This window comes from Chromobacterium sp. Panama, assembly GCF_003052555.1.
In the GTDB taxonomy this organism is placed as follows: Bacteria; Pseudomonadota; Gammaproteobacteria; order Burkholderiales; family Chromobacteriaceae; genus Chromobacterium.
Genome location: NZ_QARX01000001.1, coordinates 878,985 through 1,107,477, shown reverse-complemented (window position 1 = coordinate 1,107,477; position 228,493 = coordinate 878,985). Strand labels below are relative to the sequence as shown.

The following is a 228,493-nucleotide window of genomic DNA, read 5'->3' as shown; positions in this document are numbered from 1 at the left end:
CGCCGATCAGCGCTTCGGCGTCGAGCGGACCGCTCAGGCCCAGATAAGCCCCCTGGCTGAACTGTTGCCAGTCCGTGCCCGGCCAATCCAGATACCAGGCCTGGATCGGGCCGGGCCTCACTTCGCCCCTCACCTCGCCCTGCTCCGCCGGCGCGCCGGTCTCTTCCGCCGCGCCGCTTTCCGCCGCCAGTTCGGCGATGGTCGGATAGCGGAACACTTGCTGCGGGCTGATGCGCAAGCCCCGCTCCGCCGCCCGCGACGCCATCTGTATGCTCAGGATGGAGTCGCCGCCCAGCGCGAAGAAGTTGTCTCTCACCCCCACGCGTTCCAGCCCCAACAGGCCTTGCCAGATCTCCACCAGCGCCGCCTCGGCCGCGTTCTCCGCCGCCGCCGCGCCCGCCTCGATCTGCGGCTCCGGCAGACGCTTGCGGTCCACCTTGCCGTTGGCGCTCAGCGGCACGCTGTCCAGCGCCATGATCGACGCCGGCAGCATGTATGGCGGCAGCCGCCGCGCCAGCGTGTCGCGAATCGCGGCGGAATCCAGGCTCGCGCCCGGCAGCAACAGCACATAGCCGGCGATGATCCGCCGCCCGTCGCGCTCGACCACCGAGGCCACGCCGCGCTCCACGCCCGGCGCCGCCGCCAGCGCGGCCTCGATTTCGCCGATCTCGATCCGGAAGCCGCCGATCTTGACCTGATCGTCCACTCGGCCCAGGAATTCCAGATTGCCGTCGGCAAGCGCGCGCGCGCGGTCGCCGGTCCGGTACATCCGTTCGCCCGGCACAAAGGGATTGTCGACAAAGCGGTAAGCAGTGAGATCCGGCTGGCCCAGATAACCCAGCGCCACGCCCGCGCCGGCGATCCACAGATCGCCCGGCACGCCCACCGGCACCGCCTGCAGCGAGGAAGACAGCACATAGAGCCGCTGCCCCGGCAGATGGCGGCCATAGGGCACGAAGGCGGCGTCGGCCGCCAGTCCCCGCGTGTCGTACCAGCACGACCAGATGGCCGCCTCGGTGGCGCCGCCCAGCGCCAGCACCTCTGGATCGGACGTCGCCGCCGCGCGGATCTGCGCGGGCAGCCCCACCGGCACGCGGTCGCCGCTCAACATCGCCAGCTTCAGCGAGGGCGGCAGCGCGCGCCCGCTCTGCCGGCATTCCAGCAACAGCAGCTCCATCACCGCCGGCACGGACTCCCAAACCGTCGCCCCCTCGCGCGCCATCAGATCCAGCCACGCCGCCGGCGCGATCGTCGACGACTCCGGCGCCAGCAAGACGGCGGCGCCCGCCGCGAACGCGCCGAAGAAATCGAATACCGACAGGTCGAAGCCCGCCGCCGACACGCACATCAAGCGGTCGGACGCGCCGATCTCATAACGGCGCAGGAAGACTTCCATCGTCAGCGCGGCCGCGCGGTGGCTGATCATCACGCCCTTGGGCTTGCCGGTGGAGCCCGAGGTGAACATCACATAGGCCAGATCGTCGGGCGCCGCCTCCGGCAGCGCGACCTCGGCCGGCGGCGTTTCGTCGATCAGGATCGCGCGCGCCGCGACGCCGTCCAGCAGCGGCAGATGCTCACGCGTCGTCAGCACATGGCCGACCGTGGCCAGCAGATCGCGCAAGCGTCCCGGCGGCATCGCCGGATCGGCCGGCACATAGGCGCAGCCGGCGCGCATCACGCCCGAGTAGGCGGCGACCGCGCGCGCGCTCCTCGGCAGCAGCACCGCCACCGGTTCGCGCCGCGCGCCCGCCGCCGCCACCGCCCTGGCGACGCGCAGCGTCTCGTCGGCCAGTTCGCGGTAGTTCATCGCCTCGTCCACGCCTATGATCGCCGGCGCCAGCGGCGTCAGCTCGGCGTGCCGCTCTATGCCGGCGTGCAGCAGATAGCCGTCGCCGACCGGCGGCGTCGCGTTCCAGTCGTGAATCAGCCGGCGCGCCTCGTCGTCGTCGACCAGGCTCAGATCGCCCAGCCGCGCGTCCGGCTGCGCGGCGAGCTGGGCCAGCAGATGCAGGAAGCTCGCGCCCAGCCGGCCTATGCCCTCCTCGTCGTAGCGCGAGGCGTCGAAATCGACATAGAGCACGGTCTCCTCGCCCGGGATCAGTTGACCGACCAGCGGATAATTGGTGCGCGTCTCGGCCGCCGCGAACTCGCTGACGTCGAAACCGGCGTCGCCTCGGGCCAGTTGGCGGTCCACCGGATAGTTTTCCACCACGAACAGGCTGCTCAAGAGCTCGCCGCCCTCATAGCCCGCCCAGCGCCGGATGTCGGTCAGCGAGGCGGCGCCCAGTCTGGCCCGTTCGCTCTGCTGTCCATGCAGTTGCTGCAGCCATTGCGACACGCGCGCGTCGTCGTCGATGCCGACGCGCACCGGCACCGTGTTGATGAACAGCCCCACCATCCGCTCGACGCCCGGCAGCGTCGCCGGCCGGCCGGACAGCGTGGTGCCGAACACCACCTCGCGCCCGCCGCCGGCGTAGCCCAGGGTCAGCGCCCAGGCGCCGGTCAGCAGGCTGGCGCGGGTGACGCCGGCCCGCCGCGCGGCGCGGTCGACCTGCTCGTTCAGCCCCGCGTCGAACACGAAGGCGCGCCGGCCCTGGCCCCGCGCTTGCGCGCCGCGCGCCGGCGCGGCGAAGCCTATCGGCGTGGGCTCTTCTATGCCGGCCAGCACCTGTTGCCAGTACGCGGCCTGCTCGCTCTCGTCCCGCGCCGCCAGCCAATTGACGAAGGGCAGAAAACGGCTGCCCGGCAGCGGAGCGGCGTCGCCGGCGCCCAGCTCGGCGTAGCGGCCGATCACCTGCTTCAGGATCAAGGGCACCGACCAGCCGTCGACCACCGCGTGGTGGTAGCTCCACAGGAAACGCCAGGCGTCGCCGGGTTCGCGGATCAGGGTGCCGCGCAGCAAGGGCCCGCGTTCCAGATCGAAGCCGCGTTGACGGTCCAGTTCGCGCAGCGCGTCGAAGCGGCTGACGCAGGCCTCGGCGGACAGCGCGCGCCAATCCAGCGTGTCCCAGTCCGGGTCCAGACGGGGATGGACGATTTGGACCGGGCTCTGCAACTGCCTCCAGCGGAAGGTGGTGCGCAGCGCGGCGTGCGCCGCCGCGACGTCGAACCAGGCTTGACGGAAGCGTTCCGCGTCGAAGACGCCGCTCATTTTCCAGTGCAGTTGTTCTATATAGAGCGGCGCGTCCTCGTCCGCGATGGAGTGAAACAGAATGCCCTGCTGCAACGGCGTGACGCCGTACAAGGCCTCCAGCCCGGGATGCTCGCGCTCGATCGCGTCGATATCGCTCTGCTCCAGTTGAGCGAGCGGCAGGTCCGACGGCGTCAAGCCGCCCGACTGCGGCGACAGGCAGTGCGTCAGCACCGCGTCCAGCTCGGCGCGGAAGTGCTCCTCCAGCGCCGTCATCGCGTCCGGCGCCGCGTTGTACAGCCAGTCCACCCGCAGCCGTCCTTCGTGCACCTGCGCCACCACGTCCAGCGCGTAGCGCCGCCTCATCCCGCCCGAGCGCGCGCCGCCCGGCGGCTCGCCCAGCCAAGCCGCCCCCGGCGCGCCGCCTTCTTCCAGCCGCCATTGGCCCAGGTAGTTGAAGCACACCGTGCGCGCATGGCCGCCCAGCTCCGATCCACGGCCGCCGTAACGCAGCGCCTGGTAGGCGATGCCGCTGTCCGGCACGCCGCGCATCCGCTCCTTCACCGACTTCAGGTCCCGCGGCAAGTCGCCGCTCAGCGGCAGCCGCAGCGGATACAAGCTGGTGAACCAGCCCACGGTGCGCGACACGTCCACGCCCGCCAGCCCGTCGCGGCCGTGGCCTTCCAGGTCCAGCACGCATTCCTCCGCGCCCGTCCATTGGCGCAAGGCCCGCGCCAGCGCGGCCAGCAGCAATTCCTCCGGACGCATCCGGTAGGCCTCGCCCGCCTGCCGCAGCCAGCGTTCGGTCGTCGCCGCGTCCCACTGCAGCGACACCCGCGATTCCGCCGCCACCGTGTCTTCGCCCGCGCCGACGCCGGGCAGGGTCATGCCCGGCGCGTCCATCTCCCGCCAGTAGTCCAGCGTCGATTCCGGCAAGCTGTCCGCCCAGGCCCACAGCCGCTGCGACCACGCCTGGTACGACACCGTCTTGGCCGGCCACGACATCGCCTCGCCCCGGCTCAGCGCCGCATAGGCCCTCCACAGGTCTTCCAGCAGAATCCGCCACGACACCCCGTCCACCGAGGCGTGATGCGCCAGCCACAGCAGGCGCCAGCCTTGCTCCAGCCGGTACAGCCGCGCCGCCCACAGGCTGGCGCCGTCCAGGCGCAGACCGGTTTGCAGTTCGGCCGCGTCGCGCTCCAGCGCGGCCTCGGCGTCGGCCAGGCCGCGCAGGTCCGCTATCTTCACTTCCGCCGGCGCGCCGGCGCCGCTTTCCTGAATCCAGCGCTCGCCGTCCCGCCGCCAGCCTATCCGCAGCGCGTCGTGCCGCTGCGCCACCGCCTGCAGCGCGCCGATCAGCGCTTCGGCGTCGAGCGGACCGCTCAGGCCCAGATAAGCCCCCTGGCTGAACTGTTGCCAGTCCGTGCCCGGCCAATCCAGATACCAGGCCTGGATCGGGCCGGGCCTCACTTCGCCCCTCACCTCGCCCTGCTCCGCCGGCGCGCCGGTCTCTTCCGCCGCGCCGCTTTCCGCCGCCAGTTCGGCGATGGTCGGATAGCGGAACACTTGCTGCGGGCTGATGCGCAAGCCCCGCTCCGCCGCCCGCGACGCCATCTGTATGCTCAGAATGGAGTCGCCGCCCAGCGCGAAGAAGTTGTCTCTCACCCCCACGCGCTCCAGCCCCAGCAGGCCTTGCCAGATCTCCACCAGCGCCGCCTCGGCCGCATTCTCCGCCGCCGCCGCGCCCGCCTCGATCTGCGGCTCCGGCAGGCGCTTGCGGTCCACCTTGCCGTTGGCGGACTGCGGCAAGGCGTCCAGCCACACCCAGGCGCGCGGCACCATATAGCCCGGCAGCCGCGTCTCCAGCCATGCCTGCACCGCCGCCGCGTCCGCGGCTTCGGCCGAATCTTGCCGCGCCACCAGATAGCCGACCAATTGCTTCTCGTCCGCGGCGCTGCGCCGCAGCGCGACGGCGCAGCCGCTCAAGCCGGGGTGATGGCCCAGCGTCGCCTCGATCTCGCCCAGCTCGATCCGGTAGCCGCGCAGCTTGATCTGCTCATCCACTCGGCCCAGGAACTCCAGCGTCCCGTCGCGCCGCCAGCGCACGCGGTCGCCGGTGCGATACCAGCGCCCGCCGTCCGGCGGCGGCGCTGCGACGAAGCGTTCCGCCGTCAAGTCGGCGCGCCCCAGATAGCCGAGCGCGAGTCCGTCGCCGCCCGCCCACAATTCGCCGGGCACGCCGACCGGCACCAGCCGGCCGCCGGCGTCGACCACGCGCACCTCGGTATTGCCTATCGGCCGCCCAATCGGAATCGAGCCGCGTTTCACATCGCCGGCCGTCACCCGATGGCTGCAGGTGAAGGTGGTGTTTTCCGTCGGGCCGTAACCGTTGATCAGCGCGACGCCCGGGCAGGCCTCGAGAAAGGCGCGGCAGCTCGCCACCGGCAGCGCGTCGCCGCCGGTCAGCAGTTCGCGCAGGCCGCCGAGCGCGGCCGGCTCCTCTTCCACCATCATGCGGAACAGGTCGGCGGTCAGCCACATCGTGGTGACGCCGTCGCGCGACGCCGCGTCCAGGAAGGGCATGCCGGGCTCGGCCAGCACCAGCCGCCCGCCGTTCAGCCAGCAGCCCCAGATTTCGAAGGTCGAGGCGTCGAAGCCCAGCGGCGATTGCTGCAGCATCACCGTCGACGCGTCCAAGCGCGCGTAGCCGCCGCCGACGGCGAGCCGGACCACCGCGCGATGCGGCACCGCCACGCCCTTGGGCCGGCCGGTGGAGCCCGAGGTGTACATCACATAAGCCAGGTCCTCCGCGCGCCGCGCCGCGGACGACACGGGCCGCGCGTCGCCGGCCTCGCAGTCGGCCAGGCTCAGCACCGGTCCGGCGTAATCGCCGAGCCAGCCGGCGTCCAGACCGTCGGCGACGATCATCAAGGCCGGCGCGGCGTCGGTCGTCATCGTGCTCAGGCGCGCGGCCGGATAAGTCGGATCCAGCGGCAGATAGGCGGCGCCGGCCTTCAGCGCCGCGAGGAAGGCGGCCAGCAGCCGCGGCGAGCGCTCGCCCGCGACGCCCACCACCGCGCCCGCCTCGACGCCGGCCGCGCGCAGCGCGCCGGCCGCGCGGTCCGACCACTGATCGAGCTCCGCGTAAGTCCAGCGCTCGCCGCCCTGTTCCAGCGCGACGCGTCCGGGATGGGCGGCCGCGCATTCGCGGAACAACGCGTCGATCGCGGCGTCCGCCCGATACGGGCGCTCATGCCGCCCCCATCCGCGCAGGCGCGCTTCTTCGGCCTCGGATAGGATGGGCAAGCCGCGCGCGTCCGCGTCCGGCGCGGCCAGCGCCGCGCGCAGCAACGCCAGATAATGTTCGCCCAGCTGACGGATGGTGGCCGCGTCGTACAGATCGGTGTTGTACTGCCACACCGCGAAAGTGCCGCGCTCGTCGCCCTCGATCGACAGATAAAGATCGAAGCGCGCGAACGGGCTGTCCAGATCGAAGGGCACGGCCGCGCCGCTCGCGGTGCGCACCGCCGGCAGGCGGACGTTCTGGAAGGCGAACACGGTCTGCGCCAGTTGCTCGTGCCGTGGGCCGCCGCGCGCGCGCAGCCGCTCCACGATGGCGTCCAGCGGCACGCCCTGGCGCGCGAAGGCCTGCGCGCTGGCGTCGCGGACCCGGTCCACCAGCGCGCCGAAGCTGTCGCCCTCGCCCACCTCGGTGGCCAGCGCCACCAGGTTGACGAAGTAGCCGGCGATGTCCTCCGCCGCCTGGAAGGGCCGGTTGGCCGCCGGCGTCAGCGTCAGCCCGCGCGCTTCGCCGGTGTAACGCTGCTGCAGCAGCGCGAAGGCGCTGAACAAGGTGGTGAACAGCGTGGTGTTATGGCCGCGGGAGAACGCGGCCGCCGCGTCCATGCACGCGGCCGGAATCTCGAAGCGCTCGGTGCCGCCGCGCCCGCTCAGCGCCGGCGGACGCGCGCGGTCGCCGCGTATCGCCGGCACCTCGTCCACCTCCGCCAGCGCCTCCGTCCAGGCGTCCAGTTGCGCGGCGTAGTCCGGCGACGCCATCCAGCGGCGCTGCCAGGCGGCATAGTCTCGATAACTGAGGCGGGGCGCCGAGGGCTCGGCCGCGTCCGGCGACGCGAGATAGGCGCTGAAATCGCGGATCAGCACGCTCATCGACCAGCGGTCGAAGATGGCGTGATGGATGGTCAGCACCAGCACCGCGGCGCGCTCGGGCGTCGAGAACAGATCGACGCGCCACATCGGCGCGCCGGCGGCGAAGGGCTGTCGCGCCAGTTCCGCGGCGCGCGCGCGCAAGGCGTCGTCGCCGTCCACCGCCCACGCTTGCAAGGCGACGAGCGGCTCGGGCAGCACCCGCTGCAGTTCCGGCTCGCCGTCGCTGAAGACGGTGCGCAGGATGTCGTGCCGGCGCGCGAGCGCCGCGAAGGCGCGGGCGACGGCCTCCTCGTCGACTGCGTCCGCGAGTTCGATCGCCGCCTGTTCGTTGTACATCGCCGGATCGCCCAGCCGCGTCGCCGCGACCAGACGGGCCTGCCCCGGCGACAGCGCCGCCGCGTCGCCGGCCTCGCCCGGCAGCGCCGGCGCCAGCGGCGCGGCGCGCGCGCCTTCGTCGTCGAGCACGCTCAGCAGCGCCTCCTTGGCCTCGCGCAGCCGCGCGACCAGCGCGGCGTCGAGCGCGCCCTGCGGCGCCTGTACCTGAAGCTGGTCGCCGCGACGATGCAGCGTGACGCCCGCGTCGGCAAGATCGGTCATGAGCCGTGCCATGGTCATAGCGTGATTTCCTCCGTGTCGGCGCCCGCGGCCGAATGTTGTTCCGTCACCAGCTTGCGCTCCAGTTGCGCCATCACCTGGTCGATCAGCTCGTCCAGCGAGGAGCCGTCGATCAGGTGCGAGATCGCGACGGACACCCCCAGCGCGCGCTCAAGCGCGTTGCGCAGTTCCGCGCCGGTCAGCGAGTCCACGCCCAGATCCAGCAGCGAAGTCTGACGCGGCAAGGCGGCCGGGCTGGACAGCACCGCGCGCAGTTCCGCGTCCAGATAATCGGCGACCCGCGCGCGGCGCTCGCCGGCGGGACGGCCGCGCAGTTGGTCGAAAGACAGGGTCCGCGCATTCGCCGCCGGCGCGCGGCCGACCAGGCCTTCGATCAGCGGCGGCAGATCGGGCTGCGCCGCGATCCGCGCAAGATCGATCGCGGCCACCACCAGATGCGGCTCGCCGGTGAACGCCCGCTCCAGCGCGGCGAAGGCCTCGCCCTCGCTCAGCGGGTTCAGGCCGCCGGCGCGAATCCGTTCCGCCGTCTTCGCGTCGGCCGCGCCCATGCCGGCCGCCCACGATCCCCAGCCTATGGACAGCGCCGGCCGCGCGCGCAAGCGCCGCCGCTGCGCCAGCGCGTCGAGATAGCCGTTGGCGGCGGCGTAGGCGGCCTGGCCGTGACGGCCGACCGCCGCGGAGATGGACGAATACAACAGGAAGAAGTCCAGCGGCTCGGCCTCGGTCAGCCGGTCCAGCAAGACCGCGCCGCCCACCTTGGCGCGCAGGGTCTCGGCGAAGGCCGCGGCGTCCAGCGCGTCCAGCGTCGCGTCGCGCACAATGCCCGCGCAGTGCGCGACGCCGCGTATCGGCCGGCCGGCCGCGGCGAGCGCCCCGCGCAAGGCAGCCTCGTCGGCGACGTCGGCGGCCGCCACGCGGACCTCGACGCCGTCGCCGCGCAGACGGGCGCAAGCGGCCTGCGCCGCGGCGCCAGCACGGTGGCGCCGCGCACCGCCAATTGCTCCTCGGCGGCTTCATCGGCGAGCAAGGCCGCCAGCGCGTCGAAGGACGCCGGCGAGCCGTCGATATCTATCGTGCCGCGCCAGCTCCGGCCCTGTTCCCGCCGCGCGACGCGCACGGCCGCGCTCAAGGCGGCGAGGACGGGATCGAGCTCCTCCGCCGGCCCGGTGGCCGCCCCGCCGCGCGTGACAACCGTGATCGGCGCCGCCGACGGCGTCGCGGCGCGCTCTCGCGCCAGCGCGCTCAACAAGGCGCCGCGGCGCGCGACGGCCGCCAGCGCGTCCTCGTCTCCGGCCGCGCGGTCGAAGGCGAGCACCAGGCCGGCGTCGCCCGCGCGGCGGACGGCGTCGATCTCGGCGGGCGCAATCGCGCAGCGTTCGCCGGCGGCTTCCAGCGCGCGCGCCACTTCCGGCGCGCCACTTCCGCGCACAAGGCCGGATCGCCGGCGACGATGCGCTCGCCCGAGCGGCGCGCGCCGGCCGGGGCCGGCAGCGGCTGCCAGGCGATGCGGTACAGCGGCGACTCCGCCTGCGCCCGCCCTTCGTCCACCCAGTAAGGCTGGCGGTCAAATGCGTAGCTCGGCAGCCGCGCGACGCGGCGCCCGGCGCCGGCCGGCGCCGGCCAGTCGACCGGCAGGCCCGCCACATAGCGCCGCGCCAAGGCGTCCAGCCGCTCGGCCGGTTCGCGTCCCGCGTCCGCCGTCTCCGGCGACGCGTCGCGGCTGGGCGGCATCCCGCCGCACACGCCGCTGTGAACGGCGGCGTCCTCGCCGCGCGCGAAGCGGCTCAGCTCGCGCGCCATCTCTTCCGCGCTGACGGCCGTCAGCGCGAGCCGATGCGGGAAATGCGAGCGCGCCGCCCGCGAAGCGTGGCAGGCGGCCGCCCACGCCGCGGCGTCGAGCCCGGCCAGATGGGCGGCCAGCCGCGCCGCGTTGCCGCGCAGCGAGGCGTCGGATTTCGCGGAAACGACCAGCAATTGCGCGCCTTCGTCCGCGCCGGCCGCCGTTTCGCCGGCGGCCGCGCGCGGCGGCGCGAGCAGCACCGCGTGCGCATTGGTGCCGCTGAAGCCGAAGGAGCTGACCCCGGCGACGCAGGGCGCGCCGCCGGCGTCTATGCGTTCCGCGCCGAGCGCGAGGCGCAGCGGCAGCGTGTCCCAGTCGATGCCGCGGTTGGGCGTGCGCACATGCAGGGTGGCGGGCACCACGCCATGGCGCACCGTCAGCGCCGCCTTGATCAGCCCGGCAATCCCCGCCGCGCCTTCCAGATGGCCGAAATTGCTCTTGATCGAGCCCAGCAGCACGCGCTCCTCGCGGCCGCGGCCGGCGAACACGGAGGCCAGCGCCGCCGCCTCTATCGGATCGCCCAGCGCGGTGCCGGTGCCGTGCGCCTCGATATAATTCACCTGCGACGCGTCGATGCGCGCGGCGCGCAAGGCCGCCCGCACCAGCTCGCGCTGCGCGTGCTCGTTAGGCACCGTCAGGCCCGCGCTGCGGCCATCGTGATTGACCGCCGAGCCGGCGATCAGCGCGTCTATGGTGCGCCCGGCGGCTTCGGCGTCGGCGAGCCGCTGCAGCACCACCACGCCGCAGCCCTCGCCGCGCACAAAGCCGTCCGCGCCGTCGTCGAAGGAGCGGCAGCGGCCGCTGGGCGACAACATGTGCGCCCGGCATTCGGCGGCGGTGGACAGCGGCGACAGCACCACATTGACGCCGCCGACGATGGCGATGTCGCACTCGCCGGCGCGCAGCGCGTTGCACGCCAGGTGCACGGCGACCAGCGACGACGAGCACGCGGTGTCTATCGTCAGCGTCGGCCCGTGCAGACCGAGCGCGTGCGACACGCGGCCCGCCAGCACGCTGGGCGCGTTGCCCGAGGCGGTGTAGAGGTCGACCTCCTCCGCCCGGCGGAAACGGTGCGCGTAGTCCTGATGCATGACGCCGGCGAACACCCCGGTGGCCGAGCCCTTCAGTTCCGCCGCCGTCATGCCGGCGCGCTCCACCGCCTCCCAAGCCACCTCGAGCAGCATGCGCTGCTGCGGATCCAGCATCGCCGCCTCGCGCGCCGAAATGCCGAAGAAGCCGGCGTCGAAGGAGGCGATGTCGTCCAAAAAGCTGCCGGTGCGGCAGTAGATGCGGCCGCTCGCGTCCGGGTCGGCGTCGAAGTAGCGCTCGACGTCCCAACGCTCGGCCGGCACCTCGCTCACGCCGTCCGCGCCGTCGAGCAGCCGCTGCCACAGCGCCTCCGGCGAGTCGACGCCGGCGAAACGGCAGCCCATGCCGACCACGGCGATGGGCGCGTGCCGGCGCTGTTCGGCGCCGTCCAATTCGCGTTGCAGGCGTTCGATCTCGCGCAGCGCGTTCCGCATCAGCGCGGTCGTGTCGATCTGGCTCATCGCGCGTCCTTTCTATTCAGTTCCTTCAGTTTCGCGGACAGCATTTCCACGATCTCCTCCTGCGACATCGCGGCGTCCGCCGGCGCGTCGGGCTCGGCGGCGGGCGCGGCGGGCGTCGCCTCCGCCTCGGCCATGCCGAACACCGTCCGCGCCAGATGGTCCGCCAAGGCGGCTATGGTCGGATTCGAGAAAATCACCGTGGTCGGTATCGCGCGGCCGAAACGCTTTTCCAGCAGCACGCGCAGATCGGTGATCAGCAAGGAGTCCAGGTCGTAGTCGAACAGCGAGCGCTCGGGGTCCAGCGAGGCCAGCGGCGTGCCGGTCACCAGCGCGGCGTCCTCGGCCAGCAATTGGAACAGACGATGTCGTCTTTCCTCCGCCGGCAGCGCCAGCAGCTCGCTGACCGAGGAGGTGGAACCCGCGCCCGGCTGGGCGGTGGCGATGCCGGCGAAGCGGCTGGCCGGCACATGCGGCGGCCATTGCTCGATCAAGCGCCCCCAATCGATGGGCAGCAGCACGAGGTGGGCCGGCAGGTCCGCCCCCAGCGCGATCTCGAAAGTGGCGCGGCCGCATTCGGCCTCGATCTGGCCGATGCCCAGCTGCGCGAGCCGCCGCTTGGCGTTGGCGCTGGAGCGGGCCAGCATGCCCACGTCCTGCCACGGCCCCCAGGCGATGGACAGCGCGGGCAAGCCTTGCGCGCGGCGGCGCGCGGCCAGCGCGTCGAGGTAGGCGTTGGCCATGGCGTAGGTCGATTGCCCCGGCGCGCCGAAGGCGGCGGCGGCGGAGGAAAACAGCACGAAGTGTTCCAGCGGGTAAGCCAGGGTGCGCTCATGCAGCAGCCAGGCGCCGCGGGCCTTGCCGGCCAGGGTGGCGGCCAGCGAGGCCGGCGTGACGTCGCCGACCAGGCAGTCCTCCACCACGCCCGCCAGATGGCAGACGCCGCGCAGCGGCGGCATGGTCGCGTCGATTTCGGCCAGCAGCGCGTCGACGTCCGCCTCCGCCGCCACGTCGGCCTGCCACACCTTCACCTCCACGCCGTCGCGGCGCAGCGCGGCCAGCGCCGCCTCGGCCGCGGCGTCGGCCGGCCGGCGGCCGGTCAGCACCAAGGCGCGCGCGCCCAGCGCGGCGAGCCAGCCCGCGACGCGCAGGCCGAGTTCGCCCAGCCCGCCCGTGATCAGCCAAGTGGCGTCCGCCGAGAGCGCGAGGTCCGCTCTGAGCGGCAGCGCGCGCTCGTCGAAGCGCGGCGCGGCGACCGCCTCGCCCTTGACCGCGACTTCGGTCTCGCGCTCGAAGTAATCCAGGCCGCGGCGGATCGCCCGCGCGTCGCCCGCGTGCAGCGCCAGCGTCTGCAGATGCGGCGTTTCCATCGCCACCGCGCGCGACAGCGCCTGCAGCGGCGCCGAGGCCGGCGCGTCCGGCGCCAGCGCCAAGGCGATGCGGCAAGGCCGCTCGCGCCGCGCGGCCGTGGCGAACAGTTCCAGCGCCCCGGCGTAAACCACCGGCGCCGGCGCGTCGCCGCGCGCCTCCAGCCCGCGGCAATCGACGATCAGGCCCGCCTTGTCGAAGGGAATATCGTTCACCGCCGCCACCACGACGGCCTCCTTGCCTTCGTCGCGCAGCATCGCCGCCAGCCCGGCCGCCGCCTGCCCCGCGTCGCTCAGGATGGCGATGGTCGCCGGCAGCGCGGCGGCGTCGCCGCCCGCCGCGTCGCGCCATTCCACCGCATAGCCCTCGCGCAGCGGTTCGACGCGCAGCAATTCATTGCGGGTCACCTCGCGCGACTCCAGGCCGGTCATTTCGAGCAGCACCTTGCCGGCGTCGAACAGGCTGGCCTGCCCCCGCTCGGCCGACGCGTGACAGCGCATCCCGGCGCCGGTCCGCCCGTGCAGCGCCAGCCGCGCGATGCGCGTCGGCACAAAAGCCTTGCTGCCCTCGGGCCGCGCGGCGGCGGCCACCAGTTGCAGCACCGAATCCAGCACCCCGGGGTGCAGCAACCAGCCGGCGTCGTCGGCGTCGTCCCGCATATCGCAAGACGCGTCGCCGTCCCCGACCACGATGTCCGACAAACGCCGGAAGGTCGGTCCCATCACCACGCTGCGCGCGCGCAGCCAGCTATCCAGCAGCTCGGTGGAGATCGCTTCTCCGCGCACCGGCTCCGACGGCGCGGCGCCCGGCGCCTCGCCGGCGTCCACCCTGGCCGTCGCGTGGACGTCGGCGGACTCCAGCGTCAACACCGTGGCTTCGAAACCGTCGCCGTCGCGCACCAATTGCAGCTGGACCTTGCGCGCCGCGCCCGACGGAATCACCAGCGCGGCCGGGAAACGCAGATCGCTCAGCACGCAGCCGTCCGAGCCGGTGAGCGCGCGCGCGCCGTCGGCCATCATCACCGCGAGCGCCGCGCCGGACACCACCACCTTGTCGTAAATCACGTGATCCTGCAGGAAGGGCAAGACGGCCACGCTCCATTCGGCGTCGAAGAAGGTCGCGCCCAAGGCCGGCGCGTCGGTGCGCCGTCCAAGGAAGGGCGTCGCGCCCGCCGCCAGGAAGCGCGGCGCGCGGTCTATCCAGTGACGCTGGCGCTGGAAGGGATAGGTCGGCAGCGCCACCCGGTTGCCGTCGCGGTAATGCTGGGACAGCTCCAGCGTCAGGCCCGCGGTCCACAGCCGCGCCAGCGCGTCCGGCGAGGCCGGATCGAGCGAAACCATGCCGGCAGCGCCCGCGCCCAGCGCCGTGTCGCCGAAGTCCAGCACCCATTCCGCACCGGCCGCTTCCAGCGCCTCGGCGGCGTCCGCCGCGCCTGGCGCCGTGCCCGCGCCGGCCAGTTCCTCGCGCACCGCCTCCGCGCTGTCCAGCGGCAGGCCCGAGGCCGCGCTGATCCACAATAGCGACGGCGCGACGGCGCGCTCCGCGCGGCGCTGCCGCGCATCCTCAAGACTCAGCGCGCCCGCTGCGAAGGCCGCGGCGAACACCCCGCTCCCCGTCGCGCACACGCTGGCCGGCACGACGCCGCTCGCCAGCCACAACTGCACACGGGTCAATACCGCGTCCAGATCCTCGGCGCCGCCGAAGGCGAAGCTCAGCTCCGGCGCGCGCGCCGGCACTTCCGCCGCGATCGTCTCCGCACTCGGCTCGCCGGCGACGAAGGCGCGCAGCGCGGCGATCAAGGCCTCGCGGGATTCGGCGCGGAACGCCGCGCGCTGCTCCCAATGCCGCCGCCCCAGCGCCGCCGTCAGGCAAACGTCTTCTATCCTCAGTTCGGGATGACCGTCGAGAAAGTCCGCGTAGTCCGCACACAGCGCGGGCAAGGCTTCGCCGCGCGCCGACAGCAGCAAGAGCGGCGCGACGTCCGGCGTGCGCGGCGCGCGCGGCGGCGCCGCTTCTATGATCACGTGGGCGTTGGTGCCGCCGATGCCGAAGGAGCTGACCCCGGCGCGCCGCTGCGGCGCGTCCCAAGGCGCGGTTTCCGTCGGCAGGTAGAAGCCGGCGTCGCCGCGCAGCGCGTCTATCGCGCGTTCCGCGCCGACGGCGGCCGGAATCCGCCCATGCTCCACCGCCAGCGCGGCCTTGATCAGCCCGCAAGCGCCCGCCGCCGCGTTCAGATGGCCGACGTTCGCCTTCAGCGTGCCCAGCGCGCAGCGCGCGTCGGCGCCGGAACGCTGGCCCAGGGCCGCGCCCAGCGCCGCCAGTTCCACCTCGTCGCCGATCGCCGTGCCGGTGCCGTGCGTCTCCACATAGCCTATCGACGCGCCGTCCACCTCGCTGAGCGCCAGCGCCTGGCGGATCACGTCCTGCTGCCCGCGCCCGCCGGGCGCGGTGAAGCCCACCTTGGCCGCGCCGTCGTTGTTGACCGCGCCGCCGCGAATCACCGCCATGATGGGGTCGCCGTCGGCCAGCGCGTCCTCCAGGCGGCGCAGCACCACCACGCCCGCGCCGTTGCCGAAGACGGTGCCGCTGCTGTCCGTGGTGAACGGACGGCAGGCGCCGTCCGCGGACAGAATGCTGCCCTCCTCGTACACATGGCCCTGCCGCTGCGGCAAGGCGACGCTGACGCCTCCCGCCACCGCGAAGTCGCACTGGAAGCTCAGCAGTCCCTGCATCGCCTGAACCACGGCGACAAGGGAAGTCGAGCACGCGGTCTGCAAGCTGATGGCCGGGCCGCCGAAATCGAGCCGGTAGGCGACCTGGGTGGCCAGATAGTCCTTGTCCACGCCCACCCATTGCTGCAGATAGCGGTTGGGCGACGCGCGGTCCAGCCGGTCGCGCACGTGGTCGACGAGATAATCGACGCTGGCCGAGCCGGCCCAGACGCCGACGCGCGCGCCGCGCGCCGCGCCGTGACCGGCGCGCTCCAGCGCCTCGTGCACGCATTCAAGGAAAATCCGCTGCTGCGGGTCCATCGCCGCCGCCTGCGACGGCGGAATGCCGAAATAGGCCGCGTCGAATTGATCGACGCCGTCCAGCGGACCGCCGGCGCCGACGAAGCCGGGCTGGGCCAGCACCGTTTCCGGCACGCCTTCGCGGCGCGCCGCGTCCGCGCCGAAGCGTTCGATCGCGACCCGGCCGTCGGCTATCATCGACCAGAACTGTTCCAGGGTGCTGACGCCGGGCAGGCGGCAGCTCGCGCCGATGATCGCTACGGCGTCTACGGGTGTTGCATCAGTCATTACAAAGCCTCCTTGCGTGCGCGTACGCGCTGTCGATAGGCGCGCGCGCCGTCGACGTCCATCATTGGGGAAAGGTCCGCCTCGCCCGTATCGGCGCGCTCGGCGAGCGCCCGTATCGTGGCCAGCGAAAAGAAATCGACCAGCGGGGGCACCGCGACGCCGCGCGACGCCAGCAGCGCGCGCAGCCTCACGATGTGCATCGAGGTGGCGCCCGCGTCGAAGAAGCCCTGCCGCGGGTCTATCTCGACGCCGACCACTTCGGCGAAGGCGGCCAGCATCGTGGCCTCCAGCGAAGCGTCGCGCCGCGCCGCCGCGGCCGGCGTCGCCGGCGCGGGAGCCGGGGCCGCCAGCTCGGCGAGACGCGCGCGGTCCACCTTGCCGTTCGCCGTCAGCGGCAAGGCGTCCAGCACCATCACGTGATGCGGCTGCATATAGGCGGGCAGATGCAGCACCAGCTGGGTGCGCACGGCCGCGACCACATCGCCTTGATGATCCGGCAGCGCCACCACGTGCAGCTGGATCACCGTCGCGTCCTTGCGCCGGGCCACCGAGGCCACGGCGCGCGCCAGGCAGCCGGCGCGCATCGCGGCCGCCTCGATCTCGCCCAGCTCGATCCGATAGCCCTGCACCTTGACCTGCCCATCCATCCGTCCCAGCAGTTCAAGCTCGCCGTCCGGCTGCCAGCGCGCGAGATCGCCGGTGCGGTAGAGCCGCCGGCCCTCGGCGTCGATGAAGAAGCGGCGCTCGGTTTCCGCCTCGTTGCCCAGATAGGCGAGCGCGAGGCCGCGGCCGCCCAGCAGCAATTCGCCCACCACGCCGTCCGGCCGCTCCCGGCCGTCGGGCGCGCGCACGAAACATTGCTGGTTGGACAGCGGCCGGCCGTAGGGAATCGACGCCAGCACGGCGTCCTCGGGCGCGATCGGATGCACCACCGACCAGATCGACACCTCGGTCGCCCCGCCCAGGCTGATCGGCCGCAGCGCCGGAAACGCGTCGCGCAGCCGCCCGGCCAGGCCGGGCGCGATCCAGTCGCCGCTCATCAGCGCCAGGCGCAGATGCGGCGAACGCGGCGCGGACACTTCCAGCATCAGTTCCAGCACGGCCGGCACGGAATTCCAGATGGTGACCCCGCCGTCGCTGAGCGCCTGGGCCATCGCGTCCGGATCGCGCGAGCGGGCCGGGAACACCACCTCGCCGCCGACCGCGAGCAGGCCGAAGATGTCGTAGACCGACAAATCAAAGGCCAGCGAGGACACGCACAGCGCGCGATCGGCCGGGCCGACCGCGAAGCGTTGGTTGATGTCGTCTATGGTGTTCGCCGCGGCCTCGTGCGCGATCAGCACGCCCTTCGGCCGCCCGGTGGAACCTGAGGTGAAGATCACATAGGCCGCGTCGCCGGCCTCGAGGTCCGCGGCCGGACCCGCGTCGCCGCGCGGCAGCGGCTGGTCCAGACGCAGCGCGGGCACCGGCAGCGCCGGGCCTGCCGCGCTCAGCAGCGCGAGACGGGCGCCGGCCTCGCCGAGCAGTTCTTCTATGCGCGCGGCCGGCCAAGACGGCTCTATCGGCAGATAGACCGCGCCCGCCATCACAATGCCCAGCAGCGCCGCCACCGCGCGCGGCCCCGGCGCGACAATGGCCGCCACCACCTCGCCGCGCGCCACGCCGCTTTGCCGCAGCGCACCGGCGATGTCTTCCGCCTCGCGCAGCAGCGCGCCGTAGCTCAGCGTCGTCTCGCCCTGCCTGACCGCCACCGCCTCCGGCGCGATCCGCGCCTGTTGGACGATGGGGGTTTCCAGCCTGCGCGGCGCGCGCTCCGCCGCGGTGGCGTTGACCGCCGCGCGCCGCGCCGCCTGCTGCGGCGCGAGCCGGGCCAGCGTCGGCCGCTCCACGGCCGCGGCGTCCGTCGCCATCGTTTCCAGCGCGCCGAGGAAGACCTCGAACATCGCGTCCACCATGCCGTCGGGGAACAGCTGCGCGACGGACTCCCACATCAGCACCAGCCTGTCGCCGCGCCGGCCCAGGATGGCGTGCAGCGACACCTGGGGCGTGGGATTGGCCATGTCGACCACGCGGCCGACGCCGTCCAGCAGGGCCAGATCGTCCGCCGGGTCGCCGGACAGCAGACTGGTCAGCACCACCGGCATCAGCACGGGCGCGCCGTTGCGCCGGCTCAGCTCGCGCAGAATCGACACGCCGGAGCACCAGGGCGCGTCCAGATCGGCCCACACTTGCCGCTGCACCGCTTGGGCGAAGGCGGCGAACGAGGGGTGACGCTCGCTCAGCGACAGCAAGGTGTTGCTGGTGTAATCGCCTATCGCCAGCCCCGCCTGCTCCGCCCGCGTGTTGCAAGTCACGTTGAGCGTGAAGGCGTGCGCCGCCGTCCACAGCCGCAGCGTGTCGGCGAAGGCGGCGATGCACAGCGAAGTCAGCGTGACCCCGAGCGCCTGCGCCCGCGCCGTCAGCGCCGCGGACAAGGCGGCGGGCAGCTCCCGGCGGCGGTTGGCGAAGCGCGGCTCGGCCACCTCGGCCAGCGCCATCTTCATCGGCAACTCCGGCGCCGGCGCGATGGCTTCGACCCGGCGCAGCCAGGCCTCGCGCTGCGCCTCGGTCGCCGCCGGCGGCGTCATCGGCGTGATGCATTGCGCGGGGGCCTCGTCGGCCGCGTCGCGCGCCAGCTCGGCCATCAGTTGCAGGAAGCTGCGCAGATCGCCGGCCAGCAGGCTGAGCCGCAGGTGCAGGATAGCCGTGCTCTCGGTCAGACGGGAGACGACGGCGAGCACGGGCGGGCCGTCGCGCTCGGCCAGGCTCTCGCGCGTCGCCTCCAGCCGTTCCGCCGCCTCCGCCGCGTCCAGCCCGCGCAAATCCTGCGGCGGCAGCAAGGGATCGTAGGCCAGCGCGTCGAACGCGCCGCGTCCGTCCGCGCCCACCGTCATCCGCAAGGACGGGTGGCGGGCGACCAGCCGCGCGAGGCGCCGGCCCAGTTCCGGCGCGCGCGCGGCGTCTATCTCGAAATCCACGCGGATATGCGGGGACACGCTGCCCAGCGGCACCCCGCCCTGCTGGCCTATCCAGTAAGCCTGCTGCATCTCGGACAGTTCGAACGCCTCCCCCGCCGCATAGCGGCGAGCCGCGGCCGGCGCCGCGGCGTCCAGGCGCGGGGCGTCGACGATCTCGCGCCGCAGTTGCCGGGCGGAGAGCGCGAACAGCGCCGCGAACGACAACTCCACGCCATGACGCGCGCGCGCGGCGGCGGCAAGCCGCGCGGCCGACAGCGAATCCAGCCCCAGATCGATCAGCCTGGCGTCGGGCGACGCGGCCGCGCCGGGCACGAAGCGCGCGATCTCGGCCAGAATCGCGTCGTCGGCCGCCTCGGCCGCGTCGTCGGCGACGATGCGCAGTTCGCCGCGCAGCAGCGCGTCGCGGGTGGCGCCGCGCCGGGTCTTGCCGCTGGAGGTGCGCAGGATGCTGCCGCGCCACAGCAGCGCGATGCGCACCGGCGCCACGCCGTGCTCCCGCGCCAGCGCCGCGCGAATCACCGGCAGGATGTCACGGGCCTCCGCCTCCCCGCAGCCGCCGCGCACCTCGGCGCCGATCAGAATCCCTTCGCCGTCCTCGCCGTCGACGGCGGCGGCGAAGGCGCGCCCCTTCCGAATCGACGGATGGCAGGCCGACACGGTGTCTTCCAGATCGTGGCTGTAGACATTCCGGCCGCCGACGATGATCAAATCCTTCAAGCGGCTGGTGACGAACAGATCGCCCTCGTGCAGAAAGCCCAGATCGCCGGTTCTCAACCATGTGCTGTCGCCGTCGGCCAGCCGCGCGCCGAAGATCTCGCGCGACTCCTCCGGGCGGCGCCAATAACTGTCGGCGACCGTGCTCCCGGTCACCCATATTTCGCCGACGGCGTCCGGCGCGCACGGCGCGCGCGTGTCCGGGTCCACGATGCGGACGCGCGTATCGATCAGGCTGACGCCGCAGGCCGCCAATTCGACGCCGTCCGTCTGCGGCGACACGCGGCCGCGCGCCAGCGCCTCCCGCGCGAAGCGCACGCCGCGCGTGCCCTCGCCGCAACGGCCGGCGGTCACCTTCAAGGTCGCCTCGGCCAGGCCGTAGCCCGGCACCACCACCGAAGAACGCAGCCCAAACGGCGCGAAGGCCGCCTCGAAGCGGCGCACCGTGTCGCAGCGCACCGGCTCCGCGCCGTTCAGCGCATAACGCAAGGACGACAAATCGGTGCCCGGCGCGAGATCGCCCGCGCGGTCCGCGCACAAGGCGTAGGCGAAATTCGGCGCGGCGGTGTGGGTGCCGCGCCGCGCGGCTATCGCGCGCAGCCAGGACATGGGCTGGGCGACGAATTTCTCCGGCGCCATCAGATAGGCGGGAAAGCCGCATTGCAAGGGGGTGAGAATGCCGTACACCAGGCCCATGTCGTGGAAGTACGGCAGCCAGCTGATCATCGCGCTGTCCGCGTCGTGCATCGCGCCGCGGTCAAGATCGTCTATCGTCGCCCACAGCCCGGTTTGCGTGACCACCACGCCCTGCGGCGTGCGCGTCGAACCCGAGGTGTACTGCAGCAGCGCCGGACTGGCGTCCTTCGCCGCCCGCAAAAAGGGCGCGGCGCGCTCGGCCTCGTCGGTGCGCATCCAGCGCAGGCCCGGCAAGGCGTCCCGCGCCTCCGCGCTCAGCGCGATGGCGGCGCCGCAGTCCTGAGCGATCGCCGCCATCGTGTCGCGGCCGTGACGCGGCGCCACCGGCACCGGGATCACGCCGGCCAGGCAGCAGCCGAAGAAGGCCGGAAGGAAATCGAGCGGTTCCTGATAGACCAGCATCACGCGCTCGCCGGCCTCGGTCGCTTGCGCCAGACGCGCGGCGATGCCGGACGCGCGTTCGCACAGCGCCGCATAGCTTAGCGCGAGCGCTTTCTCCGGATCGGCCGACGCGTAGGCGAGACGCTCGGGACTCGCCTCCGCCCGCCACAGCAACTGCCGGGCGATGCTAGGCGCTTCGCGATGCGAAAAAGCTTGATGAGGGCCGAACTTGTCGGCGGCGGGCGTCCGCCGAGATGCGACATCGGATGAGGAATACATTGCATGACCTCCATGTATCGACAACTGCTCCGGGTATGCCGGGCGCGCGCCCATCGAATCCACCCATATGGCATGGCTCGAGTCGTCGCGTCGCCCTAATCGGGCCGGCTTGCGCCGTCGCCCTGTCACGCGCTCAGCCGCGACGGAATGCCGCGACGATCGCGAGAACCTTAAATACAGGCCGGGCCGTAGCCCGCCCCATTCAAGAAGCAGCCATGCTGTTTTTGATATATTCCGCCCTATCGAAACCGTTTCTTCGACAGGTTGGCGAGGATCATCCCTTCGTTTTCACGTAAGGATGCGTGACGCGTGCGCGGCGGTTTGCCTAAGCAGCGTTTGAATCAAGAGAATAGAATTGCCAATGTGTCTCATGCGCCGTAATCGGACTTTCTTTTGAGATGATTCGATATCATTTCAGCGATCAAACCATTGCGAATCAGCATTGCTTTACGCTTTGCATTCCTATTTCCCCGTGTCGTCCAAAACCAGGAAAACGCAATGAATATTGACGCTCAAATTGTTTTCGTATAGATTTATTTGATCGCGTTAATTCTAAAAATCCCGCACGGGAAGAATTAAGCGTCAGCACTATACTGAAAGACCTCTAGGAAAAGCATCCCCCGAACTGCCAGTTACAACTTCAGCCGATTTACGGCTTATATTTTTTGAAACACGAATTTTCGCGGCAATATCAAAGATTTAAGCGCCGCGAACTGGCCTATAAAAAGAGCGCCGAGGCCGATCAATTAAATTTCAATCGACCTGACAATTACGGCATAAACAACAGGCAATTGTTCAATTAATTGATCCAATACCGGAAAATCTTTTATTAAAGAAAATAAATATAAGGATGACGTTCGGTAACGAAACATCCGGCGCAGGTAGCATTGTCATAATGTTCGGACATCAACCAATGCTTATGACATATTAAATTTTCTTAATAATGCGATCTGGGCGGACAGACGGAAGGATAGAGGGGGAAAGCGAACCGGGGCCGGATGGCGGGAAGAGAGTGTGAAGCGCCGCCTCAAGGACGAGGCGGCGCGGTTCCGCTTAAGGCGCGGACTGCGCGGAGACCTGGAGCGGCGGCTTACTCCGCGGCGGCGGTATCCCGCAGCAAGGCCGCCAGTCTGGCGATGCCGATCTCGATCCGCTCCGGCGAGGCATGGCTGAAATTCAGGCGCAGATAGCCCAGGTTCTGTTCCGGCTCGGGGAAGAAGGCCTCGCCCGGCATGAAGGCGACGTTCTGCTTCAAGGCCAGCGGCAGCAAGGCGCGGGTATCTCTCGCCCGCTTCAGCTTGAGCCAGAAAAACAGCCCGCCCCGCGGCAACTGCCAATCGGCCAGATCGCCGAAATGCCGCTGCAGCGAATCCTGCATCGCGTCGCGGCCGGCGCGATACACCTCGCGCAAGTCCAACATCCGTTGCTCATGGCCGGGGTCGCTCAGCTGGCGGGCGATGAACCACTGCGCCGGGCGGTTGGTGTGCAGATCGGTCGCCTGCTTCAGCCGCATCAGATAGGGATACAGCTCCGGCGAGGCGATCAGGAAGCCGACGCGCAGCCCAGGCGCCAGGGTTTTGGAAAAGGAGCCGGAGTAAATCCACGGCGCGCGCTTCAAATGGCTGACCAGCGGCGCCGGCGCTTCGCCGTCGTAGCTGAGCGCGCGATAAGGATCGTCCTCGATCAAGGGCACGCCGGCGGCGTCGATGACGGCCGCCAGCGCCTGCCGGTCTTCGGCGCTGTAACAGCTGCCCGCCGGATTTTGAAAGCTGGGAATCAGATAAGAGCAGCGCGCCTGAGACTCGCTCAAGGCGGCGGCCAGCGCCTGCGGCTCCAGCCTGCCGTCCCGTTGCGCCACTGCGTGAACGCGGGCGCCGAACAACTTGAAAGCCTGCAAGGCCGCTAGATAAGTCGGCCCTTCGGTCACCACCGGCGTGCCGGGATCGATGAACAGCTTGGCGCATAAATCGATGCTCTGCTGCGAGCCGGACAGCACCAACACCTGCTCCGCCTCGCAAGCGATGCCCATGCGCCGCGCCTGCTCCGCGATCAAGCCGCGCAATTCCGGCTCGCCTTCGCTGGCGCCGTATTGCGCCAGGCCCGCCGGCATATCGGTGAAATCGAGCTGCGGCAAGCATTGGCCGGCCGGCAGGCCGCCGGCGAAGGAAATCATCTGCGGCTGTTGCGCCGCCGCCAGGATTTCCCGGATCAGCGACCCGCTGAGCCGTTCGATGCGCTCAGAAAACATGGTACTCTGCATAAGCTTGTCCGCAACTTTCTTACTAATGTCAATAATATTGACTCAATCTACCGACCACAGCAGGTTCCGTCAACATGGCTGACCTATCTCCGTCCGACGACATGCGCGCCGCCATGGAAGCCTTCTTCCATGCCTACAAGGCTTTCACCGATAAACCGGATGAAATGCTGGCCAAACGCGGCCTGGCGCGCGTGCACCACCGCATCCTGTTCTTCGTCGCCCGCTACCCCGGCCTGTCGGTCAAGGACCTGCTGGCCGCGCTGGGCGTGACCAAGCAGGCCATCAATATGCCGCTGCGCCAACTGCTGGAAATGGCGCTGGTGCAAAGCGTGGCCGCGCAGCACGACAAACGGGTCAAACAGCTGACGCTGACTTCGGAGGGACGCAAGCTGGAGGAAGCCCTGCACCGCGAGCAGCTGAAACTGCTGCAGACGGCGTTTGAGCAGACGGGGAAGCCGGCCACCGCCGGCTGGATGCAGATCAACCGCAGCCTGGCCTCGCACTCGCGCCCCGACGACGCGCCCTCGCGCGGCAAAGCTTGACCCTGTAGCCGCTTCATGGTTTGCAATGCGCTGGCGAGGTCCGTCCATCGCATTTTCCCGACCTACCGCGCCAGTCCGGCGCGCCGAGGAGCACGCCATGAATTGTCCCAGTTGCCAAGTCACCCTGCTGATGGGCGAACGTTTGTCCGTCGCCATCGATTACTGTCCGCAATGCCGCGGCGTCTGGCTGGCGCCCGGCCAGCTGGAGCGCCTGCTGCAAACCCAGGCTCCGGCGGCCCCCGCCGCCGCTTACGCGCCGTCCGCGCACGGTCGCGGCCATGACGACGAACACCGTCGGGACAGCCGCCACGGAGGCCATCACGGCGGCAAGCATGGCTGGCTGCGCAAGCTGCTGGACTGATCCGTCCCCGGATACAAAAACGGCCCGGACTCATGTCCGGGCCGTCTTCCCCTGCTCTTGCTCGAAGATTCAGTCTATGCGTTCGTAACGCACTTCCAGCACCTCGATGTCTTCGTCGCCGTCCGGCCCGCGAAACAGCACCGAATCGCCCTCGCGCGCCTTCAACAGCGTCCGCGCGATAGGCGAGATCCAGCTGATGCGGCCGCGCGCCAGATCGATCTCGTCCACGCCGACGATGCGCAGCAATTGCTCGCTGCCGTCGCCGCGCTCTATCAACACGGTGGCGGAGAAGAACACCTGATCGGTCGCTTCCCGGGTTTCCGGGTCCACCACCTCGGCGATTTCCAAGCGCTTGGTCAGGAAACGGATGCGGCGGTCGATCTCGCGCAAGCGGCGCTTGCCGTACAGATAGTCGCCGTTCTCGGAGCGGTCGCCGTTGCTGGCCGCCCAGTTCACGACCTGCACCATTTCCGGCCGCTCGCGGTTGACCAGATGATAAAGCTCGTCCTTCAGCCGCTGCCAGCCGCCGGGCGTGATGTAGTTCTTGGTGGAAGCGGGCAGACGCCGCTCAACCGGAAGATCCTCTTCCGCCTCGTCGTTTTCCCTGGTAAACGCTTTGCTCATCTTCGTCCATCCATCCATGAAAAACGCCAGCCTCAACGGCCGGCGGCGGGTTCCAACAAGGCCAGGCAATGCGGCAGCAGCCCCTTGGGCTTCAGCTTGATCCGCTGCAACTGCTCGCGATCCAGCCATTCCAGCGCGTAATGATTGTCCGGCCCCATCTTGGCCAGCTCCGGCCCGCCCAGCCTGAGTTCACCGGCGTGGCTGGCAGCCAGGAACACGTGTTCGACCCTGTCCTTGGCGTCCAGCACGCACAGGCTGCCGCCCAGACGGACGTTGAGCCCGGTTTCCTCGCGCGTCTCGCGCACGCAGGCGATGGCCGCCGTCTCGCGCCGCTTGATGCCGCCGCCCGGCAACACATAATAGTCCTTGCCGGGTTTGAGGCGATGCATCAGCAGGATGCGCCCGCCGTCGACGATGGCGATGGAAGCGCGCTCGCGTTTGCCGCTCGCAAGCGGAGCCGGCGCGGAGACCGGCGCCTCGCCGCGCAAGCGCGTCCAGGCGCGGGCGGCCAGGCCCCACAATAGGGCGCGCACGCTCAGCGGTGCGCCTTGGCCGAAGCCTTCTTGACCGGAGGCGCCTTCTTGCCGCCGGTAACGGTCAGATTGGACCACTTCATCACCGCGGCCACTTCAGCGGAGTTCAGTTCGTAGAACTGACCGCGCTTCAAGCGCGGAGGCAGGCCGATATTGCCGAAGCGCACGCGGATCAGCCGGCTGACGGTCAGGCCGAAGTGCTCGAACATGCGGCGCACTTCGCGGTTGCGGCCTTCCTTGATCACCACGTTGAACCATTGATTGGCCGCCTCTTCCGGGCCGCCTTTCTGGAAGATGCGGTCAAAGCGCGCGTCGCCGTCTTCCAGCTCCACGCCGGCCACCATTTCCTTCATGATTTCCGGCGTCAGCTCGCCCAGCACCCGCACCGAGTACTCGCGCTCCACTTCGAAGCTGGGGTGCATCATGCGGTTGGCCAGTTCGCCGCTGGTGGTGATCAGCAGCAGGCCCGAGGTATTGACGTCCAGGCGGCCTATCGCCACCCAGCGGCTGGATTTGGCCTGCGGCAGGCGGTCGAACACGGTGACGCGGCCTTCCGGATCGTCGCGGCTGACGATTTCGCCTTCTTCCTTGTGATACATGATCACGCGCGGCAGGCGGTCCGGCCATTTCAGTTTGATCTGGTCGCCTTTGACCATCACGCGGTCGCGCGGGCCGACGCGGTCGCCCAGGCTGGCTTTCTTGCCGTTGACCGTGACCTGGCCGGCCTCGATCCACTCTTCCATTTCACGGCGCGAGCCGACGCCGGACGCCGCCAGCGCTTTTTGCAGCCGCACCGGCTCGATGTCGTCCAGGTCCACGCGGACTTCGCGCAGGCGCTTGGCCTTGTCCTTGATGTCCTGATTGGGGCTGCGCAAGCGCAGCTTCTTGGCCTTCTGCACCAATTGCGGCCTGCCGCCCTCCGGCTTGCCCTGACGCGGCTGAGCGCCGCCCTTGCCCGCGGCCGGCTGACCCGCCGGCGCGGCGGCGTTCTTGTTGCCGAAGCGGCGCTCGTGATCCAGGGCCACGTTGCCGTTGACGTCGCCGTTGCTGTCGCGCTGGTAGGTCGGCTTGTTGCGGCCTTGCGCCTGCTGCATCTGCTGCTGTTCCTGCTCGCGGCGGCTCAGCTTGAACAGCGGCGTGCCTTCGTGCATCAGCGGGTTGCCGTAGGCGTCGCGCGCGGCGCGGCCGTTCTGCGGCGCGCGGCCCTTGCCGCCGTTGGCGCGGGCTTGGCCTTGCCGGGCGTTGGCCTCGGCCGGCTGGCCGTTGCGATTTTTGATCATGCCGCCCTGGGTCTTGCCGCGCGGCTGAACGCCGCCGGTGCCCGGCTGGCGCGCTTGGGATGTTTCGCGACCTTTGACACGCGCCACCGGCTGGCGGGCGTGATTGCGTTGTCCTTTAGACATATGTGCTTTGCTCTTTCCGTGCGAGCAACCGGCAGAATGTCGATGTTATTCTGCGATGGGCTCGAAATTATCCGCCTCATCGTCGAGGGGGATGTCGTCTGTGGCCGCTGCCGGGCCTTGATCCCTAGGCATCGCCTCGGGCACTACCAGGCTTCCCAGCTCCGCCAACGGCGGCAGATCCTTGAGCGAGACAAAGCCCAGATCGTCCAGGAATTTTCGGGTAGTGGCATACAAGCCCGGCCTGCCGGGTACGTCCTTGTGGCCGATGACTTCGATCCAGCCGCGTTCCAGCAGAGTCTGCATCACGCCGGTGGACACCGATACGCCGCGTATCGCTTCGATATCGCCACGGGTCACAGGTTGTTTGTAGGCGATGATCGCCAAGGTTTCCATTACCGCGCGCGAGTATCGCGGCGGCTTTTCCGGGTTCAAGCGGTTCAAGTATGGCGTGAACTCCGCTCGGGCGCGAAAGCGCCATCCCGACGCCAATTTGACCAGTTCAACGCCCTTGCCCCTCCAGTCGCTCTGGATATCGTCAAGGATGTCGTTGATCAGCGCGGCTTTCACCTCTTCGGTGAACAGCTTTTTGAGCATGGCAACCGACAGAGGTTCCTGCGCGGTCAGTAACGCCGTCTCCAGCACGATCTTCAGATATTTTAGGTCGGTGATGGTGGACATTGAGCCGTGAAGCCGAAACACGTTTGCGCAGGAAACCGGACATTCTACATGAACTCTCCGTCCGGAGCTAAATTAATCCTTCCGCCATGTCGTCCCAGGCCGCCAGCGCGGTCAGGCTGTAACGTCGGAACGCCCGCCCGCCGTGCTCCATCGTTTCCAGCAACTGGCCGCCGCAGGCCTCCACCGTGCGCACCGCCGCCGGCCGGTCTGCCGGACAGACCAGCACCCAGTTGCCGTGCGCCGGCTTCTCGCCCAGCGTCTGCACGTATTGCAGCAGCACCCGGCCGTAGCCGTGGCCGCGCCAGGCCGGCAGCACTTCGAAGGCGATGTGGCCGATGCGCTCCACGATCAGCGCGCTGTCGGCCAAGCGCTGGCGGATCGCGCCTATGATCTCGGTGCGGCCGTTGATCAGGAACCAGGTGCGGCACGGCACCCAGCCCTCGGGCAGCGCCCGCCCTTCGGCGTGTTCCAGCAATTGCCCAAGCCAGGCGTCGGGGTCCGCGCCGGCGCGGCGGTAATAGTCCAGCCCTTCCTCGTGGCAGGCCTGAAAAAAAGGCCGATAGGCTGGCAGATGTTTCTGGTCGGCCGCTTCGATGTGCATGGCATGCTCTCGCAATGGATACCTGTATCCTAATCGCTGCCGCGCCAACATCAAGTGCAAATCGGCGCGCGCCCGCCTCAGACCAGCGCAATCCTGACATAAATGGGCTGGTACGGCGCCTCCTGGCTGACCTTGACCATCCCCTCCTTCACCAGTTCCAGCACCGCGATGAAGTTGACCACCAGATGGGCGACGCCCTTGTCCGCGTCGAACAGCTCTTCGAAAGGCACGTACTCGCGGCCGTCCAGATAGCGCAGAATCCAGCTCATCTGCTCGCGCACCGACAGTTCGTCCTTCTCCACCTTGTGGTGGCGATGGTGGCGCGCGCGCGACAGAATCGCCATCCACGCCTGGCGCAGATCCACCGGGCTGACGTCGGGCAGCCGCTGCTCGGCGGACTGCTCGATCAAGACCGCCAGCCAGGCGAAGTCGCGGTCGGCCTGCGGCAGCTTGTCCAGCTCCAGCCCCGCCAGCTTCATCTGCTCGTATTCCAGCAGGCGGCGCACCAGCTCGGCCCGCGGATCGTCCGGCTCGCCCTCCTCGTCCAGCTGCGGCCTGGGCAGCAGCAAACGCGACTTGATCTCGATCAGCAGCGCCGCCATCAGCAGGTATTCGGCGGCCAGTTCCAGACGCCCGTCGCGCATCGCGTCGATATAGGCCATGTACTGGACGGTGATGTCCGCCATCGGGATGTTCAGCACGTCCAGATTCTGTTTGCGGATCAGATAAAGCAGCAGGTCCAGCGGGCCTTCGAAGCTGTCCAGAATCACTTGCAACGCGTCCGGCGGGATGAACAAATCCTGCGGCACTTCCAGCACCGGCTGGCCGAACACGTGCGCGATCGGCACGCTGGGCGGCAATTCCGGCGCGGTCAGCTGAAAATCGTCGGCCGAAGACCGGGCCTCGGGAAGGGGGGCGTTGCTCATGGCGGCAAGGATACCAGCACTGGCAGGCGCCGTGGCGGAACTTGTCCGCCGCCGGGCCCGCCGCTCAAACGGCCGCGTCGGCGGGCAGCAGCTCGTCTATCTTGATTTCCACGAATTGATAATGCGCGGTTTGCTGCAATAAGCGCAGCGCGCGCACCCGGCACTCGCCGTCTGCGCCGCGCAGATGAAACGGCCGCATGGCCTGATACAGGCGGCCCGGCAACACCAGGATGCCGGAATGGCGGAAATGGCGCTCGGCCTGCATGCGCAGCGCCGGCTCGAAACCGCCGGCCGCGTGGCTGGTGACGGCGGCGACTTCGACCGCCTGCGGCCGCTTGCCGATGAACTCTATCCCGCACTCGGTCTGCATGTCCTCGCCGCCGAAGCTGACCCAGCGAACCAGGCCCAGCTGCCAGCCGAAGCCCCGGCGGCGCAGCATCACCACCTCGCCGGCGCGCAAGGGCTGCCGCAAGGATTCGCCCTGCAGCAACAGGCCGGAAGCGCTGAGATTGCTGATCTGCAAACGGCAGGGCTCCAATTCGCCGTCGGCCGGCTCGCCGGCGGCCAGCCGCCAGCAGCGCGGCAGCAGGCTTACCAGCTCTACGGTTTCGACGCTGAGCCGGCGCAGCCGGACATGGCGCCGGCGCGGCGGCGCGCCCCACTCCTGGCGCAGACGCGCCAGCAGCCAGGCTTCGTGGCCGTCGTCCAGGCCCTGTCGCTGGCGCTGACGGCCCAATTCGTCCAGGCGCTCCAGCAAGCGGCCGGCGTCCAGCCGCCACCACACGCCGTCGCCGTCCAGGTCCAGTTCGGCGCAGAAGCGCGCCGGCCGGTCGGCGTCGGCGCGGAAGGCCAGCGCGCCGTCCTCGCCCAGCGGCTGATCCAGCTGCTCCACGCGCAGCAGGCCGGCGTGCTGCTCCAGCCATTGCAGCAGCAGAGCGATCTTGGCCGCCTCCAGCCGGTTGCTGGCGGTCATGCCCAACAACATCAGCCGGCGGTAGCTGAGCCCCGGCGCCGCCGCGCCGCCCTGCGCCTGCCGGCCCTCCCAGCCCTGGGCCAGCGCGTAGGCGTACAGACGGTGGCAATCGCGCCAGAAGCCCTTGTGCAGCGGCGCGTAGCTGCGCGCGTGCAGCGCCAGCAAATCGTAGCCGCTGGCCAGCGCCAGTTGCAGAGCCTCCAGCCGCGGGCGCGAGCTGGAAAAACGGCCGGTCTCCTGCGCGCTGAACGTCTGGGCCAGCAGCTTGCACTGCTCATGCCATTGCCGCAGCACATGGCGGGCCGACTGCAAGGCCGCGCGCGCCTCCGGGGTGCAGGACAGATCCTGCCGCGCCGCGCCGCGCTCCAGCCGCGCCGCCAGCGCGGCCAACGGCGCTCTCAACGCCTGCAGCAGTTGCAGGCGTTCCGCCGGCGCCAAGGCCGAACGCCGCCATTGCGCCAGCCACTGGCCGGCCTTGTCCGCGGCGAGGGCGGCCGGCTGCGCCGCCAGCGCCTCCAGTTGCGCCTGGACCGCCTTGAGGTCCAGTGCCAGCCAAGGGCCATCCGGCAGGGCGTGAATCAGCGACAGTTCCATCATGACTAGGTCATAGCGAGGGAGAAGCCGCCGATGATACGCCCCGCCATGATTTTTGGCGCGGCATTATTGCCAGCGCAAAAAAAATGCCCCGCGCTCGGCGGGGCATTGCCGCGGAAGCGGCGTCCGGCTTAAGCCGACAGCTCCAGCATCAGCTTGTTGATGCGCTTGACGAAGGCGGCCGGGTCTTCCAGCTTGCCGCCCTCCGCCAGCAGGGCCTGGTCGTACAGCACCTGGGCCAGATCGCCGGCGCGCGCCTCGTCGGCCTCCTCGGCCAGTCGTTTCACCAGCACGTGCTCGGGGTTGATCTCCAGCGTGGGCTTGCTGGCTTCCACCGGCTGGCCCGCCGCTTTCAGCATGCGCTCCAGATGGGCGCTCATATCGTGCTCGCCGGCCACCAGGCAGGCCGGGCTCTCGGTCAGGCGGGCGGTGGCGCGCACTTCCTTGACGCGGTCGGCCAGGGCTTTCTGCACTTTCTCCACCACCGGCTTGGCACTTTCCTCCACCTGCTTTTGCGCTTCCTTGTCGGCTTCGTCTTCCAGCGCGCCCAGATCCAGCGCGCCCTTGGCCACGGACTGCAGCGCCTTGCCGTCGAATTCGAACAGCGAACCCGCCACCCATTCGTCGACGCGGTCGATCAGCAGCAGCACCTCGACGCCCTTCTTCTTGAACACTTCCAGATGCGGGCTGTTCTTGGCCGCGGCCAGGGTGTCGGCGGTGATGTAGTAGATCTTGTCCTGGCCTTCCTTCATCCGGCCGACATAGTCGCCCAGCGTTACCGCCGGTTCGGCGCCTTCGGACACGGTGGAGACGAAGCGCAGCAGCTTGGCAATGCGCTCCTTATTGGCCATGTCCTCGCCGACGCCCTCTTTCAGCACCTGGCCGAACTCTTGCCAGAACTCGGTGTATTTTTCCGGCTGATTGGCGGCGAGGTCTTCCAGCAGGCCCAGCACTTTCTTGACGCAGCCGTTGCGGATGGCGTCGATGTCCTTGCTTTCCTGCAGGATCTCGCGCGATACGTTCAGCGGCAGGTCGTTGCTGTCTATCACCCCGCGCACGAAGCGCAGGTAGTGCGGCATCAGCTTCTCGGTGTCTTCCATGATGAAGACGCGGCGCACATAGAGTTTGACGCCCTGCTTGCGCTCGCGGTCGAACAGATCGAAGGGCGCGCGCGACGGGATGTAGAGCAGTTCGGTGTATTCCTGGCGGCCCTCGACGCGAGCGTGGCTCCAGGCCAGCGGGTCGGTGAAATCGTGGGCGACGTGTTTGTAGAATTCCTTGTACTGCTCTTCGCTGATCTCGCTCTTGCCGCGGGTCCACAGCGCGGAGGCGGAGTTGACCGCTTCCATTTCGTCGCTGACGATGACTTCGCCGTTTTCGCCGTAGCTATTGCCCTTTTTCATCTCGATCGGGATCGAGATGTGGTCGGAGTACTTGCGGACGATGCCTTTGAGCTTCCAGTCGTTCAGCAGCTCGTCCTCGCCCTCTTTCAGGTGCAGCACGATCTCGGTGCCGCGGCCGGCCTTCTCCACCTGTTCCAGCGTGTATTCGCCGGCGCCCTGGGATTCCCAGCGCGTGGCGGCGGCGTCGCCGGCGCGGCGGGTGGTCAGCGTGACCTTGTCCGCCACGATGAAGGCGGAGTAGAAGCCGACGCCGAACTGGCCGATCAGATTGGCGTCCCTTTTGGCGTCGCCGGACAGCTGCTCGAAAAAGGCCTTGGTGCCGGACTTGGCGATGGTGCCGATATTGGCGATGACTTCGTCGCGGCTCATGCCGATGCCGTTGTCGGCGATGGTCAGCGTGCGCGCCTCGGCGTCGTAGCCGATGGTGATCTTCAGCTCCGGCTCGTTTTCAAACAGCTCGGGCTTGGCCAGGCCTTCGAAGCGCAGCTTGTCGGCGGCATCCGAGGCGTTGGAAATCAGTTCACGCAGGAAGATTTCCTTGTTGGAGTACAAGGAGTGGATCATCAGCTGCAGCAGCTGCTTGACTTCGGTCTGAAAACCCAGGGTTTCTTTCAATGCGCTCATGGTGACTTAAACAAGAGTTGGTCAACGATGCGCATCAGATAAGGGCTGTCCCGGGGTTTTCAATACCCCTGCCCGCAACCCAGGATCGTCGCCGCGCGAACATGAAAAAGCCCCGCGACGAAATCGCGGGGCGGTTTGGCCTTTGGACCCGCCGGGCGGGCTCAGGCGCGCTTGTCTTCGCGCAGGGCCGGCGGCAGCGCGAACACGGTGTTTTCCTCCACGCCGTCCAGTTCGCTGACGCTGTCCGCGCCGAAAGCCTTGATCTGGTCTATCACCGCCTGCACCAGCACTTCCGGCGCGCTGGCGCCGGCGGTGACGCCGACGCGCCGCTTGCCGACGAACCAGGCTTCCACCAGTTGGCCGGCGTTGTCCACCATATAGGCGTCCACGCCCTTGAGCGCGGCCACTTCGCGCAAGCGGTTGGAGTTGGAGCTGTTGGGCGATCCCACCACCACCACGATGTCGCACTCGTCGGCCAGCACCTTCACCGCGTCCTGCCGGTTTTGCGTGGCGTAGCAGATATCGTCTTTTTTCGGGCTGGAGATCTCGGGGAAGCGCGCTTTCAGCGCGGCGATGATGTCTCGGGTCTCGTCCACCGACAGCGTGGTCTGGCTGACGTAGGACAGCGCCGCCGGGTTGCGCACTTGCAGCTTGGCGACGTCGGCGACGTTTTCCACCAGATACATGCCGCCGTCCACCTGGCCCATGGTGCCCTCCACCTCGGGGTGGCCGGCGTGGCCTATCATGACGATCTCCATGCCTGCCTTGTTCATGCGCTTGACTTCGACATGCACTTTGGTGACCAGCGGACAGGTGGCGTCGAACACCTGCAGGCCCAGCAGCGCCGCCTCTTCGCGCACCGACAGCGGCACGCCGTGAGCGGAGTACACCAGGGTGCTGCCGCTGGGCACGTCTTTCAATTCTTCGATGAACACCGCGCCCTTGGCGCGCAGGTTCTCCACGACGAAGCGGTTATGCACCACTTCGTGGCGCACGTAGATCGGCGCGCCGTAGAGTTCGATCGCCCGCTCGACGATGGCGATGGCCCGGTCCACCCCGGCGCAGAAGCCGCGCGGGTTGGCCAGCATGATGGTCTTCGTCATCACTCAATCCTTGCTCAAGCCGCGGCGCTCAGGCGCGCGGCTTTCTGAAACTGTCCAGCACCATCAAGGCGGCTCCCACGCAGATGAAGGAGTCAGCCAGATTGAAGGCCGGGTACGACCAGCTGCTGTAGTAATGCACCTGGATGAAATCGATCACATGGCCATGGACGATGCGGTCTATCACATTGCCGAGCGCGCCGCCCATGATGAAGGCCGCGGCCAGGTTCATCAGTCCGCTGAAGCGGTTCTTGAAGATATTCCAGCCCAGCCAGCCGGACACGGCGAAAGCCAGACCGGAAAACAGATACTTCTGCCAGCCGCCGGCGTCGTGCAGGAAGCTGAACGCCGCGCCCGGATTGTACAGCAAGGTAAACCCGAAAAAGCCGGGAATGATTTCCCGGACTTCGCCGTACTGGTAATTGCCGTTGAAATAGATCTTGGTCAATTGATCCAGCAGCACGATCACCGCGGCCAGCGCAAACCACTTCGGCCATTGCTTGGCCTTGGGCATAGTCATTGCAGATTCCATCAGACCTTTCCACGACGCGAAGCGGAACTCCGCGCACTCTATATCAAAGCGCCGGAAGCCCGGAACGCTGAGCGTTCCCATGCTTCCGGCCCGGCCGTGCCGCCGCGTCGTCGACGCGGATCAGGCGAAGCGGCGCGTCTCGCCCTTGCCGTCGATATTGTCCACGCAACGGCCGCACACCGCGCCGTGGCCGGCGTGGCTGCCGACGTCGGCGCGATAGTGCCAGCAGCGCTCGCACTTCTGCTCTGCGGACGACGCCACGCTGACGCGGGTTTGCTCGCCTGGCTTGACGCTGGCTTTAGAGACAATCAGCACGAACTTGAGTTCATCGCCCAAGGCGTTCAGCCACTGCGACAGCTCGCCGTCGGCCTCGATTTCGATCTCCGCCTGCAGCGAGGAGCCCAGCTGATCGGCGCTGCGCAGCGCTTCGATCTGCTTGTTGACCTGGGCGCGCAGCTCGCGGATGGCCTGCCACTTGGCGGACAAGGCCGCTTCGCGCTCGGCGGACTGGGCCGGGAACTCATGCCAAACGTGATACAGCGGCGATTCTTCCTCGCTGTCCACCAGCACGTTCCACGCCTCGTCGGCGGTGAAGCACAGGATGGGCGCCACCAGCAAAAGCAGGCTACGGGTGATGTGGTACAGCGCGGTTTGAGCGCTGCGGCGCGCGTGGCTGTCCGCCTTGGTGGTGTACAAACGGTCCTTGATCACGTCCAGGTAGAAGGCGCCCAGATCCTCGGAGCAATAACCCACCACCTCCTGCACCACATGGTGGAAGGCGTAGCGCGAGTACAGTTCGCCCGCCGCCTTTTCCTGCACTTCGCGCGCGCGCAGCAGCGCGTACTGGTCCAGTTCCACCATATTGGCCAGCGGCACCGCGTGCTCCAGCGGATCGAAATCCGACAGATTGGACAGCAGGAAGCGGATGGTGTTGCGCAGGCGGCGATAGCTTTCCGTCGTGCGCTTCAGGATTTCCTGCGACAGCGACATATCGCCGGAGTAGTCGGCGCTGGCCACCCAGAGGCGCAGGATGTCGGCGCCCAGGGTGCCGCAGATCTCTTCCGGCGCAATGCCGTTGCCGCGCGACTTGGACATCTTGTAGCCCTTGTCGTCCACGGTGAAGCCGTGGGTCAGCAACTGCTTGTACGGCGCGCGGCCTATGGTGGCGCAACCGGTTTTCAGCGAGGACTGGAACCAGCCGCGATGCTGGTCGGAACCCTCCAGGTACAGGTCCGCCGGCCAGGCCAGTTCGGCGCGCTGCTTGAGCACGGCGAAATGGGTGGAGCCGGAATCGAACCACACGTCCAGGGTGTCGGACAGCTTGCGGTACTGCTCGGCCTCTTCGCCCAGCAACTCCTTGGCGTCCAGGCTGAACCAGGCTTCAATGCCCTGCTGCTCGATGCGCAACGCCACTTCTTCCAGCAATTGCGCCGTGCGCGGGTGCAGCTCGCCGCTTTCCTTGTGGATGAAGAAGGTCATCGGCACGCCCCAATTGCGCTGGCGCGACACGCACCAGTCAGGGCTATTCTTGATCATCGCGTCCAGGCGCGCGCGGCCCCAGGCCGGGAAGAACTCGGTGGCGTCCACCGCGCGCTGGCTGATGGAGCGCAGGGTCTCGCCGCCGTGGCCGGCCTTGTCCATGCCGATGAACCACTGCGGCGTGGCGCGGAAAATGATGGGGGTCTTGTGACGCCAGCAATGCGGGTAGCTGTGCTCCAGCTTGGCCTTGTGCACCAGCGCGCCGTGCTCTTCCAGCGTTTCGATGATGCGCGGATTGGCGTCCCAGACCAGCAGACCGGCGAACAGCTCGGTGCCCGTCTTGTAACGGCCATTGTCCGCCACCGGGTTGGCCACCGGCAGCTTGTAATGCAGGCCGGCCTGGAAGTCTTCCAGACCGTGGGCCGGCGCGGTGTGCACCAGGCCGGTGCCGGCGTCGGTGGTCACGTGATCGCCCAGGATCACCGGCACTTGGCGCGCGTAGAACGGGTGTTGCAGCTGCAAGAGCTCCAGCGCCCGGCCCTTGGCCTCGCCCAACACCTGGCAGCTCTCGACGCCGTAGCGCTTCAAGGCCGCCTCGGCCAGCTCCTTGGCCAGGATCAGCTTGCCCTTGGGCGTGTCCAGCAATTGATAAACCAGTTCGGCGCCGGCGGCGACCGCCTGGTTGGCGGGCAAGGTCCACGGCGTGGTGGTCCAGATCACCGCCATCGCGCCGGAAGCGTCGGCGCCGAAGGCTTCACCCGCCTTGTCCGCGTCCACTACCTTGAAGCCGACGTCGATCGCCGGCGACAGCTTGTCCTCATACTCGACTTCGGCCTCGGCCAGCGAGGAGCCGCACTCGATGCACCAGTGCACCGGCTTCTCGCCCTTGGTCAGATAGCCGTTCTCGAAGATCTTGCCGAGGGTGCGCACAATGTCGGCCTCGGTCTTGAAATCCATGGTCAGATAGGGATTGTCCCAATCGCCCAGCACGCCCAGGCGGATGAAGCCCTTCTTCTGGCGCGCCACTTGCTCTTTCGCGTATTCGCGGCACAGCTCGCGGAATTTGGCGGCGGGAATGTCCTTGCCGTGCAGCTTCTCCACCATCAGTTCGATGGGCAGGCCGTGACAGTCCCAGCCCGGCACATAGGGCGCGTCGAAACCGGCCAGCGTCTTGGAGCGGACGATGATGTCCTTCAGCACCTTGTTGACCGCGTGGCCCAGGTGGATGTCGTTGTTGGCGTACGGAGGGCCGTCGTGCAGGATGAACTTGGGACGGCCGGCGGAGAGCTTGCGCAGCTTCTCGTAGCGCTTCTCCTCCTGCCAGCGCTTGACCCAGGCCGGTTCGCGTTTGGCCAGATCCCCGCGCATGGCGAAGGGGGTATCCAGCAGGTTTACGGTTTTTCGATAATCGATGCTCATGCCTGCTCTCGCTGCAAACTTGTCAAATAGGTCTTGGCGCTGGCCGCGTCTTTTTCGATCTGAGCGATCAGCGCCGATAAATCATCATACCGCGCCTCGTCGCGCAGTTTCTTCAGGAATCGCACCGTCAGCCGCTGGCCGTAGAGATCGCCGGCGAAATCGAACAGATGCACTTCCAGTTTGTAGTCCGGGGTATCGCTGACCGTCGGGTTCAAGCCCAGACTGGCCACGCCGCCCAGCACGCCGGCGTCGGTCTCCGCCTGCACCACGAACACGCCCTGCAAGGCCGGACGCAAATGCGGCAGATGGATGTTGGCCGTGGGGAAACCTATGGTACGGCCCAGTTTCTTGCCGTGCACCACGCGGCCGGAAATCTGGTACTCGCGCCCCAGCAGGCTTTCCGCACCGCTCAAGTCGCCGGCGGCCAGCCGCTCGCGCACCAGGCTGCTGGACGCTCGCTCGCCCATGGCCAGCACCGTCGGCATCGCCTCGGTGACGAAATGGGGACAGGAGCTCAACATCTCAAAGTGGCCCTGCCGCTTGGCGCCGAACTGGAAGTCGTCGCCGATCAGCAAATACTTGGTCTGCAGGCCCTGCACCAGGACTTTGTCGATGAAGTCCTGCGCTGACATGCCGGCGAAACCGTGGTTGAAGCGATAGACGAACACATAGTCGACCAGGCCCAGCCGCTGCAAGAAAGCCAGTTTGTCGCGCAGCGTGGACAGGCGGCCGGGCGGCTTGTCGCGCGCGAAGAACTCCCGCGGATGGGGCTCAAAGGTCAACAGAGCCGTCGGCAAGCCGCGCGCGTCGGCTTCCAGCCGCAGGCGCTGCAGCATTTTCTGATGGCCAAGGTGCACGCCGTCGAAATTGCCGATGGTCAAGGCGCAGGCTGGCAGCTGATAACGCCGCGGATCTCCAAAAAATACCTGCATGTGCTGGTCTTATTGCGTCCTGAAAACCTTCGATTGTATCTGCCAGCCACGGATAGCGTCCAGACATGAAACGCAATTGGGGCGCCGACGGCGAAAGGAGCCCGCCCTCCGCCGTCCAATGCAAAAAGCCCCGCAAGATTGCGGGGCTTTTTGAACAGAGCGACTAATCGAGATTACTTCTTCTCAACCAGGGACTCTTTAACCGCGTCGATGGTCAGCTCAACGCGACGATCAGACTCGATGCATTCCTTGATAGCCAGGTTCTGCTTGGAACCTTTCTTCTGGTATTTCGGGAATTTGGCCTTGCACTCGGCGGTCATCTTGGCTTCAGCGGAGCCGCGACCTACGGAGGTCACTTTTTCAGCCGGAACGCCAGCAGCGATGAAGTAGCCTTTAACAGCGTCGGCGCGCTCTTGCGACAGACGGTTGTTGTAAGCGGCGGAACCCATGAAGTCGGTGTAGCCAGCAACTTCAACGGACTTCAGGTAGCCTTTGCCGGCGTTGGCTTTCAGCTTTTCAACCAGCGGGTCCAGTTCGTTCTTGGCGTCGGCGCGCAGCTTGGCCTTGTCGAAGTCGAACAGCACTTTAGCGGACAGGGTGACTTTTTCTTTTTCGGAAACCAGCACCGGCTTCGGAGCTTCGGCTACCGGCTTGGCAGCTTCACGGTCGCCACATTCAACCAGGCCGTCCTTGGCCTTGTCGAAGAAGTTGGTTCTCCAGCACTCGCCGTAGTTGTTGCGAGTCACGGATTCGGTGGACTGGTCAACGGCATAGCCAGGTTTAGCAGCAAAAGCGCTAGCGGAAACCAACAGAGCAGCAACCAGGGCGCTCAGTTTCAGCTGTTTAGTCATGTTATTCCCTCTTTAATCTATAAAATGGGTAGCAATGCGGGCTGACGCAAAGACCACACGAACAATTTTACTGCAAACAACAGGGTGATCTGCAAACTGTGTTTATGCAGTTAACCCGCACTATAGAAACGCTGCAATCCCATGTCAACTTGAGGCGCCACAGATTGCGAGCAATCCGTTGCAAAAAAACGTCAAAAAAAGCGTTTTTTTTCAGCCTCTGTCTCGCATAAGCCACACATTACACCGATGTGACGCGCCTACGAAACAGTGGCAGCGGGTTCAGCACGGTAGCCTGATAGTTTTCGCTAAAAGTATTGAAACCATCCAGCGAAGATTCCAGTGTCTTGCCGTCCTTGATGGCAAATGCATCAAAACCAACTTGCGCCATGGAATGCAGCAAGTCTTGCCAGACATCCCCGATCGCCCGCAGTTCCCCGCGATAGCCGTAACGCTCGCGCAGCAAGCGCGCATGGCTGTAGCCGCGCCCGTCGGTGAAGGCCGGAAAATCGACGGCGATCAGCTCCAGCTCTGGCAAATCGACCAGTAGCCGCGCCGGATCGTCCTCCGGTCCCAGCCAGACGCCCACCCGCGCCGCATGGCTGCGCCAGAACGCGCGTCGTTCCAGCCAATCGGACAGCGGCACGATCACATTGCCGCCCGCGGCGGTTTCCGGCAACTGGCCGTTTTCATCCTGGCGCAGCAGATTCCAATCGTCGGGCCGGACTTGTCCCTGTTTAATGATGTTTGGCATACACCCGCTCCTTGAAGGGTTCGATGCCGATGCGGCGCACGGTTTCGATGAAGCGCTCGCCCGGACCGCGTTGCTCCAGATAGACGCTCATGATGGTGGTGAAAGCCTTGGGCACGTCGGCCTGGGCGAACGAGGGCCCGATCACCTTGCCTATGCTGGTGGCGCTGCCCTGGCTGCCGCCCAGCGTGATCTGGTACCACTCTTCCCCGTTTTTATCCACGCCCAGAATGCCGATATTGCCGATGTGATGGTGGCCGCAGGCATTCATGCAACCGGAGAAATTGCAGTCGATGTCGCCGAGGTCGTAGAGATAGTCCATGTCCTCGAAGGTTTGCTGGATGGCCTCGGCCACCGGAATCGAGCGCGCGTTGGCCAGCGAGCAGAAGTCGCCGCCCGGACAGCAGATGATGTCGGTGAGCAGGCCGATATTGGGAGTGGCGAAGCCATGCTGGCGCGCCAGCTGCCACAAGGCGTGCAAATCCTTTTCCGGCACGTCCGGCAGCACCAGGTTCTGTTCATGGGCGACGCGCAGTTCGCCGAATCCGAAGCGCTCGGACAATTCCGCCGCCGCGTCCATCTGTTCCGCGCTGATGTCGCCGGGCGGCACGCCGGCGCGTTTCAGCGACAGCACGACCGAGCGATAACCCGGCCGCTTGTGAGCGCGGGTATTGCGCTCCGCCCACCGGGCGAAGCCCTTGTCTTCTTCCAGCCAGGTCCGCAGCTCGGGCGGATTGGCCGGCAGCGTCTGATACGGCGGATCGGTGAAAAAGCTGGCGTAGTGCGCGACGTCCTCGTCGCGCAGCGTGGCCGGGCCGCCCTTGATATGCAGCCATTCGTCCTCCACCTTGGCGGCGAAGCCCTCCACCGTCATCGCCTTGACCAGGATCTTGATGCGCGCCTTGTATTTGTTGTCGCGGCGGCCGAAGCGGTTATAGACCCGCAGCACCGCGTCCAGATAGGTCAGCAGATGCGGGGTGGGCAGAAAATCCTTGACCACGTCGCCGACGATGGGCGTGCGCCCCAGTCCGCCGCCCACCATCACGCGGAAACCGACTTCGCCGGCCTCGTTGCGCACCACGTGCAGGCCGATGTCGTGCACGCGCGTGGCCGCGCGGTCTTCCACGCTGCCGGACACCGCGATCTTGAATTTGCGCGGCAGGAAGGTGAACTCGGGGTGCAGCGTACTCCACTGACGGATGATCTCGCACCAGGGGCGCGGATCCAGCTGCTCGTCGCCAGCCACGCCGGCGAAGGCGTCCGTGGTGGTGTTGCGCACGCAGTTGCCGGAAGTCTGGATCGCGTGCATTTCCACCGTGGAAAGCTCTTCCAGGATATCCGGCACCCGCGCCAGCTCCGGCCAGTTGAACTGGATGTTCTGGCGGGTGGTGAAATGGCCGTAGCCCTTGTCGTAGCGGCGGGCGATGTCGGCCAGCTTGCGCAGCTGGCCGCTGCGCAGATGGCCGTAGGGAATGGCGACGCGCAACATGGGCGCGTGGCGCTGCACGTACAGGCCGTTCATCAGCCGCAGCGGGCGAAACTCGTCCTCGCTCAGTTCGCCGGCCAGATAGCGCCGGGTCTGATCTCGAAACTGAACCACGCGCTCGCGCACGATGCGGTGATCGACTTCATCATATTGATACATGGTGCTCTTTCAGGCGGCGCTATGCCGGGCGTTTCAACGGGCTGGCCTTGACGTGCAGGCCGCATTCCTTGGAATCGGGGTTTTCCCACCACCAGCGTCCGGCGCGGACGTCCTCGCCCACCGAAATGGCCCGGGTACAGGGCGCGCAGCCGATGGAGGGGTAATGGCGGTCGTGCAGGGCGTTGTAGGGCACTTCGTGCGCGCGCAGATAGTCCCAGACCTCGCCCTCGCTCCAGTCCAGCAGCGGACTGAACTTTTGCAGGCCGTTGTCGGCGTCGTATTCGCTGACCTGCAGATCCTGGCGCGTCGGCGACTGTTCGCGCCGCAGCCCGGTGATCCAGGCCGAACGCCCTGCCAGCGCGCGCCTTAGCGGCTCCAGCTTGCGCAGCTGGCAACAGGACTTGCGCGCGTCCACGCTGCGGTAAAAGCCGTTGATGCCGTGGAGGGCCACATACTGCTCCACCGCGGCGGACTGCGGAAAATACACGGCGACGGGGTGGCTGGGATAACGCTCTTCCACCCGCTGCATCAGGTCGTAGGTTTCCGCCGGCAGGCGGCCGGTGTCCAGGCTGAAGGCCGCGATGCCCAGGCCCAGGCGGGCGATCAGATCGGTCAGCACCATGTCCTCGGCGCCATAGCTGTTGGCCAGCACGGCGTCCGGATGCTCGGCCGCGATCGTCCTGAGGCAGGCGACGGTGGCGTCCAGTTTTGCTTCCAGGCTCATCAAAGGCTCCAGGCAGGAAATTTCATGACAATCCTACCCAAGCCGCTTATAAACCGAAAAGAATATTGTGTTAGTATTTAATTACTACAGGTTTTATAGAGGATGGCGTCGCATGAAGCTGCAACAACTGCGTTACTTGGTCGAGGTGGCCAAGCAAGGGCTGAACGTCTCGGAGGCCGCGGAAAAGCTGCACACCTCGCAACCGGGCATTTCCAAGCAAATCCGGCTGCTGGAGGACGAGCTGGGCATCCAGGTTTTCATCCGCAACGGCAAGCGGGTGGTCTCGGTGTCCGAGCCGGGCAAGGAGGTGCTGCGCATTTCCGAACGCATTCTGCGCGAAGCGCAGAATCTGAAACGGGTGGGCGACGAATTCTCCAAGGAGGCGGAAGGCGCGCTGACCATCGCCACCACGCACACTCAGGCGCGCTACGCGCTGCCGCCGGCCATCGCCGAGTTCGTTCGACGTTACCCCAAGGTGAGGCTGTCGATCAAGCAGGGCAGCCCCACCCAGATCTGCGAAATGGTGGTGTCCGGCGAAGCCGACCTCGCCATCGCCACCGAAGGCATCGCCTTGTATAAGGAATTGGCGATGCTGCCCTGCTATGAATGGAACCGCTCCATCGTGGTGCCGGAAGGGCACGAGCTGACCAAGCTGGATCGCCCGCTGACGCTGGCGGACATCGCACGCTACCCCATCGTCACCTACGACTTCGCCTTCGCCGGCCGCTCCAAGATCAACAAGGCCTTCGCCGATCAGGGCCTGGCGCCCAATGTGGTGCTGACCGCGATAGACACCGACGTGATCAAGACCTATGTCAGCCTGGGGCTGGGCATCGGCATCATCGCCAGCATGGCCTACGAGCCGGAGCGCGATATCAATCTGCAGCTGCTGGACGCCGGCCATCTGTTCGAGCCGTCCACCACCAAGATCGGCATCCGCAAGGACGCCTATCTGCGCGGCTTCGCCTACACCTTCATCGAACTGTTCGCGCCCCATCTGCACCGGCGCGAAGTCGAAGCCGCGCTGCTGGCGCGCGACCCGGACAGCGAGGATTGAGCCGCTTCCGGCCAGACAAAACAAAACGCCCCGATATCGGGGCGTTTTCGCGTACAGGGGCGCAGGATCAGAGCGTCAGGCCGCCTGTCACCTCGATGGCCGCGCCATTGATGTAGCTGGCCTCGTCGGACGCCAGGAAGGCGTAGACGTTGGCGATCTCGGTCGGGTCGGCCATGCGCCGCATCGGCACTTTGTCTTCCATCGCCTGGATCACTTTTTCCGGCATCGATTGCAGGATGGGAGTGGCGACAAAGCCCGGACACACCGCATTGGCGCGGATGCCCTTCTTGCCGAGCTCCTTGGCCCAGGTCTTGACGAAGCCGATGACGCCGAACTTGGACGCCGCGTAGTTGGTCTGGCCGAAGTTGCCATAGACGCCCACCACCGAGGACGCGTTCAGGATCACGCCGCCGCCCTGCTCCACCATGGTGTCGATCACCGCGCGGGCACAGTTGTAAACGCCTTTCAGATTGATGTCGATCACCTTGTCGAACTGGTCTTCGGTCATTTTCATCAACTGGGCGTCCATGACGATGCCGGCGTTGTTGACCAGCACGTCGATGCGGCCGCGGCGGTTTTTCAGGTCGGCGACCATGTCGGCGATCTGGCCCTTATTGGTCACGTCCACCTTATAGCCTATGGCTTCGCCGCCGGCCTGCTGCAACTCCTCGACCACCGCGTTGACCGCGTCCAGATTAAGGTCGCAAACGGCGACGACTGCGCCTTCTTTGACGAATTTCTCGGCGGTCGCCTTGCCGATGCCGCTGGCGGCCCCGGTGATGATGGAGACTTTACCTTTCAAGCGCATGGATTTTCCTTACTGACTTTGTAGATGACAGGCAATCCGCCCGGAGGCCGGACTTACAACTCCACCATCGACCACCTATGGCCAAACACCTGTTTTTATTGGTTATTTTCTAAAGCAAAAAAGAAAAGCGGGAGTTTGTGCGCTGCAGCCATTGCAGCGCACAAGACGCACTGCAATATAGCGCACTGACTCCCGCCGGTAAAGCAACTGCTCTACAGGTCAGTTACCGCGTGTAACCGACCAAGAGCCGAGGCTTACTCCAGGCCCTTACTGGCCAGATAGTCTTCGTAGTTGCCGGTGTAGTAGTCGTAACCGCCCTTGCCGTCCAGTTCCAGCACGTGCGTCGCCAGCGAGCTGACGAACTGACGATCGTGGGAAACGAAGACCAGGGTGCCCTTGTACTTCTCCAGCGCCATGTTCAGGGACTCGATCGATTCCATATCCATATGGTTGGTCGGTTCGTCCATGATCATCACATTGGGCTTTTGCAGAATCAGCTTGCCGTACAGCATGCGTCCCTTCTCGCCGCCGGACAGCACGCGCACCGGTTTGCCCACTTCGTCGCCGCCGAACAACAGACGGCCCAGCGTGCCGCGGATCACCTGCTCGTCGTCGCCTTCCTGGCCCCATTCGCGCATCCATTCGGTCAGCGTCATATCGCTGTCGAAATCGGCTTCATGGTCCTGGGCGAAATAGCCGACCTGGGCTTTTTCTGCCCATTTGATCGAACCGCGGTCGGCGCTCAGGCCTTCGGCGAACGGCGCGTTGAAGGCGCCGGCCAGCAGCTTGACCAGCGAGGTCTTGCCCGCGCCGTTGGGGCCGATGACGGCCAGACGGGCGCCGGCTTCCAGGATCAGGCTCAGATCCTTGAACAGCACCTTGGCGTCGTAAGCCTTGTTCAGGTGATCCACCTCCACCGCCTGACGGTGAAGCTTGAACTTGTCGTCCATTTCAAAACGGATGAACGGGTTCTGACGGCTGGACGGCTTCACTTCCACCATCTCGGACTTCAGCTTGTCCACCTGCTTCAGTCGGCTGGTCGCCTGACGCGCCTTGGATTTGTTGGCGGAGAAGCGGGCCACGAACTCCTGCAGTTCCTGGATGCGTTCCTTGGCCTTGCTGTTGGACGACAGCTGACGCTCTCTTGCCTGAGCCGACGCGATCATATAGTCGTCGTAGTTGCCCGGGTAGATGCGGATGGTGTTGTAGTCCAAGTCCGCCATATGGGTGCACACCGAGTTCAGGAAGTGACGGTCGTGCGAAATGATGATCATGGTGGCGTTGCGCTCGTTGAGCACGTGCTCCAGCCAGCGGATGGTGTTGATGTCCAGGTTGTTGGTCGGTTCGTCCAGCAACAGGATGTCCGGATTGGAGAACAGGGCTTGCGCCAGCAAGACGCGCAGCTTCCAGCCCGGCGCCACTTCGCTCATCGGGCCGGCGTGCTGTTCCACCGGAATGCCCACGCCCATCAGCAGCTCGCCCGCGCGCGCCTCGGCGGTGTAGCCGTCGTATTCGGCGAACTTGGCTTCCAGTTCGGCCGCGTGCATATAGTCGTCTTCGCTGGCCTCCGGGTTGGCGTAGATGGCGTCGCGTTCGCTCATCGCAGCCCACATCTCGGTGTGGCCCATCATCACCACGTCGATGACGCGCTGATCTTCATAGGCGAACTGATCCTGACGCAGCTTACCCAGGCGCAGACCGTTCTCGATGGCCACCTCGCCGCTGGTCTGCTCCAGGTCGCCACCCAGAATCTTCATAAAAGTGGATTTGCCGGAACCGTTGGCGCCGATCAGGCCGTAACGGTTGCCTTCGCCAAATTTGACGGAAACCTTTTCGAACAAAGGTTTGACGCCAAACTGCATGGTAATGTTGCTTGTGGTAATCACGCTTAGGGATCCTTCAGCCAAATAGCCGTAAGTATCGGAAAAACGTGGGATTCTAGCACAGTGCCGACGTTTTCCCGAGCCGTCCGTCACGGAAACGCCGCCTACCTTTTGCCAGCATCTGGAATTCCGCTACAATCGTAAGCCTTGTTTTCTATTCCCTGAGATAGGCTGAACTATGCTTACCGGCAGCTTGGTCGCCCTGGTCACCCCGATGTCCGCAGACGGCTCGGTGGACTACGAGGCACTGCGACGACTCGTCGATTTCCATATTGAGAATGGCACCGACGGCATTGTCGCGGTTGGCACCACGGGCGAATCCGCCACATTGAACGTGACCGAGCATATCGCCGTGGTCAAGGCGGTTGTCGAATACGCTGAAGGCCGCGTCAAAGTCGTCGCCGGCGCCGGCGGCAACTCCACGGCCGAAGCGATCGAGCTGAGCCACCTGTCCCAGGAGGTTGGCGCCGATTACGTGCTGTCCGTCGTGCCTTATTACAACAAGCCCACTCAGGAAGGTCTGTACCAGCATTTCAAAGCGATCGCCGACGCCAGCAAGCTGCCGGTCATTCTTTATAATGTGCCCGGCCGCACCGTTGCCGACATGAGCAACGACACCGCGCTGCGCCTGGCCGCCCACCCCAACATCGTCGGCCTGAAAGACGCCACCGGCGACATCGGCCGCGCCTGCGATCTGGTCATGCGCGTTCCGGATGGCTTCACCCTTTATTCCGGCGATGACGCCACCGGCATGGCCTTCATGCTGTGCGGCGGCCACGGCGTGATCTCGGTCACCGCCAACATCGCCCCCAAATCCATGAGCGAGCTGTGCAAAGCCGCCACCAGCGGCAACGCCAAGCTGGCTCGCGAGATCAACGACAAGCTGCAAGGCCTGCACAAGCAGCTGTTTATCGAACCCAACCCGATTCCGGCCAAGTGGGCGCTGACGCGGATGAACCGGATTCCCTCCGGCATCCGCCTGCCGCTGACTCCGCTCTCCCCCGACGCGCAAGCGGCCGTGGAAGCGGCGATGAAACAAGCCGACGTCCTTTAACCCTTCCCCTGCCGAAACGATGGGAGACCGCATGAAACGAACCGCGCCCGCCGCGATTCTGCTGGCAACTGGCATTATCGCCGGTTGCAGCTCGCAACAGCCGCTGACCAAAAAGCTGGACTACCAGTCCGACAAGCCCAAAACCGTCAACACTCTGGAAGTGCCGCCGGATCTGACCGCGCCGCAAGTCCAGAACAAATACACCATCCCAGGCGCCGCCAGCGCCGCCGCCCAGGGCGCCAAGACCGACGCGCCGGCGCAACAGCCGGCGGCCGGCAGCTCGGTCGCGCTGAACCAGCTGGACAACGTCAAGATGGAACGCGCCGGCACCCAGCGCTGGCTGGTTGTATCCGGCAAGAGCCCGGAACAGCTGTGGCCCGCGCTGAAAGCCTTCTGGCAGGACAACGGCTTCGTGATCAAGAGCGAAGACCCGGCTGTGGGCGTGATGGAAACGGACTGGGCGGAAAACCGCGCCAAACTGCCCAACGACGGCCTGCGCAAGCTGCTGGAAACCGTCGGCCTCGGCAGCGTCTACTCCACCGGCGAGCGCGACAAGTTCCGCATTCGTCTGGAAAAGACCGCCAACGGCACGGAAGTTTACTTCTCCCACCGCGGCATGGAAGAAGTCTATGCCGACACCACCAAGACCAATACCATCTGGCAGCCGCGCGCCACCGACCCGGGCCTGGAAGCCGAGTTGCTGGGCCGCTTCATGATGAATCTGGGCATGGCGGAAGATAAAGCCCGCGAACAGGTCAAGCAGACGCTGAGCGCGCCGGCCAAGCCGCAAACCCCCATCGTAGACGGCCAGTTGCTGCTCAGCGACGAGTTCGACCGCGCATGGCGCCGCGTCGGCCTGGCGCTGGACCGCGTCGGCCTGGTGGTCAGCGACCGCGACCGTTCCCAGGGCGTTTACTTCGTCAAACCGGCCAAGAGCGAAACCGACAAGAACGAGTCCGGCGGTTTCTGGTCCGGCCTCGCCTTCTGGAAGAGCGACGACGGCAAATCCGCCAAACCCACGGAGCAGGAATACCGCGTGCAGATCAAGGAAACCGCGCCCGGCTCCAGCACGGTGTCCATCCAGGACAAACAAGGCAAGCCGCTGTCGGACGCCTTCAGCAAGGCCGCGCTGTCCAAGCTGCAAACCGAGCTGCAATAAAACGCGAAATCAACGCGTCCCAAAAGATAAAGCCCGCTATCGCGGGCTTTTCTTTGCGCCTTGTTTTCCCAATGGCCGGTCAATGAATCCGGCCATCCGTTATCAGGCGAAATGTAACGCTTTGTAGCGAACAGACAATTGTGTTGTTTTCATGTTGCAACACCCCTTGTTCCATTTGCTACAGATACAAAAAAACCGGCCATAGCCGGTTTTTTTGTCGCAGGCCAAGAATTACTTGGCAGCGGAAGCCTCAGCAGCCGGAGCGGAAGCAGCAGCCGGAGCGGAAGCTTCAGCAGCCGGAGCGGATGCCGGAGCGGCAGCCGGAGCGGATGCTTCAACAGCAGGAGCGGAAGCTTCAGCCGGAGCTTCAGCTTTCTTACCGCAAGCGGACAGGGCTACAGCCAGCAGGGCAGCAACGAGGAGCGACTGTTTCATTTTTTCATTACCTTTGAGGATAAGTTGAACAAGACGTCAGTTATCGCACGGTCTTCGAAATAAGCCGGGCGACTGAAAATCCATCAGTGCGCAAATTGTATCACGAAAAAAAAGGCTGTATAGGGGGCAAAATTCCAAAAAAACACCTTTGCCCATAATCCTCTTCCGCAAAGCAGCATAGCCACAAAAACGGGCGTTTACCCCTGTCGTTGAGGCCAGAATTTGTCGATATCACTTGCGCATCCGAACAATTTCTGTGGTTATTTTGCTACATTCGTCGCCAAATGCCAATAGCCTGCCAGGTATCCCTCGTACAAACATTCCTGCATGCCAGGCCCAAGCGCCGCGCCGGCAATGCTCCTGGCATTGGCGAAGGCGCGCCAAGCGGCGAAATCCTCTTCCGCGGCCTCCAGTTTCTCGCCGTTGCAATAGAAACTATCGCCACAGAACAGGATCTGGCTCTTGCGGTCCAGTTCCAGTCCGCGCAATGTCGCTTCGCTCTCGAATTCGGCCTCATCCAACTCCTCTTCCGGCGCGTCGTAAAATACATGCGCCTTGGGTTCGGTCAGATAGTGGCCCAGGAAGTCCCCCACCGCGGCCTTGTCCCAACGGATCTGCTCCAGCAGACGGCTGACCTGCTCCACCATCTCGTCGCCGATCCGCGCCGGGTCCTGCTGCAGCTTGAGCCCGGGATCGGCGTACACGCCTTCCGCGCAGATGCGGTCCTGCAGATGCACCAGGAATTGCGTCGCCAGTTCCTGCGCCGGCGGCGCGCGGAAGCCGATCGAATAAGTCATGCCCGGGTCCAGCGCCACGCCGTGATGCGCGCACTTGGGCGGCAGATAGAGCATGTCGCCGTGCTCCAGCACGAACTCCTGCTCGCAACGGAAGTCCTTCAGCACCCGGATCGGCGCGTCTTCGATAAAGTCGTCGTCGTGCTGGGTGGAGATCTGCCAGCGCTTGCGCCCGCCCACTTGCAAGAGGAACACGTCGTAGGCGTCGAAATGCGGCCCCACGGTGCCGCCCGGCGGCGCGTAGCTGATCATCAGATCGTCCAGCCGCGCGTAGGGAATGAAGTTGAAGCGCCACAGCAGCTCGTCGATATGCGGCAGATGCTGGTTAACGCCCTGCACCAGCAAGGTCCAGTCCGTCTCCGGCAGCCGGCGGAAACGCGCCGGGCGGAACGGACCGCGCTCCAGGCTCCAGCGGCCGTTGCGGCATTCAATCAGACGCGACTCCGCGTCTTCGCGGGTCGCCAGTTGCGACAGCACCGAAAAATCCGCCAGCGGCCCCACCTCGGTCAGGGCGCCGCGGATCAGCAAAGGCTTCTTATGCCAGTACTCGGCGAGGAACTGTTCGGGCGACATCCCGCCCAGCAAAGTTGTTGTGTTCATGGCAGTTTCACGGGCTGAAACGCCCGGCAATGGTTTACAATATGGGATGCGCGCAATTGGCGGCGCATCTGAAAATCGTTTTCGATGGCCGGCTTGCGCCGCCATCCGCTTTATTTACCTTCCTTCACGGATCCGCACTCATGCAAATCTCCAAAAACACCGTCGTGACCCTCCACTACGAGATGTTCGACGCTGACAACAACCTCCTCGACAAGACCGAAGAGCCGATCAGCTATCTGCACGGTGGCTACGACGGCATCTTCCCGCTGGTGGAAGAAGCTTTGGAAGGCAAGGCCGTTGGCGACGCCATCGACGTCAAGATGACGCCGGACGACGCTTTCGGCGACCCGGAAGAAGAACTGATCCGCTTGGAAGACCTGGACGTGTTCCCGGCTGACGTCGAAGTCGGCATGATGTTCGAAGCCGACGATCCGGAAACCGGCGACGTGCTGCTGTTCCGCGTCACCGACATCGCCGACGGCAAGGCCGTGGTCGACGCCAACCACCCGCTGGCCGGCCAGAGCATCCGCTTCACCGCCAAAGTAGTGGAAATCCGCGCCGCCAGCGCCGATGAAGTCAGCCATGGTCACGCCCACGGCGAGCACGGCCACCACCATTGATCAGGCATCCGGCCCTGCCGGCACCGGCGTCATTGTAATGCTTTTGCCGGCGCGCCGGCCTGATTTCGACAAAGGCGGCCCATTGGGCCGCCTTTGTCATGCCTGAGCGCGAACGCTCCGGCGCTATCCCAAGCGCGTGCGCCGCCAGCGCCAACAACCCGCGGCCAGCACCAGCGCGCACACCGCCAGCCTCAGGCCGTACTCCTCATGGCTGCCCGGCTTGTACAACAGCCACAGCAGCTGCAGCGCCAAGGCCGGCAGCATCAGCGACTGCAGCCGCGCGCTCAAGCCCGCCGGCCATCCCCGAGGCCAGGCCCAGCGGCAAGCGGTGCTCATGGACGCCCATCCCAGCAAGGCGCCCACCGTCACATCCAGCGGCCAGTGCACGCCTATCGCCAAGCGCGACAGCATCACCAAGGCCACGGCCGCCGTCAGCAAGGCTCCGCGGCGCAAGACGCCTGAATAATAAAGAAAGCTCGCCAGCGTGGCGGATGCCATCGCATGGCCGGAGGGGAAAGAGCCGTTGCCGGGTAAATCGTCCAGCAATTGCACCGAGCCCGACGGCAGCGCCAACGGCGGTCGCGGCACGGCGAAGCCCGCCTTGAGCACGATGGCCAGAAACACGCCGACGCCGCAGCCCGCCAACAAGGCCGGCAGCTTGTCCGGCCGCCGCCAGCTCAAGGCCAGCAGCAGGGCCAGCACCGTGGGCCAGTCGCCCAGCACGCTCAACAGACGCCAGAACGCGCCGGGCGCGACGCGGCCGGCTTCATGCAAAATCAGGAATAAATCGCGATTGAAGACCGGAGACGCCGCCAGCGGAATCGCCAGCGGCAATAACAACAACGCCGGCCACAGCCGGCGCAGACAGGACAACTTAAACCACATCAGTCAGCTTTCATCGTTGCGAGGGTGATTCGATCCAGACCCGCCAGATCGACAATGGTTTCCACTTGCAGCAAACCCGCGTCGGCGAAAAGCCCGCGCACCGCCTCGCCCTGGTCGTAGCCGTGCTCGACGATCAAGCCGCCGCCCGGCGCCAGCCGTCGCGGCGCGTCGGCGGCGATGGCGCGCAGACAGTCCAGCCCATCGGCCTCGTCGGTCAGCGCCATCCGCGGCTCGAAACGCACATCCCCCTGCCCCAGGTGTTCGTCGTCGCGCTGTATATACGGCGGATTGGACACGATGAGATCGAAGACCGCGTCCTCGGGCAAGGCTTGATACCAGCTGCCCTGATAAAAATCGACGCGCGCGCCCAGGCGTTCCGCGTTGCCGCGCGCGATGGCCAGCGCCTCCGGCGACAGATCGACGGCGCAGACCCGCCATGCCGGCGCCTCCAGCGCCAGCGTCGCGGCGATGGCGCCGCTGCCGGTGCCCAGGTCGACAACGCGGGCGGCGCGGTCGCCAAACCTCTGCAAAGCCGCCTCGATCAAGTGCTCGGTTTCCGGCCGGGGGATCAATACCTGCGGGCCCACGGTGAAATCGCGGCCGTAGAATTCTCGCCGGCCGATCAGATAGGCCACCGGCTCGCCAGCGGCGCGCCGGGCGGCCAGCCCGCGGAAACACGCCTCCTGTTCCGCGCTCAGCGTCTGTTCCGGGTAGGCCGCGATGCGGGCGTGAGTCAGCTCCGGCGCCGCCTGCTGCAATAGCATGCGGGCTTCCAGGCGGGGCAAGGGGTATAGGCGCAGCGCCTCGGCTATCGTCAGCATGGTCTTCACAACAGGAACAGGGTGGCGAGACCCAGGAAAATGAAAAAGCCGCCGGAGTCGGTGCAGGCGGTGATCAGCACGCTGGAGCCCAGCGCCGGGTCGCGGCCGGAGCGCTGCATCAGGCAGGGAATCAACACGCCCATGGTGGCGGCCAGCATCAGATTGAGCAGCATCGCGCCCAGCATCACCAGACCCAACGAAAAGCTGCCGTACAACAGCCAGGCCACGCTGCCTATCACCCCGCCCCACAGCACGCCGTTGATCATGCTGACTCGCAACTCCTTGCGCCACAAGCGCCAGGCCTGGCTCAGCTGCATCTGCCCCATGGCCAGCGCGCGCACGATCATGGTGATGGTTTGATTGCCGGAGTTGCCGCCGATGCCGGCGACGATGGGCATCAGCGCGGCCAGGGCCACCAATTGGGAAATGGAGTGTTCGAACACGCCGATCACCCGCGAGGCGATGAAGGCGGTGCACAGATTGATCGCCAGCCAGGCCCAGCGGTTCTTCACCGAATCGATCACCGGCGCGAACAGGTCTTCTTCCTCTTTCAAGCCGGCCAGATTCAGCACTTCGCTGTCGGATTCCTCCCGGATCACGTCCACCATCTCGTCCACGGTCAGCCGGCCGATCAGCTTGCCGGCCTCGTCCACCACCGGCGCGGTGATCAAGTCGTAGCGTTCGAAGGCCAGCGCCGCGTCGGCGGCGTCCTCGTCCGGGCTGAAGCTGACCAGCTCGGTGGCCATCACTTCGGCCACCAAGGCGTCGGGGTCGGACACCAGCAGTTTGCGGATGGACAGCACGCCCTTGAGCAGGCCCAAGTCGTCGATGACGAAGATTTTGTCGGTATGCGCCGGCAGTTCGTCGAAACGGCGCAGATAGCGCAGCACCACTTCGCAGCTGACGTCGGCGCGAATCTTGACCAGGTCGAAGTCCATCAGCGCGCCGACCTTGTCCTCATCGTAGGACAGCGCGGATTGCAGCTGGGCGCGCTCTTCCTCGTCCAGGCCGCCCATCACTTCGTACACCACCTGGCGCGGCATGTCCGGCGCCAGTTCGGCCAGTTCGTCGGCGTCCAGTTGCTCGGCGGCGTTGACCAGCTCGCCGTGCTCCATCACTTCGATCAGCGATTCCCTGACCGCGTCGGACACTTCCAGCAGGATGGCGCCGTCGCGCGCGCCGCCCACCTGGTCCCAGACCAGCAGGCGGTCTTCCAGCGGCAAGGCTTCCAGGATATGGGCGACGTCGGCCGGGTGCAGCTGCTCCAGCTTCAGCCGCAGCGCTTCCAGATTGTAATGCGGGGCCAGCGGGTCCGTCGGCGGCTCGGACGCCTCCTGACGGGATACAAGATCTTCCAACTGCCGCTGGCGCTCGATCAGGCGCTGCACCAGGGCCAGGCTTTCTTGCAGACGATCGGCGGATTGTTGCTTGAAGGCAACCGTCATGCACGTCTCCTTCCGCCCAGATGGCGCGCGCGGCGCGGGCGGTCTGAGGCGGGCGTTATTCTCTAACGGTAAATCGGGATTGGATTACGGGGTAACTGGGTAAGTCCATTGCGTAGCCGCCATGCCTCGCGCATGGCGCACTCAAAGAAAGTCGCGATTGTAACATGCCGCCTGCGCCGCTCCAATCCGGCCCCCGGGCGCTCACGGCAGTTCCACATAGCCCATACGCCGCTGGATGATGCGGGTCTTGCGCGCCAGGCCCGGCGCGCCGCGATGGCTGTCGTAATAGCGCGGATTGGGCACCATCGCCGCCAGCTTGGCCGCCTGCGACGAAGACAGCCGCGCCGCGCTGGAGCGGTAGTAATAGCGCGAGGCCGCCTCCGCGCCGAAAACCCCGTTGCCCCACTCGATCACGTTCAGGTAAATCTCGAAAATGCGCCGCTTGTCCAACACCGTTTCCAGCATCACCGTGATCAAGGCTTCCTCCACCTTGCGCCACGGCGTCTTGCTGCTGGACAGGAACAAATTCTTGGCCAGCTGCTGGCTGATGGTGGAGCCGCCGGCGACGATCTTGCCCTTCTTCAGATTTTTTTCGAAAGCGGCCTCGATGCCGTCCCAATCGAAACCTTCGTGATCGACGAACTTGGCGTCTTCCGACGCGATCAGCGCGCGCTTCAGATTGGGCGAGATCTGCTCGTAACTCACCCATTTGTGGCGCAGCTCCGCCTCGGGGTCGTCCTGCTGCAGCTTGGCCAGCTGTTCGTTCATGAAGGCGCTGGCCGACGGATTGTGGCCGCGCCAATAAACGATATGGCCGAAGATCCACAGGTTATACAGCAGAAAGGCGGCCATCAGGGCCGCCAGTACTTTCAGGAAGAGACGCATCATCTGACTCGCGAAGCGAGCCCCCTCGCAGGGCAAGGGGGATTGGGATTCAAACCGCGGGAGGGAAAAGCGACGCCTTGTTGATGGGTCCGGACCCGCCGGACCCGGCGAGCGTCAGGCCAGCACTTCCCGCAGCATATTGGTCACCTTGCGGGTGGCCGGCTCCACGCCGCGCCAGATGGCGAAGGACTCCGCCGCCTGCTCCACCAGCATGCCCAGGCCGTCGGCCAGCATGCCGGCGTTTTCCGCCTGCGCGCGTTGCAAGAAAGGCGTCAGGCCCTTGCTGTACACCATGTCGTAAGCCAGGGTGCGCGCGGTGAACAGGCCGTAGGGGATGGGCGGCAATTCATTGCTGAGGCTGGTCGAGGTGGCGTTGATCACGATGTCGAAGCTGCGGCCCTTCAATTGCTCGTAGCCTATGGCCTCCACCTTGCCCCAGGGCGCGAAGTGATGCGCCAGCGCCTCGGCCTTGATCAGCGTGCGGTTGGCGATGGTCAAGGAGGCCGGCTTTTGCGCCAGGATGGGTTCCAGCACGCCGCGCACCGCGCCGCCCGCGCCCAGAATCAGCACCTTGGCGCCGGCGATCGGGTAGTCCAGATTATCGACGATGTCGCGCACCAGGCCCACGCCGTCGGTGTTGTCGCCGTAGATCTTGCCGTCGCGGAAGCACAGGGTATTGACCGCCTCCGCCGCGCGGGCGCGCTCGGTCAGCTCATTGGCGAAACGGTAGGCGTCGCCCTTGAACGGCAGCGTGATATTGAGGCCCTTGCCGCCGGCGGAGACGAACTCGGCCACCACCTCGTTGAAACGCCCCAGTTCGGCGAACAACTTGTCGTAAGCGATATCCTGGCCGGTGGCCGTCGCGAATTCGTTATGGATGAACGGCGACTGGCTGTGCGAAACAGGGTTGCCGATAACGGCGTAACGGTCGGTCATGAGTCAGCTTTCCAAGATTTGGCTATGTTTTCGGTATTCGGATAGAGAGTGGCTAACAAAACCCCGGCGCCTCGTCGCGCTTGGCTTTGTTGGCGGCTCTCGTCGCGTCCGCGCCGCCCTGCCGGCGGCGCTATGACACTTTGCCGTGGAATACGCCAAACTTCAACCACGACGTCGCCGCGCCGGCCCCGGCTCAGCCTTGTTGCCAGGGCAGGCCGCGCGCTTTCCAGCCGCCCACGGTGTTGCGGTGGCCGTCGGCGTCCTTGTCGCCCTCAAACCCCTCCAGCACGTTGTAGGCTTCGGTGTAACCGGCGGCGGCGGCCATGCGCGCCGCTTCGTCCGAGCGCACGCCGGAACGGCACATCAGCATCAGCACGCCGTCCTTGGGCAGCATGTCCTGCAATTGCTCGATGAAACGCGGATTGGGCTGCATGCCGGGAAAGCTCCGCCACTCCAGCCGCTGGGCATAGGGCACCACGCCGACGAACTGCCATTCCGCCGCGCTGCGCACGTCCAGCAGCACTGCTTCCGGCATCGCCTGCTTCAGCTGGTGCGCTTCCTGCGGCGTCAAGGCGCCGCGATAGGGCAAGCCCTGTTCTTCCGCCCGGCGCCGCGCCTGTTGCAATAGCCGCGTCATCTGATCCATGCAAGCTCTCCCCGCGGCCCGGCCGCCTTGTCGAACCGCCGACACCCCTTGACGCTGCGCCGGCCGGCCTCAGCGTCTTAGCGGGGTTTTGTCAGCCGCTCTCGTTACCTTATATACGGAATATACGGATTATCCATATCGACGAAGACGGCTGCAATGCCGTCAACGCCCTATTTTGGTGCATAAGCCGAATCCAGGCACCACCCTGGTTCATTCAACTCCGCTAGCGCCCGGTTTTGGGCTATGACACAATGGAATCTCAGCGATTTCATAGCTGGCACGCTTAATGCTTAAGAGCCTGCCATCCACTCATTCGCACATGATGCATGTAGCCTTTCAGGAGAAAACCATGGCGGTTGCAGACGTAGTCAAGCTGATTACCGAAAATGATGTCAAGTTCATCGACCTGCGCTTTACCGATACCCGCGGCAAAGAACAACACGTGTCGATTCCGGCCCATGTGCTGCTGGACGATCCGGACGCATGGTTCGAACACGGCCACGCTTTCGACGGTTCCTCGATCGCGGGCTGGAAAGGCATCCAGGCATCCGACATGCTGTTGATGGCCGACCCGGCCACCGCCCGCATCGACCCGTTCTACGACGAACCCACCGTCTTCCTGCACTGCGATGTGATCGATCCGGCCGACGGCAAGGGCTACGACCGCGACCCGCGCTCCATCGCCAAACGCGCCGAAGCCTATCTTAAGGCTTCCGGCCTGGGCGACACCGCCTATTTCGGCCCGGAACCGGAATTCTTCATCTTCGACAGCGTGACCTGGGGCACAGACATGTCCGGCTGCTTCGTCAAGATCAAGGCCGAAGAAGCCGCCTGGGCGTCCGCCGAAGAGTTCGAAGGCGGCAATATGGGCCACCGCCCGGGCATCAAGGGCGGTTACTTCCCGGTGCCGCCGGTGGATTCCTCGCAGGACATCCGCTCCGCCATGGTGCTGCTGCTCGAAGAGCTGGGCATCCCGGTGGAAGTGCACCACCACGAAGTGGCCACCGCCGGCCAGAACGAGATCGGCACCAGGTTCAGCACCCTGACCCAGCGCGCGGACTGGACCCAGATCCTGAAATACGTGGTGCACAACGTGGCCCACAGCTACGGCAAGACCGCCACCTTCATGCCCAAGCCCATCGTCGGCGACAACGGCTCCGGCATGCACGTGCACCAGTCCATCTGGAAGGACGGCAAGAACCTGTTCGCCGGCGACGGCTACGCCGGCCTGTCCGAAACCGCGCTCTACTACATCGGCGGCATCATCAAGCACGCCAAGGCGCTGAACGCGATCACCAACCCGGGCACCAACTCTTACAAACGCCTGGTGCCGCACTATGAAGCGCCGGTGAAGCTGGCCTACTCCGCCAAGAACCGCTCCGCGTCCATCCGCATTCCGCATGTGGCCAGCCCCAAAGGCCGCCGCATCGAAGCGCGCTTCCCGGACCCCTTGGCCAACCCCTATCTGTGCTTCTCCGCTCTGCTGATGGCCGGCCTGGACGGCATCCAGAACAAGATCCACCCGGGCGACGCCGCGGACAAGAACCTGTACGATTTGCCGCCGGAAGAAGACAAGCTGATCCCGACCGTGTGCGCCAGCCTGGACGAGGCGCTGGCCGCTCTGGACAAGGACCGCGAGTTCCTGACCCGCGGCGGCGTGTTCTCCAATGACTGGATCGACGCCTACATCGAGCTGAAGATGCAGGAGGTCAACCTGACCCGCATGACCACCCATCCGGTGGAATTCGCGATGTATTACTCGCTGTAATACCGGCGCATGGAAAAACGGCAGCCTCCGGGCTGCCGTTTTCATATATGACTTGTCCGGCGGATTTGCATATCATTGCAGAGCTGAAACCCGGAACTCGACACGCCGCCCATGAAAACTCTATCGCTTTGTCTCTTGCTGTTGCTGAGCGCCTCCGCTCACGCCACCGTTTACAAGTACGTGGACAAAGACGGCAACGTCACTTTCACCAATGTGCCGATACGCGGCGCGCAGGCGATCCGGCTCAACCCGCTCTCCTCCTATCCCAGCCAGCACAAGAAAAGCGCCTCCCCCGCCAATAGCAGCGGCGGCAACGGAGACGCCAAGCCCTCCGGCAGCTACCCCAGCGTCGATCCCGGCACCCAGAAGCAGCGCGACAACGGCCGCCGCAAGATCCTGGAACAGGAGCTGGCCAATGAGCAAAAAGCGCTGAGCGAGGCGGAAAAAGCGCTGACCGACGGCAAGGCCACGCGCAACGGCGACGAAACCCGCAATTACCAGAAATACCTGAACCGGGTGCAGAAGCTGCAGGACGAAGTCACCGACCGCCAGAAAAACGTGGAAGCCTTGCGTCGCGAGCTGGGGCAGAACTAGTTTGACGCACCATCATGGTGCATACTGAAAAGAAATGGGCCATTCCCGGGCGCGCGGGCATGGCCCGAATTTTGCTCAGCCTGCGCAAGCCCTCCGCCTCAGCCTACAGGACACACCGCACCATGCCGCCGACCAGCTTTGCCGGACTAGAACTGCTGGACACCCCCGTGCTGATCGTCGACGCCGACGGCGCGCTGCATTTCGTCAATCCCGCATGCGAGAACCTGCTGGCGCTGGGCAGCCGCGAGCTGCGCCGCCACAGCCTGTTCGATCTGTTCCAGCCCTGCCCGGCGCTGCGCCAGGCGCTGTCCACCGCGCTGCGCCACAACGCCAGCTTCATCGAGCACGATCTGGAACTGATCCCGCAGCACAGCGAGCAGGCGCTGCACATCGCGCTGTCGGTGGCGCCGGTGGACGCGGACGGCGGACTCGCGCTGATCGAATTGCGGCCGCTGGATCAGCAGTTGAAGATCGCCAACGAGGAACGGCTGCTGCTGCAACACCAGGCCAATCGGGAGCTGATCCGCAACCTGGCGCATGAGATCAAGAACCCGCTGGGCGGCATCCGCGGCGCGGCGCAATTGCTGGAGCACGAGTTGCTGGACCGCCCGGAGCTGAAGGAATACACCGCGGTGATCAAGGAGGAGGCGCTGCGGCTGCAATCGCTGGTCGACCGGCTGCTGGCGCCGCACCGCAGCCATGTGCGCGGCGAGATCAATATCCACGAAGTGCTGGAACGCGTGCGCAGCATCGCGCTGGCCGAATATCCGCAGGGCCTGCAGATTCGCCGCGACTACGACACCAGCCTGCCCCAGCTGGTGGCCGACAAGGAACAGCTGATCCAGGTGGCGCTCAACATCGTCAAGAACGCCGTTCAGGCGATGAAGGGCCGCGGCCAATTGATTCTGCGCACCCGGGTGGCGCGCCAGGTGACGCTGGCGCGCAAGCGCCACACCCTGGCATTGAAATTGCAGATCATCGACGACGGTCCCGGCATCCCCGACGAGATCAAGGACCATATTTTCTACCCGCTGGTCACCGGCCGCGCCGAAGGCACCGGCCTGGGACTGACCCTGGCCCAGGCCTTCGTCCACCAGCACGGCGGCAATATCGAATTCGACTCCCGGCCGGGACAGACCTGCTTCACCGTGACCTTGCCTTTCGCCACGGATTGAGCGGCCCCGTCCACCCCAAACACATTGCCGCCGCCCGCTCACGCCGGCGGCGCCGAGCACAAGGATTTCGCGATGAACCAAGCGGTATGGATTATTGACGACGACAAGGCGATACGCTGGGTGCTGGAAAAGGCGCTGGGGCGCGCCGGCATCGGCTTCGACAGCTTCGCCAGCGCCGACGACGCGCTGAACGCGCTCTACGACCGCGCCCCGCAAGTCATCATTTCGGACATCCGCATGCCGGGCACCGACGGGCTGAAATTCCTGTCCAAGGTCAAGTCCGAGCACCCGACGCTGCCCGTCATCATCATGACCGCGCACTCCGACCTGGATTCCGCGGTGGCGGCCTTCCAGGGCGGCGCCTTCGAATACCTGCCCAAACCCTTCGACGTCGATCAGGCGGTGCTGCTGATCGAGCGCGCGCTGGCGGAAAGCCGGCCGGACATCGCGGTCAGCGATCATCCGGAAGCGATGCCGGTGCTGCTGGGCCAGGCGCCGGCGATGCAGGACGTGTTCCGCGCCATCGGCCGGCTGTCCCAGTCCAACGTCACCGTGCTGATCACCGGCGAATCCGGCACCGGCAAGGAGCGCGTGGCCGAGGCCCTGCACCGCCACTCGGTGCGCGCGGGCAAACCCTTCATCGCGCTGAACACCGCCGCCATTCCCAAGGACTTGCTGGAGTCGGAACTGTTCGGCCATGAAAAAGGCGCGTTCACCGGCGCGCAAGCCACCCGTCGCGGCCGCTTCGAGGAGGCCGAGGGCGGCACCCTGTTCCTGGACGAGATCGGCGACATGCCCACCGAGCTGCAAACCCGGCTGCTGCGCGTGCTGTCCGACGGGCACTTCTACCGCGTCGGCGGCCACACCCCGATCAAGGCCAATGTCCGCGTCATCGCCGCCACGCATCAAAACCTGGAACAGCGCGTGCGCGACGGCCAGTTCCGCGAAGACCTCTACCACCGCCTGAACGTAATCCGCCTGCGGCTGCCGCCGCTGCGCGAACGGCGCGAGGACATCCCGCTGCTGGCCCGCCACTTCCTGGCCAAGAGCGCCACCCAGCTGGGCGTGGAACCCAAGCGGCTCAGCGACGCCGCCATGGACGTGGTCAAGCACAGCCTGTTCTCCGGCAATGTCCGCGAACTGGAAAACCTGTGCCAGTGGATCAGCGTGATGGCGCCCGGCCAGACCGTGGAAGTGGCCGATCTGCCGCAGGAACTGCGCGACCCGGCCGCCGGCGCGCGCCATGCCGGCGGCGCGGAAGCGGGACAGCTTGACTGGCCGCAGCTGCTGGCCGAAGAGGTCAGCCGCCGCCTGCGCGCCGGTGAGGCCGGCATCATCGACGAGCTGACCCGGCGCTTCGAAACCAGCTGCATCCGCAGCGGCCTGACCCATACCGGCGGCCGCAAAGTGGAGGCCGCCCACCTTCTGGGCTGGGGCCGCAACACCCTGACCCGCAAGATCCAGGAACTGGGTTTGGAAGCCCATGCCGATGAAAGCCATGACAAGGCCGATCTCGGACTCATAAAATGAATCCATGATCATTCCGCAAGGACCCGCCCATGTCCAAATCCGCGCTGGCGCTGCTCACCCTGCTGGCCGGCGGGTGGGTCCACGCCGCTCCCGTCCTGCGCATCGTCGTCGGCAGCGCCGAACCGGCGCCCTTCATCCAACAGACCTCCTCGCAACTGTCCGGCCCCGTCATCGACCTCGCCCGGCAAGCGGCGGAACACTGCGGCCTGCACGCCCAGTTCCAACAGCTGCCGGCGCGACGCCTGCTGCGCAGCCTGGCGCTGAACCAGGCCGACGCCGCCGCCATGCTCTCCTTCCAGACTGACCGCGCCAAGCAGATGCTCTATCCGATGCGCGGCGAGCTGGCGGACAGCCGGCTGAGGCTGACCGCGCTGTCCTACGTGCTCTACGTTCCGCAAACTTCAACACTGCGTTGGGACGGCCACCGGCTGGACCTGCCCGAGGACGACAGCGTCGGCGTCAATCGCGGCTGGTCGGTCATCCGCGTATTGAAAGCCCGCCGGATTCCCACCGAGGCCGGCGCCGATCTGGAAGAAAATTTCGCCAAGCTGCAGGCGGGCCGCATCGCCGCCTTCGCCATGCACGAACCCGGCGGCGACGCTTACCTGGCGCAACACCCGCAGCTGCGCATGAAAAAGCTGCTGCCGCCGCTGAAGACCGAAAACAGCTATCTGGTGTTCGGCAAGGCTTACGGCCAGGCGCATCCGGAACGCATGCGCTGCGTCTGGAATCAATTGCCGTCGCTGCGCCGGCAATTGGACCTGCCCTAAGAGCCGGTTCACAGTCTCGTGAGCAAGGGCGAGACCAGCGGAGAAAGCGGAATCTACTCGTGGCGCATGAGCATGTCGCAGACGGCGCGCAGCCGATCGTAAACCGCTTCCCAGTCAGGCGGCCGCGCCCAGCGGCGTCAGCCCCGGCAAGGTGGCGAAGCTCTGCTCTCTCACCGTGACCAGAAAATCCTGCATATAGGCGAGGCCGCCGTCGTCGCTGCGCACCGCCGCGTACAACTCGCTGCTCAAACCGCTCTCGCCTATCGGCCGCGCCACCACGTAGCCGCGCTCCAGATAGGGTTTGACCGCCCAGTAGGGCAAGGCCGCCACCCCGCGGCGGCTGGCCACCAGCTGGATGATGGCGATGGTCAGCTCGCTGCTGCGCCGCGCCGGGTTGACGCCCGCCGGACGCAAAACCTTGCGCACCAGATCCAGCATCTCGTCCGGCACCGGGTAATGGATCAGCGTTTCCCCGGCGAAGTCCTCCGCCAGCCAGCAGCGCTTGTTCGCCAGCGGGTGATCCCGCGCCACGATGCCCACCATCTCATAAGCGAACAGCGGCTGGTAATCGACGCCTGCCTGCGGCTCCGCCTCCGACACGATGGCCAGATCGGCGCGATGGCTCAGCAGCAGGCTGACCGGATCGGTGTGGAAGCCGGACACGATGTCCAGTTCAACGCCCGGCCAATGCTGGCGGAATGCGTCCATCGCCGGCATCAGCCAGTCGAAGCAGGTATGGCACTCCACCGCCACCCGCAACTCGCCGGCCTCCCCCTGGCGCAGCCGCGCCAGATCGCGCTCCGCCGACGCCACCCGGGCGTTCAGGTCGTGCGCCAGCGCCAGCAGCCGCTCGCCGGCGGCGGTGAAGCGCAGCGGCTGGGTCTTGCGCTCGAACAAGCTCATGCCATAGCCCTGCTCCAATTGTTTCAACTGGTGCGAGAGCGCGGACTGGGTCAGGAACAGGCGGCTGGCCGCCAAAGACACGCTGCCGGTTTCGGCCAGCGCCAGCAGGGTGCGCAGATGTCGGATCTCCAAAAAGCTCATCATGAATTCATTTCATGTTAACTGGCAAAATAATGAGTTTGTATCATACAACAGCTTGCGCAATGCTAGGGACATCACGAACCAAGGAGTCCGCCATGACCACCCTGCACCTGCTCGGCTTTCCCCACATCGGCGCCAAGCGCGAACTGAAGACCCTGCTGGAAAACTACTGGAAAAACGAAATCGACGAAGCCGCGCTGCTGAGCGGCGCGCGCGAACTGCGCCAGCGCCACTGGCTGCTGCAAAAAGGCGCCGGCGTGGAACTGTCCCCGGTCGGCGACTTCTCCCTGTACGACCACGTGCTGGACGCGCAGCTGCTGGTGGGAGCTATTCCGCCGCGCTTCGGCTTCGACGCCGCCCGGCTGAGCACCGAGCAATATTTCCAACTGGCGCGCGGCAACGCCGGCCAGCCGGCGCTGGAAATGACCAAATGGTTCGACACCAACTACCACTACCTGGTGCCGGAATGGCATGAGGACACCGCCTTCCAGGCGCAGCCGGAGCGCCTGCTGGCGCAAGTGCGCGAAGCCCAGGCCCTGGGCCTGCGCGCCAAGCCGGTGCTGCTGGGACCGCTGTCGCTGCTGTGGCTGGGCAAGGCCAAGCACGCCGGCCTGGACAGGCTGTCCTTGCTGCCCGCCCTGCTGCAGGCTTATCGCGACGTGCTGGCCGCGCTGGCGGCGGCCAAGGTGGAATGGGTGCAGATCGACGAGCCCATCCTGGCGCTGGACCTGCCGCCGGAATGGCTGGCCGCCTTCGAGCCCGCCTACCGGCAATTGCAGGACGGTTCCTTGAACCTGCTGCTGGCGACTTACTACGGCAGCGTCGCCGAACACGCCGAGCTGCTGCAACGCTTGCCGGTGGCCGGCCTGCACCTGGACCTGGTGCGCGCGCCGCTGCAACTGGCGGCCTTCGCCGACGGCTGGCCGCAGGACAAGGTGCTGTCCGCCGGCGTCATCGACGGACGCAATATCTGGCGCGCCGATCTGTCCCGCGTGCTGGCCAGCCTGCAACCCTTGGCCGCCGATCTGGGCGAGCGTCTGTGGATCGCCCCCAGCTGCTCGCTGCTGCACGCGCCCTTCGACCTGGCCGCGGAAACCCAGCTCGACGTCGACGTCAAAACCTGGCTCGCCTTCGCGGTGCAAAAACTCAATGAGCTGAAAGTGCTGAAACGCGGCGTGGAGCAAGGCCGCGAAGCCATCGCCAATGAATTGGCCGGCAGCGACTACGCCCGTCAGCAGCGCGCCGCCAGCCCGCTGATCCACCGCCCCGAAGTCCAACAGCGCCTGGCCACGCTGCCGGCCGACGCCGACCGCCGCCACAGCGCCTATCCGGCGCGCGCCGCCGCGCAGCAAGCCTGGCTGAAGCTGCCGCTGCTGCCCACCACCACCATAGGGTCCTTCCCGCAGACGGCCTCCATCCGCGGCGCTCGCGCCGCCTTCAAACGCGGCGAGCTGTCCGCCGACGCCTACCGCCAGGCGATGCAGCAGGAAATCGAGCTGGCGATCCGCCGTCAGGAGGCTTTGGACATCGACGTGCTGGTGCACGGCGAGGCCGAGCGCAACGATATGGTGGAGTACTTCGGCGAGCAATTGTCCGGCTTCGTGTTCACCGCGGGCGGCTGGGTGCAAAGCTACGGCAGCCGCTGCGTGAAGCCGCCCATTTTGTTCGGCGACGTGGCGCGGCCGCAAGCAATGACCGTGGAATGGGCGGAGTACGCGCAAAGCCTGACCCCGCGTCCGGTCAAGGGCATGCTGACCGGCCCGGTCACCATCCTGCAATGGAGCTTTGTCCGCGACGACCTGCCGCGCGGCGAAGTCTGCCGCCAGATCGCCCTGGCGCTGAACGACGAGGTGCGCGACCTGGAGACCGCCGGCATCCGCGTGATCCAGATCGACGAACCGGCCATCCGCGAAGGCCTGCCGCTGAAGCGCGCCGATCGCGCCGCCTATCTGGATTGGGCCGGCGAGGCCTTCCGGCTGTCTTGCCACGGCGTGGCCGACGCCACCCAGATCCACACCCATATGTGCTATTCGGAGTTCGGCGACATCCTGCCGGCCATCGCCGCGCTGGACGCCGATGTGATCACCATCGAAACCTCGCGTTCGGACATGGAGTTGTTGCAGGACTTCGGCCACTTCCGCTATCCCAACGCCATCGGCCCCGGCGTCTACGACATCCACAGCCCGCGGGTGCCGCCGGAAGCCGAAATCCAGCAGCTGCTGGAAAAGGCGCTACAGGTGATCGAGCCGGAAAAACTGTGGGTCAACCCCGACTGCGGCCTGAAAACCCGTGGCTGGCCCGAGGTGGAAGCCGCGCTCTCCAGCATGGTCAAGGTCAGCAAGACGCTGCGCCGGCGTCTGGCGCAGGAGGCCGACGCCGTCGTTTGAAGCGTTCAATCTGCCGGCACAATAGAAAAGGCCCCTCGATCGAGGGGCCTTTTTTCGTTCCGACTCAAGGCTGCAACATGCCCGGCGTCATCATCGCCTTCAAACGCGTCTGCTCTATGCCGTGGCGCTCGCGGTGGCTCAACCACCAGATCGAGCCCTTCTTCACGCTCCACAACTGCTGCTGCTCGGACAACAGGCTGGACGCCAGCCAGCCGATATAGGGCTGATGGCCGACCAGCACCACGGTGCGGTCCGTCTCCGGCCAGCCTATCGCCTCCAGCACCTCCTCCGGCGACGCCGTCGGGTTCAGCGCCGGCAAGGTCTGAAAGCTTTTCGCCAGCAAGGCCGCCGTCTGCTGCGAACGCTTGGCCTCCGAGGCCAGCAGCAGATAATCGCGCGGCAGGCGCACCCGCAGCCAGGACGCCATCTGGCTGGCCTGCTGCTGTCCGCGCCGCGTCAGCGCGCGAGCCAGATCATCGGAGCCGTCCTCGGCCTCGGCGTGGCGCCACAAAATCAAATCCATACACACCCCTCGTCAAATATTTTTAATTCGGCGCAAGCGAGCCAAGTCGGGCACCCGCCCAGGGCGGGATGCGCGGCTTGGCGCGACTGCGAAATGAAAACCGCCGGCGCGCTACAACGGGAACAGCGCCAGCAGCAAGGGCACCAGCAAGGCGGTGAGCACCCCGTTCAAGCCCATCGCCAGGCCGGCGAAGGCGCCCGCAGTCTCCGACAGCTGAAACACCCGCGCCGTTCCAATCCCGTGCGCGGAAATGCCGGTGGCTACGCCCAGCGCCATATCGTCGCGCAGGCGCAGACCGTTGAACAAGGGCCGCGCCGCCACCGCGCCGAAAACGCCGGACAGGATCACGCACATCGCCGCCAACTCCGGCACCCCGCCTATGCTTTGCGACACGCTCATCGCGATCGGCGTGGTCGCCGCCCGCGTGCTCAGCGACAGCAAAACCTCGCGCGGCAAGCCGAACAGCCAGCCCAGGCCCACGGCGCTGACGACGCCGGTGACGCCGCCCAAGGCGATGCTCAGCGCCAGCGGCCCGGCCGCGCGCTTGAGCCGGCTCAGATTGCCGTACAAGGGCACCGCCAAAGCCACCGTCGCCGGCCCCAGCAACATCTGTATCCACTGCGCGCCCTGCATGTACTGCCGGTAATCGGTGCGCGTCAGCAATAGCCAGCCCAGCACCAGCAACACCCCGATCAAGACCGGGTTGGACAGCGGATGGCCGCGGCAACGGCGATTAAACCCCAAGGCCAGCCGGTAAGCCAGCAGCGTGATGAACACCCCGGTCAGCGGCGACTCCCTCAACGCGGACAATACGCCGAAGCTAGTCATGCCCGCCTCCTCGCCGCCGCGCCAGCATCCAATGCAAGGCCAGCCCCGGCACCAGCAAGGTGATCAAGGTCGACAAGACCAGCACCGCCGCCAGGCGCGCGCCGTAATCGGCCAGCAAGGCTTGATACGCCAGCACCGCGCCGCCGGCCGGGATGAACAGCAAGGACATATGCGCCAGAAAACGCGGCGCATGGGTCTGCAGCGTCGCCGGCACCCCGCGGCGGGCGCACAAGGTGACGAACAGCAGCAGCATGCCCAGAACCGGTCCCGGCACCGGCACGCCCAAACCGCGCGACAAGACCTCCCCCGCCAATTGATAGCCCAGCAGCCACAGCGCAGTCTCCATCATGCGATCATTCCTCCTTCCCCTTGATGACGCCATGATAATCCGCCGGCTTGCGCTTGGGGATAGACAGATGGGCGCGCGTCGCGTCGCAGAAGGGGCGGGACAAGCCCCCGCCGGCTTTGGCATAATGCGCGCCATGCCCAATCCCCCAATCTGGCTGCCGGAACCGCCGGCGCTGTCCGCCGCCGCGCAATCCTGTCTCACCGAAGCCGGCTCGCTGACCGAACGGCTGCAAAGCACCGGCCGCCGCTTCGCCGTGCGCGTGCTGCGGCAAGGCCCCGACGCCTGCCTGGAAGACGAGGCGCAGCCGCTCGGCCTGGCCGCCGGCGCGCCGCTGCAGGCCCGCGAAGTGGCGCTGACCCTGGACGACACCCCGGTGGTGTTCGCCCGCAGTGTCACCCGTCTGGACTGCGCGGCCTGGCAGCCCATTCTAGACCGCGGCAGCCGCTCGCTGGGTCTGACATTGTTCGGCGGTCTGCCCGATTTGCTCCGCGACCCGCTGCGCTACCGCCTCATCGCCGCCGATCATCCGCTGTTCGCGCCGGCGGCCCGACTCAGCCCGCACGCCAGCTACCCGGCGCGGCGCTGCCGCTTTCTGCTGCGGCAGGCGCCCTTGCTGGTTTGCGAACTCTTTTTGCCGGAGCTGGAGAATTTCCTGCGATGAACGCCACCCGCCTCAATGAACGTTTGACGGTTTACATGCAACTGATGCGCATGGACAAGCCCATCGGCACTTTCCTGCTGCTGTGGCCTACGCTGTGGGCGCTGCTGATCGCCGGCCAGGGCCGGCCCGACCCGCTGATCGTGCTGATCTTCGTCGTCGGCACCTTTCTGATGCGCTCGGCCGGCTGCGTGATCAACGACTACGCGGATCGCGACTTCGACGGCCACGTGGCGCGCACCCGGCAACGGCCGTTCGCCCGCGGCGCGGTCGGCAAGAAGGAGGCCTTGCTGCTGGCCGCCGGCCTGGCCTTGCTGTCGCTGCTGCTGATCCTGCCGCTGAACGGCCTGACCCTGCTCTTGAGCGTGCCGGCGCTGTTCATCGCCGCCAGCTATCCGTTCACCAAGCGCTTCTTCCCGGTGCCGCAAGCCTATCTGGGCCTGGCCTTCTCCTTCGGCATCCCGATGGCCTTCGCCGCCCAGACCGGCGAGGTGCCGGCGCTGGCCTGGCTGCTCTTGCTGGCCAACGCCAGCTGGACGCTGGCTTACGACACCGCCTACGCGATCAGCGACAAGCCGGACGATCTCAAGATCGGCATCAAGACCTCGGCGATCACCTTCGGCGACTACGATGTGCTGGCCATCATGCTGTTCCACGCCGTCTTCCTCGCGCTGATGACCGGCATCGGCCTGCATCTGGCGCTGGCCTGGCCTTTTTATCTGTCCTTGCTCGTGGCCGTCGTCTTGATGGCCAAGCAATATCAGGACATCCGGGAACGCGACCGCGCCGCCTGCTTCAAAGCCTTTCTCGACAATAATCGCGTAGGCGCGGCCATCCTCGTCGGCGTAGCGCTCAGCTACTGGCTGCCGTAAAACCCAATGTCATCATTTTGCGGCGCAGCGATACTTTGTGAATTCCTGTGAACTTTTCGAGAAGGGTTCAATCCCAGAGAAGGCATATTCCACCCACTTGGAATTGCAGCCGACATGCACCACCGGCTTCACACAAGAAAGGACATATCATGAAACTGATTTCCGCTCTGATCGCCGCTGCTTTCGCCACTAGCGCCCTGGCCGCCTCCCCGGCGTCCGCGCCCGCCGCCGAAAAGAAAATGGAGCATAAGGCCGAACACAAGCAGGCCGGCAAAAAGCACCACAAGAAACATGCTTCGGGCGCCGCGCACCACAAGAAATCCGGCCACAAGCATTCGGGAAAGAAAGCTGAACACAAAGCGGCTTCCGCCGCCAAGTAATTGATCGCCGGGCCGAGGGCCCGACGCAAAAACGCCGCGGCTCGCCATGCGCCGCGGCGTTTTCATATCCGGGTACGATCAAAGGCCGGCCGGAGGCCGGCGGCGGGCGTCAGCCGGGCGGAGAATTATTCGCCGAAGCCACAGAACACCTCGCGCATCATCTTCAAGACTTCCAGCGTGCGGATGTCGCCGACGCGGTAATAAACGCGGTTGGCGTCCTTACGCGTGCGCAACACGCCCTTGTCGCGCATAATGGCCAAATGCTGAGAAATATTGCTCTGCGACGTGCCCACCTGCTCGACTATATCCTGCACGCTCACTTCCTGGTCTTCCAGCACCGATATGATCTTCAAACGCAGCGGGTGCGACATGGCCTTCATCGCCCTCGAGGTCTGCTCGATCTGGTCATCGTTGAACAGCAAGGCTTCTCTCCCTGTAGAGTCATTTTATTTAGTCTGACTGCGGTACAATACTACACTAAATCCAATACCATCAAGATTTTCTAATATTCAGAATGTGAATGCCATGAAATCCATCAAACCGGTGTTGTTGTTGATTCTCGACGGTTTTGGCCATCGCACTGAAGGCGATGACAACGCAATTCTTCATGCCTCGATGCCTAATTGGAACCGTCTGCGCCAGACCTTCCCCTACGGCACCATCAACGCCTCGGAAAACTTCGTCGGCCTGCCCTCCGGCCAGTTCGGCAATTCCGAAGTGGGCCACCTCAACATCGGCGCCGGCCGCGTGGTGCAACAGGACATCAGCCGCATAGACTGCGACATCGAAGACGGCCGCTTCGCCGCCAATCCCGCTCTGGTCTCCGGCATCGCCAAAGCCAAGGACGCGACGCTGCACATCATGGGCCTGCTGTCCGACGGCGGCGTTCACAGCCATGAAAACCACATTCACTCGCTGATCCGCGCGGCCCAGGCCGCCGGCGTCGCGCGCATCCACGTGCACGCCTTCCTGGACGGCCGCGACACCCCGCCGCGCAGCGCCAAGACCTATCTGGAACGGCTGGACGCGGTGCTGGCGGAATGCCCGGCCGCGCGCCTGGCGTCCGTGACCGGCCGCTACTGGGCGATGGACCGCGACAAACGCTGGGAACGCCTGGAGCCGGCTTACCGGCTGCTGGTGGAAGGCGAAGGCCTGTTCCACGCCCGCAACGGCCTGGAAGCGCTGGAAGCGGCCTACGCCCGCGACGAGAACGACGAGTTCGTCAAGGCCACCGCCATCGGCGAGAGCGCCCGGATGCGCGACGGCGACGTCGTGGTGTTCATGAATTTCCGCGCCGACCGCGCGCGCCAATTGGTCAGCGCGCTGACCGACCCGGCCTTCGACGGCTTCAAGGCGCGCCAGCCCAAGTTCGCCGACTTCGTCACCCTGACCTCCTACGGCGAAGCCTACAGCCGCCTGTCCATCGCCTATCCGCCGCAGAAAATCAGCAACGGCTTCGGCGAATACCTGGCCAGCCAAGGCCTGAAACAGCTGCGCATCGCCGAAACCGAGAAATACCCGCACGTCACCTACTTCTTCAACGGCGGCGAGGAGCAGGTCTATCCCGGCGAAGACCGCATCCTGGTGCCATCGCCCAAGGTGGCCACTTACGACCTGCAGCCGGAAATGAACGCAGGCGAAGTCACGGACAAAATCGTCGCCGCCATCGCCTCCGGCCAATATCAGGCCATCATCTGCAATTACGCCAACGGCGACATGGTGGGCCACAGCGGCATCTTCGACGCCGCGGTCAAGGCGGTGGAAGCGCTGGACGGCTGCGTCGGCCGCTGCGTGGAGGCGATGCGCGCCGCCGGCGGCGAGGTGCTGATCACCGCCGACCACGGCAATTGCGAACAGATGTACGACGCCGAACACCACCAGCCGCACACCCAGCACACGCTGAGCCCGGTGCCCTTTCTCTACGTCGGCCGTCCGGCCCGGATTCGCGCCGGCGGCTCGCTGCGCGACATCGCGCCGTCGCTGCTGGCGATGATGGGCCTGGAACAACCAGCGGAGATGACCGGTCAATCGCTGATCGAACTCCAATAAGACCCGCCGCCGCCGGCCCCGCCGGCGTCAAGGAGCCGGACCCCTCGCTCGAGGACGGGGCGTCCGGCCCGCGGCCCAAGCAGAAAGCATACTCCCGGCCATGAAACCCTATGTCCTGATGGCGGCCTTGATCGCCGGAAGCAGCCACGCCGCGCCTCCGGCCTCCGCCGCGCTGTCCACCGCCCCGCACCAGCAAGATCTCAAATCGGTGCGCAAGGAAATCGACACCCTGAAAAAAGACATCGCCCAGAAACAGGCGGTGCAAAAAGAAGCCCAATCGGCGATCAAGGAATCGGAACAAGCCATTAGCCAGACCAGCCAGGCGCTGGTGAAGCTGGAAAAGAAACAAAGCAGCTCGGAACAGCAGCTCGAAGCGCTGCGCGCCCAGATCAACGCCAGCCGCAACAGCCTGGCCGCGGTGCGCCAGCGCGTGGCCCTGATGCTGGCGCGCCAGTACAAGAGCGGCCAGCACGACGCGATGAAGCTGATGATGAACGCGAACGACCCCAATCAGAGCGCGCGCGACCTCGCCTACTATCAGCACATCGCCCGCGCCCAGCAGCAATTGGTGGCCCAGCTGATCACCCATCAGCACGAGTTGGAAGCGCTGTCCTTCCAGCTGGAGCAGGAACTGGCGCGGCTCAACTCGCTGTCGGACCGCAAGAGCCAGGAAAAGAGCTCGCTGCAGCAGGACAAGGCCAGCCAGCAGCAAGAACTCAACAAGGTCACCGGCGAGATCAAGACGGGACAGAGCAAACTCAGCCAGTTGCAGGAAAACGAAAAACGCCTGACCGGCCTGATCGCCCAGATCAACAAGGAAATCCAGCGTCGCCGCGCCGAGATCGCGCGCAAGGCGGCGGAAGAACGCAAGGCCAGGCTGGCCGCCGCCCGCGAAGCCGCGCGCAAGGAAAACGAACGCCGCCGCAAGCTGGCGGAAAACGCCAAGAAACAAGGCAAGCCGGTGCCGGAGGAAGCCAAGCAGACGGTCACGGTGAAAGAGGAAGCCATCACCGACGTGGCCGACGACAGCGCCGCCGGCCGCGCCTTCGTCAGCCTGCAGGGGCGGATGAAAATGCCGGTGGCCGGACAATTGGTCGGCCGCTTCGGCAAGCCGCGTCAGCAAGGCGTCAGCTGGAAAGGCCTGTTCATCCAGACCGCCAACGGCACCCCGGTGCGCAGCGTGGCCGACGGCACCGTGGTGTTCGCCGATCAACTGCGCGGTTTCGGCAACGCCGTTCTGGTCGATCACGGCGGCAATTACATGACGGTCTATACCGGACTATCGGTGATAGGCAAATCCGTGGGCAGCAGCGTCAAGGCCGGCGACACGATCGGCAACACAGGAACACTGGACAGCGGCGAATCCGGCCTGTACTTTGAAATCCGACACATGGGACGACCCCTAAACCCGCAAGCCTGGGCGCGCTAAGCCAGGCAACGGAGACAGATAACAAACATGAGCAGCCAAAGAATGAAGAAGATTGCCTGGCTAGTGGCCGGCGCCATGGCCGGCGGCGTGCTGACGCTGAGCATGCAAGCCTTTGCCGACAAGGGCGAATCCCCTCTGCCGCTGAGCGAGCTGCGCACCTTCGCCGAAGTGTTTGGCCGCATCAAGCAGGACTACGTCGACCCGGTGGAAGACAAGAAGCTGATCACCGCCGCCATCAAGGGCATGCTGACCGGTCTGGACCCGCACTCCGACTACATGGACCCGGAGGCCTTCAAGGAACTCAAGGAAGGCACCCAGGGCGAATTCGGCGGCCTGGGCATCGAGATCGGCGCCGAGGACGGCCTGGTCAAGGTGGTGTCCCCTATCGAGGACACGCCGGCGCAGAAGGCGGGCATCAAGAGCGGCGACCTGATCATCAAGATCGACGACACCCCGGTGCGCGGCCTGTCCCTGACCGACGCGGTGAAGAAAATGCGCGGCAAGCCGGGCACCAAGGTCACGCTGACCATCGCCCGCAAGACCGAGACCAAACCGCTGGTGTTCACGCTGGCGCGCGCAGTGATCAAGACCAAGAGCGTCAAATACAAGCTGTTGGAGCCGGACTTCGGCTATGTGCGCATCACCCAGTTCCAGGAGCACACCTCCGAGGACCTGGCCGCCGGCGTGCAGGCGCTTTACAAGGAAAACAAGCAGGGGCTGAAAGGCCTGGTGCTGGACCTGCGCGACGATCCGGGCGGACTGCTCAACGGCGCGGTCGGCGTATCCGCCGCCTTCCTCGCCAAGAACCAGCTGGTGGTCTACACCGAAGGCCGCACGCCCGACGCCAAGATGCGCTTGACCGCCAATCTGCAGAACTACGCGCGTCCGAACGGCAGCGACCCGCTGGCCCGCCTGCCGGTGGAAGCCCGCAACGTGCCGCTGGTGGTGCTGGTCAACGGCGGCTCCGCCTCGGCGTCGGAAATCGTCGCCGGCGCGCTGCAAGACCACAAGCGCGCGGTGCTGGTGGGCACCCAGACCTTCGGCAAGGGCTCGGTGCAATCCATCATGCCGCTGGGCAACGCCGGCGGTATCAAGCTGACCACCGCCCGCTACTTCACGCCCAACGGCCGCTCGATCCAGGCCAAGGGCATCGTGCCCGACGTGGTGGTGGAGGACGGCACGCTGACAGCGGCGGAACAAGCCATCCGCGTGCGCGAAGCCGATCTGGAAAACCACTTGGCCAACCCCAACGGCGAGGACAAGCCGGCGTCCAAGAGCAGCGTCAAGCCGGCTCCCGCTCCGGCCCCCCAGCCGGCCCCGGCCAAGCCGGATGACGGCAAGGACAAGGCCAAGCCGGAAGAAAAGAGCCAGTTCGGTCCGCGCGATCCCAACCCCAAGAACGACAACCAGCTGTCGCAGGCGCTGAACATTCTCAAGGTGCAGCAAATCCTGCAGAAAAAAGGCAGCTGATCCCGCGACGGCAGCCATCGCGCGCCCCTGGTTTTTCCAGGGGCGTTTTTCATGCGCGCCCGCTATTGTCCTCCTGCAAAACACCGTCATTCCTGCTACGCTATCCGGCTCAACCCTAGTTTTCCGGCCGGAGCCGCTGACCCCATGCTTACCCGCGAATTCGTGCTTTCCTTTCGCGAAGCCGCCCCCTATATCAACGCCTACCGCGGCAAGACCTTCGTGCTGGCCGTCAGCGGAGAAACCCTGCAGGACGGCGAATTCGCCAGCCTGGCCCAGGACATCAACCTCTTGGTCAGCCTGGGCGTGCGCATCGTGCTGGTGCACGGCATCCGCCCGCAGATCGAGGGCCTGCTGAAACGACACGGCATCGCCCGCCTGTTCCACCGCGACCGCCGCGTCACCGACGCCGCCACCATGGATGTGGTCAAGCAGGCGGCCGGCGCCACCCGCTGCGACATCGAAGCGCTGCTGTCCATGGGCATGCCCAATTCGCCGATGCACGGCGCCCACCTGCGCGTGGCCGGCGGCAACTTCGTCACCGCCCAGCCGCTGGGCGTGCTGGACGGCGTGGACATGCAATACACCGGCCAGGTGCGCCGCGCCGACGGCGCCGCCATCCGCGCCCGCCTAGACCACGGCGAGCTGGTGCTGCTGTCGCCCATCGGCTACTCGCTGACCGGCGAGGCCTTCAACCTGACCATGGAAGAACTGGCCACCCATGTCGCCATCACCTTGAAGGCGGAAAAGCTGATCTTCGTGATCGAGCAACGCGGCGTGATGCTGGACGAGGAACTGATCAGCACGCTGACCGCGCAGCAGGCCGAGGATCTGCTGGCCTCCGGCCGGCTGCAGGAAGACGTCAGCGCCTACCTGCCCTACGCCATCCGCGCCACCCGCGAAGGCATCCCGCGCGCCCACTTGATCAGCCGCCACGCCGACGGCGCCTTGCTGGTGGAACACTTCACCCGCGGCGGCAACGGCACCATGATCGCCCGCGATCCGCTGGTGAGGGTGCGCAACGCCAGCATCGAAGACATCGGCGACATCATCGGCCTGATCCAGCCGCTGGAAGAACAAGGCGTGCTGGTCAAGCGCAGCCGCGAACACCTGGAAGTGGAGATCGGCGAATACTCGGTGCTGGAACACGACGGCAAGATCTACGGCTGCGTGGCCATGCACTCCTTCCCCGACTCCGGCACCGCCGAACTGGCCTGCCTGGCGGTGGCTCAGGACAAGCGCGACGGCGGCTTCGGCGAGATGCTGCTCAAACATGTGGAATACCAGGCGCGCACCCAGGGCCTGCAATCGCTGTTCGTGCTCACCACCCAGACCGCGCACTGGTTTGTCGAGCGCGGCTTCGCCGAGGCGGACAAGAGCGCGTTGCCGCTGGCGCGGCAGCAGTTCTACAACTATCAGCGCCGCTCCAAGGTTTTCGTCAAGGTCTTGTAAGCCTAGGGCCGCGTCGAGGTTGGAAGCGTTTCATCTCTGTGACACAATATTGAATTAACCTTTTTCCGATATTTTAAGGATTGCGCCATGAGCAGAACCGTCAATTGCGTCAAGCTGGGCCGCGAAGCCGAGGCCCTCGACTTCCCACCGCTGCCGGGCGAACTGGGCAAGCGAGTGTTTGAGAACGTGTCCAAGGAAGCCTGGCAAGGCTGGCTGCGCTATCAGACCATGCTGATCAACGAAAACCGCCTGAGCCTGGCCGACGCCCGCGCCCGCCAGTATCTGGCCGCGCAGCTGGAAGCCTATTTCTTCGGCGACGGCGCCGACGCTCCCGCCGGCTATACTCCGCCGCAGAACTAATCGCCATGCCCAGCCCTCCAAGCGAGGGCTTTGTTTTTCCCTGAACTCTCCACTGTTGGCTTGAACCCCGTATGTCACACACGCAAGACCTGCTGATCAACCGCGAACTTGGCCTGCTCGAATTCAACCGCCGCGTGCTGGCCCAGGCGGAAGACGCCAACCTGCCGCTGCTGGAACGGCTGAAATTCCTGTGCATCGTGTCCTCCAACATGGACGAGTTCTTCGAAGTGCGCGTGGCCTGGCTGCAGGAAACCGCCGAGGCCACCCCGGAGCGCATCCTGGCCGACGGCTCCACGCCGGAACAGGCGCTGGCCAAGGTGGCCACCGCCGCCCACCAATTGGTGCGCGACCAGTACGCGGTGATGAGCGAAGTGCTGTTCCCGGCGCTGCGCGAGGAAAACATCATCTTCCTGCGCCGCAATGAATGGAGTCCGGCTCAGCAGCAATGGGTGCGGGATTTCTTCTTCCGCGAACTGATGCCCATCCTGACCCCGATAGGTCTGGACCCGTCCCACCCCTTCCCCAAGGTGCTGAACAAATCCTTGAACTTCGCGGTGGAGCTGGAAGGCCGCGACGCCTTCGGCCGCGCCTCCGGCATCGCCATCGTCCAGGCGCCGCGCATCCTGCCGCGGGTGATCAAGCTGCCGGCGGACGTCAGCGACGGCCACCGCCACACCTTCGTCTTCCTGTCCTCCATCCTGCACTCGCACGTGCACGAGCTGTTCAGCGGCATGGCGGTCAAGGGCTGCTACCAATTCCGCGTCACCCGCGACAGCGAGCTGACGGTGGAAGACGAGGAAGTGAAAAACCTGCGCACCGCCTTGCAAGGCGAGTTGCGCCAGCGCCAGTTCGGCGACGCGGTGCGGCTGGAGATCGCCGACACCTGCCCGGCGCACATGGAAGAATTCCTGCTGACCCAGTTCAACCTCAAGCCGCGCGACGTCTACCGCGTCAACGGCCCGGTCAATCTGGTGCGGCTGATGCAGGTGCCGGACCTGGTGGACCGGCCGGATCTGAAGTTCACGCCCTTCATCCCCACGCTGCCGGAAATGCTGCGCAAGAAAACGCCGCTGTTCGACGCCATCCGCAAAGGCGACATCCTGCTGCATCACCCCTTCCAGAGCTTCCAGCCGGTGATAGACATGCTGACGCTGGCCGCGTCCGATCCGCACGTGGTGGCCATCAAGATGACGGTGTACCGCACCGGCACCGACTCGGTGCTGATGGAATCGCTGATCGCCGCCGCCCGCGCCGGCAAACAGGTGACCGTGGTGGTGGAATTGATGGCCCGCTTCGACGAGGAAGCCAATATCGGCTGGGCCAGCCGGCTGGAAGACGCCGGCGCCCACGTGGTCTACGGCGTGATCGGCTACAAAGTGCACGCCAAGATGCTGATGGTGGTGCGCCGCGAGGAACACGGCCTGCGCCGCTACGTGCATCTGGGCACCGGCAACTACCACCCGCGCACCGCCCGCCTCTACACCGACTTCGGCCTGCTGACCTGCAATGAGCAGATCGCCAGCGACGTCAACGACATCTTCGTGCAGCTGACCGGCCTGGGCCGCGCCAGCCAGCTCAAGCTGCTGTTCCAGAGCCCGTTCACCCTGCACAGCATGGTGATGGAGGCGATAGACCGCGAAATCGCCCACGCCCAGGCCGGCAAGCCGGCGCAGATCATCGCCAAGATGAACGCCCTGCTGGAAAGCCAGGTGATTCACGCGCTGTACCGCGCCAGCCAGGCCGGGGTCAAGATCCAGCTGATCGTGCGCGGCGTGTGCGCGCTGCGACCCGGCGTGCCGGGGCTGTCCGACAACATCGTCGTGCGCTCCATCGTCGGCCGCTTCCTGGAACACCCGCGCGTGTTCTACTTCCACAACGACCGCAAGGAAGACCTGCTGATCGCCAGCGCCGACTGGATGGGCCGCAACTTCTTCCGCCGCATCGAAACCTGCGTGCCCATCGTCGACGTCAAACTCAAGCGCCGGGTGATCAAGGAAGCGCTGCGTCTCTATCTGGACGACAACGTCAACGCCTGGGACATGCTGCCGGACGGCAGCTACAAACGCCGCACCTCCCGCGGCAAGCCGCACTGCGCGCAACTGCAATTGCTGGAAGAGTACACCCGCTGACACCCGGCCCGCGGCCAGGCCGCGGGCGCGTTCTCCCGCAAGGACCCCCATGGAAATCGCCGGCTACAGTCTTGCCGCCCTGCTCATCGTCGCCGGCCTGGCCGGCACCATGCTGCCCATCATCCCCGGCCTGCCGCTGATGTTCGGCGGCCTGCTGCTGGCCGCCTGGCTGGACAACTTCAACCATCTGGGCGCGATCAGCCTGATCATCATGGCCCTGCTCACCGCGCTGGGCCTGGTGATTGACTTCTTCGCCGGCCTGCTGGGCGCCAAGGCCAGCGGCGCCAGCAGCCAGGCGCTGTGGGGCGCCTTCATCGGCGGCATCGTCGGCATGTTCTTCGGACTGGCCGGCGTGCTGCTCGGCCCGCTGGTCGGCGCCGTCATCGGCGAGTTCATCGCCCGCAAGGACGCCTTCCAGGCCGGCAAGGTCGGCATCGGCACCTTTATCGGCTTCATCGTCGGCGCGGTGGCCAAGGTGGCCTGCGCCTTCGCCATGCTGGCGACGGCGGCGCTGGCGCTACTGTTCTAGCGGCCGCGCGACTGACCTAAGAACCTATTCAAAGTCTACTGCGCTTCGGCGATACGGCGTTGAAACCGGCTTCAGAATGCTCATGTACCGTATGTACATTCCGCTTCTTCCCCCGTTTTCGCCTTGTCTCGCCCTTGCTCGCGAGACTTTGAACAGGCTCTACACCGGGGGATTTGGTAGAATCCCGGTTTATCCCCTTCAATCCAGCGTGAATACCGATGGCACAATATGTAATGTCCATGCTCCGCGTGAGCAAGATCGTTCCGCCCAAGCGCCAGATCATCAAGGACATCTCCCTGTCCTTCTTCCCCGGCGCCAAGATCGGCCTGCTGGGCCTGAACGGCGCCGGTAAATCCACCGTGCTGCGCATCATGGCCGGCGCGGACAAGGAATACGAAGGCGAGGTGCAGCACCTGGCCGGAGTCAAGATCGGCTACCTGCCGCAGGAACCGCAGCTGGACCCTGAAAAAACCGTGCGCGAGGAAGTGGAAAGCGGCATGGGCGACGTGATGGGCGCGCAAAAGCGCCTGGAAGAGGTCTACGCCGCCTACGCCGACCCGGACGCCGACTTCGACGCGCTGGCCGAAGAACAGGCCAAGCTGGAAGCCATCATCGCCGCCGGCGCCAACGACAACGTAGAACACCAGCTGGAAATCGCCGCCGACGCGCTGCGCCTGCCGCCGTGGGACGCCAAGATCGCCCCGCTGTCCGGCGGCGAGAAGCGCCGCGTGGCGCTGTGCAAGCTGCTGCTGTCCAAGCCCGACATGCTGCTGCTGGACGAACCCACCAACCACCTGGACGCGGAATCGGTGGAATGGCTGGAGCAATTCCTGGTGCGCTTCCCCGGCACCGTGGTGGCCGTCACCCACGACCGCTACTTCCTGGACAACGCCGCCGAATGGATTCTGGAACTGGACCGCGGCGAAGGCATCCCGTGGAAAGGCAATTACTCCAGCTGGCTGGAGCAGAAGGAAGCCCGCCTGGCGCAGGAATCCAAGAGCGAAGGCGCGCGCATGAAGGCGATGAAGCAGGAACTGGAATGGGTGCGCCAGAACCCGAAAGGCCGCCAGGCCAAATCCAAGGCGCGTCTGGCCCGCTTCGAGGAACTGTCCAGCTACGAAACCCAGAAGCGCAACGAAACCCAGGAAATCTTCATCCCGGTGGCCGAGCGCCTGGGCAATGAGGTGATCGAGTTCAACGGCGTGTCCAAGGGCTTCGGCGACCGCCTGCTGATCGACAATCTCAGCTTCAAGGCCCCGCCGGGCGCCATCGTCGGCATCATCGGCCCCAACGGCGCCGGTAAATCGACGCTGTTCAAGATGATTGCCGGCAAGGAACAGCCGGACAGCGGCGAGGTCAAGATCGGCCAGACCGTGCAGATGGCCTTTGTCGAGCAGACCCGCGAGGGCCTGGACGGCGACAAGACCGTGTTCGAGGACGTGGCCGCCGGCGCCGACATCCTCACCGTGGGCAAGTTCGAGATGTCCAGCCGCGCCTACCTCGGCCGCTTCAACTTCAAGGGCGCCGATCAGCAGAAAAAGGTGGGCATGCTCTCCGGCGGCGAACGCGGCCGCCTGCACCTGGCCAAAACCCTGCTCCAGGGCGGCAATGTGCTGCTGCTGGACGAACCGTCCAACGACCTGGACGTGGAAACCTTGCGCGCGCTGGAAGACGCCTTGCTGGAATACGCCGGCACCGTGTTCGTGATCTCCCACGACCGCTGGTTCCTGGACCGTATCGCCACCCACATCCTGGCGGCGGAAGGCGAATCGCAATGGACCTTCTTCGACGGCAACTATCAGGAATACGAGGCCGACAAGAAGAAACGCCTGGGCGAGGAAGCCGCCAAGCCCAAGCGCATCCGCTACAAGCCGATCAGCCGCTAAAACAAAGCCCGGGTTCTCCGGGCTTTTTTCATGCGCTCACAGCGTCTTCAGCCGCCCGCGGAACTCATCCAGCCGCTGGTAGCCCTTGGCCTGCATGATGGCGGCCAGCTCCGCCTCGATGCGATCGAAGGCGCTGACGCCCTCCTCGTGCAGGCAGGTGCCCACCTGCACCGCGGCGGCTCCGGCCAGGATGTGCATGAAGGCCTCCGCCCCGCTCTTCACCCCGCCGCAGCCTATCACATGCTTGTCGGCCAGCAGCAGGGCGAACTCGCGCACATTGGCCAGCGCCGTCGGCAACACGTAGTCGCCGCCCAAGCCGCCCAGCCCGCCCTTGGGCTTGATCACCGCGGACTCGCTGTCCAGATCGATCACCAGGCCGTTGCCCACCGAGTTGATGCAGGTGACGAAGCGCAGCAGCGGGAAGGCGTTCAACACCGCGGCCATGGCGGCGAAGTGCGCCGGATCGAAATACGGCGGCAGCTTGACGCCGAACGGCCGCGCGTACACCCGGCTGATCGCCGCCAGAGCCTCGGCGCTGGCGGCGAAGTCATAGCCCAGCTGCGGCTTGCCCGGCAGATTGGGGCAGGACAGGTTCACCTCCGGCAGGCAGGGCAGCTTCAGCGCCGCCAGTTCGGTCAGGATGGTCAGGGTGTCGTCCAGCGTCATGCCGGACACGGACAGAAACAGCGGCTTGGCGTCGTCGTAAGCCTGGGCGTAGTCCAGGTAATAGCGGTAGCCCTCGTTGGGCAGGCCCATGGAATTGATGCTGCCCAGCGCGGTGCGCCGGTAGCGCGGCTCGGGATTGCCGGCGCGCGGCTCCAGCGTGCAGCTCTTGGTCACCACCGCGCCGGCGGCGGAGCGGCGCAGCTGCTCCAGTTCCTCCCTGGTGCGGCAATGGACGCCGGAAGCGTTGAACAGGGGGCTGGCCATCTGCATGCCCAGCCAGGAAACGGATAGATCCAGCGTCATCGCGCCCTCCGGCGAATTCATCTGCCGGCGATGATAGACGCAAGCCGCGCCGGCCATGCTGCGCCAAGTCAAAACCGGCGCGGCCGCCGCAAAACAAACGGCCGCCCGGAAGGCGGCCGTTTCAAGACAGAAATATTCGGGGCTTACATTTGCGACTGAATATAGTTCTGCTCGCCCACCATATCGATCAGGCGCAGCTGCTGCTCCAGCCAGTGCGCATGGTCGTTCTCGGTCTCTTCCAGCAGCACCATCAGTTCCTGGCGCGTCACGTAGTCCTGCACGCTCTCACAGTGGGCCACCACTTTTTTCAGCAGATTGCCGACGCGGTATTCCACTTCCAGATCGCTGGCCAGCATCGCCCGCACGTTCTCGCCCACCACGATGGGCACGCGCTTGGCCACGTTCGGCTTGCCTTGCAGGAACAGAGTGCGGGCGATCAGCACCCGCGCGTGCGACAGCTCGTCCTCGCGCTCGTGATCGATGCGTTCGAACAGCTTGTGCAGGCCGAAATCCTTGTACATCTCGGCATGGATGAAATACTGGTCCGCGGCGGACAATTCTTCCGCCAGCAGTTCGTTCAGCAACTCGATGGTTTTGGGATCACCTTGCATAAACCGACCTCTTGTTGTTGTAGTTCAATGACGCCGGCGGGCGTCCCGCCGGCGCGAACGGAATTCGCGAACCATTCATTCTAAGCCCTCAGGGCCACAGTTGCACGCCGGCTTGATAAAACGCGAACGACAACAACCAGGCCAGTCCCACCGACCACGCCACCGACATCGCGGTGTAGGCCTTGCTGCGCGACTCGCGGTACATCGCCGCCACCGTGGACAGGCAGGGCACGTAGATCAAGGTGAAGATCAGGAAGCTCATCGCCGAGCGCCAATCCAGATGTTGCAGCAAGGCCGCGCCCAGGCCGGCCTCCGGCACCCCGTAGATCACCGCCAGGCTGCCCAGCAGGATTTCCTTGGCGATGAAGCCGAACAGCAAGGCCGCCGCCAGTTCGTGGCGGATGCCTATCGGGTCCAGCACCGGGGCCAGCAGGCTGCCCAGAGCGTCGGCCAGGGTCTTGCCCTCGCCGGCCGGCACATGGGTCAGCAGCCAGACCAGCACCACGCCCAACAGGATGAAACTGGAGGCCAGTTGCAGAAAGGCGCGCACCTCCCCCACCGCCCGGCTCAGCAAATGGCTCAAGCCGGGCAGCCGGTACGGCGGCACTTCCAGCAAGAAGGCCTCGCCGCCGGCGTAACGGCGCTTGAACACCCAGGCGGTGAACACCGCGACGGCGAAGCTCATCAGATAAAGCCCCATCAACACCCACGGCGCCTGCGTCGGCGTGAACAACAGCCCGGCGAAGAACACCACCACCTGCAAACGCGCCGAACACAACGAAAACGGGATTACCAGCATGGTCAGCAGCCGCTGCTTGCGCTCGCGCATCACCCGAGTGCCCATGATGGCCGGCACATTGCAGCCAAAGCCCATCAGCTGCATCACGAAGCCGCGGCCGTCCAGCCCCAGCCGCGCCATGAAGGCGTCGGTCAGATAGGCGGCGCGCGCCAGGTAGCCGGAATCCTCCACCATCGCCATCAATACGAAAAACACCAGCAAAATGGGCGCGAAGGTCAGCACCGTCGACACCCCCTGCCAGATGCCGTCCAGCGCCAGGCTCTGCACAATCTCGGGCAAGGGCGCGAGCAAGGGCGTCAGCGCCTGCTCCTTGATCCAGTCCAGACCGGCGCCGGCCAGCTCCTGCAATGGGGTGCCGATCTGATACGTCAGATTGAACAGCAGCGCCATCAGCGCGAAGAACAGCGGCAGACCCAGCCATGGATGCATCAGCCAATGGTCCATCTTCTCCGTCAGCCCCGCCGGCAGCACGGGCGGCAAGGCCCAGCAGCCCGCCAGCCGCCGCTTGGCCTCCGCCATCGCCTCCCGGGTGTCCGGCACCGCGTCCAGCCTGGCGCGCGTCGCCGGGCCGCCGTCGTTGGCCAGCCGGTTCAAGCCCGCCATCAGCGGCGGCCAGCCCTGCATATGCCGGGCCGAGGCCAGAAACACCGGCGCGCCCAGGCGCTCCGACAAGCGCTCCACATCCAGGCTCACGCCCAGGGCCTTGGCCTCGTCGGCCATATTCAGCACCACCAGGCAGTTGAGGCCGCTGGCCAGCACCTGCAAGGCCAGCGGCAGTTGCCGGTCCAGCTGGCTGGCGTTGAGCACCAGGACGGCGCCGTCGAAGGCGCTGGCCAGCAGCACGTCGCGAACCACCGCCTCGTCGTCGGAATAGCCGGTCAAATCATTGACGCCGGGCAAATCCACCAACTCCACCATGTGGCCGCCCAGCAACAGGCGCGCGCTGCTCAACTCTATGGTCAGGCCCGGCCAGTTGCCGACGCGCTGCGACATGCCGGTCAGACGGTTGAACAAGGTGGACTTGCCGGTATTGGGCAGGCCGATCAGGGCGAAACGCTTCATACCGCCACCCTCGCCACGATGAGGCGCGCTAGGCTGCGGCGCAGCAGGAAGCGCGTGGCGCCGACGTCCAGCAATAATGGCCCGCCCAAGGGCGCCGCCCGACGCAGATAAAACCGGCAGCCCGGCTCCAGGCCAAAGGCGGCGACGCGGCGCATGGCCTCTTCGGCCAGCTCCAGGCTGTCGACCACGCCGTGGCGTCCGGCGGGGAATGCATCCAAAGTCAACATGATGATCCGATCAAGAACGAGAATGGTTTGCATTAGTATATCCAGCCGAACCCCGTCGAATATCGGCAAACCGCGGCAATTCCCGCCCTGCTTGACCTGCATCAATAGCATTGTCCTATCCGGATCGACGATGGATTATCGATAGCCGGCCACTGCGCTTGCGGTTAAAATCGCGGACAATCAATCGACAAGCTACGGGCCCAAGACAATGAGCATCAAATCGGACAAGTGGATTCGCCGGATGGCGGACGAGTACAAAATGATCGAACCCTTCGAGCCCAACCAGATCAAGATGGTGGACGGCCAGAAGGTGATCTCCTACGGCACGTCCAGCTACGGCTACGATATCCGCTGCGCCGACGAATTCAAGGTGTTCACCAATATCAACAGCACCATCGTCGACCCGAAAAACTTCGACCCCAATTCCTTCGTGGAAGTCTCCGGCAAGGGCTATTGCATCATCCCGCCCAATAGCTTCGCGCTGGCCCGCACCGTGGAATACTTCCGCATCCCGCGCTCGGTGCTGACCGTCTGCCTGGGCAAATCCACTTACGCCCGCTGCGGCATCATCGTCAACGTCACCCCGTTCGAACCGGAATGGGAAGGCTATGTGACGCTGGAGTTCTCCAACACCACGCCGCTGCCGGCCAAGATCTACGCCAACGAGGGCGTGGCCCAGGTCTTGTTCTTCGAATCCGATGAAATTTGCGACGTGTCCTACAGCGACCGCGCCGGCAAATACATGGGCCAGGTGGGCGTGACCCTTCCGCGCCCCTGAAACGCTTCCCGCCAGCAAAAAAGGGATGGCTTAGCCATCCCTTTGTCATTTAAATCCCGCCAAATCCGTCCTCGCAATTTCACCTTAATGTTCTAGGATAAACAGAGGGTTAGCTGACTTTCCCGGTTGGTCGGCCCTTGTACAGCAATTGATTTCTTCTTGGGGCGTAGCGGTTCCCCCTTGCCGTTGCGCCCCTTTTTTTATCCGCCGATCCCATTGCCCTGCCTCCGGTTTCTTGCCATGATCTTCGCTTTGGCGAAAGGCGGAAATATGCCGGACATATATGATTTTTCCATTGAGTCTTTAAACGGGCAGACCCTGCCGCTGGCGAGCTATCGCGGCAAAGTGCTATTGCTGGTCAACACCGCCAGCGAGTGCGGCTTCACCGCGCAATTGGGCGGCCTGGAACAGCTGTACCAGCGCTACCGCGAGCAAGGCCTGGAGATCATCGGCTTCCCCTGCAATCAGTTCGGCGGCCAGGAGCCTGGGGACGCCGCCGCCATCGGCCAGTTCTGTCAGAAGAATTTCGGGGTCAGCTTCCCGCTATCCGCCAAGATCGACGTCAACGGCGCCGACGCGCATCCGCTCTGGCGTCATCTCGTCGCCGCCAAGCCCGGCTTGCTGGGCAGCCGGCGCATCAAATGGAATTTCACCAAATTCCTGGTGGACGGCGAAGGGCGCATCCGCAAGCGTTTCGCCCCCTACGTCAAGCCGGCGGCGCTGGAGCGCGCCATCGAAACCCTGCTGCGAACGCAGAAGCACCAGATTCTCTAGCGACAGCTCAGCTCAGTTCGCCGGACAGATAGAACCAGCGGTCGTCCTCGCGCAGGAAGCGGCTGCGTTCTCGCATGCGTTCGGCCTTGCCGCCCACCTTGTAGCGCGCGGAGAACTCCACCACGCCCTCGGCGTCGGCCGCGCCGCCGGCCTCGGTCGCCAACACCTCCAGGCCCAGCCATTTGACCACACCGGCGTCCGCGGCCAGATCCAGCGCCTGCGGCCGGGTGCTGGGATGCCAGCTCGCCAGCAGATACGCCTCGTCGCCGCGCGCGTAAGCGGTGTAGCGCGAGCGCATCAAGGCTTCCGCCGTGGGTGCGGGCGCGCCGTCCGCCCCCAGGTAACGGCCGCAACAGGCCGCGTAAGCGCCGCCCAGCCCGCAGGGACAGCCGGCCGCGTCCGGCTTGGCTTTCTTGCCCATGCTCAAGCCCCCAGGGCCGGCAAGCCGTACAGCTTGAGCAGGAAGTTGGTGAAGGCAGGCTCGGCCGGTTTCGGATTCATCTTGGGCCAGCGTCGCATCCATTCGCGCAGACGCTCGTCCATCTTGGCGCGAAACGTTTCCTGGTCGATGCGGCCCGCCTCGCGCTCCACCGTCAGATAGCGGTACATGGCGAAGGTGTTGTCGTCGATGGGATTGGAGCCCACCGCCTTGAGCCGGAACGCGCCCAGTTGATCCGCGGCGGCCAGCCGGGTCAACTCGCCGCTCTTGACCTTGTCGGCCAGACGGTTGGCTTCCCGCAGCAAGGCGTCCGATTTGGCGCTGGGCGCCGGCGCCGTCTGCGGCCGGCCCTTGGCCGGCGAGGAAGGATGCGAGCTGATGGGCGCGCCCAATTGCTGCAGCGCGCTGCAGGCGGACAAGCTCAGGGCCATCGCGGCCCACAAGAAATAACGTTTCATGCCGGGAATTCTACTCCTGTCCTGATTCGGCGCCGCCGCGCGGCGCGTTCTGCTGCGACCGCCCCGCCCACGCCAATGTTCCGTCCCGCCAATGCAAAACAGCCTGACAAACGGGTCTGTCAGGCTGTTTTACGTTCATGCCACGCGGCCGCGGCACGCTTATTCCGCCGCGTCGCCTGCGGGTTCGGCCGGAGCCGGGGCAGGGGCCGCCGCGGCCGGCTTGGGCGCGGACATCTGTTCCGCCGCCTTTTTCTCCTCGGCGCTGACTTCGCCCACCGGCTTGTTGGCCAGATCGAACCGCTTGCCGCCGCGCGCCAGAGACTTCACGTAGCGCGGCTTGCGACAGTGATTGGCCACCACGCGGGAGATCAGCGTAGAGTCGAACTGCGGCAAAGCCGCGATCAGGCTCTCATGGATGCCCAAGGCCAGCGGACGAAACTGGCGGAAAACGTCGAACTTGCTGTAGACATGATCCGCGATCATCTCGGTCTGCTTTTTCTTGGACAGACTTTGTACAGCGGACTTAAGTGCAGCACCGAGTGCCGTTTCAGTATTTGGCTTCATGAACTTCTATCTAGATCCATTGATGCAAAAGCAGCGCATGCTGCCCAATCAAGCGAAGCGCCGCAACCCGCCGCCCGGCCAGCTTGACAGCCGGTGAAAAAATGACGACATCGTAATGCGGTTTGACCAAGGCGCTCCGACAAGACGCCGGCGCGCCGTAAAAAATCGCCGAACATGGCGAAGGCCTGGAACCGGGCCCAAGCGGCGCGGCCGGTCCGAAGACCAGGCGCCCGCCCCCATCGACCGCCGCTGTTTGTCGGCGGAGGAGCCGACTTGGCGGTCATGGGCGAAAACACCAGACGGAACGCCCCGGGCGTTCCCTCGCTCGGGCTGGCGCTTACGAGGGAGGGAGAGTACTAAGTAATGCCCCTTGATGTCCAGCATTAGACGCCGATTGCGCCCTTTCCGCCCTTATCCCGTCTTTCTTTTGCCACTTTCTCAAGCGTGAGCCGGCGGCTTACAGGCAGGCGACGGGAAAGCGGCGATTCAAGCTGTCCCAGTCCGTCGCCGCGTCAGGGCCGGCGCTAGCCACCACGCAGGCCGCCAGCCGATTGCCCAGATCCACCGCGTAATGCAGCGGCCAGCCGCTGGACAGGCCGGCCAACAAGCCGGCGCAATGCGCGTCGCCGGCGCCGATGGTGTCCACCACCGAAACCTGGTAGCCGGGCAGGTGCCACGGCGCGTCGGTGCCCGGGCACACCCAGGCGCCGTCCTGCCCCAGCCGGCAGATCAGCGTCAGCCGGTAATCCTTGGCGAAACGCTGCGCCGCCGCCACCGGATCGCCGTCGCCGCACAACAGGGCGATCTCGTCCCGGTTCAGCGTCAGCAAGGTCTCGGTACCGCTCAGAGCGGACAGAAACGCCAGCTCCAGCAAGACGACGCGCGGACCGGGGTCTATCACCCGCAACTGTTCCGCCGGCAAGGCCAGCAGCCAGGCGCGCAACGCCCTTCCGCCCTCTCCGGCCAGCTCATAGCCGTTGGCGTACACCAGGCCGTCTGCGGGCAAGGGCAGCGCGTCCAACTGCTCGCGCGTCCATTCCGTCTCGCAACCGGAGATCGAAATGAAGCTGCGCTCGCCGCTGGGCTCCACCATGGCCACGCACCAGCCGTTGTCGCGATCCGCGTTGCGCAGCAGCACCGGCAAGCCCAGCTCCCGCATGGCCGCGTCTATCGCCGCGCCCCAAGGGCCGTTGCCCACCGGCATGCCGTTGATCACGGGAGCGTTCAACTGGCGCAACGCTCGCGCCACATTGAAGGCGCAGCCGCCGATCTCGCGTTCCTGCTGCAACGCCTCCACGTCGGCGCCGCTGCGCGGCAATGCCGGGAGGGTCAACACCACGTCGCCCACGGCGCCGCCCAAAGCCAGGATGGCTCTGGTCGGATGATAGTTTGGACACGGAATGGTCATGCGCGTCGCTCCTTCAGCAACAAATACAATCCATAAGCCAGCAAACTGGTCCCAAAGGATACAAACAGCCCCAGGCTGGAATCTGCGAAAACGCCCACAGCCAGCGGGCCGTCGATGAAGCCGGTCTTGCTCACCAGCAGGCCGCAAGCGGCGCCCAGCAGCCAGCACAGCAGCGGACCGCCGCGGAAGGCCTGCCGCCCGTCGCCGGACAGGGCCGCGGCCTCATAGCCTTGGCGGTGACGCAACAAGAGGTAATCCAGCACGAACACCGCCTCCCAGGCCGCCAGAAACACGCCGCAAAACAATAGAAACGCGATGAAGGGCCCCAGGAAGTCGCTGGACACGAACAAGACGTAAGCGGCGATGGCCAGCACGATCAGCGCATTGATGGACACCGCCTGCGCCTGTCTGACCTTGACGCCTATGGTCAGCAGATTGAGGCTGGCCGAATACAGGCTAAGCACGGCCATGGTGACGATGCCGGCCGTCGCGGTCAGCAGATAGGGCACTGCCATCCAGGCCGGCAGCACCGCGCCGATCTTGGCGATGGGATTGGCCGCGCTGGCCAGATCCGGGATCTGCGCCGACAACAGCACCCCAGTGAAGATCAGCAGCATCAGCGGCAGCGACGCCCCCACCATCACCGCGCCGAAAATGCTGCCGCCGGACGCTCCGCTCCGCTGGTAACGGCTGTAATCGGCGCCGGCGATGGCCCAGCTGATGCCGGTGCCCGCGGCGATCACCGATACCGCCGGCCAGAAACCGGTCAGCCAGTCGCCGTCCGGCCGCGCCAAGATGGCGCCCCAGTTCGCGGTCGTCGCCACGTACAGAATCACCACCAGGGTCATGCTGCCGAAGATCCGGCTCAGCCAGCTTTGCATCCAGACCACGGTGGCCTGGCCCAGCAGGCTGACCACGATGGTCAGACCGATGAACAGGAACAAGCAGACCGCGGTCAGCGGACGGCTTTCCGCCATGCCCAGCGACTGGCACAAGGCCGCCAGCGTCAAGGCGCCGGTCACCACATTGACCGCCTCCCAGCCCATCAGGTTGAACCAGCTGAAGGCGGTGGGCGCGGCGTTGCCGCGCAGGCCGAAAATGGCCCGCGACAAGGTCAGCGTGGAAGTGCGGCCGCGCTGGCCGGCAATGCTGGTCAAACCCACCAGCGCGAAACTGGCCACTCCGACCGCCGCGGCCAGCAAGGACTGGTAGAACGACAGCCCGAAGCTGGTGACGATGCCGCCGTACACCACGCCCAGGATGCCGATATTGGCGGCCAGCCATACCCAGAACAACTCCACCGGCCGGCCCTTGCACTCATGCTCCGGCACCAGATCTATGCCCGCGCTCTCCAACCGCCAGCCGTCTACCGCTTGTACATCGCTCATCCCCTTACCCCCTAAACCGCAATGCGCACAAAGCCCGCGCGTAAGATTCGAAATCAACGCCATTCACGTCCCGGATGCGTTCCCGCCATGCGGCCGGCAAGGCGTCCGCCCCCTGCAAGGCGCCGCACACCGCAGTCGCCATCGCGCCTATGGTGTCGGTGTCTCCGCCCAGATTCGCCGCCAAGACCGCGCAGCGGCGCGGATCGCCTTGCGCGCAGTCCACCAGGGCCAAGGCGGCGGGCACCGACTCTATGGTGTCCATGCCGGCGCCCAAGGTCTGGTACAGCTCGGCCACCAAGGCAGCATCGTCTTGGCCCCGCAAGCCTTCCGCCAGCTCGAAGCCCCAGGCCAGGCGCCGGCTCAGCAAGGGGCTGAACGTCGTCACCCGCTCCAGCTGCGCCAGATCGGCAACGGCGGGCAGCTCGGCCTTGATGTCGGACCAGGCCGCGCCCTCCACCGCCCGCGACACCGCCCAGGCGATGGCCGCCGCGCCGGCCACCGCGATATCGGACTGATGCGTGGGGCTGCAACTCAGCCTCACCGCCTGCACGAAAGCCGCGCGGTCCTGGCTGGACAGCAGGCAACCCAGCGGCGCCACCCGCATCGCCGCGCCGTTGGTCACGCCGTTGGCGCCCAGAGAATCAATGGACTGGCCGGACAAAATAGCCCTGAGCGCGGCCTTAGAACTGGGCCCCAGAATATTCTTGTTGAAGGCGTCGATGCGCTCGGCCCAGGCAATGATGTTGTCCGCGATACGCTCCGGCTCCACCGCGCCGTCCGCGGCGATCAACGCGTCCATCAAGGCGATGGCCTGCTGGGTGTCGTCGGTAAACTCTCCGGCGGCGAACTCGGAAGCGGCGAAATTCTCGGCCGGGCCCGGCAGAAAATCGTCTATCCAGCCAAAAAACGCCCGTACCTGCCGCTGCGGCCACAGCTCCGAAGGCATGCCCATGGCATCTCCCGCCGCCTGCCCGTACAGGGCCCCGAGAATGGACTGGTAGCCCTTGCTGATCATCGTCAAACTGCCTCTCCGCCAGGATGCCCATCGACCGCCAGAACCCGTTTACGATCCGCCACGCGTCAAGGAAACAAGGAGCCGCCCGCGAAACGCCCATGCCTCGCAGGCGCATTCCGCTTTCCCGGCTGTTTCGCCTTGCCCCGCCTTCGCGCAACGCGAGCGGAAACAGGAACCATGGACTTCGATTGGCATCGTATGATAAGTCCAATACAAATCCAATAGTACATAACCATACTATTGATCAGGAAAGCATGCCACAGCGCTCAGCCCACCCCATTGCCATCGGCATTGATTTAGACTGAAGCCCGCACGCACAGGAGCTTTCACACGATATGAGCGAGATTCTGGAATGCCTGTCCGCCAGCCTGCGACAGCCCGGCGCAACGCCGCGCTATCTGCTGATCGCCGACGCGCTGGAACAGGCCATCCGCCAGCACCAGTTGCCCGAAGGGGCGTTCCTGCCGACCGAGCGGCAGATGGCGGAAAAACTGGGACTGTCGCGCGTCACCATCAGCAAGGCGATGGCGGAACTGGAACGCAAGCGGCTGATCACCCGTCAGCAAGGCCAGGGCACTCGCATCGCCCAAGCCTTTCGCTATTCGCTCAACGACAGCGGAGGTTTCACCGAGCAGGTGCTGCGCAGCGGCGGCAGCGTGGCCAATCAGTGGCTGTTGCGGCGGCGGGAAAGCGCGCCGGCCGCCATCGCCAGCCTGCTGCGCCTGCCTGTCGGCGCGGACATCGCCAAGCTGCGCCGCCTGCGGCTGATGGACGGCACGCCGGCGGCGCTGGAAACCACCTATATCCCGCTGGCCTACCTGCCCGAACCGGAGCGTCTGGAACACTCGCTATACCAGTGGTGGGAACGCCATGGCGTCGAGATCGGCCGCAAGACCTTCCGTCTGGCCTCCTGTGCGGCGGATCAGGACAGCGCCGCCCTATTGCATGTGCAGGCCGGCACACCGCTGCTGCGCATCCGGCAGACAAGCTTGAACGCGGCGGAACAGGTATTGGAGTTCAGCGAAGTTTTGTGCCGCAGCGATCTCTATGAATTCGAGGCGCAGCTTTAAGAGAAGCCGATAAAAAAACCCGCCCAGCGCCAGGCTGTGCGGGTTGTTTTCGTCTCGTGGACGGTTTTGCCGTAGTGGTGCCCCGGGCCGGAATCGAACCGGCACGACCGAAGTCGAGGGATTTTAAGTCCCTTGTGTCTACCAATTTCACCACCGGGGCGGGCAAAGAGACGGCGATTCTATCCCAGAGCCGGGCCGCTGGCAAACAGGGATGGCGATCAAGGCCATGGCCCGCCGCCGCGGGTGACTGCGGGCTTGATCCCGATCCGGGATAAAGAGGAGAAACCACGCTGAGCTTGGCGATTGCGGGCGCGGGCCGAACAAAGCAAAAGCCCCGCAAGTCTTTGACTTACGGGGCTTTAACTGGAGGCGGGGGTCGGAATCGAACCGGCGTAGACGGATTTGCAATCCGCTGCATAACCACTTTGCTACCCCGCCGTTGCCGGCGAACCACCAGCCATGGCTGATGATTTTAATTTGGAGCGGGAAACGAGGCTCGAACTCGCGACCTCAACCTTGGCAAGGTTGCGCTCTACCAACTGAGCTATTCCCGCAGGGGTGATGCAACAACAAGCATGTGGGCGCTGGAGCGGGAAACGAGGCTCGAACTCGCGACCTCAACCTTGGCAAGGTTGCGCTCTACCAACTGAGCTATTCCCGCGTCGCACAATGCTATTGCAGAAGTTTTGGAGCGGGAAACGAGGCTCGAACTCGCGACCTCAACCTTGGCAAGGTTGCGCTCTACCAACTGAGCTATTCCCGCGTCGCATAACGCTATTGCAGAGGATTTGGAGCGGGAAACGAGGCTCGAACTCGCGACCTCAACCTTGGCAAGGTTGCGCTCTACCAACTGAGCTATTCCCGCATTCAAAACTGCTGCAATACTTCTGCTTTCTCTTCGCTGCTGCTTGAGCAGCGCTTGAGAGATGCGAATTATAAGGATTTATCAGTCACTGTCAACACTTCAAACATCAATTTTTTTCCCGGAAAACTCCTTGGCGGCCATCCTCAGGTAATAAACCATTGACCACAAAGTCAAAATCACCGCCACCACCATGAAGGCATTGCCCAAAATTAATGTCGAAACCCCCGGCAGCAGCGGGCCGGCATACAGCAACAGCAGAATCGCCACCATTTGCGCCGCGGTTTTCAACTTGCCGATATAGGCCACCGCCACGCTTTTGCGGGTGCCCATCTCCGCCATCCATTCCCGCAGCGCGGAGATGGCGATCTCCCGGCCGATGATGATCATCGCCATCCAGCCCTCGGTGCGCCCCATCTGCACCAGCAGGATCAAGGCCGCGGCGACGATCAGCTTGTCCGCCACCGGATCCAGGAAAGCGCCGAAGGCCGAGGTCTGACCCAACTTGCGCGCCAGATAGCCGTCCAGCCAATCGGTGATGGCCGCCAAGGCGAAGATGGCGGCGCCTACCTGGTTGCGGCTTTCCAGCAGCAGCACGGAATCCGGCAAAAAGAAGACCGCTACGCAGATGGGGATCAGGGCAACCCTGAGCCAGGTTAGGAATATCGGCAAATTGAAGGGCATCGGTGTCAGTAATCTTATTGTTTGCGGCTCGGTCAAAAACTGCGCGTCCGCCCCAAGCCACAACGGGACGCACGGCAATGGTTACAGTGTATAAACGATGGCGCGCCGGCAATCAATGCAGCGCGTTGTAAATCTTCTCCGCCAGGGTGCGGCTGATGCCGTCCACCTGGGCCAGGTCGTCCATGCTGGCGGCGGTCACGCCGCGCAGGCCGCCGAAGCGCATCAGCAGCTGTTGCCGGCGCTTGGCGCCCACGCCCGGAATCTCCTCCAGCGTGGACGCGGTGCGCGCCTTGGCGCGCCGCGCGCGGTGGCCGGTGATGGCGAAGCGGTGGGCTTCGTCCCGCACCGTCTGGATCAGATGCAGCGCAGGATGGTCCTGCCGCAGCTGCAGGCTCTTGTCCAGATAAGGCAGGATCAAGGTCTCCAGGCCCGGCTTGCGTTCCTCGCCCTTGGCGATGCCGACGATGGGCAGGTTCAGGCCGATTTCGGCGAACACTTCCAAAGCCACGCCCACCTGCCCCTTGCCGCCGTCGATGAACACCGCGTCCGGCAATTTGCCGTCGCCCGCCGCCAGCTTGCCGTAGCGACGTGACAACACTTCGCGCATCGCCGCGTAATCGTCGCCGGGCTTGGCGGTTTCGATATTGTAGCGCCGGTATTCGCCGGGCTGCATCGCGCCCTTGTCGTAGATCACACAGGACGCCACCGTGGCCTCCCCCATGGTGTGACTGATGTCGAAGCACTCGAAACGGCCGGCGCCCTCCAGTTCCAGCACCTCGTTGAGCTGGGCCAGCCGCTGGTTTTGGGTGGCCTTGCTGCTAGCCCGCTGCATGATGGCCAGCGCTGCGTTCTTCTCCGCCATTTCCAGCCACACCCGCCGCTCGCCGATGGGATTGCTGGCGATGGCCAGCTTGCGCTCGGCCTGCCGCTCCAGATGCTGGCGCAGGGTCTCGGAAATCTCGCCGTTGATGATGATGGCCGGCGGCAAGGGCGCCCCCAGATAATGCTGGGCCAGGAAGGCTTCCAGGCTGTCCGCCAGTTCCCCCTCCTCCCCGCTGACAGGGAAAAAGCTCTTGTCTCCCAGATGCCGGCCGCCGCGTATCATCACCAGATTGACGCAAAGCATGCCCTCCTGCTGCACCGCGGCCACCACGTCGCAATCCTGCTGGCTGGAGTTGCTGGACACGAACTGCTTCTCCTGCACCCGCGCCAGCGCCTGGATCTGGTCGCGCAGTTCCGCCGCCTGTTCGAACTCCATCGCCTCGGCCGCCGTCATCATGCGCTGGGTCAGGCCGTCGATCAGCTCGCTCTGACGGCCTTGCAGGAAGGCCACCGCGCTGGCCACGTCGCGCGCGTAATCGTCCTTGGAGATATGGTCGACGCAGGGGCCGGAACAACGCTTGATCTGATACAGCAGACAGGGACGGGAGCGATTGGCGAACACCGCGTCCTCGCAAGTGCGCAGCCGGAACACCTTTTGCAGGATCTGGATGCTCTCGCGCACCGCGTAGCCGTTGGGATAGGGGCCGAAATACTGGTGCGGCCGCTTGGGGTCGCCGCGGTAATAGGCCATTTGCGGGAAGGCGTGACCGCTCAGCATCAGATAGGGATAGGACTTGTCGTCGCGGAACAGGATGTTGTAACGCGGCGTCAGCGCCTTGATCAGGTTGTTTTCCAGAATCAGCGCTTCCGCCTCGGAACGCGTGACCGTGGTCTCGATGCTGGCGATCTGGCGCACCATCAGCTGGATGCGCGGCGACTGGTCGTTTTTCTGAAAGTAGGAACTGACCCGCCGTTTCAGGTCTATCGCTTTGCCGACATAAAGCACGCTGCCCGACGCGTCGAGCATTCGATACACGCCGGGCAGATTGGGCAGGGAAGCCAGTACCGCCTTGTAGTCAAAAACCGGTTTCGTCACTTATTTTCCGCACCAGGTTTGCACATTGGCCTGCGCCTGGGTAATCAGCTCGTTGCGCTGGGCGTCGGTGGCCAGCGCATTGGAACCCGGCATGCGGATGCGGCTATTGGTCTGCACCGAGGCCAGCTGATTGCGCGCGTTCTGGCAATTCTGCTCGCGGATCTTGGCGTTGGCCTCCACGATCTTGGCGTTTTCCGCCGCGATCTTGGCGTTTTCCCCGCCGGCGTCCTTGCCCGACGCTTTCTTGCTTTCCTTGGCCGGAGCCGATGCCGGCGCCGGCGCGCGCGTATTCATGCGGCGGGCGTTGACGCTGGCCGGCGGCTGGTCCGAATACACGGTTTTTCCGGCCTCGTCCTTCCATACATAGACTTCCGCGCTGGCGGCGGAGGAGCCCAGCAAAGCCAGCAAAAAGGTCCATACTAAGGTTGACTTCATCATCGACTCCCTGACCCGAATGCGCTGCAGATACTCAAATTGTAAGGCCTGCGCGGCCTGCGAGCAAAAAGGTAACAGGGTTGCGGGCGGAAAGCCCCTTTTTTTGCAATAGCGACAATGCCTCGGTATAATGCCGCTTTGCCGCAAAGGAAACGCCAAGATGCGTATCATCGAGAAAGCCTATACTTTCGACGACGTTCTCCTCGTCCCGGCCCATTCTGAAGTTCTGCCGCGCGACGTAGTTCTCTCCACCAAGCTTACCCGCAACATCACCCTGAACCTGCCCCTGGTGTCCGCCGCCATGGACACGGTGACCGAAGCCCGTCTCGCCATCGCCATGGCTCAAGAAGGCGGCATCGGCATCGTGCACAAAAACATGGACCCCGCGAAACAGGCCAGCGAAGTATCCAAGGTGAAACGCCATGAAAGCGGCGTGGTCAAGGATCCCATCACCATCGCCCCGGACATGCTGGTGCGCGATCTGGTGCTGCTGACCCGCCATCACAAGATTTCCGGTCTGCCGGTGATCGAAGACGGCAAAGTGGTCGGCATCGTCACCAACCGCGACCTGCGCTTCGAGACCCGTCTGGACCAGAGCGTCGGCTCCATCATGACCCCGCGCGAGCGCCTGATCACCGTCAAGGAAGGCGCCAGCATCGACGAAGCCCGCGAGCTGATGCACACCCACCGCCTGGAGCGCGTGCTGGTGATCAACGACGCCTGGGAGTTGAAGGGTCTGATCACCGTCAAAGACATCATCAAGACCAGCGAACACCCCAACGCCAATAAGGACAACCAGGGCCGTCTGCGCGTAGGCGCCGCGGTCGGCACCGGCGGCGACACCGAAGAGCGCGTGATCGCGCTGGTGAAGGCCGGCGTGGACGTGATCGTGGTCGACACCGCCCACGGCCACAGCCAGGGCGTGATCGAGCGCGTGCGCTGGGTCAAGAAGAATTTCCCGGAAGTGGACGTAATCGGCGGCAACATCGCCACCGCTGCCGCCGCAATGGCGCTGGTTGACGCCGGCGCCGACGGCGTCAAGGTCGGCATCGGCCCCGGCTCCATCTGCACCACCCGCATCGTAGCCGGCGTGGGTGTGCCGCAGCTGACCGCCATCCACAATGTGTCCGAAGCGCTGAAGGGCACCGGCGTGCCGATGATCGCCGACGGCGGCATCCGTTTCTCCGGCGACATTTCCAAGGCGCTGGCCGCCGGCGGCAATTGCGTGATGCTGGGCGGCATGTTCGCCGGCACCGAGGAAGCCCCGGGCGAAGTCGAGCTGTTCCAGGGCCGCTCCTACAAGTCCTACCGCGGCATGGGCAGCCTGGGCGCGATGAGCCAGGGCTCGTCCGACCGCTACTTCCAGGACAACGAAGGCAATGTGGAAAAACTGGTGCCGGAAGGCATCGAAGGCCGCGTGCCGTACAAGGGCTCCATCGGCCAGGTGATCCACCAGTTGGTGGGCGGCCTGCGTTCTTCGATGGGCTACCTCGGTTGCGCCACCATCGCCGACATGCACGCCAAAGCGGAGTTCGTGGAAATCACTTCCGCCGGCATTCAGGAATCCCACGTCCACGACGTGCAGATCACCAAGGAAGCGCCGAACTACCACGTATCCCGTTAAGACCCGACGTCGTCAGGCATCCTTTACGGCAAAACCCGCGCCAAACGGCGCGGGTTTTTTCATGGCTGAACCACCAGCGCGCTCAGAACGTGTTTACAATCTCGCGAGCTAAGGCGAGACAAGGCGAAAACGAGCGAAAAAGCGGAATGTACTCGTGGTACATGAGCATTTTGAGCTCGGTTTCAACGCCGTATTGCCGACGCGCAGCAGATCGTAAACAGGTTCTCAGACCAGCGACAACATCAGCCGAGTGCGCAAGGCGGTGGGCGGATTGTCGTAAGGCGAATTCAAATACTCTTCCACGCACGGCACCTCGCCGAGCGCGCGCCCGCTGCCGGGCAGCCAGTGCCGGTACAGCCAGGACCAGGCCGTGGACAGTTCCGCGTACGGTCCCAGATGCGTCACGCAAGCGTACTCTCCAGCGGGAATCTCCCCCCATTCAAACCCATCCGGCAGCGTCCGGTCCTGCCAGGAGTCCGGCACCGTCACGCAGGCGATGGAGCGCAGCTTGGCCTCCTCCGTCTGTTCCGTATCATCCAGATACATCCCGAATGTGCGACCTGGCGCGTCGCCGGCCGCGCAAGCCGGGCTGATGGCCTGTAAAGCGCCGAAGGCTTGGCCGATCTCCATATAACTGCCGATATGGCGGCGCATCAGCACCTTCAGCCCCTTATCCTGCTTGAGCAATGTCACTTCATGCATAACGGTCTCCCAGTCTTGCCTAGAAATGAACGCTCTGCGCTGGCGATAGCGGCCCGGACTCTCGCCGTAAGCCCTGGCGAAGGCCCGGACGAAGGCCGCGGTGCCGCCGTAGCCGGCGCGCGTCGCCACCCTAGACAAAGGCAGCGAGCCGCCGTCCAACTGCCCGGCCGCGCGATGCAGCAACAGCCGCTGCCGGGTCTCTCCCACCGTTTCGGCCATCAGGCCGCGATACACGCGGTGAAAGTGAAAGGGCGACAAGCAGGCCTCCTCCGCCAATCTTTCCAGCGGCACCGGCCCATCCAGATGGCGCCACAGGTAGTCCAGCACCCGCAGCATCCGCCACAAATACGGCGAATCCGGGCCGCCGTTGCGATAGAGCGTTCTCATGAAGTGAGCTTATCCCGCATCGATTGATTCGTTTTGCTGAGTTGGCTGTTGCAGCAGCAACCATTGCATGCGCTGGCACAGCTCCACCACGTAGTCCCACACCACGCGGTAGCGCAGCGTGCGGCGGATGTCGCTGCGGCCGCTGATCCAGTAAGAGCGGATGATGCGCAGTTCCGGCAACAACTGGCGCAGCCGCGCGTCGTCGTAGGTCAGATAATACGGCAATACCGCGATGCCGCCGTCGGCCAGCGCCGCCTGCTGCTGGCCCACCACGCTGGTGCAGCGCAGAGGGATCAAGGGGTTGCGGCACAGGCCGCGATGGAACATCAGTTCGCGCGAGAACAGCAGATCGTCGACATAGCCGACGATGGGATGCCCGGCCAGGTCCTCGCGCTCGCGGATGGGCGCATGCGCGTCCAGATAGGCCGGCGTCGCGTACAGGCCCAGGCAGTAATCGGTCAGCTTGCGCGTCACCACCATATTGGCCTGCGGCCGCTCCAGCGCGATGGCGATGTCCACCTCGCGGTTGGTGATGCTGACAAAGCGCGGCACCGACACCAGATCGATCTCCAGCGCCGGGTAACGCTCCGTCAGCCGCGGCAGGTGCCGCGCCAGAAACAGCGAGCCCAAGCCCTCCGGCGCGCCCAGCCGCACCAGGCCGGCCACCTCCACATGGCCCACCCGCGCCTCGTCCTGCATCCGCGACGCGGTGTTTTCCAATTGCTCGGCCAAGGGCAGCAACTGCCGGCCGGCCGCGGTCAGTTGATAACCGTCCGGCTGCTGCACGAACAGCGGCTGGCCCAGCTGCCGCTCCAACTGTTCGATATGCCGGGCCACCGTCGCATGCGTGGTGCGCAGCTGCCGGGCCGCCGCCAGCAGCTTGCCGCTGCGCTGCAAGGCCAGAAAATAACGGATGTCGTTCCAGTCGAACATCAAGCCCTCCCCGTGTTTATGGTGCGCTTGCACACAAATATGACAGGCTTCAATTGCGCGGCTGTTAGAAAACTAACAGCTGTTGTTCCACTCTGGCTATTCCCAGGCCGGCCCGGCTTGATCTTATATGGTGGCGATACAGACGTCATAGGAAAGCGCGGCATGCAGGCATTGGCGGACACATTCGACTACATCATCGTCGGCGCGGGCAGCGCCGGCTGCCTGCTGGCCAACCGCCTGTCGGCCAATCCGCGACACCGCGTGCTGTTGCTGGAAGCCGGCGGCGAGGACAACTATCCGTGGATACACATCCCGGTCGGCTATCTCTACTGCATTGGCAATCCGCGCACCGACTGGTGCCTGCGCACCGCGCCCGAGGCAGGCCTGGGCGGACGCAGCCTCAACTACCCGCGCGGCAAGGTGCTGGGCGGCTGCTCCTCGATCAACGGCATGATCTATATGCGCGGCCAGGCCGCGGACTACGACGGCTGGGCGGCGCAGGGCTGCTCCGGCTGGAGCTGGGACGAGGTGCTGCCGGACTTCCTGCGCATGGAGGACCACTTCGACAGCGCCCGCGCCCAGCACGGCCACGGCGGCGAATGGCGGGTGGAACGGCAGCGGCTGTCCTGGGCGATCCTGGACGCCTTCCGCGACGCCGCGGAGCAGAGCGGCATCGCCCCAGTGGACGATTTCAACGGCGGCGACAACGCTGGCTGCGGCTATTTCGAAGTCAATCAGCGCGGCGGCCTGCGCTGGAACACCGCCAAGGCTTTTTTGCGCCCGGTGCGCCAGCGCCCCAACCTCACCGTGCTGACCCATGCCGAGGCGGAAACCCTGCTGCTGGAGGACGGCCGCGCCACCGGTATTGCATTCCTGCAACAGCGGCAACGCTGGCAGGCGCGCTGCCGCGGCGAAATCATCCTGGCCGCCGGCGCCGTCGGCTCCCCGCTTTTGTTGCAGCGCAGCGGCATCGGCCCCGCCGCGCTGCTGCAAGAGCACGGCGTCGCCGTGCGTCACGCGCTGCCCGGCGTCGGCGCCAATCTGCAAGACCATCTACAACTGCGCATGGTATTCAAGGTCAGCGACGCGCGCACGTTGAACCAACTGGCCAATAGCTGGAGCGGCAAGCTGGCCATGGGCTGGGAATACCTGTGGCGGCGCAGCGGCCCGCTGGCGATGGCGCCCAGCCAGCTAGGCGCGTTTGCCGCATCCGGCCCGGAACAGACGCGCGCCAATCTGGAATACCATGTGCAGCCGCTATCGCTGGAACGCTTCGGCGAGCCGCTGCACCCCTTCCCCGCCTTCACCGCCTCGGTGTGCGACCTGCGTCCGCTCAGCCGCGGCCGGGTCGCCATTGGCGGCGCCGGCCTGGACGCCGCGCCGCTGATCCAACCCAACTACCTCAGCCACCCGCGGGACCGCGCCGTCGCGGTGGCCGCGCTGCGGCTGACCCGGCGCATCGTCGCCGCGCCGGCGCTAGCGCGCTACCGGCCGGAAGAATACCTGCCCGGCCTCGCCGCCCAGAGCGATGCGGAGCTGGCCGCCGCCGCCGGCCGCATCGGCACCACCATCTTTCATCCGGTCGGCACCTGCAAAATGGGACAGGATACCGAGGCGGTGGTCGATGCCAGACTGCGCGTTCACGGACTATCCGGACTAAGAGTGGCGGACGCCTCCATCATGCCCGCCATCACCTCGGGCAACACCAACTCGCCCACGCTGATGATCGCGGAAAAAGCCGCCCGCATGATTTTGCAAGACCGCGCCGCGCAGGACTGAGCGCCGCGCGACATCGGAATCCATCCAAACAGAGGAAGCCCACTTCCCGCCCCACAACTTGTCGCAAAGCCACACCAAGAGGAGACAGCACCATGAGCAGCACCCTGACGCCCGCCGCCACGGCGGGACACGCGATCAGCGGCTCCGAGCGCAAAGTGATCTTCGCCTCGTCGCTGGGCACCGTTTTCGAGTGGTACGATTTTTTCCTGTACGGCGCGCTGGCGGCGGTGATCAGCAAGCAGTTCTTCGCCGGCGTCAATGAAACCACCGCCTTCATCTTCGCCTTGATGACCTTCGCCGCCGGCTTCCTGGTACGCCCCTTCGGCGCGCTGCTGTTCGGCCGGCTGGGCGATATGATAGGCCGCAAATACACCTTCCTCGCCACCATCCTGATCATGGGCGTGTCCACCTTCCTGGTGGGCCTGCTGCCCGGCTACGCCAGCATAGGCATCGCCGCGCCCATCCTGCTGGTGGTGCTGCGCATGCTGCAGGGCCTGGCGATAGGCGGCGAATACGGCGGCGCGGCCATCTACGTGGCCGAACACGCGCCGGATCACAAACGCGGCGCCTACACCAGCTGGATCCAGGTCACCGCCACCGCCGGCCTGCTGCTGTCCCTGCTGGTGATCCTGGCCTGCCGCAAACTCACCGGCCCGGCTTTCGACGACTGGGGCTGGCGCCTGCCCTTCCTGCTGTCGCTGGCGCTGCTGGCCATCTCCACCTGGATCCGGCTGTCCATGCACGAATCGCCGGCCTTCCTGAAAATGAAGGCCGAGGGCAAGCATTCCAAAGCACCGCTGACCGAATCCTTCACCAATTGGAAGAACCTGCGCATCGTGCTCACCGCGCTGTTCGGCATCAACGGCGGCCAGGCGGTCACCTTCTATTGCGCGCAGTTCTACTCGCTGTTCTTCCTCACCCAGATCCTCAAGGTCGATTCACAGATCGCCACCCAGCTGCTGGTGATGTCGCTGCTGATCGCCGCGCCGCTATTCCTGTACTTCGGCTATCTGTCCGACCGCATCGGCCGCAAGCCGGTGATGCTGACCGGCCTGCTGCTGGCGGCCTTGCTGACCTTTCCCGCCTTCAAATGGCTGACCGCCTATGCCAGCCCGGACATTGCCAACGCCGCGCGCCAGGCGCCGGTGGTGGTGGTGGCGGACCCGGCCAGCTGCCGCTTCCAGTTCGATCCGGTGGGCAAGGCCAAGCTCAGCAGCAGCTGCGACCAGGCCAAGGCCCTGCTGGCCAAGAACGGCGTGCCCTATCAGCGCCAGGCGGCGCCCGCCGGCGGCGAAACCCAGATCAAGGTGGGCGAACAGACGCTGACCGGCTTCGACAAGGCCGCGTTGCTGGCCGCACTGAAGCAGGCCGGCTATCCGGACAAGGCCGACCCGGACAAGATCAACTACCCGATGGTGGTGGCCGTGCTGGTGCTGCTCAGCCTGATCGCCGCCATGGTCTACGGCCCGCTGGCCGCCACCATGGTGGAATTGTTCCCCACCCGCATCCGCTACACCTCGATGTCGCTGCCCTACCACATCGGCAACGGCTGGATAGGCGGCCTGTTCCCCACCGTGGCCTTCTCGCTGGTGGTCTACACCGGCGACATCCTCTACGGCCTGTGGTATCCGGTCATCGTCTACAGCGTCAGCTTCATCGTCTGCCTGTTGGGCTTGAAGGAGACTCATAAGGCCGACATCCATCAATAAGACTCGCTAACAAAACCCCTGACCCTGCGTTGCGCCTCCTTGTCGTACTATTTGTACTGCCTGTGTCGGCGCGCCTTGGCTCAGGTACGCTGCGCGGTTTTGTTAGCGACTCTAAGCGCCCTTCCCATCCGCACGGCGAACCTCCCGGTTCGCCGTGTTTCTGGGTAGACTGGGGCTTTCATCCCACCGCTCGCGCCGCCATGCCGATTCAACGCCTCAGCCAGTCCGAAACCCTGACCCTCAACCGCCACCGCCATCATCTGCGTCGTTGGGGCCCGCGCGACGCGCCGCTCTTGGTGCTGCTGCACGGCTGGATGGACAGTTCGGCCACCTTCCAATTCCTGGTGGATGCGCTGCCGGACAGCTGGCAAGTGGCGGCGCCGGACTGGCGCGGCTTTGGCGACAGCGACTGGAACGACGGCAGCTACTACTTCCCCGACTACCTGGCCGATCTCGACGCGCTGCTGGACGCGCTGTCGCCGCAACAGCCGGTCAAGCTGCTGGGCCACAGCATGGGCGCTATGATTGCCGGCATCTACGCCGGCATCCGCCCCGAACGCATAGAAAAGCTGGTGCTGGCCGAAGGCTTCGGCCTGGCCGCCACCAAGCCGGCGGAAGCGCCGGGCCGCTATGCGCGCTGGCTGCGCGAAACCCGCGCCGCGCCGGAGTTCGGCGATTTGCAGTCGCTGGACGCCGTGGCCGCCAAACTACTGGAGCGCAACCCCAGGCTGACGCCGGAGCGCGCCCAATGGCTGGCGCGCGAACTGACCCGCCAGCGCGACAACGGCCTCTACTACCGCGCCGATCCGCGCCACAAAATGGTCAACCCGGTGCTGTACCGACTGGAAGAAGCGATGGCTTGCTGGCAGCGCATCAGCGCGCCGGTGCTGTGGGCGCTGGGCGGCGACACCGACGACCACCCGCTGGCCAAGAGCGTGGCCGCCAGCATGACGCAGCGGCGCGCCTGTTTCGCCCAACTCCAGGAAACCGTGATTGCCGACGCCGGCCACATGCTGCAATGGGAGCAGCCGGAAGCGCTAGCGGCGGCGATCCACGCGTTTTTCAGTCAGCCCCAATAAGAGCCGCTAAGAACCTGTTTACGCTCCGCTGCGCGTCGGCAATACGGCGTTGAAACCCGCTTCGAAATGCTCATGTACCACGAGTACATTCCGCTTTCTCAGCCGTTTTCGCCTTGTCTCGCCTTAGCTCGCGAGATCGTAAACACGTTCTAAGAAAACCTCGCAGAGAACCTGAGCCAAGGCGCGCCGACGCAGGCAGTACAAGTGGTACGACAAAGAGGCGCAACGCAGGATCAGGAGTTTGGTTAGCGGATCAAAAAAAAGCGCGGCCAAGCCGCGCTTTTCATCTGCCTTCCACAAACTCAAACACCTAGATAACGCCGCTCCAGGTGCGCCTTGAAATGCGCCGGATTCAGCGTCTCGCCGGTGGCGCGCCGCACCAGTTCGTCCGTGCTCCAGCGGCTGCCCTGGCTCCAGATATGGGTGTTCAGCCAATTGAAGATGGGCTCCAGATTGCCGGCCGCCACCTGCGCGTCCAGCTCCGGCTCGGCGCGGCGCAGGCTGGCGAAATACTGCGCCGCGTACATCGCGCCCAGCGTGTAGCTGGGGAAATAGCCGAAGCCGCCGTCGGTCCAGTGGATGTCCTGCATGCAGCCGTTGGTGTAATTACCGCGGGTGTCCACGCCCAGATAGGCCATCATCTTCTCGTCCCACAGCGCCGGGATGTCCTCGGCCTCGATCTCGCCGTCCATCAGCGCGCGCTCGATTTCGAAACGCAGGATCACATGCGCCGGATAGCACAACTCGTCGGCGTCCACGCGGATGTAACCCGGCTGCACCCGGCTATACAGGCCTTGCAGATTTTCCAGTGTAAACGCCGGCTGCTCGCCGAAATGGCTGCGGATCAGCGGCGCGATCAACTGCAGGAAGGCCGGGCTGCGGCCCAGCTGCATCTCGAAGGACAGACTCTGGCTCTCATGAATGCCCATGGAGCGCGCGCGGCCCAGCGGCTGTTCCAGCCAGTCCTTGGGCAGGTTCTGCTCGTAACGGGCGTGGCCGGTTTCGTGAACAATGCCCATCAGGCTCTGGACGAAGTCATCGTCGCGGTAGCGGGTGGTGATGCGCACGTCTTCCGGCACCCCGCCGCAGAAGGGATGGCTGCTGACATCCAGCCGGCCGCCGTCGAAGTCGAAGCGCAGCAGCTTCATCGCCTCCACGCCCAAGGCGCGCTGCTGCGCCACCGCGAACGGCCCCACCGGCTCGATCACCGTTTCCGACGCCTGCTTGGCGCGCGCGCGTTCGATCAGGCCCGGCAGCCAGGACTTCACCTCGGTGAAAATGCGCTCGATCTCCGCGCTCTTCATCCCCGGCTCGTACTTGTCCATCAACGCGTCGTAACGGCTGCCGCCGCTGGCCTCCGCCAGCAAGCGGCCCTCCTCGCGCGACAGTTTGACCACCTCGCGCAGGTTTTCCAGAAAGCCCTTCCAGTCATTGGCCGGGCGCTGGCTGCGCCAGGCGTGCTCGCAGCGCGCGCCGGCCAGGGTTTTGGCCTCCACCAGCTCCGCCGGCAGCAGATTGGCCTGCGCCCATTCGCGGCGCATCTCGCGCAGATTGGCGCGTTGCAGCTCGTCCAGGTTTTCCTGTTCCGCCGCGTCCAGCTGCTCCTTCAGCTGCGGCGCGGTGATGATGCCGTGAGTCAGCACCCCCAGCTCCGCCAGCGCGGCGGCGCGGGCGTCGTTGCCCTTGCTCGGCATCATCGCCGCCTGGTCCCAGCCGGCGATGGCGCCGAGGTGGTTAAAGCGGTGCAGGCGGGCGAAAGTGTGGGTTAAAGCCTGGTAGGCGGATGTGTGCGTCATCTTGTCTCCTCTCTATAAAGAACCGATTTACGATCTGCTGCGCGTCGGCGATACGGTGTTGAGAACCGCTGTAGAATGCTCATGTAGCGCTACTCCTTCCGCTTTCTCAGCCGCAACGCCTGGTCTCGCCCCAGCTCGCGAGATCGTAAACACGCTCCACTTGTCAAAGCATGATGCCATCAGACTATTTGATCTGACAACTTCCGCCCCAAAATCCGCCAAAGCCGCGTATTGACAAGGATTTTGATTTTGTACATTATCAATATTCTATGACTCGCATGAGGTAAAATCATGCCATCCATCGCCGCCCAACTCTTTCTCGCCTACCAGGACCGCGACTGGGAGCGCGCGCGCCGCCTGCTGCGCGACGACGCCGTGATGCTGTGGCACTGCAGCGGCGAGTGCTTCCGCGGCGCGGACGCCATCGTCCACGTCAACCGCGTTTATCCGGAGGGCTGGAGCATACGCCTGCTGCAGGACAATCTACTGGCCGACGGCCGCTGGCACGTGGTGGCGCAGGTGGACCACGGCGAGGCGCGCTTCTTCGCCAATTCCCTGTTCACGCTGGAACACGGGCTGATCAGCCAGATCGAGGAATACTGGGCCAGCGCCGAAGCGCCGCCGGCCTGGCGCGCGGGCTTGCCGGGCCGGGCCAGGCTGGAAGCCGCGCAGCCGGCTTGAGGCCGCGGGAACGGAAGCGTTGGGGGATGAAATAGCGGGCCCGTCGGTTCGCCTCAAGCCGCCGGCTGGCCGGCGTTGCGCGCCTGGGCTTGCGGGAATTGGTGCCAGTAATAGAAGTACTCGCGCACCAGCAGCAAAAAGGTGTTTTTCAGCTCCGCCTCGCGCAGATGCAATAACACCGCGTCCACCATCATGCGGAAGCTGTCGCCCTGGATGGGCTGGCCGTCCAATAGATAGAGCAGGGATTTGAGCAGGCGCTCGCGCAGATGGATGTCCGGCTCGGACATGCCGTCCTCGAACAGCTTGCCCAGGTAGAGGCCCAGCGACGGCGGGAAGCGGGAGAAGCCGTCGCGCTCCATCCGCGTCAGCAGCCCTTCCCAATCCGTCTCCAGCCACACCCGCACATTGCGCACCGAAAAACCGCTGCGCGCGGTGATCTCCACCACTTTCTTGGTATCGCCCAGCCAGAAGTAATAGAACTCGCGGGTACAGGTCAGCGCCAGCACCTGCTCGTCCGGCGAGCAGGCCTGCAGCAGGCGTTCACAAGGACCGCGGAAGCCTTCCGCGTTGCGCTCGACGCCGTCCAGCCAGGGCAGCAGCAGTTCCAGAATGCGACGCCTCTCGTCGATCACCTGAGCCGGCGCGCCCTGACGCGCCAACAATCGCATATAAGCTTCCAGCGCCGCCTTCAAATCGCTCATGCCCTTTCCCCAGCCCTCCCGGATGCCGCGACTGCCCCGAATGCGAAAGCGAGCCGTTCTTGGCGGCCCGTCCTGAGCGTGCGTTCGCGCCCACCGTCACGCGTCATGCGCACAGCGGGCGAACTGCTCTTATTTTCGGACAGAAATGTTGCAGACTCCAGACGGGATTCGCGGCGACGCGGTCATTTTCCCAAGCGTGGAGGCCATCCTCGCCTTGTCTCGCCCTAGTTCGCGGGACCTTGAGCAGCCGCCAAGACCGGCGTCAGGCTCAGGCGCAAATCCGCGCCCACCATGCGCGCGTCGCGTATGCTCAGCCGCTGCTTGTCGGCCAGGTCTTCCAGCGGCGGCCAGGCGAACAGGCCGCGCGCGGCGTCGCCGGCCAGCGACGGCGCCAGGTAGAGCACGATCTCGTCCACCAGCCCGGCGCGCAACAGCGCGCCGTTGAGGCCGGCGCCGGCTTCCACCATCAGCATATTGACGCCGCGTTGCGCCAAGGCCGCCAGCAAAGCCGGCAGATCGGCATGGCCGTCGGCCAGCCCCGGCAGGGTCAGAAGCTCCGCGCCAGCGCGGTAGGGCTCCAAACGCGCGGCCAGGTGATCGCAGGTGGCCAGCAAGGTGGCGCCGTCCTGATAGATGCGCTGTTCCGGCCGCGTGCGCAGATCGCTGTCCAGCACCACCCGCAGCGGCTGGCGCTCGCAGGGGACTTCGCGCACCGTCAGTTGCGGATCGTCGGCCAGCACGGTGCCGCTGCCGGTGAGCACCGCGCAGTGTTCGGCGCGCAGGCGATGCACATCCCGCCGCGCCTCCGGGCCGGTGATCCATTGGCTGCGGCCGTTGAGCAAGGCGGTCTTGCCGTCCAGCGTGGCGGCGGCCTTGAGCGTGACCCAGGGGCGGCCGCGCTCGACGCGCGACAGAAAACCGCGATGCACTTGCCGCGCCTCGGCTTCCATCAGCCCGGCGTCGGCGGCGATGCCGGCGGCGCGCAGCATGGCCAGGCCGCGGCCGGCCACTTCATGGTAGGGGTCCACCATCGCCGCGGCCACCCGGGCCACGCCCTCGTCGATCAGACGCCGCGCGCACGGCGGGGTGCGGCCGTGGTGGCTGCACGGCTCCAGCGTGACATAGGCGGTGGCGCCGCGCGGGGACAGGCCGCGCGCCAGACAGTCCTTGATCGCCTGGATTTCCGCGTGATCGCCGCCCACTTCCAGGGTGGCGCCCTCGCCGATCACCGCGCCGTCGCGCACCAGCACGCAGCCCACGCCCGGATTGGGCGCGGCGCGGCGGGTGGCCGCGGCGGCCAGCCGCAACGCGCGCTGCATGTGACGATGGTCATCGGCGGAATAATTCATGATTCATTGCTTCCATTCTTGAGCCAGCAGGCTGTACTGCCTGGCGTCGCAATAGCGGCCCTGCAACAACAAGTACTCGCGCAGCACGCCTTCGTAGCGGAAGCCCAGCCGCTCCGCCACCGCGCAACTGCGATGATTGTCCGCCGCCGCGTCTATCGCCACCCGGTGCAGACCCAAGGGGCCGAAGGCTTCGGCCAGCAACAGGCGCAGCGCCGCCTGCATCACGCCCTGCCCCACCTGGCGGCGGTCCAGCCAATAGCCGACGAAGGCGTGGCGGTTCAAATCGTCGATGGCGTGCAGATCGCAAACGCCGGCCAGCGCGCCGTCGCGCAATACCAGCCAAGTATAGGCCTTGCCGATCTGACGGCCGACGGCGGCGGATTCCAGAAAAGCGCGGGAGTCCGCCTCGGAGCGGGTCAGGGGCTCCCACGGCATCCACGGCCGCAGCGCATCGCGGTTGGCGTTGATCAGCGCGAACAGCGCCGGCGCGTCGGACAACTCCGGCGCGCGCAGCGAAACATTGGAAGGCAGGGGTTCTACCATGGAGGGCACCCGCGATGACGGAAGAATAGAGCAGTCTACTCCAGCCGCCCGCCGGTCGGTCAATGCGAAGACTTCTGGATTTCCTTGATGGCGTCGGAAAACTCGGACACATCCTGAAAGCTGCGGTACACCGAGGCGAAACGCACATAAGCCACTTTGTCCAGGCGCGCCAGTTCGTTCATCACCATTTCGCCGATCTCGCGGCTGGAGACTTCGCGCTCGCCCAATTGCAGCAGCTTGTGACAGATGCGGTCTATCGCTTCGTCCACCAAGGCGGTGGGCACCGGGCGCTTGTGCAGCGCGCGCAGGAAGCTGGTGCGCACTTTCTCGATGTCGAATTCCGAACGGTGGCCGGCGGTTTTCACCACCTGCGGCATGCGCACGTCGGCGGTTTCAAAGGTCGTGAAACGCTTCTCGCACACCGGGCAGCGCCGCCGCCGCCGGATGCTGCTGCCGTCCTCACTGACGCGGGAGTCGATTACCTGAGTATCGGCATTGCCGCAGAACGCGCATTTCATGACTTAATCCTAAGGGTTCCAATGTAGGGATGTTATCAGCAATGCGCAGTCAAGTTAATGCCGCTATCGCCCGCCCATGAAAAAGACGCCCCTGGGGGCGTCTTTCAGCGGCCGAGACCAGCTTGGCTTATTTGGAGTACACCGGGAAACGATGGCACAGCGCGGTGGCTTGCTCGGCCACGCGGGCGATCAGCGCGTCGTCGTTCGGGTTGTCCAGCACGTCCGCCACCAGATTGGCCACCTGGATGGCTTCGGCTTCCTTGAAGCCGCGGGTGGTGATGGCCGGGGAGCCTATGCGGATGCCGGAGGTCACGAACGGGGTTTCCGGGTCGTTCGGAATCGCGTTCTTGTTCACGGTGATGTGGGCGCGGCCCAGCAGCGCGTCGGCCGCCTTGCCGGTCAGGCCCTTGGCGCGCAGGTCCACCAGGAACACATGGCTCTCGGTGCGGCCGGATACGATGCGCACGCCGCGCTCGCCCAGGGTCTTGGCCATGATGGCGGCGTTCTTCAGCACTTGTTCCTGATACACCTTGAACTCGGGCAGCAGCGCTTCCTTGAAGGCCACGGCCTTGGCGGCGATCACGTGCTCCAGCGGGCCGCCTTGCAGGGTCGGGAACACATTGCTGTTGATGCTCTTCTCGAACTCGGCCTTGGCCAGGATGATGCCGCCGCGCGGACCGCGCAGGGTCTTGTGGGTGGTCGAGGTCACGAAGTCGGCGAACGGCACCGGGTTCGGGTAAACGCCGGCGGCGATCAGACCGGCGTAATGCGCCATGTCCACCATGAAGTAAGCGCCGCATTTCTTGGCGATCTGACCCATGCGCTCGAAGTCGAAACGCAGCGCATAAGCGGAAGCGCCGCCGATGATCAGCTTGGGCTTGGTTTCCATCGCTACGCGCTCCATGTCGTCGTAGTCGATTTCTTCCTTGTCGTTCAGACCGTAGGCGACGATGTTGAACATCTTGCCGGACAGGTTGGCCGGGGAGCCGTGGGTCAGGTGGCCGCCGTGGCCCAGGTTCATGCCCATCACGGTGTCGCCCGGCTTCAGGATGGAGAAGTACACCGCCTGGTTGGCCTGGCTGCCGGAGTGCGGCTGCACGTTGGCGTATTCCGCGCCGAACAGCTGCTTGACGCGGTCGATGGCGAGCTGTTCCACCACGTCCACGTGTTCGCAACCGCCGTAGAAGCGCTTGCCCGGGTAGCCTTCGGCGTACTTATTGGTCAGTTGGGAGCCCTGGGCTTCCATCACCGCGGGGCTGGTGTAGTTTTCCGAGGCGATCAACTCGATGTGATCTTCCTGGCGTTGACACTCGGCCGCAATGGCGGCGGCGAGTTCGGGGTCGAATTTGGCAATCGTCTGGTCAGCAGCGAACATCTTTGACTCATCCATCAAAGGGTTAACGATGCGGGCATTCTACACGAAATGCCGGAGCGAAATCCTTAACGTGAAGCAATTGCGAGAGGCAACGACAAGCCCCTGCGCGCCACTTCCATCGCCCCCACACCCCACCAGTAAGGAGACAAAGCCACAGCGATTTGCAGCCCAGCATTGGATAAAGCAACAATGCCAAGCGCCCATGGATCGCTTTGCAAGGGCTACGACCTTGCTTGCATCTCACTCTTGTGGCAAGCGCCCTCTTCCAATGGTTCGTCTCAGTGGAGAAAGATGAATGTTTTGGCTGGAGCAAAACCAAGCCATGCCCACGGAGTGGTTCGCAGGTGCGCCCACGCCGGATCAGCGCTCCGCGTGGGTGGGGAATATCTACCGTGTCCCCTTAGCCCATCATGCCGATGGCTTCTTCGAAGTCGTGCCATTTGTTTTTAGCGCCTACCGCTACCTAATGTATTTTGCCAGCCTGGCGGGAGAAGTGCCTGGAGACGATGAGCAGGAGGTACGTGACTTTATCCGGACTTGGGCGCATGACTTTGAACCCGATATGCGCACAAGCCGGTTGGTAAAGTTCATGCGAGCCGACGCTATCAGCCGCGACCATATCTACGAGCCGGCCTCATGGCGCCTGGACAACCCCCGCCAAATTTTCAGTTTTGGGCAACATTTACTTGAAATTGTTGTCTACCATAGTCGGCTTGTATCTGAAACAAGGCAGTACTTTTACAAGCCGGCTCCGGGGCTTGGCAGGTTCTATGATAGAGTTTGTCACTGTAATCACCTGCTCATACAAGAACTGGGTTTTAGCGCCATCCACAACGCGGGGCTTGAGGATACGGGGTATATCGGCTATGAAAAACAGCGTTAAATCACCCAATGCCAAGAAGCGGGTCTATGTGTCCCAGAGCACCGCCCACAGCTTGGCTAAGCTAAGCCATGATCTCGGTGAGGCTTGTTCCAAAGGAACTGTAGTCAAGGTGGAATCCAACCCACCATCATCGAAGAAACCGCCAACGCGCAAACTGCGCGTGGTTTGAAAAAAGCGCCGGACACCCGGCGCTTTGTCTTTCATTCCCTCACTCTCGGCTATCCACCAGAATCAGCTCGGCGTCTTCGCTGGCGACGATGCGCAACAGCGCTTCATCCTTAATCGCCGCGCCGTCGCGGGCTTGCAGCGCCACGCCGTTGACTTCCGCCCGGCCGCGGGCCAGCACCAGATAGCCGCGGCGCTCCGCGCCCAGCGGATAGTCCGCGCTTTCGCCGGCTTTAAGGGTGGCGCCCAGCACGCGGGCGTCGGCGCGGATGGGCAAGGCCTGATCGTCGCCGTCCATGCCGCTGGCCAGCGCGACGAAGGCGCCGGAGCGGTCCGCCTTGGGAAAGGGCTTGCTACCCCAGGACGGGTCCCCGCCGCGTCGCTCCGGCATGATCCAGATCTGGAAGATGCGGGTGTCGACGGCTTCCAGATTGTATTCGGAATGCACGATGCCGCGGCCGGCGCTCATCACTTGCACGTCGCCGGCCTCGGTGCGGCCCTGGTTGCCCAGATTGTCGCGGTGGCTGATCGCGCCTTCGCGGACATAGGTGACAATTTCCATGTCCGCGTGCGGATGCGGCGGGAAGCCGGCGCCCGGCGCGATGACGTCGTCGTTCCAGACCCGCAGCGCGCCCCAGTGCATGCGCGCCGGGTCGTGGTATTCGGCAAAGGAGAAATGGTGCTTGGCGTCCAGCCAGCCATGATGGGCGCCGCCCAAGGCGGCGAAGGGACGATGCTCGATCATATGGTCCTCCGATATTGTGGCGAGGCGCCGCCTGCGCGGCGACGCGTCCGATGCAGCCACTATACGCAGCGGGCCAGGGGCTGATAAGCCGAGGGATCGAATAGCATTCTTTCCATTTTTGATGCAATCAATGCGATATAGCGCTTTTTAAACGCTAAAATTGGAATCCATCCACTCAGCCCCTGCTCTAGCCATGAAACGACTGCCCGATCTGGAAGCCTGGGCGATTTTCGCCAAGGTGGCGGAATGCGGCTCCTTCGCGCGCGCCGCCGCGGAACTGACGCTGTCCCAGGCCACGGTGTCCAAGGCGATTTCCCGCCTGGAAGCCCGGATGAAAACCATGCTGTTGCACCGCAGCTCGCGGCGGCTGTCCTTGACCGAGGCCGGCCACGCCGCGCTGGAGCGGGCCAGCCGCATCCTGGCGGAAGGCGAGGCGGTGGAGGCCGACATCGCCGAGCAATCCTCCAGCTTGCGCGGGCTGGTGCGGGTGACTGCGCCGATGTCCTTCGGGCTGTCTCATCTGGCGCCGCTGCTGCCGGAGTTCATGGCGCGGCATCCGGAAGTGGAGCTGGATTTCCATTTCAGCGACGAGCAGGTGGACCTGGTGGCCAAGCGCCTGGACCTGGCGCTGCGCATCGCCTCGCTGGCCGATTCCAGCCTGCTGGCGCGTCGCCTGTGCTCAGTGCGCATTCTGTTGGTGGGCTCGCCGGCGTATTTCGCACGCCACGGCCGGCCCAGCCATCCCCGCGAGCTGTCCGCGCATCGCGCGCTGTTGTACAGCAACGCGCCCGGCGGCGAGTTCTGGCGCTTCCGCCACGCGGAGCAAGGCGAATTCGCGCTGGAAATGCCTACGTCGCTGCGGGTCAACAACGCCGAGGCGCTGACGCCGGCGCTGCGCGCCGGCCTGGGCCTGGCCTTGCAGCCGGAGTTTCTGGCCTGGCGGGACTTGCAGGCCGGCGAGCTGGAAACCGTGATGATGGATTGGCAGGTGGACCCGATCGCGCTCTACATCCTGACGCCGCCGGGCCGCAGCCGACCGGCGCGGGTGCAGGCCTTGATCGACTACCTGGCGGCGCGGCTGGCCGTCGCGCCGTGGGCGGATTGCCGTTAGCGGCTAACGATAAGCGCAATGACAAAGCCCCGCTCGAGGCGGGGCGTGATCACCGGACAAGGCGGGACAAGGCTTACAAATCGTCGGCGGTGAAGAACAGCGGCACGCCGTCCTTGCTGTCCGGATGCAGCTCGGCCAGCACATGCACTTCGCGCACATGGCATTCCGCCATCAGTTCGCGGAAGCTTTCCTCGATCAGCGGCACAGTGTCCAGCGCCGCCAGCGGCCAGACGAAGGCTTCCCAGTTGCGCTCGTCGCCTTCGGCGGACAGGGTGATGTGCAGTTCGCCGTTGTCGTGGGCGGACAGGATGGCCACCGGCTCCTTGTTCAGTTCGCGCAGTCTGCGGATCTGGCTGCTGGCGAACACCTGCATCGCCACCTCGAAGCGAGCGTAGTTGCCGGCCACCATCGCCTGCATCGCCGGCATCGGCGGGCGGGCGATGGGGAAGAGCGTCACGCCGTCGGCCTTCAATTGCTCGCCCAGGAATTTCATCAGCGGCATGCCCCAAGCGCCCACCGCGCCGCCCAGGCGCAGCGGCGGCTCCGCGCCTTCCGGCTGGATCGCGACGCCCAGCAGGTAGCGCAGGAACACGCCCTCTTCCTTCACCGTGACCGGCGCCGGCTGTTGCGGCAGCAGCGCGCGCGCATGGGCCGGATCGCGGTTCAGCTTATAGAGCTGGGCGGAGTCCAGCCCCACCACGCTGTCCGGATGCAATAACGCGCCGCCCAGAGCGACGTCGGCGTCGGCGGCGAACACGCCGTGCTCGCGCAGCAATTGATTCAGGCCGGCCGCGTCGGCGATCTCGCCCGGCAGCGTGGTCTGGTTCTTGCTGCCGGCCACCAGCACCAGCGGCATGGCGAAGACGATGGCGCGGCCGCCGCCGGTGTTTTCCACCGCGTCGCGCAGCGCGTCCCACACTAGTTGATAGCATTGCTGAGACGGCACCATGGCCAGCGCCACCGAGATGGACAGCAGTTCGCCGCGCGCCAGCATCTCGGCCATCGCGTCGCGCACCGCGGAGAACCACATTTCCCGATCGGACTCGGTCTTGGCGTTCAACGCCGACTGGGCGTTGTGAATCAGCATATTGGTCAGCGCCACTTGCGGGTGGTACTGGCGAGGATCGGGAAGGGTGTGGCGTACGGCGTCCATGAAGGGGAATCCTGCGGCAATCGGAAAACCGCTATTTTGGCACAGCTGCGACAGCCATGGTGCGCCGCGACAGCGGCGGCCTCGGCCGCGATGTACCAGATGCGCGACAGAAAATTATAATTTCACACATTTGCGAAAAACAACATGTTGACACTCGATACCGCAATCTGGATAATTCGTTCTCGTTGAGATGCAGCAATTGCTTCTTGATAGTTTCTCCTCTATTTCTCCTTTGTAGACTTGGCGCGGACCTAACGGTACCGCGCATTTTTTTTGCCTTTTTCCGGCGACGCCCCATGCTAAGCAAACGCTAAGCTTCTGTTAAATCAATAGAATTATTAAAATCCGTGTAACTAGGGAACTTGCCTGCCGGCGCCGATCAGCGTCTCCGTTTTCTTCTTCACCCCCATCTCGCCCCTGCCCCGCCCCAGCCGAATCTTAGTCTCAAACAATGCCATTTAGATTTAAACAGACCAAGCATATGATTAATGGCATTAGAACGGATTTCGTTTGTGAAAATTTAGGAAAACAAGCGGGAAGGAACTGTTGGATTCGAAAACAAATGAACAAGACTAAGACGCCGCCGAAAACCGGGAGGCTGGGGAGAGACGGGGCCGCGCCAGTGGAAAGCGGCGGCGGACGAATGAGGAGCAGATGGTTGCTGCGCCCCAAAAAACAATGGGCCGCGCGGCAAAAAACCGCACGGCCCGAATCCTATCCGGAAACCGGTTAAGGAAATATGACAAATATCAACGGCGTTCGACTTGCGTCACGTCGCGCACCGCGCCGGTGTCGGCGCTGGTGGTCATCGCCGCGTAGGCGCGCAAGGCCGGGCTGACCACGCGGTCGCGGCCCAGCGGTTTCCAGGCGTCGCGGCCCTTGGCTTCCATCGCCGCGCGCCGCGCCGCCAGCGTTTCATCGCTGACCGCCAGACGGATGGAGCGGCCGGGGATGTCGATCTCGATGCGGTCGCCCTCTTCCACCAGGCCGATGGCGCCGCCCTCGGCCGCTTCCGGCGACACATGGCCGATGGACAGACCGGAAGTGCCGCCGGAGAAGCGGCCGTCGGTCAGCAAGGCGCAGTCCTTGCCCAGGCCCTTGGATTTCAGATAGCTGGTGGGATAGAGCATTTCCTGCATGCCGGGACCGCCCTTGGGGCCTTCGTAGCGGATCACCACCACGTCGCCGGCCACGATGCGGTCGGCCAGGATGGCCTCCACCGCCGCGTCCTGGCTTTCGAAGATGCGGGCTCGGCCGTTGAATTTGAGGATGGAGTCGTCAACGCCGGCGGTTTTGACGATGCAGCCGCGCTCGGCGATATTACCGGACAGCACGGCCAGGCCGCCGTCCTGGGAATAAGCGTGCTCGCGGTCGCGGATGCAGCCCTCGGCGCGGTCGTCGTCCACCGTCGGGTAACGCATGGACTGCGAGAAGGCGATGGTGGTGGGCACGCCGCCCGGCGCCGCGCGGTAGAAGCGCCGCGCTTCGCTGTCTTCGCCGTGGCGGCAGATGTCCCAGGCTTCCAGCGCTTCGCCCAGCGTGGCGCTGTGCACGGTGGGCACTTCGCGGCGGATCAGGCCGGCGCGGTCCAGCTCGGCCAGGATGGCCACCACGCCGCCGGCGCGGTGCACGTCTTCCATATGGTATTTCTGGGTGGCCGGCGCCACCTTGGCCAAACACGGCACCGAGCGCGAAATGCGGTCGATGTCCGCCATCTTGAAGTCCACGCCGGCTTCCTGCGCCGCCGCCAGCAGGTGCAGCACGGTATTGGTGGAGCCGCCCATGGCCACGTCCAGGCTCATCGCGTTCTCGAACGCGGCCTTGGAGGCGATGGCTCGCGGCAGCAAGCTGGCGTCGTCCTGTTCGTAATGGCGCTTGGTGATATCCACGATCAGGCGGCCGGCGCGCAGGAACAATTCCTTGCGGTCCGCGTGCGTGGCCACCAGGCTGCCGTTGCCGGGCAGGGACAGACCCAAGGCCTCGGTCAGGCAGTTCATGGAGTTGGCGGTGAACATGCCGGAGCAGGAGCCGCAGGTGGGACAGGCGGAGCGCTCCACGCGCTCGACGTCCTCGTTGGACACCGCGCTGTTGGCGGCTTCCACCATCGCGTCCACCAGGTCCAGCTTGCGGATGTCGTTGCCCCATTGCACCTTGCCCGCTTCCATCGGGCCGCCGGAGACGAACACCACCGGGATGTTCAGACGCATCGCGGCCATCAACATGCCGGGGGTGATTTTGTCGCAGTTGGAGATGCACACCAGCGCGTCCGCGCAGTGGGCGTTGACCATGTATTCCACGCTGTCCGCGATCAGGTCCCGGCTGGGCAGGCTATAGAGCATGCCGCCGTGGCCCATGGCGATGCCGTCGTCGATGGCGATGGTGTTGAATTCCTTGGCCACGCCGCCGGCGCGTTCGATTTCCCGCGCCACCAGTTGACCCATATTGTGCAGGTGCACGTGCCCGGGCACGAACTGGGTGAAGCTGTTGGCGATGGCGATGATGGGTTTGCCGAAGTCGTCGTCCTTCATGCCGGTGGCGCGCCATAGGGCGCGGGCACCCGCCATATTGCGGCCGGCGGTGGAAGTGCGGGAGCGGTATTGGGGCATTGCTGATTCCTTAATTTCTACATGAGGGGAAAGGCGCTCCGGGCCTGGCCTGCTTTAAGGCCGGGCCGCCTGGCTCCGGGTGCCGGGGAGCTCAAGGCAAAAATGCGTCGGGCGGCGGGTGGGCCGCGCGACGCGTGGGAACGCTTTCCCATATAATCCGTCCACATTCTTTTACCGCAAACGCACACGGCTGACAAATGATCATTCATCCGCAGTTCGACCCCGTGGCCATCCAGCTGGGCCCGTTGGCCATTCATTGGTACGGCCTGATGTACTTGCTGGGCTTCGCCAGCTTCCTGATCCTGGGCAACTACCGCATCAAGCGCGGCCACGCTTTCCTCACCTCCAAGCTGCTGGACGATCTGCTGATGTACGGCGCCGTCGGCGTGGTGCTGGGCGGCCGCCTGGGCGAGGTGCTGTTCTACCAGCCCGGCTATTATTTTAGTCATCCGCTGGAGATTCTGATGGTGTGGAAAGGCGGCATGTCCTTCCACGGCGGTTTCATCGGCGTGCTGATCGGCGTGGCGCTGTTTGCGCGCAAGCACGGCCGCAGCTTCTGGGAAGTCACCGACTTCATCGCGCCGCTGGTGCCGCTGGGCCTGGCCGCCGGCCGCATCGGCAACTTCATCAACGGCGAGCTGTGGGGCCGGGTGGCCGATCCCCAACTGCCGTGGGCGATGCTGTTTCCGCAGGCCAAGATGGACGATCTGATCCAGGCGCAGCAATCGTCCGACCTGATGGTGACCCTGCTGAAATACGGCGGCCTGCCGCGCCACCCGTCGCAGCTGTACGAGTTCGCGCTGGAAGGCCTGGCGCTGTTCGCGCTGCTGTGGTGCTTCAGCGCCAAGACCCGCGCGCGCGGCCAGGTGTCTGCGCTGTTCCTGATGGGCTACGGCCTGGCGCGCTTCGGCAGCGAATACTTCCGCACTCCGGACGCCGGCATCTTCGGCCAGTCCGACGTGATCAGCATGGGCCAGTGGCTGAGCCTGCCGATGATCGTGATCGGCCTGGCGCTGTTCTACCTGTTCGGCAAGCGCAAGGCGGCCTAAGCCGGGCTAGGCTAGAATGCTTGCTATACGCGGCGGTTTTTAGTCCGCCGCTTCAAGGCCAGTCTTAATGACTGGCCTTTTTGAATCGCCGGCCCGCCGGCGCCAGCCCTTGCGGCTTTTCGTCCGCAATAGAGGAAAACACTGCCATGACCGCCATCAAACTGACGCTGGCCGGCGCGCTGCTGGCCGCCGCCGCCCTGGCCCACGCCGCCCCGACCGTGCTCAAGGTCTCCGCCATCCCGGACGAGTCCCCCACCGAGCTGCAGCGCAAGTTCGCGCCGCTGGGCCAATACCTGGAAAAAGAGCTGGGCATCCCGGTGCAGTTCGTGCCGGTGTCGGACTACGCCGGCGTGGTCACCGCGCTGACCTCGGACAAGCTGGACATGGCCTGGCTGGGCGGCTTCACCTATGTGCAGGCCAGCCAGCGCGGCAAGGTGGTGCCGCTGGTGCAGCGCGAGGAGGACAGCAAGTTCACCTCCACCTTCATCACCAGCGGCCCGGCCAAGAGCCTGAAGGAGCTCAAGGGCGACAGCTTCGCCTTCGGTTCCGCCTCCTCCACCTCCGGCCACCTGATGCCGCGCTATTTCATGCAGAAGGACGGCCTCAAGCCGGAAAGCTTCTTCAAGAACGTCGCCTATTCCGGCGCTCACGACGCCACCGTGGCCTGGGTGGCCGCCGGCAAGGTGGAGGCCGGCGTGTTGAACAGCTCGGTGTGGCAGAAGCTGGTGGAAAGCAAGAAGGTGGATACCGCCAAGGTGCGCGTGATCGCCACCACCCCGGCCTACTACGACTACAACTGGACGGTGCGCGGCAGCATGGACAAGGGCTTGCAGGACAAGATCCGCCAGGCCTTCCTCAAGCTGGACGCCAAGAACCCGGATCAGAAAGCCGTGCTGGATCTGCAACGCGCCAGCCGCTTCATCCCCACCAAGCCGGACAACTATAAGGGCATAGAAGCCGCCGCCGCGGCCGCCGGGCTGCTGAAATGAGCCTGGAGCTGCGCGGCGTCGGCCTGAGCCTGGACGGCGCCGTCATCCTGCGCGGCATCGATCTGCAACTTGCCGCCGGCGAACAGGCGGCCCTGATCGGCCCGTCCGGCGCCGGCAAAAGCACCCTGCTCTTGCTGGCCAACACCGGCCTGCGCCCGGACTGCGGCGCGGTCCGGCTGCTGGACGCCGATCCCTGGCGCTTGCCGCGCCGCGCCTTGCGCGCGCTGCGCGCGCGCATAGGCAGCGTCTACCAGACGCCGCCGCTGCCGCCGCGCCAGCGCGTGATCCACGCGGTGGCCGCCGGCCGGCTGGGCCAGGGCGGCGAACTGGCGGCCTTGCGCCGCCTGCTGTGGCCGGACGACGCCGCCGGCGTCGCCGCCGAGCTGGAACGGCTGGGTCTGGCCGACAAACTATGGCAGCGCTGCGATCAGCTGTCCGGCGGACAGCGTCAGCGCGTCGGCATCGCCCGCGCGCTGTACCAGCGGCCAGACCTGATGCTGGCCGACGAGCCGGTGTCGGCGCTGGACCCCAGGCTGGCCGACGACAGCATACGCCTATTGTGCGAGGACGCCCGCGCCCGCCGCGCCACCCTGTTGGCCAGCCTGCACTCGGTACAGCTGGCGCTGGCGCACTTCCCGCGCATCATCGGCCTGCGCGACGGCGCCGTCGTCTTCGATCTGCCGCGCGAGCAAGTCCATACCCAGCTGCTGGCCGAGCTCTACGCCGGCGAGATGCCCGAGACCGCGGTGGAGCCGGCCGCGCCCGCCGCGCTCAGAGGCTTGCAATGCTGAGACCCGCGCCGCGCGACCCGGCCGCCCGCGCGCGGCTGGGCTGGCTGCTGCTGACCCTGGCCTTGCTGCTGCCGACGCTGCCACTGACCCAGTTCACGCTGAGCACTCTGTTCAACGGCGACACCTGGCTCAGCCTGGCGCGTTTCGCCGCCGGCTTTCTGCCGCCGGCCCACGACGGCGACTTTCTGAAAGAAGTGGCCAAGGAAACCGCCACCACGCTGGCGGTGGCCAGCGCCGGCCTGTGCCTGGCCATGCTGCTGGGCGCGCCGCTGGCCTTCGCCACCAGCCGCGCGCTGGACGATCACCAGCTCACCGCGATCCGGCCGCGCCGCACCGTCCTGGCCGCGCAAAGCCTGCTGCGCGGGCTGATGGTGTGGCTGCGCGGCGTGCCGGACATTGTCTGGGCGCTGCTCTTCGTCCGCGCCGCCGGCCTGGGCAGCCTGCCGGCGGTGCTGGCCTTGGGCCTGGCCTACGGCGGCATGCTGGGCAAGGTTTACGCGGAGATCCTGGAATCCCAGCCGCGCGCGCCGGCCCAAGCGCTGGCGGCGGCCGGGGCCAGCCGCTGGCAACGGCTGTGCTGGGCGCTGTGGCCTCAGGCCCTGCCGGAATTGATCAGCTACAGCGTTTACCGCTGGGAATGCGCGATCCGCGCATCGGCGGTGATGGGCTTCGTCGGCGCCGGCGGCATCGGCCAATTGCTGGACAGCAGCCTGAAAATGCTCAACGGCGGCGAGGTCGGCGCCCTGCTCCTGGTCTTCCTGCTGCTGGTGGGCTTGAGCGAAGGCGTCAGCCGCTGGTCGCGGCGCGCGCTGGAGCGCGACGGCGGCGGACGCCGCCTATTGCTGGCCGGCGGCGCGCTGACCGCGTTCAGCCTGTGCTGGCTGTGGCCGGATTGGCGCGCCAACGGCTTTGATTGGCGCGGCCTGCCGCGCTTCGCCATGGAATTCCTGCCGCCGGACCTCTCCGCCCCAAACTTGCGGCCATTGGGACAAGGCGTGGTGGAAACCTTGGCGATGTCGGCGCTGGGCACGGTGCTGGCCGCCTTGCTGGCCATGCCGCTGGCGCTGCCCGCCGCCGGCCGGCTGGGCGCAGCCGCCAAGCGCGCGACGCGGCTGTTGCTGAATATGCTGCGCGGCATTCCGGATCTGCTGTGGGCGGCGCTGGCGGTATTGGCGTTAGGCCTGGGGCCGGCCGCCGGGGTGCTGGCGCTGGCAATGCACACCGCCGGCGTGCTAGGCCGTCTGTTCGCGGAAACGCTGGAAAACGCGCCGCCGCAAGCGGAACAGGCGCTGCTCAACGCCGGCGCGGGCCGCATCGCCGCCTTCTGCTACGGGCCGCTGCCCATGGTCGCCAGCCAATGGCTGGCCTATACGCTGTACCGCTGGGAAAACAATATCCGCATCGCCACCGTGCTCGGCATCGTCGGCGCCGGCGGCCTGGGCCAGCAGCTGTATCTGGCGCTGTCGCTGTTCCAACAACAAGCCGCCGCGGCCGTCATCCTGGCGATGGTGGCGCTGTCCTGGGGCGTGGAACAGTTGAGCCGCGCGCTGCGCCGGCGCATGGGCTGAAACGAGGACGGGGCGGCAAGCCTAAGCCTGCCGCCCCGTCGTCTAGCGCCTTCATCCCACGTCTATCGAGCTTCCCTGCACGCGGCCAGGCCACAGAGAAACATCGCCAGCGCGGCGAAAGCCAGCCCCTTGGCCAAGACGAACGGCCACGCCGCCGAACCGGCGTCCGCCAACGCCATGCCCAGCAAAGCCACCGCGCAAGCGGCCGCGGCCATGCACAAGGAGCCGAGATACCATCCTTTCTTGCTCATCACGTTTCTCCTCTTCCCACACATCGAATCTTCTTATTGTTCCAGCCTGCCTCGCCAGGCGACGTCCACGAACGTCGCCCGTTCAGATTGCCAGCCATGGCCGGCTGCCGCAATAGGGCATCTCCCCCAAGCCCGCCAAGGGGCGGACGGCGGCGTCTCAGCCCTCCTGCTCCCCCGGCGCGGCGGGCAGCGTTTTTTGCTTCAAGTACAACAAGGCTTCGCGGATACGGTCGCGGAAAGCGGCTTTCTCTTCCAGCCACTGTAACGGCCGACCAACGGCGATGTCGACGAAGAAGGGCACCGGCAGCCATTGACCGCGCCCCATCGCCCGGCCCAGGCCGTGCAGATAGACCGGCACCACCGGCACCTCGGGGAAATCCCGGCTCAGATACCAGATGCCGGACTTGATCTCGGACAGCACCTCGGGCTCGCCGCGCGAGCCTTCCGGAAACAGGATCAGGATGCGGCCCTGGCGCAGCGCCTCGCGGCAGCCCTCCAGCGGGTCCAGACCCTTGGCCACGCCCCCGCGCACCACCGGAATGATGCCCACCACCTGGGTGGCGAACCAGGCGAACAGGCGGTTCTTCAGGAAGTAGTCCGCCGCCGCCGCCGGCTGCACCTCGGGGATGCGGCCCAGCGGAAACAGGCTGTACAGCGCCAGGATGTCCAGGTGGCTGTTGTGGTTGGCCACCACGATGGCCGGGCCGCGCAAGGGCAGCCGCTCCTGGTGGCGCACCGTCACCCCCAACCACAGACGCACCACCGGCCGGGCCAGCAGCAGTACGAACAGAATGCGCAGCAATCGGCTCATCATCGGCTCAGAAGTACAAGTAATGGACATAGTGGAAGAACAGCGGCGCGGTATAGGTCAGCGAATCCAGCCGGTCCAGCACCCCGCCGTGGCCGGGCAGCAGGCGGCCGGAGTCCTTGACCCCGATGTCGCGCTTCACCGCGGAAATCACGATGTCGCCGATAAAGCCCATCACCCCGATCAGCAGGCCGGCCAGCGCCGCGTGTAGCGGCGAGAACGGCGTCAGCAGCGGCCCCAGCAACCAGCCCAGCAGGCAGGTGGTCAGCGCGCCGCCGAGGAAACCCTCCAGCGTCTTGTTGGGCGACACCTTGGGCGCCACCTTGCGCCGGCCGAAGGCCTTGCCCCACAGGTATTGCGCCACGTCGTTGAGCTGGGTCAGCGCCACCAGGTAGAACAGCAGCATCGCGCCCTGGGCCGGTTCGCCGATATGGGTCAGCTGGGGCAGGGTCAGCACCGCGGCCATATGGCTCAGGCAGAACACGCAAATCATCAAGCCCCATTGCAGCGAGGCGGCGGCCTTGAGAAAGCCCTGGGTCTCGCCGATCAGCACCATACGCATCGGCAGGAACAGGAAGATGTAGACCGGGATGAAAATGATGAACATGCCGTACCAGTGAACGCCCAGCCAGTAATACTGCAGCGGGATGCTCAGATAGGCCCAGAACAGCACCACGTGATCGGCGGTGCGGGTGGCGCACAGCGTCAGGTATTCCTTCAGCGCCAGGAAGCTGATCAGCGCGAACACCACCAGCGCCAGCGGCACATTGCCCAGCAAGGTCAGCGAGAAGCAGGCGACGATCCACCACCAGGTGCGGATGCGCAGCTTCAATTCCAGCCAGTTCTTCTGCGGCGAGCGGCTCTCCAGCACGCGGATGGCGACGCTGGCGATCACCAGCAGCGCGAATACGGCGCCCAGCGCCCAGATCAATGCTTGCGGCAACAGCGGTTTAAACATCTTCGCCCTCTTTCAAAATGGCCCGCGCCCGGTTGACGCAGGTCAGCGCCATCAAGGCGGCGCTCAATCCAAACACCCAGCCGCCCCAGACCGCCGCCTGCGGCCACAGGCCCAGCAGCAGCGCGAAGGCGCCGTAAACAAAGGCGCGGTCGCTCTTGCCCATCGGCCCGTCGTAGCGCCGGCTCGCGCCAAGGCTAGGGCCCAGCACGCCGACGAACTCGGTCAGCAGCGCCAACGACACCGCCAGCACCGCCCAGGCAGGCTGGGCCAGCAGCAGGGCGAAGGGCAGATAGAGCGCCGCGTCGGACACCACGTCGCCCACCTCGTTGAGAATGCCGCCCAGCCGCGACTTCTGGCCGTGCTCGCGCGCCAGCATGCCGTCGATGGCGTTCAAGGCCATGCGCAGGAACAGGAAGACGGGCAGCAGCAGCCAGGGCAAGGCCTGATCCGGCCGGCAGGCCAGCCAGCCGCCGTAGGCGATAGAGGCCAGCATGGCGCCGAGCGTGACGTGGTTGGCGGTGACGCCAAGGGAAACCAGGCCGCGCAGCAAGGGGCGCAGCAGGTCCTGAAAACGGGATTTGAGTTGATAGATGCTGGGCATTTCGGCTTCGGCTCGTCTGCTTCGTCCCGACGCGCTTTCGCGCCAGTCATCACAGTCGTCAAGAAAAGTTGCAAATCCGTCGACGCGTCCGCCAATGGGGAACGCACGGAAAACGCGATTATGCCGATTGCAGAAAAGCGCGGCAAAGGAAATTGTTTGGCAATCCTACCTCGAACAAAAATACCGGCCCGCCGCCGCCACGGCCTCAATGCGGACAAGGCATTGTTCCAATGAGAAAAATCACACAATCAAAACAAATTAATATATAAGACTAATTTTTAATAATTTCCAAGAATTTGCAAGATGCCTTAGCATCAGCTCATCGCATGTCATGGGTTTATCCATGGCAGGAAATTTCTCAGAATCACGATGCGCCGGCATCTTCTGAAACCGCGCCGCCAACAGGCGCGATCGAAACCCGCGGCGCGTCTTCAGACTAGGGGCATCATCATGAAACACGCCATCGCATTGGCCATCGCCTTGAGCGCCACCGCCACCGCCGCCTGGGCCGACCGTCTGGACGACATCAAGAAAGCCGGCGTGCTGCGCGTCGCCGCCTTCGACAGCAACCCGCCCTTCGGCTTCCTCGACGCCAAGACCCGTCAGATTTCCGGCCTGGACGTGGACGTGGCCCAACACATCGCCAAGAAACTGGGCGTAAAACTCAGCCTGATCCCCACCAATCCGGCCAACCGCGTGCCGCTCTTGGTGTCCGGCAAGGCCGATCTGGTGGCCGCCAACTTCACCGTCACCGACGAGCGCAAAAAGCAAGTGGCGTTCAGCCTGCCCTACTTCGCCTCCGGCCAGCAGTTCATCGCCCGCAAGGGGTCGCTGCAAAAGCCGGAACAACTGGCCGGCCTGCGCGTGGGCGTGGACAAGGGCACCACCCAGGAAGTGAATCTGCGCGACAAATACCCGAAAACCACCGTGGTGGCTTACGACGACACCCCGCTGGCCTTCACCGCGCTGCGCAACGGCAACGTCCAGGCCATCAGCCAGGACGGCTCCAAGCTGGCCGCCTTGCTGGCCAATGCGCCGGACAAGGCCAAGTTCGAACTGGCGCCGTTCACCCTGACCCGCGAATACCAGGCCATCGGCCTGCCCAAGGGCGAGGCGCGTCTGCTGAAAGCGGTGAACGACAGCCTGCTGGAACTGGAAAAATCCGGCCAGGCCGCCAAGATCTACAATCAGTGGTTCGGCCCGGCCACCAAGGCGCCGCTGCCTAGGGACTTCAAGATCGGCGAAGCCAGCTAAGACCCGCTAACAAAACCCCTGATCCTGCGTTGCGCCTCCTTGTCGTACCACTTGTACTGCCTGCGTCGGCGCGCCTTGGCTCAGGTTCTCTGCGAGGTTTTGTTAGCGGCTCTAAGAACCTATTTACGATCTGCTGCGCGTCGGCGATACGGCGTTGAAAATGCTTTCAGAATGCTCATGTACCACCTGGGCATTCCGCTTCTTCAACCGTTTTCACGTGCTCTCGCCTTAGCTCGCGAGATCGTAAACACGTTCCAAGACCCGCGTTTTCCCATCCGTATCCCCAGCCGCCGGGCACGCCCGGCGGTTTCGCCATTTCAGACGCCGCCGGCGCTGAAAGGCGGAGCGCAATCGCAATACAGGACAGCAAGCAATGAATCCCCCCTCCTGGCTCGGCCACCACTGGCTGGAGCCCCACTACCTGGGCTGGCTGCTCAAGGGCGCGCTGCTCACCGGCTGGCTGGCCCTGCTGGTCTGCGCCGCCGCCACCGCGCTCGGCATGCTGCTGACCGCGGCGCTGGAGTCGCGCTGGCGCGCGCTCGGCCGCGGCGTCGGCCTCTGGGTCAGCTTGCACCGCAACACTCCCCTGATGGTGCAATTGCTGCTGTGGTATTTCGGCGTGGCCGGCCTGCTGCCTGAAGCCGCCATGCTGTGGCTGAACACCCCGCGCAGCCTGCCCTTGCCGGGCGGTCTGACCTTGCCGTGGCCGTCCTTCGAATTCCTGGCCGCGCTGGTGGGCCTGACCCTGTACAGCGCCAGCTTCATCTGCGGCGAACTGCAAGCCGGGCTGCGCGGCGTCGCCGCCGGCCAGCACCAGGCCGCGCGCGCGCTGGGCATGAACGGCTGGCAGGAATTCCGCTGGGTGGTGCTGCCGCAGGCCTGGGCGCTGGCGCGCCGGCCCTTGGTCGGCCAATACACCGCGGTGGTGAAGAACACCTCCTTGGCGATGGCCATAGGCGTGACCGAGCTGTCCTACACCTCGCGTCAGGTGGAAACCGAAACCCTGCTCGCCTTCCAGGCCTTCGCCGTCGCCACCGCCGCCTATCTGCTGCTGGTGTTGCTGACCCAGGCGCTGAGCCAGCGCGGCGAGCCGGCATGGAGGGCGCCGCGATGATGCCGCCGGTGATTCAGGACAATCTCGATTATCTGCTGTGGGGCAATCTGGCCAACGGCGAGCCCGGCGGCCTGCTGCTGACCCTGGCCATCAGCGCCGCCGCCGGCGTGCTGGCCAGCCTGCTGGGCCTGGCCGGCGGCATCGCCCTGGTGATGGGCGGGCCCGGCCCGCGCCGCGCGCTGGGCGCGCTGGTGGCGCTGCTGCGCGCCATCCCGGTGCTGATGCTGATCTTCTGGTGCTATTTCCTGCTGCCCATCCTGTTTGGCGTGGACATCCCCGGCGTGCTCACCGTGGTGCTGGCGCTGGCGCTGATCAACGCCGCCTATCTAAGCCAGTCGGTGCAGGCCGGCATCGCCGCCATCGGCCCCGGCCAATGGGCGGCCGGACTGTCTCTGGGGCTGGACCGCTGGCAGACGCTGCGCCTGATCGTGCTGCCGCAGGCGCTGCGCATGATGCTGCCCTCCTTCGTCAATCAGTGGATCACCCTGATCAAGGACAGCTCGCTGGCCTATGTGGTGGGCGTGGCCGAATTCACCTTCGTCGCCACCCAGGTCAACAACCGCGAGCAGGTCTACCCGCTGGAGATTTTCGCCTTCATCGCGCTGGCTTATTTCCTGGTCTGCGGCGGCCTGCAGTTGCTGGGCCGCTGGAGCGACAAGCGCTGGAGCCTGCCGGCCCGGGCCTGAGCCCGGGGAAAACCGCCCCGGCGCTGGAGCCGACCTCATCGAGCAGAACAGCGTAGGAGCCGGAGTCCTGTAGCGCGGGGCTCCGGCTTTTGGATTTGAACTGGATGCGCTCCGGCGGGAAACGCGGCGAGCAAGCGCTTGATCCGCGTCAAGCCGCCTCTCAACAGCCCGTGCGTCCGCCGGGCCGCCGGGCGTAGCCTATTTCGGTCTCGGACAATCAGGATCATCATCATGCACTTGCCGCTACGCTTCGCCATCGTTTCCGCCTTCGCCGCCCTGCACCTCAGCCCGCCCGCGCACGCCATGCCGGCCGCGCCGGACTATGTAGACGACAGCCAATACCTGTCCGCCGCGCGCCAGCGGGTGTTGCCGCCGGACATCCCCTGGCAGGGCGACAGCCAGCGCTTCGCCGCCAAGGCGGACGACGCCTGGGCCACTCCGCTGGAAGCCAGCGGCTTCAAGCACACGCCGGCCTATCCGGAAACCATCGCCTACCTGCAAAAGCTGGCCGCCGCCAAGCCGGCGCTGCTCAAGCTCAGCCCGATGGCGGAGAAAACCGACCAGGGCCGCGACATGATGATGGCGGTGGTGTCCGCTGCCGCCGATAAATCGCCGCAGGGCCTGCGCGCCAGCGGCAAGCCGCTGATCTATGTGCAAGCCGGCATCCACCCCGGCGAAGCCAACGGCAAGGACGCCGGACTGATGCTGATCCGCGACCTGCTGATCCGCGACGACGCGCTGCTGTCCAAGGTCAACCTGCTCTTCGTCCCCACCGTCAACGTGGACGGCGACATGCGCTACGGAAAATACGGCCGCATCAACCAGAACGGGCCGGAACAGACCGGCTGGCGCGTCAACGGCCGCAATCTCAATCTGAACCGCGATTTCACCAAGCTGGACAGCCCGGAAATCCGCAATGTGGCGCGCGCGCTCAACGACTACCAGCCGGACTTCTTCATCGACACCCACAGCACCGACGGCGTCAACTACCAGTACGACGTCACTTATTGCAATAACGGCCAGGGCTGGTCGCCCGCGTCCAGCCGCTGGATGGACCAGGTGATGACGCCCGAGGTCTACCGCGAACTGCGCCGCTACGGCCACGAGCCCAATGTCTGCATCTCGATGAACGACAACGAGAACCCCGACAAGGGCTATTACCCGTATTACAGCGATCTGGCGCGCTTCTCCAACCAATACGCGGACGCGCGCGGCATCCCCGCCATCCTGGTGGAACTGCACGCGCTCAAGCCCTACAAGCAGCAAGTGCTGGGCAACTACGTGCTCTACCGCGCCATCTTCGACAGCGTGTCCCGCCATTACGACGGCCTGCGCGCCGCCATCGCCAAGGACCGCGCCGCGCGGCCGGACCCGGTGACGCTGACCTGGAAGGAGGCCGAGGGCAAGCCCAAGCTGGTGGACTTCAAGGGCGTCAAATTCGACAAAGTGCCCTCCCCCGTCACCGGCGACAAAATCATGCGCTGGAGCAATCAGCCGCGCGACTACCGCCTGCCCATCACCCCGCTGACCGTGCCGGACCTGATCGCCGCGCGGCCCAAGGCCTATGTGGTGCCGGCGCAATGGCATGAGGTGATCGCCCGCCTGCGCGCCCACGGCATCCAGCTACGCGAACTGAGCCGGCCGGAAACCCTGGACGTCACCGTCTACCGGCTGGACGACATCAAGCTGGGCACCCCGTTCGAGCCCGATCGCGAATCCGCCGACAAGATCCCCGGCTATGAAGGCCGCTTGCTGATAGACGGCAAGCCCAGCCCGCTGCAGCGCAAAGTCACCTATCCGGCCGGCTCCGTGGTGGTGGACCCGCAACAGCCGCTGGGCACGCTGGCGATGCTGCTGCTGGAGCCCGCCAGCCCGGATTCCTTCCTGCACTGGGGCTTCTTCAACGCCAATCTCACCTCGGCGGAAGCGCCGGAAGCCTATGTGATGGAGCCGATGGCGCGGCGCATGCTGGCGGAAAGCCCGGCCCTGCGCCAGGCCTTCCAGGCCAGGCTCAAGGACCCCAAGTTCGCCAAGGACCGCAACGCCCGGCTTAACTGGTTCTATGAGCAGACCCCGTTCGCCGACAGCAACCGCTTCCTCTACCCGGTAGGCATCGTGCGCTGACCCCGTCCCGCGCAAGCGTCCGCCGGCTTGTCTACAATGAATAGATTAAAGCCGGCCGGATCTCACGGCGCAGGCGCCCACTCAAGGCGGGGCGGGCAGCGGATCGTTTCCATGTTTGCAGCGGCGGACCGGCCAGGCCGGTCAACGGCCGCAACCAGGAGAAACCCATGCACATCAAGATTCTCGGCGCCGCCGCCTGCATCGGCCATCCCGGCCACACCACCAGTTTCCTGATCGACGAGGACACCCTGATAGACTGCGGCACCGGCGTCACCAGCCTGCGCCCGGACGAAATGCTGTCCATCCGTCAGGTGCTGCTCACCCACAGCCACGCCGATCACTGCGGCTGCCTGCCGCTGCTGGCCGACGTCCACGCCAGCCGCCGCGGGCCCGGCCTCACCGTTTACAGCCAGCAGGAAACCCTGGACGCGCTGCGCGCCCACCTGTTCAACGGCGAGCTGTGGCCGGACTACACCCGCCAACCCAGCGTCGAGCAGCCCTGGCTGCGGCTGCAGGCGGTGGAACCCGGCTACGCGCTGCCGCTGGGCGAAGGCCTGGCCACCGCGCTGCCGGCCAATCACAGCGTGCCGGCGCTGGGCTGGCTGATAGAAGGCAGTTGGCGCGCGCTGGCCTTCAGCGGCGACAGCGGCCCCTGCCCGGCTTTCTGGCAATGGGTGTCCAATGTGCCCTCGCTGACCGACGTGATCTGCGAACTGACCTACACCGACGAACGCCAGGGCGAGGCCGCGCGCCAAGGCCATATGACGCCCTTGCTGCTGCTGCCCTTCCTGCCGCAGCTGCCGGCCAACACCCATCTGTGGATCAGCCACATCGACCCCGGCTGCCGCGAGCACCTGCTGGAACAGCTGCGCTCCGAATACCCCAACGGCCTGCGCGTCTGCCCGCTGCGCGAAGGCATGGTGATCGAACTGTAGCCGCCAGGAGGCCCGCGCCATGCAAGGCTATCAACTCTCTTTCTTCACTCAGCAGGGCCACAGCCACGACGGCCTGCCCTTGGCGGAATGGATACTGCAACAGGCGCGGCGGATGGGCGTCCGCGGCGCCACGCTGTTTGCCGCCAGCGAAGGTTACGGCCGCCACCGCCGGCTGCATTCCGCTCACTTCTTCGAACTGGCGGACCAGCCCGAGGAAGTCACGCTGGCGCTCAGCGCCGACGAGGCTGAACGGCTGCTGGCCGCGCTCGCCGCCGCCGGTATCAAGGTGTTTTACGTGAAGACGCCGGTGGAGTTCGGCGTGCTGGGGGAGGAGGAATAAGAACCTGCCCCGTCTCAGCAGAAAGGAAGACGGTTCGAATCGATCAACCGCGGATGAGCACCTCGGCGGGAATATGCAAGCCTTCATGCAAGCGGCGGATCATCGCGAGGCTGAGCGGCCGCTTGCGATTCAACACTTCATAGACGCGGTTGCGCTTGCCCAGATAAACCTGCATGTCCGCCACCGTCAAACCGCCCTGCTCCATACGGAATTTGATCGCCTCGATCGGGTCCGGCAAATCGATGGGAAAGTGCTTGGCCTCATAGGACTGGGCCAGCGTGGCCAGAATGTCCAGACGCTCGCCTTCCGGCGAATCCAGCGCCGGGTCCATCTCCACCAGTACGGATATTTCCTTGAGCGCGGCCTGATAGTCGGCTTCGCTGCGGATAGGACGGATATTCATGGAGACTCCATTTCCACGGTGGCGGCATCGACGGCATCGTACTGAGCGTGAGTGCCGATGAACTTGATGTAGACGATGCCCACCCGGTAAGCAACGGCAACGATCAAGCGGTAGTCATTGCCCTTGATATTGAACACCACCCGATTGGCCCTGACGAAGCTGGCGCTGCGGTAACGGTCCTTGATGTCTTGCGGACAGGTCCAGCACGCCTGGCTCGCCTCATCCACCCACGCTTTCAGCGCTTGCTCGGCAGGGGGATGCAGCGCCCAAAAAGTCTTCAAGGCGCGCGTGGCGATGATCTTCATGGCTGCATGATAGTCCCGATACGGGACCATAACAAGCCAAGCAGAAGACTGGCCGCATCCTTTGGCCACATGCTGGCGCCCAAAGAAACAGGGCACGGCCCGCAAGCCATGCCCTGTTTCGCTACGTCGCCGTTTAAGGCTCAGCGCGTCACGTCGAAACCCGCGTCCTCCACCGCCGCCGCCAACTCCTCCGGCGACACGATCTCCGCGTCGTACACCACCTTGGCCTGCTTGGCCTCCAGGCTGACCTCGGCCTCGCTGACGCCGGCCATGCCGCTGAGCACGCCGCTGACGCTTTTCACGCAACCCTGGCAGGTCATGCCATCCACTTTCATGATCAATTCTGGCATTGCTTTCTCCTGAAAAAATTCAAACCGTCCCTCAGAACCTGTTTACGATCTGCTGCGCGTTGGCGATACGGCGTTGAAAACGTCTTCGAAATGCTCATGTACCGTGTGTACACTCCGCTTTCTCAGCCGTTTTCGCCTTGTCTCGCCTTAGCTCGCGAGATCGTAAACACGTTCTCACACCGATGCCGCCTTATTTCCAGCGCCGCAGCAACAGCGAATTACTCACCACCGATACCGAACTCATCGCCATCGCCGCGCCGGCGATCACCGGGTTCAACATGCCCAGCGCCGCCAGCGGTATCCCCATCACGTTGTAGATGAAGGCGAACAGCAGATTCTGCCGGATTTTGCGCAGGCTGGCGCGCGACAGCCGGATCGCGTCCACCGCGTGCATCAGGTCGCCGTGCATCAGCGTGATGTCGGCGGCCTCGATCGCCACGTCCGAGCCGGCGCCCATCGCCAGACTGACGTCGGCGGCGGCCAGCGCCGGCGCGTCGTTGACGCCGTCGCCCATCATCGCCACCTTGAAACCCTGCGCCTGCCAGCGCCGCACCTCTGCCGCCTTGTCCTGCGGCTTCACCTCGGCGCGATAATCGCGAATGCCGGCCTCCGCGGCGATGCCGGCGGCGGTGGCCGGGTTGTCGCCGGTCAGCATCGCCACCCGTATGCCCATGGCCTGCAACTGCGCCACCGCCTGGGCCGAGCTGGGGCGGATGCGGTCGGCGATGGCCAACAGGCCCAGCAGCTCCTCGCCGCGCGCCACCGCCACCACAGTGTTGCCCGCCTGCTGCAGGGGCAAGGCGGCGGACAGCGCCTGCTCGCCCAGCCAGCCGGGCACGCCGGCGCGCACCAGGCCGTGGCCGGCCACCTCCGCCTGCACCCCCTGCCCCACCTGGGCGGCGAAGCCGCTGACCGGCAGCAAGGGCAGGCCCTGCTGCTGCGCCTGCTGCAGAATGGCGCGCGCCAGCGGGTGTTCCGAACCGGCCTCCACGCTGGCGGCCAGTTGCAGCACCAGGTCCGCGTCCGCCGCCAAGGGCAGCACTTGTTTCACTTGCGGCTTGCCCTCGGTCAGCGTGCCGGTCTTGTCCACCAGCAACACCCCCACCTGGCTGGCCAGTTCCAGCGCGGTGGCGTTGCGGAACAGAATGCCGCGCCGCGCGCCGTTGCCCACGCCCACCATCACCGCCGTCGGCGTGGCCAGGCCCAAGGCGCACGGGCAGGCGATCACCAGCACCGCCACCGCGTGGATCAGCGCCGCCGACCAGTCCTGCAGCCACAGGCCGGTGACGACGAAGGTCAGCAGGCTGATGCCCACCACCACCGGCACGAACACGCCGGAAATCACATCCGCCAATTGCTGGATCGGCGCCTTGGAGCCCTGGGCCGCGCTGACCAGACGCACGATCTCGGCCAGTTGGGTGTCGCCGCCCACGCCGGTGGCGCGCACTTTAAGCATGCCGTCCTGATTGCGGGTGGCGGCGTAGACGCTGTCGCCCACCCGCTTGGCCACCGGCAGGCTTTCACCGGTGAGCATGCTTTCGTCCAGCGCCGCCGCGCCGTCCACCACCTCGCCGTCCACCGGCAGGGTTTCGCCGTGGCGCACCACCACCACATCGCCCTGGCGCAGCGCGGTGACCGCCACCTCTTCCACCCGGCCGTCCTCGCGCTCAACGCGAGCGGTCTTGGGCGCCAGCCGGATCAACTCCTCGATCGCCGCCGAAGTCTTGCCCTTGGCGCGCGCCTCCAGCAGCTTGCCCAGCAGCACCAGGGTGATCACCGAGGCGCTGGCTTCAAAATAAACATGCTGGTCCTCCAGGCCCAACAACGTCACCGCCGCCGACAACAGCCAGGCCATGCTGGTGCCCAGAGCCACCAGCACGTCCATATTGGCGCCGCCGCCGCGCAGCGCCGCCCAGGCGCCCCTGTAGAAACGCCAGCCAACCACGAACTGCACCGGCGTGGCCAAGGCCAGCTGCCAGTAACGCGGCAGCCAGCCATGGTGGCCGCCGCTGAACATCGCCGCCATTTCAATGACGAAGGGCAGCGTCAACAGAGCGGAAAACGCGAACCACAGCCGCTCGCGCCGGTAGCGACGCGCATGCTCGGCGGCCAGGGTGTCGTCGCCCAGCCCGGCTTTGGGCGCGGCCTGGTAGCCGGCGCGGCTCACCGCGGCGATCAGCGCCGCCTCGTCGGCCAGCCCGGCCACGTAATCGACGCGCGCGCTCTCGCTGGCGAAGCTGACCTGGGCGGACACGCCCGGCAACCGGTTCAGCACCTTCTCGATGCGGCCGGCGCAGGCGGCGCAGGTCATGCCCTGGATGTCCAGTTCCGCCTGCCGGCGCGGCACGGCGAAACCGGTCTTGGCGATGGTGTCCACCAAGGTTTGCGGCGGGGTTTTGACCGGGTCGAACGAGACCTTGGCCGATTCGCTGGCGAAGTTGACCGCCGCCTCCACCCCGTCCAGCCGGTTCAACTGTTTTTCAATCCTGGCGGCGCAGGCCGCGCAACTCATGCCCTCAATCGGCAAATCCACGGTGCTTGCTGTCATGATGACCTCCTGAGCCGAATTATATACCCCCACAGGGTATTTGTGGCAAACCCTTTTTTCACTCTTGTCACCGTGGCGGGCTTTACCACGCCGGCGGCCGCGTGGTAACAAGATAGGCTGAGAACCCTTGCAGGAAAACGCTATGCCCCTGAAACGCTACGGCGACGATTGCGCCTTGATCGTGGTGGACGTGCAAAACAGTTTTTGTCCCGGCGGCGAACTGGCGGTGGCCGACGGCGATCAGGTCGTGCCGCTGATCAACCACATGATGCAGTTCTTCAACCGGGTGATCCTGACCCAAGACTGGCACCCGGCCAAACATGTGTCCTTCGCCAGCCAGCATGCCGGCAAGCAGCCTTTCGACAGCATCCAGCTGCCGTATGGCGAGCAGACGCTGTGGCCGGATCACTGCGTGGCCGGCAGCCATGGCGCGGCATTCCACCCGGAGCTGGACACCAGCCAGGCCCAACTGATCATCCGCAAGGGCTGCAACCCGGCTCTGGACAGCTATTCCGCCTTTGTCGAAGCGGATCGCCAAACCCCCACCGGCCTGGCCGGCTACCTGGCCGAGCGCGGCGTCAAGCGGGTATGGCTGGCCGGGCTCGCCACCGACTACTGCGTGGCCTGGAGCGCGCTGGACGCGCGCGCAGCCGGCCTGGAAACCACGGTGGTGGACGACGCCTGCCGCGGCATCAATCTGAACGGCTCGCTGAGTAGCGCCTGGGCGCAGATGCTGGCCGCCGGCGTGCAGAGGCTGCGCTCGGACGAGGTGTAAGAAGCTGTTTACGATCTGCTGCGCGTCGGCGGGATTGCTTAGACAAGGGCGTTGAAACCGCCTTCAGAATGCTCATGTACCGTATGTACATTCCGCTTCTTCAGCCGCAACGCCTTGTCTCGCTCTGGCTCGCGAGATCGTGGACAGATGCTAAGCAAGCCCGGCGCTGGCAGGCGCCTGGAAACAAAAACACTTAGGAGAAAAAGAATGAAGCTATTCCAACACGCCCGCCTCTGGCTGGCCGCCGGCCTGCTGCTGGCCGGGCTGGCGCGCGCGGACGCGCCGCTGGTGCTGATGACGGACTTCGGCCTCAAGGACGGCGCGGTGTCGGCGATGCGCGGCGTCGCCTACTCGGTGGACCCCAAGCTGACGCTGTCCGACCTGACCCACGAGATCCCCGATTACGATATCTGGAGCGGCGCCTACCGGCTGTACCAGACCGCCAACTACTGGCCCAAGGGCACGGTGTTCGTGTCGGTGGTGGACCCGGGCGTCGGCACCGAGCGCCAGTCCGTGGTGCTGAAAACACGGGACGGCCGCTACTTCGTCAATCCCAACAACGGCCTGCTGACCTTGATCGCCGAACGCGACGGCGTGGCCGAACTGCGCCGCATAGACGAGAAAACCAACCGCTTGCAGGGTTCGGCCGACTCCTACACCTTCCATGGCCGCGACGTCTACGCCTACACCGGCGCGCGGCTGGCCGCCGGCAAGATCCGTTTCGAGGACGTGGGCCCGCCGCTGCCGGCCGCCGCCGTGGTCAAGCTGTCCTATCAGCGCGCGGAAGCCGCCGACGGACGGCTCAAGGGCATGATCCCGGTGCTGGACCCGCAATACGGCAATGTGTGGACCAATATCCCCAAAACCTTGTTCGAAGCCCAGGGCTTCCACCCCGGCGACACGGTGAAAGTGCGCATCTTCAAGCAGGGCAAGCCGGTGGACGAGGTGGTGGCGCCTTATCGCCGCACCTTCGGCGAAGTAGCCAGCGGCCAGCCTCTGGTCTATCTGAACAGCCTGCTGGACGTGTCGCTGGCGCTGAATATGGACAACTACGCCGCCAAGCGCGGCATCGGCTCCGGACCGGAGTGGTCGGTGGAGCTGAGCCGGCCCTGAACGCCGCCGCTACTCGAAATCGAATTTCAAAGTGGCGCTGCCCTGGAACCCGCCCGGCGTCGGGTTCTCCACCATCTTCACCGGCCAGGCGGTCAAGCCGAACAAGGCGCGCAGATTGTCGTAATCCAGCGCGATCGGAATCAATTGCCCGCCGGCCGGCGTCCCGCCAGGCAAGCTGGGCGGCACCAGCTTGCCGGCGCTCTCCATCGCCACCGCCACGTTCTGATGCGTAGTTTCCAGATAGCGCGCGTCCCGGCCGTGCGGCCGTCCTTCCAGCGCCAGATTGATCTTGACCCCGGCGGAGATATTGGTGCATTGAATCTGGAAAGTGCGGCTCACCGCGCTTTGCCTGGCCGCACCGGAACGGGCCAATTGCCCGGCGATCAAGGGGCCGAAATCGATAGTGGTTTGCTGCCCCGCGGCCAGCTTGCAGTTCTGCGGCACCGTCACGCCCATGCTCATGAACAGGCTGACCATGGGAACGCTGCCCGGCGCAGTGGCGTAACCTTGCACCCCGAACACATCCAGCACTTTGAATTCAGGCACATTCAAGGTGCCGACAAAGGGGCGGCTGATCAGCAAATGCACTCGCCCCCGGCTGCCGGTCTCAAAGGGCCGCGAGTCGATTGACTCGCCGTTTCTACAGCGCCGCTGACCAGTCATCTCATTGCTCAAACTGTCCCACGGCACCGCTTTATACTGTCGAACCTCCCCGGCGAGAAAGACCTCCACCCCCACTTGCAGATTGCGGTTCAAGACATAGAACTGCAACGGCACGCCATTGACCGTTCTGCGCTCCCCCTTGGGCAGCTCGGTCCTGGTGGTGTAGAACACCTTGAAAGGTGTCTCCGCCCCGGCACAAGCGCAGCGCGCCACATAAGTATCGCCCAACTCCCATCTATGGGCGTTCGGGTACAAGGCCCCCGCCGCATTGTCATCCGGCGAGGTAAAAGTCCGGTTAAACGCGAAACTGAACCGGGGAACCGAGCCTGTAGGCTCGCAAGGCCCCGCATTGGCCATGCCTCCAAGCAGGAAGCTCAGCAGCATGACGCCGATGCTCCGCCGGATTTTGATGTGCTTCATTCGCTGATGCTCCACTCGATCATATTGCAAAGTCGGCCCGCTCCCGCAAACTAGCCGCAGTTCAGCGTCCGCCGCTGGTAATAGCGGCCGGCCTTGGCCGGCGGCAGCCGGTAATCGGCCGTACACTGGCCTCCCCGCCATTTCACCGTCAGCCGGCCGGTCTCCCGCTTCAGCAAGGCCAGCACCTTGCCCCTGGGGTCGACGATGCCCAGCGGTTTGCCGTCGGCGTCCTCCACGCTGGCGCCAAACGGAGCCGGAGCACCGTCCTGCCGCAGCAGGGTGAACTGGGCGCGCTGGCCGCTTCTGGCCTTGAACACGCCCTTGACCACGGCGCCGCGCCGCGGCACCACCAGCTTGACCGTGTCGTCCAGTTCCACGTCGGCCCCCAGCTGCCGGGTGTCCAGGCTCAGGGTGTTGACGCGGTAGGGCTGCGCGTAGGGTTGCACCGCGTAGCCGTTGCGCCCCAGTTCGCCGCCGTTGCCGGTGCGCAGCGCCGGTCCGGTCACGCCGTCCACTTGCAAGAGCGCGAAAGTGTCGCCCACCGGACGACTCAGGTTGACGCCGCCGCCATGGGCGACAATGGCGCCGGACAGGCCGACGCTGGCGGACTGGTAATGACGCGCCGCGTTGTAGGCCGCGCTCAATTGCACGAAATCGGCGTTGTGGTTGACGCTGAGCCCGCCCGAGGTGCTGCCGTTGCGCCCGGCATGGCCAAGCTGCACGGAATAGCTGGTGTTCTCGCCCAGATGGCCGCTGACCCCGGATTGCAGCGTGGAGCCGTTGCCGGAGGTGTGGCTCAGGTTGGCGTACATCCGCGGCGAGCGCGGCTTGGGCCCCAGCGGCACGGTAAAGGTCAGCATCACCTGGTTGCTGCTGACGCCGCCGGGCCGGCTGTCGCGGCTCCGGCTCAAGGTGAAGTTGTAGCCCAGCAGTTTCCAGTTGTTGCCGTAGCCCAGGCCCACGCTGCCGCTGCTGCCGTTCTGTCCCCAGTAGCTTTGCTGGCTCAGATTCAGATACAGGCTGCCGAAACGCCGCTCGCGGCCCAGGTCCTGCTGGGTGCTCAGATCGATACGCGAGCGGCTGCGGCCGAACTGTCCCTGGCTATTGCCGGCGAGATCGTTGGCGTGGTCGTTGAAACTGCGATAGCCGGAGGTCGAATAGCGATACGCGGCCAGCGTCAGGTTGGTCAGGGTGCGGGTAAAGGTTTTGGCGTAAAGCAGTCTCAAGCTCTGCCCTTGCCGCCGCGCGCCCCTGACCCGGCTGTTGGACTGGGTGAAGTCCAAGGACAGCGCGCCCAGCGGGGTGTTGGCGCCCACGCCCAGGTTGACGGCCTGAAAATTCGATGTGAGCTGGAAGCCCGCCGCCACCGTGCTGTCGTCGCCCGCGCCGTAGACCAGCGTGCCGGCGGCGAAACTGGGATGCACGTCCTGGCTGCCCTGATACTCGCCGAAGGCGGCGCTGTAGCGCCAACGGCCCTTGCGCAGCATCAGGGGCAGGCTGGAGAAGGACTGCTGCGTCACCCGCTTGCTGCCGTCGGCCTCGGTGACGGTGATTTCCAGATCGCCGTTGGAGCCGGACGGGAAAATATCGCTCAGCTCGAACGGCCCCGGCGGCACATTGGCGCGGTACAGCGTATAGCCGTTCTGGCGGACTTCCACCACCGCGTTGCTCTGCGCCTGGCCGCGCACCACCGGCGCGTAGCCGCGCTCGCCGTCCGGCAGCATCGCGTCGTCGCTGGCCAGCTGCGCGCCTCGGAAGCGCACGCTGTCGAACAAGGTGGAGTCTGCGTATTGCTCGCCCAGCGCCAGCTGGCTTTTCCAGCCAATCAAGTCGCGCTGCAACACGCTGCGGTTGCTGCGCGCGCTCATGGACTGGCCGTCGGCCCAGTTGAAGGTGCTGTCGTTGCGCAAACGCCAAGCGCCCAGATTGACGCCGTTTTGCAGGCCGAGGAAGGCGTTGCGGCGGTTGACCCCGCCCGGCTCGCTGCTGCGGCTCTCATTGCCGTTGAACTGGTAGTTGACGTAGGCGGCGGCCACGCCGGCGTCCCAGAGCGCCGGGTCGATATAACCGCGCGCGCCGCGGCTGAGAAAGGCCTGGGGAATGCTCAAGCTCAGTTGCAGCCGATTGGCGTCGTAGTCCGCCGCCGCCAGGTCCATCAGCGCCGGCAGGTCCAGGCAGGCCGGATCGTCCGCGGACAAGGGCGGCGTCAGGCTTTGCAGCTGCACGCCGGCCGCCTGCAGCAAACCGGCGTCGATGCAGGCTTCCACCTTGCCGCTGGCCGCCTGGCGAAACAGCACGTCGCGGCGGCCGGTCAGATTGCCGTTGACCAGCACGTCCACGCGATAGTTGCCGGGCAGCAAGGCGTTGCCGGCGCTGAGCACCGCGCTCAAATCCGGCATCCGGCCGGAGCCGTTGATGAAGTTGGTGTTGAAGGCCAGCAAGACGGGCGCGGACTGCGCCTCTCCTTCCGCCGCCTCCGCCCGGGCCAGTTCCGCCAGCGCCATCAACAGGGCCAGGCAGCCGGGCTTCAGCGCGGAACGGCGTCGGATCGAGGTTTTATTCCAGGGCTGGCGATTTGGACGTATGCGCATGATTGGGCTTTATACGGAGGGGATCCGGCAGATGGCCGAGGAAGATGGAAGCGACATGGTCAAGGTTCCTGGGGGCGCTGCTGAGGGCGGCCTTCCCGGCCGGCTTCGAGCGCGACCTCGTACTCCACGAGCCCGCCGAAGTCGTTGATGATGCCGTAGCGCAGTTGCGCGCTGCCGGCGGCGGACGGTTTCAGCGGCCATTGCCCGCTGCCGCCCGGCGCCACCATATAGGCGCTCGCCAGCTCCTGCGCTCCGGCGCCGGCCTTGAGTGTCAAATCCACCACCGTCACGTGATAGCGGCTGGGGTTGTCCACGCGCAAGGCCGGCCTGCCGTCGGCCTGGAGCAGGCTCCAGCGCAAGCCTTCCGGCGCTTGCAAGGCGGCGTCGCTGCCCAGCCCCTGAGGCCGGAAGAACACCTTGACGCGCTGGCGCACCGCCAGTTGCAGCACATTGTCTCCGCGCGCCGCCTGGGGGATTTCCTGCACGTTCAGCCAAAATACCGACTCCCGGTCGGGCGCCGCTCCGGCGCCCTCGTACAACACCCGCAGCAACTGCTGCTGCTTAAGCGGCAAGCGCGCCAGCGGAGGCGTCACCGCGAACGGCAGTTCGTCCGGCTGGCCTTCCGCCGACTCCAGCCAGGACTGGACCAGGATCTCCTCGCCCAGATTGCTGACGATGATGGAGGCCTCCTTGTCATTGCCGTCAAAGATGACGCGGGTGCCGTTAAGCGCGATGCCGGCCCAAACCGGACTGATGAGCAAGGCCAGGGAGAGGAACAGAATGATTTTCATGAGTGAGGCCACGAGATATCCAACAATGGTCCCAAGGCGGCTGACGCGGCCGGGAACGCGATGAGGAAAGGGAGGACGGCGCGCCGTCGTCCTGGCAGAGCCTGTTCAGGGGGCCCGCGGCGCGGCCAGTCCCGCGCCGCGGGCATGGCGCGGACGCCTGACGACGCCGCGCCGGCGCTTTAGTCGTAAGTCAGGGTAAACGGCAGGCTGGCATTGGCGATGCCCGGCGACATGGCCCCGCCGGAGCCGACATAGGCGGCGGCGAAGCTGACGCGACGGATATCATCGGGCTGACCCGGCTGGTCCTCCTGCAAAAGAACGCCGCTGGTCAGGTTGTAAGCGGAGGGGTTGGCCACCGCGGCGCTGTCGAACACCGCGATGCCGACGCCCCGGGCAAAGCCCGGAGACGAGGTGCCGTTGTTGACGCGCAGGATGTTGTTGCCGCTCATCACTTCCGGCGCCGCGCCGGCCAGCTTCATTGTCACTTTGCTGGCGGTTTTGCAAATGATGTTGAAGTTCACCTGCCGGCTGCCGGCGCCGGTGAACTTGGGATTGGCCAGCGTGCCGATGTCCTCCACCGACACCGTGCCCATGTCCACCTTGATGCTGTTGGCGTCGCCATTGGGCGAGCTGAGCCGGCAAGAATCGGAAATCACTCGGCCGGTAAAGTCGATCTGGCCGGAAAGGGTATCGGCAAAGACCGGACTGACGGCAAAGGCGGCCAGCGCCGCCAAAACGAATTTCCCTTGCTTGCTGTTTAACAATTTCATGCAAAACCTCCCTCAGATTGAAAAAGCCGCAGACCAAAGCCTGCGACGTTCGAATGGCGAAAACACGCCAATGCCAAGATTGTCAAACAATCTGAAGAGGATTTTAGGTTTTCAAATACTTATGAAATATAGGATTTATCCTATTTTATTGTCATATGGTTATATGAAACACTAACCATTAGGTAATCATCTTAAAATCGCATAATATTAATATGCGAAATTAATGGATTTTTATTGGGAAACTCCATACAAAAATAAATCCCCCCCAGGAGAGGGAGAAAAACCCAAGGCAAGCTGGGCCGAAAGAGGGCTCGCCGCGCTTTTCAAGCGCGCAACGCGCGGGCGGAAAAAAAAACGGCAGCCGCCGTACAGGCGTCTGCCATTTCTCAGGGAATACGCTGGCCTGGTCCGGCCTAGGCGGGACCGCGCCTCAGAGCCAGCGCCGCTTCCAGAACAACCACCCCAGCCCGCCGGCGATGCCCAGCATCGCCACCAGCACCAGGTGATAGCCGTAATGCCATTTCAGCTCCGGCATGTATTCGAAGTTCATGCCGTAGATGCCGGCGATCAGCGTCAGCGGCATGAAGATCATGGTCAAGACGGTGAGCACCCGCATTTGCAGGTTGAGCCGATGGGACTGGGTGGACAGGTAGAGGTCCAGCATGTCGCCCACCATCTCGCGCGACATCTCCAGCGATTCGATCACATGCATGGTGTGATCGTAAGCGTCGCGCAGATAGACCAAGGTCTCCGGCTTGAAAAAGCCATGCTCGCCGCGGTTCAGCGAAATCAGCATTTCCCGCATCGGCATCAACGCGCGGCGCAGCTTCAGGCAATCGCGCTTCAGCCTCTGGATCTGCAGCAAAACGCCCTGATCGCGTCCGCGCAGCAGCATGGTGTCCATGCGCTCCACTTTTTCGTTGAACTCGGTGAGCACGCCGAAGTAGTCGTCTATCATCGCGTCCAGCAAGGAATAGCCCAGGTAGTCGGCGTCCTTGTGGCGCAGCAGGCCGCGTCCGCGGCGCAGCCGTTCCCGCACCTCCTCGAACACGCCGGTGGGCCGCTCCTGAAAGCTCAGCACGAAACGGCGGCCGATGACCAGATAGATCTGATCGGACAACAAGCGCCCGGCGCCGTTTTCACTGTGCTGGTGGTAGTCGAACACCCGGCTGGCGACGAACAAATAATCGCCGTAGTCCTCCACCTTGGGCCGCTGGCGCGCGTTCATGATGTCTTCCAGCACCAGGGAATGCAGGCCAAAGCGCTGGCCGATGGCGCGCATCACCTCGGGCTGGTGCAGGCCGTAGACGTTGAGCCACAAGACGCCGCCGCCGGGCTGGTGGGCCAGGCCCTCGGCCACGGTCTGGAACACGGTTTCCTGCAATTGCTCCGGGCCGTATTCGAACAGCGAGATCGAGGCTTCCGGCAATTTCGCCTCGCCCACCGACAGCAGGGTGCCGGGCGCCTCGCCCAGCGTGGGAATGCGTTTTTTCAGCGTGGCGTGGCGCATGGGCGGATCACACTTGCACGATGTCGAGCACGAAGCCGACATTCTTCCACTGGCCGATCTCCTGCTTGAAGCCGCTCGCCGTCAGCGGGCTGCCCTTCAGCCAGACCTTGTTCAGCGTCAGCGCGAAGCCGGTGGCGTGCTGGCGCAGGTCCAGCATTTCCGGCAGCGCGATGCTGTTGCGGCTGCGGTGGAACAAGACCGCCAGCCGCAGCGACACCACCGCCTGCCACAGGCTGGAGTCTTCCATGTATTGCCGCATCTTGCCCATGTCGCCGCGGTGGCCCAGCACGATGGCGGCCAGCGTGGCCTGTTCGCGCTTGGAGAAGCCGGGCATGTCGGCGTGCTGCAGGATGTAGGAAGAGTGCTTGTGATAGGCGGTGTGCGAGATGGTCAGCCCGATCTCGTGCAGCTTGGCCGCCCACAGCAGGCGCTTGAGCATGGCCTGGTCCACGTCCTCGCCGGCCACCATCCGGTACAGGCGCTCGGCCAGCGCGGTGACGCGCTCGGCTTGGGCAGTGTCCACATGGTAGCGGCGCTTGAACTGGGTGACGGTGGTATCGCGCATGTCCTTTTCACGCTGGCGGCCCAATAGATCGTATAGCACGCCGTCGCGCAAAGCGCCTTCGGCCACCGTCATCTTGTCGATGGCCAGTTCCTGGAACACCGCGATCATGATGGCGAGGCCGCCGGCCAGCACCGGCGCGCGGTCGGCCTTGAGGCCATTGACGTCGATGGCGGCGATGCCACCCTGGCGGATCAGCAGCGCCTTGAGCTTTTCCATGCCGGACAAGGTGATGTCGGCCGTGCTCCAGTCGTTGATTTCCAGCACGTCGCGCAGGGAACGCGCGGTGCCGGAGGTGCCCACCGCCAGCTGCCATTCTTCGCGCTGGTATTGGTGGGCGATGCGCTGAATCTCGTTGCGCGCGGCCAGGATGGCATCCCGGAAATTGGCCTGGGTCAGCTTGCCGTCGCCGAAATAGCGCAATGTGTAGCTGACGCAACCCAAGGGCAGGCTTTCGGTGACCAGGGCTTTGTAATGGCTGCCGATGATGAACTCGGTGGAGCCGCCGCCGATGTCCACCACCATGCGCCGTTCCTTGGTGTCCGGCAGCGAATGGGCGGCGCCCAGATAGATCAGCCGCGCCTCTTCGCGGCCGGCGATCACCTCGATGGGAAAGCCCAGCAAGGGCTCGGCCTTGGCGATGAAGTCCGCCGCGTTCTTGGCCACGCGCAGGGTATTGGTGCCCACCGCGCGCACTTGCGCCGGGGTGAAGCCGCGCAGGCGCTCGCCAAAGCGAGCGAGACAGGCCAGGGCCTTGTCCTGGGTTTCCTGGTCCAGTTGTTTGTCGGCGGTCAGGCCCGCGCCCAGGCGCACGGTCTCCTTCATCACGTCCAGCGCGTACAGCTGGTCGTCCACCACCCGCGACACTTGCAGGCGGAAGCTGTTGGAGCCCATATCGATGGTGGCGAGCACGTTGTTTGGGGGCGTGGTCAGTGTCAAAGACACCCCTTCTCTCTTTATCAAGGCCCGCGCCCGCGCGGCGGCGCCGGCGGAAACGGGGGGATTCATCATCAGGTTGGATCGCCGGGGGACTGGCACGGACGCCGGACGCAACAATGGCGGTAACACCGAATGTTACCGCCATTTTAGGCAAACCGTCATGTCAAGTCGCCGTGGCCGGCGCGGGCCGGCTCAGCCCAGGGTTTCGCGCTTCTTGGTTTCCAGCGTGGTGTGGCGGATGTCCTTGCCCTTGACCAGGTAAACCACGTATTCGGAAATATTGGTGGCGTGATCGCCGATGCGCTCTATCGCCTTGGAGATGAACAAGGTGTCGATGGACATGCTGATGGTGCGCGGGTCTTCCATCATGAAGGTGATCAGCTGACGCAGTTCGGCGGCGAAGTCTTCGTCCAGCTCCTGGTCGGCTTCGGCCAGTTCCAGCGCGGCGCTGGTGTCCAGGCGGGCGAAGGCGTCCAGCGCGCGGCGCAGCATGCCCAGCGCCGCGTCCGCCATTTTCTCGATCTCGCGGAAGCGCGGCACCTGATAGCGTTCGGACTGGTAGATGGTCTTGCCCATGCGCGCGATCTTCTTGGCTTCGTCGCCGATGCGCTCCAGATCGGTGATCACCTTGATCACGGTGAACACGATGCGCAAGTCGCTGGCCGCCGGCTGGCGGCGGGCGATGATGTGCAGGCAGTCATCGTCGATGGTGACTTCCATCGCATTGACCAGCGCATCCTCGGCGATCACCTTGTCCAGCTTGTCAATATCGCCGGCCAGCAGGGCTTCCACCGCGGACAAAATCTGCTGCTCCACCAGTCCGCCCATCTGCAGGACGCGGGTGCGGATGGTTTCCAGCTCCATATCGAACTGTTTGGAAATATGCTCTGCCATGTCTGCCCCAAACCAAAACCAGTCAAAAAACGCTATGTTAATGCGGGCAGATGACGCCGATGTGACAATTCATCTGCCCGCCTGCGGGCGGCCTGCTCGAAGGCGGACGGCCCTTAACGGATTTCTTCCACGCCGCTTTGCCGCCCCAACACCAGCACGTCGGCGCGACGGCGCGCGAACAGGCCGCAGGTGACCACGCCGGCCAGGTGGTTGATGATTTCTTCCAGTTCCACCGGCTTCTGAATCTTCAAGCCGTGCACGTCCAGGATCACATTGCCGTTGTCGGTGCTCACGCCCTGGCGCAGTTCCGGGTGCCCCCCCAACTTGACCAGTTCGCGCGCCACATAGCTGCGCGCCATCGGAATGACCTCGATGGGCAGCGGGAAGCCGCCCAGCATGGCGACGTATTTGCTTTCGTCGGCGATGCAGATGAATTGATCGGCCACGCTGGCGACGATTTTCTCGCGGGTCAGCGCGGCGCCGCCGCCCTTGATCATGTGCAGGTGGTGGTTGATTTCATCGGCGCCGTCGATATACACCGGCAGCGCGTCCACTTCGTTCAGGTCGAACACCGGAATGTGGTGAGCCTTGAGGCGGGCGGTGGAGGCGTCCGAGCTGGACACCGCGCCGCGGATGCGGCCCTTGATGGCGGCCAGCTCTTCAATGAACAGATTGACGGTGCTGCCGGTGCCGACGCCGACGATGCTGTCGTCCGGCACGAATTCGATGGCCTTCTTGGCCACGGCAAGCTTCAGTTGGTCCTGAGTCAACATGGTAATGCCTCCTGTGTTGGGATGGTATTGCGCCGGGCGGATTATGGCACGGGGCGGGCCGCCGGACACCTGTCATCAATCTCGAACGGCGAATCTCGGCGCGGTTTTACACGGGCATCAGCAGGCAGGCGGCTTGCGCCTCTATCGCCTCGCAGCGGCCCAGATAGCCCAGCTTTTCATTGGTCTTGCCCTTGACGTTGACCGCGCCGATCTCCAGGCCCAGGTCTTCGGCGATGGCCGCGCGCATCGCGTCGATGTACGGAGCCAGCTTGGGCTGCTGCGCGATCAGCGTGCTGTCCACGTTCACCGGGCGCCAGCCGGCGGCGCGCACGCGCTTGGCCGCTTCGCGCAGCAGCGCGCGGCTGTCCGCGCCTTTGAATTCGGGATCGGTGTCCGGAAAATGGCGACCGATGTCGCCCAGCGCCGCCGCGCCCAGCAAGGCGTCGGTAATCGCGTGCAGCAAGGCGTCGGCGTCGGAGTGGCCCAACAGGCCCTTATCGTGCGGAATGCGCACGCCGCCCAGGATCAACGGCCGGCCGGCCACCATCTGATGCACGTCGTAGCCCTGTCCAACTCGAAACATATCAATCCTTTCTTGCCGCCAGCACCGCGCGCGCCAAGGCCAGATCGCGCGGATAAGTCACTTTGAAATTCTGGGCGTCGCCCTCCACCAGCCGCGGCTTGCCGCCGCAGCGCTCAATGGCGGAGGCTTCATCGGTCACATCCGCCAGATCGCCGCCTTGCAACGCTTCCCGCAATTTGCCGCGGCGGAACATCTGCGGAGTTTGCGCCAGCCACAGGCCGGCGCGGGAAACGGTGACCGCCACGCGCTGTTCGGCGTCGGCGCGCTTGACGGTGTCCGGCACCGGCAGGGCCAGCAGGCCGCCCACCGGATCGTCGCCCACCTCGGCCAGCAGCCGCTCCACCGCGTCCGCGGTCAGACAGCAGCGCGCGGCGTCGTGCACCAGCACCCAGTCGTCGTCGGCGCAGTCCAGCGCCTCCAGGCCGTTGCGCACGCTCTCGGCGCGGCTGACGCCGCCCGCGCGCAGCACTTGCAGCTTGGGGATGTCCCAGTCGAAATCGTCGAACCACTCGTCACAAGGAGAGATCACCACCGCCACCGTCTCCACGGCGGGCACCGCGGCCAGCGCCTGCAGGGTGTGCCACATCAGCGGCCTGCCGTTCAATTGCAGGTATTGCTTGGGGCTGGGCGCGCCGAAGCGGCTGCCATGGCCGGCGGCCGGCACCAAGGCCAGATAGCGGCTCACGCGCCCTCTCCGGCCGGCGTCTCCAGGCTGCGCCACAGGCAGCTGCCCTTCACCGACTTGTCCAGATCGTTCAAATAACTTTGATGATCGGCCAGCTCCCGCTCGTTGGCGCGCTTGACGATCAGCGGCTTGCGCTCGAAATCCATCGCGCCATGCTGGCCGCCGGGCAGATCGACGTCGATGTCCATCACCAGGCTTTCCTGGCCGCGGGTCATCCACAGATAGACTTCGGACAGCAGCTCGCAGTCCACCAGCGCGCCGTGCAAGGTGCGGTTGGAGCGGTCGATCTCGAAGCGGTCGCACAAGGCGTCCAGGCTGTTGCGCTTGCCGGGGAACTGGTCGCGCGCCTCGCGCAGGGTGTCAATCACATTGGCGCACAGGTTCTTGATCGACGGCAGGCCCACTCTTTCGAATTCGGCGTTGAGGAAGCCGACGTCAAACGGCGCATTGTGGATGATCAGTTCCGCGTCGCGCAGGAAGTCGGCCATTTCCTCGGCCACCTCGCGGAACTTGGGCTTGCCTTCCAGGAACTCCAGCGAGATGCCGTGCACGCGCTGGGCGTCCGGATCGATGTCTCGCTCCGGGTGGATGTAAATATGCAGATGCTTGCCGGTCAGCTTGCGGTTGATCATTTCCAGGCCGGCGAATTCGATGATGCGATGGCCTTGGGCGTGTTCGAGACCGGTGGTTTCGGTATCGAGAATGATTTGTCTCATGCGCTATCCTGGCGACGGCCGCCGGCGGCGGCGTCGCTCTGACTCCAGAAGAAGGGCGGGCGCGGCCGGCTCAGGCCAGCTCTACGCCGCGGTTGGCCAGCTGATCGGCCCTTTCGTTAAACTCATGGCCGGCGTGGCCTTTGACCCAGCGCCACTCCACATGCAGATGGCGGTTGCGTTCGGCGTCCAGTTGCTGCCACAGATCGGCGTTCTTCACCGGCTCCTTGGCCGCGGTCTTCCAGCCGCGCGCCTTCCAGCCGTGGATCCATTCGGAAATGCCTTTTTGCACGTATTGGGAGTCGGTGTACACCACCACCTGACACGGCCGGTTCAAGGTGGCCAGGCCCTTGATCACCGCCAGCAACTCCATGCGGTTATTGGTGGTGTTGGCCTCGCCGCCGCACACTTCCTTTTCCTTGCCCTTGAAGCGCAGCAAAGCGCCCCAGCCGCCCGGTCCCGGATTGCCCTTGCAGGCGCCGTCGGTATACATCTCTACCTTGTCTTCAGTCGTCATGCTGTCTCGTCATTGCCGGGGCTCGCGCCCCGCTTGCTGTGTTGTTTCATGGTTCCCGGTGGCTGTGATGGCGCTCGTTGCCGGCGGCCACCGCCAGGCCGGCCTTGGCCTTGCCCTGCTTCCAATTGGGCAGGATCAAGCGCATGCCGCGCTGGCGCTTGATCGCCTCGATGCCGTACACGCCGGCGGCCAGCGGCCACCAGCGGTCCCCGGCCCGCTCCATGAAGCGGAAACGCTGCACCCAGTCGCAGCGGGAGAACGGCGGCGCGTAGCCCATGAAGCCTCCGCTCGCGGGCTCCAGCTCCAGCAGGGTCAGCCAGTCCTTGATGCGCACCAGCGACAGGAAGTTGCCGCTCCACGGCGCGTTCTCGCGCCCTTGGACCAGTCGGCGCACGCCCCACAGCGACACCGGATTGAAGCCGGTGAGGATCAGGCGGCCCTCCGGCATCAGCACGCGCTCGGCTTCGCGCAGTACCTGATGCGGCACGGTGGTAAAATCCAGCACATGCGGCATCACCAGCAGGTCCAGGCTGCGGCTTTCGAACGGCAGTTGCTCCGGAGCGCACAGAATCTGCGCCGGTCCGGAATCCGAAACGCGGCACTGCCAGGGAATGCGGTTGGCGCGCAGGAAATCGACTTCCGGCAAACCCAGCTGCACCGCATGAAAGCCGAACACGTCGGCGACGGCGCGGTCGAAATAAGCCTGCTCGCGCTCCAGCAGATAACAGCCCAATTCGCTGGAGCTCAGCCAGTCGCTAAACGAATTCTTCATCGAGAGAAGCCTTATGCCAGCCAAATACACCGTCAGCCCGGTAGGGGCCTTCAGTGACAATTATATCTGGGTTTTGCATCACAGCGGCCGCGCTGTCGTGGTCGACCCGGGCGAAGCCGCGCCGGTGGCCGCCTTCCTGGAACGGGAAGAACTGCAACTGGAAGCCATCCTGATCACCCATCACCACGCCGACCACATCGGCGGCGTGGCCGAGCTGTCCGCGCGCTGGCCGGACGCCGCCGTCTACGGCCCGGCCGACATCGCCTCGGTCTCCCGCCCGGTGATGGACGGCGCCCGCGTCGAGCTCTCCTTCGGCGCGGCCGCGGTGCTGGAAGTTCCGGGCCACACGCTGAACCACCTGGCCTATGTAATCGACGACGCGCTGTTTTGCGGCGACACCCTGTTCGGCGCCGGCTGTGGCCGGCTGTTCGAAGGCACGCCGCGGCAAATGCACGATTCGCTGGCCAAGCTGGCCGCGCTGCCGGACGCCACCAAGGTCTATCCGGCCCATGAATACACCTTGGCCAATCTGCGCTTCGCGCTGACGGTGGAGCCGGGCAACCCGGTGCTGGCCATCCGCATGAGCCGAGACCTGAAGCTGCGCGAGCAGAACCTGCCCACCCTGCCCTCCACCATCAGCCTGGAACGCGCCAGCAATCCCTTTCTGCGCGCGCATGAACCGGCGGTGCGCCAGTCCGCCGCGCACTGGAGCGGCCAGCCGCTTAATGATGTTGTCGAGGTCTTTTCCGCGCTGCGCGAGTGGAAAAATCGCTTCTGAGGGATTTGTTCACAATCTTGCGAGCCAAGGCGAAACACGGCGAAAACGGCAGGGAAAACGACGGGAAAAACGGAAGGCGCGTCGCGGTCCATTCGTATTTCAAAACGGTTTTCAAGGCCGTATCGCCTACGCGCGGCCTACCGCGAACGGCCCCTCAAACCATGACAAGGAACTGAATCCTGAGCGCCACTGTTAAAAATAACTGGCGCAGGACAGTCTGCATGGCCTATATGTCAGCAAAGCACATGAAGTTATTTGGTTTTTTGGTTGACACCCCTATGTTGGCTGTTTAGCATCAGCCGAAATCAGAATTCCGGGCCCGCCAAATGAATCGCTTCACCCCGTTGGCACTTTCGCTGTCATTTGCTTTTTTATTTGCCTCCGCCGCGCACGCGGACGGGGCGTTTCGCCAATCCGTCGGCGTGGACGAGGGCCTGGCCTCCGGCCTGGACATGATGCTGCTGAACTCCAGCCTGCTTCGCAACGGCGACAATGTCTGGGAGCGCGCGCGCGAAGGCTTCCAGCTGCCGGAAGTGAACGCCGACATCGTACGCCGCCAGGAACGCTTTTATGCCAGCAAGCCGGAATACTTCCGCCGCACGCTGGACCGCAGTAGAAAATATCTGTTTCACATCATGAACGAGGTGGAGCGCCGCGGCATGCCCACCGAACTGGCGCTGCTGCCGCTGGTGGAAAGCGCCTTCGTTCCCACCGCGAAATCCCATGTCGGCGCCTCCGGCCTGTGGCAATTCATGCCGGCCACCGGCCGCCACTACGGTCTGGAACAGACTTGGTGGTACGACGGCCGCCGCGACGTGATGGAAGCCACCCGCGCCGCGCTGGACTACCTGGAAAACCTGTACGGACAGTTTGGCGACTGGAATATCGCCTTGGCCGCCTATAACTGGGGCGAGGGCAACGTCTCCCGCGCCATCGCCCGGCTGCAGGCCAGCGGTCAGGAAGTGACGTACGAAAACATCCGCATGCCCAACGAAACGCGCAACTACGCGCCCAAGTTGCTGGCGGTGCGCAACATCCTCAACGATCCGGCCAAGTTCGGCGTGCGCCTGGACAAATTTCCCAACAAGCCTTATTTCGTCGCGGTTTCCACCGGCAAGCACATGAATATCGACATTGCCGCCAAGCTGGCCGGTGTGTCCATCGGGGAATTCAAAGAACTGAACCCGGCTTTCAACCTGCCGGTATACGCGCACAAAAACGGCCGCCAGATGCTGATCCCGGCGGCCAAGGCCGACAAGTTCCAGGCCAATCTGGCCAAGTGGGACAAGCCGCTGCTCACTTGGGAAGTCTACACTCCGCCCGCGGACGCCAACGTCAGCCTGATCGCCAGCGAGCACGGGATGAGCACCGGCCAATTGATGAGCGCCAACAATCTGAGCAGCAGCTCGCTCAAGGCCGGCCAGCCGGTGCTGGTGGCGATGAGCAAGGATCAGCGCGATATCCGTCCGCTGGACGCCACCGACACCGCCTTGCCGGAAAGCGGCGACAGCGCCACCCTGTTGGCGCACGCGGAAACGCCGCGCGCCGCGCCGGCGGTGATGGTCGCCTCGGCCCAAGCCGTCCCGCAAGCCATCCCCGTCGCTCAGGTTCAGACGCCGCCGGTCGCCGTCCAGCCCGCTCCCGCCCTGGCGGCAGCACCGGAAGCCCCGCCGGCCCCGGCCAAAACCGTCCTCGTGGCGGCCGCGCCCGCAACAACGGCCACGGCCACGGCCGACGCCGACGGCAATTACACCGTGGCTGCGGGCGACACCCTGTACAGCGTCGCCCGTCGCTTCAACCTTAGTCTGGACGATTTGAAAACGGCCAATCAGCTGGATTCCAACACCGTTCTGGTCGGCCAGGTGCTCAACGTCAATAAAACCCTGGACAAGGGCGTGACCCTGCTGGCGGACAGCCGCGCCAGCCAGGCTCAGCAAGACGCCTTGCTGAAAGTCAGCGGCCTGCAGATCAACCAGCGCGCCACCGGCAGCGTGCCGGCGGAATACGTGGTGCAGCGCGGCGACACCCTGTTCAGCATCGCCCGCCGCTTCGGCGTCAATCACAACGACATCCAGCGCTGGAACGATTCCCGCCAGTTGACCCGGCTGCAGCCGGGCCAGAAAGTGCGCATCCAGGGCCTGTAAGGACTTGGGCCGCAAGAAAAAGCCAGGGCGAGCCCTGGCTTTTTTCATGTCCGCCGCTAACGGCTGCGCCCCTGGCTAGCGCTGCTCAGCCAGTGCCACACCATCAGCAGCACCCCGCGGCTGGGCGGCGGCACCTGCATCAGGCTGGGCAGCAGCAGCGCCAAATCCTCGCGCAAATGCTCGGCGACCAGATTGAACTCCGCGGTCAGCCAGTGGCAATACGAGGGCTTGTCCAGCGCCAGCGGACTGACCGCCTCGCTCAGCACCTCCGCCAGCATCGCCGGCTGATTGAAGCGCATGCCGTGAGCGGCGCGCATCAGCGTACGCACGATGGCGCGGCGCTGCTCGGCGCCGTCGCTCAGGGCCGGCGTGTTCTGGGCCACCTCGCCCATCCGGTCCAGCAAGCTGCACAGCGCGCGCTGACGCCGCTGGATGGCGTCGAAACCCGCCGCGGGCAGGCCGGACTCCTGCACCGCCGCCGCCACCAAGGCCCGCATCCGGATCAAGCGGCTGTTGAAACGCTCCAGCGCCAAGCCGGCGTCCACCTCGCGCCGCCGCGCGATCTTGCTGTACAGGGTGGCCGCTTCGCGCAAATTGTCCGCCAGCAAAAAACGCCAGCTGTCTATCGCCCGCAAAGGAAACAGGCCGGCGGCCACCAAGCCCAGCAGGGAACCGGCCAGCACATTGAAGCCGCGCCACAGCGCGGCCTCCACCGGCTCGTTGCCCAGGCCGGCGACAATCACCATGGTCAGCCCCACCAGCAGCGCCAGATACTCGCCCTTGCCCAGCGCGAACCAGGCGCTGAGCATCACCAGCGCCGTCATCCACAGATAGCAGGACAGCGGCGAATGGCGGTACAAGGCCATGGCCACCAGGCCGGCCGCCGCCCCCAGCAAAGAGCCGCCCATGCGCTGCAAGGCCTTGCGCCTCACCCCGCCCCAGTGCGGCACGCTGCCCAGCACGATCAGAATGGTCACCAGCATCCAGCTGCCATGCGGTATCTCGAACAGCAGGTTCAAGGCCAAACCCACCAAAAACGCCGCGGCCACCCGCAGCACATGCGCCTGCCGGGCGTACAGGTTCAGATAATACGGCGTCAGCAGAATGCGCCAGGAGCGCCAGCGGCTGCCTTCCATCTCTTACTCCATCGTCTTGCTGTCCAGCCAGATCGTCACCGGACCATCGTTGACCAGCGCCACCTGCATGTCCGCGCCAAACACCCCGGTGGGCACCGGCTTGCCCAAGGTCTGCGCCATCGAGGCGACAAATTGATCGAACAGGGGGCTGGAGCGCTCCGGCCGCGCCGCGCGCGAATACGACGGTCGATTGCCCTTCTTGGTGCTGGCGAACAGGGTGAACTGGCTGACCGCCAACACCTCGCCGCCGCAATCCAGCACCGAGCGGTTCATCACGCCAGCCTCGTCGTTGAAGATCCGCAGTTGGCTGAGCTTGCGCGTCAGCCAGGCGATATCCTCCGCCCCGTCTTCCTCCTCAATGCCCACCAGCAACAGCAGGCCGGGACCGATCTCCCCGGTCACGCGCCCTTCCACCGTCACCGACGCCTGCCTCGCCCTTTGCACCAATACCCGCATGTCCTCTCCTTGCCAGACCATCATAGATTCAAATCCCGGCCTGCATTCTAGAGCCAAGCGCGCCGCCGGTCACGACGACGGGCCAAGCCCGGCGCAGTCCAGTACAATGACGGTTGCTCAATAAGGATTCGCCTCATGCTGATGGTCATCTCCCCAGCCAAGACGCTGGACTTCGACACCCCCGCCGCCACCGATCACTACACCCAGCCGGACTTTCTGCATCACAGCGCCGAACTGATTCAGGTGCTGCGCGCCAAGAGCCCGCTGGAAATCGGCAAGCTGATGAGCATCAGCGACGCGCTGGCGCAATTGAACGTGGGCCGCTACCACGACTGGCAAGCGCCGTTCAGCCCGGCCAACGCCAAACAGGCGGTGCTGGCCTTCAAGGGCGACGTCTACGAAGGCCTGAACGCCGCCAGCCTGGAGCCGGGGCAGATGAGCTATCTGCAAAACCATTTGCGCATCCTGTCCGGCCTCTACGGCGCGCTGCGGCCGCTGGACCTGATGCAGCCCTACCGGCTGGAGATGGGCACCCGCCTGAGCAACCCGCGCGGCAAAAACCTGTACGAGTTCTGGGGCGACACCGTCACCCACGCGCTGAACGCGGTGCTGGAGCAAAGAAAAGACCCGGTGCTGGTGAACTTGGCCTCGGAGGAATACTTCAAGGCGGTGAAGCCGGCCAAGCTCAACGGCAGCCTGATCACCCCGGTGTTTCAGGACCGCAAGAACGGCCAGTACAAAATCATCAGCTTCTACGCCAAGCGCGCGCGCGGCATGATGGCGCGCTGGGCCGCGCTGCATCAGGTCAGCCAGCCGGAGCAGCTCAAGCACTTCGACAGCGCCGGCTACGCCTTCGATGCGGCGGCCTCCAGCGAGCTCAACTGGGTGTTCCGCCGCGACCTGCCCTAAGAACCTCTAAAGTCTGCTGCGCTTCAGCGATACGGCGTTGAAAACCCCTTCGAAATGCTCATGTACCCCCGTACATTCCGCTTTCTCAGCCTCAACGCCTTGTCTCGCTCTGGCTCGCGAAATCGTAAACAGACGCTAAGACCCGCTAACAGCATCCCTGACCCTGCGTTGCGCCTTCTTGTCGTAGGACTTACTGCCTGCGTCGGCGCGCCTTGGCTCAGCTTCTCTGCGCAGTTTTCTTAGCAGCCCCAACTAGGCGGAGACGGCGTTGACCAGCGCCTCTCCCCGCTCGAAAGCGCCGGCATTGCCCAAGGTGGTGTCGGCGATATTCATCAGCGCCTCGCGCGTCAGAAAGCCTTGGTGCGAAGTCACCAGCACATTGGGAAAAGTCAGCAGCCGCGCCAGCTGATCGTCCTGCAGCCCGCTTTCCGACAGGTTCTCGAAAAACACGCCCTCTTCCATCTCGTACACATCCAGGCCCACGCCGGACAAGCGCCCGGCCTTCAAGGCCTCCAGCAAGGCTGCGGTATCGATCAGGCCGCCGCGGCTGGTATTGATCAAGACCGCGCCCGGCTTCATCCGCGCCAGCGTCTCGCGATTGACCACATGCCGGCTCTCCGCCGTCAGCGGCAGATGCAGGCTGATCACGTCCGCCTGCCGCCAGACCTCCTCCAAGGACACGAACTCGCAGCCCAGGCTCGCCGCCAGCTCGGCGTTGGGATACAGATCGTAAGCCAGCACCCGCATGCCGAAGCCGCGTGCGATGGACATCGTGGCCTGGCCGATGCGGCCGGCGCCCAACACGCCCATGGTCTTGCCGTACAAATCGAAACCCACCAGTCCGTCCAAGGAAAAATCCATCTCCCGCACCCGGGTATAGGACTTGTGGATGCGGCGCACCACCGCCAGCAGCAAGGCGAAGGCGTGCTCAGCCACCGCGTGCGGCGAATAGGCCGGCACCCGGGTCACCGCGATGCCGTGCCGGCGGCAGGCCGCCAGATCCACGCCGTTGTAGCCGGCGCAGCGCAAGGTCACCAGCTTCACCCCCGCCGCCGCCAGCTTGGCCACCACCGCCGCGTCCAGCCTGTCGTTGACGAAGGGACAGACCGCGTCCACGTCCTGAACCAGGCCCACGGTGTCCAGATTCAGACGCGGTTCGAAAAACTGCAATTGATGATGGTGGCTTTGATTGGCGGCCTCCAGCGCGTGGCGGTCGTAATTCTTGGCGTCGAAAACGGCAATGCGCATGCTGCGGCTCCTGAATGCGGATGGATGAGACCACTATAAAGCAGCTCTTCTCCCAACTAAAAGCCTAGCGTGCAAGCAACTCCGGCCCTCACGGGCGGGAACGGAAATGCAAAAAACCCGAAGCCGTTTGGCTTCAGGTTTTTTAACTTGGTTGCGGGGGCGCAGTACCCTACCCATAGTAGCAATCGCATTCAGCTAGACTAGGCCCTGTTAACACAAGCACCGCAATCGGTCTGCGACAAGGATAAAGTTCAGGGGAGCAGCTTTCTCCCCTCCTGCACATCGTGTCATGTCGAGCAGCCAACTGGACTATCCGAACCCACACCTGCCGACTTGTGGGGTTCTCGCGAGATGTCTGGAGGCATCCGGCACAGGTGAGTGTGTAACTTCTCAGCTGACGGTACAGCGAGTATTTCGGCTAGTTGCGGCATTAAGGTAGGTTCAACAGAACTTGCCTTTCGTCTACATTTTCGATGACCAGCTGCAAATTTCTGCCAGCTAGTCTTACCACCAAGCATAGGCCGCAGCATTTCATGGTCATCAGTAAAAACTTGTAACGGGTTCAAGACAGCTTCTTAATTTGCACTCCTTGTGCCCCATCCTCTACGATATAACCAAGTTTGATGATGCGACTACGCAAATCATCAGATACTTGCCAATTTTTTTCCTGACGGGCAACTTGCCTGGCTTTGGCAAGCTCCATGACTTCTGATGGAATCATCGTATCCGATGGTTGCCAGCCATCAAGTGCCAAGCCTAGAACTTGGTCACAATGACGTAGAGTGGCTTTTTTATCTGCATCTGACAATGAGCTCTTAACGAGCCCCCAAACCAGAGCCAGCGCACGCGGGGTATTCAAGTCCTGATTGATTTCATGCAGGAAGGAACTGGCAAAAACCTGATCGACGCCCCCTCCCTCCGGCCATGCAGCATAGCTGACTCGTAGGCGATCCAGTGCCTGTTGAGCACCATCCAAAGCATTCCAACTGAAGTTCAGTTGCTTGCGATAGTGTGCAGTCAAGTTCAGATAACGATAGGCCAATGGATCATAACCTAGATCAACCAGGCTTTGAAGGCGCAGAAAGTCATTTGTAGACTTGGACATTTTGGCATTGTCAAGCTGTAAGAAGTGCCCATGCATCCAGAAGTTGGCGGCACGGGTACCATCGCAGGCTTGACTTTGTGCAATCTCATTAGTGTGATGCACTCCAATGTGATCTTCGCCTCCACAATGAATGTCAAACCAGGGCGAGAGGTACTTCCTCGACATCGCTGAGCACTCAATATGCCATCCTGGAAAACCTATCCCCCATGGGCTATCCCATTCCATCTGACGCTGACTATCTTGGGGACTGAACTTCCATAAGGCAAAATCAGTTAGATTCCGCTTCTGCCCCATATCTACTCGCACCCCAGCTTTCAATCCAGAGAGATCTAACCGAGCTAGATAGCCATAGTTGTCTTGTTTACTGGAATCAAAATAAATACCGTCAGTAGTACGATAGGTAAAACCTTTAGATTCTAATGTAGCAATAAAGTCGATCTGCTCTGAAATATGTTCGGTTGCGCGACACCATAGGGTTGGTTCCAAGTTGTTCAGTGCATGCATGTCCTTCTGAAATGCTTTGGTATAGAGCTCGGCTATCACCCAGGCCGATTCACCACCTGCCCGACGGCTGCCTTTCTCCATTTTGTCCTCGCCCTCGTCTCCATCTGACACAAGGTGGCCAACATCAGTAATATTAACCACGTGACGCACTGAGTGACCATTAAACTCGAGGACACGTCGCAAAGTGTCCTCGAACATATAGGTACGGAGATTGCCAATATGAGCATAGTCATAAACCGTCGGGCCACAGCAATACAGGCCTACTTCCCCCAAATTCAGAGGCTCAAAAGTACGGATTTTACGTTGCCAAGTGTCATACAAATAGAGTTTCATACTTCTCACGAAAGTGAAGCCAAGTCGCGTGGCTGACAATTTTGAAAGGAAAACGGCAGCAGTAGAATAAGTCAGAATTCTTTTTATTTTCCGCCATGCCCAGAGTCATAAGTCAAGTTGCAATACAAGCAGAAGGCCGGCCACTAACAGATTCGGTCTTGAAGGGAGGCGAGAGTTCCTTACGAGGGACCTCTCCTTGCAGAGTAAAGCGAACCCATACATCCACCACACTAAGTTAAGTAGACACCATGTTCTCAATAAATAGGCTTCGACCAAGATAGGTTGGCTGGATACTTATGATTTTGCAACTCTCTTAAGTACGCAAGTAACAATGTTCGGACTTGGCTGCTCTGTAGACATCACTCTCCCGTGGCATCGAACAACAGTTGCACCGAGGGTCTCTGTCGAGCTTCAATCGTGCAAAATCCATACCTTTTAGGTCGAAACTCGCCATGGCACCGGTAAGACCGCCTTCAATGCCGCATAGCAGCTTTATCACCTCGCAAGCCATAGCCGCCCCAACGATACCGGTAACCGCACCAAGTACACCGCCTTCCGCACAGTTCGGTGCCATCTCACCGTCCGGCGCTTCCGGGAAGACACATTCGTAGCAGGGTCCCTCGCCGCCGAAGACTGCTACCTGGCCCTGCCATTGGTAGACAGAACCGTGCACACAGTACTTATTGAAACGATGACACACATGGTTCACAAGATATCGAGTTGTGAAGTTATCTGTTCCATCAACAACAACGTCATGATCCGGCACAATTTCTTGAGCTAATGAAAAGTCGAAACGGCGTTGCAACCGTCCAACGTTCACTTCTGGGTTGAGTGCACGTAAGGTGATCCAAGCGGACTCCACCTTCGCGAGGCCAATACGATCAGACGTATGCAGGATCTGGCGCTGCAGATTGCTTTTATCCACGGTATCGTGGTCCACCAGCGTGAGCGTCCCAACACCGGCTGCTGCTAGATATAGAGCAACTGGAGAGCCAAGCCCGCCAGCACCAATAATCAGGACTCGCGCTCGCTTCAGGCGGGCTTGCCCAGCCTCACCAAGGTCCGGCAGTTTTAACTGGCTGAGGTAACGCTCCCGATCAAATTGTGTGTCTTCATGTATGTGTGAAAGCGTCCCCCCTGAAGCCTTCCAGGCCTCGATACCACCAGCCAGGCTTGTAACCTGAGCGTATCCCATTTCATGTAGTGTCTTGGCTGCTAGTAAACTGCGAACTCCAGAAGCACAATAAATAATGATTGGCTGTCCTTTGTCTGCTACTAGTCGTTCAACCTTCGACTCTAGCAATCCACGGGGAATGCACAGAGCACCAGGGATTACACCGGAGCTCGACTCCTCCGGTTCGCGGCAATCTATGATGACACAGGAGGAGTTAACGTTAACCGTATCAGCTTCAACCTCGCACACCGTGCGACGTGCTTGTCCGAGCAATTTGGCTAGATGGCTCATTTTTATTTAGTGCCTCCGGGCAGTTCCTCTGCTCCCCATCCACGGCGCAGCCACAACGATGGGTCGTGTTTTGCTGCACCATAAAGCATCGTAAGGTTGGTGCGGCGGTTCTCATAGCCCTCCTTGAAACTGAATTCGTCAGTTTCGTGGAAGTATTGTGAATCGAAGATCACCATTCGGTTCTCTCGGTATGGAACACGAACTGGCTCAACACCCGCAGCCTCAATGAACGCCAAAATCTCTCGACGGCGCTCAAGGTTGTTATAGCGATCAAACCCCCAGTCCATCGGGGGGGCGATAGGATAGATAATCAACCCACCTCGATCAGGAGCTAAGTTCGCATAATCTGGAGTGATCCAAAGATTTGCATTGATGGCGGCAGCGTCCGCATGGACGGCAATACCCTGACCAGCATGCTCATAGCGGTAGGCCCATATTTCTTCGAGCCGATGAGCGCCGAAGATACCAGGCATAGCATGCCGAAGCTCGAAGGCGAGCTGGTATACTAGCTCGCACGATAGACCGCGATCCAAGTAAGCACCAACATATCCACGCGGCTTAGCATCAAACCAAATTGTTGATTCGAGTAGCTCGGAACGAAGAGCTTGCAACGCTCCTTGGTGCAAAACACCGTCGATAACTAAAACCCCCTTGTCACGGGCATAGCGCAATTCAGCCTCAGAAAAGTCAACTTGGGGCGAGAATACTTTCTCAACGCCCCCCCTCTGTGGCAGATGTAAAGGGCGGTAAATGGTCTCGCCTAGGGCGTGAAGAATCTTAGGTGTCAAATAGTAGAGTTTGTCACCGCTTCCTTCTTCTTCTAGCAGTGCGAGGAGGTCGTGGTAACCACCATAAAGCATCTCGGTTTCAGGTGTAACGCGACCCTTGTGCATTAGGTAGTCGAGTTGGTCAAGGTCGTGCCTCAGTTTACCGCGCGATACCTTGAACAATTTCTCATGCTGCCCGGCTGCCAGTAATGAATTTAATGGCTGGTCATACTCAATAGCAAATGCTCTACGCGCATGGAAATCTGCTTGTTTAACATCCTCAAGATAACGCCCCATACGCGCCAGAGCCCTGTGGGCCAGAGACCAGTTTGGAATCCCACTCACCGCCTGCAGATAGCAATCACGCGCGGCCTTCCAATCTCCACGAAGCTCGTAGCCTCGGCCTTCCAGCACCTTGTTCGCATATGAGATCAGCGGTGAGGTCATGTCAACTCCATGTGTAGTCATCTACCCCCCCGCCAGTGCAGTCAACAGGCGAATTTCCGAATCAGAACGAATTGGTACTTCACCCGGATCAACAACACACAGGTTGCCATCCACGAAAATCCGCAAATAACGGTTAACCACGGTTGCATTCGCATAGATCAGTGTTTTGAGTGCAGGAACGCGACTTACGGCGGCTTCAAGTACCGTCGCTACACTATCACCCTCCAGCAAGAGCTTCGGTTCGCAATTTGCACGTTGGTACATCTGAGGTGGAAGAATAAGAGTGACCATGTCTTAGACCTTGCTTATGTAACTGGAGAGTGGAGTTGAGGTGTGCTACCTGCAAGATGTCGTCATGGATGCGATGCAGTAGCCCCCAACCGTCGCACGCCTTCTGGTTTATGATGTTGGACGTGACGATATCCATGGCGTGTATTAGATGTGGAGCATTCATGATAGCGGGAAGCTTCCCCAGCCGAGCTAGGCTGCGCTCCGAAAAATGTAAACTAGCGTACTGTATGTACAGTTGTTCAGCGCTTACTTCATCCAGAGAGCCAGCCTTTGTCAATGCCTCAAGGGTTGCCGAAAAATCGATCATCGGTAATGAAACGTGTGGACTAGTAGCATCCTCGAAGGTCACACCGAGATAATCGTCGAGAAAGTATGGGGTGTCGCGAATGTGTTCGAATATCCGACCGCAGCCCACCATTCCAAACTCATGTAGTTCAGCTGCGCGGAGCGCGCCAATACTGCCCGCCCCATAAACAGCCATGCCGGTCCGCAGGGCATCAAGCACCTCTGAAGGTGTCACGGCCATACTCTGAAAGAACTCACCATCGATAATACCTACCACATTCACACCTTCTTCAATATCACGTGAAAGGTCGCCCCGTCGGATTGGTGGTAGGCAAACGGCATCGGGCAGCACGGAATGTATCTTTGCTGGCGTAAGGCTCAGGCCGCTATAAATCTTGATCTTCATGCAGAACCTCTCTCTGGACGACTGTTGACGCGGAACTGCCGGTAGAAAGGCCCTCCCTCGTCTTTTTCGAAAGACGTTATGTTTTTGAACTCATTTGGAACATCCAGACTTGGAATAAGTACCTTGACCACCGGCACATCTATACCCCGTCGCGTCAGGTTGGCGATGAGTATATTGTCGTGCCCAATTTCGGATAACCACGAGAGCACGAACTGGAATTCTTCACCAAGGGTGCTGAAGCAATAATCGTGCACTCGATGGCGAAAGTTTTCTATGTGTAGCGTCCGTTCCTCTGGTTGTTCGCAAAGACCAAAGACGTCATCCTCGGGAGCGGTATCCATCGAGGCACACGTGTGTATCTTCATGTCCTCTCGACTACCACTGATGTGGGTAGCGCGGCATTGCAGTACCTCAGAAATTGCACGTGAGATTGCAATATCCACCGTTGCAGCACATCCCCATCCAGAATAGAAAGTGTCTCCGCTGATCAGGCAGGCGCGCACCATGGGTAAGTTCTTTATGCCTGGTAGGAAAAAAGCATACAATTGAATGCAGTAGTCCGAGGATTCTTGCGCCAACACAGATCGCAATGAAGGATCCTCGATTTCACCCTCATATAAGGCTTCGACGTTTAGATCGCCGCAATCCATGCTACTGACATAGAAACGTTCAATCAGTTCGTACAGCGCGTGAATCGTTGCCTCAAGGTAGGTGGCACCAGAAGCTAAACCGTTGGAACCATCGATGAATCCGGCATTCGTATCATAGTAAGATGGGATAAATGGAAAGTAGACCGTCTCAGCCGGAACATACACCTCGCGCTGCAGACGCACGGAGTATACTGGGGTCCACATTAACTGTTTGTCAGCACTCAAGGACGACCCTGTACGCTGAATAAACTTGTCGGGGTGTACTGCTAGCCGTTGCTTGTGGAGATAGTCCCAACTAGCACGTAGTAGTTGTGGAACTCGCGGCTCCACGCAGTAACTCTCGATCGCCTCCATCAGGCATGAGATGCGGGCTTGGGTTTGCGTCACTCCTTTGCCCTGTGCGCCCGAATTCTGTCCGTAGTCGGCACTAAGGTAAAGATGTGGCCGGCAACTTTGATAGACAGGGAAGGGGGTGGGACTTAGCCGCGAGATGTCAGCAACCCTTGTGATACCAACCAGCGGGGCTACTTGCTCAATCTGGGCAAGAAATGCTTTCCCTGAAGAAGCCCGGTTACCGTTCGCAGAATACACAATTGGCTCAAAACGTGCCAATTCCTCACAGAGAGTCAGCGCAGGATATTGACTGGTTAGCTCTCTACTCATGCCAACTCCTTTTTGGTTGCAGGAGCTACGCAGTGAGACTCCTGTCGGTCGAAGGCCATTGGGGAGACTTTAGCGTACCACCCCTCAGCCGCAGCATGATCCAAGGCCAACAGTACCTTCATCCCGGGTAGTAATGAGATAGTTAGTGCTAGCAGTGCTCCACAAAGCGCAAACCCCACGTAGACCGTTTCCACTGGGGCCTGAGTCAAGGCCAATCCTGCTAGTGCAGGACTCACCACTGAGGCAAAGTCGCCACTCATGCTTACAATTGCAGCCATGCGGGATCTCATATGTATGGGGCGGGCAAGCGTGCGATGTGTGATGCCAACCAAACCAACCGTTGTCTGAGCAAACCCTGCAAAGAAGAACGCAACCAAGAGTAGAAAAGGACTATTACTTGCGCCGAAAGCCGACAAACTGAGGGCAAGCAAGACTCCGGCAGCGAGCCGCGCACGGTAACGCCCGAGCCTGCGTACAGCTATTTCCGTACCCTTTAGCGCACTCAACAACATTCCCAGCGACAACATCGCTTCGCACAAACCGAACCACTTACCTGAAAGCTGTAACGACTGCACCTTTAGCGGCACAAGCATGTTTAGTACCGGAAAAAGGAAAAGGCTGGCCAAGAAACTAACCAGGGTCCAATTGCGTTCTAGGGGCACACTCCATGATGCGCGTAACCCCTCGCGTATGTCGGAGGTCCAAGAATGCTTCTCCTTCGCTTTCACAGCAGCCTTATGCCATGGTGCCGCGGCGGCCAACAGTGCAGCGGCACTTAGCACCACCGCTTGAATTAGAAGAGCGTTGGCGGCACTGGATGTAGAAAGTAGTAATCCAGCCACCCCAGGACCAGCAAGACGGCCCACCGACTGTGCGGACTTTTGGTAAGCGAAGGCCCTGGACAAACGGCTCGCATCCACCAATTCAGTTAACTGTGCTGACGACACTGCAGAGAAAATTGTATTAGCCCCTAGGGCAATGGCCTCCAGTGCGATAAGTGCAGGCAGACTATAGACCCCATTTTTTGCGAGCAAGCCCATTGACAGTGCTGCGGCGGCGAACAATGTGATCGCAAGCACTCGCATCGTACGCTTGGGAAATCTGTCTCCAAGCGGAGAGAGCCAGGGCGTAATTGTCAGGGAGATCACTGCGATGACGACACCAAAGATCGCCAGGTCTGTTACCCCACCGGCCTGTGTCACCCACCACATTACCGTGATATGCCCCATTAAGAGGCCCAACCAAGTCAAAGCCTCACTTACAAGAATTTGTGGCAAACCCAGCCCTAATTGGCGAGCTTTGAAAAAAAATCTCATCCCTTCTTCCCTACTCGAAAATGAATGCTAATTCGCGAAACTTGCCTTGAGCCGGCATGATTGAGTCCAGCGGAACAGACCATTGAGATCTGATAGGGTCGAGATGGAAGAACTGAACGAGTTGGGCTACCAGATCCTCTCGTGCACCACTCACACCAGACTGTAAGGCCTCGAAGGTACCGAGTAATCGGCTACCTAGGGTCATCGCCTCAATCGTCGAGGCAGAGTTCTGTCCAGGCGTAGCTCCGGCAACAACCTTATTTAGGTAGACGCCAATGGCATGATGGACTAGCTTCCTCAATATTGATTCAGATGCCTCTGCGAATGTGCTGGAGAATCCTAGGTTTAGGGCCTGCCCTGCGCGGAGTGAATCAGTTGTTGGTCCGAGAATCAGTGTACGCGAAGCTACCCATAGATCTAGGTGCTGAATACGCCTACGCACTTCAACTTCGTAATATCTGTCAGCGTCAACCACCATATTTTCTGCGATGTCTGGCGTACAACTTTCCACTAATGCCTTCATCGCCTCCTCTAAGCGATCCAGATACGAGGCCACAATAGGTTTCAGGATGGAGCAAGTATCACTCGCTACTACCCCATCTTTGTTTGAAAGCTTCCCGTCGCGCAGCAGGCTCAGCAACTGCATTGCGTGATAGGCTCGTGTTTGGATGCTACGGCGCGTTCGAACACATGCAAGCTGACTATTGGGTAAGCGTGAAAGGGACGGCATGCCAATCGTAGCCACCCAGCGGAGGTACTCAAAAGTGTTAGCTCCCGGATCGAAAGGAGTGCTCAGGAGTTTTGGTATTCCAGGGTGAGAGCAGAAACGTTTGTGGAATTCTCGAAAGGTACCAGCCCGGCTTAGCTCGCGATAAACCGCTGCAAGTGATCTTGTATGTGTAACGTAGAGCTTGATCGTCCGCCGCACGAGGTTACGAACAAATAGATCGTCACTATCGTGTAGTGGCGTGCGATACCCAGAGAATGCCGCAAGATAGAAGTCCAGTGCAGTCAAATCATCGGTGACACCAGCCGCCTTGAATGCCCGATACGGATGGAAATGACTCTGGGAAACGCAGTTACGCTGGTAAACAAGTTCATTGTCCGGTGTCATCGCACGGATATTGCGCGTCAATATGATATCGGAATGCCAGAAGCAGAAGCCTTCGAACGCGAGCGAGAGATCGGTAAACTGCTTGCGAGTTGGCCGAAAAGAGCCTGAAAAGAAAGGTTCCCACAAGAGGCAATGGACAAGTTCATGCGCCGTACTGATGTAGTGGCGCACGCCGCGAGCCTGGCTTTCGAAATCTTGATCGAGCGCATCTGTGGCCAATTCATGTTGGTATTCGGGGACTACAGGGCGCTGCGAGAATGGATTCCACTCTTCAATACGCACCATATTGTTGCGTTGGACAGGGGAAAAATCTCCGAAACTACTTAGCAAACGGAGGAGTTGTCGGTGGACACCTGAGGTTGACAGCTGCTTTGGATTGGTCGCCCCATGACGAGATAGCTTGCACTCAAGTTCCTGCAGAAACTCGACATAGATGGTAGTGGCGAGAGGAGCAGGTTGTAGATTTTCTATTTTCATGTCAGCGCATAAATCGTCAATCGTTCCAAGATGCCATCACCGTAGTGACAGCACCCCGTAAGCAGAGCGGCTAGGTCGCTTATGCTTTGACGTCAGTACCATGGGTATTGACCGCCGACGGACCTTCAACGAGATCCTTCTTGGACAGTTTCACCAACGGCTGGGTCATTACTTGCTGTTTGACTTGCTCCGATTTAGCGGCAATTACTTTCGTCATTACTATCTCCTTTGTTAGTCCATGTTGAGTTAGCTCAAAACTTGTTTCGAGCACCCACAAAATATCTAATGATCATTATGTATGCAAGAAAAATTTTTCCGGGACCAAAAAAATGTCATACCTATTACTATAGCTACCTCTGTCATGCCATCCACAGATAATTACCCGAATATCATAAATTCAACAGCACATCGCAACCGTACAAACCACCCAATACGCTCCATGTCAGACTAACTCTGGAATCGAAATGTACTAATTGCATCGATGCCTGCGAGAACTTGAAGAGGAGCAAAGAGCGGGTTTCGGACAGGGAGAAGGGAGCACCAGTAGAGCCATCTAGAACTTGGTTGACTGATTAGCCAGGCGCCGTCAAAACGGGAGACTGTCAGATCAAGTCAGAACTTCTACCTGTAAAGCTAAAAAGCCCGCAGTTATGCGGGCTTTTATGCGCTTATGCGAAATTCATTTCACGCCGTCAAAGTTTCTGCAACCGCCCGTGCCACCAACCATTTTTTTACCTGATATACCTGCAACTCGGCAAGATTGGAGATAAAAAACAGCTCCACCACAACCCCTCCCGCGCTGACAAATCCCAGCTTGCCGCGTGCAGACTGACTTTGATCTATCCATCCCCTCTCCCCTCGCAAACGGCTGCCCAACACCATCCCCACGGCGGCACTCAACCGCTGGCTCACATCCTTCAACGGAGGAAGAGAAATGCTCTCAACCCCGTTCGCCGTGGGATTCGTGGCGGCATTGCAGTGAAACTCGATCGCGAGGTCCGTTCCAGGAATCAACTTAATTGCTTGCGCCAGAGGCTGGTTCTCCTTTCCCTTCCCATCTGTCACCACCTCATGCCCCGCCGCGCGCAGATAGTGCGCAACCATGTTACGAAATCCGCAACGATCTCCGCCTCGGTAAGTCCATGTGACCCTCCCCTCCAGCCATACCAGCGATAAGGAGAGAAGTCCTAGGTTTGCATGGTAGTGGTACTGCTTGATAGTTCGGTGGTCCGCTGCTGGCGATTGCGTGCCGCAAACACTGCTGGTGGTATGCGGCCAATCGAACCGTGGGGGCGCACCTGGTTGTAGTCGTCTCGCCAAGCCGCAATGATCTGCCGCGCTTCTGCCAACGAATCGAAGACATGTTCATTCAGGCACTCATCGCGGAATCTGGCGTTGAAACTTTCAACGTAACCATTCTGCATCGGTCGACCCGGCTGAATCAGAATGTGCCGGATACCATGCGTTCGCGCCCACCCCAAAAACACACGACTGGTGAACTCTGGCCCATTATCCGTCCTGACTGCCAACGGATAGCCGCGAAATTGCGCCACCTGATCCAGCATGCGCGTGACGTATTGGCCAGACATTGAGAAATCTACCGCAACCTGCACCGCCTCGTGGCTGAAGTCATCAGCTACCGTCAGGCATTTCAAGCGTCGACCACAGGCTAACTGGTCGCTGACAAAATCCATGCTCCATACCTCGTTCAACTGCGTGGCCGCCTGCAGTGGCGTACGCACGCCAGTGAGCTTGCGCCGGCGGTTGCGTCGCCTGACGGCCAGGCCCTGCTCGCGGTACAAGCGGTAAACCCGTTTGTGATTGAGGCCAGGGAATTCGTGACGCAGCAGATCATGCACCCGCCGGTAGCCAAAACGGCGGCGTGTCTGCGCGATCTCGACGATGCGAGCCGTCAGCTGACACGTCAGCGCATCCGCCTGTGGCGGATGCCGCCAGGTATCTCGGGAGAGCCCCACAAGCCGGCAGGCACGGCGCTCTGAGAGCGCTAATCCACTGCTCAACATCACGCTAATGGCCTGCCGCTTGGCCTGCGGGGCTAACGCTTTACCCCGAAGGCGACCTTGAGGGCTTCGATGTCGAGATGGGCCTCGGCCAGCAACTTCTTGAGACGGGCGTTCTCGGACTCCAGATCTCGGGCGCGCTGAAGCTCGGCGACATTCATGCCGCCGTATTTACTGCGCCACTTATAGAAGGTGGCCTCGGAGAAACCGCCCTGCCGGCAGACCTCTTTGATGGCCATGCCCAGTTCGGCCTGCTTGAGAAAGCCAATGATCTGTTCTTCGGTGAATCGGCTCTTCTTCATGTCCGTCATTCTCCTTCAGTGACGGACTTCTCTCTACTTTTGATTGGTAAGGCCTAAGGGGAGCAGATCAGCCAAGAACGCGCCGATCACATTCGGGGTGCGCAGATCACGTTGCAGCAACTTACTAACGACAACGTCTAGCAAGGAAGATGCATAGCTCGCGGCCAAGACACCGATGATGATGGAAGGAATGAGATACACCAGCCGTAGGGGAACGCTAGCCTCTTTCGCGCTCAACACAAACACGGTAGCGCCGGAAAACGCGGCATAGAGCACGCCATCGTTCAAATAAGGTAAAAGCCCAGCTAGACCCACAGCAGCCGTTGCGGTCGCACTGGAGACAGATTCAGACATGAAACAGCCTTCAAACTCGGGCGGGACTCTTGCCCCAGTTTGGCTAACAATTTTACCATCCATCCAAGTGTAGATACAGAGAGAACCCGGTCTGTACAAAAAGTACATTGTACTAGACGGTAATTTCCCACTGATATAGCCTACTCAGCATACTGCACCACGATAATCTTAACCTATTGGATCGCTACAACAATGATTGAATTCATCTCTCGAAATTTAGACGCAATCATATTGGGCACTATATTTTTATTTTTAGGTTATGCCCTAAGCCTAATTTCATCAAGATCAAAAAACAACCAAGCCCCCCCAAATCACCAATTACACTCATTCAAGTCACCAAGACAAATATATATAAAAACACCACACCTACCGGCAGATCAAACACACAAGACGATAGTTCCATTGCTTTATTCATAATTCTAGCTTGCTGCCTTGGCTACATATTTTGGCGACAAGAAATACTATTAACTCTATCTCTCATTTCTTTATTTTCAATTGGCCTATTTATCGGATCAACCGTATACGCTTACAACAACAATGCAATCGAAGGAACTGGCTGGGCCACATACCTACTATTCTCATGCGCCACCACCATATTCTTATTTATTTTGATTGCTTCCGCATCCTCACCAAATCACGCCCCTGAGAATTTTAGCAACTATCAAACCATACTAAGACAAGAAAAACTTTACGGCCTGATTAAGGCGATGAAAGAGCTAAATACTTTCACATGGCTGGTCACACATGTTTTTGGAGTAATAATTTTATTTTACGTACAAGTACGTCTTACTCTCTCCACTGGGTACTATCTTTCCCTCATCAATATAAACTCCACAGAGCAGCCTGCCCGACTTATCATTTGGTACATTAACAAAGCCGACCGATATCGAAACCCCATTACAAACATTACCATTTTAGCAATCGCCTGCTTGCTGTCTTATGTTCTAATAAATGGTTACGCCTACATCTGGTACAATCAATTTATTACCTCCTCCCTATCATAACTCAAGATAGCAACGGAGCTTTCCTTGTGATACCCGACACAGCCATTGGCGCGATTATCGCCGCAATCATCGCAGCCACAATTTCAATTGTCAGCCTAATAATAAGCAAAGAAAATAAAACATCTGAATTTCGTCAAGACTGGATCAACAACTTTAGAAAAGATATTGCAACGATAGTTACAAACAGCCATATATTAGAAGCCTACACGACCTCAAAAGATGAAAACACCCCTGACCACAGCGCTATCACCTGGGAAAAAACACGACACATCTTTGCGGAAACAAACTCTGCCATAACGCGCATAGACCTTATGCTAAACCTTAACGAACCCGACCACAAATCAATACACAATACTTTACGCACTCTTGAAGAACTAGTAGCAACCCACCCTGATATACACACTGTCCATACACTGGAAAAAACAGCAGACCAACTTGTTAGTCTATCTCGAAAAACTCTAAAAGATGAGTGGACCAGAGTAAAACGAGGCGAAAAAACATTTCACATAGCAAAAATAGTAAGTCTTCTTTTAATTTCTATCACAGTCATTTTTGGTATCTTTATTTTCGCCAGACAGCTAATCCCCTTCGACACACCCACCACCTCCCACTCCAAAGCAGTTACTGAATCACCTGTCGAATCAAAAAACATATACATAATCCAATAAAAACCAGTAGCGGGGGGCATTAGCCCCCTCTAAATTCTTCTTAATCACTACGTCACAAACACCTCCGACAGCGACTCCCCCCGTTGCCGATACGACTTGCGCAGCTTAATACCCTCGCTCACGCCCCCCCTCCTTCACCAATCGCTTGGTGGTCCCCTGGTTCTTTTTCTCAATTGAATTGATGATAGGCCGGCTTGCGGGCATTCCAAACCTTAATCTCCTCGCGTAGCTATTTCAGCTTCTCCTGTGCCTCGGCCTGCTCCTGTTCTACCCCCGAACGACTGCTGAAGCAAATCGGCACCCAACTGACCACCCTACGCCACATGTTGGGCCGGGCTATGGCCAAATCCTTGCTGACCCTACTCAATGAATTGGTCTTGAATGCCGATATGCGCACTCAAACTAGATCAACAGGACGAACAGTCCCAGACAAGTTTACCGGGGTGACTGTTTTGAGAGGGAACAGGGGGGACGGGGGGAACAGAACCGCCAAAACCCTCCACTGGCAGGAGTTTCAGCGGTTCCTCCCTTTTATGTTCCCACTTGTATTTGTTCCCCCTTTACAAGCCGAATTCGACATGCCGCCTAAAAAAAAGCCCGGCGCCTTCTCTCGCGCAGGGCTGTCATTGGAGCCAGAGAAATTGTACGGGTTTGGTCGGGATAAGATGGGGGCTGTATACAATTGTCTATTTTTCTACACCAACTCCTCCACAATGCAGCCTATTGCGATGTTGAAAAGAGAATGGCAAACAGGCGCTACATTTCAGCCTTCGCCAAGTCACTTCTACTCCGACATCCGCGCACCCAATAGCGCTTAGTGGGCAGTGACCACATTGCTGAAGCCTGCCGTCGATAACAAAATCGACGCTGGTGTCGTGGATGGTCCATTCAGCCGACGCCTATACCCTGCGGATTACGGCTCTGGCTTCTCCAACCGGCCTACTTAATTCGTGCCAGTGGTAAAAACCACCCAGAACCTGTTTGGCCTCATGCTTGATGACGGTGCTGTTGGCCGAGCGCGGGGTAGTCATCCGCTAGAAAAATGGCCCCGATACGCACTTCATAGGCAATGATCAAGCGTCAAGCACACTTGAGAGCATCGGTGTGCTGAGTCCGCAGCTTAATCATGACTAAGGCTCTCCCAAACAGGGATTTCACAGCAAACAATCAATCTGACTCAGCCCTCGTTGCAAACGCTGTTGCACAAGTTCAAGCAGTGAGGCCGCCTCCTCGCTGCTGAACAACAGTGGTTCGTCTCGGCGTTGCAGCAGGGTCAACATGGCTTGCAGACTGACGTTGGCGGCATGGATGTCCACTAACGCTTGCAGCAGAACTTCGTCAATTTCCGCACATTGCTGGGCCAACTGCTGACTGATCGGTGAGAGGTGAGATTGATGTTGTGTGGCCTCCTGCATGTGCTGGTTCAGCCGCCGCAATTGCTCTAAGGCGGAGCAGGATGGGATGTGTGTATTCATGCGCAGACCCCTTTTCATGACTAAGTAACACAGCTATAAGTACTGCCAAATACTGTTAGATGGTTTCCCGCGCCAAGGACGAGGATGGGCGCCCTTTTATCGTTAAGGTGAGCAAAGCAGCCATCAAGGCGCAACCGGAGATTTGTGTGATGCCTGCCAGGCTCCACTCAAATTGGGTTTTCAACAGACCCAGTAGATAGCCGGCGAACGCCGCCGGGATATACAGGCTAGCGACGAATAACCCAGAAGCCTGAGCCGCCAAATTCGGCGGCAGCGATTTGATGATTCCGGCGGACAGATTGGCGTAGACCATGCCGCTGATGGCCGCGCCGAAAGCGAATGACAGTCCCGCGTGCAGGGGCAATGAGCGGTTGAGCTCCGTGAATAGCAAGCCGCCAAACAAGGCTGAGGCCAGCAGCGAGCCCGTTAGAAGCTTATGAAAGTCAAAGCGATCCCCCAACCAACCTCCTAGCAAGGAAAGCAGCGCGCCCAAACCGTAGCAACTGACTGCCATGGCCGCTTGTTGCGGACTAAAGCCCAGAGCTTCACGCAAATAGGTGGGATAAAGCCCCAAATAGCCATAGATCGATAAACCAGAGAAGGCAGTGGCCATAGCCAGTAATAAGGGGGTTCTGCTCCACAGACGGTTTCCCGTAATAGAAGCCATCTCGGTGGTGACGAGAAGAGGAGCCGCCTCGGTAAACCAGGGTTTAACGCAAGAGACGATCAGCACCAAGGCAAGCAAACCAGACAGTCCGAACAGGATGAAAGGCATTTGCCAATGGCTGGCCCCCAGGATGGCCGCGCCGAGGTTGGGACCGATAATCGCGCCGATGCCAAAGGTGAAGTTGAGTGAGCTAGCGGCGATAGCGCGGTGTTGGTAGAAATAGCTGGTGCCGATGGCCAGCAGCGCGGTCAACTGCATAGCCTCACCTAGTCCGGAGACGAAACGGTACAACAACAGATCCGGAAATCCTTGTGCGTAGGCGGTGAGGTAGGTGGCGGCGGAGAAGATGACCAGGCCAAGCAGAGCCACGTTTTTGCGCGAGACCCGGCTCAGCAGGTAGCCGGTGGGCAGGCCGGCCAACCCCATGCCCAGGGTGAACACGGTGGATGCCAACCCGACCTGGGGCAGGGTCAGGTCGAGTGCGACGCGAACATCGCTGGCCAGTACGGAAAACAGTTGGCGATCAATCGCGTTGATGACATAGGAAAACAGCAGGATGGCGAACATCCCAAACGCGGCTCGACGTGTTGTCATGGCAGTCTCCTTAGGCAGGATGCAAGGCGTATGAGGGCGGCGGCGTCAACCGTCAGGCAGGCGGCCTTGACTACGGAGAGCGAATTCAGCAGGCAATTCGGATGCGGGAACACCACCAGCGAGCAGTAGGCGCAGCAACATGCAGGCTTTGAGCGCGCCCAACGCGCCGCCGGGAATGGCCCCCCTGCCAATCAGATCGGTTTCCGAACCTGGAAAAGCATAGCTGGCAGAGAGCACGGGACCGGCGACCACCCGAGTGGACAACACCACCGGCATATGGGCACATAGATCGCCAATCAACGGCGCGATATGGGCCGGCACATGCCCTGCGCCCATCGCCGCGATGACCACCCCCTGATAGCCCAAGGCGGGCAAGGTCGGCAGCAAGCGTCCATCATCGCCCAAGGCGATGGTAAGCAAGGCAATGGCCGTTTCAGCGGGTTTCGGCAGAGCAAGCGCGGGCAGTTTTTCAATACGGGCAAACCAACGCAACTGCCCTTCAACAAGACCGCCGAGTGGGCCACATATTGGCGAGCTGAAGGCGGAAGGTTGCGCTGTGTGGGCTTTCTGGACATAGCGCGCGGCATGGATCTGATCGCCCATAACGATCAGCGCGCCAAGGCTCTTGGCTCCGTCCGAGGCGGCAACCGTGACGGCCGCCAGGATGTTGGCGGCCCCATCCGCACCCGGCGCTTGAGCGCCACGCATGGCGCCAGTGACTACCACGGGACGCGGAGAGCGCACCAGCAACTCCAGTGCGAAAGCGGTCTCCTCAATGGTGTCGGTCCCCTGAATGACCACGGCTCCAGAGCAGCCTTGGGTAAAACCAACCTCGATTAGGGCTGCGATGGCGGCCAAGTCCGTCAAACTCAGCGAAGCGCCGGGCTTGTTGGAATAGGTCTGCACCAAAGGAGCGGCAATAAGCTCCAATTCCGGTACGACACGTATCAGCTCCTCTCCGGTCAGCGAAGGGGAAATGCCGCCGTCGGCATTAGGGGTCATGGCGATGGTGCCGCCGGTGGTAATGATTAAAACACGTGGCAGTGTCATGAGTTCTCCTGGGGGCGCGCTATTTGGATTGGGCAAGGTAGACGTCGAGAATCTGTTCGCCGGTACACATCAACACGTCCGGATAGGACAGAATGTAGTCATACAACTCGGCCAGATAACGGATGCGGTGCGCCGCGCCGGTCAGATAGGGATGAACAGAAATCGCCATCACGCGCGGAATATCCGCGCCCTCCCGGTAAAGTTGATCGAACTGATCACGCCCGCGGCGCAACAATTCATCCGACGCATGCTGCTGCACCGCCGAGATCACCACATCGTTCAACTCCACGGTATAGGGCACAGAGACAACGGAGCCCGCGCGGGTACGAATGGACACAGGCTGATCGTCCAACACCCAGTCGGCCACGTATTCGATACCAGCTTCAGCCAGTAGATCGATGGTGTTCCCATCTTCGGTCAGGCCGGGACTTTCCCAGCCACGCGGCGGCTTACCAGTGAACTGAGTGATAGCGGCGATGGTGGCGCGAATGGTCGCCGACTGATCGACGACCTGATGCATCGGCTGTTGTACCAAGCCGTGGCCCATGAATTCCCAACCGGCCTCCAGCGCCGCCTGACAAGCCGGCGTGTATTCCTGGATGGCGGAGCCATTGACCGCCAGCGTGGCCGGCAACGCGCGTTGCCTCAACACCTCCAGCAACCGCCAGAAACCAACCCGCATCCCGTATTCGTGCCAGCACCAGTTTGGCAGGTCGGGGAGCAAGGGCTGGCCCATCGGCGGCGGCAACACCGCTCGTGGCATGGGCTGTTGCGGCAACCAGTTTTCCACATTGACGATGGTCCAGACTGCCACCCGGGCTTGCTTGGGCAAAAGGAATGGTGGCCGTTGAGTGATAGGCGTGTAGGACACGCGCTCACGATGGGAGAGAGAACGAGGCGGGTGTTGCATGGCAATGACCTCCCTGAAGATTAGCGTTGGCGTACGGCCACTCATTCAGTTCCATTAGTTGGAACCCAAGTGCCACCACGCCGTAAAATCACTTTGCATACAGATGCCATCAGATGGCGAAAAATTCTGGATTTTGGTGATTTTTCCTGCACTTAATGCCAATAACATTAGCATTGCGCAGATGCTAGCCTTGGAACGAATCTCAGGGCAATGAAATGGCGTTTTATTCCACTATATGGACGATTAAGATGATGGAACGTCGTGAAGCGGTAGCCGGTGCGCAAACCGTCGCGCGGGCGGTGAATCTACTCAAACACTTGGCCAGGGCTGGAGACCAAGGGTTGCGGCTAGTGGATTTGGCGGACGAAACGCAGTTGGCTCGGCCAACCTTGCATCGTCTACTGAAGGCTTTGTGCATACAAGGGCTGGTCACTCAGGAACGTCAGTCGCGCCGTTATCGCTTGGGGGCGCTGGTATTCGAGCTGGGCCTGGCAGCAGCACATCGTTTCAATCTGCGCGAATTAAGCATACCAGTGCTGGAGACGCTGTCGCGGCGGAGCGGAGATACCAGTTTCTTGTTTGTGCGTAGCGGTGACGATGTAGTGTGCATCAATCGGGTGCAGGGCGATTTTCCCATCCAGACCCCTGCCTTGCCGCTAGGTAGTCGTCAACCTTTGGGAGTCAATGCCGGCGGATTAGCCTTGCTCTCCCATCTACCCACCCAGGAACAGGAACAATTAATCAAAGAACTGGCCCCACGCCTTGAAGCGTATGGGGAAATGAGCATCAATGAATTACGCCAATATTGCCGCAACACCCGCGAACGCGGCTACGCTTGGATTGCCAACCGGGCCGTGCCCGGCATCGCCGCTGTCGGCCTACCCATATTCAGCGCCAATGGCATAGCTATCGCAGCCGTAACGGTCGCCAGTACCCAGAGTCGCATGACCGAGGCACGCTCCACGACGATCTTGCCATTTTTGCGGATGGCCTCAACGGAGATCAGTGGCTTACTACGACAATAAGAGGCCATAGGTGTCATTTCGTGGCGGGGAAAAACCACGAACATATCTTTATGCTGCCATTCTGAAACCACTTGGCCTTACCATCACGCATCTCATCTGATCGCTATTTAGCTGTCTACAATTGTCTAGCGTTCTGCATGTTCCCGTAGCGGGGAAACGCTCCCCCTACTCCAAGCCATGCCTCCTATTTCATCATAAGCCGCCACGACTCGTTCGCAGCGGAATGGACATCAAGCATCTAGACAGGAACCATGATTTAGTCGAACGAGGATATCGCGAAACACTTTTTAACATTTTCATTAATACGGGAGAAATGAAGGAGGAATCACCAAGAACTCATAGGCTATTGCATGAGGACACTTGTTACATCACCTATAACAACAAACTCTTTCAACCATATAATTCTCTTTTTATTCTTAAACTTACCCTTCTTTACAGAACGTCAAAATCCGTAGGTTCATATTGAGTAACCCTGTAGGCAACCTCTTTTATATTTTCCATTAAAATCAAACACATTACACTCAACCAACCATTGCAGCCTAAGGTATTTCTTGCCAACCACCCCGCAACAAAATTAAAAATCTCAACAATGGCATAGCAAATTAAATATCCAGCTGACCAATAAAATCCAGCAGCCCAAATCAGGTGGCACCCGTCAATTATTTACGGCAAGATGCGATCAAATTCCAACCCAAACCGGAGAACATTGATCATGTCGCAGCACTTTCAATCCGTACCCACTATTCTACGTCGCAAGCTGGTAGAACAGCGCACCGGTCTGGCACGTTCCACCATTTACGACAAGATGAGTGAAAAATCGCCTCGATATGATCCCAGCTTCCCCACGCCGATTAACTTGGGTCCCAACTCCATCGGCTGGATCGAAGCGGAAGTCAATGCCTGGATCGAATCTCGCATGCAAGCCCGCTGTCAGGGAGAGCAATAAGCCATGTCATTTCCCATCACTGCTCAAATCGTGCTGACTCGCTACGCCGACGGCAACCTGTCCCTGGAACACCACGGCGATACGGTCCGAATGGTGGCCGACTTGCAGGCTGAAATTGAACGGCAGCAGGCCATGCAGGTGTCCCGCCTGCGTTAATTCCCTTTTCCACAATCCAGACACGGGGCGGCCCTGACCACCGCACGGACACGTTTCCGGGCGCGGGCCTTCCCACGTCCGAAAGACAGGTAATGAGTAAGAATATCGAGCACATTCGCCAGGCGCTCCAGCACCTAGACGCCCACGAGCGCGAGGGTTGGGTCTTGATGGCCATGGCGGTCAAGTCCGAACTGGGCGAAGCCGGTTTTCAGGTCTGGGATGACTGGAGCCAGAGCGCCGGCAACTATCAGGCCAAGGCCGCGAAGGCTGTCTGGAAGTCGATCAAGCCCGCAGGCCGCGTCACCATCGCCAGCCTGTTTTCCGAGGCAATCCAGCAGGGCTACCGACCGGAGCGGCCCTATCAGCCGCCAAGCGCGGAGGCACGAGCCAAATTGGAAGCGGAGCGCGCCGCCGCCCTGGCCGAGACAGAGTCATTGACCGAGCAGCAGCGTCAAGAGGCCAAGCTCAAGGCCGCCTACCTTTGGAGCAAGGGACACGATATCAGCACCGCACACCCTTACCTGAGCAGCAAGGGCATGGAGCCGGCCGGCGCAACGCAATTGCGAGATCTGCTAATGATCCCGCTGCGCGTCGGCGACGAGTTGGTCAATCTGCAAGTCATCGGCGCAGACGGCAGCAAGCGCTTTCTGAGCGGCGGCCAAGTCAAGGGCACGTCGCTGGTGTTGGGACGGCTCAAGGAGACAGACACGGTACTAATGTGCGAGGGCTGGGCTACCGGGTGCAGTCTGCGTCAAGCGACGGGCTTGCCGGTGGTGGTAACGTTCAACGCCCACAATCTGGTGGTGGTGGCGCAACGGTTGGCCAGTACCCTACCGCAGACGATACAAGTCATCGTCTGCGGAGATAACGACAGCAATCAAACCGGACAACAGGCCGCCGGCAAGGCTGCCGAGGTATTGCAGCCGCGCGCACAATCGGTGGTGCCAGCCTTCACTCCCGAGCAGGTGGAACCTTTCCTGTGCCAACACGGCCAGCCGCCATCCGACTTCAACGACCTGCATCAACTGGCCGGACTGGAAGCCGTCGCCAAGAGCGTTTTCACGAGTGACGCCAAAATGATGGGGGCGATCTCACTCTCCTCCCTTCCAGATAAGCCCCCTAACTTCCCCTCCTCCCAGGGCGAGTTTCAAGCCAAGCGGCCTGAAACACCTTCTCCATTCTTTCTGGTGGAAGGCACTCCCGGTCAACGCGATGGCGTGTACTGGCTGTCTCCGGACGAGGATGGCAAAGACCCAGCCACACCCTGCTGGTTGGCTTCCCCCTTGCATGTGTTGGCCGAAACCCGCGATGCCCAGCAATCCAATTGGGGCCGCTTGCTGGAGTGGCGCGATAACGATAGCCACATCCACCGTTGGGCCTGCCCGGTGGAGATGCTGGCCGCCAGCGATACCGCCGACTTCCGCCGCGAGCTGGCGCGGGGCGGGCTGACGCTATCCACCAGCGCCAAGGCGCGGCAAAAGCTGGTGGACTATGTATTGGGCTATCGGCCGATGTCGGCGACCCGCTTGCGATGCGTGTCGCGTATCGGCTGGCATGGCTCGCGCTATGTCTTACCGGATCAGGTCTACGGTGCGCAAGCGGGGGAAGGCGTAATTTACCAAGGTGCGGACAGCGGCGATTTTAATCAGGCGGGCACATTGCAAGACTGGCAACAGCATATCGCGGCACTGGCCAGCGGCAACAGCCGCATCATTTTCGCCATTTCGGTGGCCTTTGCCGGCGTGCTAGCCGAGATGGCCGGCGAGTCCGGCGGTGGCTTCCATTTCGTCGGCACCACCAGCAAGGGCAAGACCAGCACCCTGCTAGACCCAGCCGCCAGCATCTGGGGCCATCCTGACCGCTTCGCCAAGAAATGGCGCACCACCCAGAACGGCCTTGAGACGCTATGTCTGAGTCGTAACGACGGCTTACTGATCCTTGATGAACTGGCACAGATCGCCGCAACGGATGCGGGCGGCGCAGCCTACCTGATCGCCAACGGCCAAGCCAAGACTCGCATGAGCAGGGAAGGCGGCAATCGGCCGGCGCAGACCTGGCGAGTGATGCTGTTATCGGCAGGCGAGATCGACTTGGCCCAGCACATGGCCGAAGCAGGCAAGAATGCCAAGGGCGGCCAGATGGCGCGCTTGCCGGCCATCCCAGCGGATGGCGGCGCCGGCCTCGGCACACTGGAGCAGCTACACCAACACGGCAGTGGCCAGGCCTTCGCCGATGCGATGAAGGGCCACACCCGCCGATATTACGGCACTGCCGGCCCGGCCTTCCTTGCAAAGCTGGCCTCACCGGAGGAACAGCAAACCATCCGTGCAGAGGTACACGCCAACGTGGCCAAGGCACTACCTCATCTAGGCATCCCCGACAGTGCGGCCGAAGAAGTGGGCCGTATCGCCGCCCGCTTCGCCCTAGTGGCCTTTGCCGGTGAGTTGGCCACCCGCTATGGAGTAACAGGCTGGCAAGCTGGTGAAGCATTCCAATCTGCCCGCCGCTGCTTCCGCGAATGGCTGGCCGAGAACAATTCCGGCATGGCTGCCGACGACCGCGCCCTATTCGCCCAAGTTGCCGGCTTCATGCAGTCTCATAGCACAACCCGTTTCCCACCACACGATGCGACACCGGAAGTACTGGCCCGCTACCTGAACCGCGCCGGGTTCACCTTCACCGACGAAAAGGGCGGCTTGCAGTTCTGGGTACTGACGGAACCATTCAAGCGAGAGGTATGCAAAGGGTTTCCTCACACCGCCGCTGCACGGACCTTGATCAAAGCGGGTTGGATGCAGATCGGAGACACCGAAGCCCACAAACAGCGCAATACCCGCAAGAAGCGAATCAAGGCCTTGGATTCAACCACGGCCAATGTTTATGTGATAACCAGCATGGCACTGGAGGGAGAGGAATGAACGGCTGGTTTGATGAAATCCTGAGCGCAAGCTCGAAGCCGTCCTATTGTTCCCCCTCAAGTGAGAACAAAACGCAGAGGAAACAAAAAGGGGGAACGGCGGAAAATCGCGCTCAGAAAGGATTTCAGGACGTTGTTCCCACTGTTCCCTCTATTCCCACTCAAAAACAGTCCCCTCGCAACCATGATCAAACCAGGTTCACAACACCTACAGGGTGGCCCTTCGACCTGCTGGAACGGGTCGATCTGATTTGCCGGCTGGAGGGCTGGGATACAGCGTCCCGCGCCGAATGGCTGGATATCCTGCGCCGCCAGATCGAACGCGACGACGTGCCGGCAACCGAGCTGGTGTCCTGTCTTGATACCCACTTGGCCCAGCACCATTGCAAAGCCCCATCATGAAGCACGATGGCGGCTTGATACAGGCACTTCGCGGCGAATCAACCGCGACGCGAGTCGCCTACCCACAAATTCTTCCGATGGCGGTTAGCCGCCCAAGCAAACCAGCCGTGGATTTCCCAGTTGATACTTTCCACCACACCAGCCTGCCAAACCATAATTTAATTATGAGAAATCCGGTTTTAATGGTCTTAAATATTTAATAAATTCAGTTAGATAAAACAAAAGCCCAAAAAGCCGAGCCAGTCCATTATTTGCGTATGTCACCTAGTTTGATCTAGTTCAAATATTTCCCGTCTTTTTCAGCTTTTTCCTGATTCACACCCACGATTTGCCGGCACGCCTCAACCGCCCCGCCGAAGCATGAAAAACGGGCCGAAGCTTAGCTTCGGCCCGTTCTCAATCTCACCTTTAATGATGGAAAGTCACGGCATAACCGGCAACTTTTCCAAAGCCTGGACCAATTCCACCTCGATCAAGCACCAATCGCTGCCCTTATCCATCACCTTACCCAGGGAGAGCTGGAAATGCTTGCCCTTGGCCGTCATGTAGAACTCCTTGCCCAACACATATAAGGATAGCGGCAGCAATAAGGCGTTCACTACCTTGCCCGAGCGCTGGCACGGCACGAACAAGGCGATATGCCCGGCCAGCCAAACCTGTTCAGGCGGCAGCGTGGGATCGATCAGCCTTACATCGGTTGGCCGCAGCGAAGCCGCCACCGGTCTTCTACTCAGGGTTTCAACCCCGAGGTAGATCTGATCCGCCGAATTACGCTTCACTCGGCGCACCACGCCCAGACTCCAGCCATCCACCGATTTCTCGCGAAAACCGATCAAGGCGCCCAGGCCCACCCATTCGTTCCCCATCGCCCCCAAAGTCACACCCAATCCGGTTTGGCTGACGTTGTCGACTTCCCAGCGCGAAAACTCTTCTTTTGCCGGCTGAGAAACAGCCTCCCCGCCCAAGGCAAGCCCAGGCATCGGCGCGCCCTTGTCCCGCTTCCTGGTGGTAACGAAGCCATAAATACGGATATTGGCCGCATCATCGAAATTACCGTCTTCCAACGCGCCCGTTTGCTTGGCCTCGTCCACGACCCGAATCAAACGGTGCAGCACGGGCAGGCGATACGCCACTTCTATGCTCTGCCCGGAAACGGGCACCCGCTCCGCCCTTTCAAAACGCATTTGCTGGGGGGCCCACTCCCGCATCAAAGCGCGCAAGGTATTGGCGTCTATGCCCGGTTCCATCATGCGTTTAATTTCAGGCGGCACTCTGCCGGCGTCCAATACAATGCTCCAGCCGTGCAGGATTTCGACCAGATCCGTTGTCCCCCAGTAGCGCGCGGCTTCGTCCACCAGGCCGCCCGACGCTCTTGCCGCGGGATGCGGTCCTTTTAAAGAGACCACAAAACTCGAATGTTCCGCGCAAGCCCGGGTTAATGACATACGGTTGCTAAGCACTTGCAGCAATTGATAGGCGAAGTGCAATTGCCTGGCGCTGAGATTGCCCCCGGTCAACACGGCGAGCATATGCAAGATGAGGAATTGATCCTGAACCGTCGTCGCAGGCTGACCATCGCCGAACAGAAACACCGGCACGGAATCGCAACCATGATGCTCGGCGAACCAATATAGCTGGTTGACCCCCAGCCAAAACGCCTCTTCCGGATTAAAGCTTCGAACCCAATGCCAACGCGCATGCTCGCCAAGATAGAACATCATCCGCGACAGCACGATGGGCAGCAGCGTCAGCACCTTGGCGCCTTCAACGGAATCGGCGTCGACCGTCAGCACATGCTGATAACTATCGATGAAGCATTTGCCGTACGCCAGTATCTGGCTTCGCAATTGCGCTTCCAGCGCCTTGGGCATGCGCGTATTCAGCAAGTATTGCGCGCAGAGGTTTTCGTGCAGCGATTCGGTCTCTTGATTGAGCGCCAGCAGCGCCTCGACGCGATCCACCGAGATATTGTGCCAATCCAACTCCAATGGCGACAGCAAGGCCACCACGCGCTCATGCGCGGCCGCCCCATGCTCCTTCTTCAAAGCCGCCACGAACTCCCTGGCCGCTTCCGCGCTGGCCAACGGGTCGGAGCGACCTTTAGCCCCTCTTGAAAAAAAATCCAGCATAGCCGCCCACTCTCAAGACAATGTCAGCACATTTCAATCACTACGCGAAACAGCTTGAACGCTACATCCATTTATAGCAAGCCGCAAGCCGGCCCGCTGGCCGTCGGACAAAGAAAAAGCGCCCATGACAGGCGCTTTCGAAATTCATTGCAAACCCGCAGTTTGCTTAGATAGCCAGAGCGTCCAGAGCTTTGCCGCTGGAGATCCACTCTTGTACCCACACCGGCTTACGGCCGCGGCCGGTCCAAGTCAGCTCCGGGCTGGCCGGGTGACGATACTTGGCTTCCACCGGCTTGCGCACGCCGCCGGTTTTGCCCAGCACTTCTTCCACGCTCAGACCATAAGCGCGAGCAAGTTCAATGATTTGTTTCTTGGCTTTGGACTTTTCTTCGCTTTCGCGGCGCTTGATTTCAGCTTCGACATCGGCGCGCAGAGCCACCAGCTGAGTAAAATCCAATTTCGACAGTTCCATTAGCATGTTCCCAAATATATTGTAAGAGTAGTGGTGCGTTACAGATGATAATGTAGCCAAGCCTTTCCACTCAAGTCAAGGAAACAAAACAGAAATTATCAATTAATTCTCAGCCCCCTCATTCAAGGAATAGGGCAGCTCCAGTTGTTGAAGCCTTATTGTGTATGCCTCGTCAGCGTAAATACCTTCTTCCCAGGCTTGAAATTGAACCACGGCCAAGCCTTCATATTGATCCGGCGCCACTTGGCAAACCGCAGCCACCATGCCAATCGACTGCCCCGCCACGGACGGGCTATAGAGTTTGGCGCCGATGGCGAGCGGCTGTTTAAATGCCACTTTGAACATGCGGCGCTTCATTTTCCCCAAATACTGCGATCTGGCGACGATTTCCTGCCCCGGGTAACAGCCTTTCTTAAAGCTTACCCCGCCAATCAATTCCATATTCGCCATTTGCGGCACAAACTGCTCCTGAGTCGCCAGACTGACCCAAGGGATGCCCGCGTCAATATCCCGCCAGTCCCAAACGCCGGAGGACACCAGGCTCGCCGCCTCCGTCAGCCTTGCGCCAAGCTGCTCTGCGCCGGCCTCATCCACCGCCAGCACCCAGCCCGCCCCGGGCAGGCCTATCAACAGGCCCAATTCAACTCGAATCATTTCACGCGGCCCAACGCTTGCCGCCAATGCCGGCTCAATGGCCAGCGTATTCAGCGCCGTCGCGCCTGCAAGGCCAATCAAGGTCAGATTATCCGCAATGGATACCTTCACCTTGGAGCGCAAGACAAACATGCTCAGGCGCTTGGCCACGTATTCGGCCAGATCCGCCGACACCGCCAGGCAATAAACGCCGTCGCTCCGCCAAACCAGGAAGCTGGCCAGCATTCGTCCTTTGGCTGAAGAGTAACTGCTGTACTGGGCATGGCTTTCGTCCGACAACTCCCGCACATCGCTGGAAAGCTGCCCTTGCAAAAAGGCCTCCGCGTCCTCTCCCGCCACCTGGATGATTTTATGCTTATCCAGAACCGATATTGCGGCGCCTGCGCGCAAAGACTCCAACTGCCGCAAATGAACATTCATTTCCGCCGCATCTTTATTTGCCCGCTCCGCGCGCGCATCCAGCCTGAGCTTACCGTCCAGATTCATTTAACCCACCTCAAAAACGCGGCTATTCCCGCATTGTCAACAAACGAAATTTTAACGCGCCGCCGCCTCCCTTCGCCAGCGGTGAATTGCGGGCGTCAACGCCACGTCCAAGCCGCCCGACAGACGCAAGCGATTTTCAGCCGCGCAAGTGTTGACAGCCCGACAGGCTGAAGCTATAGTTCGCCCTCACTCAAATCCCTGATAGCTCAGTTGGTAGAGCGACGGACTGTTAATCCGCAGGTCGCAGGTTCGAGCCCTGCTCGGGGAGCCACTCCGGCCCAGTTTGAGAATTGCTTGTTTTCCATTCCCTGATAGCTCAGTTGGTAGAGCGACGGACTGTTAATCCGCAGGTCGCAGGTTCGAGCCCTGCTCGGGGAGCCAAAACAAGCCCGCATCACCGCATTATGATCCCTGATAGCTCAGTTGGTAGAGCGACGGACTGTTAATCCGCAGGTCGCAGGTTCGAGCCCTGCTCGGGGAGCCAAAATTTCAAAAGCCACAATCTCCGGATTGTGGCTTTTTCCATTTTCGCTTCCGTTTTACAATCGGCCCACCCTCCCCATTGGAATAATAATGATTTCCAGACCGATTGCCTTTGCCGGGGGCGCCATCCTGCTCTGGGCCTCTCTGGCCGCGCTTGGCGCTCAAACACGCTCGCTTCCCCCTTTCTTCGTCGTCGGCGTCTGCCTGCTGATCGGCAGCCTGCTCAGCCTGCGCCATTACCGCGACTGGAAAGTCCCGGCGCCCACCCTGCTGGTGGGGATCTACGGCTTGTTCGGCTATCACTTCCTGCTGTTCTTCGCGTTTCGGCACGCGCCGGCGATGGAAGCCAATCTGCTGAATTACCTGTGGCCGCTGCTGATCGTCATGCTCTCCCCCATCCTGGTGCCGGGCACCGTGCTGCATGGCCGCCACATCCTGGCCGGTGCGCTGGGCTTCAGCGGCGCAGCGCTGATCGTCAGCGGGGGCAAGCTCGCCTTGTCCAGCAGCCATCTCGCCGGTTATCTGCTCGCCATCGGCGCCGCCGTGGTGTGGTCCACCTTCAGCCTGCTGACCCGCAGGCTGCCCAGCTTTCCCAATAGCGCGGTGGGCGGCTTCTGCCTGCTGTCCGGCCTGCTCTCCTTGCTGTGTCACGCCCTGTTCGAACCCAGCGTCGCCCCCAGCGCCGGCCAATGGCTGGCCCTGATCCTGCTCGGCATCGGGCCGATGGGCGGCGCCTTCTTTCTATGGGACCGCGCGCTGAAGGAAGGCGACCCCAGGCAGATCGGCTCCCTGTCCTACGCCACGCCGCTGCTGTCCACCTTGCTGCTGATAGGCAGCGGCCAGGGTCAATTGAACGCCGTCGCTCTGACCGCCATCGTGCTCATTCTTGGCGGCGCCTTGCTTGGCAGCCTGCCCGTCCGCTCACGCTCAGCCGCCTGAAAGAAAGACCCGCGGTGGAGCGACGGCGGCCGAATGTCCTATAATGCTTAACGCTATTTAAACAGAGGCCAACCATGTCCATTATTAAAGAATTCAAAGAATTTGCCATGAAAGGCAATGTCATCGATCTGGCGGTCGGCGTCGTCATCGGCGGCGCTTTCGGCGCCATCGTCAAATCGCTGGTCGACGATGTGATCATGCCCCCAATCGGCCTGTTGATCGGCAACGTCGATTTCTCCAATATGTTCTTCGTGCTAAAAGAAGGCAGCAAACAGCTTGGGCCTTATGTGTCCGTGGCCGCGGCCAAACAGGCCGGCGCCGTCACGCTGAATATCGGCCTGTTCATCAATGCCATGGTCAGCTTCACCATCGTGGCTTTCGCCATCTTCATGCTGGTCAAGGCCATCAATCGGCTGAAGCGCGAAGAACCGGCCGCCGCACCGGCCCCCGCCACCAAGGAATGCCCGTTCTGCGTGTCCAGCATTCCGGAAAAAGCTTCTCGATGCCCGCAGTGCACGTCTCAACTCTAAGAGCGGAGATTGCCCCGCTACGCCAACTGATTTAGAATCGGCTGGTTCTGGGGGAGTAGCCTCGGCGCGGTTTTCAGCGCCGGCATGCGTCAACAGGCTTGGCCATCACGGCCATGGCGCATGCGACGAAAACTTCCGTTTGGCAAGACCCATGACATGTCTGCGCAACGCGGGGCTGCGGCGCGGGCTTGTCATGGCGTATGCGCAGCCCCCGGAGTTTTCATGGAAGCCTTCCTTATTTCCACCGGCATCGTCGCTTTGGCTGAAATCGGCGACAAAACCCAATTGCTCGCCCTGATGCTGGCCGGCCGCTACCGCAAACCCATGCCCATCGTTCTGGGCATCTTCGTCGCCACCTTGCTCAATCATTTCGCCGCCGCCGCGGTGGGTCACTGGCTGATGAGCAAGATAGGACCGGACTTCATGCGTTGGGGCTTGGGTCTTTCCTTTCTCGCCATGGCGGGCTGGATGCTGATTCCGGACAAGCTGGATGAAGACAGCCGGCTCATGGAGCGCTTCGGCGTGTTCGGCACCACCTGTATCGCTTTCTTTATCGCGGAAATGGGCGACAAGACGCAGCTGGCCACCGTCGCGCTGTCCGCGCGCTTTCCCGAGGCCTTGCTGTTGGTGGTGGCCGGCACGACGCTGGGCATGATGCTGGCCAATGTGCCCGCGGTGCTCTTGGGCGAGGTGGCCGCGAAGAAGCTGCCGCAAAAACTGGTGCACACCGTTGCCGCGCTCTTGTTCGCCGGCCTGGGCATTATCACCCTGCTAAGCCCGTTGCAGATCTGAGGCAACGCTCAAAACAAAACGGAGGCCGCGGCCTCCGTTTTGCTTTCCTGCCGACCTGCGGCGCTTCAAGTCCGGGTAGCTCCGCGCCCAAGCGCCTCCAACAGCTGCTCCGGGTTGAAGCCCAGGCGGAAGCCGCCCCAATGCTTGCCGGACAACATGATGGGCAGCACCACTTCCGACAGCACCTCCCCGGTGTCGCGGGTATACGTCTGCAGCAGGAAAGACTGCGTGCTGCGCGCGGCCCGCAAACCGGCGGCATCGGCGAACTTGCGCTTGTCGCGGCTGTTGATCAGGTCCTTGGCCGCATCTCCGCTCAAGGGCTGGCTATACCAGCTATTGTGGGTCGGCGCGTAGCCGTTGGTGTCCACCGCCAGACAGAACACGCCGCCGGGCACGGACTTGGCGGCGCGGTCATACACCGGCTGCATCAGTTTTTCCAGCTTGGCGTCGTACTGAGTGCGGAACTTGGCCGGCTTGGCGCCGGCGATGGGCTGGTAGTTCTGATCGAACAGCGCCACGCCCGCGGCCAGTTGCGCGGCCATCATGGTTTGCAATTCATCCCGCGCCTCGCGGGCCGTTTGCATGATCTGGTCGAACTCGCCCTCGCCCAGAATGAAGCGCGCCACCAATTGCTGCACCTGCTCCGCCGCGCCGGATAATTTGGTGGCCGAGTCTTCGGTATGGTTCAGACGGTCCGTCACCTGATGGCCCAGTTCGTGGATTTCCGCCACATGCAGATTGACCTGGCCATTGGAGGCGACGAACTCCGACATGGTGGCGGCGATCTGGCTGAGACTGCTCGCCGTGGTTTCGAAGTCTCCCATCATCTTGCTGAAATGGTCGGACGCCTTGGAGACGATCTCCCGCGCCGACTTGGTGTCCTCGGTGATCTGCGCGGTTTCCACCTGGGTTTCCGACACCAGCCCCAACATGCCGTCGATATTATGCGAAATCTCGTCGGTGGCCTTTTTGACTCGCTCGGCCAGTTTGCGCACCTCATCGGCCACCACGGCGAAACCGCGTCCGCTCTCGCCGGCCCGCGCCGCCTCTATCGCGGCGTTCAAGGCCAGCAGATTGGTCTGGTCCGACACGTCCTTGATCAGATCGACAATAGTCTTGATGCTGGAGGAGCGCTGACTCAGATCATCCACCGTGTGATTGAAATGCCCCACTTTCTGGTTGATGCCGTAGATGCTCTCCGCCACGGATTTGAGTTCGGCGTAGGACTCCCGCGCCACATCCAGATTGGCCAGCGTGGTGGACGAGATCGCCTGGGTTTGCTCAGTGACCTGGCCCACGCCCTCGGTGCTCTGATCGCTGGCGGCCCGGACCTGCGTCGCCAGCTGATCCTGCTTGCGCGCGCCCTCCAGCGATTCGACCACGTTCTTGCGGGTGCGGGCCGAATCCATCGCGATCCGCACCGTCATCAGCCGCACATTGCTGATGATCTCGCGCATTTTCAGCAGGAAACGGTTATACGACAGCGACAATTCGCGGATTTCGTCATGGGTGATGGTGGGAATGTCTCTGGACAGATCCCCCTCGCCGGCGCCGATTTCATTGAAAATCCGGATAATCATTTTCAGCGGTCTGACGATGAGAAAGCGCAGATACCAGACCATGAAGGCGATGAAAGCGACGCTGACCACCCACAGCCCCATCGTCCAAAACAGCGCGCCGTCGATGCTGGACTCGATGCCGGCCAACACCTGGGGCGAAGCGACCTGCCCTTTCAGCGAACTCCGTATGTTTTCCAGCACATAATAAACATAAGCCACCATGCCCAGCTGAAACACGCTGATGAAAAAGAAACTGCACAATTTCTTGGTCAACGTATCCCAGAAAGTCTTTTCCACCAGGGTATACACGCGCCAGAACCACTGCATGACTTCTCCTCTTGCTCCGCAATCCCGTTCAGCGGCTGGTGCCGGCCCCGCGCCCTCCGGCGCTTCGGGCCCGCCCGTCGCTGTTATCTAGAATTATTGTTGTTTATTGACTTCAGTCAGCCATGCTAAGCGATAGCGGCCTTGTTTTTGGAATAGTTGGCTGACTATTGATTATCATCAAATAGGCCATGTCAATGTATTACAAATCCCCGTTTCCGTGTTGCCTTCTCCACACCATCCAGCACTCCCGACCGCCAAACACCGGCACGCCCTCCGCCTGCGGCACGCAGCTCTCCAACACGAAAGCCGGCTCCAGCAAAGCGCTCAAGGCCGGCATGCCCAAGCCGAACGGCGGGCCGCGCGACGTGTCCGCAATAAAGAACACTCCAAGCAGCACGCCACCGGGGCGCAACAAGCGCGCCATCTTTTCCGCATAGCGGGCATGCAGGCGGGGCGGCAACGCGCAGAGAAAGGCCCGCTCGAACACCATGTCGAAAGACGGCGTTTCCTCAACGGCGAAAAAGTCCGCCTGCCGGATATGGGCGGCCGCCTGCGGCCACTGCGCGCGAGCGATCTCCACCGCCTGCGCGCTGAAATCGACGGCCAGCACCTGATGGCCGCAGTCCAGCAACAGGGGCAAGTCTCCGGCGCTGCCGCAGCCGGGCAGCAAGATTCGACTGGCAGGCTGAGCTTGGAAAAACGCCAGGGCCTCCGGACTCAGCCGCGCGCCCTCCCAAGGCGTCACGCCGTCGCGATACCGCACATCCCAAAACTCGGTCAAAGAACTGTCCTGCGCCATCGCCTTCCCCTCGTTCTATTCAACGCCCGCCTGCTCGCGCAAAAAGGCGGCCACCTGCGCCGGACTCCAGCCGGCGCAATCGCGCTGACACGCCGGCTCTCCCGCCCGCAGCCAACGCAGGCAGTTCCCCTCCATGCGGAACCACAAGGGTAGGCAGGGCACGCTCATCCACTCGCCCCCGTCCTCGCCCTGATGAAGCTCCGGCAGGCAGGAGAACACCGCGGCGATCTTCAATCCGCGCTGACGCAGCGGCAGCTGCAACCACACCCGCTCCCGCTCCTCCGCGTCCATGAAGCACCACTGCGAGATCTCGTCGAAGCTGCGCGCGCAGCCGCGGCAGATATCGTCGCCCACCGCGGTGGAACACACGGCGATGCAAGGCGAATCAGGGCGCTCCGTCGTCATGCCCCGGCCCTTGAAACAATAATGTCATATTTCTTGACGCGCCAAACTAAAGTGTCAGATAAATGAATAGTCATAAAAATAAAATATCCGCTGTCATGACCCGCAATGAAACCTTGATTTTCCGCACCTTACGCCTGCTGCAGACCATGCACATCCAGTATCTGGACGAACACAAACTGTTTCAGGCGCTCTCGCGCGAATCCGGCGGCGAATACAGCGCGGCCGACGTTCACGAGCACCTAGTCTACATGCAGCAAAACGGCTTGCTCAAACCCGTCCGCACCGCGGACAACCATACCGCCTACGCGTTGGATTGGGGCGGCTACGATTATCTGGACCCCACCTGAAAAATAAAAAGGCAGCGCGAAGGCTGCCCAGGGTCCGCGGCGCGACGACGCCCGCTTATAAATAATCCCGCATCCGGAAATAAGCCATGCCCAGCACCAAGGCCGGCGTGCGCAGCCATTTGCCGCCGGGGAAGGGATTATGACGAATCTTGGCGAACAGGTCGAAGCGCGAAGCGTCTCCGGCCACCGCCTCCGCCACCACCTTGCCGGCCAGGCCGGTGATGTTGACGCCGTGCCCGGAAAAGCCTTGCAGATAATAGACATTGCCGTCCAAACGGCCAAAGTCAGGGGCGCGGTTCACCGTGATGTCGCAAAAACCGCCCCAGGCATAGTCGATCTTGACGTCGGCCAGTTGCGGAAACACCCGCAGCATATCGCTGCGCATGCCGTCGGCCAAATGGGCCGGCTCGCGTCCGGAGTAACTGACCTTGCCGCCGAACAATAAGCGGTGGTCGGCGGACAGACGATAGTAATCCAGCACGAAATTGGTGTCGCACACCGCCATATCGTTGGCGATCAAGGCCTCGGCCCGCTCCTTCCCCAAGGGCTCGGTGGCGATCACATAAGTGCCGGCCGGCATGATACGCCGTTCCAGCTCCGGCACCAGCGCGCCGATGTAGGAATTGCAGGCCAACACCAGCTGGTCGCAATTGACCACGCCCCGGTCCGTCGCCACTTGCGGCCGCGCCCCCCGCTTCAGATGCAGCGCCGGGCTTTGCTCGTAAATGGCCACCCCCGCCTCGCGCGCGGCGCGGGCCAGGCCCAGTGTGTAGTTCAATGGGTGCAGATGGCCGGAGCGCGGGTCGTACAACCCGCCCTGGTAGCGATCGCTGGCCAGCCGGGTCCTGAGTTCGTCCCGGTCCCACAGCTGCATGCCGCCATAGTCATAGGCCTGCGCCGCCTCTCGCTGCCAGTCCTCCAACTCCTGCATATGCCGCGGCTTGACCGCCACGCTGACATAGCCGCGCCGCCAATCGCAATCGATGCCGTGCCGGTTCACCCGTTGCTCGATGATGTCCACCGCCTCCACCGACATGTCCCACATCTGCTTGGCCAGGCTGTCGCCCAATTGCGCACGCAGCGTGTCGACGCCGCAAGCGAATCCGGAAATCACCTGTCCGCCGTTGCGTCCCGAGGCGCCGAAGCCGATTTGCGCGCCCTCCAGCAGCGCCACGGAGAATCCGCGCTCGCGCAGATTCAGCGCCGCCGACAAGCCCGCCAGCCCGCCGCCCACCACGCAGACATCGCAGTCGACGACGCCTTCCAGCGCCGCCCCGGGCTCCCAGGGCAGAGCGGTGGCGGCGTAATAGGATGGAGCGTGAGCCTGATGGGCAAAGCTAAGCATGAAGACCTCTCAATGAAAACAGGAATGGCGGCCAAAGCCGGGCGGACCAAACGCCTCGGGGAAGAGAAGAAAAGCGGATGCCATGCGGCATCCGCTGCGGTGCGTGCGTGGGCGCTAGCGCGTCAACACCACCGGTACATCCTGGCGCCAACTGACGAAGACCGGATCTCCCCAGGTCGGCGCGGTTTCGCCCGCATCATACCAGCGCGAAGACGGCACCACGGATTTGACGACCTTGCCGCTGGCCAGTTTCACGTGATAGATGGAATAACTGCCCAGATAGGCGATGTCCTCCACCACCCCGGCGGCGACATTGGGGCCCGCCGGCAGCGGCTTGATGTCCAGCCTCACGTCTTCCGGCCGAATGCTGGCCCAGACGTGCATGCCCTTGGGGCCGGTAATCCCGTGGTCGATGCGGATGTCCCCGCCCAGCTCCGGCGAGCGCACTTCGACCAGATCCGGCTCGTCCACCACCACCGCGCCCTCGAAAATATTGCTCTCGCCGATGAATTCCGCGGTGAAGCGACAGCTGGGGTAATCGTAAATTTCGGACGGGGTGCCCACCTGCAGCAAGGAGCCTTCGCTCATGATGCCGATGCGGCTGGCCATGGTCATCGCCTCTTCCTGATCATGGGTCACCATGATGCAGGTCACGCCCACCTGTTCGATGGTATTGACCAGCTCCAGCTGGGTCTGCTGGCGCAGCTTCTTGTCCAGAGCGCCCAGAGGCTCGTCCAGCAGCAAGAGCTTGGGCCGCTTGACCAGGCTGCGCGCCAGCGCCACCCGCTGCTGCTGGCCGCCGGACAATTGATGCGGCTTGCGGTTGGCGTACTTGCGCATCTGCACCAGATCCAGCATCTTGCCCACCCGCTCCGCGATCTCCTCGCGCGGCACCTTGTCCTGTTTCAGGCCAAACGCCACGTTCTGCTCCACCGTCATGTGCGGAAACAAGGCGTAGCTCTGGAACATCATGTTCACCGGCCGTTCGTACGGCTGCAGGCCCTGCATGTCCTCCCCGTCCAGGATGATGCGGCCAGAAGTCGGCGTCTCCATGCCCGCCAGCATGCGCAGCAAGGTGGACTTGCCGCAGCCGGAGCTGCCTAGCAGGGCGAAGATTTCATTTCTGCGGATATCCAGATCCACATGATCCACCGCGACATGATCGCCGAACTTTTTCAGTACGCCGGCAATGCGAAGATAAGCCTTGTCGGCGTCGGCCTGGGTTCCGGCGGCCTGGGCGTTGTGGGCGGAAAAAGCGGCCTGGGCCGGTTTGGCGGCAATAGCTTGCGTCATTGAGTCGTTCCCTCTATTGCAATTCCGCAGCGGCGCGGGCCGGCTGCGTCCGCCGCGCAGGCCTCGTCTCGAGGCGGCGCGGCGGCAATCGAATGCCTTGCTGGATGATCGCGCCGGCCTGGGCCCGCGCGCATGGGTTCAAGAATCCGTCCGGCGTCCTGCGCCGGCCGGCGGTCCCGCCGCGAGAGCGCGTGGCCATGCCGCCACCGCCGTGCCTATTGCCAACATGATGTCTCCTCTGTACGGCGCTTAATGCGAACACGGCCCGGCGGCCGCGACGACGGCGAGCGCCTTTGTCGTTTTAGTCTTGAACAGAAGCCTATGCCACGTTTAATAAATTTGACAATATCTAGTGCAAACGCTCTCGAAAATTTATCGCCTCTGTGGCGCGCGCGCCTCACCCAGGCTGGCCGGTCAAACGCGAAAACCCGGCCCTTTCCCCTAAGACGCCGGCGGCGAAAACCCCACCATCATTGTTTAATTCGTCAAACACTTTACCCTTTTCCACCACTGGCGAATCGGCGCGCGCAGCGCCGCGTCCTCGCCACGCGTCCGCGTCGCCAGCAAATTGCCCCGCAAACGCCGACGCGCTCTAGAATGAAGCATGCATGTTGACGCCGCGCAACGCCTGACCAAAGGAATACCGCCATGCCCTATGCCGAAATCGCCGGACACAAGGTCTATTACGAACTCAGCGGACAGGGCGCCCAAGTTCTGGCGCTATTCAACGGCATCACCATGTCCACCGCCGCCTGGGCCCTGCTGCAGCCGCAACTGGAACCGCACTTCCAGCTATTGCGCTTCGACTTTCTCGGCCAAGGCCAAAGCGACCGCCCCGGCGGCGACAAATATCCGCTCAGCGAACAAGCCGACCTCGCCGCCGGTCTGTTGAATCATTTGGGCATTGCGGAGGTCTATCTCACCGGCTTGTCTTACGGCGGCATGGTGGCGCAGCACTTCGCCCATCGTCATCCCGAGCGCGTGTCGCGGCTGCTGCTGGCCGCCACGCTGGCCTGGGCCGACAGCGTCAACAACCATATCAGCGACAGCTGGATTGCGGCCAACCGCAGCGGCGGGCTGGATTTGCGTTACGCGGTCAGCGTGCCCTGGCTGTTTTCCAGCCGATTTCTCGCCAGCAACGCCGCCATGCTCGACGATATGAAGCTGATCGCCGGCATGGTGGACTGGGACGCGGTGATACGTCTGATCGCCGGCGTCACCGAGCACGACGCGCGCACCTGGCTGCACGAGCTGAGCATGCCCTGCCATATACTGGTTGGCGACGAAGACCGCCTGACGCCCTTGTATCAAGCCGAACTATTGCGCGAACGGCTGCCCGGCGCGCAGCTGGAAATTCTGCCGGGCACCGGCCATGTATTGCACATCGAGGCCGCGGACGCCTTTGTCCGCAGCATTATCCGTTTTGGCCACGGCTGAAACGCCCATCATCAGAACAAGGAGAACCGAATGACCGCCGAGTCCGTTTTGCTTGCCGTTGATTCAAAGGGAATCGCCACCATCACCCTCAACCGCGCGGAACTGCTGAACGCGCTGGACGACAGCAGCGTCGGCCTGCTGACCGCGACGCTGGAAACCCTGGCCGAAGACGCTAGCGTGCGCGCCGTGGTGCTGACCGGCAGCGGCATCAGCTTTTCCGCCGGCCACGATATCGACTGGATGCGACGGATGGCCGGTTTCGGCCGCGAGGAACTGGAGCGCCACGCCCGCCTGCTGGCCAAGCTGCTGCGCACGCTGGACACCTTGCCCAAGCCCACCATCGCCAAAATACAGGGCTCCGCCTTCGGCTTGGGCGCGGGGCTGGTCGCCTGCTGCGACGTGTCTATCGCCAGCTCCGAAGCGCTGTTCAGCTTTTCCGACGTCAAGCTGGGCGTGATCCCCGCGCTGGTGGCGCCCTATATGGTCCGCGCCATCGGCGAGCGCTCGACGCGCCGCTACTTCATGACCGCGGAGCGCTTCAACGCCGGCAAGGCCAAACGCCTGGGGCTGGTGCATCAGGTGGTGGAAAGCGATGAGCTCGACATGGCGGTGGACTTCCTGATCAACCATCTGCTGATCAACAGCCCGGCGGCGATGCTGGAAGCCAAGCGGCTGCTGGCCGACATCGCCGGCCTGGGCGTCGGGGAAGACGGCATGGAAATCTGCATCCAGCGCATTGTCGCCATCCGCCTGAGCGAGGAAGGCCGCGAGGGCGTTCAGGCCATGCTGGAAACGCGCAAGCCCTCGTGGATGGATTAACACGCGGCGGGGAACGGCGCGGCTGGCCCTGCCGCGCCATGGGTGCGACAATGCGGCCAACTTCACCGCATTGTTGCCGCCATGTCCAACCACAGCTTCTTCTGGCACGATTACGAAACCTTCGGCGCCGTGCCGCGCCAGGATCGCCCCTCGCAGTTCGCCGGCATCCGCACCGACGCCGAGCTGAATGAAATCGGCGAGCCGGTCATGCTCTACGCCCGGCCCGCGCCCGACTACCTGCCGTCTCCGGTGGCCTGCCTGCTGACCGGCATCACCCCGCAATGGTGTTTGCAACACGGCGTGGCCGAGCACGAATTCGCCGGCGTGATCGAACGCGAGCTGGCGACGCCGGGCACCATAGGCGTCGGCTACAACTCTATCCGCTTCGACGACGAAGTCACCCGCTTCCTGTTCTGGCGCAATCTGATGGACCCCTATGCGCGCGAATGGCAGAACCAATGCGGCCGCTGGGATCTGCTGGACCTGGTCCGCGCCACCTTCGCGCTGCGCCCGGACGGCATCCAATGGCCGCAGCACGAGGATGGACGCCCCAGCTTCAAACTGGAGCATTTGAGCGCCGCCAACGGCCTGGCGCACGAAGCCGCCCACGACGCCCTCTCCGACGTGCGCGCCACCATCGCGCTGGCGCGCCTGATCAAACAACACCAGCCCAAGCTGTTCGACTTCTACCTGTCGCTGCGCAAGAAAGACGCGGTCAAGGTCCAGCTCAGCCTCCATGCGCCCAAACCCCTGTTGCACGTTTCCGGCATGTACGGCGCCGAGCGCGGCAATATGGCGGTGGTCTGGCCGCTGGCGGCCCACCCCTACAACGCCAACGAGGTGATTGTCTGGGACTTGGCCCACGACCCCCGCGAACTGCAAGGCCTGGGCCCGGACGCCATCCGAGAGCGCTTGTACACCCGCAGCGAAGATTTGCCGGAAGGCGTGCAGCGTTTGCCGCTCAAAACCGTGCACATCAATAAATCGCCGTTCGTGGTCGCCAACCTCAAGGTGTTGAGCCCGGAGCGCGCCGCGCACTGGGGCGTGGACATGGAGCAGGTTCAGCGCCACGCCGACTACGCCGGCGCGCTGCCGGATCTGAGCCCGGTCTGGCGCAAGGTGTATAAGCGCGAAACCGGCGAGCCGCGCGACGTCGACGAAAATCTCTACGGCGGCTTCGTCTCCAACAACGATCGCAAAGTGCTGACCAAGCTGCGCCGCATGTCGGCCGACCAGTTGACCGGCGAGATGGCCTTCTTCGAAGACCCCCAGCTGGCCGAACTCTTGTTCCGCTACCGCGCGCGCAACTTCCCGCGCTCCCTGTCCGGCGAAGAGCAAGAACGCTGGCAGACATGGCGTCAAGCCAAGCTCAACGGCGGACCCGGCCGCGATGTCCGGCAATTCCGCCAGGAACTGGAGGAAGCCCGCGCCGGCGAGCTAAGCGAAAAAGCGCAAGACGTGCTGGCGCAGCTGGAAGCCTACGCCGCGCAACTGTAAAGTCGGTTCAAAGCCTGAGAGCAAGGGCGGGACAAGCCCTTGCGGCGGAGAAAACGGAATGCGCGCGCGGCGCAGGGCCTGCCTTCAGCAGCTATAGCGTTCTCACATAACGCCTGGCGACGAACAAAGCCGCCAGGCTCAAACCCACAATCACAACCATCGCCAGCGTGGATGCGCCTTCATAACCCCAATAGTCGGACATGCCCTTCTCCTTCAAAAGCGGTTCAATGTCTGCCGCGCGTCGGCGAGATGGCCAGAACCGGGCCTTGAACCCGTCTTCGACATGCTCATGCGCCACGAGTACATTCCGCCTTCTAGCCGTTATCGTCTTGTCTCGCTCTTGCTCGCGAGGCTTTGCGCGGGCATCTAGACCAAACCGGTCTGCCGCATGCGCTCCAGCCCGAACTCGCTGACCCGATAATTGAACAGCAGGCGCGCGCCCTCCTCCTGCCAACGCTCGCATAAGGCCACCACCAGACCGCTGGCGCTCAAATCCGCCAGGCAGGCCCTCACCATGCCCAGCCAGTAGGCGTCTTCCGGTTTGCGGTACTCCCGGCAAATGCGCCGGGCCAGATCCACGTCCCACAAGCCCGGCTGCCTGGCCAAAGCCTGCAGGATAAAACCCTTGATGTGCACCTTCACGCCCTGCCCTCCACATTGCGCACCGCGCCGGGATGGCGCTCGCTGTCCGACACCATGACGAAGCCGCCCAGAATCACCAGGGCCAAGCCGATCAGAAAATGCCACTCGGGAAAATTCAAAGTGAACGCGGCGGTGAACAAGGTGGCGAACAGCGCGTAGAAAGCGCCGATCGCCTGGCCGCGCCCAACGCCGATCAAGGGAAAGGATTTGTACCAGGCCACGGCGCAGAAAGCGAAACTGAGCCCGCCCACCGTCAGATAGAGCATAGGCCGCCACGACCACAGCTCGCCGGCCAGCGCATACACCGGCAAGGGCGTCAGCCAGGCCAGCGCCGGCAGAATCAGCAGCAGCCAATACAGGGCCTCGGCCAGATAGCGGATCGCCACCCCGCAATCGGGATCGGTCACATCCATCGCCCGTCCGACGATGGCGCCCTCCAGTCCCCAGCCCAGCGCCGCCAGCGCGCCGCCCAGATAGCCCAGCCAGCGCGCGTCGCCGTCGCCGCTCAGGTCCCCAAGCAGACCCGGCGCGTAAATCGCCGCTCCGCCCAGCACGATGACCGCGATGCCCAGCGCCGCGCGCCGATCTATCCGCTCGCGGTACCACAAGCGCGCCAAGGCCGCGCCCACCACCGGATACAACAGGCCCGCCACCGCGGCGAACACCGCGCCCACATAACCCATCGCCAGATATGAGCCGAAATTGGCCATCAGGCCGCCCAAGACCGCGGCCAGGAAATACCACTTGGAAATGCCGCCGAAGCGCCATAGCGTGCGGAAGAAGTCGGCCAGCTTGCCCAAGGCCGCCAGCCACAACAATTGAAACGCCGCCACCAGGCAGGCGTGAAAGGCCGTCAACACCGCGGCCGCCATCAGAAACCACTCCGGCCGCCCCCGCGTCAGCCCGGCCAGCGGCGCCTCGTGCCACACCGCGGCGCCGGGCACATACCATGCGCCCCACAACACCGCCGCCCACAAGGCCCAGCCATAACCCCAGCGGGTTCGGCGGCGAAGATACCGCTGTCTGTGCATGCTGTTCATAGCGCGTCAGCTCCTGTTGTCGGACGCCGCCCAAGCTTCCAGCGGCGCCTATTCTGGGTTCGAACGCAACAAGACGAAATCCATCTGCCTTGCCAGACGAGGGCCAAAAATTACCATAAGTTAATTTTTTCACCAACAGTCAATTAGTCCACACCCGGCCGCGGCCAAGATCAGCGCGCGCCCAAAGCGCCGATCAGGCAGCTGAGCGCGCCGTCGCTCCCGCGCTGCGCCACCAGCGACAAGACCAGCGGCAAAGTCTTGCCGCCCTCGCCATGCCACGACACATCCAGCTGCGCGCGGCTGGAAATATTGAAAATCGCCTCCAGGCTGTCCAGCCATCCCTGCCGCGAGGCGATGCGCAAACCGTCCAGAAAGCGCTGCTCCGTCGTCTCCTCAAAAGCCTCGCCGAACAATAGCCGCGCGGCCTGCGGCGACAAGCGCAGCCGCCCGGCGCCCAGATCCCATTCCCAACTAGCCATGCCGATGGACTGCAGCGCCAATTCGCTGCGCAACCGGGCCTCCTCCTGCGCGCGGCGCGCCTCGCGCCGCGCGGCCACCTCCTCCACCGCGGCGATCAAATGCCAGGGCTCGCCGCTCACCGGGTGACGGCTCAGCGAGGCGCTGACGTTCACCCAGACATGGCCGCCCTGTTTGCGCAGCAAGCGTTTCTCCAGCGAAAAACTGGCGACCTCTCCGCTCAGCAGCTGATCCAGCCGCAGCAGATTGTCCTCCAGGTCGTCGGGATGGGTCAGTTGCTGGAAGCTCATCCCCTCCATCTCCCACGGCGCATAGCCCGTCATCTCGGCCAGGCGGCGATTCACCTTGAGCCATCGACCATCCAGGCCCAGATGCGCCAGGCCCAGCGCCGCCTGCTCGAAGATCTCGCGGAAACGCTCCTCGCTTTCGCTATAGGCCACCGCGGCTTGCCGGCTGTCGGTGACGTCCTGAGCCGCGCCTATCATGGCCTCCGCCCGTCCTTCCCCGTATAGAACCTCGCCCTCCTCGTGAATCTGGCGGCGGCGGCCGTCCGGCAGCAGGATGCTGTACTCCACGCAATAGGGCTGGCGCTCATCGATCGCCCGCCGGATGGCCCGATCGATGCGATCCCGGTCCTCCGGCGCCATCGCGGCGAAGTAACGCTCCATCGTCACCTTGAAGGCCTGCGGCTGCCAGCCGAAAATCCGGTAAGCCTCATCCGACCAGATGCAGTCGTCCTTGCGCACATCCCAGAACCAACTGCCCAAATGGGCGATGGACTGCGCCTTGTCCAGGATGGCCTGGTTCTGACGCAAGGCCTGCTCGGCCAGGCAACGCTGGGTGATGTCGAAGCTGACGCCTATCATCTTCACCGGACGGCGGTCGGCGTCCAGCACGCAGGTGGCGCGCGAGGCGATCCATCTCGTGTCGCCCGCCGGCCAGCGCACGCGGAACTCGGCCTCGTAAGCCGCGCCGGAGTTCAGGCACGCCTCCAGTTTGGCGCGCAAGGCCGGCGCGTCGGCCGGATCCAGCGCCAGCCAGAAATCGGACAGCAGGCGCACCGGGCGGCCAAACAAGTGCTCGGCGTTGGCGGAGTAAGCCACCGCGTCGCTCAGGATGTTCCACTCCCAGGTGACGATGCCGGACACCTTCTGCGCGAACTTCATCCGCGCTTCGCTTTCCATGATCTCCGCCAGATGCTTGCGGCGGATCTCGGTCAATTGCGCATCCGTCGTCGTCGCCGTCGCCAAATCCAGCACCGCCTGCTCGCCGTAGCGCAGCCAGATCCAGTTCACGCCCAGAAAATCCGCCAACACCCGCAGTTTGCGATATTCGATTTCCCCGCCGCGCGTCCATTTGTGCACGGCGGCGGACGATACGCCCAGGGCTTCCGCCACCTGTTTAAGCATGACGCGCTTGCGCCCCAGCACCTCCTTCAGGCGGGTGGCGAAGGTTTCATCCCCGGTGGGAACAAGGGTTTGGCTGACTTGATTTGACGACACGCAACTGGTCGCGGCGACGGCCGCGCCTCCTGGGTAATTGAATGCGAACACGGCGCGCCGATGCGCGCGCGCCACAGCCTGCGGCTGTCAGCCGGCCATGTTAACTCAGGCCGGAAAAATCCCGAAGCGAAGCAAAAGCCCGACAGCCAAGCAAGCCAGGCCGGCCTCCGGCCCGGCTTGAACCTCGCCGATATAGCCAAACCCAATACATCCATCATTGCCATAGCCGATTACGGATTGCCGGCCGCGCCGAATCGACACTACAATTAAACCAAAGGTAAATTTATTTACCAATGGTTAATTTCATCTCTTGCGTGAGGCTGCCATGATCTCTACCCAGCTCTTCATCGATGGCCAATGGCGCGACGCCGCCAAGGGGCAAACCCGTCAGATTCTCAATCCCTGCGACGAAAACGAGATCGCGGTCGCCGCGGACGGCGGCCGCGCCGATGCGCAGGCCGCCATCGCCGCCGCCCGCGCGGCGTTCGATCACGGCCCCTGGCGGCTCGTCACCCAGCGCCAACGCAGCCGCCTGCTGCTGGACATCGCCCAACTGGTGGAGCGCGACAGCGAGCGCCTCGCCGAGCTGGAGACGCTGAACACCGGCAAAACCCTGAGCGAGAGCCGCACCGACATGGGCGACATCGCCGCCACCTTCCGCTATTTCGCCGGCCTGGTGGCCACCGAAAGCGGCCAGGTCAACCCGGCGCCCGAGCAGGTGATCAGCCGCACCCTGCACGAGCCGGTGGGCGTCTGCGGCCTGATCACCCCGTGGAACTACCCCTTGCTGCAAGCGGCCTGGAAGATCGCGCCGGCGCTGGGCGCCGGCAATTGCGTCGTGCTCAAGCCCAGCAGCCTGACCCCGCTCAGCAGCTGGCGCTTCACCCAGCTGCTGACCGAGCTGGATTTGCCGCCGGGCGTGTTCAACCTGGTCAGCGGCGGCGCCGAGGCCGGCGCCGAACTGGCGGAGCATCCCGACGTGGATCTGCTGTCCTTCACCGGCGGCGCTCAGGCGGGGGCCAGCATCATGCGCGCCGCCAGCGCCAACTTCAAACGCATCGGCCTGGAGCTGGGCGGCAAGAACCCCAACATCGTCTGCGCCGACGCCGACCTCGACGCCGCCGTCGACTACGCGCTGAACGCCGCCTTCTTCCACGCCGGCCAGGTCTGCTCGGCCGGTTCGCGGCTGCTGCTGCAAAACGAGATTCACGACGACTTCGTGAACCGGCTGGCGGAACGGCTGCCGCGCATCGTCGTCGGCCCCGGCCAGCAGCCGGACACTCAGATGGGGCCGGTGCAGTCCGCCCAGCAGCACGACAAGATCCTGAGCCTGATCTCCGCCGGCGTGGAGGAAGGCGCCCGCCTGGTCTACGGCGGCGGCCGTCCGGACGGCGAACGCTATCGCAAAGGCTATTGGCTGCAGCCCACGCTGCTGGTCGACGTCCGCGCCGACATGCGCATCGCCAAAGAGGAGATTTTCGGCCCGGTCATCACCGTGGAGCGCTTCCGCGACGAGGCCGAGGCGCTGCGGCTGGCCAACGACACGCCCTACGGCCTGGCGGCGGCGGTGTGGACGCGGGATCTGGCCCGCGCCAACCGCATGAGCCGCGCGCTGCGCTTCGGCACCGTCTGGGTCAACGACTACCACCCCTATTTCCCCGAAGCCCCCTGGGGCGGCTTCAAATCCAGCGGCATCGGCCGCGAGCTGTCGCGCATCGGTCTGGACGAGTACACCGAGCTCAAACACAGCTACATCAATCTGGCGCCCAAGCCGATGGGGTGGTTTGGCGCCTGAGGGTCCATTCACCCGGTACCGCCTTCGTTCACCGATAAGGAGAATCAAGATGAGCACCACTCAGGAATTCGACTACATCATCGTCGGCGCCGGCTCCGCCGGCGGCGTGCTGGCGGCGCGGCTGAGCGAAGACAGCGGCGTCAAGGTGCTGCTGCTGGAAGCCGGCGGCCCGGACTGGCGTCTGGACTGGCGCACCCAGATGCCGGCGGCCCTCGCCTACCCCTTGCAAGGCCGCACCTATAACTGGGCCTATCTGACCGAACCTGAGCCGCATATGGGCGGACGCCGCATGGCCCAGGCGCGCGGCAAGGGCCTGGGCGGCTCCTCGCTGATCAACGGCATGGTCTATATCCGCGGCAACGCGCTGGACTACCAGGGCTGGGCCGAATTGCCCGGGCTGGGCGACTGGAGCTACGCCGACTGCCTGCCCTATTTCCGCAAGGCGGAAAGCTACGACAAGGGCGCAAACGACTACCACGGCGGCGACGGGCCGCTGCACGTCACCACGCCCAAGGCCGGCATCAGCCCCTTGTTCGAAGCCTTCATCCAGGCCGGCGAACAAGCCGGCTACGCCCGCACCGACGATCTGAACGGCTATCGTCAGGAAGGCTTCGGCCCCATGGACCGCACCACCACCGCCCAGGGACGGCGCTGCAGCGTGTCGCTGGCCTATCTGGACGCCGCTCGCGACCGCGCCAATTTCTCGGTGCGGACCCGCGCGCTGGCGGACCGCATCCTGTTCGACGGCGCGCGCGCCGTCGGCGTGCAATACCTGCAAGGCGGCCGCAGCCATCGCGTTCGCGCCCTGCGCGAAGTCATCGTCTGCAACGGCGCGATCGCCTCGCCGCAGTTGCTGCTGCGCTCCGGCGTCGGCGACGCCGCCGAACTCGGCCGCCACGACATCGGCGTGGTCGCCCACCTGCCCGGCGTGGGCGCCAATCTGCAGGACCATCTGGAAATGTATCTGCAGTACGAATGCCTGCGTCCGGTGTCGCTATACCCGTCCTTGCGCTTGTGGAACAAGGCCCGCATCGGCGCTCAGTGGTATCTGAACGGCAGCGGTCCGGGCGCCAGCAATCACTTCGAGGCCGGCGGCTTCATCCGCAGCGACGAGCGCTTCGCCTTCCCCAATCTGCAATACCACTTCCTGCCGCTGGCGGTGAATTACGACGGCAGCCACGCCGTCAAGATGCACGGCTTCCAATGCCACGTCGGCTCGATGCGCTCGCCCAGCGTCGGCCACGTCAAGCTGGCCAGCCGCGACCCGCGCGACAAGCCGCTGCTGCAATTCAACTATATGGCGCACGACACCGACTGGCGGGAGTTCCGCGCCGCGGTGCGGCTGACGCGCGAGATCGTCGGCCAGCGCGCGCTTTCCGCCTTCCGCGGCCGGGAAATCCAGCCGGGCGACAAGGTCGCCAGCGACAGCGAGATCGACCGCTTCGTCAAAACCCACGCCGAAACCGCGCTGCATCCGTCCGGCACCTGCAAGATGGGCAGCGCCGCCGATCCGACGGCGGTGGTGGATCATCAGGGCCGCGTGCACGGCCTGACCGGCCTGCGCGTGGTGGACGCGTCCATCATGCCGCGCATCGTCACCGGCAATCTGAACGCGCCCACCATCATGATGGCGGAGAAGATCGCCGACCTGATCCGCCAACTGCCGCCGCTGCCGCGCTCGAACGCACCGTTCTACCAGGCCGGCGGGGATCAAGACCCCGTCGCCGAAACGGCCGCGGCGCAAACCGCCCCCTTGTAAACGCCACGGTCCAAGGAGCCCATATGTACGACCTCATCGGCCTGATCGGCGTCATCAGCTATCTGGGCGCCTACTTGGGCAACCAGCTATTGGGCCTGCGCACCTCGGACCCTCGCTACTTTGCCTTGAACCTGATCGGGCCGGTCTGCATCCTGATTTCGCTGTCCAACCACTTCAACCTGGCGTCCTTCGTCAATCAGTGCATGTGGTTTCTGATCACCCTGGGCGGCTGGTGGCGCGCCAGCCGCCGCCGGGCGCTGCCGGCGCCCGAATCCGGGGCCTGAGCGCGTGTTTACCCTCTAGCGAGACCAGGCCTTGCGGCGGGGAAACCGGAAGCCACACATGGCGCACGGGCATTTTGCAGACGGTTCCAAGGCCCATGCCCACGCCATCCCGTCGACGCGCAGCCCATCGTCGACACCTTGCGTGTCCTGGGCGGCACTGTCCGCCCATGGGCCGCTTATGCGACAATCCGTCGATTGAACCGCAAGACCCGCCCATGAACGATACCCCGCACGCCATCCTGCTGATGGGCCCCACCGCCTCCGGCAAAACCGGCCTGGCGCTGGAGCTGGCCCGCCATTTTCCGGTGGAGATCATCAGCGTGGACTCCGCGCTGGTCTATCGCGACATGGACATCGGCACCGCCAAGCCCAGCGCGGCGGAAATGGCGCAATGCCCGCACCATCTGATCGACATCATCAGCCCGCTGCAAAGCTATTCCGCCGCCCAGTTCCACGCCGACGCCAACCGGCTGATCCGCGAGATCAACGGCCGCGGCCGGCTGCCGCTGCTGGTGGGCGGCACCATGCTGTATTACAAGGCCTTGCTGGAGGGCTTGTCCGACCTGCCGCGCGCCGACGCGGCGCTGCGCGCTCAGCTGGACGCCGACGCGGCCCAGGCCGGCTGGCCGGCGATGCACGCGCGGCTGGCGCAACTGGACCCGGACACCGCCGCCCGCCTCAATCCCAATGATTCGCAGCGCATTCACCGCGCGCTGGAAGTCTGCCTGCTCAGCGGCGAGCCGATGTCGCGGCTGCTGGCGCGCGGCAAGGAAGCCGCGGCGGATTTTCGCCTGCTGTCGCTGGGACTGGTGCCGGCGGAACGAGGCTGGCTGCACCAACGCATCGCGCAGCGTTTCGAACTGATGCTGGAACAGGATTTCCTGGCCGAAGTGCGGCGTTTGCGCGCCGCCTATCCGGCGCTGACGCTGGAGCTGCCGTCGATGCGCTGCGTCGGTTATCGCCAGGCCTGGGAATACCTGGACGGCGTCGGCGACGAGCAGACTTTCATCGACAAAGGCGTCGCCGCCACCCGCCAGCTGGCCAAGCGCCAGCTGACCTGGATGCGCAGCCTGGACCTGGTGCCGGTCAACGCCCAGCGGAACGGCCTGGCCGAACAGCTGGGCGCCGCCGTCTCCGCCTTCCAGGCCGGCGAGCCCCTGCCCGCCGGCCTGCGTTTCGACGGCGTGTATTAATCGCTCACCAGGGCCGGCTGGCCGACGCGCACAGCGGCACCACCGGCCCGTTGCTGCCGGTGTCCAGGAAGCCGTCGCTGATCCAGTCGCCGCCGCGGGTGCGGTTCCACACATCGGTGCGGCCCCACACCCCCTCCACCGCCTCGGCGCGCACATGGCACTGCAAGGCGACGCTGTCGCCGCGGCTGACCGCGCCGGTGATGCCGGCGCTCAGGCTGGGCGCGCTGCGCAAGTTCACCCTTCCCTCGCCCTTCGCCGGCGTCGCCACGCCGCTGGCGCCGGCCGGCGCGCCTCCGCCGCCGTAATTGTTCAGCAGGCCGCCGACATTGACCCGCGTCCCGTTGCGCAAGGCATAGCCCTGATAGGCGCGGTTACCGGCGAAGAACTGCCAGCCGCCGAACAGCTTGCCGTTCACCGGCTCGGCCCGGCCCTGATACAAGAGGGAGAAATGCACGTGCGGGCCGGTGGTGCTGCCGCCGCACGGCAGGCCGTTGCCTATGGTGCCGAGATACGCGCCCGGATTGACCCGCGTCCCGTCCGCCAGCGTGTTCAGATTGATCATATGGTAGTAAGTGGACGAGAAGCCGTTGTCGTGCACCAGCTTGACCAGGCCGCTGCCGCCGCGCACGCAGCTCTTGTAGATCACCCCGGCCTGCGGCGCCAACACCCTGCCGTCGCCGCCGGCGAAGTCGATGGAATCGTAAGGCTGGCTTTCCCCGCTATAGCCGTGCGGGCCGCCGGTCATGCGCCAGGCCGCGCCTTGCCGCCACGGCAGGCCCAGACCGGTGGCGTTGGGCGCGAACGGCAAGCCCGGCCTGGCCGACTGGCTGCCCCAGGCGCGGCGCTCGTCCGCGTTGAGCCAATCGGCCGGCGCCAGGCTCAGCATCGCGGCGAAGCCCGGACCGCCTTCCAGTTCCAGCGTCCAGCCCTGCGCGTCGCGGCGCGCCAGGAACAGCCTGGACACCGGCACATGATCCATCGCCGCGATCGTGGTCATCGTCGGCAGCGGCTGGGTCACCGATCCCAGCACCCAGCCGCCGTCGGCGCTGTCGCGGTTGACCTCCACCAGCATGTCCAGCACCTCCCCCTTGGCCAGCGGCAGCATGGGCTGCAAGGCCTTGACCGCCGCCTGGCGCAATAAGGGGTCCGGCTGCTTCGATTCCGCCTGCGCGCCGCCGGCCAAGGCCGCCAATACGGCCATCATCAGAGCTGCTTGTTTCATTTCGGGCTCCATTCCTGGTTGGGAAAAACCAAAGCGACGCAATGCCAATAGCATTGCGCCGCAAACCATAGGGTTATAGAAAGCCCCATCCTTATTTCCTGCTGGCCTTTGGCTCAGCAGACAGCCGGCAAAAATCGATAAAAAAAGCCCACGTCGCAGGACGTGGGCGGTAGCGGCGGCGAGGCGATGTCAGCGCGCGGCCACCAGCTTGATTTCCACCTTCCAGGCCGGGTTGGCCAGTTTGGCCTCCACCGTGGCGCGCGCCGGCACATGGCCGGCCGGCACCCAGGCGTCCCAGGCGGCGTTCATCGCATCGTAATCGGCCAGGCTGGCCAGGAAGATGGTGACGTCGACGATCTTGCTCTTGTCCGAATCCAGCTCCGCCAACAGCGCGTCGATCTGGCCCAGCACGTTTTCAGTTTGCGCCTTGGCGTCGGCCTCGGTGTTTTCCGGCACCTGGCCGGCCAGGAAGATCAGGCCGTTGGTGACCACGGCTTCTGCCAGACGCGCGCCCTGCTTGTGACGATAAATGCTCATGCGGATTCCCCTTGGGTGAGTCGGAACAAGACAAAGATTCTAACCCGGCCGCGCCGGCTATTGCCATGCCTGGCGCAAGTCCTCGATCAGCGCCGCCTCGCCCTCGATGCCCACCGACAAGCGGATCAGGTTGTCGGCGATGCCCAGCTCGCGCCGACGTTCAAGCGGAATCGACGCATGCGTCATCGCCGCCGGCAGGCAGACCAGGCTCTCCACCCCGCCCAGGCTCTCCGCCAGCGTGAACAGCTTCAGCCGCGCCAGCACCCGCCGCGTTTCTTCGGCGTCGCCTTTCAGATAAAAGGACACCACTCCGCCGTAACCCCGCATCTGGCTGCGCGCCAGCTCATGTTGCGGATGGCTGGACAGGCCCGGATACAAGACCCGCTCCACCTGCGGCTGGGTTTCCAGCCAACGCGCCACCGCCAGCGCGTTGCTGTTGTGGCGCTCCACCCTCAAGGCCAGCGTGCGCAGGCCGCGCAGCACCAGGAAACTGGCGAACGGGTCCAGCACCGCGCCCACCGCGTTGTGCAGGAAAGCCAGTTGCTCGGCCAGTTCCGGCCGCCGACGGCTGACCACCGCCGCGCCGGCGATCACATCGGAATGACCGTTCAGGTATTTGGTGGCGGAATGCACCACGATGTCGAAACCGAAGGCCAGCGGGCGCTGCACCACCGGCGAGGCGAAGGTGTTGTCCGCCACCGTGATCAGGCCGTGCCGCCGCCCCAGATCGCCCACCGCCGCCAGGTCCACCAGTTGGTTCAGCGGATTGGACGGGGTTTCCACCCAGATCATCCGGGTATTCGGCCGGATCGCCGCCTGCAAGGCGGCGAGGTCTTCCGACGCCACATAACTGATCTCCAGCTGCGCGCTTTGCTTGCGCACCTGTTCGAACAATCGGTAAGTGCCGCCGTACAGATCGTTGACCGCGATCAGGTGGCTGCCGGCCGGCAGCAGCTCCAGCACCGTGGCGATGGCCGCCAGGCCGGAGGGGAAGGCATAGCCGCGCGCGCCGTCCTCCAGCTCCGCCAAGGCGCGCTCCAAGGCCTCGCGCGTCGGGTTCTGCGAGCGGGAATACTCGTAGCCGCTGTGCTCGCCCGGCGCGTGCTGCCGGTAGGTGGAGGTGGCGTAAATGGGCGGAATCACCGCGCCGAAGGCGTCCTGATGCAGACCGGCGGTAATGGACAAAGTATTGAAATCAGTCATGGCGTTTTCTCGCAATGCGGAGGGCCGGCCCCGCTTGGACCGGCCGGGATGAGGAGGAGCTAGACGGCGCGCGAGCGCGGCTGACGACGCCAGAAGGCCAGCAGATCGGCCTGGGTGATCAGGCCCAGATAGCGCTCGCCGTCCACCATCAGGGCGACATGGCCGTCGTTGAAAATATGCAGCAGGTCTTGCAGCGAAGCGCGCGGCGACAGGGTCCGCACCTCGCTGGTCATCGCGCTGCGCACGTTCTGGCGGAAGTTTTCCGGCTCGCCGTGCACCGACAGTAGCAAGTCCCATTCGTCCAGGATGCCGACCACCTTATCGTCGGCCAGCACCGGCAACTGCGACACATCGTGCAGGCGCATGCGCTGATAGACCACGTTCAAGGGCTCGTCCGGGTGGCAAGAGACGGTGCTGCCGTCGGCGTGGCGACGCACGATCAGATCGGTCAGATCGCCCAGCCGCGGCAGCTCCACCAGGCCGTTGTCCACCAGCCAATCGTCGTTGTACATCTTGGACAGATACTTGTTGCCGCTGTCGCAAACCAGCGTCACCACGCGCTTGGGCTCGGTCTGGGCGCGGCAATAGCGCAAGGCCGCCGCCAGCAGCGCGCCGGAGGAGGAGCCCGCCAGAATGCCTTCCCGGCTCAGCAGCAGGCGGGCGCTGTCGAAGCTTTCCTGATCGCTGATGCGGTAGGCGCGCTTGACCAGGCTGAAGTCGGTTTGCGGCGGGATGAAGTCCTCGCCTATGCCTTCGATCAGCCAGCTGCCGGCCTCGCCGTGGCGTCCGGTCTCGACATGATCCGCCAGCACCGAGCCCACTGGGTCCGCCAGCACGATTTCCACCCGCGGCGCCTCCCGGCTGAAGAAACGCGTCAGCCCGGTCAGCGTGCCGCTGGAGCCCACGCCCACCACCACCGCGTCCAGTTCATGGCGCGTCTGCTCCCAGATTTCCGGACCGGTGCCGGTTTCATGCGCCAGCGGATTGGCCGGGTTGTTGAATTGGTCGATGTAGTAAGCGTCCGGCGTTTCCTTGGCGATGCGCGCGGCGAGGTCCTGGTAATACTCCGGATGCCCCTTGCCCACGTCGGAGCGGGTCAACACCACTTCCGCGCCCAGCGCCTGCAGATGCAAAATCTTCTCCCGGCTCATTTTGTCCGGCACCACCAACACCAGCCGATAGCCTTTTTGCGAAGCCACCAGCGCCAGCCCCAGGCCGGTGTTGCCGGCGGTGGCCTCGACGATGGTGCCGCCCGGCTTCAGCTTGCCTTCGCGCTCGGCCGCGGCAATCATGGACAGCGCCACCCTATCCTTGATCGAGCCGCCCGGATTGTGGCTTTCCAGTTTCAGATACAGCTCGCACAGGCCGGTGTCCAGATGCGTCACCTTCACCAGCGGCGTATTGCCGATCAAGGACAAAACGGATTGGTCTTGCATATTGAAATCTCCTAGCTACCGCATATAAATATTGTTTTTAACAACTTGTAGTTATATCGAAAATAAAAAAACCGCCGCTTCACACCACGGCGGTGGCTTGCAGAAAACTATAGAAAAACACCAGTTCCGGATTGCTGCGCAATTGGCGCAGTTCCCGCGTCATCGCCGCCACCAGCGCGGCGTCCACCCGTTTCGCCTCGATCAGCTGATCCGCGGCCGACAGCAAGAGCTCGGTCCAGTAATCCAGCACTTGCTGGCGACGATGCGGATCGCGGCTGTCCAGATGCCAGGTCTTGACCTGGGTCTCCACATGGCGAAAGCCCAGGCGCAGCAGCATATTGCCCAGCTTGGCGCCGACGAAGGGATCGCCGCCCACCGCCAGTTGATGGTCATTGAAGGCCAGCCAGTACTGCTGCAGGTTCGAGGAATAAGGCGATAGAAAGAAGGACGCGTTCATCGCCTCGGTGGCGTACAGCCGCGCGCCCGGCTTCAGCACGCGCCGCACTTCGGCCAACACCCGCTCCGGCGACAAGACATGCTCCAGCACCCAGCACAGAAAGGCGGCGTCGAAACTGGCCGGCTGGAAATCCAGATCCTCGGCGTCCATATGCAGCAGCCGGGCGCGGTCCTGCCAGGGGCTGCCCTGCAAACGCTGACGCGCCACCGCCAGCTGACGCTGGCTGAAGTCGACGCCGGTGACCTCCAGGTCCGGATAACGCCGCAACAGGATCTCCGTCTGCGCGCCCACCCCGCACCCCACCTCCAGCAGTTGGCCGACACCGGAGAAATCGATGTCCCGGTAGACCACGGACTCGGAGAAGCGCGCCTGGCGCACCAGGCGCGCCTGTTCGGCGGCGGAAAAACCATGAATATAGGGCAGCTCGCTCGCCCCGTCGGTCAGTTGCAATGTGGCCATGTCCATCTCGCAGAGTTGCATCAACATGGCCACATTATATTTCCAATTATTATTACAAATATAAATTTTATTTCTTATTTTCATATAAAAAACGAGTCTATCCACCCCGCCCCAAGCCTGCGCGGACGCAAAAAAACCCGCGGCGCGCCGCGGGTTTTCATCGAGTCGGACAGGCTTAAACCATGGCCGCCTGACGCAGGCTGATCGAGAAGCGCTGCAAGGCGGCGATGCCGGAGGCCTCGGCGCGGGTGCACCAGTCCTGCAGTTCCTTGAGCAGTTGCTCGCGGCTCAGCGTGGAACGCTCCCACAGACGGGTCAGCTCCTGGCGCATCGAATACACGGTGGCCAGCACCTGGCTGTGCTCCAGCAAGGTGGCCAACTGCATACGCTCGGTTTCCGGCGTGTCCTTGGCGTCCTGCTTCAGCCACACCTTCATCTTGCCGCTCAGCTTGCTGCCGGAAAAGTCCGGCAGATTGATCTTGTCCAGCTCGCTGCGGTACACCTCTTTCAACTCGCGCGCATAACGGGAGGCAATGGCGTAGCGGTTGGAAATGATGGCCTGCAGATGTTCCAGGTCCAGTTGCGGACGCGAAGCGTCCTCGGCCAGCCGCGGCGCCACCTTGCGCACCTTGGCCAGACCCAGGATTTCCAGGATGCGGATATACATCCAGCCGATGTCGAACTCGTACCATTTATACGACAGCTTGGCCGAGGTGCCGAAGGTATGATGGTTGTTGTGCAGCTCTTCGCCGCCCACCAGAATGCCCCAGGGGAAGATATTGGTGGACGCGTCCTCGTTCTCGAAATTGCGATAGCCCCAGAAGTGGCCGATGCCGTTGATCACCCCGGCCGCCCAGAACGGAATCCAGATCATCTGCACCGCCCAGATCGTCAGGCCAGCCGGCCCGAACAAGACCAGATTGATCAGCAGCATCAACACGATGCCCTTGGCGCTGTGACGGGTGTAGACATTGCGTTCCAGCCAATCGTCCGGCGTGCCGTGGCCGAACTTGTCCATGATGGCCTGATCCTTGCAAGCGCCGCGGTACAGTTCCGCACCCTCCCACAGGACTTTCTTGATGCCCAAGACCTGCGGGCTGTGCGGATCGTCCGCGGTCTCGCACTTGGCGTGGTGTTTGCGATGGATGGCGGCCCATTGCTTGGTGACCATGCCGGTGGTCAGCCACAGCCAGAAGCGGAAGAAGTGGCTGGGGATGGGATGCAGATCGAGCGCGCGGTGCGCTTGGTGACGATGCAGAAAGATGGTGACCGATGCGATGGTGACGTGGGTCAGCGCCAAAGCGACCACGATATAGCCCCACCAGGGGAGGTCAAGCACGCCGTTTATCCAATTCATGTACTAATCGCGCCTCGTAAAGCAATCTAGAAGAAAGACTCTATTCTATACAAGCGGCCCGCCGATGTCAGACCGTTTTGCGGTTGTGCCGGCAACCCGCCGCCGCAAACGCCCAACTTGGACCCCGCCGACGCCCTCCGGTTCACGCGCCGGCAGTAACGCAAGCGGTGGACGATGGTGTACCATAGGGCCTCATTCCATCCTAGTTAAGAAAAAGCGCTAGTGTTGCCAAATCGTCGTCTGATCATTGCCGGCGCCACCCTCGGTGGCCTGTTCGTTCTGTATGGAGGCGCGACCCTGTGGGCCGGCGTCAAGGCGGAGCAGACCTTGCAGGAACAGCACAAGATGCTGGCCGACCTGCCGCTGTTCAAAGTCAAATCCCACAGCTACCAACGCGGCTGGTTCTCCTCCACGGAAACCACCGAACTGGTGTTCAATCGCCATTTGTCCGGCCCGTATGAAAACATGCTGCCCGACAATGTGAAGCCGCTGCTGAACGCCACCATCAAGTTCACCAACCACGTCAAACACGGCCCCCTCCCCGGCATCGGCGATTTCGACTTTCGGCCCGGCCGCGCGCTGGTGCGCACCGAGTTCGCGATGAGCGACTCCACCCGCAAGACGCTGGCCAGCTTCTTCGGCGACAAGGAACCCATCACCATCTTCAACCGTCTGGGTTTCGGCGGCGGCGGCGAACTGGACGTCAAGGTTCCGGCCTTCGACTATGAAGAAGCGCTGTCCGGCGTGAAGATGAAATGGAAGGGCTTCGACCTGAAGCTCGACTACGCCAACGGTTATAAGGAATACAAGAGCGAGGCGCTGTCGCCCGGCTTCCTGCTGGAAGCCGCCAGCAAGGGAACCGTGGCCTTCGACGGCGTGCGCTACGTCTCCGACATCCGCCCCGGCAACACCGGGGTCAAGCTGGGCACCAGCGAACTGACCGTGGGCAATGTCCGGCTCAACTCCCGCGAAAGCGTGCCCTACAGCATCAAGCTGAACGAGCTGGTCTACCTGATGACCCGCGTGCGCGTCGGCGAGTTCATCAATCCGTCCGGCGAATTCAAGCCGTCCGCGGTGACGCTGAAGGACTTCCGCTACCAGATCGTCACCAGCGAGCAGGACGACTACGTCAACACCCGCGGCAAACTCAACTTCGCCGAGTTCAACTTCAACGACCACCGCTACGGTCCGATGCGCCTGGACATCTCGGCCAACCATCTGCACGGCCCGACCCTGGTCAAACTGGATCAGGCCATCGGTCAGATCCCGTTTGAAGGCGTGGACCCGGCGCTGCTGCGCAAGCAATACATCGACACCATCAAGAAGAACGGGATTCCGCTGCTGCAGAACGATCCCAAAGTGGTGATCAACGAGTTCTACCTGAAGATGCCCAACGGCGAAGCCAAGCTGGAAGGCAGCCTGGGCGTCAAGGGCCTGCAAGCCGCGGATCTCAACGACGCCGCGCAGTTCATCAGACGCTTCGAAGTGGACGCCAAGCTCAGCCTGCCGCGCCAGACGCTGGAAGACCTGGTGATCGCCCAGGCGCGCACGCTGTTCACCGTCGATCAGAGCGCCGAAGACCAGCCCAATATGAAGGAAGTGGAAGACCTGGCCAAAAACCTGCTGGACAGCCAATTGGCGCAGTGGAAGAGCGAGCAGTACATCGTTGAGGACAAAGGCCAGATCAACACCGAACTCAACTACGGCGGCGGCGTGCTGACCATCAATAAGAAGAAGGTGGCCCTGCCCTGGGAGGAGATCGAGGCGGAAGCACCGCGCGACGCCTCCCAGCCCGGCTCCGACAAGCATACGGACAAGAGCGCCGACAAGAAGAAGTAAGACGGCGGCCGACGCCGCGCGCAAAAAGGGCTGTCATACGACAGCCCTTTTTCTTTTCCGACCCGGTCGAAACCTTGCGGCGCTTAATCGTCGTCGTGCATCTGGCTTTGCAGATAATTCTGCAGGCCCACGCTTTCGATCAGGCCCAACTGCGTCTCCAGCCAGTCCACATGTTCTTCCTCGCTCTCCAGAATGTCTTCCAGCAAGTCGCGGGTCACATAGTCCTTGGCGCTTTCACAGTAGGCGATGGCTTCGCGCAACAGCGGCAGCGCGTCCATTTCCAGTTTCAGGTCGCACTCCAGCATTTCCTTCGGATTCTCGCCGATATGCAACTTGCCCAGGTCCTGCAGATTCGGCAGCCCTTCCAGGAACAGCACGCGCTCGATCAGCGCGTCGGCGTGCTTCATCTCGTCGATGGACTCGTGATACTCGTGCTCGTTCAGCTTCTTCAAGCCCCAGTTCTTGTACATGCGGGCATGCAGAAAGTACTGGTTGATCGCGGTCAGTTCGTTCTTGAGGATCTGGTTCAGATACTTGATAACTTTTTTATCGCCTTGCATCGCGCTCTCCGGGAAGAAATGATTCTTCCATTATGACATAGCGCGCGCCAGTCTCAAGTTATCACAGCCAAAATAAAGGACTTCGCCCCGCTTGACGCGGTGCGTGGGGGATTTGCAGTTCGTCCGGCCTTGGCCGAGACTAAGCAACAGACGGGGTCAGGAATTAAGCGGCGCTGCGCGCGGTCGAAGCCGGACCAAGCGCGTGGACAGCCTCCTTGCGAAGTTGGTTAGCCATGCAGGCGCACTTGCCGCAATCGGTCGCCACCCCAAGCTCGCGGCTCAGATCGCACATGCGGGTTGCCCCGTTGTGTACCGCTTCGCGGATTTGCTTGTCAGTTACAGCGTGGCAGAGGCAAACGTACATGGCAGTTCCGGTGGTGAATGAAGACGGGATTGAGTTAAAGTAATCGAGAATCGTTATCAAGAATATAGATTCAAACAAGAATCATTGTCAACAAGAAAGCGCAGACCATGACGCAGTGGAAACCAAATGCGACAGTTGCGGCAGTCATTGAGCTGGACGGGCGCTACCTGATGGTGGAAGAGGTGACCAGCGACGGCATCTGCTTCAACCAGCCCGCCGGTCATCTGGAATACGGCGAAACGCTGGAAGACGCGGTGAAACGCGAAGTGCTGGAGGAAACCGGCTGGCACTTCCGGCCCTTGGGCCTGGTGGGCATTTATCTGGTGGACCGGCCCAACAGCGACATCACCTATCTGCGCTTCGCCTTCTACGGCCACCCCTTGCGCCGCGAGGATTATCCGCGGCTGGACGACGGCATCCTGTCCGCGCAATGGCTGAGCCACGAGGACATCGTCTCGCTGCGCGCCCAGCATCGCAGCCCGGTGGTGCAACAATGCCTGGACGACTATCGCGCCGGCAAACGCCACCCCCTGGCGCTGATCCATCATCTGGGCCGCTGACCGCCCAAGCCCACCGCCCGGAGCCGGCATGTCCTTGAGATCATTGTCTTTCCTATTGGCTCTGCTGGCCGGCGTCCCATGGGCGGCACAAGCCAGCGCCATCAATATCTGCTACCATTACGGCTGTTCCAGACATGCCTACGTAGACATCTCCGCCGAAGCCGACGCCTGGCTCGCCGCTCGCCTGTCCGCCGCAAACAGCCCGGAAACCGAACGTTCCGCCGTCAGCGACGCCGTCACCGCGCTTTATCACATCGCCGCGCGCACGTTGCCCATTTGGCAAGACAAGGGCGGCAATTTCCGCGACGGGCCCGCCGAAGGCCGCATGGACTGCGTGGACCACAGCAGCAATGTCACCGCCTTCCTCACTTATCTGCAGGATCACGGCTGGCTGCAATACCACACGGTGGGCAAACCGGCCTGGCGCGCGCCGCGCCTGCTCGACCTGCATTACACCGCGGTGCTGCGCGACCTGCTCTCCGGCCAGGATTGGGCGGTGGACAGCTGGTTCAAGGACTTTGGGCAAGCCCCGGTGGTGCTTGCCCTCGATATTTGGATGGAAGGATATTCCCCGTGACGGGTAAGAAAAGAATTGTCGTCGGCATGTCCGGCGGCGTGGACTCCTCGGTGACCGCCTCGCTGCTGAAGCAGCAGGGGCACGAGGTGATCGGCGTCTTCATGCAGAACTGGGAAGACGACAACGACGACGAATACTGCTCGATCAAGCAGGACGCGCTGGACGCGATGAGCGTGGCCGACATCGTCGGCATCGACATGGAGATCGTCAATTTCGCCAAGGAGTACAAGGACCGCGTGTTCTCCTACTTCTTGAAGGAATACTCCGCCGGCCGCACGCCCAATCCCGACGTGTTGTGCAACGCCGAAATCAAATTCAAGGCCTTTCTCGACTACGCGATGGAACTGGGCGCCGACTGCATCGCCACCGGCCACTACGCGCGCAAGCTGGAAAAGGACGGCACCCACTATCTGATGAAGGCGGTGGACCACACCAAGGATCAGAGTTACTTCCTCTACCGTTTGCAGCAGCATCAATTGGCCAAGTCCATCTTCCCGCTCGGCGACATCCGCAAGACCGAGGTGCGCAAGCTGGCCGAGGAAGCCGGCCTGCCCACCGCGGCCAAGAAAGACTCCACCGGCATCTGCTTCATCGGCGAACGTCCGTTCCGCGACTTCCTGCAGCGTTATCTGCCCACCCAGCCCGGCGAGATGATGCTGCCGGACGGCAAGGTGGTGGGTGAGCATATCGGCCTGATGTATTACACCCTGGGCCAGCGCAAGGGGCTGAATATAGGCGGCGCGCGCGAGGGGACCGGAGAACCGTGGTTCGTCGCCGGCAAGGACATCCCCGGCAATAAGCTGATCGTGGTGCAAGGCCATGACCACCCGCTGCTGCTGAAGCCGACGCTGGCGATGGCCGACCTGAGCTGGACGCTGCCGGCGCCGCCGGCGGCCGGCGAATACGCGGCCAAGAACCGCTACCGCATGGCGGACGCCGGCTGCAATCTGTCCGCCATCGTCGACGGCCAGGCCACGCTGACTTTCCGCGACAAGCAATGGGCGGTCACCCCCGGCCAGTCCGCGGTGCTGTACGACGGCGACGTCTGCCTGGGCGGCGGCATTATCCAATAAGAACCTGTTTACGATCTGCTACGCGTCGGCGATACGGCGTTGAAACCGTCTTGTCTCGCCCTAGCTCGCCAGATCGTAAACAGGCTCTAAGCAGCAGTTCAAAGTCCGCTGAGCGCCGACGATGCGATGAAAAAGCCCTGCGCCAAACCGCAGGGCTTTTTTCTTTCAAGCTCAAGGTTGCGGCAAGGGCTGCAGCCGTCTCAAGCCCAGGCTGATCGCCAGCATCGCCGCCAGGCTGGCCCCCAAGACCGCGGCCACGCCCTGCCAAGCGCCGCGGCCCCACATCAGCCCGGACAAAGACCCCACCAGACTGGAGCCCAGATAGTAGGCGCTCAAGTAAATAGCCGAAGCCAGCGCCCTCCCCTGACGCGCCCGCAAACCCACCCAGCTGCTGGCCACGGAGTGACCGGCGAAAAACCCGAAGGTGAACAAGGCGATGCCGGCCACCAGCAGGACGATGTGATCGCTCAAAGTCAGCGCCAGCCCCAAGAGCATGGCCAGCACCATCAGCCACAGCATATTGCGCCGGCCCAGGCGATCCGACAACTTGCCGACCCAGGCCGATGACCAGACACCGACGATATACAGCGAAAACACCAGCCCCAGCAGGCTCTGGCTCATATTGAAGGGCGCGGCCAGCAGACGGAAACCCAGGTAGTTGTACAAACTGACGAAACAACCGGACAGCAGAAAGGCGCTGATGAACAAGTAAGGCAGACCCGCGTCTTGGAACAGGGCCTTGGCCTCCCGCCACATGCGGCCCAGATCATGCCGACGCGGCTGGAAATGCCGGGAAGGCGGCAGATTGCGCCAAAACAGCCAGGCGCCGGCCGTGCCCAGCAAGGCCAAAGCCAGCAAGGCCCAGCGCCAGCCGAAATGATCCGCCAGCAAGGAGGCGATGAAACGGCCGCTCATTCCGCCCAAGGCATTGCCGGCGATGTACAAGCCCATCGAGTGGCCCAGGGATTTCGCGTCCACCTCCTCGCTCAGATACGTCATCGCCACCGCCGGCAGGCCGGCCAGCGCCACGCCGAAAGCCGCACGCAGCCACAGCAGATGCTGAAAGCTGTCCGCCAGCGCCGACAACAGCATCAGCAGCGCGCCCAGCGCCAGCGCCGCGTTCATCAAGGGGCGGCGGCCCAGGCGATCCGCCAGCAGGCCGGCGGGAATCAGGCTCAGGGCCAGGCTGCCGGTGGCCAGCGACACCACGCCGCTGGAAGCGGCCGGCGACAAGGAGAAATCCTCCGCGAACATCGGCATCAGCGGCTGTGCGCCGTAGAGCATGGCGAAAGTGCAATAGCCGCCGACGAACATGGCGCGCGCGGTGGCGCGGAATTCCGCGGTGCCGGCGTGCAGCTTGACCGGCGGAAGGGGGGCGACGGACGGTGGCGGTACGACGGCGCCTAGGCAGGGTGACGAAGAATCGGCGGACATGAAAAGCTTTCAATGCGAAATATGGCTTTGAGCTTAGTCTTGGCCGAAAGCGCAGTCCAATATATATTTAACCATCATTTGATACTTTTAAAATATCAATCATGGAACTACGCCATCTACGCTACTTCGTCGCCGTTGCCGAAGAACTGCATTTCACCCGCGCCGCCCTGCGTCTGCATATCGGCCAGCCTCCGCTCAGCCAGCAGATCCAGGCCTTGGAGGCCGAGCTGGGCGTGCGGCTGCTGCGCCGCCACCAGCGCAAGGTGGAACTGACCGAGGCCGGCCGCCAATTCCTGAGCCGGGCCCAGCGCATTCTGGCCGACGCGGAACTGGCCGCGGCGGAAGCCAGACGCGCCGCGCGCGGCGAGATAGGCGAATTGAGCATAGGCTTCACTTCTTCTCTGCCGCTGTCCCCCATTCTGCACGCCGGCCTGCACGACTATCGTCTGCGTTTCCCGGAGGTCGGCCTCAAGTTGCGCGAGATGTTCACCACCGACCAGTACCAGGCTTTGCTGCAACGGCGGCTGGATATCGGCTTCGTCCGCTTCAACGGCCTGGAACCGATGGCGGACATCGCGGTGGTGGAGTTGCAGCGAGACGCGCTGCGGGTGGTAATCAGCGCCGAGCATCCGCTGGCCGGCCTGCCGGCGCTGCGCTTGGAGCAATTGCGCGGGGAAAGTCTGATCGGCTACCCGCAGGAGGCCGGCACCGGCTTGAACACGGTGCTGCGCGAGCTGGCGAGCCGGCAAGGCATGGACTGGCGGCCGCGGCAGGAGGCCGGCGAGGCGATCACGCAGATCGGTCTGGTGGCCGCCGGACTCGGCATCGCCATCCTGCCCTCGCCGCTGGAATGCGTGCGGCTTCCCGGCGTGCGCTATGTGCCGTTGCTGGACGAGGGCGCATATCTGGCGATGGGCTTGGCCACGCGGCTGGACGAAGACTCGCCGCTGGTCAGCCAGTTTCTGAACTTGATGCGCGAGCGCTGGCTCAACGCCCCCCGCTGACGTCCAGCAGGCTGCCGGTGCAAAAAGAGCTGGCGCCGGACAACAGCCAGACGATGGCGGCCGCCACCTCCTCGGCCGCGCCGCCGCGCCCCATCGGCACGCTGCTGGCCAGGCGCTCCACCCTGCCCGGCTCGCCGCTGGCGGCATGAATGCCGGTGTGGATCAGGCCCGGGCGCACCGCGTTGACGCGGATGCCTTCGGCGGCCACTTCCCGCGCCAGGCCCAGAGTTAGGGTGTCGACGGCGCCCTTGCTGGCGGCGTAATCGACATACTCGCCGGCCGAGCCCAGCCGCGACGCGGCGGAAGAAACGTTGACGATGGCGCCGCCGACGCCGCCATGACGGGTGGACATCCGGCGCACCGCCTCGCGGCAGCAGAGAATGGGCCCCAGCACATTGCTGCGCAACACCTGCTCCACCCGCTGCGCCGAGTAATCCTCCAATCGGCCTATCGGCGCGGTGACGCCGGCATTGTTGACCAGGGCGTCCAGGCGGCCGTAGCGGCCCGCCACCGCGTCGAACAGGCCGACGATGTCCGCCTCTAGCGAGACATCGGCGCAAAACGCCTCGGCGTCCCGCGCCCGCATGCCGCAACTCGGCCGCCACGGCCTCCGCTCCGGCCCGATCGCGGCGGTAATTGACGGCGACGCGCCAGCCCTCCGCCGCCGCCAGCCGCGCCGTCGCCGCGCCTATGCCGCGCGAAGCGCCGGTGATCAGCACCACCTTGCCCTCATTCATGGATCAAGCCTTGCGCATGAATTGCTGATGCCAGCGCGTGCGCGCGCCGCGCGCCGCGCCGAAACGCTCCGCCAGCCGCTCGCCGTCGCCGGCGTCCAGCATCTGGCGCAGTTGGTCCAGCCCGGCGCGGTAGCGGTCCAGCTCCTGCAGCAGCGCGTCGCGGTTGGCCAGGCTGATGTCGGTCCACATTTCCGGATGGCTGCCGGCGATGCGGGTGAAATCGCGAAAACCGGTGGCGGCGAAATCGAAGCAACGCTCAGCGTCGGCCTTGCCCGCCACCATGTCCACATAGGCGAAAGCCAGCAAGTGCGGCAGGTGGCTGACGGTGGCGAACACCGCGTCGTGCTCCTCCGCCGTCATGCTGTGGATGTCCGCGCCGCAGGCGCGCCATAGCGCCGCCACCCGCTCCGCGGCTTGCGGCTGCGTTTCCGGCAGCGGCGTCAGCACCACCTTGCGGTTTTCGTACAGGCCGTACTGCGCGGCGGCGGCGCCGGACAGATCGGAACCGGCGATGGGATGCGCCGGCACGCAATGCATTAATTGGCCGGGCAGATGCCGGTGGTACAACTCCACCACGTCGCCCTTGGTGCTGCCGGCATCGGTGACGATGGTCTCCGGCCTCAGCTTCGGCGCCATCGCCACCATCAGCGCGCCCATCTGCCCCACCGGCGAGGCCAACAGCACCAGATCGGCGCGTTCGGCCACGGCGGCCAAGTCCTGGCTAATCTCGTCCACCACGCCCAGTTCCAAGGCCCGCTCCAGGTTTTCCCGGGTGCGGCCGACGCCGATCACATGCCGCGCCATCCCGGCGCGCTTCAGCGACAAGGCGAAAGAGCCGCCGATCAAACCGACGCCCACCACCACCAGGGTATCCATCCCTTGCTGCACCGCTTCTCCTCTATCCATGGCGGAACCTAGAACGGCTATCATACCTGCCTAATGTCGGCTGACAACCACTCCGTTGCGACGCGATCCCGCGCGCCCTGCTTAGGACATACGATGCGCTACAGTTTTTATTGCTATTTCAAGGTCGATGCGGACAACGCGCCCCTGCTTGCGCAGCTGCGAACGCTGCAAGCCGGCCTCCTGGCCCGCGCCGGCGTCGCCGGCCGCCTGCTGCGCCGCCGCGACGACGCCGGCACCTGGATGGAAGTGTATGAAGGGATTGCCGACGCCGACGCTTTCCGCCGCCTCTGGCTAGATGTCAGCGCCGAATGCGGTCTGGCGGCGCTGAGCCGCCATGAGGAGTGGTTTCAGCCGCTGGATTAAGAACCGGCTTACGATCTGCCGTGCGTCGTGAAACCTTACACGGCGAGCAGCGCTTCGAAATGCTCATGTACCGCATGTACACTCCGCTTTCTCTGCCGTTTTCGCCTTAGCTCGCGAGCTCGTAAACAGGTTCTAAGAAATTGGCCAGCTGAGGCTGTCCGTCGGCCGCGCCAAGTGAAAGCCCTGGACGAAATCGCAGCCGGCGGCGCGAGCGATGTCCAGCTGCATTTCGCTTTCAATGCCCTCGCCCACCACCTTGGCGCCGTGCAGCTTCAGGATGGCCACCAGCTCGGCCAGCTTGTCGCGCAGCGCCGGCCGCATCAGCGCGCGCCGCATCAACACCTTGTCCAGCTTGACGTAATCCGGCTCCAGCAGCCACACCCGCTCCAGATTGGACGCGCCCTGGCCAAAGTCGTCCAGAGAGATCAAAAAGCCCAGATCGCGGTAGCGCTGTACCGCGCCGTGCAGCCGCACCGGATCGCTGACCGCATCCTCCACGATTTCCAGGCAGACATGGCGCGGCTCCACCCCCAGCAGTTGCAAGGCCTCGGCGAAGAATTGCCCGTGCGCCTCACTGACGTTCACCAGATGCTGGGCATTGACGTTGAGCGACAGCACCAGGCCCGGCGGCGGCGATTGCAGCAGAAAATTGAGCAGGTGCAGGCAGCGCAGTTGCCGGTCCACGTACACGGTGCGGCGCGGCGTGGTTTCCGCGGCGAACAGCACGGTGGGAATAAGCTGGCCGCCAAAGCGGTCCGACACCCGCGCCAGCGCCTCCACCGACCACAGCTTGGGCTCCCCGTCCTGCAAGCGGTACACCGGCTGGAAGACGCTGCGGAAGCGCCAGTCCTCATGCCGGCCGCGCACGCGCTCTTCGCGCCAGGCCAGCGGCTCCGCCTCGAAGCCATGCCGCGCCAGCATCTGATTCAGACGCGGCAACGCCGCCCGCGCCTGCCGCGCGCCCAGGTCCAGAACCGCTACCTCACACTCCGCCATCGCCGACATTGCGCCTCCCGGCATGCGCCAAGAAAACAAACAAGAAAAAAGGCCGAACATCGTTCGGCCCAAACAGGATACGAGAGAAACCTGCATGCGGTTCTGTTGAACCGACAAACAGTAAGAGGCTGCCTTTGACGACAAAGCCGCCAGCGCTCTACTGCGCCAGAAAGACCCGCTCAATATACATGGCTCTCTTTATCTCTAAAAATAATTAAATGCTCGTTGTATAGTTCACATAAATCTATGACTTGGATTTAGGCCTGCTGAGAAGCCGGCTTGCCTTCCGCTTCCGCCGGCCGGCCCATGATGCGATCCAGCCACAGCGCGATCACGCCGTCGCCGGTAACGTTGCAGGCGGTGCCGAAGCTGTCCTGCGCCAGGTAGAGCGCGATCATCAAGGCCAGGCTGGCCTCGGGGAAGTGCAGCATGCTGGCCAGAATGCCCAGCGCCGACATCACCGCGCCGCCCGGCGCGCCCGGCGCCGCCACCATGGTCACGCCCAGGAGCAGGATGAAGGGGAACATCACGTCCCAGCTCGGCACGTCCAGGCCGGCCGTCATCAGCATCACCGCGGTGGCGCAGGTGACCAGGGTGATGGTGGAGCCGCACAGATGGATGGTGGCGCACAAGGGCATCACGAAATCCGCCACCGGGCCGGACACCTTCATCTGCTTGGCCGAGCGCAGCGCCACCGGAATCGTCGCCGCCGACGACATGGTGCCCAGCGCAGTCAGGTAGGCCGGCAACATATTGCGGATCAAGGACCAGGGATTGCGGCCGCTGGCGAGGCCAGTCACCGTGTACAGCAGGGTCAGCCAGATCCAGTGCATGGCGATGGCCAGCACCAGCACCACGCCGAAGGTCTTCAGCGTGGAAAACACCGAACCGTCGGCCGCCATCTCGGCGAAGACGCAGGCGATATAGGCCGGCAGCAGCGGAATCAGCACCTTGGCCAAGACCAGCTCGACGATGTCCTTGCCCTGATCCACCACCTCCTTGAGGCGCAGCGCGCGGGTGACGGCGATGCCGAGGCCGAACACGAAGGCCAGCATCAGCGCGGTCATCACGTCGAACAGCGGCTTGATCTCCAGCGTGAACAAGGCCTTGATCGCCGCCGGCTTGTCAGTGGCGTGCACGCCCTGAGCGATCAAGGACGGCAAAACGCCGGAGGCGACGGCGAAAGCCGCCAGCCCGGACAGAATGGTGGAGCAGTAAGCCAGCCCCACGGTCCAGCCCAGCATCTTGCCGGAGTTGGACTCCAGCGCGGCGATGCCGCTCATGATGTAGAACACGATGATCAGCGGAATCATGAAGCCGATGAACTGCCCGAACAGGGCTTTGAAAGTCATCAGCAGGGCCAACGGGCCGTCCGGGGCCCATAGCCCCAGCGCCAGGCCAACCGCCATGCCGGCCAGTAGTTTAAGAATCAATTTCACGGCAACCTCTCTGAGCTTGGTCTTTGGTCTAATGTTGTTCGCGATCCGCGCGTGCGCTTGCCGCCATGCCCGGTCCGGACACGGCGCGCCAGTCGGAAGAATGGAGATCCGCCCGTCGAGGGCGGCATGGACAAGAGAACGGACGCGGTCCGGGCAGGCCTGTCTGCGGGCCGGGAACTGCCCTCCCGGCGCCTGGCCTCAGGCTTGAAGCGACAGGCTGTGTCGCAGGGCGCTCAATAGCGGATGAGGCGTCCAGCTACGCTCGCCCAGGCGGGTAATCTGCCAGATACCCATCAGGCTATTGGAGAGAAACACCGCATCGGCGTCAATCAAGCGCGGGGCGGAAAGTCGCGTTTCAGTAAAAGAGCGTCCGATATCCAAACAATGCGCGGTCAACCAATCCCGCACCGCGCCGTTCACGCCGCAACGGTCCAGCCTTGGCGTGACGATGGCCTCGCCTTCCAGCAGATAGACATTGCTCATCGTGCCCTCCGCCACCCAGCCTTCCATATCCAGCATCAGGCCTTCGGCGATGGCGGGATTTCGCCATTCCGAGCGCGCCAGCACGTTCTCCAGCCGGTTCAGATGCTTGATGCCGGCCAGCGCCGGCTGCAAGGCCAAGCGGGTTTCGCACCAGCGCGCCGTCACGCCCTGTTCGGTGCGCTCCGGCGGATAGCCGTTCCAGGCCGCGGCGCTGACGATGCGGGTGCAAGACGGCGCCTCCGGCATCGCGTAGCCGCGCGCGCCTTCGCCGCGGGTCAGCACGATCTTGGCCGCCGCGCGCGGCAGGCCGTCCGCCGCCGCGGCCAGTTCGGCCAGCAACAGCGCTTCTTCGGGCGGAGGCAGGCGCAGCCGGCGCGCGTCCTCGCACAGGCGCGCGTACTGCCAGGCCCACAAGCGCGGCCGGCCGTTCAGCAGCTCCAGCGTGCGGAACACGCCGTCGCCGTAGGCCAGGCCGCGGTCCGCCGCGGCGATCCGATCGCCGGGCCCGCCGTTGATCAGCATCGCCATCAGGCCTGCTCCACGCCCAGCGCCCGCAGCAGACCGCGCGCCTTGTGGCGGGTTTCCTGCAGTTCGCGTTCCGGATCGGAGTCGGCGACGATGCCGCCGCCGGCGCGGAAGCGCAGCGCGCTCCCCTCCTGCATAAAGGTGCGGATCAGGATGTTCAGGTCCATGCTGCCGTCGCGGTTGAGATAGCCCAGGCTGCCGGTATAGGCGCGGCGCGCGCTGTTTTCCAGTTCGCGGATGATTTGCATAGTGCGCACCTTGGGACAGCCGGTGATGGTGCCGCCGGGAAACAAGGCGCGCAGCGTTTCCGCCGGGCCGACGCCGGGACGCAGGCGGCCGCGGACATTGGATTCGATATGGTGGACATAGGCGTAACTGGCCACCGCCATCAGTTCGTTGACCTCCACGCTGCCGGGCTGGCAGATGCGGCCCAGGTCGTTGCGCTCCAGATCGATCAGCATCACATGCTCGGCCCGCTCCTTGACGCTGGAAATCAGCCGCTGCTTCAAGGCGGCGTCTTCCGCCGGGTCCGGCGAGCGCGGATGGGTGCCGGCGATGGGCCGCGTTTCCGCCCAGCCGTCGCGCACCCGCACCAGCCGCTCCGGCGAGGAGCTGACGATCTGCGCGCCGCCGAAATCCGCCAAGGCCGAGAACGGCGCCGGGTTGGCGCGGCGCAGCGCGGCGAAGAGATCGGCCGCGGCGACGCCGGCGTCCAGTTCGGCGCGCCAGCCGCGCGAAATATTCACCTGGAACACATCGCCTTCGTAGATGTAGCGCTTGAGGCGGACGACCGCGTCGGTGTACCACTGCGGCGGGTCTTCCTCCAAGCCCCGCAACGCCACCGGACAGGGCTCGAAGACCGGCGCCGCCTGGGCCAGGCTCAGCGCACGCTGCCACAGCTCCGCGCTTTCCGCCACGATCCAGCCGCAAGCCTCGCGGCGATCCACCAGCACCGCGGCCGGGGTGCGCGCCAGCGCCGCCAGCGGAAAGCTGTCCGGCAGCGCATCGGCCACGCTGGGCTCGAATTCGGACAGCAGATCGTAGCCCAGGTAAAGGAAATGCCCGCCGACGAAAGGCAGTTGATGACGGTTATCGACCGGCTGCGGCTTGAACTCGGCCAGGCGGCGCAGAAAATCGCCGCCCTCGCCGGCGTGAAACAGCTCGCAGCCGTCTTCCAGCAGCAACAGATCCCAGCCGGCGTCGCCGGAGGACATCATCAAATACGGAAAGGTTTGCGGATCCGCCACATGCATCGCCAGCAGGTCCGGCGCAAAATCCAGTTTCTGAGTGAACATCGAGAAGTCCCGGGCCGGCAGCCCGGCGCAGCTTGCCGCCCGCTTTGACCCGGGCGGCGTGAAAACAAAGAAAAACCGCTGCGAGTGTAGCGCAGCGGTTCGGACTGTCAATCGACAAGACGACGATCAGACGCGCTTGAACACCAGCGTGCCGTTGGTGCCGCCAAAACCGAAGGAGTTGGAGATGCCGATGTCTATCTTCATCTCGCGCGCGGTATTGGCCACGTAATCCAGATCGCAGCCGGCCTCCACATCCTGATCGTTCAGGTTGATGGTGGGCGGCGAAACCTGGTTGTGCACCGCCAGAATGGTGTAGATCGCCTCCACGCCGCCGGCGCCGCCCAGCAAGTGGCCGGTCATCGACTTGGTGGAGTTGACCACCAGCTTCTTGGCGTGGTCGCCAAACGCCAGCTTGATCGCCGTGGTTTCATTGGCGTCGCCCAGGGGCGTGGACGTGCCGTGAGCGTTCACATACTGCACCTGGTCGGCGTTGATGCCGGCGTCGCGCAGCGCGTTGCTCACGCCGCGCGCCGGGCCTTCCGCGCTCGGCGCCGTGATGTGGTGAGCGTCCGAGCTCATGCCGAAGCCGATCAGCTCGGCGTAGATCTTGGCGCCGCGTTTGACCGCGTGCTCATAGTCTTCCAGCACCAGCACGCCGGCGCCCTCGCCCATCACGAAGCCGTCCCGGCCCTTGTCCCAGGGACGGGAAGCCGTGGCCGGATCGTCGTTGCGCGTGGACAAGGCCTTCATCGCGGCGAAACCGCCGATGCCCAAGCGCGAAACCGCGCCTTCCGCGCCGCCGGCCACCATCACGTCGGCGTCGCCGTACTGGATCAGCCTAGCCGCGTCGCCGATGCAGTGCGCGCCGGTGGTGCAGGCGGACACGATGCCGTAGGACGGACCCTGATAGCCTTTCAGGATGGACACCTGGCCGGCGATCAGATTGATCAGCGAGCCCGGGATGAAGAAGGGGCCGATCTTGCGCGGACCGCCCTCCATCAAGGCCACGCCGGTTTCCTCGATCAGCGGCAGGCCGCCGATGCCGGAACCGATGTTGACGCCGACCCGGGTCTTGTCCAGGCCCGGCACGTCGTCCAGGCCCGCGTCCGCCACCGCTTGCAGCGCCGCGGCGATGCCGTAGTGGATGAACAAGTCGTTGCGGCGGGCTTCCTTCGGCGAGATATAGTCGCTGATCTCAAAGCCCTTCACTTCGCCTGCGATCTGGCAAGCCATGTCGCTGGCGTCGAAACGGGTAATCTTGGCGATGCCGCTGTTGCCGGCCAGCAAATTGGCCCAGCCGGTGGCGACATCATTGCCGACCGGGGACACATGGCCCAGGCCGGTTACTACAACTCTGCGTTTTGACACGAAGAATCTCCGTGAGAGATGGGAGGGCAGTCTCCCCACGAGACCGTCCACGCATTGCGATGCCCTACGGTTTGGCAGGGATCAAACGCGCGTTTGGCATCCTCTTGGCAAAAGACCTCTGCGAAGAGACCAGAAGGCTCCGGGCAGAGGTCCTAATACCCCTCGAAAGGGAAGGAATTACTTGTTCAGGTGGGCAGTGACGTAGTCGACGGCTTGCTGAACGGTGGTGATCTTCTCGGCCTCTTCATCCGGAATTTCGCACTCGAACTCTTCTTCCAGAGCCATTACCAGCTCAACGGTGTCGAGGGAGTCGGCGCCCAGATCGTCCACGAACGAAGATTCGATTTTCACTTCGGCTTCGTTTACGCCCAGTTGTTCGGCAACGATCTTCTTAACGCGCGCTTCGATGTTTTCCATTTGTTTAAACCCTTGACCTTTCTGATTCGGGATAACAAAACCCCGGTATTCTACAAAAAAAAATTAGAGCAGCCTACCTAAATCTCCAGGCGGGCCGCAAGCTCGTTCACGGCATCAACATGCCGCCGTTGACATGCAGCGTCTGGCCGGTGATATAGCCAGCGCGATCCGACGCCAAAAAAGCGGTGGCGTCGGCGATATCCTTGGCGTCGCCCAGGCGGCCCAGGGCGAT

At 63.7% G+C, this 228,493-nt stretch carries 199 protein-coding genes, 9 tRNA genes, 1 pseudogene and 1 riboswitch (2 of these 210 only partly in view); of the genes and pseudogenes, 75 read left to right on the top strand and 134 right to left on the bottom strand.

What is annotated here, in order from left to right; all coding sequences use genetic code 11:
• From DB032_RS05200 to DB032_RS05180, 6 genes are all read right to left on the bottom strand, one after another.
• On the bottom strand, window positions 1–7,897 hold the 5' portion of the coding sequence (locus DB032_RS05200; protein ID WP_158274241.1) for a non-ribosomal peptide synthetase. 1,076 nt of this gene lie to the left of the window's left edge; only the first 7,897 of its 8,973 coding nucleotides appear in the window; the start codon lies at window positions 7,895–7,897; its stop codon lies off the left edge, out of view.
• Window positions 7,898–7,911: 14 nt separating this feature from the next.
• On the bottom strand, window positions 7,912–8,913 hold the full coding sequence (locus tag DB032_RS24350) for a beta-ketoacyl reductase (RefSeq protein ID WP_255411669.1): 1,002 nt from the start codon (window positions 8,911–8,913) through the stop codon (window positions 7,912–7,914).
• Window positions 8,914–9,157: 244 nt separating this feature from the next.
• Window positions 9,158–11,305 carry a type I polyketide synthase gene (locus tag DB032_RS24345; RefSeq protein WP_199225820.1) on the bottom strand — a complete coding sequence of 716 codons (2,148 nt, stop codon included), beginning with the start codon at window positions 11,303–11,305 and terminating at the stop codon, window positions 9,158–9,160.
• Window positions 11,302–15,969: an SDR family NAD(P)-dependent oxidoreductase gene (locus tag DB032_RS05190; protein ID WP_107798535.1), complete on the bottom strand. Its 4,668-nt coding sequence runs from the start codon at window positions 15,967–15,969 to the stop codon at window positions 11,302–11,304. The genes DB032_RS24345 and DB032_RS05190 overlap by 4 nt, the downstream gene beginning before the upstream one ends.
• Window positions 15,969–21,056 carry an amino acid adenylation domain-containing protein gene (locus DB032_RS05185; protein WP_107798534.1) on the bottom strand — a complete coding sequence of 1,696 codons (5,088 nt, stop codon included), beginning with the start codon at window positions 21,054–21,056 and terminating at the stop codon, window positions 15,969–15,971. The genes DB032_RS05190 and DB032_RS05185 overlap by 1 nt, the downstream gene beginning before the upstream one ends.
• Window positions 21,057–22,146: 1,090 nt before the next feature.
• Window positions 22,147–23,316 (bottom strand): PLP-dependent aminotransferase family protein, encoded by a 1,170-nt coding sequence (locus DB032_RS05180; RefSeq protein ID WP_233246651.1) that lies wholly within the window; start codon window positions 23,314–23,316, stop codon window positions 22,147–22,149.
• Between the two features lie 74 nt (window positions 23,317–23,390).
• On the opposite strand from DB032_RS05180, the gene DB032_RS05175 reads away from it, so the two are divergent.
• Both DB032_RS05175 and DB032_RS05170 read left to right on the top strand, forming a co-directional pair.
• Window positions 23,391–23,858, top strand: a complete 468-nt coding sequence (locus tag DB032_RS05175; RefSeq protein ID WP_199225819.1) for a MarR family winged helix-turn-helix transcriptional regulator — start codon at window positions 23,391–23,393, stop codon at window positions 23,856–23,858.
• Between the two features lie 97 nt (window positions 23,859–23,955).
• Window positions 23,956–24,219 (top strand): zf-TFIIB domain-containing protein, encoded by a 264-nt coding sequence (locus tag DB032_RS05170; RefSeq protein ID WP_107798532.1) that lies wholly within the window; start codon window positions 23,956–23,958, stop codon window positions 24,217–24,219.
• A 69-nt stretch (window positions 24,220–24,288) separates the two neighbouring features.
• Here DB032_RS05170 and greB read toward each other — a convergent pair whose 3' ends face one another.
• From greB to DB032_RS05090, 16 genes are all read right to left on the bottom strand, one after another.
• The gene (gene greB, locus DB032_RS05165; protein WP_107798531.1) at window positions 24,289–24,843 is read right to left on the bottom strand and encodes a transcription elongation factor GreB; all 555 of its coding nucleotides are present in this window, start codon (window positions 24,841–24,843) and stop codon (window positions 24,289–24,291) included.
• A gap of 32 nt (window positions 24,844–24,875) precedes the next feature.
• Window positions 24,876–25,376 (bottom strand): NUDIX domain-containing protein, encoded by a 501-nt coding sequence (locus tag DB032_RS05160; protein ID WP_158274240.1) that lies wholly within the window; start codon window positions 25,374–25,376, stop codon window positions 24,876–24,878.
• A 2-nt stretch (window positions 25,377–25,378) separates the two neighbouring features.
• A complete protein-coding gene (locus tag DB032_RS05155) occupies window positions 25,379–26,779 on the bottom strand; it encodes a pseudouridine synthase (protein WP_107798529.1) in 1,401 nt (466 codons plus the stop codon).
• A 45-nt stretch (window positions 26,780–26,824) separates the two neighbouring features.
• Window positions 26,825–27,457 (bottom strand): SMC-Scp complex subunit ScpB, encoded by a 633-nt coding sequence (gene scpB, locus DB032_RS05150; RefSeq protein ID WP_107798528.1) that lies wholly within the window; start codon window positions 27,455–27,457, stop codon window positions 26,825–26,827.
• 67 nt (window positions 27,458–27,524) lie between these two features.
• Window positions 27,525–28,058: a GNAT family N-acetyltransferase gene (locus tag DB032_RS05145; protein ID WP_107798527.1), complete on the bottom strand. Its 534-nt coding sequence runs from the start codon at window positions 28,056–28,058 to the stop codon at window positions 27,525–27,527.
• 77 nt (window positions 28,059–28,135) lie between these two features.
• Window positions 28,136–28,984 (bottom strand): ScpA family protein, encoded by an 849-nt coding sequence (locus DB032_RS05140; RefSeq protein WP_107798526.1) that lies wholly within the window; start codon window positions 28,982–28,984, stop codon window positions 28,136–28,138.
• Window positions 28,985–29,048: 64 nt separating this feature from the next.
• On the bottom strand, window positions 29,049–30,554 hold the full coding sequence (locus DB032_RS05135) for a hypothetical protein (protein WP_107798525.1): 1,506 nt from the start codon (window positions 30,552–30,554) through the stop codon (window positions 29,049–29,051).
• Window positions 30,555–30,682: 128 nt separating this feature from the next.
• On the bottom strand, window positions 30,683–32,578 hold the full coding sequence (htpG, locus tag DB032_RS05130) for a molecular chaperone HtpG (protein ID WP_107798524.1): 1,896 nt from the start codon (window positions 32,576–32,578) through the stop codon (window positions 30,683–30,685).
• A gap of 161 nt (window positions 32,579–32,739) precedes the next feature.
• Window positions 32,740–33,681, bottom strand: coding sequence for a 4-hydroxy-3-methylbut-2-enyl diphosphate reductase (ispH, locus tag DB032_RS05125; RefSeq protein WP_107798523.1), 942 nt, complete (start codon window positions 33,679–33,681; stop codon window positions 32,740–32,742).
• 28 nt (window positions 33,682–33,709) lie between these two features.
• Window positions 33,710–34,198: a signal peptidase II gene (gene lspA / locus DB032_RS05120; RefSeq protein ID WP_048412579.1), complete on the bottom strand. Its 489-nt coding sequence runs from the start codon at window positions 34,196–34,198 to the stop codon at window positions 33,710–33,712.
• A 132-nt stretch (window positions 34,199–34,330) separates the two neighbouring features.
• Window positions 34,331–37,108, bottom strand: coding sequence for an isoleucine--tRNA ligase (ileS, locus tag DB032_RS05115; protein ID WP_107798521.1), 2,778 nt, complete (start codon window positions 37,106–37,108; stop codon window positions 34,331–34,333).
• Window positions 37,105–38,040, bottom strand: coding sequence for a bifunctional riboflavin kinase/FAD synthetase (locus DB032_RS05110; RefSeq protein ID WP_107798520.1), 936 nt, complete (start codon window positions 38,038–38,040; stop codon window positions 37,105–37,107). Before DB032_RS05110 ends, ileS begins: the two co-directional genes overlap by 4 nt.
• Before the next feature lie 173 nt (window positions 38,041–38,213).
• Window positions 38,214–38,891, bottom strand: a complete 678-nt coding sequence (locus DB032_RS05105) for an OmpA family protein (RefSeq protein ID WP_107798519.1) — start codon at window positions 38,889–38,891, stop codon at window positions 38,214–38,216.
• A gap of 238 nt (window positions 38,892–39,129) precedes the next feature.
• A complete protein-coding gene (locus DB032_RS05100) occupies window positions 39,130–39,642 on the bottom strand; it encodes a DUF934 domain-containing protein (protein WP_107798518.1) in 513 nt (170 codons plus the stop codon).
• Entirely contained in the window at window positions 39,626–41,284 is a 1,659-nt protein-coding gene (locus tag DB032_RS05095; RefSeq protein WP_107798517.1) for a nitrite/sulfite reductase, read from the bottom strand. The genes DB032_RS05100 and DB032_RS05095 overlap by 17 nt, the downstream gene beginning before the upstream one ends.
• Before the next feature lie 19 nt (window positions 41,285–41,303).
• Window positions 41,304–42,008 (bottom strand): phosphoadenylyl-sulfate reductase, encoded by a 705-nt coding sequence (locus tag DB032_RS05090; RefSeq protein ID WP_107798516.1) that lies wholly within the window; start codon window positions 42,006–42,008, stop codon window positions 41,304–41,306.
• A 112-nt stretch (window positions 42,009–42,120) separates the two neighbouring features.
• Between DB032_RS05090 and cysB the strand changes: the two genes are divergently transcribed.
• Window positions 42,121–43,065, top strand: a complete 945-nt coding sequence (gene cysB / locus DB032_RS05085; RefSeq protein ID WP_107798515.1) for an HTH-type transcriptional regulator CysB — start codon at window positions 42,121–42,123, stop codon at window positions 43,063–43,065.
• A 67-nt stretch (window positions 43,066–43,132) separates the two neighbouring features.
• Here cysB and fabG (DB032_RS05080) read toward each other — a convergent pair whose 3' ends face one another.
• Together fabG (DB032_RS05080) and DB032_RS05075 are read right to left on the bottom strand one after the other, a co-directional pair.
• Complete coding sequence (gene fabG, locus DB032_RS05080; protein WP_043638508.1) at window positions 43,133–43,873, bottom strand: 3-oxoacyl-ACP reductase FabG; 741 nt, start codon at window positions 43,871–43,873, stop codon at window positions 43,133–43,135.
• A 254-nt stretch (window positions 43,874–44,127) separates the two neighbouring features.
• Complete coding sequence (locus DB032_RS05075) at window positions 44,128–45,759, bottom strand: ABC-F family ATPase (RefSeq protein WP_107798514.1); 1,632 nt, start codon at window positions 45,757–45,759, stop codon at window positions 44,128–44,130.
• Between the two features lie 175 nt (window positions 45,760–45,934).
• On the opposite strand from DB032_RS05075, the gene dapA reads away from it, so the two are divergent.
• Together dapA and bamC are read left to right on the top strand one after the other, a co-directional pair.
• On the top strand, window positions 45,935–46,810 hold the full coding sequence (gene dapA / locus DB032_RS05070) for a 4-hydroxy-tetrahydrodipicolinate synthase (RefSeq protein ID WP_107798513.1): 876 nt from the start codon (window positions 45,935–45,937) through the stop codon (window positions 46,808–46,810).
• Between the two features lie 31 nt (window positions 46,811–46,841).
• Window positions 46,842–47,969 (top strand): outer membrane protein assembly factor BamC, encoded by a 1,128-nt coding sequence (bamC, locus tag DB032_RS05065; protein WP_107798512.1) that lies wholly within the window; start codon window positions 46,842–46,844, stop codon window positions 47,967–47,969.
• Window positions 47,970–48,664: 695 nt separating this feature from the next.
• Here the strand turns inward: bamC and DB032_RS05055 are convergent.
• Window positions 48,665–49,798: a cupin domain-containing protein gene (locus DB032_RS05055; RefSeq protein ID WP_107798511.1), complete on the bottom strand. Its 1,134-nt coding sequence runs from the start codon at window positions 49,796–49,798 to the stop codon at window positions 48,665–48,667.
• Between the two features lie 140 nt (window positions 49,799–49,938).
• On the opposite strand from DB032_RS05055, the gene DB032_RS05050 reads away from it, so the two are divergent.
• Window positions 49,939–50,418: a peptidylprolyl isomerase gene (locus DB032_RS05050; protein ID WP_107798510.1), complete on the top strand. Its 480-nt coding sequence runs from the start codon at window positions 49,939–49,941 to the stop codon at window positions 50,416–50,418.
• Between the two features lie 123 nt (window positions 50,419–50,541).
• Here the strand turns inward: DB032_RS05050 and DB032_RS05045 are convergent, their stop codons facing one another.
• The 6 genes from DB032_RS05045 to DB032_RS05020 form a co-directional block, all read right to left on the bottom strand.
• Window positions 50,542–51,303, bottom strand: a complete 762-nt coding sequence (locus tag DB032_RS05045; RefSeq protein ID WP_107798509.1) for a phosphatase PAP2 family protein — start codon at window positions 51,301–51,303, stop codon at window positions 50,542–50,544.
• Window positions 51,303–52,121 carry a peptide chain release factor N(5)-glutamine methyltransferase gene (prmC, locus tag DB032_RS05040; protein ID WP_107801692.1) on the bottom strand — a complete coding sequence of 273 codons (819 nt, stop codon included), beginning with the start codon at window positions 52,119–52,121 and terminating at the stop codon, window positions 51,303–51,305. The genes DB032_RS05045 and prmC overlap by 1 nt, the downstream gene beginning before the upstream one ends.
• A gap of 8 nt (window positions 52,122–52,129) precedes the next feature.
• A complete protein-coding gene (gene mgtE / locus DB032_RS05035; protein WP_107798508.1) occupies window positions 52,130–53,569 on the bottom strand; it encodes a magnesium transporter in 1,440 nt (479 codons plus the stop codon).
• Between the two features lie 201 nt (window positions 53,570–53,770).
• Entirely contained in the window at window positions 53,771–54,457 is a 687-nt protein-coding gene (gene mtgA, locus DB032_RS05030) for a monofunctional biosynthetic peptidoglycan transglycosylase (protein ID WP_199225817.1), read from the bottom strand.
• A 111-nt stretch (window positions 54,458–54,568) separates the two neighbouring features.
• On the bottom strand, window positions 54,569–55,390 hold the full coding sequence (gene aroE, locus DB032_RS05025) for a shikimate dehydrogenase (protein ID WP_107798507.1): 822 nt from the start codon (window positions 55,388–55,390) through the stop codon (window positions 54,569–54,571).
• A gap of 193 nt (window positions 55,391–55,583) precedes the next feature.
• Window positions 55,584–56,036 carry a rhodanese-like domain-containing protein gene (locus DB032_RS05020; RefSeq protein ID WP_107798506.1) on the bottom strand — a complete coding sequence of 151 codons (453 nt, stop codon included), beginning with the start codon at window positions 56,034–56,036 and terminating at the stop codon, window positions 55,584–55,586.
• 349 nt (window positions 56,037–56,385) lie between these two features.
• On the opposite strand from DB032_RS05020, the gene glnA reads away from it, so the two are divergent.
• The 5 genes from glnA (at window position 56,386) to DB032_RS04995 (ending at window position 61,873) form a co-directional block, all read left to right on the top strand.
• Entirely contained in the window at window positions 56,386–57,804 is a 1,419-nt protein-coding gene (glnA, locus tag DB032_RS05015; RefSeq protein ID WP_107798505.1) for a glutamate--ammonia ligase, read from the top strand.
• Between the two features lie 111 nt (window positions 57,805–57,915).
• Window positions 57,916–58,398 carry a DUF4124 domain-containing protein gene (locus DB032_RS05010; RefSeq protein ID WP_107798504.1) on the top strand — a complete coding sequence of 161 codons (483 nt, stop codon included), beginning with the start codon at window positions 57,916–57,918 and terminating at the stop codon, window positions 58,396–58,398.
• 122 nt (window positions 58,399–58,520) lie between these two features.
• On the top strand, window positions 58,521–59,573 hold the full coding sequence (gene glnL, locus DB032_RS05005; protein WP_107798503.1) for a nitrogen regulation protein NR(II): 1,053 nt from the start codon (window positions 58,521–58,523) through the stop codon (window positions 59,571–59,573).
• Window positions 59,574–59,645: 72 nt separating this feature from the next.
• Window positions 59,646–61,103: a nitrogen regulation protein NR(I) gene (ntrC, locus tag DB032_RS05000; RefSeq protein WP_107801688.1), complete on the top strand. Its 1,458-nt coding sequence runs from the start codon at window positions 59,646–59,648 to the stop codon at window positions 61,101–61,103.
• A 29-nt stretch (window positions 61,104–61,132) separates the two neighbouring features.
• Window positions 61,133–61,873: an ABC transporter substrate-binding protein gene (locus tag DB032_RS04995; RefSeq protein WP_107798502.1), complete on the top strand. Its 741-nt coding sequence runs from the start codon at window positions 61,133–61,135 to the stop codon at window positions 61,871–61,873.
• 114 nt (window positions 61,874–61,987) lie between these two features.
• Here DB032_RS04995 and DB032_RS04990 read toward each other — a convergent pair whose 3' ends face one another.
• Window positions 61,988–62,920: a LysR family transcriptional regulator gene (locus DB032_RS04990; RefSeq protein ID WP_199225816.1), complete on the bottom strand. Its 933-nt coding sequence runs from the start codon at window positions 62,918–62,920 to the stop codon at window positions 61,988–61,990.
• Between the two features lie 11 nt (window positions 62,921–62,931).
• On the opposite strand from DB032_RS04990, the gene metE reads away from it, so the two are divergent.
• Entirely contained in the window at window positions 62,932–65,304 is a 2,373-nt protein-coding gene (gene metE, locus DB032_RS04985; protein ID WP_370445187.1) for a 5-methyltetrahydropteroyltriglutamate--homocysteine S-methyltransferase, read from the top strand.
• Between the two features lie 64 nt (window positions 65,305–65,368).
• Here metE and DB032_RS04980 read toward each other — a convergent pair whose 3' ends face one another.
• The 3 genes from DB032_RS04980 to DB032_RS04970 form a co-directional block, all read right to left on the bottom strand.
• Complete coding sequence (locus DB032_RS04980) at window positions 65,369–65,827, bottom strand: histidine phosphatase family protein (RefSeq protein WP_107798500.1); 459 nt, start codon at window positions 65,825–65,827, stop codon at window positions 65,369–65,371.
• 111 nt (window positions 65,828–65,938) lie between these two features.
• Window positions 65,939–66,655 (bottom strand): LrgB family protein, encoded by a 717-nt coding sequence (locus tag DB032_RS04975; RefSeq protein ID WP_107798499.1) that lies wholly within the window; start codon window positions 66,653–66,655, stop codon window positions 65,939–65,941.
• Window positions 66,648–67,004, bottom strand: coding sequence for a CidA/LrgA family protein (locus DB032_RS04970; RefSeq protein ID WP_107798498.1), 357 nt, complete (start codon window positions 67,002–67,004; stop codon window positions 66,648–66,650). Before DB032_RS04970 ends, DB032_RS04975 begins: the two co-directional genes overlap by 8 nt.
• A 133-nt stretch (window positions 67,005–67,137) precedes the next feature.
• Here DB032_RS04970 and DB032_RS04965 point away from each other — a divergent pair, with 133 nt between their 5' ends.
• The 3 genes from DB032_RS04965 (at window position 67,138) to DB032_RS04955 (ending at window position 68,914) form a co-directional block, all read left to right on the top strand.
• Entirely contained in the window at window positions 67,138–67,665 is a 528-nt protein-coding gene (locus tag DB032_RS04965) for a chorismate lyase (protein ID WP_227104441.1), read from the top strand.
• Window positions 67,662–68,534, top strand: a complete 873-nt coding sequence (gene ubiA / locus DB032_RS04960; protein ID WP_107798496.1) for a 4-hydroxybenzoate octaprenyltransferase — start codon at window positions 67,662–67,664, stop codon at window positions 68,532–68,534. Before DB032_RS04965 ends, ubiA begins: the two co-directional genes overlap by 4 nt.
• A 149-nt stretch (window positions 68,535–68,683) precedes the next feature.
• On the top strand, window positions 68,684–68,914 hold the full coding sequence (locus DB032_RS04955; RefSeq protein ID WP_199225815.1) for a hypothetical protein: 231 nt from the start codon (window positions 68,684–68,686) through the stop codon (window positions 68,912–68,914).
• Window positions 68,915–69,039: 125 nt separating this feature from the next.
• On the opposite strand, the gene DB032_RS04950 is transcribed toward DB032_RS04955, so the two are convergent.
• Window positions 69,040–69,336 (bottom strand): helix-turn-helix transcriptional regulator, encoded by a 297-nt coding sequence (locus tag DB032_RS04950; protein WP_019100570.1) that lies wholly within the window; start codon window positions 69,334–69,336, stop codon window positions 69,040–69,042.
• 103 nt (window positions 69,337–69,439) lie between these two features.
• On the opposite strand from DB032_RS04950, the gene gpmI reads away from it, so the two are divergent.
• The 8 genes from gpmI (at window position 69,440) to ettA (ending at window position 80,215) form a co-directional block, all read left to right on the top strand.
• Window positions 69,440–70,963 carry a 2,3-bisphosphoglycerate-independent phosphoglycerate mutase gene (gene gpmI / locus DB032_RS04945; RefSeq protein ID WP_107798495.1) on the top strand — a complete coding sequence of 508 codons (1,524 nt, stop codon included), beginning with the start codon at window positions 69,440–69,442 and terminating at the stop codon, window positions 70,961–70,963.
• A gap of 100 nt (window positions 70,964–71,063) precedes the next feature.
• Window positions 71,064–72,392 (top strand): murein hydrolase activator EnvC, encoded by a 1,329-nt coding sequence (locus tag DB032_RS04940; protein ID WP_107798494.1) that lies wholly within the window; start codon window positions 71,064–71,066, stop codon window positions 72,390–72,392.
• 27 nt (window positions 72,393–72,419) lie between these two features.
• Window positions 72,420–73,862, top strand: a complete 1,443-nt coding sequence (locus DB032_RS04935; protein ID WP_227104445.1) for a S41 family peptidase — start codon at window positions 72,420–72,422, stop codon at window positions 73,860–73,862.
• A gap of 144 nt (window positions 73,863–74,006) precedes the next feature.
• Entirely contained in the window at window positions 74,007–75,311 is a 1,305-nt protein-coding gene (gene argA, locus DB032_RS04930) for an amino-acid N-acetyltransferase (protein ID WP_107798492.1), read from the top strand.
• Between the two features lie 87 nt (window positions 75,312–75,398).
• Window positions 75,399–75,671 (top strand): oxidative damage protection protein, encoded by a 273-nt coding sequence (locus tag DB032_RS04925; protein WP_048409108.1) that lies wholly within the window; start codon window positions 75,399–75,401, stop codon window positions 75,669–75,671.
• Between the two features lie 71 nt (window positions 75,672–75,742).
• Complete coding sequence (gene ppk1, locus DB032_RS04920) at window positions 75,743–77,800, top strand: polyphosphate kinase 1 (protein ID WP_107798491.1); 2,058 nt, start codon at window positions 75,743–75,745, stop codon at window positions 77,798–77,800.
• 49 nt (window positions 77,801–77,849) lie between these two features.
• Window positions 77,850–78,329 carry a DUF456 domain-containing protein gene (locus DB032_RS04915; RefSeq protein WP_019100492.1) on the top strand — a complete coding sequence of 160 codons (480 nt, stop codon included), beginning with the start codon at window positions 77,850–77,852 and terminating at the stop codon, window positions 78,327–78,329.
• A 218-nt stretch (window positions 78,330–78,547) separates the two neighbouring features.
• Complete coding sequence (gene ettA, locus DB032_RS04910) at window positions 78,548–80,215, top strand: energy-dependent translational throttle protein EttA (RefSeq protein ID WP_107798490.1); 1,668 nt, start codon at window positions 78,548–78,550, stop codon at window positions 80,213–80,215.
• 36 nt (window positions 80,216–80,251) lie between these two features.
• On the opposite strand, the gene DB032_RS04905 is transcribed toward ettA, so the two are convergent.
• The 4 genes from DB032_RS04905 to DB032_RS04890 form a co-directional block, all read right to left on the bottom strand.
• Window positions 80,252–81,184, bottom strand: a complete 933-nt coding sequence (locus tag DB032_RS04905; protein ID WP_107801682.1) for a dihydroorotate oxidase — start codon at window positions 81,182–81,184, stop codon at window positions 80,252–80,254.
• A 143-nt stretch (window positions 81,185–81,327) separates the two neighbouring features.
• Window positions 81,328–81,795 carry a bacterioferritin gene (gene bfr / locus DB032_RS04900; protein WP_048412006.1) on the bottom strand — a complete coding sequence of 156 codons (468 nt, stop codon included), beginning with the start codon at window positions 81,793–81,795 and terminating at the stop codon, window positions 81,328–81,330.
• Between the two features lie 88 nt (window positions 81,796–81,883).
• Complete coding sequence (feoB, locus tag DB032_RS04895; RefSeq protein WP_107798489.1) at window positions 81,884–83,656, bottom strand: ferrous iron transport protein B; 1,773 nt, start codon at window positions 83,654–83,656, stop codon at window positions 81,884–81,886.
• Window positions 83,653–83,994 carry a FeoA family protein gene (locus DB032_RS04890; RefSeq protein WP_107798488.1) on the bottom strand — a complete coding sequence of 114 codons (342 nt, stop codon included), beginning with the start codon at window positions 83,992–83,994 and terminating at the stop codon, window positions 83,653–83,655. The genes feoB and DB032_RS04890 overlap by 4 nt, the downstream gene beginning before the upstream one ends.
• A gap of 97 nt (window positions 83,995–84,091) precedes the next feature.
• On the opposite strand from DB032_RS04890, the gene dcd reads away from it, so the two are divergent.
• Window positions 84,092–84,661 (top strand): dCTP deaminase, encoded by a 570-nt coding sequence (gene dcd / locus DB032_RS04885; RefSeq protein WP_048412542.1) that lies wholly within the window; start codon window positions 84,092–84,094, stop codon window positions 84,659–84,661.
• Window positions 84,662–84,931: 270 nt separating this feature from the next.
• Complete coding sequence (locus DB032_RS04880; protein ID WP_107798487.1) at window positions 84,932–85,435, top strand: glutathione peroxidase; 504 nt, start codon at window positions 84,932–84,934, stop codon at window positions 85,433–85,435.
• Between the two features lie 7 nt (window positions 85,436–85,442).
• Here DB032_RS04880 and DB032_RS04875 read toward each other — a convergent pair whose 3' ends face one another.
• From DB032_RS04875 to DB032_RS04850, 6 genes are all read right to left on the bottom strand, one after another.
• A complete protein-coding gene (locus DB032_RS04875) occupies window positions 85,443–85,856 on the bottom strand; it encodes a YchJ family protein (protein ID WP_107798486.1) in 414 nt (137 codons plus the stop codon).
• A 2-nt stretch (window positions 85,857–85,858) separates the two neighbouring features.
• Window positions 85,859–86,332, bottom strand: coding sequence for a hypothetical protein (locus DB032_RS04870; RefSeq protein ID WP_107798485.1), 474 nt, complete (start codon window positions 86,330–86,332; stop codon window positions 85,859–85,861).
• Between the two features lie 159 nt (window positions 86,333–86,491).
• Window positions 86,492–86,896, bottom strand: coding sequence for a ProQ/FINO family protein (locus DB032_RS04865; RefSeq protein WP_107798484.1), 405 nt, complete (start codon window positions 86,894–86,896; stop codon window positions 86,492–86,494).
• A gap of 457 nt (window positions 86,897–87,353) precedes the next feature.
• Window positions 87,354–88,304, bottom strand: a complete 951-nt coding sequence (locus DB032_RS04860) for a PfkB family carbohydrate kinase (RefSeq protein WP_107798483.1) — start codon at window positions 88,302–88,304, stop codon at window positions 87,354–87,356.
• Window positions 88,301–89,692, bottom strand: a complete 1,392-nt coding sequence (locus tag DB032_RS04855) for a cytosine permease (RefSeq protein ID WP_107798482.1) — start codon at window positions 89,690–89,692, stop codon at window positions 88,301–88,303. Before DB032_RS04855 ends, DB032_RS04860 begins: the two co-directional genes overlap by 4 nt.
• Window positions 89,693–89,696: 4 nt before the next feature.
• A complete protein-coding gene (locus DB032_RS04850) occupies window positions 89,697–90,707 on the bottom strand; it encodes an ADP-ribosylglycohydrolase family protein (RefSeq protein ID WP_107798481.1) in 1,011 nt (336 codons plus the stop codon).
• Window positions 90,708–91,042: 335 nt separating this feature from the next.
• Here DB032_RS04850 and DB032_RS04845 point away from each other — a divergent pair, with 335 nt between their 5' ends.
• On the top strand, window positions 91,043–91,777 hold the full coding sequence (locus DB032_RS04845) for a GntR family transcriptional regulator (protein ID WP_107798480.1): 735 nt from the start codon (window positions 91,043–91,045) through the stop codon (window positions 91,775–91,777).
• A 75-nt stretch (window positions 91,778–91,852) separates the two neighbouring features.
• Here DB032_RS04845 and DB032_RS04840 read toward each other — a convergent pair.
• The 9 genes from DB032_RS04840 to DB032_RS04800 all read right to left on the bottom strand — a co-directional run bounded on the left by DB032_RS04840 (window position 91,853) and on the right by DB032_RS04800 (window position 95,676).
• Window positions 91,853–91,937, bottom strand: a tRNA-Leu gene (locus DB032_RS04840).
• Between the two features lie 204 nt (window positions 91,938–92,141).
• Window positions 92,142–92,215, bottom strand: a tRNA-Cys gene (locus DB032_RS04835).
• 40 nt (window positions 92,216–92,255) lie between these two features.
• A tRNA-Gly gene (locus tag DB032_RS04830) sits at window positions 92,256–92,331 on the bottom strand.
• A 31-nt stretch (window positions 92,332–92,362) separates the two neighbouring features.
• Window positions 92,363–92,438, bottom strand: a tRNA-Gly gene (locus DB032_RS04825).
• A gap of 26 nt (window positions 92,439–92,464) precedes the next feature.
• Window positions 92,465–92,540: transfer RNA gene (locus tag DB032_RS04820), tRNA-Gly, on the bottom strand.
• A 26-nt stretch (window positions 92,541–92,566) separates the two neighbouring features.
• Window positions 92,567–92,642 (bottom strand) — tRNA-Gly (locus DB032_RS04815).
• 99 nt (window positions 92,643–92,741) lie between these two features.
• Entirely contained in the window at window positions 92,742–93,323 is a 582-nt protein-coding gene (pgsA, locus tag DB032_RS04810) for a CDP-diacylglycerol--glycerol-3-phosphate 3-phosphatidyltransferase (protein WP_107798479.1), read from the bottom strand.
• A 112-nt stretch (window positions 93,324–93,435) separates the two neighbouring features.
• Window positions 93,436–95,241 (bottom strand): excinuclease ABC subunit UvrC, encoded by a 1,806-nt coding sequence (gene uvrC / locus DB032_RS04805; RefSeq protein WP_107798478.1) that lies wholly within the window; start codon window positions 95,239–95,241, stop codon window positions 93,436–93,438.
• A complete protein-coding gene (locus DB032_RS04800) occupies window positions 95,242–95,676 on the bottom strand; it encodes a DUF4124 domain-containing protein (protein ID WP_158274239.1) in 435 nt (144 codons plus the stop codon). It abuts the gene before it with no gap.
• A gap of 160 nt (window positions 95,677–95,836) precedes the next feature.
• Here DB032_RS04800 and guaB point away from each other — a divergent pair, with 160 nt between their 5' ends.
• Entirely contained in the window at window positions 95,837–97,300 is a 1,464-nt protein-coding gene (gene guaB / locus DB032_RS04795; protein WP_107798476.1) for an IMP dehydrogenase, read from the top strand.
• A gap of 225 nt (window positions 97,301–97,525) precedes the next feature.
• On the opposite strand, the gene DB032_RS04790 is transcribed toward guaB, so the two are convergent.
• Window positions 97,526–98,389, bottom strand: a complete 864-nt coding sequence (locus tag DB032_RS04790; protein ID WP_107798475.1) for a GyrI-like domain-containing protein — start codon at window positions 98,387–98,389, stop codon at window positions 97,526–97,528.
• 9 nt (window positions 98,390–98,398) lie between these two features.
• A complete protein-coding gene (locus DB032_RS04785; protein WP_107798474.1) occupies window positions 98,399–99,322 on the bottom strand; it encodes a LysR family transcriptional regulator in 924 nt (307 codons plus the stop codon).
• 162 nt (window positions 99,323–99,484) lie between these two features.
• Between DB032_RS04785 and DB032_RS04780 the strand changes: the two genes are divergently transcribed.
• From DB032_RS04780 to DB032_RS04770, 3 genes are all read left to right on the top strand, one after another.
• On the top strand, window positions 99,485–101,101 hold the full coding sequence (locus DB032_RS04780; protein WP_107798473.1) for a GMC family oxidoreductase: 1,617 nt from the start codon (window positions 99,485–99,487) through the stop codon (window positions 101,099–101,101).
• Between the two features lie 92 nt (window positions 101,102–101,193).
• Window positions 101,194–102,810: an MFS transporter gene (locus tag DB032_RS04775; protein WP_107798472.1), complete on the top strand. Its 1,617-nt coding sequence runs from the start codon at window positions 101,194–101,196 to the stop codon at window positions 102,808–102,810.
• 200 nt (window positions 102,811–103,010) lie between these two features.
• Window positions 103,011–103,889 carry an alpha/beta fold hydrolase gene (locus DB032_RS04770; protein ID WP_107798471.1) on the top strand — a complete coding sequence of 293 codons (879 nt, stop codon included), beginning with the start codon at window positions 103,011–103,013 and terminating at the stop codon, window positions 103,887–103,889.
• A gap of 302 nt (window positions 103,890–104,191) precedes the next feature.
• On the opposite strand, the gene DB032_RS04765 is transcribed toward DB032_RS04770, so the two are convergent.
• Window positions 104,192–105,685, bottom strand: coding sequence for a carboxypeptidase M32 (locus DB032_RS04765; protein ID WP_107798470.1), 1,494 nt, complete (start codon window positions 105,683–105,685; stop codon window positions 104,192–104,194).
• A 291-nt stretch (window positions 105,686–105,976) separates the two neighbouring features.
• Here DB032_RS04765 and DB032_RS04760 point away from each other — a divergent pair, with 291 nt between their 5' ends.
• Window positions 105,977–106,366: a nuclear transport factor 2 family protein gene (locus tag DB032_RS04760; RefSeq protein ID WP_107798469.1), complete on the top strand. Its 390-nt coding sequence runs from the start codon at window positions 105,977–105,979 to the stop codon at window positions 106,364–106,366.
• A 53-nt stretch (window positions 106,367–106,419) separates the two neighbouring features.
• Here the strand turns inward: DB032_RS04760 and DB032_RS04755 are convergent, their stop codons facing one another.
• From DB032_RS04755 to glyA, 5 genes are all read right to left on the bottom strand, one after another.
• Window positions 106,420–107,067 (bottom strand): hypothetical protein, encoded by a 648-nt coding sequence (locus DB032_RS04755; RefSeq protein ID WP_107798468.1) that lies wholly within the window; start codon window positions 107,065–107,067, stop codon window positions 106,420–106,422.
• Window positions 107,068–107,291: 224 nt separating this feature from the next.
• Window positions 107,292–108,416, bottom strand: coding sequence for a bifunctional diaminohydroxyphosphoribosylaminopyrimidine deaminase/5-amino-6-(5-phosphoribosylamino)uracil reductase RibD (gene ribD / locus DB032_RS04750; protein ID WP_107798467.1), 1,125 nt, complete (start codon window positions 108,414–108,416; stop codon window positions 107,292–107,294).
• Between the two features lie 3 nt (window positions 108,417–108,419).
• Entirely contained in the window at window positions 108,420–108,959 is a 540-nt protein-coding gene (locus DB032_RS04745; protein WP_146176579.1) for a GNAT family N-acetyltransferase, read from the bottom strand.
• Window positions 108,960–109,018: 59 nt separating this feature from the next.
• A complete protein-coding gene (gene nrdR, locus DB032_RS04740) occupies window positions 109,019–109,477 on the bottom strand; it encodes a transcriptional regulator NrdR (RefSeq protein WP_019100637.1) in 459 nt (152 codons plus the stop codon).
• Between the two features lie 127 nt (window positions 109,478–109,604).
• Complete coding sequence (gene glyA / locus DB032_RS04735; protein ID WP_081550486.1) at window positions 109,605–110,852, bottom strand: serine hydroxymethyltransferase; 1,248 nt, start codon at window positions 110,850–110,852, stop codon at window positions 109,605–109,607.
• A 295-nt stretch (window positions 110,853–111,147) separates the two neighbouring features.
• Here glyA and DB032_RS04730 point away from each other — a divergent pair, with 295 nt between their 5' ends.
• Window positions 111,148–111,735, top strand: a complete 588-nt coding sequence (locus DB032_RS04730) for a hypothetical protein (protein WP_107798465.1) — start codon at window positions 111,148–111,150, stop codon at window positions 111,733–111,735.
• A gap of 208 nt (window positions 111,736–111,943) precedes the next feature.
• Here DB032_RS04730 and DB032_RS04725 read toward each other — a convergent pair whose 3' ends face one another.
• Entirely contained in the window at window positions 111,944–112,645 is a 702-nt protein-coding gene (locus DB032_RS04725; RefSeq protein ID WP_107798464.1) for a pirin family protein, read from the bottom strand.
• A gap of 193 nt (window positions 112,646–112,838) precedes the next feature.
• Between DB032_RS04725 and DB032_RS04720 the strand changes: the two genes are divergently transcribed.
• Window positions 112,839–113,756: a LysR family transcriptional regulator gene (locus DB032_RS04720; protein ID WP_107798463.1), complete on the top strand. Its 918-nt coding sequence runs from the start codon at window positions 112,839–112,841 to the stop codon at window positions 113,754–113,756.
• 73 nt (window positions 113,757–113,829) lie between these two features.
• Here the strand turns inward: DB032_RS04720 and DB032_RS04715 are convergent, their stop codons facing one another.
• Together DB032_RS04715 and ilvD are read right to left on the bottom strand one after the other, a co-directional pair.
• A complete protein-coding gene (locus DB032_RS04715; protein WP_107798462.1) occupies window positions 113,830–114,909 on the bottom strand; it encodes a hypothetical protein in 1,080 nt (359 codons plus the stop codon).
• A gap of 749 nt (window positions 114,910–115,658) precedes the next feature.
• Complete coding sequence (ilvD, locus tag DB032_RS04710) at window positions 115,659–117,515, bottom strand: dihydroxy-acid dehydratase (RefSeq protein ID WP_107798461.1); 1,857 nt, start codon at window positions 117,513–117,515, stop codon at window positions 115,659–115,661.
• A 197-nt stretch (window positions 117,516–117,712) separates the two neighbouring features.
• Here ilvD and lgt point away from each other — a divergent pair, with 197 nt between their 5' ends.
• From lgt to phnE, 4 genes are all read left to right on the top strand, one after another.
• Complete coding sequence (gene lgt, locus DB032_RS04705) at window positions 117,713–118,564, top strand: prolipoprotein diacylglyceryl transferase (RefSeq protein ID WP_107798460.1); 852 nt, start codon at window positions 117,713–117,715, stop codon at window positions 118,562–118,564.
• Between the two features lie 146 nt (window positions 118,565–118,710).
• Window positions 118,711–119,553, top strand: a complete 843-nt coding sequence (locus DB032_RS04700; RefSeq protein WP_107798459.1) for a putative selenate ABC transporter substrate-binding protein — start codon at window positions 118,711–118,713, stop codon at window positions 119,551–119,553.
• Window positions 119,550–120,344 carry a phosphonate ABC transporter ATP-binding protein gene (locus DB032_RS04695; protein ID WP_107798458.1) on the top strand — a complete coding sequence of 265 codons (795 nt, stop codon included), beginning with the start codon at window positions 119,550–119,552 and terminating at the stop codon, window positions 120,342–120,344. Before DB032_RS04700 ends, DB032_RS04695 begins: the two co-directional genes overlap by 4 nt.
• Window positions 120,338–121,912 carry a phosphonate ABC transporter, permease protein PhnE gene (gene phnE / locus DB032_RS04690; RefSeq protein WP_233246650.1) on the top strand — a complete coding sequence of 525 codons (1,575 nt, stop codon included), beginning with the start codon at window positions 120,338–120,340 and terminating at the stop codon, window positions 121,910–121,912. The genes DB032_RS04695 and phnE overlap by 7 nt, the downstream gene beginning before the upstream one ends.
• A gap of 62 nt (window positions 121,913–121,974) precedes the next feature.
• On the opposite strand, the gene DB032_RS04685 is transcribed toward phnE, so the two are convergent.
• The 4 genes from DB032_RS04685 to DB032_RS04670 form a co-directional block, all read right to left on the bottom strand.
• Window positions 121,975–122,163, bottom strand: coding sequence for a hypothetical protein (locus tag DB032_RS04685; protein ID WP_107798457.1), 189 nt, complete (start codon window positions 122,161–122,163; stop codon window positions 121,975–121,977).
• Between the two features lie 157 nt (window positions 122,164–122,320).
• A complete protein-coding gene (locus DB032_RS04680; RefSeq protein ID WP_107798456.1) occupies window positions 122,321–122,974 on the bottom strand; it encodes a lysophospholipid acyltransferase family protein in 654 nt (217 codons plus the stop codon).
• Between the two features lie 7 nt (window positions 122,975–122,981).
• Window positions 122,982–123,929: a phosphatidate cytidylyltransferase gene (locus DB032_RS04675; protein ID WP_107798455.1), complete on the bottom strand. Its 948-nt coding sequence runs from the start codon at window positions 123,927–123,929 to the stop codon at window positions 122,982–122,984.
• Window positions 123,922–124,530 (bottom strand): CDP-alcohol phosphatidyltransferase family protein, encoded by a 609-nt coding sequence (locus DB032_RS04670; RefSeq protein WP_107798454.1) that lies wholly within the window; start codon window positions 124,528–124,530, stop codon window positions 123,922–123,924. Before DB032_RS04670 ends, DB032_RS04675 begins: the two co-directional genes overlap by 8 nt.
• Window positions 124,531–124,980: 450 nt before the next feature.
• Here DB032_RS04670 and DB032_RS04665 point away from each other — a divergent pair, with 450 nt between their 5' ends.
• From DB032_RS04665 to DB032_RS04640, 6 genes are all read left to right on the top strand, one after another.
• Window positions 124,981–125,784, top strand: a complete 804-nt coding sequence (locus DB032_RS04665; protein ID WP_107798453.1) for an ABC transporter substrate-binding protein — start codon at window positions 124,981–124,983, stop codon at window positions 125,782–125,784.
• A gap of 373 nt (window positions 125,785–126,157) precedes the next feature.
• Complete coding sequence (locus DB032_RS04660; RefSeq protein WP_107798452.1) at window positions 126,158–126,898, top strand: amino acid ABC transporter permease; 741 nt, start codon at window positions 126,158–126,160, stop codon at window positions 126,896–126,898.
• Entirely contained in the window at window positions 126,880–127,584 is a 705-nt protein-coding gene (locus tag DB032_RS04655) for an amino acid ABC transporter permease (protein ID WP_233246649.1), read from the top strand. Before DB032_RS04660 ends, DB032_RS04655 begins: the two co-directional genes overlap by 19 nt.
• A gap of 231 nt (window positions 127,585–127,815) precedes the next feature.
• Window positions 127,816–129,708, top strand: coding sequence for a M14 family metallopeptidase (locus DB032_RS04650; protein WP_107798451.1), 1,893 nt, complete (start codon window positions 127,816–127,818; stop codon window positions 129,706–129,708).
• 167 nt (window positions 129,709–129,875) lie between these two features.
• Window positions 129,876–130,643 (top strand): 3',5'-cyclic-nucleotide phosphodiesterase, encoded by a 768-nt coding sequence (locus tag DB032_RS04645; RefSeq protein ID WP_107798450.1) that lies wholly within the window; start codon window positions 129,876–129,878, stop codon window positions 130,641–130,643.
• A 19-nt stretch (window positions 130,644–130,662) separates the two neighbouring features.
• Complete coding sequence (locus DB032_RS04640; RefSeq protein WP_107798449.1) at window positions 130,663–130,983, top strand: DUF190 domain-containing protein; 321 nt, start codon at window positions 130,663–130,665, stop codon at window positions 130,981–130,983.
• 43 nt (window positions 130,984–131,026) lie between these two features.
• Here the strand turns inward: DB032_RS04640 and DB032_RS04635 are convergent, their stop codons facing one another.
• The 4 genes from DB032_RS04635 to DB032_RS04620 form a co-directional block, all read right to left on the bottom strand.
• Entirely contained in the window at window positions 131,027–131,386 is a 360-nt protein-coding gene (locus DB032_RS04635; RefSeq protein ID WP_107798448.1) for a type II toxin-antitoxin system HigA family antitoxin, read from the bottom strand.
• Window positions 131,383–131,691 (bottom strand): type II toxin-antitoxin system HigB family toxin, encoded by a 309-nt coding sequence (locus DB032_RS04630; RefSeq protein WP_107798447.1) that lies wholly within the window; start codon window positions 131,689–131,691, stop codon window positions 131,383–131,385. The genes DB032_RS04635 and DB032_RS04630 overlap by 4 nt, the downstream gene beginning before the upstream one ends.
• Before the next feature lie 140 nt (window positions 131,692–131,831).
• Window positions 131,832–132,041: a heavy-metal-associated domain-containing protein gene (locus DB032_RS04625; protein ID WP_107798446.1), complete on the bottom strand. Its 210-nt coding sequence runs from the start codon at window positions 132,039–132,041 to the stop codon at window positions 131,832–131,834.
• A 190-nt stretch (window positions 132,042–132,231) separates the two neighbouring features.
• A complete protein-coding gene (locus DB032_RS04620; protein WP_107798445.1) occupies window positions 132,232–134,589 on the bottom strand; it encodes a heavy metal translocating P-type ATPase in 2,358 nt (785 codons plus the stop codon).
• 142 nt (window positions 134,590–134,731) lie between these two features.
• Here DB032_RS04620 and pncA point away from each other — a divergent pair, with 142 nt between their 5' ends.
• Window positions 134,732–135,364, top strand: a complete 633-nt coding sequence (pncA, locus tag DB032_RS04615; RefSeq protein WP_107798444.1) for a bifunctional nicotinamidase/pyrazinamidase — start codon at window positions 134,732–134,734, stop codon at window positions 135,362–135,364.
• Between the two features lie 207 nt (window positions 135,365–135,571).
• Entirely contained in the window at window positions 135,572–136,477 is a 906-nt protein-coding gene (locus DB032_RS04610) for an S-adenosyl-l-methionine hydroxide adenosyltransferase family protein (protein ID WP_107798443.1), read from the top strand.
• Window positions 136,478–136,486: 9 nt separating this feature from the next.
• Here the strand turns inward: DB032_RS04610 and DB032_RS04605 are convergent, their stop codons facing one another.
• The 13 genes from DB032_RS04605 to DB032_RS04545 all read right to left on the bottom strand — a co-directional run bounded on the left by DB032_RS04605 (window position 136,487) and on the right by DB032_RS04545 (window position 149,660).
• A complete protein-coding gene (locus DB032_RS04605) occupies window positions 136,487–137,524 on the bottom strand; it encodes a fimbrial protein (protein WP_158274238.1) in 1,038 nt (345 codons plus the stop codon).
• A gap of 86 nt (window positions 137,525–137,610) precedes the next feature.
• Window positions 137,611–140,151, bottom strand: coding sequence for a fimbria/pilus outer membrane usher protein (locus DB032_RS04600; RefSeq protein WP_107798441.1), 2,541 nt, complete (start codon window positions 140,149–140,151; stop codon window positions 137,611–137,613).
• 59 nt (window positions 140,152–140,210) lie between these two features.
• Entirely contained in the window at window positions 140,211–140,942 is a 732-nt protein-coding gene (locus tag DB032_RS04595) for a molecular chaperone (RefSeq protein ID WP_107798440.1), read from the bottom strand.
• Window positions 140,943–141,121: 179 nt separating this feature from the next.
• The gene (locus DB032_RS04590; RefSeq protein WP_146176578.1) at window positions 141,122–141,712 is read right to left on the bottom strand and encodes a fimbrial protein; all 591 of its coding nucleotides are present in this window, start codon (window positions 141,710–141,712) and stop codon (window positions 141,122–141,124) included.
• Window positions 141,713–142,142: 430 nt separating this feature from the next.
• Window positions 142,143–143,222, bottom strand: a complete 1,080-nt coding sequence (gene corA, locus DB032_RS04585) for a magnesium/cobalt transporter CorA (RefSeq protein ID WP_048412489.1) — start codon at window positions 143,220–143,222, stop codon at window positions 142,143–142,145.
• 7 nt (window positions 143,223–143,229) lie between these two features.
• Window positions 143,230–144,723, bottom strand: a complete 1,494-nt coding sequence (ppx, locus tag DB032_RS04580; RefSeq protein ID WP_256477458.1) for an exopolyphosphatase — start codon at window positions 144,721–144,723, stop codon at window positions 143,230–143,232.
• 192 nt (window positions 144,724–144,915) lie between these two features.
• Window positions 144,916–145,617: a phosphate signaling complex protein PhoU gene (gene phoU / locus DB032_RS04575; protein ID WP_107798437.1), complete on the bottom strand. Its 702-nt coding sequence runs from the start codon at window positions 145,615–145,617 to the stop codon at window positions 144,916–144,918.
• Between the two features lie 113 nt (window positions 145,618–145,730).
• Window positions 145,731–146,390: a ribose-5-phosphate isomerase RpiA gene (rpiA, locus tag DB032_RS04570; RefSeq protein ID WP_107798436.1), complete on the bottom strand. Its 660-nt coding sequence runs from the start codon at window positions 146,388–146,390 to the stop codon at window positions 145,731–145,733.
• A gap of 106 nt (window positions 146,391–146,496) precedes the next feature.
• A complete protein-coding gene (ispF, locus tag DB032_RS04565; protein ID WP_107798435.1) occupies window positions 146,497–146,973 on the bottom strand; it encodes a 2-C-methyl-D-erythritol 2,4-cyclodiphosphate synthase in 477 nt (158 codons plus the stop codon).
• Between the two features lies 1 nt (window position 146,974).
• A complete protein-coding gene (ispD, locus tag DB032_RS04560) occupies window positions 146,975–147,658 on the bottom strand; it encodes a 2-C-methyl-D-erythritol 4-phosphate cytidylyltransferase (protein ID WP_107798434.1) in 684 nt (227 codons plus the stop codon).
• A complete protein-coding gene (gene dnaQ / locus DB032_RS04555) occupies window positions 147,655–148,374 on the bottom strand; it encodes a DNA polymerase III subunit epsilon (RefSeq protein ID WP_107798433.1) in 720 nt (239 codons plus the stop codon). Before dnaQ ends, ispD begins: the two co-directional genes overlap by 4 nt.
• Window positions 148,375–148,444: 70 nt before the next feature.
• Window positions 148,445–148,888, bottom strand: a complete 444-nt coding sequence (gene rnhA, locus DB032_RS04550; protein WP_081550245.1) for a ribonuclease HI — start codon at window positions 148,886–148,888, stop codon at window positions 148,445–148,447.
• A gap of 46 nt (window positions 148,889–148,934) precedes the next feature.
• Entirely contained in the window at window positions 148,935–149,660 is a 726-nt protein-coding gene (locus DB032_RS04545; RefSeq protein ID WP_107798432.1) for a class I SAM-dependent methyltransferase, read from the bottom strand.
• A 13-nt stretch (window positions 149,661–149,673) separates the two neighbouring features.
• On the opposite strand from DB032_RS04545, the gene gloB reads away from it, so the two are divergent.
• Both gloB and DB032_RS04535 read left to right on the top strand, forming a co-directional pair.
• Entirely contained in the window at window positions 149,674–150,438 is a 765-nt protein-coding gene (gene gloB / locus DB032_RS04540; protein WP_107798431.1) for a hydroxyacylglutathione hydrolase, read from the top strand.
• 326 nt (window positions 150,439–150,764) lie between these two features.
• Window positions 150,765–152,582 carry a LysM peptidoglycan-binding domain-containing protein gene (locus DB032_RS04535; RefSeq protein WP_107798430.1) on the top strand — a complete coding sequence of 606 codons (1,818 nt, stop codon included), beginning with the start codon at window positions 150,765–150,767 and terminating at the stop codon, window positions 152,580–152,582.
• Window positions 152,583–152,638: 56 nt separating this feature from the next.
• Here the strand turns inward: DB032_RS04535 and DB032_RS04530 are convergent, their stop codons facing one another.
• Entirely contained in the window at window positions 152,639–153,718 is a 1,080-nt protein-coding gene (locus tag DB032_RS04530) for an FUSC family protein (RefSeq protein WP_107798429.1), read from the bottom strand.
• Between the two features lie 3 nt (window positions 153,719–153,721).
• Complete coding sequence (gene dtd, locus DB032_RS04525; RefSeq protein WP_107798428.1) at window positions 153,722–154,174, bottom strand: D-aminoacyl-tRNA deacylase; 453 nt, start codon at window positions 154,172–154,174, stop codon at window positions 153,722–153,724.
• Between the two features lie 135 nt (window positions 154,175–154,309).
• Between dtd and yaaA the strand changes: the two genes are divergently transcribed.
• Window positions 154,310–155,083 carry a peroxide stress protein YaaA gene (yaaA, locus tag DB032_RS04520; RefSeq protein WP_107798427.1) on the top strand — a complete coding sequence of 258 codons (774 nt, stop codon included), beginning with the start codon at window positions 154,310–154,312 and terminating at the stop codon, window positions 155,081–155,083.
• A gap of 252 nt (window positions 155,084–155,335) precedes the next feature.
• On the opposite strand, the gene DB032_RS04515 is transcribed toward yaaA, so the two are convergent.
• From DB032_RS04515 to DB032_RS04465, 12 genes are all read right to left on the bottom strand, one after another.
• The gene (locus DB032_RS04515; RefSeq protein ID WP_107798426.1) at window positions 155,336–156,331 is read right to left on the bottom strand and encodes a 2-hydroxyacid dehydrogenase; all 996 of its coding nucleotides are present in this window, start codon (window positions 156,329–156,331) and stop codon (window positions 155,336–155,338) included.
• Between the two features lie 562 nt (window positions 156,332–156,893).
• A complete protein-coding gene (cysS, locus tag DB032_RS04510) occupies window positions 156,894–158,273 on the bottom strand; it encodes a cysteine--tRNA ligase (RefSeq protein WP_107798425.1) in 1,380 nt (459 codons plus the stop codon).
• Between the two features lie 313 nt (window positions 158,274–158,586).
• Entirely contained in the window at window positions 158,587–159,738 is a 1,152-nt protein-coding gene (locus DB032_RS04505) for a ThiF family adenylyltransferase (RefSeq protein ID WP_107798424.1), read from the bottom strand.
• A gap of 2 nt (window positions 159,739–159,740) precedes the next feature.
• A complete protein-coding gene (locus DB032_RS04500) occupies window positions 159,741–160,952 on the bottom strand; it encodes a hypothetical protein (RefSeq protein WP_107798423.1) in 1,212 nt (403 codons plus the stop codon).
• Window positions 160,953–161,169: 217 nt separating this feature from the next.
• A complete protein-coding gene (locus DB032_RS04495; RefSeq protein ID WP_107798422.1) occupies window positions 161,170–161,934 on the bottom strand; it encodes a TfuA-like protein in 765 nt (254 codons plus the stop codon).
• On the bottom strand, window positions 161,931–163,247 hold the full coding sequence (locus DB032_RS04490; RefSeq protein ID WP_107798421.1) for a YcaO-like family protein: 1,317 nt from the start codon (window positions 163,245–163,247) through the stop codon (window positions 161,931–161,933). Before DB032_RS04490 ends, DB032_RS04495 begins: the two co-directional genes overlap by 4 nt.
• A complete protein-coding gene (locus DB032_RS04485) occupies window positions 163,244–164,563 on the bottom strand; it encodes an MFS transporter (protein WP_107798420.1) in 1,320 nt (439 codons plus the stop codon). The genes DB032_RS04490 and DB032_RS04485 overlap by 4 nt, the downstream gene beginning before the upstream one ends.
• Window positions 164,564–164,573: 10 nt before the next feature.
• Complete coding sequence (locus DB032_RS23525; protein ID WP_146176577.1) at window positions 164,574–166,154, bottom strand: hypothetical protein; 1,581 nt, start codon at window positions 166,152–166,154, stop codon at window positions 164,574–164,576.
• Window positions 166,155–166,233: 79 nt separating this feature from the next.
• Window positions 166,234–166,371, bottom strand: coding sequence for a hypothetical protein (locus tag DB032_RS24070; RefSeq protein WP_158274237.1), 138 nt, complete (start codon window positions 166,369–166,371; stop codon window positions 166,234–166,236).
• 467 nt (window positions 166,372–166,838) lie between these two features.
• Window positions 166,839–167,258 (bottom strand): N-acetylmuramoyl-L-alanine amidase, encoded by a 420-nt coding sequence (locus tag DB032_RS04475; protein WP_107798418.1) that lies wholly within the window; start codon window positions 167,256–167,258, stop codon window positions 166,839–166,841.
• A gap of 83 nt (window positions 167,259–167,341) precedes the next feature.
• Window positions 167,342–168,477, bottom strand: a protein-coding gene (locus tag DB032_RS04470) for an IS3 family transposase (protein WP_107801676.1) whose coding sequence is annotated in 2 segments (ribosomal slippage) — window positions 167,342–168,222 and window positions 168,222–168,477 — 1,137 coding nt in all. Because the reading frame shifts where the segments join, the coding sequence is not laid out codon by codon here.
• Window positions 168,478–168,510: 33 nt separating this feature from the next.
• Window positions 168,511–168,831 (bottom strand): putative holin, encoded by a 321-nt coding sequence (locus DB032_RS04465; RefSeq protein WP_158274236.1) that lies wholly within the window; start codon window positions 168,829–168,831, stop codon window positions 168,511–168,513.
• Between the two features lie 1,030 nt (window positions 168,832–169,861).
• On the opposite strand from DB032_RS04465, the gene DB032_RS23520 reads away from it, so the two are divergent.
• Window positions 169,862–170,503, top strand: coding sequence for a hypothetical protein (locus DB032_RS23520; protein ID WP_146176576.1), 642 nt, complete (start codon window positions 169,862–169,864; stop codon window positions 170,501–170,503).
• A 1,154-nt stretch (window positions 170,504–171,657) separates the two neighbouring features.
• On the opposite strand, the gene DB032_RS04455 is transcribed toward DB032_RS23520, so the two are convergent.
• From DB032_RS04455 to DB032_RS04440, 4 genes are read right to left on the bottom strand one after another with little or no spacing between them, the layout of a single operon-like run.
• Window positions 171,658–171,978, bottom strand: a complete 321-nt coding sequence (locus DB032_RS04455) for a DUF1484 family protein (protein WP_158274235.1) — start codon at window positions 171,976–171,978, stop codon at window positions 171,658–171,660.
• Window positions 171,979–172,033: 55 nt separating this feature from the next.
• Entirely contained in the window at window positions 172,034–173,239 is a 1,206-nt protein-coding gene (locus DB032_RS04450) for an MFS transporter (RefSeq protein WP_199225811.1), read from the bottom strand.
• Window positions 173,240–173,284: 45 nt separating this feature from the next.
• On the bottom strand, window positions 173,285–174,289 hold the full coding sequence (locus DB032_RS04445) for an asparaginase (RefSeq protein WP_107798413.1): 1,005 nt from the start codon (window positions 174,287–174,289) through the stop codon (window positions 173,285–173,287).
• Window positions 174,290–174,308: 19 nt separating this feature from the next.
• Window positions 174,309–175,199 (bottom strand): polysaccharide deacetylase family protein, encoded by an 891-nt coding sequence (locus DB032_RS04440; RefSeq protein ID WP_107801674.1) that lies wholly within the window; start codon window positions 175,197–175,199, stop codon window positions 174,309–174,311.
• A 215-nt stretch (window positions 175,200–175,414) separates the two neighbouring features.
• On the opposite strand from DB032_RS04440, the gene DB032_RS04435 reads away from it, so the two are divergent.
• The 6 genes from DB032_RS04435 (at window position 175,415) to DB032_RS23510 (ending at window position 180,845) form a co-directional block, all read left to right on the top strand.
• Window positions 175,415–176,224 (top strand): IclR family transcriptional regulator, encoded by an 810-nt coding sequence (locus DB032_RS04435; RefSeq protein ID WP_199225810.1) that lies wholly within the window; start codon window positions 175,415–175,417, stop codon window positions 176,222–176,224.
• A 712-nt stretch (window positions 176,225–176,936) separates the two neighbouring features.
• The gene (locus DB032_RS04430; protein WP_107798412.1) at window positions 176,937–177,170 is read left to right on the top strand and encodes an AlpA family transcriptional regulator; all 234 of its coding nucleotides are present in this window, start codon (window positions 176,937–176,939) and stop codon (window positions 177,168–177,170) included.
• 3 nt (window positions 177,171–177,173) lie between these two features.
• Window positions 177,174–177,326 (top strand): hypothetical protein, encoded by a 153-nt coding sequence (locus DB032_RS24065; protein ID WP_158274234.1) that lies wholly within the window; start codon window positions 177,174–177,176, stop codon window positions 177,324–177,326.
• A gap of 92 nt (window positions 177,327–177,418) precedes the next feature.
• Window positions 177,419–180,244 carry a DUF927 domain-containing protein gene (locus DB032_RS04425; protein WP_107798411.1) on the top strand — a complete coding sequence of 942 codons (2,826 nt, stop codon included), beginning with the start codon at window positions 177,419–177,421 and terminating at the stop codon, window positions 180,242–180,244.
• Window positions 180,241–180,645 (top strand): hypothetical protein, encoded by a 405-nt coding sequence (locus DB032_RS23515; RefSeq protein ID WP_146176575.1) that lies wholly within the window; start codon window positions 180,241–180,243, stop codon window positions 180,643–180,645. Before DB032_RS04425 ends, DB032_RS23515 begins: the two co-directional genes overlap by 4 nt.
• Window positions 180,642–180,845: a hypothetical protein gene (locus tag DB032_RS23510; RefSeq protein ID WP_146176574.1), complete on the top strand. Its 204-nt coding sequence runs from the start codon at window positions 180,642–180,644 to the stop codon at window positions 180,843–180,845. The genes DB032_RS23515 and DB032_RS23510 overlap by 4 nt, the downstream gene beginning before the upstream one ends.
• Window positions 180,846–181,067: 222 nt before the next feature.
• Here DB032_RS23510 and DB032_RS04420 read toward each other — a convergent pair whose 3' ends face one another.
• The 3 genes from DB032_RS04420 to DB032_RS04410 form a co-directional block, all read right to left on the bottom strand.
• Window positions 181,068–182,774 (bottom strand): hypothetical protein, encoded by a 1,707-nt coding sequence (locus tag DB032_RS04420; RefSeq protein WP_107798410.1) that lies wholly within the window; start codon window positions 182,772–182,774, stop codon window positions 181,068–181,070.
• 166 nt (window positions 182,775–182,940) lie between these two features.
• The gene (locus tag DB032_RS04415) at window positions 182,941–183,246 is read right to left on the bottom strand and encodes an H-NS family nucleoid-associated regulatory protein (protein ID WP_048414938.1); all 306 of its coding nucleotides are present in this window, start codon (window positions 183,244–183,246) and stop codon (window positions 182,941–182,943) included.
• Window positions 183,247–183,348: 102 nt separating this feature from the next.
• The gene (locus DB032_RS04410) at window positions 183,349–184,386 is read right to left on the bottom strand and encodes a folate-binding protein YgfZ (protein ID WP_107798409.1); all 1,038 of its coding nucleotides are present in this window, start codon (window positions 184,384–184,386) and stop codon (window positions 183,349–183,351) included.
• Window positions 184,387–184,581: 195 nt separating this feature from the next.
• On the opposite strand from DB032_RS04410, the gene DB032_RS04405 reads away from it, so the two are divergent.
• From DB032_RS04405 to DB032_RS04380, 6 genes are all read left to right on the top strand, one after another.
• Window positions 184,582–184,657: transfer RNA gene (locus tag DB032_RS04405), tRNA-Asn, on the top strand.
• 34 nt (window positions 184,658–184,691) lie between these two features.
• Window positions 184,692–184,767: transfer RNA gene (locus tag DB032_RS04400), tRNA-Asn, on the top strand.
• Window positions 184,768–184,794: 27 nt separating this feature from the next.
• Window positions 184,795–184,870: transfer RNA gene (locus DB032_RS04395), tRNA-Asn, on the top strand.
• 89 nt (window positions 184,871–184,959) lie between these two features.
• Window positions 184,960–185,808 (top strand): DMT family transporter, encoded by an 849-nt coding sequence (locus tag DB032_RS04390; protein WP_107798408.1) that lies wholly within the window; start codon window positions 184,960–184,962, stop codon window positions 185,806–185,808.
• A 74-nt stretch (window positions 185,809–185,882) separates the two neighbouring features.
• Window positions 185,883–186,338, top strand: coding sequence for a large conductance mechanosensitive channel protein MscL (mscL, locus tag DB032_RS04385; RefSeq protein WP_107798407.1), 456 nt, complete (start codon window positions 185,883–185,885; stop codon window positions 186,336–186,338).
• 38 nt (window positions 186,339–186,376) lie between these two features.
• Window positions 186,377–186,559, top strand: a riboswitch (yybP-ykoY riboswitch).
• A gap of 1 nt (window position 186,560) precedes the next feature.
• A complete protein-coding gene (locus tag DB032_RS04380) occupies window positions 186,561–187,130 on the top strand; it encodes a TMEM165/GDT1 family protein (RefSeq protein ID WP_107798406.1) in 570 nt (189 codons plus the stop codon).
• 65 nt (window positions 187,131–187,195) lie between these two features.
• On the opposite strand, the gene DB032_RS04375 is transcribed toward DB032_RS04380, so the two are convergent.
• From DB032_RS04375 to DB032_RS04365, 3 genes are all read right to left on the bottom strand, one after another.
• A complete protein-coding gene (locus DB032_RS04375) occupies window positions 187,196–189,016 on the bottom strand; it encodes a methyl-accepting chemotaxis protein (RefSeq protein WP_107798405.1) in 1,821 nt (606 codons plus the stop codon).
• A 199-nt stretch (window positions 189,017–189,215) separates the two neighbouring features.
• Complete coding sequence (locus DB032_RS04370; protein WP_158274233.1) at window positions 189,216–189,797, bottom strand: methyltransferase domain-containing protein; 582 nt, start codon at window positions 189,795–189,797, stop codon at window positions 189,216–189,218.
• Window positions 189,798–189,830: 33 nt separating this feature from the next.
• Window positions 189,831–190,220: a DUF1289 domain-containing protein gene (locus DB032_RS04365; protein WP_107798403.1), complete on the bottom strand. Its 390-nt coding sequence runs from the start codon at window positions 190,218–190,220 to the stop codon at window positions 189,831–189,833.
• 95 nt (window positions 190,221–190,315) lie between these two features.
• Between DB032_RS04365 and DB032_RS04360 the strand changes: the two genes are divergently transcribed.
• A complete protein-coding gene (locus DB032_RS04360) occupies window positions 190,316–190,567 on the top strand; it encodes a hypothetical protein (RefSeq protein ID WP_107798402.1) in 252 nt (83 codons plus the stop codon).
• 55 nt (window positions 190,568–190,622) lie between these two features.
• Here DB032_RS04360 and DB032_RS04355 read toward each other — a convergent pair whose 3' ends face one another.
• Window positions 190,623–191,912 (bottom strand): FAD-binding oxidoreductase, encoded by a 1,290-nt coding sequence (locus tag DB032_RS04355; RefSeq protein ID WP_107798401.1) that lies wholly within the window; start codon window positions 191,910–191,912, stop codon window positions 190,623–190,625.
• Between the two features lie 114 nt (window positions 191,913–192,026).
• A complete protein-coding gene (locus DB032_RS04350; RefSeq protein ID WP_107798400.1) occupies window positions 192,027–193,205 on the bottom strand; it encodes an ABC transporter ATP-binding protein in 1,179 nt (392 codons plus the stop codon).
• Window positions 193,206–193,853: 648 nt separating this feature from the next.
• On the opposite strand from DB032_RS04350, the gene DB032_RS04340 reads away from it, so the two are divergent.
• The 3 genes from DB032_RS04340 to sbcB all read left to right on the top strand — a co-directional run bounded on the left by DB032_RS04340 (window position 193,854) and on the right by sbcB (window position 196,958).
• Window positions 193,854–194,642 carry an alpha/beta fold hydrolase gene (locus tag DB032_RS04340; protein WP_107798398.1) on the top strand — a complete coding sequence of 263 codons (789 nt, stop codon included), beginning with the start codon at window positions 193,854–193,856 and terminating at the stop codon, window positions 194,640–194,642.
• 30 nt (window positions 194,643–194,672) lie between these two features.
• Window positions 194,673–195,461 (top strand): enoyl-CoA hydratase-related protein, encoded by a 789-nt coding sequence (locus DB032_RS04335; RefSeq protein WP_107798397.1) that lies wholly within the window; start codon window positions 194,673–194,675, stop codon window positions 195,459–195,461.
• An 81-nt stretch (window positions 195,462–195,542) separates the two neighbouring features.
• Complete coding sequence (gene sbcB, locus DB032_RS04330; RefSeq protein WP_107798396.1) at window positions 195,543–196,958, top strand: exodeoxyribonuclease I; 1,416 nt, start codon at window positions 195,543–195,545, stop codon at window positions 196,956–196,958.
• 366 nt (window positions 196,959–197,324) lie between these two features.
• Here sbcB and DB032_RS04320 read toward each other — a convergent pair whose 3' ends face one another.
• From DB032_RS04320 to DB032_RS24060, 3 genes are all read right to left on the bottom strand, one after another.
• The gene (locus DB032_RS04320) at window positions 197,325–197,600 is read right to left on the bottom strand and encodes a hypothetical protein (RefSeq protein WP_107798394.1); all 276 of its coding nucleotides are present in this window, start codon (window positions 197,598–197,600) and stop codon (window positions 197,325–197,327) included.
• Window positions 197,597–198,640, bottom strand: a complete 1,044-nt coding sequence (locus tag DB032_RS04315; protein ID WP_107798393.1) for a DMT family transporter — start codon at window positions 198,638–198,640, stop codon at window positions 197,597–197,599. The genes DB032_RS04320 and DB032_RS04315 overlap by 4 nt, the downstream gene beginning before the upstream one ends.
• A gap of 170 nt (window positions 198,641–198,810) precedes the next feature.
• Window positions 198,811–200,619 (bottom strand): PAS domain-containing protein, encoded by a 1,809-nt coding sequence (locus DB032_RS24060; RefSeq protein WP_158274232.1) that lies wholly within the window; start codon window positions 200,617–200,619, stop codon window positions 198,811–198,813.
• 325 nt (window positions 200,620–200,944) lie between these two features.
• Here DB032_RS24060 and DB032_RS04305 point away from each other — a divergent pair, with 325 nt between their 5' ends.
• The 4 genes from DB032_RS04305 to miaA all read left to right on the top strand — a co-directional run bounded on the left by DB032_RS04305 (window position 200,945) and on the right by miaA (window position 205,650).
• Entirely contained in the window at window positions 200,945–202,414 is a 1,470-nt protein-coding gene (locus DB032_RS04305; protein ID WP_107798392.1) for an aldehyde dehydrogenase family protein, read from the top strand.
• Window positions 202,415–202,463: 49 nt separating this feature from the next.
• A complete protein-coding gene (betA, locus tag DB032_RS04300; RefSeq protein WP_107798391.1) occupies window positions 202,464–204,173 on the top strand; it encodes a choline dehydrogenase in 1,710 nt (569 codons plus the stop codon).
• A gap of 23 nt (window positions 204,174–204,196) precedes the next feature.
• Window positions 204,197–204,457 (top strand): cyclic nucleotide-binding protein, encoded by a 261-nt coding sequence (locus DB032_RS04295; protein WP_107798390.1) that lies wholly within the window; start codon window positions 204,197–204,199, stop codon window positions 204,455–204,457.
• A gap of 215 nt (window positions 204,458–204,672) precedes the next feature.
• Window positions 204,673–205,650, top strand: a complete 978-nt coding sequence (gene miaA, locus DB032_RS04290) for a tRNA (adenosine(37)-N6)-dimethylallyltransferase MiaA (RefSeq protein ID WP_107798389.1) — start codon at window positions 204,673–204,675, stop codon at window positions 205,648–205,650.
• 4 nt (window positions 205,651–205,654) lie between these two features.
• Here miaA and DB032_RS04285 read toward each other — a convergent pair whose 3' ends face one another.
• From DB032_RS04285 to DB032_RS04260, 6 genes are all read right to left on the bottom strand, one after another.
• A complete protein-coding gene (locus DB032_RS04285; RefSeq protein ID WP_158274231.1) occupies window positions 205,655–206,872 on the bottom strand; it encodes a M23 family metallopeptidase in 1,218 nt (405 codons plus the stop codon).
• A gap of 189 nt (window positions 206,873–207,061) precedes the next feature.
• Window positions 207,062–207,409 (bottom strand): RidA family protein, encoded by a 348-nt coding sequence (locus tag DB032_RS04280; RefSeq protein WP_107798387.1) that lies wholly within the window; start codon window positions 207,407–207,409, stop codon window positions 207,062–207,064.
• Between the two features lie 57 nt (window positions 207,410–207,466).
• Window positions 207,467–208,612: a PLP-dependent aspartate aminotransferase family protein gene (locus DB032_RS04275; protein WP_107798386.1), complete on the bottom strand. Its 1,146-nt coding sequence runs from the start codon at window positions 208,610–208,612 to the stop codon at window positions 207,467–207,469.
• Between the two features lie 59 nt (window positions 208,613–208,671).
• A complete protein-coding gene (locus DB032_RS04270) occupies window positions 208,672–210,048 on the bottom strand; it encodes a cystathionine beta-synthase (protein ID WP_107798385.1) in 1,377 nt (458 codons plus the stop codon).
• A gap of 79 nt (window positions 210,049–210,127) precedes the next feature.
• Window positions 210,128–210,991 (bottom strand): class I SAM-dependent methyltransferase, encoded by an 864-nt coding sequence (locus DB032_RS04265; protein ID WP_233246648.1) that lies wholly within the window; start codon window positions 210,989–210,991, stop codon window positions 210,128–210,130.
• 148 nt (window positions 210,992–211,139) lie between these two features.
• Window positions 211,140–212,321 carry a fatty acid desaturase gene (locus DB032_RS04260; protein WP_107798384.1) on the bottom strand — a complete coding sequence of 394 codons (1,182 nt, stop codon included), beginning with the start codon at window positions 212,319–212,321 and terminating at the stop codon, window positions 211,140–211,142.
• A 222-nt stretch (window positions 212,322–212,543) separates the two neighbouring features.
• On the opposite strand from DB032_RS04260, the gene DB032_RS04255 reads away from it, so the two are divergent.
• Entirely contained in the window at window positions 212,544–214,160 is a 1,617-nt protein-coding gene (locus tag DB032_RS04255) for a YdgA family protein (RefSeq protein WP_107798383.1), read from the top strand.
• Window positions 214,161–214,243: 83 nt separating this feature from the next.
• Here DB032_RS04255 and bfr (DB032_RS04250) read toward each other — a convergent pair whose 3' ends face one another.
• Window positions 214,244–214,720, bottom strand: a complete 477-nt coding sequence (gene bfr, locus DB032_RS04250) for a bacterioferritin (protein WP_107798382.1) — start codon at window positions 214,718–214,720, stop codon at window positions 214,244–214,246.
• A 163-nt stretch (window positions 214,721–214,883) separates the two neighbouring features.
• Window positions 214,884–215,084 carry a bacterioferritin-associated ferredoxin gene (locus tag DB032_RS24865; protein ID WP_019103980.1) on the bottom strand — a complete coding sequence of 67 codons (201 nt, stop codon included), beginning with the start codon at window positions 215,082–215,084 and terminating at the stop codon, window positions 214,884–214,886.
• Between the two features lie 107 nt (window positions 215,085–215,191).
• Here DB032_RS24865 and DB032_RS04240 point away from each other — a divergent pair, with 107 nt between their 5' ends.
• Genes DB032_RS04240 through mnmA form a run of 3 tightly spaced genes read left to right on the top strand, consistent with a single transcriptional unit; the run spans window position 215,192 to window position 217,294 of the window.
• Window positions 215,192–215,644: an NUDIX hydrolase gene (locus DB032_RS04240; protein ID WP_107798381.1), complete on the top strand. Its 453-nt coding sequence runs from the start codon at window positions 215,192–215,194 to the stop codon at window positions 215,642–215,644.
• A 28-nt stretch (window positions 215,645–215,672) separates the two neighbouring features.
• Entirely contained in the window at window positions 215,673–216,221 is a 549-nt protein-coding gene (locus DB032_RS04235; RefSeq protein ID WP_233246647.1) for a hypothetical protein, read from the top strand.
• Complete coding sequence (gene mnmA / locus DB032_RS04230; protein WP_107798379.1) at window positions 216,218–217,294, top strand: tRNA 2-thiouridine(34) synthase MnmA; 1,077 nt, start codon at window positions 216,218–216,220, stop codon at window positions 217,292–217,294. Before DB032_RS04235 ends, mnmA begins: the two co-directional genes overlap by 4 nt.
• A 171-nt stretch (window positions 217,295–217,465) precedes the next feature.
• On the opposite strand, the gene DB032_RS04225 is transcribed toward mnmA, so the two are convergent.
• Complete coding sequence (locus DB032_RS04225) at window positions 217,466–218,728, bottom strand: MFS transporter (protein ID WP_107798378.1); 1,263 nt, start codon at window positions 218,726–218,728, stop codon at window positions 217,466–217,468.
• Window positions 218,729–218,829: 101 nt separating this feature from the next.
• Between DB032_RS04225 and DB032_RS04220 the strand changes: the two genes are divergently transcribed.
• The gene (locus DB032_RS04220) at window positions 218,830–219,732 is read left to right on the top strand and encodes a LysR family transcriptional regulator (RefSeq protein ID WP_107798377.1); all 903 of its coding nucleotides are present in this window, start codon (window positions 218,830–218,832) and stop codon (window positions 219,730–219,732) included.
• On the opposite strand, the pseudogene DB032_RS04215 reads toward DB032_RS04220, so the two are convergent.
• Both DB032_RS04215 and DB032_RS04210 read right to left on the bottom strand, forming a co-directional pair.
• A pseudogene (locus tag DB032_RS04215) lies at window positions 219,716–220,469 on the bottom strand (SDR family oxidoreductase). The gene DB032_RS04220 and the pseudogene DB032_RS04215 sit on opposite strands and share 17 nt — an antisense overlap.
• Before the next feature lie 3 nt (window positions 220,470–220,472).
• On the bottom strand, window positions 220,473–221,375 hold the full coding sequence (locus DB032_RS04210) for a prephenate dehydrogenase/arogenate dehydrogenase family protein (protein WP_199225808.1): 903 nt from the start codon (window positions 221,373–221,375) through the stop codon (window positions 220,473–220,475).
• Window positions 221,376–221,468: 93 nt separating this feature from the next.
• Here DB032_RS04210 and DB032_RS04205 point away from each other — a divergent pair, with 93 nt between their 5' ends.
• Window positions 221,469–221,738 carry a DUF4936 family protein gene (locus tag DB032_RS04205; RefSeq protein WP_107798375.1) on the top strand — a complete coding sequence of 90 codons (270 nt, stop codon included), beginning with the start codon at window positions 221,469–221,471 and terminating at the stop codon, window positions 221,736–221,738.
• A gap of 132 nt (window positions 221,739–221,870) precedes the next feature.
• Here DB032_RS04205 and DB032_RS04200 read toward each other — a convergent pair whose 3' ends face one another.
• From DB032_RS04200 to fabG (DB032_RS04170), 7 genes are all read right to left on the bottom strand, one after another.
• On the bottom strand, window positions 221,871–222,743 hold the full coding sequence (locus DB032_RS04200; RefSeq protein ID WP_107798374.1) for an EAL domain-containing protein: 873 nt from the start codon (window positions 222,741–222,743) through the stop codon (window positions 221,871–221,873).
• A gap of 248 nt (window positions 222,744–222,991) precedes the next feature.
• A complete protein-coding gene (locus DB032_RS04195; RefSeq protein WP_107798373.1) occupies window positions 222,992–224,173 on the bottom strand; it encodes a dicarboxylate/amino acid:cation symporter in 1,182 nt (393 codons plus the stop codon).
• A 198-nt stretch (window positions 224,174–224,371) separates the two neighbouring features.
• Window positions 224,372–225,184 carry an aminodeoxychorismate lyase gene (pabC, locus tag DB032_RS04190; RefSeq protein WP_107798372.1) on the bottom strand — a complete coding sequence of 271 codons (813 nt, stop codon included), beginning with the start codon at window positions 225,182–225,184 and terminating at the stop codon, window positions 224,372–224,374.
• Window positions 225,184–226,476: an aminodeoxychorismate synthase component I gene (locus DB032_RS04185; protein ID WP_107798371.1), complete on the bottom strand. Its 1,293-nt coding sequence runs from the start codon at window positions 226,474–226,476 to the stop codon at window positions 225,184–225,186. Before DB032_RS04185 ends, pabC begins: the two co-directional genes overlap by 1 nt.
• A 126-nt stretch (window positions 226,477–226,602) precedes the next feature.
• Window positions 226,603–227,844: a beta-ketoacyl-ACP synthase II gene (gene fabF, locus DB032_RS04180; RefSeq protein ID WP_107798370.1), complete on the bottom strand. Its 1,242-nt coding sequence runs from the start codon at window positions 227,842–227,844 to the stop codon at window positions 226,603–226,605.
• A 177-nt stretch (window positions 227,845–228,021) separates the two neighbouring features.
• A complete protein-coding gene (acpP, locus tag DB032_RS04175; RefSeq protein ID WP_019103041.1) occupies window positions 228,022–228,261 on the bottom strand; it encodes an acyl carrier protein in 240 nt (79 codons plus the stop codon).
• A gap of 106 nt (window positions 228,262–228,367) precedes the next feature.
• Window positions 228,368–228,493: the final stretch of a 3-oxoacyl-ACP reductase FabG gene (gene fabG / locus DB032_RS04170; protein ID WP_107798369.1), read on the bottom strand. It continues 612 nt past the right edge of the window; 126 of the gene's 738 nt are visible here — the last part of the coding sequence; the start codon falls outside the window, past its right edge; its stop codon occupies window positions 228,368–228,370.

Excerpts from the sequence above, each read along its gene's own strand:
- DB032_RS24345 (WP_199225820.1), bottom strand. The coding sequence starts at position 11,305 with ATGAGCCAGATCGACACGACCGCGCTGATGCGGAACGCGCTGCGCGAG.
- DB032_RS05190 (WP_107798535.1), bottom strand. The coding sequence starts at position 15,969 with ATGACTGATGCAACACCCGTAGACGCCGTAGCGATCATCGGCGCGAGC.
- DB032_RS05185 (WP_107798534.1), bottom strand. The coding sequence starts at position 21,056 with ATGTATTCCTCATCCGATGTCGCATCTCGGCGGACGCCCGCCGCCGAC.
- DB032_RS05180 (WP_233246651.1), bottom strand. The coding sequence starts at position 23,316 with ATGCAGAGTACCATGTTTTCTGAGCGCATCGAACGGCTCAGCGGGTCG.
- DB032_RS05175 (WP_199225819.1), top strand. The coding sequence starts at position 23,391 with ATGGCTGACCTATCTCCGTCCGACGACATGCGCGCCGCCATGGAAGCC.
- DB032_RS05170 (WP_107798532.1), top strand. The coding sequence starts at position 23,956 with ATGAATTGTCCCAGTTGCCAAGTCACCCTGCTGATGGGCGAACGTTTG.
- greB (WP_107798531.1), bottom strand. The coding sequence starts at position 24,843 with ATGAGCAAAGCGTTTACCAGGGAAAACGACGAGGCGGAAGAGGATCTT.
- DB032_RS05155 (WP_107798529.1), bottom strand. The coding sequence starts at position 26,779 with ATGTCTAAAGGACAACGCAATCACGCCCGCCAGCCGGTGGCGCGTGTC.
- scpB (WP_107798528.1), bottom strand. The coding sequence starts at position 27,457 with ATGTCCACCATCACCGACCTAAAATATCTGAAGATCGTGCTGGAGACG.
- DB032_RS05145 (WP_107798527.1), bottom strand. The coding sequence starts at position 28,058 with ATGCACATCGAAGCGGCCGACCAGAAACATCTGCCAGCCTATCGGCCT.
- DB032_RS05140 (WP_107798526.1), bottom strand. The coding sequence starts at position 28,984 with ATGAGCAACGCCCCCCTTCCCGAGGCCCGGTCTTCGGCCGACGATTTT.
- DB032_RS05135 (WP_107798525.1), bottom strand. The coding sequence starts at position 30,554 with ATGATGGAACTGTCGCTGATTCACGCCCTGCCGGATGGCCCTTGGCTG.
- htpG (WP_107798524.1), bottom strand. The coding sequence starts at position 32,578 with ATGAGCGCATTGAAAGAAACCCTGGGTTTTCAGACCGAAGTCAAGCAG.
- ispH (WP_107798523.1), bottom strand. The coding sequence starts at position 33,681 with ATGACGAAGACCATCATGCTGGCCAACCCGCGCGGCTTCTGCGCCGGG.
- lspA (WP_048412579.1), bottom strand. The coding sequence starts at position 34,198 with ATGACTATGCCCAAGGCCAAGCAATGGCCGAAGTGGTTTGCGCTGGCC.
- ileS (WP_107798521.1), bottom strand. The coding sequence starts at position 37,108 with ATGAGCATCGATTATCGAAAAACCGTAAACCTGCTGGATACCCCCTTC.
- DB032_RS05110 (WP_107798520.1), bottom strand. The coding sequence starts at position 38,040 with ATGCAGGTATTTTTTGGAGATCCGCGGCGTTATCAGCTGCCAGCCTGC.
- DB032_RS05105 (WP_107798519.1), bottom strand. The coding sequence starts at position 38,891 with ATGACTAAACAGCTGAAACTGAGCGCCCTGGTTGCTGCTCTGTTGGTT.
- DB032_RS05100 (WP_107798518.1), bottom strand. The coding sequence starts at position 39,642 with ATGCCAAACATCATTAAACAGGGACAAGTCCGGCCCGACGATTGGAAT.
- DB032_RS05095 (WP_107798517.1), bottom strand. The coding sequence starts at position 41,284 with ATGTATCAATATGATGAAGTCGATCACCGCATCGTGCGCGAGCGCGTG.
- DB032_RS05090 (WP_107798516.1), bottom strand. The coding sequence starts at position 42,008 with ATGAGCCTGGAAGCAAAACTGGACGCCACCGTCGCCTGCCTCAGGACG.
- cysB (WP_107798515.1), top strand. The coding sequence starts at position 42,121 with ATGAAGCTGCAACAACTGCGTTACTTGGTCGAGGTGGCCAAGCAAGGG.
- fabG (WP_043638508.1), bottom strand. The coding sequence starts at position 43,873 with ATGCGCTTGAAAGGTAAAGTCTCCATCATCACCGGGGCCGCCAGCGGC.
- dapA (WP_107798513.1), top strand. The coding sequence starts at position 45,935 with ATGCTTACCGGCAGCTTGGTCGCCCTGGTCACCCCGATGTCCGCAGAC.
- bamC (WP_107798512.1), top strand. The coding sequence starts at position 46,842 with ATGAAACGAACCGCGCCCGCCGCGATTCTGCTGGCAACTGGCATTATC.
- DB032_RS05055 (WP_107798511.1), bottom strand. The coding sequence starts at position 49,798 with ATGAACACAACAACTTTGCTGGGCGGGATGTCGCCCGAACAGTTCCTC.
- DB032_RS05050 (WP_107798510.1), top strand. The coding sequence starts at position 49,939 with ATGCAAATCTCCAAAAACACCGTCGTGACCCTCCACTACGAGATGTTC.
- DB032_RS05045 (WP_107798509.1), bottom strand. The coding sequence starts at position 51,303 with ATGTGGTTTAAGTTGTCCTGTCTGCGCCGGCTGTGGCCGGCGTTGTTG.
- mgtE (WP_107798508.1), bottom strand. The coding sequence starts at position 53,569 with ATGACGGTTGCCTTCAAGCAACAATCCGCCGATCGTCTGCAAGAAAGC.
- mtgA (WP_199225817.1), bottom strand. The coding sequence starts at position 54,457 with ATGATGCGTCTCTTCCTGAAAGTACTGGCGGCCCTGATGGCCGCCTTT.
- aroE (WP_107798507.1), bottom strand. The coding sequence starts at position 55,390 with ATGACCGACCGTTACGCCGTTATCGGCAACCCTGTTTCGCACAGCCAG.
- DB032_RS05020 (WP_107798506.1), bottom strand. The coding sequence starts at position 56,036 with ATGGATCAGATGACGCGGCTATTGCAACAGGCGCGGCGCCGGGCGGAA.
- glnA (WP_107798505.1), top strand. The coding sequence starts at position 56,386 with ATGGCGGTTGCAGACGTAGTCAAGCTGATTACCGAAAATGATGTCAAG.
- DB032_RS05010 (WP_107798504.1), top strand. The coding sequence starts at position 57,916 with ATGAAAACTCTATCGCTTTGTCTCTTGCTGTTGCTGAGCGCCTCCGCT.
- glnL (WP_107798503.1), top strand. The coding sequence starts at position 58,521 with ATGCCGCCGACCAGCTTTGCCGGACTAGAACTGCTGGACACCCCCGTG.
- ntrC (WP_107801688.1), top strand. The coding sequence starts at position 59,646 with ATGAACCAAGCGGTATGGATTATTGACGACGACAAGGCGATACGCTGG.
- DB032_RS04995 (WP_107798502.1), top strand. The coding sequence starts at position 61,133 with ATGTCCAAATCCGCGCTGGCGCTGCTCACCCTGCTGGCCGGCGGGTGG.
- DB032_RS04990 (WP_199225816.1), bottom strand. The coding sequence starts at position 62,920 with ATGATGAGCTTTTTGGAGATCCGACATCTGCGCACCCTGCTGGCGCTG.
- metE (WP_370445187.1), top strand. The coding sequence starts at position 62,932 with ATGTTAACTGGCAAAATAATGAGTTTGTATCATACAACAGCTTGCGCA.
- DB032_RS04980 (WP_107798500.1), bottom strand. The coding sequence starts at position 65,827 with ATGGATTTGATTTTGTGGCGCCACGCCGAGGCCGAGGACGGCTCCGAT.
- DB032_RS04975 (WP_107798499.1), bottom strand. The coding sequence starts at position 66,655 with ATGACTAGCTTCGGCGTATTGTCCGCGTTGAGGGAGTCGCCGCTGACC.
- DB032_RS04970 (WP_107798498.1), bottom strand. The coding sequence starts at position 67,004 with ATGATGGAGACTGCGCTGTGGCTGCTGGGCTATCAATTGGCGGGGGAG.
- DB032_RS04965 (WP_227104441.1), top strand. The coding sequence starts at position 67,138 with ATGCCCAATCCCCCAATCTGGCTGCCGGAACCGCCGGCGCTGTCCGCC.
- ubiA (WP_107798496.1), top strand. The coding sequence starts at position 67,662 with ATGAACGCCACCCGCCTCAATGAACGTTTGACGGTTTACATGCAACTG.
- DB032_RS04955 (WP_199225815.1), top strand. The coding sequence starts at position 68,684 with ATGAAACTGATTTCCGCTCTGATCGCCGCTGCTTTCGCCACTAGCGCC.
- gpmI (WP_107798495.1), top strand. The coding sequence starts at position 69,440 with ATGAAATCCATCAAACCGGTGTTGTTGTTGATTCTCGACGGTTTTGGC.
- DB032_RS04940 (WP_107798494.1), top strand. The coding sequence starts at position 71,064 with ATGAAACCCTATGTCCTGATGGCGGCCTTGATCGCCGGAAGCAGCCAC.
- DB032_RS04935 (WP_227104445.1), top strand. The coding sequence starts at position 72,420 with ATGAGCAGCCAAAGAATGAAGAAGATTGCCTGGCTAGTGGCCGGCGCC.
- argA (WP_107798492.1), top strand. The coding sequence starts at position 74,007 with ATGCTTACCCGCGAATTCGTGCTTTCCTTTCGCGAAGCCGCCCCCTAT.
- DB032_RS04925 (WP_048409108.1), top strand. The coding sequence starts at position 75,399 with ATGAGCAGAACCGTCAATTGCGTCAAGCTGGGCCGCGAAGCCGAGGCC.
- ppk1 (WP_107798491.1), top strand. The coding sequence starts at position 75,743 with ATGTCACACACGCAAGACCTGCTGATCAACCGCGAACTTGGCCTGCTC.
- DB032_RS04915 (WP_019100492.1), top strand. The coding sequence starts at position 77,850 with ATGGAAATCGCCGGCTACAGTCTTGCCGCCCTGCTCATCGTCGCCGGC.
- ettA (WP_107798490.1), top strand. The coding sequence starts at position 78,548 with ATGGCACAATATGTAATGTCCATGCTCCGCGTGAGCAAGATCGTTCCG.
- DB032_RS04905 (WP_107801682.1), bottom strand. The coding sequence starts at position 81,184 with ATGACGCTGGATCTATCCGTTTCCTGGCTGGGCATGCAGATGGCCAGC.
- bfr (WP_048412006.1), bottom strand. The coding sequence starts at position 81,795 with ATGCAAGGTGATCCCAAAACCATCGAGTTGCTGAACGAACTGCTGGCG.
- feoB (WP_107798489.1), bottom strand. The coding sequence starts at position 83,656 with ATGAAGCGTTTCGCCCTGATCGGCCTGCCCAATACCGGCAAGTCCACC.
- DB032_RS04890 (WP_107798488.1), bottom strand. The coding sequence starts at position 83,994 with ATGCTATTGATGCAGGTCAAGCAGGGCGGGAATTGCCGCGGTTTGCCG.
- dcd (WP_048412542.1), top strand. The coding sequence starts at position 84,092 with ATGAGCATCAAATCGGACAAGTGGATTCGCCGGATGGCGGACGAGTAC.
- DB032_RS04880 (WP_107798487.1), top strand. The coding sequence starts at position 84,932 with ATGCCGGACATATATGATTTTTCCATTGAGTCTTTAAACGGGCAGACC.
- DB032_RS04875 (WP_107798486.1), bottom strand. The coding sequence starts at position 85,856 with ATGGGCAAGAAAGCCAAGCCGGACGCGGCCGGCTGTCCCTGCGGGCTG.
- DB032_RS04870 (WP_107798485.1), bottom strand. The coding sequence starts at position 86,332 with ATGAAACGTTATTTCTTGTGGGCCGCGATGGCCCTGAGCTTGTCCGCC.
- DB032_RS04865 (WP_107798484.1), bottom strand. The coding sequence starts at position 86,896 with ATGAAGCCAAATACTGAAACGGCACTCGGTGCTGCACTTAAGTCCGCT.
- DB032_RS04860 (WP_107798483.1), bottom strand. The coding sequence starts at position 88,304 with ATGACCATTCCGTGTCCAAACTATCATCCGACCAGAGCCATCCTGGCT.
- DB032_RS04855 (WP_107798482.1), bottom strand. The coding sequence starts at position 89,692 with ATGAGCGATGTACAAGCGGTAGACGGCTGGCGGTTGGAGAGCGCGGGC.
- DB032_RS04850 (WP_107798481.1), bottom strand. The coding sequence starts at position 90,707 with ATGATCAGCAAGGGCTACCAGTCCATTCTCGGGGCCCTGTACGGGCAG.
- DB032_RS04845 (WP_107798480.1), top strand. The coding sequence starts at position 91,043 with ATGAGCGAGATTCTGGAATGCCTGTCCGCCAGCCTGCGACAGCCCGGC.
- pgsA (WP_107798479.1), bottom strand. The coding sequence starts at position 93,323 with ATGCCCTTCAATTTGCCGATATTCCTAACCTGGCTCAGGGTTGCCCTG.
- DB032_RS04800 (WP_158274239.1), bottom strand. The coding sequence starts at position 95,676 with ATGAAGTCAACCTTAGTATGGACCTTTTTGCTGGCTTTGCTGGGCTCC.
- guaB (WP_107798476.1), top strand. The coding sequence starts at position 95,837 with ATGCGTATCATCGAGAAAGCCTATACTTTCGACGACGTTCTCCTCGTC.
- DB032_RS04790 (WP_107798475.1), bottom strand. The coding sequence starts at position 98,389 with ATGAGAACGCTCTATCGCAACGGCGGCCCGGATTCGCCGTATTTGTGG.
- DB032_RS04785 (WP_107798474.1), bottom strand. The coding sequence starts at position 99,322 with ATGTTCGACTGGAACGACATCCGTTATTTTCTGGCCTTGCAGCGCAGC.
- DB032_RS04780 (WP_107798473.1), top strand. The coding sequence starts at position 99,485 with ATGCAGGCATTGGCGGACACATTCGACTACATCATCGTCGGCGCGGGC.
- DB032_RS04775 (WP_107798472.1), top strand. The coding sequence starts at position 101,194 with ATGAGCAGCACCCTGACGCCCGCCGCCACGGCGGGACACGCGATCAGC.
- DB032_RS04770 (WP_107798471.1), top strand. The coding sequence starts at position 103,011 with ATGCCGATTCAACGCCTCAGCCAGTCCGAAACCCTGACCCTCAACCGC.
- DB032_RS04765 (WP_107798470.1), bottom strand. The coding sequence starts at position 105,685 with ATGACGCACACATCCGCCTACCAGGCTTTAACCCACACTTTCGCCCGC.
- DB032_RS04760 (WP_107798469.1), top strand. The coding sequence starts at position 105,977 with ATGCCATCCATCGCCGCCCAACTCTTTCTCGCCTACCAGGACCGCGAC.
- DB032_RS04755 (WP_107798468.1), bottom strand. The coding sequence starts at position 107,067 with ATGAGCGATTTGAAGGCGGCGCTGGAAGCTTATATGCGATTGTTGGCG.
- ribD (WP_107798467.1), bottom strand. The coding sequence starts at position 108,416 with ATGAATTATTCCGCCGATGACCATCGTCACATGCAGCGCGCGTTGCGG.
- DB032_RS04745 (WP_146176579.1), bottom strand. The coding sequence starts at position 108,959 with ATGGTAGAACCCCTGCCTTCCAATGTTTCGCTGCGCGCGCCGGAGTTG.
- nrdR (WP_019100637.1), bottom strand. The coding sequence starts at position 109,477 with ATGAAATGCGCGTTCTGCGGCAATGCCGATACTCAGGTAATCGACTCC.
- glyA (WP_081550486.1), bottom strand. The coding sequence starts at position 110,852 with ATGTTCGCTGCTGACCAGACGATTGCCAAATTCGACCCCGAACTCGCC.
- DB032_RS04730 (WP_107798465.1), top strand. The coding sequence starts at position 111,148 with ATGTTTTGGCTGGAGCAAAACCAAGCCATGCCCACGGAGTGGTTCGCA.
- DB032_RS04725 (WP_107798464.1), bottom strand. The coding sequence starts at position 112,645 with ATGATCGAGCATCGTCCCTTCGCCGCCTTGGGCGGCGCCCATCATGGC.
- DB032_RS04720 (WP_107798463.1), top strand. The coding sequence starts at position 112,839 with ATGAAACGACTGCCCGATCTGGAAGCCTGGGCGATTTTCGCCAAGGTG.
- DB032_RS04715 (WP_107798462.1), bottom strand. The coding sequence starts at position 114,909 with ATGGACGCCGTACGCCACACCCTTCCCGATCCTCGCCAGTACCACCCG.
- ilvD (WP_107798461.1), bottom strand. The coding sequence starts at position 117,515 with ATGCCCCAATACCGCTCCCGCACTTCCACCGCCGGCCGCAATATGGCG.
- lgt (WP_107798460.1), top strand. The coding sequence starts at position 117,713 with ATGATCATTCATCCGCAGTTCGACCCCGTGGCCATCCAGCTGGGCCCG.
- DB032_RS04700 (WP_107798459.1), top strand. The coding sequence starts at position 118,711 with ATGACCGCCATCAAACTGACGCTGGCCGGCGCGCTGCTGGCCGCCGCC.
- DB032_RS04695 (WP_107798458.1), top strand. The coding sequence starts at position 119,550 with ATGAGCCTGGAGCTGCGCGGCGTCGGCCTGAGCCTGGACGGCGCCGTC.
- phnE (WP_233246650.1), top strand. The coding sequence starts at position 120,338 with ATGCTGAGACCCGCGCCGCGCGACCCGGCCGCCCGCGCGCGGCTGGGC.
- DB032_RS04685 (WP_107798457.1), bottom strand. The coding sequence starts at position 122,163 with ATGAGCAAGAAAGGATGGTATCTCGGCTCCTTGTGCATGGCCGCGGCC.
- DB032_RS04680 (WP_107798456.1), bottom strand. The coding sequence starts at position 122,974 with ATGAGCCGATTGCTGCGCATTCTGTTCGTACTGCTGCTGGCCCGGCCG.
- DB032_RS04675 (WP_107798455.1), bottom strand. The coding sequence starts at position 123,929 with ATGTTTAAACCGCTGTTGCCGCAAGCATTGATCTGGGCGCTGGGCGCC.
- DB032_RS04670 (WP_107798454.1), bottom strand. The coding sequence starts at position 124,530 with ATGCCCAGCATCTATCAACTCAAATCCCGTTTTCAGGACCTGCTGCGC.
- DB032_RS04665 (WP_107798453.1), top strand. The coding sequence starts at position 124,981 with ATGAAACACGCCATCGCATTGGCCATCGCCTTGAGCGCCACCGCCACC.
- DB032_RS04660 (WP_107798452.1), top strand. The coding sequence starts at position 126,158 with ATGAATCCCCCCTCCTGGCTCGGCCACCACTGGCTGGAGCCCCACTAC.
- DB032_RS04655 (WP_233246649.1), top strand. The coding sequence starts at position 126,880 with ATGGAGGGCGCCGCGATGATGCCGCCGGTGATTCAGGACAATCTCGAT.
- DB032_RS04650 (WP_107798451.1), top strand. The coding sequence starts at position 127,816 with ATGCACTTGCCGCTACGCTTCGCCATCGTTTCCGCCTTCGCCGCCCTG.
- DB032_RS04645 (WP_107798450.1), top strand. The coding sequence starts at position 129,876 with ATGCACATCAAGATTCTCGGCGCCGCCGCCTGCATCGGCCATCCCGGC.
- DB032_RS04640 (WP_107798449.1), top strand. The coding sequence starts at position 130,663 with ATGCAAGGCTATCAACTCTCTTTCTTCACTCAGCAGGGCCACAGCCAC.
- DB032_RS04635 (WP_107798448.1), bottom strand. The coding sequence starts at position 131,386 with ATGAATATCCGTCCTATCCGCAGCGAAGCCGACTATCAGGCCGCGCTC.
- DB032_RS04630 (WP_107798447.1), bottom strand. The coding sequence starts at position 131,691 with ATGAAGATCATCGCCACGCGCGCCTTGAAGACTTTTTGGGCGCTGCAT.
- DB032_RS04625 (WP_107798446.1), bottom strand. The coding sequence starts at position 132,041 with ATGCCAGAATTGATCATGAAAGTGGATGGCATGACCTGCCAGGGTTGC.
- DB032_RS04620 (WP_107798445.1), bottom strand. The coding sequence starts at position 134,589 with ATGACAGCAAGCACCGTGGATTTGCCGATTGAGGGCATGAGTTGCGCG.
- pncA (WP_107798444.1), top strand. The coding sequence starts at position 134,732 with ATGCCCCTGAAACGCTACGGCGACGATTGCGCCTTGATCGTGGTGGAC.
- DB032_RS04610 (WP_107798443.1), top strand. The coding sequence starts at position 135,572 with ATGAAGCTATTCCAACACGCCCGCCTCTGGCTGGCCGCCGGCCTGCTG.
- DB032_RS04605 (WP_158274238.1), bottom strand. The coding sequence starts at position 137,524 with ATGCTGCTGAGCTTCCTGCTTGGAGGCATGGCCAATGCGGGGCCTTGC.
- DB032_RS04600 (WP_107798441.1), bottom strand. The coding sequence starts at position 140,151 with ATGCGCATACGTCCAAATCGCCAGCCCTGGAATAAAACCTCGATCCGA.
- DB032_RS04595 (WP_107798440.1), bottom strand. The coding sequence starts at position 140,942 with ATGAAAATCATTCTGTTCCTCTCCCTGGCCTTGCTCATCAGTCCGGTT.
- DB032_RS04590 (WP_146176578.1), bottom strand. The coding sequence starts at position 141,712 with ATGAAATTGTTAAACAGCAAGCAAGGGAAATTCGTTTTGGCGGCGCTG.
- corA (WP_048412489.1), bottom strand. The coding sequence starts at position 143,222 with ATGCGCCACGCCACGCTGAAAAAACGCATTCCCACGCTGGGCGAGGCG.
- phoU (WP_107798437.1), bottom strand. The coding sequence starts at position 145,617 with ATGGCAGAGCATATTTCCAAACAGTTCGATATGGAGCTGGAAACCATC.
- rpiA (WP_107798436.1), bottom strand. The coding sequence starts at position 146,390 with ATGTTGACTCAGGACCAACTGAAGCTTGCCGTGGCCAAGAAGGCCATC.
- ispF (WP_107798435.1), bottom strand. The coding sequence starts at position 146,973 with ATGTTTCGAGTTGGACAGGGCTACGACGTGCATCAGATGGTGGCCGGC.
- dnaQ (WP_107798433.1), bottom strand. The coding sequence starts at position 148,374 with ATGAGACAAATCATTCTCGATACCGAAACCACCGGTCTCGAACACGCC.
- rnhA (WP_081550245.1), bottom strand. The coding sequence starts at position 148,888 with ATGACGACTGAAGACAAGGTAGAGATGTATACCGACGGCGCCTGCAAG.
- DB032_RS04545 (WP_107798432.1), bottom strand. The coding sequence starts at position 149,660 with ATGAAGAATTCGTTTAGCGACTGGCTGAGCTCCAGCGAATTGGGCTGT.
- gloB (WP_107798431.1), top strand. The coding sequence starts at position 149,674 with ATGCCAGCCAAATACACCGTCAGCCCGGTAGGGGCCTTCAGTGACAAT.
- DB032_RS04535 (WP_107798430.1), top strand. The coding sequence starts at position 150,765 with ATGAATCGCTTCACCCCGTTGGCACTTTCGCTGTCATTTGCTTTTTTA.
- DB032_RS04530 (WP_107798429.1), bottom strand. The coding sequence starts at position 153,718 with ATGGAAGGCAGCCGCTGGCGCTCCTGGCGCATTCTGCTGACGCCGTAT.
- dtd (WP_107798428.1), bottom strand. The coding sequence starts at position 154,174 with ATGCGGGTATTGGTGCAAAGGGCGAGGCAGGCGTCGGTGACGGTGGAA.
- yaaA (WP_107798427.1), top strand. The coding sequence starts at position 154,310 with ATGCTGATGGTCATCTCCCCAGCCAAGACGCTGGACTTCGACACCCCC.
- DB032_RS04515 (WP_107798426.1), bottom strand. The coding sequence starts at position 156,331 with ATGCGCATTGCCGTTTTCGACGCCAAGAATTACGACCGCCACGCGCTG.
- cysS (WP_107798425.1), bottom strand. The coding sequence starts at position 158,273 with ATGAAACTCTATTTGTATGACACTTGGCAACGTAAAATCCGTACTTTT.
- DB032_RS04505 (WP_107798424.1), bottom strand. The coding sequence starts at position 159,738 with ATGAGCCATCTAGCCAAATTGCTCGGACAAGCACGTCGCACGGTGTGC.
- DB032_RS04500 (WP_107798423.1), bottom strand. The coding sequence starts at position 160,952 with ATGACCTCACCGCTGATCTCATATGCGAACAAGGTGCTGGAAGGCCGA.
- DB032_RS04495 (WP_107798422.1), bottom strand. The coding sequence starts at position 161,934 with ATGAAGATCAAGATTTATAGCGGCCTGAGCCTTACGCCAGCAAAGATA.
- DB032_RS04490 (WP_107798421.1), bottom strand. The coding sequence starts at position 163,247 with ATGAGTAGAGAGCTAACCAGTCAATATCCTGCGCTGACTCTCTGTGAG.
- DB032_RS04485 (WP_107798420.1), bottom strand. The coding sequence starts at position 164,563 with ATGAGATTTTTTTTCAAAGCTCGCCAATTAGGGCTGGGTTTGCCACAA.
- DB032_RS23525 (WP_146176577.1), bottom strand. The coding sequence starts at position 166,154 with ATGAAAATAGAAAATCTACAACCTGCTCCTCTCGCCACTACCATCTAT.
- DB032_RS24070 (WP_158274237.1), bottom strand. The coding sequence starts at position 166,371 with ATGACGAAAGTAATTGCCGCTAAATCGGAGCAAGTCAAACAGCAAGTA.
- DB032_RS04475 (WP_107798418.1), bottom strand. The coding sequence starts at position 167,258 with ATGGTTGCGCACTATCTGCGCGCGGCGGGGCATGAGGTGGTGACAGAT.
- DB032_RS04465 (WP_158274236.1), bottom strand. The coding sequence starts at position 168,831 with ATGTCTGAATCTGTCTCCAGTGCGACCGCAACGGCTGCTGTGGGTCTA.
- DB032_RS04455 (WP_158274235.1), bottom strand. The coding sequence starts at position 171,978 with ATGAATACACACATCCCATCCTGCTCCGCCTTAGAGCAATTGCGGCGG.
- DB032_RS04450 (WP_199225811.1), bottom strand. The coding sequence starts at position 173,239 with ATGACAACACGTCGAGCCGCGTTTGGGATGTTCGCCATCCTGCTGTTT.
- DB032_RS04445 (WP_107798413.1), bottom strand. The coding sequence starts at position 174,289 with ATGACACTGCCACGTGTTTTAATCATTACCACCGGCGGCACCATCGCC.
- DB032_RS04440 (WP_107801674.1), bottom strand. The coding sequence starts at position 175,199 with ATGCAACACCCGCCTCGTTCTCTCTCCCATCGTGAGCGCGTGTCCTAC.
- DB032_RS04435 (WP_199225810.1), top strand. The coding sequence starts at position 175,415 with ATGGCGTTTTATTCCACTATATGGACGATTAAGATGATGGAACGTCGT.
- DB032_RS04430 (WP_107798412.1), top strand. The coding sequence starts at position 176,937 with ATGTCGCAGCACTTTCAATCCGTACCCACTATTCTACGTCGCAAGCTG.
- DB032_RS24065 (WP_158274234.1), top strand. The coding sequence starts at position 177,174 with ATGTCATTTCCCATCACTGCTCAAATCGTGCTGACTCGCTACGCCGAC.
- DB032_RS04425 (WP_107798411.1), top strand. The coding sequence starts at position 177,419 with ATGAGTAAGAATATCGAGCACATTCGCCAGGCGCTCCAGCACCTAGAC.
- DB032_RS23515 (WP_146176575.1), top strand. The coding sequence starts at position 180,241 with ATGAACGGCTGGTTTGATGAAATCCTGAGCGCAAGCTCGAAGCCGTCC.
- DB032_RS23510 (WP_146176574.1), top strand. The coding sequence starts at position 180,642 with ATGAAGCACGATGGCGGCTTGATACAGGCACTTCGCGGCGAATCAACC.
- DB032_RS04420 (WP_107798410.1), bottom strand. The coding sequence starts at position 182,774 with ATGCTGGATTTTTTTTCAAGAGGGGCTAAAGGTCGCTCCGACCCGTTG.
- DB032_RS04415 (WP_048414938.1), bottom strand. The coding sequence starts at position 183,246 with ATGGAACTGTCGAAATTGGATTTTACTCAGCTGGTGGCTCTGCGCGCC.
- DB032_RS04410 (WP_107798409.1), bottom strand. The coding sequence starts at position 184,386 with ATGAATCTGGACGGTAAGCTCAGGCTGGATGCGCGCGCGGAGCGGGCA.
- DB032_RS04390 (WP_107798408.1), top strand. The coding sequence starts at position 184,960 with ATGATTTCCAGACCGATTGCCTTTGCCGGGGGCGCCATCCTGCTCTGG.
- mscL (WP_107798407.1), top strand. The coding sequence starts at position 185,883 with ATGTCCATTATTAAAGAATTCAAAGAATTTGCCATGAAAGGCAATGTC.
- DB032_RS04380 (WP_107798406.1), top strand. The coding sequence starts at position 186,561 with ATGGAAGCCTTCCTTATTTCCACCGGCATCGTCGCTTTGGCTGAAATC.
- DB032_RS04375 (WP_107798405.1), bottom strand. The coding sequence starts at position 189,016 with ATGCAGTGGTTCTGGCGCGTGTATACCCTGGTGGAAAAGACTTTCTGG.
- DB032_RS04365 (WP_107798403.1), bottom strand. The coding sequence starts at position 190,220 with ATGACGACGGAGCGCCCTGATTCGCCTTGCATCGCCGTGTGTTCCACC.
- DB032_RS04360 (WP_107798402.1), top strand. The coding sequence starts at position 190,316 with ATGACCCGCAATGAAACCTTGATTTTCCGCACCTTACGCCTGCTGCAG.
- DB032_RS04355 (WP_107798401.1), bottom strand. The coding sequence starts at position 191,912 with ATGCTTAGCTTTGCCCATCAGGCTCACGCTCCATCCTATTACGCCGCC.
- DB032_RS04350 (WP_107798400.1), bottom strand. The coding sequence starts at position 193,205 with ATGACGCAAGCTATTGCCGCCAAACCGGCCCAGGCCGCTTTTTCCGCC.
- DB032_RS04340 (WP_107798398.1), top strand. The coding sequence starts at position 193,854 with ATGCCCTATGCCGAAATCGCCGGACACAAGGTCTATTACGAACTCAGC.
- DB032_RS04335 (WP_107798397.1), top strand. The coding sequence starts at position 194,673 with ATGACCGCCGAGTCCGTTTTGCTTGCCGTTGATTCAAAGGGAATCGCC.
- sbcB (WP_107798396.1), top strand. The coding sequence starts at position 195,543 with ATGTCCAACCACAGCTTCTTCTGGCACGATTACGAAACCTTCGGCGCC.
- DB032_RS04315 (WP_107798393.1), bottom strand. The coding sequence starts at position 198,640 with ATGAACAGCATGCACAGACAGCGGTATCTTCGCCGCCGAACCCGCTGG.
- DB032_RS04305 (WP_107798392.1), top strand. The coding sequence starts at position 200,945 with ATGATCTCTACCCAGCTCTTCATCGATGGCCAATGGCGCGACGCCGCC.
- betA (WP_107798391.1), top strand. The coding sequence starts at position 202,464 with ATGAGCACCACTCAGGAATTCGACTACATCATCGTCGGCGCCGGCTCC.
- DB032_RS04295 (WP_107798390.1), top strand. The coding sequence starts at position 204,197 with ATGTACGACCTCATCGGCCTGATCGGCGTCATCAGCTATCTGGGCGCC.
- miaA (WP_107798389.1), top strand. The coding sequence starts at position 204,673 with ATGAACGATACCCCGCACGCCATCCTGCTGATGGGCCCCACCGCCTCC.
- DB032_RS04285 (WP_158274231.1), bottom strand. The coding sequence starts at position 206,872 with ATGAAACAAGCAGCTCTGATGATGGCCGTATTGGCGGCCTTGGCCGGC.
- DB032_RS04280 (WP_107798387.1), bottom strand. The coding sequence starts at position 207,409 with ATGAGCATTTATCGTCACAAGCAGGGCGCGCGTCTGGCAGAAGCCGTG.
- DB032_RS04275 (WP_107798386.1), bottom strand. The coding sequence starts at position 208,612 with ATGACTGATTTCAATACTTTGTCCATTACCGCCGGTCTGCATCAGGAC.
- DB032_RS04270 (WP_107798385.1), bottom strand. The coding sequence starts at position 210,048 with ATGCAAGACCAATCCGTTTTGTCCTTGATCGGCAATACGCCGCTGGTG.
- DB032_RS04265 (WP_233246648.1), bottom strand. The coding sequence starts at position 210,991 with ATGTTGATGCAACTCTGCGAGATGGACATGGCCACATTGCAACTGACC.
- DB032_RS04260 (WP_107798384.1), bottom strand. The coding sequence starts at position 212,321 with ATGAATTGGATAAACGGCGTGCTTGACCTCCCCTGGTGGGGCTATATC.
- bfr (WP_107798382.1), bottom strand. The coding sequence starts at position 214,720 with ATGCAAGGCGATAAAAAAGTTATCAAGTATCTGAACCAGATCCTCAAG.
- DB032_RS24865 (WP_019103980.1), bottom strand. The coding sequence starts at position 215,084 with ATGTACGTTTGCCTCTGCCACGCTGTAACTGACAAGCAAATCCGCGAA.
- DB032_RS04240 (WP_107798381.1), top strand. The coding sequence starts at position 215,192 with ATGACGCAGTGGAAACCAAATGCGACAGTTGCGGCAGTCATTGAGCTG.
- DB032_RS04235 (WP_233246647.1), top strand. The coding sequence starts at position 215,673 with ATGTCCTTGAGATCATTGTCTTTCCTATTGGCTCTGCTGGCCGGCGTC.
- DB032_RS04225 (WP_107798378.1), bottom strand. The coding sequence starts at position 218,728 with ATGTCCGCCGATTCTTCGTCACCCTGCCTAGGCGCCGTCGTACCGCCA.
- DB032_RS04220 (WP_107798377.1), top strand. The coding sequence starts at position 218,830 with ATGGAACTACGCCATCTACGCTACTTCGTCGCCGTTGCCGAAGAACTG.
- DB032_RS04210 (WP_199225808.1), bottom strand. The coding sequence starts at position 221,375 with ATGGATAGAGGAGAAGCGGTGCAGCAAGGGATGGATACCCTGGTGGTG.
- DB032_RS04205 (WP_107798375.1), top strand. The coding sequence starts at position 221,469 with ATGCGCTACAGTTTTTATTGCTATTTCAAGGTCGATGCGGACAACGCG.
- DB032_RS04200 (WP_107798374.1), bottom strand. The coding sequence starts at position 222,743 with ATGTCGGCGATGGCGGAGTGTGAGGTAGCGGTTCTGGACCTGGGCGCG.
- pabC (WP_107798372.1), bottom strand. The coding sequence starts at position 225,184 with ATGGCGATGCTGATCAACGGCGGGCCCGGCGATCGGATCGCCGCGGCG.
- DB032_RS04185 (WP_107798371.1), bottom strand. The coding sequence starts at position 226,476 with ATGTTCACTCAGAAACTGGATTTTGCGCCGGACCTGCTGGCGATGCAT.
- acpP (WP_019103041.1), bottom strand. The coding sequence starts at position 228,261 with ATGGAAAACATCGAAGCGCGCGTTAAGAAGATCGTTGCCGAACAACTG.